This is a genomic window from Bradyrhizobium sp. Ec3.3 (genome assembly GCF_000472925.1).
Lineage (GTDB): Bacteria > Pseudomonadota > Alphaproteobacteria > Rhizobiales > Xanthobacteraceae > Bradyrhizobium.
Genome location: NZ_AXAS01000014.1, coordinates 1 through 203024, shown reverse-complemented (window position 1 = coordinate 203024; position 203024 = coordinate 1). Strand labels below are relative to the sequence as shown.

Annotated in this window: 208 protein-coding genes, 1 tRNA gene and 2 pseudogenes; 119 read left to right on the top strand and 92 right to left on the bottom strand. The window is 63.2% G+C overall.

The window, feature by feature from the left end:
- The 3 genes from YUU_RS0116765 to YUU_RS0116755 form a co-directional block, all read left to right on the top strand.
- Positions 1-315 (top strand): SIS domain-containing protein (locus YUU_RS0116765; protein ID WP_027523423.1); only part of this gene is annotated, 315 nt, incomplete at its 5' end.
- 100 nt (positions 316-415) lie between these two features.
- Positions 416-1195: a DUF502 domain-containing protein gene (locus YUU_RS0116760; RefSeq protein WP_027523422.1), complete on the top strand. Its 780-nt coding sequence runs from the start codon at positions 416-418 to the stop codon at positions 1193-1195.
- A gap of 113 nt (positions 1196-1308) precedes the next feature.
- Entirely contained in the window at positions 1309-2163 is an 855-nt protein-coding gene (locus YUU_RS0116755; protein WP_027523421.1) for an NAD(P)-dependent oxidoreductase, read from the top strand.
- Between the two features lie 471 nt (positions 2164-2634).
- On the opposite strand, the gene YUU_RS0116750 is transcribed toward YUU_RS0116755, so the two are convergent.
- Both YUU_RS0116750 and recG read right to left on the bottom strand, forming a co-directional pair.
- A complete protein-coding gene (locus YUU_RS0116750) occupies positions 2635-2982 on the bottom strand; it encodes a hypothetical protein (RefSeq protein ID WP_027523420.1) in 348 nt (115 codons plus the stop codon).
- A 288-nt stretch (positions 2983-3270) separates the two neighbouring features.
- Complete coding sequence (gene recG / locus YUU_RS0116740) at positions 3271-5379, bottom strand: ATP-dependent DNA helicase RecG (RefSeq protein WP_027523418.1); 2109 nt, start codon at positions 5377-5379, stop codon at positions 3271-3273.
- Positions 5380-5582: 203 nt separating this feature from the next.
- On the opposite strand from recG, the gene YUU_RS0116735 reads away from it, so the two are divergent.
- Together YUU_RS0116735 and mfd are read left to right on the top strand one after the other, a co-directional pair.
- Positions 5583-5873, top strand: a complete 291-nt coding sequence (locus YUU_RS0116735) for a succinate dehydrogenase assembly factor 2 (RefSeq protein ID WP_027523417.1) — start codon at positions 5583-5585, stop codon at positions 5871-5873.
- Positions 5870-9388: a transcription-repair coupling factor gene (mfd, locus tag YUU_RS0116730; protein WP_027523416.1), complete on the top strand. Its 3519-nt coding sequence runs from the start codon at positions 5870-5872 to the stop codon at positions 9386-9388. Before YUU_RS0116735 ends, mfd begins: the two co-directional genes overlap by 4 nt.
- Positions 9389-9543: 155 nt before the next feature.
- Here mfd and YUU_RS0116725 read toward each other — a convergent pair whose 3' ends face one another.
- The 3 genes from YUU_RS0116725 to YUU_RS0116715 form a co-directional block, all read right to left on the bottom strand.
- The gene (locus YUU_RS0116725) at positions 9544-10767 is read right to left on the bottom strand and encodes a hypothetical protein (protein ID WP_027523415.1); all 1224 of its coding nucleotides are present in this window, start codon (positions 10765-10767) and stop codon (positions 9544-9546) included.
- An 85-nt stretch (positions 10768-10852) separates the two neighbouring features.
- Positions 10853-12355: a class I adenylate-forming enzyme family protein gene (locus YUU_RS0116720; protein ID WP_027523414.1), complete on the bottom strand. Its 1503-nt coding sequence runs from the start codon at positions 12353-12355 to the stop codon at positions 10853-10855.
- A gap of 16 nt (positions 12356-12371) precedes the next feature.
- Positions 12372-14207: an extracellular solute-binding protein gene (locus tag YUU_RS0116715; RefSeq protein ID WP_035662575.1), complete on the bottom strand. Its 1836-nt coding sequence runs from the start codon at positions 14205-14207 to the stop codon at positions 12372-12374.
- Positions 14208-14472: 265 nt separating this feature from the next.
- On the opposite strand from YUU_RS0116715, the gene YUU_RS0116710 reads away from it, so the two are divergent.
- Entirely contained in the window at positions 14473-15291 is an 819-nt protein-coding gene (locus YUU_RS0116710) for an invasion associated locus B family protein (protein WP_027523412.1), read from the top strand.
- Positions 15292-15371: 80 nt separating this feature from the next.
- Here the strand turns inward: YUU_RS0116710 and hspQ are convergent, their stop codons facing one another.
- Complete coding sequence (gene hspQ / locus YUU_RS0116705; RefSeq protein WP_027523411.1) at positions 15372-15704, bottom strand: heat shock protein HspQ; 333 nt, start codon at positions 15702-15704, stop codon at positions 15372-15374.
- 106 nt (positions 15705-15810) lie between these two features.
- On the opposite strand from hspQ, the gene YUU_RS0116700 reads away from it, so the two are divergent.
- Complete coding sequence (locus YUU_RS0116700; protein WP_027523410.1) at positions 15811-16764, top strand: AEC family transporter; 954 nt, start codon at positions 15811-15813, stop codon at positions 16762-16764.
- Positions 16765-16813: 49 nt separating this feature from the next.
- On the opposite strand, the gene YUU_RS0116695 is transcribed toward YUU_RS0116700, so the two are convergent.
- Positions 16814-17998 (bottom strand): UbiH/UbiF family hydroxylase, encoded by a 1185-nt coding sequence (locus YUU_RS0116695; RefSeq protein WP_027523409.1) that lies wholly within the window; start codon positions 17996-17998, stop codon positions 16814-16816.
- 132 nt (positions 17999-18130) lie between these two features.
- Between YUU_RS0116695 and pcsA the strand changes: the two genes are divergently transcribed.
- The 3 genes from pcsA to YUU_RS0116680 all read left to right on the top strand — a co-directional run bounded on the left by pcsA (position 18131) and on the right by YUU_RS0116680 (position 20642).
- A complete protein-coding gene (gene pcsA, locus YUU_RS0116690) occupies positions 18131-18856 on the top strand; it encodes a phosphatidylcholine synthase (RefSeq protein WP_027523408.1) in 726 nt (241 codons plus the stop codon).
- Positions 18853-19578, top strand: coding sequence for a TerC family protein (locus YUU_RS0116685; protein ID WP_027523407.1), 726 nt, complete (start codon positions 18853-18855; stop codon positions 19576-19578). The genes pcsA and YUU_RS0116685 overlap by 4 nt, the downstream gene beginning before the upstream one ends.
- 89 nt (positions 19579-19667) lie before the next feature.
- Positions 19668-20642 (top strand): quinone oxidoreductase, encoded by a 975-nt coding sequence (locus YUU_RS0116680; protein ID WP_027523406.1) that lies wholly within the window; start codon positions 19668-19670, stop codon positions 20640-20642.
- Positions 20643-20702: 60 nt separating this feature from the next.
- Here the strand turns inward: YUU_RS0116680 and YUU_RS0116675 are convergent, their stop codons facing one another.
- Positions 20703-21899: an acetylornithine transaminase gene (locus YUU_RS0116675; RefSeq protein ID WP_027523405.1), complete on the bottom strand. Its 1197-nt coding sequence runs from the start codon at positions 21897-21899 to the stop codon at positions 20703-20705.
- Between the two features lie 383 nt (positions 21900-22282).
- Positions 22283-23344 carry a lipopolysaccharide assembly protein LapB gene (locus tag YUU_RS0116665; RefSeq protein ID WP_051389768.1) on the bottom strand — a complete coding sequence of 354 codons (1062 nt, stop codon included), beginning with the start codon at positions 23342-23344 and terminating at the stop codon, positions 22283-22285.
- Positions 23345-23470: 126 nt separating this feature from the next.
- Here YUU_RS0116665 and YUU_RS0116660 point away from each other — a divergent pair, with 126 nt between their 5' ends.
- Both YUU_RS0116660 and YUU_RS0116655 read left to right on the top strand, forming a co-directional pair.
- Entirely contained in the window at positions 23471-24421 is a 951-nt protein-coding gene (locus YUU_RS0116660; protein ID WP_027523402.1) for a hypothetical protein, read from the top strand.
- Positions 24422-24505: 84 nt separating this feature from the next.
- A complete protein-coding gene (locus YUU_RS0116655; protein ID WP_027523401.1) occupies positions 24506-25768 on the top strand; it encodes a methyl-accepting chemotaxis protein in 1263 nt (420 codons plus the stop codon).
- 21 nt (positions 25769-25789) lie between these two features.
- Here the strand turns inward: YUU_RS0116655 and rimO are convergent, their stop codons facing one another.
- On the bottom strand, positions 25790-27115 hold the full coding sequence (gene rimO, locus YUU_RS0116650) for a 30S ribosomal protein S12 methylthiotransferase RimO (protein WP_027523400.1): 1326 nt from the start codon (positions 27113-27115) through the stop codon (positions 25790-25792).
- A 112-nt stretch (positions 27116-27227) separates the two neighbouring features.
- On the opposite strand from rimO, the gene YUU_RS0116645 reads away from it, so the two are divergent.
- The 6 genes from YUU_RS0116645 to YUU_RS58700 all read left to right on the top strand — a co-directional run bounded on the left by YUU_RS0116645 (position 27228) and on the right by YUU_RS58700 (position 33931).
- Positions 27228-27818 (top strand): ANTAR domain-containing response regulator, encoded by a 591-nt coding sequence (locus YUU_RS0116645; RefSeq protein ID WP_027523399.1) that lies wholly within the window; start codon positions 27228-27230, stop codon positions 27816-27818.
- Positions 27815-28984, top strand: a complete 1170-nt coding sequence (locus YUU_RS0116640; RefSeq protein ID WP_027523398.1) for a CmpA/NrtA family ABC transporter substrate-binding protein — start codon at positions 27815-27817, stop codon at positions 28982-28984. Before YUU_RS0116645 ends, YUU_RS0116640 begins: the two co-directional genes overlap by 4 nt.
- Positions 28985-29331: 347 nt before the next feature.
- A complete protein-coding gene (locus tag YUU_RS51030) occupies positions 29332-30162 on the top strand; it encodes a formate/nitrite transporter family protein (protein ID WP_035662567.1) in 831 nt (276 codons plus the stop codon).
- A 13-nt stretch (positions 30163-30175) separates the two neighbouring features.
- Positions 30176-31978 carry a NirA family protein gene (locus tag YUU_RS0116630; RefSeq protein ID WP_027523397.1) on the top strand — a complete coding sequence of 601 codons (1803 nt, stop codon included), beginning with the start codon at positions 30176-30178 and terminating at the stop codon, positions 31976-31978.
- Positions 31975-33591 carry a sulfite reductase subunit alpha gene (locus tag YUU_RS0116625; RefSeq protein ID WP_027523396.1) on the top strand — a complete coding sequence of 539 codons (1617 nt, stop codon included), beginning with the start codon at positions 31975-31977 and terminating at the stop codon, positions 33589-33591. The genes YUU_RS0116630 and YUU_RS0116625 overlap by 4 nt, the downstream gene beginning before the upstream one ends.
- A 187-nt stretch (positions 33592-33778) precedes the next feature.
- Entirely contained in the window at positions 33779-33931 is a 153-nt protein-coding gene (locus YUU_RS58700; protein WP_167561251.1) for a hypothetical protein, read from the top strand.
- A gap of 104 nt (positions 33932-34035) precedes the next feature.
- Here YUU_RS58700 and YUU_RS0116615 read toward each other — a convergent pair whose 3' ends face one another.
- From YUU_RS0116615 to pxpB, 3 genes are all read right to left on the bottom strand, one after another.
- The gene (locus tag YUU_RS0116615) at positions 34036-34806 is read right to left on the bottom strand and encodes a LamB/YcsF family protein (RefSeq protein WP_027523395.1); all 771 of its coding nucleotides are present in this window, start codon (positions 34804-34806) and stop codon (positions 34036-34038) included.
- A 153-nt stretch (positions 34807-34959) separates the two neighbouring features.
- The gene (locus tag YUU_RS0116610; protein ID WP_027523394.1) at positions 34960-35997 is read right to left on the bottom strand and encodes a biotin-dependent carboxyltransferase family protein; all 1038 of its coding nucleotides are present in this window, start codon (positions 35995-35997) and stop codon (positions 34960-34962) included.
- Complete coding sequence (gene pxpB, locus YUU_RS0116605; RefSeq protein ID WP_035662518.1) at positions 35994-36737, bottom strand: 5-oxoprolinase subunit PxpB; 744 nt, start codon at positions 36735-36737, stop codon at positions 35994-35996. Before pxpB ends, YUU_RS0116610 begins: the two co-directional genes overlap by 4 nt.
- A gap of 235 nt (positions 36738-36972) precedes the next feature.
- Between pxpB and YUU_RS0116595 the strand changes: the two genes are divergently transcribed.
- On the top strand, positions 36973-37671 hold the full coding sequence (locus tag YUU_RS0116595) for a ribonuclease activity regulator RraA (protein ID WP_027523392.1): 699 nt from the start codon (positions 36973-36975) through the stop codon (positions 37669-37671).
- Between the two features lie 23 nt (positions 37672-37694).
- Positions 37695-38099, top strand: coding sequence for a cupin domain-containing protein (locus tag YUU_RS0116590; RefSeq protein WP_027523391.1), 405 nt, complete (start codon positions 37695-37697; stop codon positions 38097-38099).
- 88 nt (positions 38100-38187) lie between these two features.
- Here YUU_RS0116590 and YUU_RS0116585 read toward each other — a convergent pair whose 3' ends face one another.
- From YUU_RS0116585 to YUU_RS0116570, 4 genes are all read right to left on the bottom strand, one after another.
- The gene (locus YUU_RS0116585) at positions 38188-38373 is read right to left on the bottom strand and encodes a hypothetical protein (RefSeq protein ID WP_027523390.1); all 186 of its coding nucleotides are present in this window, start codon (positions 38371-38373) and stop codon (positions 38188-38190) included.
- Positions 38374-38436: 63 nt separating this feature from the next.
- A complete protein-coding gene (locus YUU_RS60260; RefSeq protein ID WP_198031770.1) occupies positions 38437-38595 on the bottom strand; it encodes a hypothetical protein in 159 nt (52 codons plus the stop codon).
- Between the two features lie 64 nt (positions 38596-38659).
- Positions 38660-39256, bottom strand: a complete 597-nt coding sequence (locus tag YUU_RS0116575) for a hypothetical protein (RefSeq protein WP_027523389.1) — start codon at positions 39254-39256, stop codon at positions 38660-38662.
- 23 nt (positions 39257-39279) lie between these two features.
- Positions 39280-40440, bottom strand: coding sequence for a TAXI family TRAP transporter solute-binding subunit (locus YUU_RS0116570; RefSeq protein ID WP_245288030.1), 1161 nt, complete (start codon positions 40438-40440; stop codon positions 39280-39282).
- Between the two features lie 358 nt (positions 40441-40798).
- On the opposite strand from YUU_RS0116570, the gene YUU_RS0116565 reads away from it, so the two are divergent.
- Entirely contained in the window at positions 40799-41611 is an 813-nt protein-coding gene (locus YUU_RS0116565; protein WP_027523387.1) for a class I SAM-dependent methyltransferase, read from the top strand.
- 11 nt (positions 41612-41622) lie between these two features.
- Here the strand turns inward: YUU_RS0116565 and YUU_RS0116560 are convergent, their stop codons facing one another.
- Both YUU_RS0116560 and YUU_RS0116550 read right to left on the bottom strand, forming a co-directional pair.
- Positions 41623-42510 carry a DUF2147 domain-containing protein gene (locus YUU_RS0116560; protein ID WP_027523386.1) on the bottom strand — a complete coding sequence of 296 codons (888 nt, stop codon included), beginning with the start codon at positions 42508-42510 and terminating at the stop codon, positions 41623-41625.
- Positions 42511-42859: 349 nt separating this feature from the next.
- Positions 42860-43645, bottom strand: coding sequence for a transporter substrate-binding domain-containing protein (locus tag YUU_RS0116550; RefSeq protein ID WP_027523385.1), 786 nt, complete (start codon positions 43643-43645; stop codon positions 42860-42862).
- A 91-nt stretch (positions 43646-43736) separates the two neighbouring features.
- Here YUU_RS0116550 and YUU_RS0116545 point away from each other — a divergent pair, with 91 nt between their 5' ends.
- Positions 43737-44246 (top strand): DUF1993 family protein, encoded by a 510-nt coding sequence (locus tag YUU_RS0116545; protein WP_027523384.1) that lies wholly within the window; start codon positions 43737-43739, stop codon positions 44244-44246.
- A 3-nt stretch (positions 44247-44249) separates the two neighbouring features.
- Here YUU_RS0116545 and YUU_RS0116540 read toward each other — a convergent pair whose 3' ends face one another.
- The 6 genes from YUU_RS0116540 to YUU_RS0116515 form a co-directional block, all read right to left on the bottom strand.
- Complete coding sequence (locus YUU_RS0116540) at positions 44250-44672, bottom strand: hypothetical protein (protein WP_027523383.1); 423 nt, start codon at positions 44670-44672, stop codon at positions 44250-44252.
- A 173-nt stretch (positions 44673-44845) separates the two neighbouring features.
- Positions 44846-45835, bottom strand: coding sequence for a hydroxyacid dehydrogenase (locus YUU_RS0116535; RefSeq protein WP_027523382.1), 990 nt, complete (start codon positions 45833-45835; stop codon positions 44846-44848).
- A 36-nt stretch (positions 45836-45871) separates the two neighbouring features.
- Positions 45872-46972, bottom strand: a complete 1101-nt coding sequence (locus YUU_RS0116530) for an ABC transporter ATP-binding protein (RefSeq protein ID WP_027523381.1) — start codon at positions 46970-46972, stop codon at positions 45872-45874.
- A 20-nt stretch (positions 46973-46992) separates the two neighbouring features.
- Positions 46993-47904 (bottom strand): carbohydrate ABC transporter permease, encoded by a 912-nt coding sequence (locus YUU_RS0116525; protein ID WP_027523380.1) that lies wholly within the window; start codon positions 47902-47904, stop codon positions 46993-46995.
- The gene (locus tag YUU_RS0116520) at positions 47904-48842 is read right to left on the bottom strand and encodes a carbohydrate ABC transporter permease (RefSeq protein ID WP_027523379.1); all 939 of its coding nucleotides are present in this window, start codon (positions 48840-48842) and stop codon (positions 47904-47906) included. The genes YUU_RS0116525 and YUU_RS0116520 overlap by 1 nt, the downstream gene beginning before the upstream one ends.
- 163 nt (positions 48843-49005) lie before the next feature.
- Positions 49006-50346, bottom strand: coding sequence for an ABC transporter substrate-binding protein (locus tag YUU_RS0116515; protein ID WP_027523378.1), 1341 nt, complete (start codon positions 50344-50346; stop codon positions 49006-49008).
- 457 nt (positions 50347-50803) lie between these two features.
- On the opposite strand from YUU_RS0116515, the gene YUU_RS0116510 reads away from it, so the two are divergent.
- The 4 genes from YUU_RS0116510 (at position 50804) to YUU_RS0116495 (ending at position 53452) form a co-directional block, all read left to right on the top strand.
- Entirely contained in the window at positions 50804-51580 is a 777-nt protein-coding gene (locus YUU_RS0116510) for a Spy/CpxP family protein refolding chaperone (RefSeq protein WP_035662515.1), read from the top strand.
- A gap of 101 nt (positions 51581-51681) precedes the next feature.
- A complete protein-coding gene (locus tag YUU_RS0116505) occupies positions 51682-52083 on the top strand; it encodes a response regulator (protein ID WP_027523376.1) in 402 nt (133 codons plus the stop codon).
- Positions 52084-52375: 292 nt separating this feature from the next.
- Complete coding sequence (locus YUU_RS0116500) at positions 52376-52636, top strand: PilZ domain-containing protein (protein ID WP_027523375.1); 261 nt, start codon at positions 52376-52378, stop codon at positions 52634-52636.
- Positions 52637-52720: 84 nt separating this feature from the next.
- A complete protein-coding gene (locus YUU_RS0116495; protein WP_027523374.1) occupies positions 52721-53452 on the top strand; it encodes an adenylate/guanylate cyclase domain-containing protein in 732 nt (243 codons plus the stop codon).
- A gap of 109 nt (positions 53453-53561) precedes the next feature.
- Here YUU_RS0116495 and YUU_RS60255 read toward each other — a convergent pair whose 3' ends face one another.
- Positions 53562-53717 (bottom strand): hypothetical protein, encoded by a 156-nt coding sequence (locus YUU_RS60255; protein ID WP_198031769.1) that lies wholly within the window; start codon positions 53715-53717, stop codon positions 53562-53564.
- 156 nt (positions 53718-53873) lie between these two features.
- Complete coding sequence (locus tag YUU_RS0116485; RefSeq protein ID WP_027523373.1) at positions 53874-54077, bottom strand: hypothetical protein; 204 nt, start codon at positions 54075-54077, stop codon at positions 53874-53876.
- 231 nt (positions 54078-54308) lie between these two features.
- Between YUU_RS0116485 and YUU_RS0116475 the strand changes: the two genes are divergently transcribed.
- The gene (locus YUU_RS0116475; protein ID WP_027523372.1) at positions 54309-54521 is read left to right on the top strand and encodes a hypothetical protein; all 213 of its coding nucleotides are present in this window, start codon (positions 54309-54311) and stop codon (positions 54519-54521) included.
- Positions 54522-54532: 11 nt separating this feature from the next.
- Here the strand turns inward: YUU_RS0116475 and YUU_RS0116470 are convergent, their stop codons facing one another.
- Together YUU_RS0116470 and glk are read right to left on the bottom strand one after the other, a co-directional pair.
- The gene (locus tag YUU_RS0116470) at positions 54533-54772 is read right to left on the bottom strand and encodes a hypothetical protein (protein ID WP_035662512.1); all 240 of its coding nucleotides are present in this window, start codon (positions 54770-54772) and stop codon (positions 54533-54535) included.
- 99 nt (positions 54773-54871) lie between these two features.
- Positions 54872-55849 (bottom strand): glucokinase, encoded by a 978-nt coding sequence (glk, locus tag YUU_RS0116465; protein ID WP_027523370.1) that lies wholly within the window; start codon positions 55847-55849, stop codon positions 54872-54874.
- A 213-nt stretch (positions 55850-56062) separates the two neighbouring features.
- Here glk and pncA point away from each other — a divergent pair, with 213 nt between their 5' ends.
- The 5 genes from pncA to YUU_RS0116440 all read left to right on the top strand — a co-directional run bounded on the left by pncA (position 56063) and on the right by YUU_RS0116440 (position 61292).
- Complete coding sequence (pncA, locus tag YUU_RS0116460; protein WP_035662510.1) at positions 56063-56689, top strand: bifunctional nicotinamidase/pyrazinamidase; 627 nt, start codon at positions 56063-56065, stop codon at positions 56687-56689.
- 2 nt (positions 56690-56691) lie between these two features.
- On the top strand, positions 56692-57816 hold the full coding sequence (locus YUU_RS0116455) for an alpha/beta fold hydrolase (protein WP_027523368.1): 1125 nt from the start codon (positions 56692-56694) through the stop codon (positions 57814-57816).
- Positions 57817-57900: 84 nt separating this feature from the next.
- Positions 57901-58608: a cytochrome c gene (locus tag YUU_RS0116450; protein ID WP_027523367.1), complete on the top strand. Its 708-nt coding sequence runs from the start codon at positions 57901-57903 to the stop codon at positions 58606-58608.
- A 233-nt stretch (positions 58609-58841) separates the two neighbouring features.
- Positions 58842-60875 (top strand): NAD(+) synthase, encoded by a 2034-nt coding sequence (locus YUU_RS0116445; protein ID WP_027523366.1) that lies wholly within the window; start codon positions 58842-58844, stop codon positions 60873-60875.
- 30 nt (positions 60876-60905) lie between these two features.
- Positions 60906-61292, top strand: a complete 387-nt coding sequence (locus YUU_RS0116440; protein ID WP_027523365.1) for a GrlR family regulatory protein — start codon at positions 60906-60908, stop codon at positions 61290-61292.
- A gap of 707 nt (positions 61293-61999) precedes the next feature.
- Here the strand turns inward: YUU_RS0116440 and YUU_RS0116435 are convergent.
- Positions 62000-62383 (bottom strand): universal stress protein, encoded by a 384-nt coding sequence (locus YUU_RS0116435; RefSeq protein ID WP_027523364.1) that lies wholly within the window; start codon positions 62381-62383, stop codon positions 62000-62002.
- A 758-nt stretch (positions 62384-63141) separates the two neighbouring features.
- On the opposite strand from YUU_RS0116435, the gene YUU_RS51025 reads away from it, so the two are divergent.
- Positions 63142-63510: a nuclear transport factor 2 family protein gene (locus YUU_RS51025; RefSeq protein ID WP_051389767.1), complete on the top strand. Its 369-nt coding sequence runs from the start codon at positions 63142-63144 to the stop codon at positions 63508-63510.
- Positions 63511-63672: 162 nt separating this feature from the next.
- Positions 63673-63897 carry a hypothetical protein gene (locus YUU_RS0116425; protein WP_027523363.1) on the top strand — a complete coding sequence of 75 codons (225 nt, stop codon included), beginning with the start codon at positions 63673-63675 and terminating at the stop codon, positions 63895-63897.
- Positions 63898-64077: 180 nt separating this feature from the next.
- Here the strand turns inward: YUU_RS0116425 and YUU_RS56400 are convergent, their stop codons facing one another.
- The gene (locus tag YUU_RS56400) at positions 64078-64365 is read right to left on the bottom strand and encodes a hypothetical protein (RefSeq protein WP_245288029.1); all 288 of its coding nucleotides are present in this window, start codon (positions 64363-64365) and stop codon (positions 64078-64080) included.
- Positions 64366-65176: 811 nt separating this feature from the next.
- Between YUU_RS56400 and YUU_RS0116415 the strand changes: the two genes are divergently transcribed.
- The 8 genes from YUU_RS0116415 (at position 65177) to YUU_RS0116380 (ending at position 74009) form a co-directional block, all read left to right on the top strand.
- Entirely contained in the window at positions 65177-65998 is an 822-nt protein-coding gene (locus tag YUU_RS0116415) for a sugar phosphate isomerase/epimerase (protein WP_027523362.1), read from the top strand.
- A 30-nt stretch (positions 65999-66028) separates the two neighbouring features.
- Positions 66029-67666 carry an ABC transporter substrate-binding protein gene (locus YUU_RS0116410; protein WP_027523361.1) on the top strand — a complete coding sequence of 546 codons (1638 nt, stop codon included), beginning with the start codon at positions 66029-66031 and terminating at the stop codon, positions 67664-67666.
- 3 nt (positions 67667-67669) lie between these two features.
- Positions 67670-68653, top strand: a complete 984-nt coding sequence (locus YUU_RS0116405; protein ID WP_027523360.1) for an ABC transporter ATP-binding protein — start codon at positions 67670-67672, stop codon at positions 68651-68653.
- The gene (locus YUU_RS0116400; protein WP_027523359.1) at positions 68650-69642 is read left to right on the top strand and encodes an ABC transporter ATP-binding protein; all 993 of its coding nucleotides are present in this window, start codon (positions 68650-68652) and stop codon (positions 69640-69642) included. Before YUU_RS0116405 ends, YUU_RS0116400 begins: the two co-directional genes overlap by 4 nt.
- Positions 69642-70571: an ABC transporter permease gene (locus tag YUU_RS0116395; protein ID WP_027523358.1), complete on the top strand. Its 930-nt coding sequence runs from the start codon at positions 69642-69644 to the stop codon at positions 70569-70571. Before YUU_RS0116400 ends, YUU_RS0116395 begins: the two co-directional genes overlap by 1 nt.
- Positions 70568-71428: an ABC transporter permease gene (locus YUU_RS0116390; RefSeq protein WP_027523357.1), complete on the top strand. Its 861-nt coding sequence runs from the start codon at positions 70568-70570 to the stop codon at positions 71426-71428. Before YUU_RS0116395 ends, YUU_RS0116390 begins: the two co-directional genes overlap by 4 nt.
- A 161-nt stretch (positions 71429-71589) precedes the next feature.
- A complete protein-coding gene (gene ilvD / locus YUU_RS0116385) occupies positions 71590-73440 on the top strand; it encodes a dihydroxy-acid dehydratase (protein WP_027523356.1) in 1851 nt (616 codons plus the stop codon).
- 242 nt (positions 73441-73682) lie between these two features.
- The gene (locus YUU_RS0116380; protein WP_035662557.1) at positions 73683-74009 is read left to right on the top strand and encodes a hypothetical protein; all 327 of its coding nucleotides are present in this window, start codon (positions 73683-73685) and stop codon (positions 74007-74009) included.
- A 516-nt stretch (positions 74010-74525) separates the two neighbouring features.
- Here YUU_RS0116380 and YUU_RS0116375 read toward each other — a convergent pair.
- A complete protein-coding gene (locus tag YUU_RS0116375) occupies positions 74526-75842 on the bottom strand; it encodes a site-specific integrase (protein ID WP_027523354.1) in 1317 nt (438 codons plus the stop codon).
- On the bottom strand, positions 75839-76390 hold the full coding sequence (locus YUU_RS0116370; RefSeq protein WP_156944341.1) for a hypothetical protein: 552 nt from the start codon (positions 76388-76390) through the stop codon (positions 75839-75841). The genes YUU_RS0116375 and YUU_RS0116370 overlap by 4 nt, the downstream gene beginning before the upstream one ends.
- 107 nt (positions 76391-76497) lie before the next feature.
- On the opposite strand from YUU_RS0116370, the gene YUU_RS0116365 reads away from it, so the two are divergent.
- Positions 76498-76704, top strand: coding sequence for a helix-turn-helix domain-containing protein (locus YUU_RS0116365; RefSeq protein WP_027523352.1), 207 nt, complete (start codon positions 76498-76500; stop codon positions 76702-76704).
- A gap of 241 nt (positions 76705-76945) precedes the next feature.
- On the opposite strand, the gene YUU_RS0116360 is transcribed toward YUU_RS0116365, so the two are convergent.
- On the bottom strand, positions 76946-77125 hold the full coding sequence (locus tag YUU_RS0116360; protein ID WP_156944340.1) for a hypothetical protein: 180 nt from the start codon (positions 77123-77125) through the stop codon (positions 76946-76948).
- 736 nt (positions 77126-77861) lie between these two features.
- On the opposite strand from YUU_RS0116360, the gene YUU_RS51020 reads away from it, so the two are divergent.
- The 17 genes from YUU_RS51020 to YUU_RS58685 all read left to right on the top strand — a co-directional run bounded on the left by YUU_RS51020 (position 77862) and on the right by YUU_RS58685 (position 92891).
- Complete coding sequence (locus tag YUU_RS51020) at positions 77862-79271, top strand: hypothetical protein (RefSeq protein WP_156944339.1); 1410 nt, start codon at positions 77862-77864, stop codon at positions 79269-79271.
- A 226-nt stretch (positions 79272-79497) separates the two neighbouring features.
- Entirely contained in the window at positions 79498-79794 is a 297-nt protein-coding gene (locus YUU_RS0116345; RefSeq protein WP_027523349.1) for a hypothetical protein, read from the top strand.
- 22 nt (positions 79795-79816) lie between these two features.
- A complete protein-coding gene (locus YUU_RS58695) occupies positions 79817-79993 on the top strand; it encodes a hypothetical protein (RefSeq protein ID WP_156944338.1) in 177 nt (58 codons plus the stop codon).
- 336 nt (positions 79994-80329) lie between these two features.
- Complete coding sequence (locus YUU_RS0116335; RefSeq protein ID WP_027523348.1) at positions 80330-80536, top strand: hypothetical protein; 207 nt, start codon at positions 80330-80332, stop codon at positions 80534-80536.
- Positions 80533-81816 (top strand): S49 family peptidase, encoded by a 1284-nt coding sequence (locus tag YUU_RS51015; protein ID WP_084801457.1) that lies wholly within the window; start codon positions 80533-80535, stop codon positions 81814-81816. The genes YUU_RS0116335 and YUU_RS51015 overlap by 4 nt, the downstream gene beginning before the upstream one ends.
- Positions 81813-82667, top strand: coding sequence for a hypothetical protein (locus tag YUU_RS0116325; RefSeq protein WP_027523347.1), 855 nt, complete (start codon positions 81813-81815; stop codon positions 82665-82667). Before YUU_RS51015 ends, YUU_RS0116325 begins: the two co-directional genes overlap by 4 nt.
- Positions 82668-82764: 97 nt before the next feature.
- Positions 82765-83088 carry a hypothetical protein gene (locus YUU_RS0116320; RefSeq protein ID WP_156944337.1) on the top strand — a complete coding sequence of 108 codons (324 nt, stop codon included), beginning with the start codon at positions 82765-82767 and terminating at the stop codon, positions 83086-83088.
- Between the two features lie 101 nt (positions 83089-83189).
- Complete coding sequence (locus YUU_RS0116315; RefSeq protein WP_027523345.1) at positions 83190-83513, top strand: hypothetical protein; 324 nt, start codon at positions 83190-83192, stop codon at positions 83511-83513.
- A 268-nt stretch (positions 83514-83781) separates the two neighbouring features.
- The gene (locus YUU_RS0116310) at positions 83782-86010 is read left to right on the top strand and encodes a hypothetical protein (protein ID WP_198031768.1); all 2229 of its coding nucleotides are present in this window, start codon (positions 83782-83784) and stop codon (positions 86008-86010) included.
- Positions 86011-86058: 48 nt separating this feature from the next.
- Entirely contained in the window at positions 86059-87135 is a 1077-nt protein-coding gene (locus YUU_RS0116305) for a phage baseplate assembly protein (protein WP_027523343.1), read from the top strand.
- Between the two features lie 53 nt (positions 87136-87188).
- Positions 87189-87839: a phage baseplate assembly protein gene (locus YUU_RS0116300; RefSeq protein WP_198031767.1), complete on the top strand. Its 651-nt coding sequence runs from the start codon at positions 87189-87191 to the stop codon at positions 87837-87839.
- Positions 87839-88135, top strand: a complete 297-nt coding sequence (locus tag YUU_RS58690) for a hypothetical protein (RefSeq protein ID WP_156944335.1) — start codon at positions 87839-87841, stop codon at positions 88133-88135. The genes YUU_RS0116300 and YUU_RS58690 overlap by 1 nt, the downstream gene beginning before the upstream one ends.
- 28 nt (positions 88136-88163) lie before the next feature.
- Positions 88164-89501, top strand: coding sequence for a hypothetical protein (locus YUU_RS0116290; RefSeq protein ID WP_027523340.1), 1338 nt, complete (start codon positions 88164-88166; stop codon positions 89499-89501).
- On the top strand, positions 89437-91290 hold the full coding sequence (locus tag YUU_RS55105) for a pyocin knob domain-containing protein (RefSeq protein WP_156944334.1): 1854 nt from the start codon (positions 89437-89439) through the stop codon (positions 91288-91290). Before YUU_RS0116290 ends, YUU_RS55105 begins: the two co-directional genes overlap by 65 nt.
- Before the next feature lie 46 nt (positions 91291-91336).
- The gene (locus tag YUU_RS0116280; RefSeq protein ID WP_156944333.1) at positions 91337-91873 is read left to right on the top strand and encodes a hypothetical protein; all 537 of its coding nucleotides are present in this window, start codon (positions 91337-91339) and stop codon (positions 91871-91873) included.
- Positions 91874-92218: 345 nt separating this feature from the next.
- Complete coding sequence (locus YUU_RS56395) at positions 92219-92506, top strand: hypothetical protein (RefSeq protein WP_084801456.1); 288 nt, start codon at positions 92219-92221, stop codon at positions 92504-92506.
- On the top strand, positions 92493-92891 hold the full coding sequence (locus tag YUU_RS58685) for a hypothetical protein (protein WP_156944332.1): 399 nt from the start codon (positions 92493-92495) through the stop codon (positions 92889-92891). Before YUU_RS56395 ends, YUU_RS58685 begins: the two co-directional genes overlap by 14 nt.
- 48 nt (positions 92892-92939) lie before the next feature.
- Here YUU_RS58685 and YUU_RS0116265 read toward each other — a convergent pair whose 3' ends face one another.
- A complete protein-coding gene (locus tag YUU_RS0116265; RefSeq protein ID WP_035662505.1) occupies positions 92940-93338 on the bottom strand; it encodes a hypothetical protein in 399 nt (132 codons plus the stop codon).
- An 82-nt stretch (positions 93339-93420) separates the two neighbouring features.
- Between YUU_RS0116265 and YUU_RS0116260 the strand changes: the two genes are divergently transcribed.
- The gene (locus YUU_RS0116260; RefSeq protein ID WP_027523336.1) at positions 93421-93771 is read left to right on the top strand and encodes a hypothetical protein; all 351 of its coding nucleotides are present in this window, start codon (positions 93421-93423) and stop codon (positions 93769-93771) included.
- Between the two features lie 189 nt (positions 93772-93960).
- Here the strand turns inward: YUU_RS0116260 and YUU_RS0116255 are convergent, their stop codons facing one another.
- A complete protein-coding gene (locus YUU_RS0116255) occupies positions 93961-94260 on the bottom strand; it encodes a hypothetical protein (RefSeq protein WP_245288028.1) in 300 nt (99 codons plus the stop codon).
- 261 nt (positions 94261-94521) lie between these two features.
- Here YUU_RS0116255 and YUU_RS0116245 point away from each other — a divergent pair, with 261 nt between their 5' ends.
- The 8 genes from YUU_RS0116245 to YUU_RS0116195 all read left to right on the top strand — a co-directional run bounded on the left by YUU_RS0116245 (position 94522) and on the right by YUU_RS0116195 (position 98916).
- Positions 94522-94968 carry a hypothetical protein gene (locus YUU_RS0116245; protein WP_245288027.1) on the top strand — a complete coding sequence of 149 codons (447 nt, stop codon included), beginning with the start codon at positions 94522-94524 and terminating at the stop codon, positions 94966-94968.
- Between the two features lie 148 nt (positions 94969-95116).
- Positions 95117-95620, top strand: a complete 504-nt coding sequence (locus YUU_RS0116240) for a hypothetical protein (protein WP_027523332.1) — start codon at positions 95117-95119, stop codon at positions 95618-95620.
- 530 nt (positions 95621-96150) lie between these two features.
- Complete coding sequence (locus YUU_RS0116230; protein ID WP_156944331.1) at positions 96151-96636, top strand: hypothetical protein; 486 nt, start codon at positions 96151-96153, stop codon at positions 96634-96636.
- A gap of 32 nt (positions 96637-96668) precedes the next feature.
- The gene (locus YUU_RS0116225) at positions 96669-96989 is read left to right on the top strand and encodes a hypothetical protein (protein WP_027523329.1); all 321 of its coding nucleotides are present in this window, start codon (positions 96669-96671) and stop codon (positions 96987-96989) included.
- Between the two features lie 628 nt (positions 96990-97617).
- On the top strand, positions 97618-97845 hold the full coding sequence (locus YUU_RS0116215; RefSeq protein WP_027523327.1) for a hypothetical protein: 228 nt from the start codon (positions 97618-97620) through the stop codon (positions 97843-97845).
- Positions 97842-97985: a hypothetical protein gene (locus YUU_RS58680; protein ID WP_156944330.1), complete on the top strand. Its 144-nt coding sequence runs from the start codon at positions 97842-97844 to the stop codon at positions 97983-97985. Before YUU_RS0116215 ends, YUU_RS58680 begins: the two co-directional genes overlap by 4 nt.
- Before the next feature lie 236 nt (positions 97986-98221).
- Complete coding sequence (locus tag YUU_RS0116200; RefSeq protein WP_027523326.1) at positions 98222-98602, top strand: hypothetical protein; 381 nt, start codon at positions 98222-98224, stop codon at positions 98600-98602.
- Positions 98603-98826: 224 nt separating this feature from the next.
- Positions 98827-98916 (top strand) — tRNA-Ser (locus YUU_RS0116195).
- Between the two features lie 598 nt (positions 98917-99514).
- Here the strand turns inward: YUU_RS0116195 and YUU_RS0116180 are convergent.
- Together YUU_RS0116180 and YUU_RS58675 are read right to left on the bottom strand one after the other, a co-directional pair.
- The gene (locus tag YUU_RS0116180; RefSeq protein WP_027523325.1) at positions 99515-99742 is read right to left on the bottom strand and encodes a hypothetical protein; all 228 of its coding nucleotides are present in this window, start codon (positions 99740-99742) and stop codon (positions 99515-99517) included.
- Positions 99743-99846: 104 nt separating this feature from the next.
- A complete protein-coding gene (locus tag YUU_RS58675; protein WP_156944329.1) occupies positions 99847-100056 on the bottom strand; it encodes a hypothetical protein in 210 nt (69 codons plus the stop codon).
- A gap of 263 nt (positions 100057-100319) precedes the next feature.
- Here YUU_RS58675 and YUU_RS0116170 point away from each other — a divergent pair, with 263 nt between their 5' ends.
- The gene (locus YUU_RS0116170) at positions 100320-100562 is read left to right on the top strand and encodes a hypothetical protein (protein WP_156944328.1); all 243 of its coding nucleotides are present in this window, start codon (positions 100320-100322) and stop codon (positions 100560-100562) included.
- 221 nt (positions 100563-100783) lie between these two features.
- Here the strand turns inward: YUU_RS0116170 and YUU_RS62695 are convergent, their stop codons facing one another.
- The 5 genes and pseudogenes from YUU_RS62695 to YUU_RS0116135 all read right to left on the bottom strand — a co-directional run bounded on the left by YUU_RS62695 (position 100784) and on the right by YUU_RS0116135 (position 104683).
- Entirely contained in the window at positions 100784-100852 is a 69-nt protein-coding gene (locus YUU_RS62695) for a hypothetical protein (protein ID WP_371260490.1), read from the bottom strand.
- Between the two features lie 361 nt (positions 100853-101213).
- Complete coding sequence (locus YUU_RS61200) at positions 101214-101414, bottom strand: recombinase family protein (protein ID WP_245288026.1); 201 nt, start codon at positions 101412-101414, stop codon at positions 101214-101216.
- Positions 101415-102885: 1471 nt separating this feature from the next.
- Positions 102886-103053, bottom strand: a pseudogene (locus YUU_RS0116150) (DNA ligase); the annotation flags it as partial.
- A 528-nt stretch (positions 103054-103581) separates the two neighbouring features.
- Positions 103582-104064 (bottom strand): hypothetical protein, encoded by a 483-nt coding sequence (locus YUU_RS58670; protein WP_027523320.1) that lies wholly within the window; start codon positions 104062-104064, stop codon positions 103582-103584.
- 301 nt (positions 104065-104365) lie between these two features.
- Complete coding sequence (locus YUU_RS0116135) at positions 104366-104683, bottom strand: hypothetical protein (protein ID WP_027523319.1); 318 nt, start codon at positions 104681-104683, stop codon at positions 104366-104368.
- 612 nt (positions 104684-105295) lie between these two features.
- Here YUU_RS0116135 and YUU_RS56390 point away from each other — a divergent pair.
- Positions 105296-105508, top strand: a complete 213-nt coding sequence (locus tag YUU_RS56390; RefSeq protein ID WP_084801462.1) for a hypothetical protein — start codon at positions 105296-105298, stop codon at positions 105506-105508.
- Between the two features lie 130 nt (positions 105509-105638).
- On the opposite strand, the gene YUU_RS0116130 is transcribed toward YUU_RS56390, so the two are convergent.
- Positions 105639-105878, bottom strand: a complete 240-nt coding sequence (locus tag YUU_RS0116130) for a hypothetical protein (RefSeq protein WP_027523318.1) — start codon at positions 105876-105878, stop codon at positions 105639-105641.
- A gap of 198 nt (positions 105879-106076) precedes the next feature.
- Here YUU_RS0116130 and YUU_RS0116125 point away from each other — a divergent pair, with 198 nt between their 5' ends.
- Positions 106077-107357: a c-type cytochrome gene (locus YUU_RS0116125; RefSeq protein WP_245288025.1), complete on the top strand. Its 1281-nt coding sequence runs from the start codon at positions 106077-106079 to the stop codon at positions 107355-107357.
- Between the two features lie 132 nt (positions 107358-107489).
- Here YUU_RS0116125 and YUU_RS0116120 read toward each other — a convergent pair whose 3' ends face one another.
- Complete coding sequence (locus YUU_RS0116120) at positions 107490-109460, bottom strand: 4Fe-4S binding protein (RefSeq protein ID WP_027523316.1); 1971 nt, start codon at positions 109458-109460, stop codon at positions 107490-107492.
- Between the two features lie 149 nt (positions 109461-109609).
- Here YUU_RS0116120 and YUU_RS0116115 point away from each other — a divergent pair, with 149 nt between their 5' ends.
- The 10 genes from YUU_RS0116115 (at position 109610) to YUU_RS0116070 (ending at position 118824) form a co-directional block, all read left to right on the top strand.
- Positions 109610-110365, top strand: coding sequence for a biotin/lipoate--protein ligase family protein (locus YUU_RS0116115; protein ID WP_245288024.1), 756 nt, complete (start codon positions 109610-109612; stop codon positions 110363-110365).
- A gap of 8 nt (positions 110366-110373) precedes the next feature.
- Positions 110374-110913 carry a DUF6505 family protein gene (locus YUU_RS0116110; protein WP_027523314.1) on the top strand — a complete coding sequence of 180 codons (540 nt, stop codon included), beginning with the start codon at positions 110374-110376 and terminating at the stop codon, positions 110911-110913.
- Complete coding sequence (locus tag YUU_RS0116105) at positions 110910-111917, top strand: DUF6352 family protein (protein ID WP_027523313.1); 1008 nt, start codon at positions 110910-110912, stop codon at positions 111915-111917. The genes YUU_RS0116110 and YUU_RS0116105 overlap by 4 nt, the downstream gene beginning before the upstream one ends.
- Complete coding sequence (locus YUU_RS0116100) at positions 111914-112429, top strand: DUF3305 domain-containing protein (RefSeq protein WP_027523312.1); 516 nt, start codon at positions 111914-111916, stop codon at positions 112427-112429. Before YUU_RS0116105 ends, YUU_RS0116100 begins: the two co-directional genes overlap by 4 nt.
- A gap of 29 nt (positions 112430-112458) precedes the next feature.
- Positions 112459-113085: a DUF3306 domain-containing protein gene (locus YUU_RS0116095; protein ID WP_027523311.1), complete on the top strand. Its 627-nt coding sequence runs from the start codon at positions 112459-112461 to the stop codon at positions 113083-113085.
- Between the two features lie 121 nt (positions 113086-113206).
- The gene (locus tag YUU_RS0116090; protein ID WP_027523310.1) at positions 113207-113986 is read left to right on the top strand and encodes a molecular chaperone TorD family protein; all 780 of its coding nucleotides are present in this window, start codon (positions 113207-113209) and stop codon (positions 113984-113986) included.
- Between the two features lie 29 nt (positions 113987-114015).
- Positions 114016-114234, top strand: coding sequence for a twin-arginine translocation signal domain-containing protein (locus YUU_RS0116085; protein WP_027523309.1), 219 nt, complete (start codon positions 114016-114018; stop codon positions 114232-114234).
- Positions 114235-114236: 2 nt separating this feature from the next.
- Positions 114237-117179 carry a formate dehydrogenase subunit alpha gene (locus YUU_RS0116080; RefSeq protein ID WP_027523308.1) on the top strand — a complete coding sequence of 981 codons (2943 nt, stop codon included), beginning with the start codon at positions 114237-114239 and terminating at the stop codon, positions 117177-117179.
- Between the two features lie 12 nt (positions 117180-117191).
- Entirely contained in the window at positions 117192-117788 is a 597-nt protein-coding gene (gene fdh3B, locus YUU_RS0116075) for a formate dehydrogenase FDH3 subunit beta (protein WP_027523307.1), read from the top strand.
- A gap of 43 nt (positions 117789-117831) precedes the next feature.
- Complete coding sequence (locus tag YUU_RS0116070; RefSeq protein WP_027523306.1) at positions 117832-118824, top strand: formate dehydrogenase subunit gamma; 993 nt, start codon at positions 117832-117834, stop codon at positions 118822-118824.
- A gap of 17 nt (positions 118825-118841) precedes the next feature.
- Here the strand turns inward: YUU_RS0116070 and YUU_RS62350 are convergent, their stop codons facing one another.
- Positions 118842-118964: a hypothetical protein gene (locus tag YUU_RS62350; protein WP_256375277.1), complete on the bottom strand. Its 123-nt coding sequence runs from the start codon at positions 118962-118964 to the stop codon at positions 118842-118844.
- A 543-nt stretch (positions 118965-119507) separates the two neighbouring features.
- Entirely contained in the window at positions 119508-119969 is a 462-nt protein-coding gene (locus tag YUU_RS0116060; RefSeq protein WP_156944325.1) for a hypothetical protein, read from the bottom strand.
- Between the two features lie 94 nt (positions 119970-120063).
- Here YUU_RS0116060 and YUU_RS60840 point away from each other — a divergent pair, with 94 nt between their 5' ends.
- Entirely contained in the window at positions 120064-120447 is a 384-nt protein-coding gene (locus tag YUU_RS60840; RefSeq protein ID WP_156944324.1) for a hypothetical protein, read from the top strand.
- 197 nt (positions 120448-120644) lie between these two features.
- Here YUU_RS60840 and YUU_RS50990 read toward each other — a convergent pair whose 3' ends face one another.
- From YUU_RS50990 to YUU_RS50980, 3 genes are all read right to left on the bottom strand, one after another.
- Complete coding sequence (locus YUU_RS50990; protein WP_051389764.1) at positions 120645-121232, bottom strand: hypothetical protein; 588 nt, start codon at positions 121230-121232, stop codon at positions 120645-120647.
- A 963-nt stretch (positions 121233-122195) separates the two neighbouring features.
- Positions 122196-122678: a hypothetical protein gene (locus tag YUU_RS0116045; RefSeq protein WP_027523304.1), complete on the bottom strand. Its 483-nt coding sequence runs from the start codon at positions 122676-122678 to the stop codon at positions 122196-122198.
- A gap of 407 nt (positions 122679-123085) precedes the next feature.
- Positions 123086-123370 carry a hypothetical protein gene (locus YUU_RS50980; RefSeq protein WP_051389763.1) on the bottom strand — a complete coding sequence of 95 codons (285 nt, stop codon included), beginning with the start codon at positions 123368-123370 and terminating at the stop codon, positions 123086-123088.
- Positions 123371-123791: 421 nt separating this feature from the next.
- Here YUU_RS50980 and YUU_RS0116030 point away from each other — a divergent pair, with 421 nt between their 5' ends.
- Complete coding sequence (locus tag YUU_RS0116030; protein ID WP_027523303.1) at positions 123792-124085, top strand: hypothetical protein; 294 nt, start codon at positions 123792-123794, stop codon at positions 124083-124085.
- 1235 nt (positions 124086-125320) lie between these two features.
- Here the strand turns inward: YUU_RS0116030 and YUU_RS0116015 are convergent.
- The 5 genes from YUU_RS0116015 to YUU_RS0115985 form a co-directional block, all read right to left on the bottom strand.
- The gene (locus tag YUU_RS0116015; protein ID WP_027523300.1) at positions 125321-125512 is read right to left on the bottom strand and encodes a hypothetical protein; all 192 of its coding nucleotides are present in this window, start codon (positions 125510-125512) and stop codon (positions 125321-125323) included.
- A gap of 345 nt (positions 125513-125857) precedes the next feature.
- Positions 125858-126094, bottom strand: coding sequence for a hypothetical protein (locus YUU_RS0116010; RefSeq protein WP_027523299.1), 237 nt, complete (start codon positions 126092-126094; stop codon positions 125858-125860).
- 1009 nt (positions 126095-127103) lie between these two features.
- Positions 127104-127271: a hypothetical protein gene (locus YUU_RS60250; protein ID WP_198031764.1), complete on the bottom strand. Its 168-nt coding sequence runs from the start codon at positions 127269-127271 to the stop codon at positions 127104-127106.
- 334 nt (positions 127272-127605) lie between these two features.
- A complete protein-coding gene (locus tag YUU_RS50975) occupies positions 127606-127884 on the bottom strand; it encodes a DUF3551 domain-containing protein (protein ID WP_035662539.1) in 279 nt (92 codons plus the stop codon).
- Between the two features lie 286 nt (positions 127885-128170).
- Positions 128171-128395, bottom strand: coding sequence for a hypothetical protein (locus YUU_RS0115985; protein ID WP_027523296.1), 225 nt, complete (start codon positions 128393-128395; stop codon positions 128171-128173).
- 235 nt (positions 128396-128630) lie between these two features.
- Between YUU_RS0115985 and YUU_RS0115980 the strand changes: the two genes are divergently transcribed.
- Entirely contained in the window at positions 128631-128948 is a 318-nt protein-coding gene (locus tag YUU_RS0115980) for a DUF1476 domain-containing protein (RefSeq protein WP_027523295.1), read from the top strand.
- 34 nt (positions 128949-128982) lie between these two features.
- On the opposite strand, the gene YUU_RS0115975 is transcribed toward YUU_RS0115980, so the two are convergent.
- Together YUU_RS0115975 and YUU_RS0115970 are read right to left on the bottom strand one after the other, a co-directional pair.
- Positions 128983-129453: a GNAT family N-acetyltransferase gene (locus YUU_RS0115975; RefSeq protein WP_027523294.1), complete on the bottom strand. Its 471-nt coding sequence runs from the start codon at positions 129451-129453 to the stop codon at positions 128983-128985.
- A gap of 16 nt (positions 129454-129469) precedes the next feature.
- Positions 129470-130048 carry a TIGR00645 family protein gene (locus YUU_RS0115970; RefSeq protein WP_027523293.1) on the bottom strand — a complete coding sequence of 193 codons (579 nt, stop codon included), beginning with the start codon at positions 130046-130048 and terminating at the stop codon, positions 129470-129472.
- A 158-nt stretch (positions 130049-130206) separates the two neighbouring features.
- Between YUU_RS0115970 and YUU_RS0115965 the strand changes: the two genes are divergently transcribed.
- Entirely contained in the window at positions 130207-130473 is a 267-nt protein-coding gene (locus YUU_RS0115965) for a hypothetical protein (RefSeq protein ID WP_245288023.1), read from the top strand.
- Positions 130474-130500: 27 nt separating this feature from the next.
- Here the strand turns inward: YUU_RS0115965 and YUU_RS62345 are convergent, their stop codons facing one another.
- On the bottom strand, positions 130501-130632 hold the full coding sequence (locus YUU_RS62345; protein ID WP_256375276.1) for a hypothetical protein: 132 nt from the start codon (positions 130630-130632) through the stop codon (positions 130501-130503).
- An 865-nt stretch (positions 130633-131497) separates the two neighbouring features.
- Here YUU_RS62345 and YUU_RS0115950 point away from each other — a divergent pair.
- On the top strand, positions 131498-132412 hold the full coding sequence (locus tag YUU_RS0115950) for a septal ring lytic transglycosylase RlpA family protein (protein ID WP_035662487.1): 915 nt from the start codon (positions 131498-131500) through the stop codon (positions 132410-132412).
- Here the strand turns inward: YUU_RS0115950 and YUU_RS0115945 are convergent.
- Entirely contained in the window at positions 132406-133362 is a 957-nt protein-coding gene (locus tag YUU_RS0115945; RefSeq protein ID WP_027523290.1) for an alpha/beta fold hydrolase, read from the bottom strand. The two genes, YUU_RS0115950 and YUU_RS0115945, sit on opposite strands and share 7 nt — an antisense overlap.
- A gap of 154 nt (positions 133363-133516) precedes the next feature.
- Here YUU_RS0115945 and YUU_RS0115940 point away from each other — a divergent pair, with 154 nt between their 5' ends.
- Genes YUU_RS0115940 through YUU_RS0115915 form a run of 6 tightly spaced genes read left to right on the top strand, consistent with a single transcriptional unit; the run spans position 133517 to position 140154 of the window.
- The gene (locus YUU_RS0115940; RefSeq protein ID WP_027523289.1) at positions 133517-134776 is read left to right on the top strand and encodes a D-alanyl-D-alanine carboxypeptidase family protein; all 1260 of its coding nucleotides are present in this window, start codon (positions 133517-133519) and stop codon (positions 134774-134776) included.
- Positions 134777-134778: 2 nt separating this feature from the next.
- A complete protein-coding gene (gene tmk / locus YUU_RS0115935) occupies positions 134779-135465 on the top strand; it encodes a dTMP kinase (protein WP_027523288.1) in 687 nt (228 codons plus the stop codon).
- On the top strand, positions 135462-136508 hold the full coding sequence (locus YUU_RS0115930) for a DNA polymerase III subunit delta' (RefSeq protein WP_027523287.1): 1047 nt from the start codon (positions 135462-135464) through the stop codon (positions 136506-136508). Before tmk ends, YUU_RS0115930 begins: the two co-directional genes overlap by 4 nt.
- 40 nt (positions 136509-136548) lie before the next feature.
- The gene (gene metG / locus YUU_RS0115925) at positions 136549-138546 is read left to right on the top strand and encodes a methionine--tRNA ligase (protein ID WP_084801460.1); all 1998 of its coding nucleotides are present in this window, start codon (positions 136549-136551) and stop codon (positions 138544-138546) included.
- A gap of 10 nt (positions 138547-138556) precedes the next feature.
- Complete coding sequence (locus YUU_RS0115920; protein ID WP_027523285.1) at positions 138557-139333, top strand: TatD family hydrolase; 777 nt, start codon at positions 138557-138559, stop codon at positions 139331-139333.
- Between the two features lie 14 nt (positions 139334-139347).
- Complete coding sequence (locus YUU_RS0115915; protein WP_027523284.1) at positions 139348-140154, top strand: MBL fold metallo-hydrolase; 807 nt, start codon at positions 139348-139350, stop codon at positions 140152-140154.
- On the opposite strand, the gene YUU_RS0115910 is transcribed toward YUU_RS0115915, so the two are convergent.
- The 5 genes from YUU_RS0115910 to YUU_RS0115885 form a co-directional block, all read right to left on the bottom strand.
- The gene (locus YUU_RS0115910) at positions 140151-140465 is read right to left on the bottom strand and encodes a hypothetical protein (protein ID WP_156944323.1); all 315 of its coding nucleotides are present in this window, start codon (positions 140463-140465) and stop codon (positions 140151-140153) included. The two genes, YUU_RS0115915 and YUU_RS0115910, sit on opposite strands and share 4 nt — an antisense overlap.
- Positions 140466-140474: 9 nt before the next feature.
- Complete coding sequence (locus YUU_RS50970) at positions 140475-141860, bottom strand: autotransporter outer membrane beta-barrel domain-containing protein (protein ID WP_198031763.1); 1386 nt, start codon at positions 141858-141860, stop codon at positions 140475-140477.
- 224 nt (positions 141861-142084) lie between these two features.
- Complete coding sequence (locus YUU_RS0115895; protein ID WP_027523282.1) at positions 142085-143734, bottom strand: acyl-CoA synthetase; 1650 nt, start codon at positions 143732-143734, stop codon at positions 142085-142087.
- A gap of 20 nt (positions 143735-143754) precedes the next feature.
- Positions 143755-145644 (bottom strand): TRAP transporter large permease subunit, encoded by a 1890-nt coding sequence (locus YUU_RS0115890; protein ID WP_027523281.1) that lies wholly within the window; start codon positions 145642-145644, stop codon positions 143755-143757.
- A 21-nt stretch (positions 145645-145665) separates the two neighbouring features.
- Positions 145666-146685 carry a TRAP transporter substrate-binding protein gene (locus YUU_RS0115885; protein WP_027523280.1) on the bottom strand — a complete coding sequence of 340 codons (1020 nt, stop codon included), beginning with the start codon at positions 146683-146685 and terminating at the stop codon, positions 145666-145668.
- Between the two features lie 463 nt (positions 146686-147148).
- On the opposite strand from YUU_RS0115885, the gene YUU_RS0115880 reads away from it, so the two are divergent.
- Positions 147149-148345, top strand: coding sequence for a Xaa-Pro peptidase family protein (locus YUU_RS0115880; protein WP_027523279.1), 1197 nt, complete (start codon positions 147149-147151; stop codon positions 148343-148345).
- A 20-nt stretch (positions 148346-148365) separates the two neighbouring features.
- Here the strand turns inward: YUU_RS0115880 and YUU_RS0115875 are convergent, their stop codons facing one another.
- Entirely contained in the window at positions 148366-149319 is a 954-nt protein-coding gene (locus tag YUU_RS0115875) for a helix-turn-helix domain-containing protein (RefSeq protein WP_063621723.1), read from the bottom strand.
- 169 nt (positions 149320-149488) lie between these two features.
- Here YUU_RS0115875 and YUU_RS0115870 point away from each other — a divergent pair, with 169 nt between their 5' ends.
- Together YUU_RS0115870 and YUU_RS0115865 are read left to right on the top strand one after the other, a co-directional pair.
- Positions 149489-150739 carry an acyl-CoA dehydrogenase family protein gene (locus YUU_RS0115870; RefSeq protein ID WP_027523277.1) on the top strand — a complete coding sequence of 417 codons (1251 nt, stop codon included), beginning with the start codon at positions 149489-149491 and terminating at the stop codon, positions 150737-150739.
- 138 nt (positions 150740-150877) lie between these two features.
- Positions 150878-152203: a GDSL-type esterase/lipase family protein gene (locus YUU_RS0115865; protein WP_245288022.1), complete on the top strand. Its 1326-nt coding sequence runs from the start codon at positions 150878-150880 to the stop codon at positions 152201-152203.
- 65 nt (positions 152204-152268) lie between these two features.
- On the opposite strand, the gene YUU_RS0115860 is transcribed toward YUU_RS0115865, so the two are convergent.
- The 5 genes from YUU_RS0115860 to YUU_RS0115840 all read right to left on the bottom strand — a co-directional run bounded on the left by YUU_RS0115860 (position 152269) and on the right by YUU_RS0115840 (position 157541).
- On the bottom strand, positions 152269-153081 hold the full coding sequence (locus tag YUU_RS0115860; protein ID WP_035662482.1) for a hypothetical protein: 813 nt from the start codon (positions 153079-153081) through the stop codon (positions 152269-152271).
- Between the two features lie 124 nt (positions 153082-153205).
- Positions 153206-153880, bottom strand: a complete 675-nt coding sequence (locus YUU_RS0115855; RefSeq protein WP_027523274.1) for an HAD family hydrolase — start codon at positions 153878-153880, stop codon at positions 153206-153208.
- Positions 153881-154069: 189 nt separating this feature from the next.
- Positions 154070-154735 (bottom strand): methionine ABC transporter permease, encoded by a 666-nt coding sequence (locus YUU_RS0115850; RefSeq protein ID WP_027523273.1) that lies wholly within the window; start codon positions 154733-154735, stop codon positions 154070-154072.
- On the bottom strand, positions 154725-155846 hold the full coding sequence (locus YUU_RS0115845; protein ID WP_035662480.1) for a methionine ABC transporter ATP-binding protein: 1122 nt from the start codon (positions 155844-155846) through the stop codon (positions 154725-154727). Before YUU_RS0115845 ends, YUU_RS0115850 begins: the two co-directional genes overlap by 11 nt.
- Positions 155847-156065: 219 nt before the next feature.
- Positions 156066-157541: a DASS family sodium-coupled anion symporter gene (locus tag YUU_RS0115840; protein WP_027523271.1), complete on the bottom strand. Its 1476-nt coding sequence runs from the start codon at positions 157539-157541 to the stop codon at positions 156066-156068.
- Between the two features lie 202 nt (positions 157542-157743).
- Between YUU_RS0115840 and nthA the strand changes: the two genes are divergently transcribed.
- From nthA to YUU_RS0115825, 3 genes are read left to right on the top strand one after another with little or no spacing between them, the layout of a single operon-like run.
- Positions 157744-158379: a nitrile hydratase subunit alpha gene (nthA, locus tag YUU_RS0115835; protein ID WP_027523270.1), complete on the top strand. Its 636-nt coding sequence runs from the start codon at positions 157744-157746 to the stop codon at positions 158377-158379.
- A complete protein-coding gene (gene nthB / locus YUU_RS0115830) occupies positions 158379-159038 on the top strand; it encodes a nitrile hydratase subunit beta (RefSeq protein WP_027523269.1) in 660 nt (219 codons plus the stop codon). The genes nthA and nthB overlap by 1 nt, the downstream gene beginning before the upstream one ends.
- On the top strand, positions 159038-159421 hold the full coding sequence (locus tag YUU_RS0115825; RefSeq protein ID WP_035662477.1) for a nitrile hydratase accessory protein: 384 nt from the start codon (positions 159038-159040) through the stop codon (positions 159419-159421). The genes nthB and YUU_RS0115825 overlap by 1 nt, the downstream gene beginning before the upstream one ends.
- Positions 159422-159553: 132 nt before the next feature.
- Here the strand turns inward: YUU_RS0115825 and queC are convergent, their stop codons facing one another.
- The gene (gene queC / locus YUU_RS0115820; RefSeq protein WP_027523267.1) at positions 159554-160267 is read right to left on the bottom strand and encodes a 7-cyano-7-deazaguanine synthase QueC; all 714 of its coding nucleotides are present in this window, start codon (positions 160265-160267) and stop codon (positions 159554-159556) included.
- 125 nt (positions 160268-160392) lie between these two features.
- On the opposite strand from queC, the gene mazG reads away from it, so the two are divergent.
- Positions 160393-161250, top strand: a complete 858-nt coding sequence (gene mazG / locus YUU_RS0115815; RefSeq protein WP_027523266.1) for a nucleoside triphosphate pyrophosphohydrolase — start codon at positions 160393-160395, stop codon at positions 161248-161250.
- 20 nt (positions 161251-161270) lie between these two features.
- Here mazG and hflX read toward each other — a convergent pair whose 3' ends face one another.
- From hflX to dusB, 7 genes are all read right to left on the bottom strand, one after another.
- Positions 161271-162653: a GTPase HflX gene (hflX, locus tag YUU_RS0115810; RefSeq protein WP_027523265.1), complete on the bottom strand. Its 1383-nt coding sequence runs from the start codon at positions 162651-162653 to the stop codon at positions 161271-161273.
- Between the two features lie 11 nt (positions 162654-162664).
- On the bottom strand, positions 162665-162913 hold the full coding sequence (gene hfq / locus YUU_RS0115805) for an RNA chaperone Hfq (protein ID WP_007591126.1): 249 nt from the start codon (positions 162911-162913) through the stop codon (positions 162665-162667).
- Between the two features lie 254 nt (positions 162914-163167).
- Complete coding sequence (locus YUU_RS0115800; protein WP_027523264.1) at positions 163168-164538, bottom strand: sigma-54 dependent transcriptional regulator; 1371 nt, start codon at positions 164536-164538, stop codon at positions 163168-163170.
- A gap of 17 nt (positions 164539-164555) precedes the next feature.
- Entirely contained in the window at positions 164556-166928 is a 2373-nt protein-coding gene (locus tag YUU_RS0115795) for a PAS domain-containing sensor histidine kinase (protein ID WP_027523263.1), read from the bottom strand.
- Between the two features lie 254 nt (positions 166929-167182).
- Positions 167183-168625, bottom strand: coding sequence for a nitrogen regulation protein NR(I) (ntrC, locus tag YUU_RS0115790; protein ID WP_027523262.1), 1443 nt, complete (start codon positions 168623-168625; stop codon positions 167183-167185).
- Positions 168626-168634: 9 nt separating this feature from the next.
- Positions 168635-169810 (bottom strand): nitrogen regulation protein NR(II), encoded by a 1176-nt coding sequence (locus YUU_RS0115785; protein ID WP_027523261.1) that lies wholly within the window; start codon positions 169808-169810, stop codon positions 168635-168637.
- On the bottom strand, positions 169807-170808 hold the full coding sequence (gene dusB / locus YUU_RS0115780; RefSeq protein WP_084801452.1) for a tRNA dihydrouridine synthase DusB: 1002 nt from the start codon (positions 170806-170808) through the stop codon (positions 169807-169809). The genes YUU_RS0115785 and dusB overlap by 4 nt, the downstream gene beginning before the upstream one ends.
- 279 nt (positions 170809-171087) lie before the next feature.
- Here dusB and YUU_RS0115775 point away from each other — a divergent pair, with 279 nt between their 5' ends.
- The 8 genes from YUU_RS0115775 (at position 171088) to YUU_RS0115740 (ending at position 178196) form a co-directional block, all read left to right on the top strand.
- Positions 171088-172269, top strand: coding sequence for a bifunctional 2-C-methyl-D-erythritol 4-phosphate cytidylyltransferase/2-C-methyl-D-erythritol 2,4-cyclodiphosphate synthase (locus YUU_RS0115775; protein ID WP_027523259.1), 1182 nt, complete (start codon positions 171088-171090; stop codon positions 172267-172269).
- 3 nt (positions 172270-172272) lie between these two features.
- A complete protein-coding gene (locus YUU_RS0115770) occupies positions 172273-172875 on the top strand; it encodes a CinA family protein (protein ID WP_027523258.1) in 603 nt (200 codons plus the stop codon).
- A 183-nt stretch (positions 172876-173058) separates the two neighbouring features.
- On the top strand, positions 173059-173760 hold the full coding sequence (locus YUU_RS0115765) for a c-type cytochrome (RefSeq protein ID WP_027523257.1): 702 nt from the start codon (positions 173059-173061) through the stop codon (positions 173758-173760).
- A 10-nt stretch (positions 173761-173770) separates the two neighbouring features.
- The gene (locus YUU_RS0115760) at positions 173771-175024 is read left to right on the top strand and encodes a cytochrome c (protein WP_027523256.1); all 1254 of its coding nucleotides are present in this window, start codon (positions 173771-173773) and stop codon (positions 175022-175024) included.
- A gap of 8 nt (positions 175025-175032) precedes the next feature.
- Positions 175033-175209, top strand: coding sequence for a hypothetical protein (locus YUU_RS60245; protein WP_027523255.1), 177 nt, complete (start codon positions 175033-175035; stop codon positions 175207-175209).
- On the top strand, positions 175206-175772 hold the full coding sequence (locus YUU_RS0115750) for a cytochrome c oxidase subunit II (RefSeq protein WP_027523254.1): 567 nt from the start codon (positions 175206-175208) through the stop codon (positions 175770-175772). The genes YUU_RS60245 and YUU_RS0115750 overlap by 4 nt, the downstream gene beginning before the upstream one ends.
- A complete protein-coding gene (locus tag YUU_RS0115745) occupies positions 175759-177381 on the top strand; it encodes a b(o/a)3-type cytochrome-c oxidase subunit 1 (protein ID WP_027523253.1) in 1623 nt (540 codons plus the stop codon). Before YUU_RS0115750 ends, YUU_RS0115745 begins: the two co-directional genes overlap by 14 nt.
- Positions 177381-178196, top strand: a complete 816-nt coding sequence (locus YUU_RS0115740; RefSeq protein WP_027523252.1) for a cytochrome c — start codon at positions 177381-177383, stop codon at positions 178194-178196. Before YUU_RS0115745 ends, YUU_RS0115740 begins: the two co-directional genes overlap by 1 nt.
- On the opposite strand, the gene YUU_RS0115735 is transcribed toward YUU_RS0115740, so the two are convergent.
- Both YUU_RS0115735 and lipA read right to left on the bottom strand, forming a co-directional pair.
- Positions 178197-178667 carry a type II toxin-antitoxin system RatA family toxin gene (locus YUU_RS0115735; protein ID WP_027523251.1) on the bottom strand — a complete coding sequence of 157 codons (471 nt, stop codon included), beginning with the start codon at positions 178665-178667 and terminating at the stop codon, positions 178197-178199.
- Between the two features lie 6 nt (positions 178668-178673).
- On the bottom strand, positions 178674-179630 hold the full coding sequence (gene lipA, locus YUU_RS0115730) for a lipoyl synthase (protein WP_027523250.1): 957 nt from the start codon (positions 179628-179630) through the stop codon (positions 178674-178676).
- A 129-nt stretch (positions 179631-179759) separates the two neighbouring features.
- Here lipA and YUU_RS0115725 point away from each other — a divergent pair, with 129 nt between their 5' ends.
- A complete protein-coding gene (locus tag YUU_RS0115725; RefSeq protein WP_027523249.1) occupies positions 179760-180362 on the top strand; it encodes a DNA-3-methyladenine glycosylase in 603 nt (200 codons plus the stop codon).
- A gap of 110 nt (positions 180363-180472) precedes the next feature.
- Here the strand turns inward: YUU_RS0115725 and YUU_RS0115720 are convergent, their stop codons facing one another.
- The 5 genes from YUU_RS0115720 to YUU_RS0115700 all read right to left on the bottom strand — a co-directional run bounded on the left by YUU_RS0115720 (position 180473) and on the right by YUU_RS0115700 (position 187249).
- Positions 180473-183346, bottom strand: a complete 2874-nt coding sequence (locus YUU_RS0115720; RefSeq protein ID WP_027523248.1) for a valine--tRNA ligase — start codon at positions 183344-183346, stop codon at positions 180473-180475.
- Positions 183347-183489: 143 nt separating this feature from the next.
- Positions 183490-184248, bottom strand: a complete 759-nt coding sequence (locus YUU_RS0115715) for a PopZ family protein (protein ID WP_027523247.1) — start codon at positions 184246-184248, stop codon at positions 183490-183492.
- 411 nt (positions 184249-184659) lie between these two features.
- Positions 184660-186066, bottom strand: a complete 1407-nt coding sequence (locus tag YUU_RS0115710) for a TolC family outer membrane protein (RefSeq protein WP_027523246.1) — start codon at positions 186064-186066, stop codon at positions 184660-184662.
- Between the two features lie 199 nt (positions 186067-186265).
- Complete coding sequence (locus YUU_RS0115705; RefSeq protein ID WP_027523245.1) at positions 186266-186931, bottom strand: protein-L-isoaspartate O-methyltransferase; 666 nt, start codon at positions 186929-186931, stop codon at positions 186266-186268.
- A 138-nt stretch (positions 186932-187069) separates the two neighbouring features.
- The gene (locus tag YUU_RS0115700) at positions 187070-187249 is read right to left on the bottom strand and encodes a hypothetical protein (RefSeq protein WP_027523244.1); all 180 of its coding nucleotides are present in this window, start codon (positions 187247-187249) and stop codon (positions 187070-187072) included.
- A 364-nt stretch (positions 187250-187613) separates the two neighbouring features.
- Here YUU_RS0115700 and YUU_RS0115695 point away from each other — a divergent pair, with 364 nt between their 5' ends.
- The 6 genes from YUU_RS0115695 (at position 187614) to YUU_RS55100 (ending at position 191147) form a co-directional block, all read left to right on the top strand.
- On the top strand, positions 187614-188966 hold the full coding sequence (locus YUU_RS0115695) for a site-specific integrase (protein WP_027523243.1): 1353 nt from the start codon (positions 187614-187616) through the stop codon (positions 188964-188966).
- Positions 188963-189481: a hypothetical protein gene (locus YUU_RS58650; RefSeq protein WP_156944317.1), complete on the top strand. Its 519-nt coding sequence runs from the start codon at positions 188963-188965 to the stop codon at positions 189479-189481. Before YUU_RS0115695 ends, YUU_RS58650 begins: the two co-directional genes overlap by 4 nt.
- An 86-nt stretch (positions 189482-189567) precedes the next feature.
- A complete protein-coding gene (locus tag YUU_RS0115690) occupies positions 189568-189777 on the top strand; it encodes an AlpA family transcriptional regulator (RefSeq protein WP_027523242.1) in 210 nt (69 codons plus the stop codon).
- A 66-nt stretch (positions 189778-189843) separates the two neighbouring features.
- A complete protein-coding gene (locus YUU_RS0115685; protein WP_027523241.1) occupies positions 189844-190170 on the top strand; it encodes a hypothetical protein in 327 nt (108 codons plus the stop codon).
- Positions 190171-190214: 44 nt separating this feature from the next.
- Entirely contained in the window at positions 190215-190616 is a 402-nt protein-coding gene (locus YUU_RS0115680; protein WP_156944316.1) for a hypothetical protein, read from the top strand.
- 3 nt (positions 190617-190619) lie between these two features.
- A complete protein-coding gene (locus YUU_RS55100; RefSeq protein WP_156944315.1) occupies positions 190620-191147 on the top strand; it encodes a hypothetical protein in 528 nt (175 codons plus the stop codon).
- A gap of 61 nt (positions 191148-191208) precedes the next feature.
- Here YUU_RS55100 and YUU_RS0115670 read toward each other — a convergent pair whose 3' ends face one another.
- Entirely contained in the window at positions 191209-191562 is a 354-nt protein-coding gene (locus YUU_RS0115670; protein ID WP_027523239.1) for a hypothetical protein, read from the bottom strand.
- A 517-nt stretch (positions 191563-192079) separates the two neighbouring features.
- Entirely contained in the window at positions 192080-192310 is a 231-nt protein-coding gene (locus YUU_RS0115665; RefSeq protein ID WP_156944314.1) for a hypothetical protein, read from the bottom strand.
- Between the two features lie 2067 nt (positions 192311-194377).
- On the opposite strand from YUU_RS0115665, the gene YUU_RS50960 reads away from it, so the two are divergent.
- From YUU_RS50960 to YUU_RS0115640, 3 genes are all read left to right on the top strand, one after another.
- Complete coding sequence (locus YUU_RS50960) at positions 194378-195892, top strand: terminase large subunit domain-containing protein (protein ID WP_063621721.1); 1515 nt, start codon at positions 194378-194380, stop codon at positions 195890-195892.
- Positions 195893-195901: 9 nt separating this feature from the next.
- Positions 195902-196636 carry a hypothetical protein gene (locus YUU_RS0115645; RefSeq protein ID WP_027523236.1) on the top strand — a complete coding sequence of 245 codons (735 nt, stop codon included), beginning with the start codon at positions 195902-195904 and terminating at the stop codon, positions 196634-196636.
- Between the two features lie 63 nt (positions 196637-196699).
- Positions 196700-196888 (top strand): hypothetical protein, encoded by a 189-nt coding sequence (locus tag YUU_RS0115640; protein WP_027523235.1) that lies wholly within the window; start codon positions 196700-196702, stop codon positions 196886-196888.
- Positions 196889-197549: 661 nt separating this feature from the next.
- Here the strand turns inward: YUU_RS0115640 and YUU_RS0115630 are convergent.
- The 4 genes from YUU_RS0115630 to YUU_RS50950 form a co-directional block, all read right to left on the bottom strand.
- On the bottom strand, positions 197550-197990 hold the full coding sequence (locus YUU_RS0115630; RefSeq protein ID WP_063621719.1) for a hypothetical protein: 441 nt from the start codon (positions 197988-197990) through the stop codon (positions 197550-197552).
- Positions 197991-199388: 1398 nt separating this feature from the next.
- A complete protein-coding gene (locus tag YUU_RS50955) occupies positions 199389-199754 on the bottom strand; it encodes a hypothetical protein (protein WP_371260489.1) in 366 nt (121 codons plus the stop codon).
- A gap of 1148 nt (positions 199755-200902) precedes the next feature.
- The gene (locus tag YUU_RS0115610) at positions 200903-201253 is read right to left on the bottom strand and encodes a hypothetical protein (protein ID WP_027523232.1); all 351 of its coding nucleotides are present in this window, start codon (positions 201251-201253) and stop codon (positions 200903-200905) included.
- A 673-nt stretch (positions 201254-201926) separates the two neighbouring features.
- Positions 201927-202175, bottom strand: a complete 249-nt coding sequence (locus YUU_RS50950) for a ribbon-helix-helix domain-containing protein (protein ID WP_245288021.1) — start codon at positions 202173-202175, stop codon at positions 201927-201929.
- Between the two features lie 53 nt (positions 202176-202228).
- Here YUU_RS50950 and YUU_RS58645 point away from each other — a divergent pair, with 53 nt between their 5' ends.
- Positions 202229-202609, top strand: coding sequence for a hypothetical protein (locus tag YUU_RS58645; protein WP_156944313.1), 381 nt, complete (start codon positions 202229-202231; stop codon positions 202607-202609).
- A 57-nt stretch (positions 202610-202666) separates the two neighbouring features.
- Here the strand turns inward: YUU_RS58645 and YUU_RS56380 are convergent.
- A pseudogene (locus YUU_RS56380) lies at positions 202667-202801 on the bottom strand (IS5/IS1182 family transposase); the annotation flags it as partial.
- Positions 202802-203024: the final 223 nt, after the last annotated feature.

The following is a 203024-nucleotide window of genomic DNA, read 5'->3' as shown; positions in this document are numbered from 1 at the left end:
CCGATCGCGCTGATCGACGAGACCATGCCGGTCGTGGTGATTGCGCCCTACGATCGCGTGTTCGAGAAGACCGTCTCCAACATGCAGGAAGTCGCCGCCCGCGGCGGCAACATCATCCTGATGACGGATGCCAAGGGCGCTGCGGAGGCGACGGTCGATNCNCTCGTCACNATCGTCATGCCCGACATGGCGGCTGCCTTCACGCCGATGGTCTATGCCGTTCCCGTGCAGCTCTTGGCCTACCACACGGCGGTGGTGATGGGCACCGACGTCGATCAGCCGCGCAACCTCGCGAAATCGGTGACCGTCGAATAGGCAGGGTGAGCGCAGAAGGAGAGCAGGCGCGGTCGCCTTGCACCTTCAAAAATCTGCTAGAAGACCCTAGCTAGAGTGCTGCGACCGACTTGGAACCCGAATGACCGCCCGCGACGACGCGTCCCCGCCTGTGCCTGCCGAAGACCTGCCGCCGGAGCCGCATACCGGCCTGATGGGCCGATTCCGCAACTATTTCCTCACCGGGCTCGTCGTTACGGGACCGATCGCGATCACCCTCTATCTGGTCTGGTGGTTCGTCACCTGGGTCGATGGCGTGGTGCGACCGTTCGTGCCGCTGGCCTATCGGCCGGAAACCTATCTGCCGTACGGCGTTCCCGGCTGGGGACTGATTGTCGCTTTTTTCACGCTGACGCTGGTCGGCTTCCTCGCGGCCAATTTGATCGGCCGGACCCTGGTCGATGTCGGCGAGACTTTCCTCGGCCGCATCCCGGCCGTGCGCGCCATCTACCGCGGCCTGAAACAGGTGTTCGAGACGCTGTTCTCGGGCAAGGGGTCGAGCTTCCGGAAAGTGGGTCTCGTCGAGTTTCCCTCGCCGGGCATGTGGTCGATCGTGCTGATCTCGCAATCGCCGAGCGAGGACATCGCCCGCAGCCTGCCGGGACAGGAGGAGCATGTCTCGGTGTTCCTGCCGTGCTCGCCCAACCCGACCACCGGCTTCTTCTTCTATGTGCCCAAGAGCAAGATCATCGAGGTTGAGCTGAGCGCGGAAGACGCCGCGACGCTGATCATGTCGGCGGGCGTGGTGCAGCCGGGATCGAGCCCCGATCCGAAGAAGGTCGCAGCCCTTGCGGGCGTGGCGAACGCCGCCCGCATTGCCAATGCCGCCGCCGTGCGCCCCGAGCCCGTCAAGGTGGAGTGAGCGTCAGTCATTCCCCCGCGGGATGGCCGGCATTCGCTTTGCGGTTCCCTCACTCTGCTATCATTCGAGGTGACGAAGCGCAGATCGCCTTCGCATTCGAACTGGAGTGAGCCATGTCCCCAACCATCGCGATCCTCGCACCCGGCGCCATGGGCAGCGCGGTTGCCCGCTGCCTGAGCGAGAACGGCGCGCGCGTGCTGACCTCGCTGAAGGGGCGTAGCGAGCAAACCGCAAAGCGCGCCGCGGAGGCGGGCATGATCGCCGCGGAGGATGCCGATATCGCGGGCTGCGACATCATCCTGTCGATCGTGCCGCCGGGCGAGGCCTTGGCGCTCGCCGAGCGGCTGGCCGCAGTGATCGTGAGGCGGGAGAAGAAGCCGCTGGTCGTCGACTGCAACGCCGTCAACGTCGATACCGTGCTGGGAATCGAGGAGATCATCGGCTCGGCGCAGGCACCGTTCGTCGATGCCGGCATCATCGGCTTCCCGCCGCAGCCCGGCAGCAAGGGGCCGGCGTTCTACGTGTCCGGCGAGCACGCAAGGGACCTCGCGGTGTTAAAACAGCTCGGGCTCGACCTGCGGATCGTCGAAGGCCCGGTCGGCGCAGCCTCCGCGCTGAAGATGTCCTATGCTGGCATCGTCAAGGGTCTCGCCGGCATCGGCTCGGCCATGGTGCTCGCGGCCACCAAGGCCGGCGCAGCCGATGCGCTCCGCGACGAGCTCGCGCTCAGCCAGCCCGCGATCTTGGCGCGGCTGTCCACCGCACTGCCGGACATGATCCCGAAGGCTTATCGCTGGGTCGCTGAGATGCGGGAGATCGCTGGGTTCCTCGGGCCGGACCATCCAGCCAGCCAGATCTACGAGGGTTTTGCGCGCTGGTTCGAGCATCTCGCCGAGGATGCCAAGGGCGAGGGGGCAGATGCCGCGCTGCTGAAAGCGTTCGCGGCGAGGACCGTCAAGGCCGTCTAGTGCGAGCCCACTGGTCCGATTGCACCCGGTATGCCGCGCGAGGACTTGCGCTGGCTCATGGACCGGCGTCAGTCAGTCCAACCGCGCCAGTGGGTCGGCTGAATGTCGGCGTGCGCTTTGCCCCGACCGTCAACCCAATTGGACCCATCCTTGTGACAGGGAAAAGGAAGCGCATGGACGATGCCGTCAAAGTCCAGCGCGCAGATTTCGAGATCTCGGTCTGATGGAGCTGTCGAAGTGGGCTGCCATTCGGCGGAGATGAGTTGCATGATCTAACCTCCCGCAGTGATACAGGGATGGCTCCTGCGATGCCCAACGATAGCACAAGCGGTCCATCCTTGAATGTGAACCAGTTCGCAACGAAGCAGCTAAACCGCACCCTTTCATTTGGCGGCGCCCGTTGCGTTGTCCTTGCTTCGCAGCGCCCGCGGTATTGCCAGGCAGACATCAACGACCAGATCAGCCAGTCAATCAAGTCATGGTCCCTGGCATAAAGCACCGGATCGATACATCCGGATAGAAATCGTTGTAGACCGGCCAGACCACGGTGCGACCGATCTTGTTCGGTGCGGTGATGATGGCATCGTTCGGCACATCGACCCAGATCATAACCTTCGAGCCGGCGTTTTCCGGCAGCCGTACGCGGTAGTGGCCGTCCTTTGTTTCCCAGTCAACGTCTTCGACGGCGAGGCCGTCGGCGTACGAACAGCACAGACCCCTTCCGCTCGCCAAACTCTCAAACCACTCATGAAGCGCGGAGTCCTTGTAGCGTCCGTCGAGATCGCGCGCCGACGCCGGCAACATCACCATCGCGATCATCGCGCTGACAGCGCTTCGTGCGAGGCCGCACTCGAATGATCTTCTGCAACGCCGCCCCATGATACCTCCGGGTGAACGATCACCGTCTTGAAGTTTGTCCTTACCGGCCGCCAGTAGTTCACGAATTGAAAGTGAGGCCGAATGTCGCGAAACGCTGCCTGCGCTGAGATTTTCAACTCGCCATGCGCGAGCTTGACCTGCGCGTCTATCAAAGATGCATCTCGCAAAGAGAAGTCGCTTCGGTGATGGATTGCCGCGTCAAGCCTGGCAATGACGGGCCCCGTAGCGTCAGCCCGCACCGATCAGCGGGATCGCTTCGTCGCGCTCGTAGAGATAAAGCAGACAACGCAGCGCTTCACCGCGGTCACCTTGCAGCTTCGGATCGTCCTTCATGATGCGCAGCGCCTCGTCGCGCGCTTGCGTGATGAGCTGGCTGTGGACCTCGGAGCGCGCGATCCGGTAGCCGGGGAGGCCGCTCTGGCGCACACCCAGCACGTCGCCTTCGCCGCGCAGCTTCAAATCCTCCTCGGCGATCCGAAAGCCGTCAGTGGTCTCGCGGATCACCTTGAGCCGCGCTTTCGACATCTCGCCGAGCGGCTCGCTATAGAGCAGGAGGCAGGTGGAGGCTTCCGAGCCGCGTCCGATGCGGCCGCGCAACTGGTGCAGTTGCGCCAGGCCAAAGCGCTCCGCGTTCTCGATCACCATGATGGTGGCGGCCGGCACATCGACGCCGACCTCGACGACCGTGGTGGCGACCAGAAGTCCGATCTCGTGAGCGGCGAACTGCGCCATCACGCGGTCCTTCTCCGTGCCCTTCATCTGGCCGTGAACCAGGCCGACGCGATCGCCAAAACGCTTTTGCAGGCTCTCGAAGCGCTTCGTCGCATTGGTCAGATGCTCGGTGCCCTCGGCCTCGGATTCCTCGACCAGCGGACAGATCCAGTAGACCAGCTTGCCGGATTGCAGCGCGCGGGCGACGCCGTCCATGACCTCGGAAAGCCGGCTCATCGGCACCGCACGGGTGTCGATCGGCTGCCGGCCCGCCGGCTTTTCCCGCAGCTCGCTGACGTCCATGTCGCCGAAATAGGTCAGGACCAACGTGCGAGGGATGGGCGTGGCACTCAGCACCAGGACATCGACCGCTTCGCCTTTCGAGGTCAGTGCCAACCGCTCGCGCACGCCGAAGCGATGCTGCTCGTCGACCACCGCAAGAGCGAGACCCCTGAAGATCACGTCGTCCTGGATCAGCGCGTGGGTTCCGACCAGAAGATCGATCTCGCCATCGGCAAGCCGCGCAAGGATGTCGCGCCGCTCCTTGCCTTTCTCCCGCCCGGTGAGGATCGCAACCCGCAGGCCGGCGCGCTCGGCAAGCGGGGCGATGGTCTTGATGTGCTGGCGCGCCAGAATTTCGGTCGGCGCCATCAGCGCGGCCTGCTTGCCGACTTCCGCGACGGCGGCGGCAGCCAGCAGCGCCACCACTGTCTTGCCGGAGCCGACGTCGCCCTGAAGCAGGCGCAGCATGCGCACGGGCTGCTTCAAATCATCGGCGATCGCGGCCGCCGCGTTGCGCTGCGACGGCGTCAGCGCGTAGGGAAGGGCGTCGATGATGTTGTTGCGCAAATGGCCGTCGCCGGCGTTGCGCACGCCGGCCGGCCTGCGCAGCTGCGCACGGATCAGCGCCAGCGCGAGCTGGCCGGCGAGCAGCTCGTCGAAGGCAAGGCGCGACCAGAACGGCTGGTCCGGCAGCACGTCCGTCAGCTCGACCGGCTGGTGCACACGCGTGAGCGCTTCCGCGATGGGCGGGAAGTGGCAGCGGCGGATGACCTCGGGGCTGATCCATTCCGGCAAGGCCGGCAGCTTTTGCAGCGCCTGCGCGATCGCGCGCCGCAGTGAGCCAAGCGCCAGACCTTCGGTGAGCGGATAAACGGGATCGATGCCGGAGAGCTTTGCGATGGCCTCCTCGTCCAGCACGCGGTCGGGATGCACCATCTGCGGAATGCCGTCGTACATCTGGAGCGTGCCGGAGACGTAGCGCTTCTCGCCGACCGGGAGCAGCTTTTCGACATAGCCGGGCTTGGCTCGAAAGAACGTCAGCACGACGTCACCGGTGTCGTCGCTGGCGTAGACGAGATAGGGCGCGCGCGCATTGCGCGGGGGCGGCGGGCGGTGGCGATCGATCGTCACCTCCAGCGTTACCACGGTGCCGGGAACGGCATCGCGGATCTTCGGCCGCGCCCGGCGGTCGATCACGTTGCTCGGCAGGTGCAGCAGGAGATCGACCAGCCGCGGCGTCTCATCGCGGCTGAGCAGATAGCGCAACAGCTTGTCCTGCTTCGGCCCGACGCCGGGCAGGCTGGTCACGGGAGCAAACAGCGGATTGAGCAGGCTGGGGCGCATGAGGCGAATCTAGGATCGTTCGTGCCCGTCATGCCCGGCTTTATGCCGGGCATCCACGGCTTTTTTCGTCGGCGAGCGCCCGGTCCATGATGGTTTGAAACCGCGCGCCGCGACAAGAAAGGGCTGACATCGGACGCCTCAGTCGCTATATCACCCCCGCCCGGCACGTCCGGGCTTTCGGCGTTGGACTGGATCTTACGAAAATGACGGGAACGACACGATCGAGCGGCGGCCTGGATGACCGGCGCAAGCGGCTTCTGTTCCGCTGCTGGCACCGCGGCACGCGCGAGATGGACCTGATCCTCGGCCGCTTTGCGGACGCCGAGATCGGCAATCTGTCCGAGGGCGAGCTCTCCGAGCTCGAGCGCCTGCTCGAGGTCAACGATCCCGACCTCTATGCCGCCATCACCGGCGACAAGGTGCTGTCCGCCGATGTAGCCGGCTCGTTGTTTGCCCGCATCAAGGCGTTTCCAATCGCGGATGGCAACGCATGAAACAGGCGTTGAAATCGCCAGCCGAGTTGCTGGCGCCCGGCCGCGTGCTGACGCTTGCCAATGTCGCCGAAGGCGCCGAGGGGCTCGTTGTCTCTGATCTTGCCCGCGCGATCGCCGCGCGGCCGAAGAAGCCCGCCGTCAGCCTCACGGTGATCTGCCGCGATGGTCCGCGTATGCAGCAGCTCGAGCGCGCGCTGCAATTCTTCGCGCCGGATCTGCCGGTGCTCCAGTTCCCGGCCTGGGACTGCCAGCCCTATGACCGCGTTTCGCCGCATGGTGGCATCCTGGCCCAGCGTCTGACCACGCTCGCGCGCCTTGCCTCGCTCACCGGCAGCGACAAGCCGCTGATCGTGTTGACCACCGTCAACGCCGTCGTGCAGCGCGTGCCCGCGCGCGACCTGGTCGCGGCCCAGGCGCTCTCGCTCGCGCCCGGAAACGTCGTGCCGATGGACACCATCGTCGCCTGGCTCGAGCACAACGGCTACAACCGCTCTTCGACCGTGCGCGAGCCAGGCGAATATGCCGTGCGCGGCGGCATCCTCGATCTGTTCCCGGCCGGGCTCGACCAGCCCGTCCGCTTCGATTTCTTCGGCGACAGCCTGGAATCGATCCGCACGTTCGACGCGGAGACGCAGCGCACGCTCTTGGACATGCGTTCGCTCGACCTGGTGCCGATCTCGGAATTCCAGCTCGTCACCGAGACCATCCGCCGCTTCCGCATGGGCTATGTCGCCGAGTTCGGCGCCCCGGAGCGGGACGATGCGCTCTATGAGGCCGTCAGCGAGGGCCGTCGCCATCCCGGCATGGAGCATTGGCTGCCGCTGTTCCAGGAGCGGATGGACACGCTGTTCGACTATCTGCAAGGCGCGGCGGTCGCGATCGAGCCGCAAGCCGAGGACGCGATTCGCGAACGCTTCAAGCAGATCCTCGATTACTACGAGGCGCGCCGCGATGCGCTGGAGCATCCAACCGGTGGTGCCGTCTACAAGCCGCTGCCGCCGGATCGGCTGTATCTGACCGAAGAGGAGTGGGCGAAGCGGGAAGGCGCCGTCCCGATGGTGCGGCTGACGCAGTTCGCGGTGCCCTCCGACGGCAGCAGCGTCGTCGATGCCGGCGCGCGCAAGGGCCGCGACTTTGCGCCCGAGCGCAACGATGCCACCGTCAACGTCTTCGAAGCGGTGGTCGCGCATGTGATGGCCTTGCAAGCCCAACGCAAGAAAGTCGTCGTCGCGCTCTGGACCGAAGGCTCGCGCGACCGCATGACCTCGATGCTGCGGGACCACAAGCTGACGCATACGACCAGCGTCAATAGCTGGCGCACCGTTCAGGCGACCCCGCGCAACGAGACTATGCTTGCGGTGTTGGGCCTGGAGAGCGGCTTCGAGACCGACGAGATCGCGCTCATCAGCGAGCAGGACATCCTCGGCGACCGCTTGGTGCGGCCGCGCAAGGCGAGCCGCAAGCTCGACAATTTCATCTCGGAGGTGACGAGCCTTGCGGCCGGCGACATCGTCGTCCATGTCGATCACGGCATCGGCCGCTTCGTCGGCCTGCAGACGCTGGAGGTCGGCGGCGCGCCGCATGACTGTCTCGAGCTGCATTATGCCGCCGAGACAAAGCTGTTCCTGCCGGTCGAGAACATCGAGCTGCTTTCGCGCTACGGCTCCGACCAGACGACGGTCGAGCTCGACCGCCTCGGCGGAAGCGGCTGGCAGACCCGCAAGGCCAAGCTGAAGAACCGCATCCGCGAGATCGCAGGGGAATTGATCAAGATCGCTGCGGAACGCCAGCTCCACGAGGCGCCAAAGCTGCCGGTGCAGCCCGGCCTCTACGACGAATTCTGCGCACGCTTCCCCTATGACGAGACCGAGGACCAGCTCGGGGCCATCGAGTCCACGCTGAAGGATCTCGAAAAAGGTCGTCCGATGGACCGCCTGATCTGCGGCGACGTCGGCTTCGGCAAGACCGAGGTGGCGCTACGCGCCGCCTTTGCCGTCGCGCTCGAAGGCAAGCAGGTTGCCGTGGTGGTGCCGACCACGCTGCTCGCCCGCCAGCACCACAAGACCTTCACCGAACGCTTCCGCGGCTTCCCCGTGGAGGTGTCGCAGGCCTCGCGCCTGATCCCGACCAAGCAGCTCAACCAGGTCAAAAAGGGCATTACCGACGGCTCGGTCGACATCGTGGTCGGCACCCACGCGCTGCTCGGCAAGGCGATCAAGTTCCGCGACCTTGGCCTCCTGATCGTCGACGAGGAGCAGCACTTTGGCGTCAGCCACAAGGAGCGCCTGAAAGCACTCCGCTCCGAGGTGCACGTGCTGACGCTGTCGGCGACGCCGATCCCGCGCACGCTCCAGCTCGCGCTCACCGGCGTGCGCGAGCTCTCGATCATCGCCTCGCCGCCGGTCGACCGCCTCGCGGTCCGCACCTTCGTCGCCCCGCATGATCCCCTGATGATCCGCGAGGCGCTGCTGCGCGAGCGCTATCGCGGCGGTCAGGCGTTTTATGTGGTGCCCCGCATCGACGATCTCGCCGAGGTCAAGGACTTCCTGGACAAGAACGTGCCGGAGATGAAGGTCGCGGTCGCGCACGGGCAGATGCCGCCCGCCGTGATCGAGGACATCATGACGGCGTTCTACGACGGCAGGTTCGACATCCTGCTCTCGACCACGATCGTCGAGTCCGGCCTCGACATTCCCAACGCCAACACGCTGATCGTGCATCGCGCCGACATGTTCGGTCTTGCCCAGCTCTATCAGCTTCGCGGCCGCGTCGGCCGGTCGAAGCTGCGCGCCTATGCGCTGTTCACGCTGCCGGCACAGCAGAAGATCACCGCGCAGGCCGAGCGCCGGCTTACCGTGCTGCAATCGCTGGAGACGCTCGGCGCAGGCTTCCAGCTCGCCTCGCATGATCTCGACATCCGCGGCGCCGGCAATCTGCTCGGCGAGGAGCAGTCGGGCCACATCAAGGAGGTCGGCTTCGAGCTCTATCAATCGATGCTGGAGGAGGCGATCGTCAACCTCAAGGCCGGCGTCTCCGAGCCCGCGGCCGACCGCTGGTCGCCGTCGATCACGATCGGCATGCCCGTGCTCATTCCGGAAGACTACGTCGGCGACCTCTCGGTGCGGCTGTCGCTCTACCGGCGGCTTGCCGATCTCGACACCGAGGAGGAGATCGAGAACTTTGCCGCCGAGATGCGCGACCGTTTTGGCGTGTTGCCCGACGAGGTGCGCTATCTCTTCAAGATCGCGGCGATCAAGGCCTATTGCCGGCGCGCCAATGTCGAGAAGGTCGATGCCGGCCCGAAGGGCGCGGTCATCGTCTTCCGCGACAACTCCTTTGCCTATCCCGACCGCCTGGTGTCGTTCATCCGCAGCCACGGCGAGGCTGCGAAGGTGCGACCCGATATGAAGGTGGTATTCTTCCAGGACTGGGAGACTCCGGAGGAGCGTCTCGTCGGCACCACGGAAATCATGCGTCAGCTCGCGCAGCTCGCCGCGAGCAAGAAGGCGGCGTAGCTGTTGATGTGATGTTGTAGGGTGGGAAAGGCGCGTAGCGCCGTGCCCGCGATCTCACGATGAGTGCGACAGAAGAGGTGGGCACGCTTCCGCCTTCGCTCTTCGAGCTACGGCGGACAAGTCGCTTTGCCCACCCTATGGCATCGAGAGAATGGTTACGACGCCGCGCGGGACGGGTCCGCGCAGAGCCGTGCGAGCAGGGATCTCGCGTTATCCGACGGTGATAGCGAATCCACGCTGACCACGGGCTCGCTGCGCGGCTCGCGCTTGCCGTTGGAGGTATGGCGCATCACGGCGGAGAGGCGGCGGGCGATCATGTGGGCGGTACGGAAATCGGTCTCCGCAAACACCACGATAACAGAGCCATCCTTCTGCGCGACGCCAAAATCCATCTGCCGCATCAACCGGCTCAGGATCCGAGCGGCATCCAACTGCGCGCGTGGATTGCGGGCATCGAAAGCAAAGCGCGCCACCGACAGACCGCCGCCGCGGGCCAGCGTCTGCTCGACCGCTTTGGAGAAATCGCGGGCAAAGGCTTCCGGCGTTAGCAGGCCGCTGCGCGGATCGAGCCAGCCGCCGGCGTCGATCGAGCGCAGCGTACGGCTGAACTGTGCCTCCATCGCGTGCTGACGGATCAGCGGCAATGCGTTGGCTGCGATCTGTGCGGGCTCGCCGGGGATGAGCTCGAGGTTCGGCAGGTCGTAAGTCTGGGTGAGCTGATGCGCAGTGACGATCACGGGCATGTTGCGGAAGCGGGTGTCTTCCGCAAGCACCGTGAGGAAGGCATCCGCGACACGCGCAGTAAAGCCTTCGGCGAGCACGACCCCGTCGATGTCGCGGGTGTTGAGATGCTTTGCTGCGGCTTCGATGCTGAGAGCTCCGATCACGCCCATGCGCTCGCCGAGCGCGACCGACAGCGCCGGATAGGCGGAGCCGCGGCCGATCAGCAGGACGGTGGCATCGCGCGCAGGGTCGGAGTCGGGCAGCGAGACCTTTGCCTCGGGCAGGCGGCGCAACACGGTCGCGTGCAGCGTCCGGACGCGCATCGCGGCGCGCAGCCGCGCAATGAGGCGGTCGGAATTGTTGCCGCGCAGCGTGAACGGCAGTGCGTTATGCGGCAGGGAGGCCTGGGGATCGACGATGATCAGTGGCAGATAGAGCGTCTGGCCCGCGATCGCCTTTGCGACCGTGGCAAGGTGCGGCTCATGTCCGCCGGCAAGCGCCGCGACGACAGCGGCGGGCTGGACCTCTTCGACTGCGCGTGCAGCGCTCGCCCAATCGCTGTCGATGACGGGAAAAAGCCGGGCCTCGTCGAGCGCCGAAATGAAGGCCGGCCGCTGGGCATTGGAGACAAAGACGATCGGGCCCGCCTGGGACATCTCAAGCTCTGATTACGCACGCGAATGCCGCGCAATCTAGTTCGGCCGCCTTAATGCCCGGTCAACGGAAGCGATGAAAGGCGCTTCAACTGGGCCCGGTGCGGTCGCGAAACGCCTCAACCATCAGGGGGTTAAGCCCGAGTTCGCTGAGTGCTTCGCGGGCCCTTGCATTGTCCTGGGCGCGCCCGGCCAGACGGTGCCCGGAGAGCCGGTCGGGCAGTGCCGTGAGCAGGGCGCCCTGGCCGAGCCGGCGTGCCCATTCCTGCAAGTCGTTGGACAGGAACCGGTAGCCGCCGACGGCCATGATACCGGAGGGGGGCGCTGTGATGCAGATCGCGCCGCTCGGACGATCGAGCCGCGCGGCGTAGCCGGTGTCGACATAGTCGCGCGGCGGCTGCGCGATTAGCGTCTCGCCCACCGGTTGCGGCGGGGCATAGGCCGCGATCGGCACCATCGGCCCGCGCAGGCCAAGCGTGCCCTTCGGCGTCAGCAGGATCTCGCCGGCGACCGAGGAGCCGGACTGCTCCCGCGGCGCGCCATGCGGCCCCGGCATCACCGCCACGGGCATGCCGTCCTCGCCGCGCCGGGCCCCGAACAGGCCGGCCTCGCCGAACAAATAGACGTCCGTCAGTGGCGCATGCGGCGCGATCCAGGCATCGCTAGCCGCGACCTGCTCCGGTGCGCGCCACAGGCCGACGACGTTGCGCAAACTCGGCATTCGCGCCGCGAGATCGGCCTCGCCGAGCCGGAAGGCGAGCGGGGCGGGTGCGATCAGCACCTCGCAGCCCTGCTCGTTGACTTGCTGCTCCAGCACCTCGCTGTCGAAGGGATGATGCAACGCCAGCGTTCCGCCCGACAGCAGCCAGATCGCAAGCGAGGAGGCGAGGCCGGCAAACGACATCGGCGTGAACGCCGACATGATGGTCGCGCCCTGCGGAATGTCGGCTTCGAGCGACATCGCGAGCCCGCCCGCGATGATGCTGAAATGCGGTCGCGGCACCGGACGAAAGCCTTCCGCAGTGACGTCGAAGGAGATCATCGCCGCCTTGCGGCCGTCCTGGATGACGCTGCGCGTCGTGCCGGGCGCGCGCGAAAGAACGTCGTCGAGCGAGGCCATGCCTTCGGGCAGGTCGGTGCCGAAACCGCAGACATGACGGATGGAGAAGGCTTCCGCCGCGGCATGCATGGCGAGATCGGCGTAGATGACGCCGTCGACCTTGCTCATGGTGACGATCGCACGCGCCGCGGTGCGGTTCAGCGCCGCGGTCAGCTCCGCGTGCCGCCACAAGAGCGGCAGCACGGCGACGACGAGGCCGGCGCGCTGGGCCGCGAGCACCGTGAGCACGAACTCGACGGTGCTCGGCAGCTGCACGGCGATGACGGAGTTGGCGGGCAGGCCGGACTCGACGAAATGGGCCGACAGCGCCTCGATCGCCCGATCGGCTTCGGCATAGGTCAAGCGCCTGGGCAGATGCCCGGTGATGCGAATCTTGTTGAGGGGATCGAACAGCGCAGGCCCATGCGGCTGACGGGCCAGCGTCCGTTGGAACAGCGTGTCGAGCGTCGGCGATACGGCTGGCTGGTTCACGGCATCACGTCGCTTGCTAGTGGCCTTGTTGCTTGCTCGGGGCGTCCGCCTTCTGCCACCAGGTCTCCGGCAGATAACCGGACAGCGCGGTAGCCGATGGCCGTTCTATCCGATTCCAGCGCGCGATCCATTGCTCCGATACGTTAAACAGGGGGATCGTGTAGAAGCCGGCGATCAGGGCGCGGTCGAGCGCCCGGACGGCGGTGACGAAATCGGCGTGATCACGGGCCTCCAGCAGGGCTGCGATCATCGCGTCGACCGCCGGGTCCTTCGCGCCCATGTAGTTGCGGGTGCCAGGATTGTCGGCGGCGGCGCTGCCCCAGTAGAACGACTGTTCGTTGCCCGGCGAGAGTGACTGGTCCCAGCGGTTCTGGATCATGTCGAACTCGTAGCCGAGCCGGCGCTGGTCGAACTGCACCGGATCGACCGCACGCACGGTTGGCTCGATGCCGGCGCGCTTGAGGTCACGAGCAAAGGCGAGCGCAATGCGCTCCTGGTCGCGCGTCGTCACCAGGATCTCGAAGGTAAAGGGGGCTTTCGTTGCGCGGTTACGCAGCACCGTGCCGTCGAGATCGTAGCCCGCCTCCGACAACAGCTTCAGCGCCGCGCGCAGCGTCGCGCGGTCACGCCCGGAGCCATCGGTCACCGGCAGGCGATAGCTGCCGTCCATGACGTCTGGCCGGATCTGCGCCGCGAATGGTTTCAGAAGTTCCTGTTCGCGCGCGTCGGCGGGGCGGCCATAGGCCGACAGATCCGAGCCCGCGAAGTAGCCGGCCACGCGCGAATAGAGCCCGAAGAAGTAGCTGCGGTTGACCAGCTCGAAGTCGAACAGCAGCGTCAGCGCCTGGCGCACGCGGATATCTGCAAACATCGGGCGGCGGGTGTTGAACACCAGGAATTCCGAGGGCTGCGGCACACCCGGCTTGATGGTGTCGCGGATCACTTCGCCGCTTCTGACGGCGGGAAAGTCGTAAGCGTCGTGCCAGCGCAGCGGTTCGGTCTCGACGCGAAAGTCATAGAGGCCGCGCTTGAAGGCTTCGAACTGGCCATTAGCCTCGCGATAATAATCGAGCCTGATCTCGTCGAAATTGTAGAGGCCGCGATTGACCGGTAGGTCGCGGCCCCAATAATCGGGGTTGCGGGTCAGCGTCACGCTGGTGCCGGGCTTCACGGCCGTGACGCGATAGGGGCCCGAGCCGACTGGACCGGACATCGTCGTCTCCTCGAAGGTCGCAACATCCACGGCGTGCCTGGGCAGGATCGGCATCAGCCCGAGGATCAGCGGCAGTTCCCGGTCATTGGCCCCGGCAAGATCGAAGCGGACGGTGAGGGGATCCAGCGCCTCCGCCTTGGCGACCTTGGCGTAATATTGCCGGTGGTTGGGCCGGCCATGGTCGCGCAGGAGTTGCCAGGAGAACAGCACGTCGTCGGCCGCGACCTGTGTTCCGTCTGAGAACCGCGCGCGCGGATCGAGGTGGAATGTCACATAAGTCCGGTCGTTGTCGGTTTCGACCGTCTTGGCGAGCAAGCCGTACAACGTGAAGGCCTCGTCATTGCCGCGCGCCAGCAGGCTTTCGACGACGTAGCTGCGGACCTGCTGGACCGCGATGCCCCGGACGATGAAAGGATTGAGGCTGTCGAAGGTGCCAAGCGCCGACCAGATCAGCCGGCCGCCCTTGGGCGCATCGGGGTTGGCGTAGGGCATATGCGTGAAATCGGGCGGTAGCGCCGGCTTGCCATGCATGGCAATGGCGTAGCTTTCGGCCGCTTTTGCCGGAACGGACGTCAAGCCCGCAAACGCAAAAGTAAGCGCCACGCAGGCCGCGGCGGCTAAGCGCGCGCTCTCAGACATGAACAACGGCGCGCAGCATGATTCGGGGACCGGTCACGCCCAAACCCTAGCATAGGCCTTCGTCTTAAGCCTCTCTGCCCACTTCAAACATGCTTGTCGGCATTGATCTTTTCGTCCGCCACGTTAAGAAGGCGGGCAATCGCGCAGGAGCGCCGAACTTGTCACGTTTCCGCCTCTATTGATGGGGAGACAGCCGCGCAAGGCGGCTCGGAATCGGTGCTTAGGAGCGGTTCGGGCACTTCCCGTTCAGAAAGGGTTTTCCGCAATGAATTTCCGTATTTTGGCCGCGTCGGTCCGGCCGCGCGGGCGCCTTCTCGCCCTGTTGACGGCCTCGGCACTGGCAGTTCCGTTCGCCGCCCAGGCTCAGACCGCAACGCCTGCTCCGGCGGCGCCGAAGGCTGCTCCGAAAGCAGCGCCGAAGGCAGCTCCCAAGGCGCCTGCGCCCGCCGCACCGGCACCGCAGGCCCAGGGCCAGGCACCCGCCGCCGGCGCTCCGCCGGCCGGCGCGCCGCCTGCCGACCAGCAACAGCAGCAGGTCCAGCTGATCTACGCGCCCTGGACCAAGTTCTGCCTGAAAGGCCAGGACGCCAACGCCAAGCAGGTCTGCTTCACCGGCAAGGACGGCCGCATCGAGTCCGGCCAGCCCGTGATCGCCGCGGTGATCATCGAGCCGGAAGGCGAGCCGAAGAAGATCCTTCGCGTCACGCTGCCGCTCGGCATGCAGCTCGTGCACGGCACCCGCATCATCGTCGACAACAATCCGCCGCTGCAGAGCCCGTACGTGATCTGCTTCGCCAACGGCTGCATGTCTGACTATGAAGCGACGCCCGACCTCATCAGCAACCTGAAGAAGGGCCAGAACCTGGTGGTTCAGGCGATCAACGCCAATGGCGCGCCGCTGACGCTCCCGCTGCCGCTGGCCGGCGAGTTCGCCAAGGCCTATGACGGTCCGCCGACCGATCCGAAGGTGTTCGAAGAGAACCAGAAGAAGCTCCAGGAAGAGCTTCAGAAGAAGGCCGACGAGCAACGCAAGAAGCTCGAGCAGAGCGGTCAGGCGACGCCGGCACCTTCGGCCCAGAAGTAATCAGGCCGACGCAAGAACACGAAAAAGGCGCTCGATCGAGCGCCTTTTTTATTGGCTTGGTTGGCCGAATTCGTAAGGGATCAGTTGAGCGACGGATTGCGCGGGCGATAACCGCCCGACTTGTCCTTCACGAAGATCTCGGCGACCTGCGAATGCCGGATCGGCTCGCCGGAATCGTCGGGCAACAGGTTCTGCTCGGAAACGTAGGCGACGTATTCGGACTCCGCGTTTTCCGCGAGCAGATGGTAGAACGGCTGATCCTTGTGAGGCCGGACCTCCTCGGGGATCGACAGCCACCATTCCTCGGTGTTGTTGAATTCCGGATCGATGTCGAAGATCACGCCCCGGAACGAGAAGATCCGGTGGCGCACGACCTGTCCGATCTGGAATTTGGCGGTCCGGGCTTTAATCATGCTTCGTCGATAGACCAGGATTGTGGCCGATGCTAGTGCCCTTGCCTGGAATTAACCCGCGGAGGGCGGGCGGATAGCCTCGATTACCTTAGAAATCACTTCATAAATGGTCGATATCCTCAATCTGGCTCTACCTTATTTCGGTCTGATCTTCGTCGGTTTCGCCTGTGGCAAGGCCAAGTCCCTGCCGGAATCGGGCCTCGCCTGGATGAACTTCTTCCTGCTCTACGTGTCGTTGCCGGCGCTGCTTTTTGCAATCATGTCGAAGACGCCGTTCTCTGAGCTGAACAACCCGCCGTTTCTGGTTGCGACCACGCTGTCGACGGTTGCAGCGTTCAGCATCGCGCTGGTGGTCGGGAAGGTTCTCGGCCGCTTGTCGCTGCGCGAGGCGACGCTTGCGGGGCTCTCCGGCGGCTACGGCAATATCGGCTATATGGGCCCGGGGCTTGCGCTCGCGGTGCTCGGACCGAAGGCTGCGGCGCCCACCGCGCTCATCTTCTGCTGCGACAGCATCTTCCTGTTCACGATCGTACCGCTCCTGATCGAGCTCTCCGACCGCGATCATCCCTCGATCCTGCACGCCTTCGGCGTCGTGCTGAAGCAGATCCTGCTCAACCCGCTGATCATGTCGGCCTGCTTTGGCGCGGCCGTCGCGGCACTCCATATCGAGCTGCCGGTCGCGCTCGATCGCACCATCACCTTCCTGCAAAATGCCGCCGCGCCGACCGCGCTGTTCGTGCTCGGCGTCACCGTGGCGCTGCGGCCCTTCGATCGCGTGCCCTGGGAGGTGCCGGGTGTGATCGCGGTTAAGCTGCTGATCCATCCTCTCGCATCATTCACGCTGATGCTGGCGTTCGGCCCGTTCGCGCAGCCATGGGCCGCGACTGCGGTGCTGATGGCCTCGCTGCCGCCGGCGCTGAACGTGTTCGTCATCGCGCGCCAGAATGACGCCTGGATCGAGTCCGCCTCGGTTGCGGTGCTGCTCGGGACGTTTGCGTCGGTGGTCACGCTGACCAGCGTGATGTGGTTTATCCAGACCGGACGGCTGGCGTTTCCGTGAACCACGGCTGGTGCCGCCAAACTACCGGCGCCAAATTACCGTCGCCAAGTTACCGTCGCCACGTCGGTGCGAGCCCCTCTCGCATCGCGAGGCGCCGCAACGGGCCGATGGCGCCGAGCAGGTGCATGCCGACAGCGCGGACCGGCTGCAGCGGCAGGAAATCGTTCAGCAGTGAACGGTTCGCCATATCGATCATGAAGGTACGGCTCAAGATGTCCGGACGGCGCGCCCAGTCGTAGCGCTTGAGCACCTCATCCGCACCGGGATCGCGGCCGGCCGCGATCGCCTCTCCAGCGAGCCTGGCGATATCGGCGGCATCCCGCAGGCCCAGATTGAGGCCCTGCGCGCCAATCGGGGGAACCACATGGGCGGCTTCGCCGACGAGGGCGATGCGGTCGCAGGCGAAGGATTTCGGCCGCTCGATCGCCAGCGGAAACAGGTTGCGGCCCGGTTCCACGCGCATCTGGCCAAAGATGAAATGCGATTGCTTCTCGATCGCCGCCGAGAGCTCTTCGTCGCTCAGCGCCCTGAGCCGCTCGGCTTCCGCAGGCGAGGCGACCCAGACGATGCTGCAACGATCACCCGGCAGCGGTACGAACACGCAGGGGCCGTGCGGGGTATGGAACTCGGTCGAGACGCCCCGATGCGGCCGGGAATGGCTGACGTTGAAGGTCAGCGCGGTCTGCCTGAGATCGCGCCGCGTCACGTCGATGCCGGCGGCCTCGCGGCACAGCGAATGCCGGCCGTCGGCGCCGACCACGAGGTGCGCCGTCAGATATTGCCCCGCGGCGGTGTGGATCGCGACATCCTCCGCCTCGGTGAGGACGCTGTCGGCCTCGTCATCGAAGCGAACGAGATTGGCCAGCTCGGTGGCACGCGCCTCCAGCGCCAGCATCAGCGAGCGGTTGTCGATGTTGTAGCCGAACGCGTCGAGCCCGATCTCATGGCAGGAGAACCGCACCTCCGGCGCGCGGATCAGGCGGCCGGTATCGTCGACGAGCCGCATCGCCTCGAGCGGCGCGGCCTTGTCGCTGCAGCGCGACCAGACCCCGAGCCCGTCCAGGAATTCAACGGAGCCGCCGAGCAGCGCCGTGGTGCGGTTGTCGGAATAGGGCGCGCGCCGCGCCACCAGCGCCGTGCGTGCGCCGGTCTCCGCAAGCGCGATGGCCGCGGCGACGCCCGCCGGTCCACCGCCGATCACGGCCACGTCAAAAGGTGCTGCTAGATCTGTCATGACCGGACATTTGACATGCCCGGCGGCAAATTCAAGCCGCTTGTTTCGCGCGAATTTGTCGCGAATTGCGCGGCCGGATGTCGCCGCGGCTTATGTGCAAATCGTTCTCATTCTGATAGCACTGCGCCAGCCATGGACACCCCGCAGGATTCTCTCAACCCCACGCCGGCCGCCCGCGCCGCGGCCTTCTCCGTGCATATCTTCACGGCGTTCGGCGGCGCTGTGGCGCTGCTGGCGATGCTCGAGGCCGTGCGCGAGCATTGGGCGGCGATGTTTCAATGGCTCGGCGTCGCCCTCATCATCGACGCGATCGACGGGCCCATCGCGCGCAGGCTGAACGTCAAGGACGTGCAGCCGAACTGGTCGGGCGACGTGCTCGACCTCGTGGTCGATTTCGTCACCTACGTGTTCGTGCCGGCCTATGCGATTGTGGCGAGCGGCCTGTTGCTGCCGGTCGCGGCGCCGTTGCTCGGCGTCGCCATCATCGTCACCAGCGCGCTGTATTTCGCCGACCTGCGCATGAAGGCCGAGGACAATCACTTCCGCGGCTTTCCGGCACTGTGGAACGCTGCGGCATTCTATCTGTTCCTGCTGCACTGGTCGCCGCTATGGTCGACGCTGCTGGTTGCAGCGCTGGTCGTCCTGACCTTCGTTCCCTTCCACGTGCTGCATCCGGTACGCGTGGTGCGGCTGCGCTGGCTCACCATGTCGCTGATCGTGATCTGGGCCGCGCTCGGTCTCTACGCGCTGGAGATGGATTTCCAGGTCGGTGCCGCCACGAAGGTCGCGCTGTGCGCGATCGCGCTGTGGATTGTCGGCAGCGACGCCGTGATCAGGATGGCAAGATCCTTCGCATGATGCATCTCATCACCAGCCCGGAAGCCTGGGCCGCGCTTCTCACCCTGACTTCGCTCGAGATCGTGCTCGGCATCGACAACGTCATCTTCCTGTCGGTGATCGTCTCGCGCATCCCCGACAAGCAGGCGCACCGCGCCCGCCAGATCGGGCTCGCGCTGGCCCTGGTGTTCCGCATTATTCTGCTCAGCGTCCTGGTCTGGCTGATCGGCCTGACCCAACCGGTGTTCTTGCTCAAGGGGTACGATTTCTCCTGGCGCGACCTCATCCTGATCGGCGGCGGCCTGTTCCTGATCGCGAAAGCGACCCACGAGATCCATGCCGAGGTCGATGCGGATGACGAGGAGGGCGAGGACAATTCCGGCCGCCGCGCCTTCCTCTGGGTGATCGCCCAGATCGCCGTCATCGACATCGTGTTCTCGCTGGATTCCATCATTACTGCGATCGGCATGGCGCAGGACCTGGAGATCATGATCGCCGCCGTCGTGATCGCCTGCCTCGTGATGTACATCTCGTCCGGACCGGTTGCGCGGTTCGTTGCCGAGCATCCCACCACCAAGATGCTGGCGCTGGCATTTTTGGTGCTGATCGGCGTCGCGCTGGTGGCGGACGGATTCAAGTTTCACATTCCGCGCGGCTACATCTACTTCGCCATTGCGTTCTCGGCGGCGGTCGAATTCTTCAACGTGCTGGCCAAGCGCAATCGCAAGAAGGCCAGCAAATAGGCGGGTTTGTCCGGTCCGCTTCTTGCGTCGAGTTGACAACGCAGGCGTGATGGCTTTCGCTTGCACCAACAAGAACGAGGAGGTCGGTGATGACCAAAGCCGTCCGCGTGCACCAGGTCGGGGGTCCCGAAGCCCTGGTCTATGAGAGCGTCGACGTGCCGGCGCCGGGACCGGGCGAGGTGCGTATCCGCCAGCACGCGGTTGGGTTGAACTTCATCGACGTCTATTTCCGCACCGGGCTCTACAAGGCCCCGGGACTTCCCTTCATCGCCGGCAACGAGGCGGCGGGCGAGGTGGTCTCCGTCGGGCCCGGCGTGACGAATTTCCACCCCGGCGACCGCGTCGCCTACTACCACAATCTCGGCGCCTACACCGGCGAGCGCAATATCCCCTGGGAGAAGCTGGTCAAGCTGCCCGACCACATCACCTACGAGCAGGGCGCGGTGCTGATGCTGAAGGGGCTCACCGTCTGGTATCTCCTGCACAAGACCTTCAAGGTCGAGCCGCATCATCGCGTGCTGATCCATGCCGCTGCCGGCGGCATCGGCCTGCTCGCCTGCCAATGGGCGAGGTCGCTCGGGGCGCATGTCATCGGCACCGTCGGCTCGCGTCAGAAGGCGGAGCTTGCCGAGGCCAATGGCTGCGACCACGTCATCCTCTACAACGAGGAGGATTTCGTCGCGCGCGTGAAGCAGATCAGCCGTAACGAGGGCTGCGATGTCGTCTATGACGGCGTCGGCAAGGCGACTTTCCCCGGCTCGCTGTCCTGCCTGAAGCCGCGCGGCATGTTCGTCTCCTTCGGCAATGCCTCAGGCCCCGTGCCGCCGTTTGCGATCGCCGAGCTCAACAATCACGGCTCGCTGTTTGCGACACGGCCCAAGCTCAACGACTATATCGGCAAGCGCTCGGAATTGCTGGAAGGCGCCGACACGCTGTTCGCCGCCGTGATCAGCGGCAAGCTGCACGTGCCGATCAACCACGCCTATGCGCTGAAGGATGCGGCGAAAGCGCATATCGATCTGGAGAGCCGTGCCACCACGGGCGCGTCGATCTTGAAGCCGTAGGGGCGTCGTCATTCCGGGTTCGATGCTTCGCATCGCCCCGGAATGACAAGTTTGTGGCTCTCACGCCACCCTTCGCGCTGCGCCGGCCTTGGTCAAAATCGCATCCAGGCAATCGATCATCTCGGCGATCTCCTCGCGCGTTACGTTGAGCGCCGGCATGAAGCGCAGTGTGTCGACCTGCGGCGCATTGAGGAGGACGCCCTCTTCGAATGCCTGCGCGACGATCGCAGATGCGATCGGCAGTTTCAGGTCGAGCGCCAGGAGCAGGCCGCGGCCGCGCACTTCGCCGAGGCCATGCCGCGCCGAGACCTTCTGCAGCTCGCTCTCGAGCAACAGGCCGGTGTCGGCGACGGCCTTCAAAAATCCCGGTTTGCCGATCTCGTCGAGCACGGCGAGCCCAGCTGCGCACATCACGGGGTTGCCGTTGAACGTGCCACCCTGATCGCCATGCTCGAAGCATGAGGCGTGCTCGGTCGCGAGCAGCGCGGCGAGCGGCACGCCGCCGCCGATGCCCTTGCCGAGCGTCATGATGTCCGGCGCAATCCCGGCATGCTCGTAATGGAAGAGCTTTCCAGTCCGGCCCATGCCGGTCTGGATCTCGTCGAAGATCAGCAACAGGCCATGGGCCTTGGTGAACGCGCGCAGGTCCTGCAGGAACTTGTCGGTCGCCGGCCACACGCCGGCCTCGCCCTGGATCGGCTCGACCATCACGGCCACCGTGTTCGCGGTGATGAGCGCTTCGACGGAGGCGATATCGTTAAGTGTCGCCTTCTTGAAGCCTAAGACTTTCGGCTCGAACAGTGGCTCAAAGGCCTTCTTGCCCGACGCTGACATGGTGGCGAGCGTGCGGCCGTGGAAGCCGCCCGCGAAGGTGATGATCTCGAACGCGCCGCCCTTGTGCACGCTGCCATATTTGCGCGCGAGCTTGATGGCGCCCTCATTGGCCTCCGCGCCGGAATTGGCGAAGAACACCTGGTCGAAGCAACTGTTCTCGACGAGCGCCTGCGCAAGCTTGAGGCTCGGCTCGTTGTAGAAGGCCGGGCTCGGCGTCAGCAGCCGCTTGGCCTGAGCCGCAAGCGCGTGGGCGACCGCCGGCGGCGAATGGCCGAGGCAGTTGACCGCCCATCCCTGCACGAAATCGAGATAGCGCTTGCGGCTGTCGTCCCAGAGGTAGGAGCCCGCGCCGCGGACGAACACGGCCTTCGGCCGCGCGGTGATGTCCATCAGCGCATCATACGGATGGGTAGCGTTGGTCATGTCAGACTCCTCTTGGGCAGGGACAATCTTCGGGAAAAAGACGCGCGAAAAAGCGAAGGCCGCACTTTGCGGGTGCGGCCTTCACGAAAACTCTGCTGATTTCAAATGTTCAGCGGCGTCGTCGGACATGGCGCAACCCATCATCGTCACGGGTGCGACGACGGAAAGCTGCGCGGCGATGGGTCCGAGAAGAGATCATGGGGCGCGGCCATACAGCCGAAGGGCAGGGCTTGTCAAGCCGGTTCGCGAGCAACGACGGCCCAATGCTGCGCCGGCTCTAGCTGAATCGCGGCGACTCCTCCGCGTCGTCATTGCCCCAATCGGCATCGGCGATCGACTTGTCGATCAGCTCGCCGCGCAGGAGCGCGAGTTGCGGTAGCGGACTACTTGATGCCCCAGCGCACGAACTCGTCGGCGACTCCGAACCAGATCGATTTCCCGGAAGCCGCATCGCTGTTGGCGCCGACGACGTCGCCCTTCTTGCGCTTGGCGATGCTGCGTCCGTAGAACGCAATCGCGAGGTTCGGATTGATCTTCAGCGCGGCATCAAAGCCACTGATGGCTGCATCGAGATCGCCGAGCTTCAGGTGGCAGAACGCTCGGTTGTCGAGTGCGAAGGCATCATCCGGGCTCGTCCGCAGCGCCTGGTCGCAATCGGCAAGCGCCGCCTGCAATTGCCCGACGATCGCACGCAGCATGCAGCGCGCTCTGAACCCGTTGGGAACGGTCGGGTCGACGTCGATCGCGCGATCGTAGTCCTCCAGCGCGCGGGCGTAGTCGCGCCGATCGAAATAGACATTGGCGCGACTGAAGTAGGCGTCTCCCGACGCCGGATCGAGCTTGATGGCCTGATTGTAGTCAGCGAACGCGTGGTCATAGTCTCGCTTGGCCATATAGGAGTTGCCGCGAAAGCTGTAGAACGACGCTTCATCGGATTTGAGCCCGATCGCACGATCGTAGTCGGCGAGTGCATGGTCGTGGTCGCCCAGGTCGGCATAGGCAACGCCGCGATAGAACCAGACGGCAAAGTCGTCCGCCTTGAGCTCGCCGGCGCGATTGAGATCGGCAATAGCTCGTTCCGGATCGCCGTTGCGCCGATAGGCGTGGCCGCGGTTGAGGAGGGCCACTTCATCCGATGGGTCGCGCTTGATCACCTCGCTGAAATCCGCGATCGCACGTTCATTGTCGCCCGAAAGGAGATAGGCGGTGGCGCGGCTGAGATAGGCTTTTGACGTGTCCTGCGGGGGTGGATTGGCTTGCAGGACGGCCGTGCAGCCTTCGATGCGCTCGTCGAAGCGGATCATTTCCTTTGTGAAGCACTGTTCGCGCAGCTCGGACGGTGAGGGCGTCTGCGCCTCCGTCGAGGTGGTAGCGGCGAGCGAGGGCACCAGCAGCGCGAGAACGGCCGCAAAAGCCCTGAGATCAGCCCAAAAGTCAGGTTTCATCGATCGCGTCCGCGCCGAACCATTTTCACGCCCGCGTGTTTGTACCAATCAGGCGCCGTTTGGTTCGAACCGGGCCGGCGACCTGCGCGACCAAGTAGACATCTTCATTCCGTCAGGCGCGCCCCCTTGTCCGATCCCTCCTATTGCATCGATGTCGACAGCATCCGCCGGGCCTTTCCACCCGGCACCGAGGTGCCAGCCCTGCTGCTGGATTTTGCAGGCTGGCTCGAGGGGCGCCCGTGGGGCAGCGTCGGCTGCTTCGATCTGCGCGGGCAGTTCGCCGATACCGCTCCGGTCTTCGACAGCAGCCCCTTGCGCGACAAGTTCGCTCTGTTCATGCGGCTACCGGACGGCTCGGCCGTCGGCGCCTGGTATGGCGAGGGCCTGGACAGAGCCGATCCGCCCATCGTCGGACTTGGATCGGAAGGCGAATACGACATTCTCGCGCCGTCGCTGCCACGGCTGATCGCCAAGCTCGCTCGCCAGGAGTTCCAGCGTACCTGGCATGATCTGGCGCCTCACGAAGAGGTGGAATGCGAGACCGTCGAGCTTGCGCAGTGGCTGGCAAGGCGATTTTCCGATGTCGGGCTGACGCCACTGGAAGAGGCGTTATCGGAGCTGCCTGACTTTCGCGGCTTCGTCGACAGATGGAGCAGGGAGCGCGAGACCTATTGGGCGAACCATCCCATGATGGCCGAGCTCGGCTGGCGCCTCGCTGCGCATCTGCCGAAAGGAAAAAATCCCTGGGACAAGACACGGTTCGAAGTCGCGATCGTCGGCGCGCAATATCAGGCGCGCGTCATGCGTGCCGGTCCGCAGTCGTTCAAGGAGGAGAAGGCGATCGAACCGTTGCTGCGTGAGTTGCGCGACGACATGCGCCGCGCGCAGCCGGAGCTCGGGCTTTGGTATTCGATGGATTTTGGCCTCTACGCCGACGGCCGCGTCATGCCGCGCTTCGACTATGACGAGCGCCCGACGATCGACGACGTCCCGGCGGAGCTGTCCGAGGCGAAAGCCGATCTCGCCCGTGCGCCGCGGCCGGAGCGCTGGGTGCCGACCTGGCTTGCTGCCGACTGACCTCGGCCCGAACGGCTCGCGACCATTAAGTCTTTGGTTAATATTCTCTTGCTATTCACTGTCCGCTTCGAATGGGGGGAGCGGATGAGATTCTTCGGGCGGCAGACGAGCCAGGATCGCGACGGCCAGATCTGGCAAGCAGTTTTCGAACGTTCGGTTGATGCGATCATGGTCCTGGCGGGACCCAAGATCATCGCCTGCAACGAGGCCGCGGTCAGATTTGGCGGCTATCGCAGCAAGGCCGATCTGTTGTCCCGGTCGCCGGCCGATATGGCTCCCGAATTCCAGGCGGATGGCCGCCGCTCGTCGGAGTGCGTCAAGGAGACGCTCGCGCGGGCGATGAAGGACGGCCACGCCCGCTTCGAATGGCTCACGCGCCGAGCGGATGGGCAGATGGTTCCGGTGCAGGTCACACTCGTTCCCGCGGAGATCGATGGCCAGCCCGTCGTCATCAGCTATCGGCGTGACTTATCGGAGCTGATTGCAGCGCGGGAAGAGAAGAAGCGCGCCATCGCCAAACTTGCCGGCGAATTCGAGGAAACCATCGGCTCCATTGCCAATGCCGTGTCGTCGGCTGCCAAGGACGTAGAGGTGACTGCGGGCTCGTTGAGCTCGACTGCCGAGAGCGCTGCGCAACGCGTTTCGACCGTCGCGGCCGCATCGGCCGAGGCGTCGACCAATGTTCAGTCGGTGGCCGGTGCGACCGAAGAACTGTCGAGCTCGGTTGCCGAGATCAACCGTCAGGTCACGACCTCGTCGAGCATTGCTGCCGAAGCGGTGGAGGCCTCCGCACGTACCAATGATCTCGTGAAGAGCCTGTCGGAGGCGGCAGCCAAGATCGGGGCGGTCACCGAGATGATCAATGCGATCGCAAGCCAGACCAATCTTCTGGCCTTGAACGCCACGATCGAGGCGGCGCGAGCCGGTGATGCCGGTCGCGGTTTCGCCGTCGTCGCTTCCGAGGTCAAGAGCCTGTCCAGCCAGACTGCCAAAGCCACCGAAGAGATCAGCGCCCATATCAGCGCCATGCAACGTGCAACGGACGATACTGTTGCAGCCATCCAGGGAATTGGCGGGACGATCGGACAGATCAGCGATATCGGCAAATCGATTGCTATCGCCGTCGAGCAGCAGGGTCAGGCAACGCAGGAGATCGCGCGGTCCGTGAGCCGGGCGGCGGCAGGCACCAGCGGGGTCGCCGCAAACATCAATGCCGTCACGCGCACGATCGATGCCACGGGCACTGCTGCCAATGACATGCTCGGCGCTGCCGGTGAATTGTCACGGCATGCAGTTGCGTTGCGCGACAAGGTGGCCGGTTTCCTGAAGGACGTGCGCGCCGCGTAACGCGTCGCGCTCAGGTGAAGATCAGAATCCGGCGACGCTGCCGTGCAGATCGTAGGCACCGGCGCGCTCGATCTTGGCGGTGACGATCTCGCCGACCCGCAACGGGCGGCGGCTCGAGAGATACACCGCGCCGTCGATCTCCGGCGCATCCGACTTGGAGCGGCCCTTGGCAACGGTCAGGCCGACCTCGTCGATAATGACCTGCTGCCGGGTGCCGACCTTGCGCTTGAGCCTGCGCGCGGAGATCTTCTGCTGGCGCGCCATCAACGCGTTGTAGCGCTCCTGCTTCACCTCATCCGGCACGGCGCCGGGCAGAGCGTTGGAGGTGGCGCCCGCGACCGGCTCGTATTTGAAGCAGCCGACGCGATCGATCTCGGCTTCATCAAGCCAGTCGAGCAGATAGGCGAAGTCCGCATCGGTCTCGCCGGGGAAGCCGACGATGAAGGTCGAGCGCAAAGCGAGATCGGGACATTCCTCGCGCCAGCGCTTGATCCGCGCCAGCGTCTTGTCCTGCGCCGCCGGTCGCTTCATCGCTTTGAGGACTTCGGGGCTCGCGTGCTGGAAGGGAATGTCGAGATAGGGCAGCACCTTGCCCTCGGTCATCAGCGCGATGACCTCGTCGACATGCGGGTAGGGGTAGACATATTGCAGCCGGACCCAAGCCCCTAGCTCGCCGAGCTCGCGCGCGAGATCGAGGAATCTGGCGCGGACCTGGCGTTCCTTCCACGGGCTCTCGGCATATTTGACGTCGACGCCATAGGCCGAGGTGTCCTGCGAGATGACGAGCAGCTCCTTGACGCCGGCGCTGACCAGCCGCTCGGCCTCGCGCAGCACATCGTTGGCGGGGCGCGACACCAAATCGCCGCGCAGCTTCGGGATGATGCAGAAGGTGCAGCGGTTGTTGCAGCCCTCGGAGATCTTCAAATAGGCGTAGTGGCGCGGCGTCAGCTTGATGCCCTGCGGCGGCACCAGGTCGAGATGCGGATTGTGCGCCGGCGGCAGCGCCCGGTGTACGGCGTCCAGCACCGACTCGTATTGTTGCGGGCCAGTGATCGAGAGCACGCCGGGATAGGCCTGCTCGATCTGCTCAGGCTCGGCACCCATGCAGCCGGTCACGATCACCTTGCCGTTCTCGGCCATGGCCTCACCGATCGCCGAGAGCGATTCCTGCTTGGCGCTGTCGAGGAAGCCACAGGTGTTAACGATGACGATATCCGCCCCGTCATGCTTGCGGGCAAGCTCGTAGCCCTCGGCGCGCAGCCGCGTGATAATGCGCTCGGAATCCACCAATGCCTTAGGACATCCGAGCGAAACGAAGCTGACCTTGGGCGCAGCCGTCTGATCCATACCTAAATCTGCCTGATTGACCGCTTGCAGCTAGTCCCAATTGCCCACAATTACAACCCTTTGCATGGGGCGCCGGCGTGCTATGGATGCGTCGCCGGGGGTGAGTTGAGCGATGAGCGCCGAACAGTCGCCTAAAATTGTGATTGTCGACGAAAGCCCGATCCGGGCCGCGATCCTCGAGGAGGGGTTGCGGGAGGCGGGCTTCACCCAGGTCGTGCATATCAGCGAAATGCAGAGCCTCCTGGCGCGCATCTATGCCGTCGACCCTGATATCATCCTGATCGATCTGGAAAACCCCAGCCGCGACGTCCTGGAACAGATGTTCCAGGTGAGCCGCGCCGTGCGCCGGCCGATCGCGATGTTCGTCGACCAGAGTGATTCGGCCTCGATCCAGGCCTCCGTGGAGGCGGGGGTATCCGCCTACATCGTCGACGGGCTGAAGAAAGAGCGCATCAAGCCGATCCTCGACCTCTGCGTGTCCCGCTTCAACGCCTTCGCGAAACTCCAGGAGGAGCTGGAGCGCACCAAATCGCAGCTCGAGGACCGCAAGATCATCGAGCGTGCCAAGGGCATCTTGATGCGGGTGAAGGGCCTGACCGAAGACGAGGCCTACGTGCTGATGCGCTCCACCGCGATGCGCGAGAAGAAGAAGATCGGCGAGATTGCCCAGTCGATCATCACCGCGTCGGAGATGCTGAAATGACCGGACCACTCCGCATCGGGTTCATCCCGCTGGTCGATGCCGCCGCGCTGATCGTTGCCGTCGACAAGGGGTTTACCGCGGCCGAAGGGCTCGAGGTCGAGCTGGTACGCGAGGTCTCCTGGTCGAACGTCCGCGACAAGCTCAATATCGGCCTGTTCGATGCTGCGCATCTGCTCGCGCCCGTCGCGATCGCGTCTTCACTCGGGCTCGGCCACGTCAAGGTCCCGATCGCGGCACCATTCAACCTCGGCATCAACGGCAACGCCATCACGGTCTCGCCGCCGCTCCACGCTGCACTGATGGAGGAGATCGATGGCGACCGCTTCGATCCGATGGCGACCGCCAAAGCACTCTCGCGCGTGGTGGCGAAACGGCGCAAGGCGGGAGCTGAACCGCTGACCTTCGGCATGACCTTCCCGTTCTCGACGCACAACTACCAGCTCCGGCTCTGGATGGCGGCGGCCGGCGTCGATCCCGACGAGGACGTGCGCCTCGTGGTGCTGCCGCCACCCTACATGGTCGACAGCCTCGCCAACGGCCATGTTGATGCGTTCTGCGTCGGCGCGCCCTGGAATTCGGTCGCGGTCGATCTCGGCGTCGGCCATATCCTGCATTTCGTCTCCGACATCCTGGTCCGTGCCGCGGAGAAGGTGTTGGCCATGCGCCAGGCCTGGGCGGAGAAGAATCCGGACGTCGTGGCCGCGCTGGTGCGTGCCGCGGAGAAGGCCGCAGCTTTCATCGAGCATCCCGACAACCGCGACGAGACCGCGCGCATCCTGGCGCAGCCGGAGCGGATCGGCGTCGATGCCGAAGTGATTCAGCGCACCCTGGGTGGCCGCCTGAAGATCTCGCCCGACGGCACGCTGCGTGAGAGCGGCCGCTATCTCCTGGTCGGCCGCGAAGGGGCAGGGCGGCCGGAGCCTGTCCAGGCTGCCTGGCTCTATGCGCAAATGGTGCGCTGGGGGCAGACCGCACTCAGCGAGGCGGCGCTGCGGACGGCCATGGGTGTGTTCCGGCCCGACCTCTATGACGCCGCGGTGGGGCAAAGCGGGGGCGGTAAGGACGTTGCCGGCGAGCCGTTTGGCGCCTTCGACGGAGCGGCTTTCGATCCCCAGGATCTGGCCAGTTATCTTGCCTCCTTCGAGGTTGCGCACCGCACCCGTTAGGCGCTGCCTACATAATGGGCAACTCGATTCGAAGACTAAACTTTGGGCCGTTGCTGCCCGATGCGGCATGAATACTGATCCATTTCATGCGTTGCATATAATGCTAAGCCACTGATTTCACACAAATCCTAGAACTATGCTGCGTTGGCACACTCCTTGAATAGGGGAGAGCAAGCCGACCGGCGTGGAAGCTGGCGGCCTCAAGTCCATGATGGATTTCCGCAGCAACGAGGCTGATCGGATCGCCCCGGGTTCCGGCCAGGCCGCGTGTGCCTGAAATCGTGCTCCCAGCGATCAACGTCGTTTCAACCCGTTGTGGCCGCCGCGCGCGGCGCTGGAGCTTCGATATGGATTACGCAAAACCCTCCGACGTTGTGGCCTCGATGGTCGATGCCAGCCTGAAGAAGCTGGCGCTCGGCCCGCGCGACCTCCTGATCCGCGGTGCGATTTCCGGCGCGCTTCTCGGCGCCGCCACCAGCCTCGCGTTCGGCGCCGCCGTCACCACCGGCCAGCCGCTGGTCGGCGCTATCATCTTCCCTGTCGGCTTCGTGATGATCGTGCTGCTCGGGCTCGAACTCGTCACCGGCAGCTTCGCGCTGCTGCCGCTCGCGCCGCTCGAAGGCAAGTCGAGCTGGGGCGCGGTGATCTCCAACTGGTCGTGGGTATTCCTCGGCAATCTCCTCGGCAGCATCCTGTTCGGCGGGCTGCTCGCGATCGCGCTGACCAACATGGGCACGGCCGCGCCGACCGGCGTCGCCGCGCGCATCATTGCGATCGCCGAAGCCAAGACCGTCGCCAACGAAGCGCTCGGCACCGCCGGCATGATCAGCGTCTTCGTCAAGGCGATCCTCTGTAACTGGCTGGTCTGCATGGGCGTCGTGATGGCGATGACCTCGACCTCGACGGTCGGCAAGATCGTCGCCGCGTGGCTGCCGATCACGACCTTCTTCGCGCAGGGCTTTGAGCACGCGGTGGTCAACATGTTCGTCATGCCGACCGGCATGCTGATGGGCGCGAAGGTCAGCGTCTACCAGTGGTGGGTGTGGAATCAGATCCCGGTCACGCTGGGCAACATTCTGGGCGGCTTCCTGTTCACGGGACTGGCGCTCTACGCAACGTACAAGCCCGCGAAGCCGGCAGCCGAAGTGGCGCAGGTCGCGGTTCAGCCAGCAGAGTAGGTCCAGTCACTCCATGAAACTCGACACAGCACCCACGGCCGACTTCTCCGACGAGCAGAAGCGCTATCTCGAAGGCTTCATGTCCGGCCTCCAGGTCGGACGTGTGGGCCGCGCCTTTGTCGCTGGTGGCGCGCCTGCCACCGCGGACGCAGCGCCCTCGGAGCCGACGGGGCCCGATGCCGCCGCCATTAAGGCGCAGGACAAGCTCACTGCGGCAGGCAAGAAGCTCGCCGACCAGGAGAAGTTCAAGCGCGAGCTGCACCCTTTCGACGGCTACGAGCGGCTGAAGGATCAGGCGCGCAACAACGCAAATCCGACGCCGGCGGACAATTTCCGCTGGCGCTATTACGGCATCTTCTGGGTCGCGCCGGCGCAGACATCCTACATGGCGCGGCTGCGCATTCCGAACGGCATCCTGAAGCACTGGCAGATGTCGGGCCTTGCCGATCTGGCTGAAGCTTACGGCGGCGGCTACACCCATGTGACCACGCGCGCCAATTTCCAGATCCGCGAGATCGAGCCGAAGAACGCCGTCGCGCTCATCGAAAGCATCCAAGACATCGGCCTCTGCTCGCGTGGCTCGGGCGCGGACAACATCCGCAACGTCACGGGCACGCCGACCGCCGGCATCGATCCGCAAGAGTTGCTCGACACGCGTCCTTTCGCGCGCGAATGGCACTACCACATCCTCAACGACCGCTCGCTCTACGGCCTGCCGCGCAAATTCAACGTCGCTTTCGACGGCGCGGGGCGCGTCGCGGTGCTGGAGGAGACCAACGACATCGCGTTCTCCGCGGTCGAGGTGAAGGGCGGCTTTGGCGTCGACGCGGGCGTCTGGTTCCGGCTCGGCATCGGTGGCATCACCGGCCACAGGGATTTCGCAAAATATTCTGACATCGTCGTTCGTCCCGAGGACGCCACCGCCGTTGCTGACGCCATCGTGCGCGTCTTCATCGAACATGGCGACCGCACCAACCGCACCAAGGCGCGGCTGAAATACGTGCTCGACAACATGGGGCACGATCAGTTTCTCAAGCTCGTCGAGGAACGGCTGAAGAAGCCCTTCGCGCGCGTGCCGGCTGATGCGATTGCACCGCGTCCAAGCTTCGACCGCATGGCCCATATCGGCGTGCACAAGCAGAAGCAGGCCGGACTCAACTGGGTCGGCGTCGCGCTGCCGGTCGGCAAGCTCACTTGCGAGCAGATGCGCGGTATCGCGAAGATCGCGCAGGATCTCGGTGACGGCGACATCCGCCTGACCGTCTGGCAGAACTTCTTGATCTCGGGCGTGCGCGACGAGAACGTGGCACTGGTGACCGCGGCCGTCGAGAAGCTCGGCCTCGCCACGCAGGTCTCGCAAGTCCGCGCCGGCCTGATCGCCTGCACCGGCAATGCCGGCTGCAAGTTCGCGGCCTCCGACACCAAGCGCCACGCGACCGCGATCGGTGACTGGTGCGATGAGCGTGTGACGCTGGACACGCCGCTCAACATCCACCTGACCGGCTGCCATCACTCCTGCGCGCAACACTACATCTCCGACATCGGCCTGATCGCGGCCAAGGTGCCGGGCGCGACGGAGGAGGACACGGTCGAAGGCTATCACCTCTTCACCGGTGGCGGCTTCGGCCCCGATGCCGATATCGGGCAGGAGGTCTATCACGACGTGAAGGCCGAGGACGCGCCCAGGCTCGTCGAGGGTCTCTTGAAGGCCTATCTTGCCAACCGCGCCTCGCCGGAAGAAACGTTCCTCACCTTCTCACGTCGCCATGACGGCGAAGCCCTGCGCAAACTTGCCGGAGCGGAAGCAACAGCATGACCCAGATGCCTGTCCCACCGAAACTCGAGATCATCCCGCCGAACGCGCCCTTCAGCGAAGGGCAGCGGCTGTGGCTGAATGGATTTCTCGTGGGCATGTTCGGCCTCGACGGCTCGACGCCGCTGTCGCCCGCCGAAAACGGTGCGGTGCTCGCGCCGCAGGGCGATGGCGATGACGGCGAGGCGCCCTGGCACGATCCGGCGATGCCGATCGGCGATCGCATGAAGCTTGCGGAAGGGCGTCCGCTCCGTCGCCGCATGATGGCGGCGATGGCGCAGCAGGACTGTGGCCAGTGCGGCTACAACTGCGCCGACTATTCCGACGCCATCGCCAAGAAAAGCGAAGCTCGCCTCAACCTCTGCGCTCCCGGCGGCAAGGAGACGGCGCGGATGCTGAAGCAGCTCTTCGAGGAGCTCGACAAGGCGCCGGCAGCGAAGCCCGCCGAGGGCGCGGCCGCACCGGCAGCCGCCGCACCGGCCGTATCAGAGGTGAAGGGCGAGCCCGGCCGCGTCCGTGAAAATCCGGCTGAAGCCGTGTTCCTGTCGCGGCGCCTTCTCAACAAGCAGGGCTCCGAGAAAGAGACCTATCACATCGAGTTCGATCTCTCCGAGAGCAAGCTCGACTACGTCGTCGGCGATTCCTTCGGCGTGTTCGCGCGCAACGATCTCGGCCTCGTCGACCAGATCATCGCGCTGCTCGGCGCCTCCCATACCACCCAGGTCAACGGCAAGACGCTGCGCGAGGCGCTGGTCGAGGACGTCTCGCTGTCGCCTGCGCCGGACAAGCTGTTCGAGCTGCTTTCCTTCATCACCGGCGGTGCGCAGCGCGAGAAGGCGCGGGCGCTGGCGCAGGGCGAGGATCCCGATGGCGATGCCGCAACGCTTGACGTCATGGCGGCACTGCAAAAGTTCTCCGGCTGCCGTCCGCATCCCGAAGCCTTCGTCGAGGCGCTCGAGCCCTTGCAGCCGCGGCTCTACTCGATCTCGTCCTCGCACAATGCGACGCCCGGAAAGTTGTCGCTGACGGTTGATTCCGTGCGCTACGTCATCGGCAAGCGCAAGCGCCTCGGCGTCGCCTCGACCTTCCTTGGCGAGCGTATCATCGAGGGCGAGAAGCTGAAGGTCTATGTGCAGAAAGCGCACGGCTTTGCGCTGCCGCAGGATCCGAAGACGCCGATCATCATGGTCGGTCCCGGCACCGGCGTTGCGCCGTTCCGCGCCTTCCTGCTCGACCGCAAGGCGACCGGCGCGCCCGGCAAGAACTGGCTGTTCTTCGGCCATCAGCGCAGCGACTGCGATTTCTTCTACCGCGACGAGCTCAACGCGCTGAAGACCTCGGGCCTGCTGACCCGCCTCTCGCTCGCCTGGTCGCGTGATGGCGAGAAGAAGTTTTACGTGCAGGATCGCATGCGCGAACTCGGCCGCGAGGTGTGGACGTGGCTGGCCGAAGGTGCGCATCTCTACATCTGTGGTGATGCCAAGCGCATGGCCAAGGACGTCGAGCGTGCGCTGGTCGACATCGTTGCGCAATTCGGCGCACGTTCCACGGACGAGGCCGTGAGCTTCGTGGCCGATCTCAAAAAGAAGGGCAGGTTCCAGGCGGACGTGTATTAGCGCACGGGAACCGGTTCCATTGGCTTAAAGGTTGAGCGAATAAGATTCTCGGAACCCGGGGATGAAGAGAATTTCCCTCTGCAATGGCGGTTCTGAAGAGAACCGCCGTCGCTATTTCCGCCACCATCTTGTCCGTCGCCGCAATTGATCCTTCATATCTCCCCAAATGGGGCGTTGGAGATCGACCATGCGCGAACTATCGGCGGAAGCGAGGCTGCACTTCTACGCGCGCTCGCTCTCGCGGCGGACCGGGGCGAGCATGCACCATGTTGCGCTCTACAGTGCGTTTGCGGTCATCGCGGCCATCGTCTTCGGCACGCTGTCGGTGCACCCGTTCTGAGAATTCGTAAGGTGGGTTAGCCGAAGGCGTAACCCACCACTTCTCTCTTCGCGGAAAGCAAAAGAGGTGGGTTACGTTTCGCTAACCCACCCTACAACCATTCCTCACGCGGCGCGCTTGAACGGCGCCACCGCAATCCCCGCATCCTTCAACGCCTGACGCAGATTGCGCGCGATATCCACCGCGCCTTGCGTGTCGCCGTGGATGCACACCGTATCCATCCGCATCTTGATGACCTTGCCGGTGACCGAGACCACGGCGCCGTCCTGCACCATGCGCACGACGCGATCCGCGATCCCTTTGGCATCGTGCAGCACCGCGCCGGGCTTCTTGCGTGAGACCAGATTGCCGTCGTCCTCATAGGCGCGGTCGGCGAACACCTCATGCACCATCGGCAGGTTGGCGTCCTCGCCGGCCTTCACCAGTTTTGAATTGGCGAGCACCACAAAGATCAGCGAGGGGTCGACGGCCTTGATGCCGGCCGCGATCGCTCTTGCGGTCATGTCGTCCTCGCAGGCGACGTTGGAGAGCGCGCCATGCGCCTTCACATGCGTGACCTTGTGGCCGGCCGCGGTCGCGATCGCCTGGAGCGCGCCGATCTGGTAGGCGACGAGGTTTTCGATCTCGGAGGATTTCAGGCCGACGATCGGATGCCGGCCAAAACCGTGCAGGTCGCGATACCCGGGATGCGCGCCGATCGAGACGCCGCGCGCCTTCGCCAATTCAACCGTGCGCCGCATGATGTCGGGGTCGCCGGCATGGAAGCCGCAGGCAACGTTGACCGAGGTCGCAAGCTCGAGCATCGCGGCATCGTTGCCCATCTCCCAGGCGCCAAATCCTTCACCGAGGTCGCAGTTGAGATCGATCGTCGTCATGGTGCTCTCCGCCTCTGGTTCTTCCGACTAGTCCTGATGACCCTCATGGTGAGGAGCGCGGAACGCGCGTCTCGAACAATGAGCCCGATCACGGCCTTCATCCTTCGAGACGCCCGCGTCCCGCGGGCTCCTCAGGATGAGGGGATAGAGTGTCTACGGCTCTGCCGGAGTTTGCCAAGTCGCGGCATCGACGGCGTTCACCGCGTGGCCCGCGACGTTAGCATCATGCAGCGCCTCGATGTTGAGCTCCACGGTGTCGGCCGCGCGCAAGCGGTCGGGCAGGCCGCGCAGGAGCTGCGCGAATTTCCGGGCCTCATCCTGCGCTTCCGCCATGCTGATCGCCGTGAAGCGGAACGCCGTACCGGCCGAGGTCTGGGCGAGGCGGCCGAGATCGGCGGAGATGACGGTTGCGATCTTCGGATAGCCGCCGCTGGTGCCGCGGTCCATCATCAGGACGATCGGCGCGCCATTGCCGGGCACCTGGATGCTGCCGTTGACCGTGCCGTCGGAAACGATGTTGTGGCCGTGGAGATGTTTGATCACGGGGCCTTCGAGGCGATAGCCCATACGGTCCGAGGTGGCCGAGATCTTCCAGTCGCTCGACAGGAACAGCGTCTTGTTGGCGTCATCGAACTCGTCGTCCTGCGGCCCCAGCACGACGCGGATCGGACCGCTCGGCGGCTTCGGCAATTCGATCCTCTGCTCAGGCCCGCCGGTTGCGGCCGCGACGCTGAACTCGTCGCCGGCCTGGAGCGGGCGCGGGTAGGGGCTGCCGAGCCCGGCACGGGCGTTCACCGCAAGGCTGCCGAACACCGGCTCGCCCCGGATAGCCCCTTCGATGGCGAGATAGCTGAACGCACCGCCGCGGGCGAAGCCGAGCGTCAGCGTCTCGCCGTCCCTGAGCGTCACCGAGGTCTCGTTCGCCACCGGCTTGCCGGCGATATCGGCATTGCGCGGCGCGCCCGCGATCGCGACCCGCACCGCGCCGTCGCGCGCGGTGAAGGAGGCGCCGAACGGGCCGATCTCGACAACGGCCGCAAACAGCTCGTTGCCGACGAGGCAGTTGGCGGTTGCCAGCGCCAGCCGGTCCATCGCGCCGCTCGGCGTGAGGCCATAACGCTGCGAGCCCGGCCGTCCGCCGTCCTGGACGGAGCTGGCCGGCCCGATGCTGGCGACAATGAGCCGGCTCATGACTCCGTCAGCTCCGCAATGATCTTGCCCGCTTCGGCGGCGCGGTCCTGTTCCGCAAAGGTTTTGTGGTCGACGGCAAAAAAAGTCACGCGATCACCGGGTTCGGTGAGGAAGGTGGGATTCCGGTGGAGCTGATAGGTCCGCACGGGAGTGCGCCCCAAGAGGTGCCAGCCGCTGGGACCTGCGAGGCACTGCACGCCGGTCTGCACGCCGCCGATCGCGATCGTTCCGGCGGGGGTCAAGAGCCGCGGATTCTGTCGCCGCGACATGTGCAGCGATTTCTCCAGGCCGCTGAGATAGGACCAGCCTGGGGTGAAGCCGATCATGGCGACGCGATAGTCGCCGGCGACATGGCGGGCGACGATGTCGTCGGGCGTGGTGTTCAGCGTCTTGGCGACATCCTCGAGATCGATGCCGTGCTCGCCGCCATAGGCGACGGGAATGCGCCATCGGCGCGCCTTTGCCGTGGGCGGTTGCGGCTGGCTTGCCAGCGCGAGCAGCTTGTCGCCCAGCGCATCGAAGCCGATCCGGCCCGGATCGTAGTGCACCAGCAGCGAGCGATAGGTCGGCACCGCCTCGATGACGCCCTCGATGCCGGATTCGGTGAGCGCCCGATCGAGCGCCAGCACGCGCTGGTTGGCGGCATCGTCGATGGTTCGGCTGAACTCGACCGTGACGGCACTGTCGCCACTGGGCAAAAGGCGGGGCGGGGCAAGAGTCGGAGCAAGGGTCGCGGCCATGAGCTGTCGAAATCGGCCTCTTGGAGGTCGCAGGAGACTCCCTTGGTTCCCGCTCCCCTTTGCTTCGCGTAAATGCGCCTGCAAGTCCAATAAATTAATGCAAGGGTGTCTGATAAAGCCTTGTTATCGCATCGCATAACAGCCCTGCGCTGCTTCGCCTTGGCCCTTGACGGCAGGCCCGCGCCTCGCAAGATGCGCAGCTTCTTTCCCGCCCATCCGGAGCTCGTTGTCGTCCATGTCGCTATCCCCCGAAGCCCGCAAGACCCTCGCCGGCATCACCACCGCCACCATCACCACGGTCCTCCTGAAGAAGGGCCTGCGCAATGTCTGGATGCGCGGCGCGCGTCCGCTGCGCCCGGGATTGCCGCGGCTGGTCGGCCCGGCGTTCACGCTGCGCTTCGTGCCAGCGCGCGAGGATCTGGCGACACCGGAATCCTGGTCTTCGCCGATCTCGACCCGCACCGCGATCGAGGCGATGCCTGAGGGCTGTATCGCAGTGGTCGACGCCATGGGCATCACCGATGCCGGCATTTTCGGCGACATCCTTTGCGCGCGCATGGTCAAGCGCGGCGTCACCGCACTCGTCACCGACGGCGTCGTGCGTGACGTCGAGGGTGTGCTCGGCACCAATCTCCCGGTGTGGTGCGACGGCTATGCCGCGCCGCCGTCGGTCGCTGGCCTGACCTTCGTCGGCTGGGGCGAGCCGGTCGGCTGCGGCGGCGTTGCGGTATTTCCCAACGACATCGTCGTCGCCGACCAGGACGGCTGCGTTCTGATCCCGCAGGCGCTGCTCGAGCACGTGCTCAACGAGGGCGTCGAGCAGGAGCGGATGGAAGCCTGGATCGTCAACGAGGTGAACAACGGCGCCGTGCTTCCGGGTCTCTATCCCATGAACGCCGAGACCAAGGCGCGCTACGCCGCGAGCAAGAAGTAACGAGAAACGAAGCGAGGTACCCCATGGAGATCCACGTCGCAGGCACGCGGCCGACCCGCCGCGCGCCCAAGGAGAACTTCACCGGCACGGTGTTGCAGGACCCCGTCATCATGGCACCCGCGCCGGCGCGGCTGAACTGCTCTCGCGTGTCATTCGAGCCGGGCGCGCGCACCAACTGGCATCACCACCCGCTCGGGCAGACGCTCTACGTCATCTCCGGCGTCGGCCGCGTCCAGGCCAAGGGTGGCCCGATCCGCGAGATCCGTCCGGGCGATACAGTCTGGATTCCGCCGGGGGAATTGCATTGGCACGGTGCGTCGCCCACCAACGGCATGACCCACATCGCCATGCAGGAAGCGCTCGACGGCGTCTACTCGACCTGGATGGAGCCGGTCACGGACGCGGAATATTCGGCGCCGGTCGGCTAGCAACTCGCTCTCATGTCCCGGACAGGACGCATCGCCTCGTGGCGATGCGTCGCGCCCGCGTCGCAGCACTTCAGGCAGCACGACGAATTCACAGGACATCGCGGCCCGCGTCGGTGATCCGGTATTCGACCTCGCCTGAAACCAGTGGCTCGGTCTCAACGAGTCCGAATTCGACAAGTCGGGCGACGATTTCGTGGTCGAACAGCGGCGGGCTTATCCAGGCTTCGGAGGCCAGCCGTCTCAGGAAATCGCGTTCGGTCGCGGTAAGGTCCATCAGAAAAAATCTCGCCACCCGAGATCAAGGCGGCAGGGGTGTCCCGGTTCCGGTGAACGATTTCTAGATGTGCCCGAAAGCGCTCCAGAGCCCGATTGCGATGGGCAAGAGGGCAGCGCACGACCACAGCGCGGGTGCACTGGAGCTTAGGGCGGCAACAAGGATCCAGACGCCGAAGCACACGATGAAACCCGAAATCGCATAGGCGAGCACTTTTTCCATGAGCAAACGTTCCATGAGCAAACGCAAGCTGCTGGGAAGGATATCGCTCTCACGGTGACATGCGTCATTTCGCGACGCGCGCTTCCTCCTTCTTGCTCACGTGCCAGATCACGACGTGGTAGTGCGGCACGCCCACTCCAGGATGACCTGGATTGAAGTAGATGTTGACGTGGTCAACTGCTCCGGCGAAGCCCGGCGCCTCCAACGACTTGTGATCGTCGATATCCTGGATGGGCACCATATACAGGCTCGCCACCAGGCGATCCCTGCGATCAAAGCATAGGAAAGGCCCAAGCGGCAGAGTCTCGGGTTTGACAAAGAGGATGCCCAGGCCGGGAAAGAACTTCGGGAAGTTCACGAGGTCGCTGACGCGCTTGTATCCCTTCTTTTCGGCGATCCTCCGCTGATTTGGCTGTAAGGGAACGACGTAGAGCCTTCTGTGTGTTTCCGGGCGAGTATGTGGTTTGCGGTCTGCGCGAGTTACCTCCTTGGCTTTCCCGGTGTTGGCTTTCCTGGCGTTGTCGGTTGATGGCACCGTGGTTGGAGCGAGCGTCTGAGGGGCCGGCTGCTCGAATGGAAAGAGTTGCGCGGCCGCCCCCTTCACGTCAGCGGTCAACGCAAGCAACGCGACCAAGGTTGCGGTCACCACTGAATTGCGCATCAAGACCTCCCAGTGTGCTTGGGTCATCGGCCCTGCTGGCGTTCTCGCCACCGCATAAAGTCCTGGAATAATTGTTCGCGGTTCGGCGGATTGCTGATCGGCTGTTGCTCGAGGAAACGACCGAACGCCTTGCGAAGCGCGGCTTCTCCGCCGGATTGCTGCTGGAGCCAGCGCTCCGCAGGTTGAAATTGCCTCCAACCAGGAAGCAGCGCGGCTAGGTTCACCTCTCGCCACTTGGGGTGATGACCGTCGCCCAGAAATTCAGGAAATCGCGAGAACAGAGTCTGCACGAACAGTTCCAGGAGCGGAAACCGCTCGCTGCGCGGTGGCCAGTTGTAAGCGAAAAGCGCGCATTTGATCGCGATGGTGTCGACGCTGTCAGGGACGTCGATGATCTCTGGGTAATCTTCGTGGCTGAGCGTCGATGGCAGATAATCATGCTCCAGCATCGCCTTCGAGTAGGGGATGGACAGGAAGTGAAGGCCGTCGCCTTGGGCGTAGCGGGCCAGGAAGCTGACTGGCTTGCCCGACACCAGCAAGGTGGCGGAGATCTGCCCCTTCCGCATTCCCTCCAGTGCTGCGTCCAGAGCAAGGTTAGATTCGCTGACCTTCACCTCCAGATGATTGAGCAACTCGCGGCCAAGGACAGCGCCAGCACTGCCTTCTTCGCCGAGATTGACCCGCTTTCCCACAAGATCCGAAACGCTATTGATCTCGGATCGCGCGAGGAGATGGAACTCTTCGACAAACAACGGGGTGATGTAGACAAGCTTGTTGCCGGTATCTCCGACTGTTCCTGACGCTCGGAGGCGATTGGCCAGCAGGACGGGAGCGATCGCCATGTCGGCACCCGCCAGGCTGAGTATGTCGATGAGGTTGCGACTGCCACCATTTCCCACTATTGGCAGCACCCGCAATGCGACTTCGCCGTGAGGGCCGGTCTCCTGCCCGCTGGCCAGCGTCGTCGCAATGTCCTGAGCTATGGCGAACTCGGTGCTCTGTGCCGCACCGGTTACAAATCCTGTCGTGTGCGGGTCAGATCTTGCAGCTTCCTTCCGAGGTGCACTTTCTTTCCGCGGAGACGTCTTCGCCGCGTCGCTGGGGGAAACGGATGGCCGGGCTTGCGCGAGGGAGGTCTGGACCTGTCCGCCGAGCCAGGCCGCTGCAATGAATGCGGTGAACAAACCGGCCCGCACAGCTCCGCAGACCCTCATTGTTCAAACCTGTTCGCAGCGCCCGCTTTGGCGCGCTCTTGTCCAGCCGGCAAATCTCACTCGGCCCATCCGTCGCACGACAGGCTGGAATGGGGTTTGACTGAGCTTTCCAACGCATCGAACGGAGCGACGTTCCCTGGGATGCCTGCCACCATTGATGAGCCGCGACTCGATTGCCTGCGTGGGCAAGCGTCGCCATGCCTAGTGTCTTTCCGCCGTCCACATGCCCGTGGACATGATGCCGCGCCCGTGCGGCGCAACGTGACAAGGTGCCGCCTTCGTGGCCTGCTGCTTGCGACCCGAAAGGCACGTCGCGGAGGACGAAAGGATGCCTGAATCCGACAAGGTGTTTGCAGGCTCGGTGCCGGAAAATTACGACCGCTATATGGTCCCGCTGATATTCCAGAGCTATGCCGACGACATGGCGCGCCGCGTCGCCGCGCGCGGGCCAATGGCCGTGCTGGAAACGGCGGCGGGAAGCGGAGTGGTCACACGCGCCGTCGCAGCCGTCCTGCCGCGGGATGCGACCTACGTGGTGACCGATCTCAATCAACCGATGCTCGACCATGCAAGGCGTCGGCAGGGCGCCGATGCGCGCGTGAGCTGGCGCCAGGCCGACGCGCAGGTACTCCCATTCCTCGACGGCTCGTTCGACGTCGTATGTTGCCAGTTCGGCGCGATGTTCTTCCCGGATCGCGTCAAGGCCTACCAGGAGGCGCGCCGCGTGCTGAGGCCGCGCGGGGTTTTCATCTTCAATGTCTGGGACAGGATCGAGGACAATATCTTTGCTAAAGATGTCACCGACGCGCTGGCCGAGTTGTTCCCGGACGATCCACCGCGCTTCCTCGCACGCACGCCGCACGGCTATCACGATACCGCCCTGATCCGCCGCGATTTGCAGGATGCAGGATTTTCAGAGGTGGCAGTTCAAACACGGTCCGATGAAAGCCGGGCCATCTCGGCGCAGCATGTCGCGATGAGCTACTGTCAGGGCACGCCGCTCCGCAACGAGATCGAGGCGAGACGCCCCGACGCGCTGGAGGCTGCTACTGCCCACGCGGCAAGGAAAATTGCCGCACGGCATGGCGAGGGCGAGATTTCCGCAAAAATCCAGGCGCATGTGATCGAGGCGAGGCCCTAGACGGGCGTGAACTAGTTCACGCGCGTCCAGGTCTGGCCGCCGCAGAACATGCCGCCGAAGGCGCAGCCCTGCACACGCAGGCGGTCGGTGCCGCGCATGGCGATGGTGGAATCGTAGGTCGAGCCGGTGTTGGGATCGACGATCCGGCCGGTCCATTTCTGGCCCTGGGCCGGCTTCATGTTGATCAGGATCTGCTCGCCGTTCTGGTCCGACTTGGCATCGACCGAGTAGCCGCAGAGATTGTTGCCGCACTGCTCGATACGGACCTTGCCTTCCTTCTCCTCAGTGAGCCAGACGCCGAGCGGCGAATTGAGGTCACGCGTGGGCGCGGGCGCTGCCGCCGGAGCCGCCGCCTGAACGGGAGGCGGAGCGGGCGTCGGCGGCGGGGGCGGAGCTGGGGGTGCAGACGGAGCAACCGCGACGGCGGCTGGTGGAGCCGGCGGCGGTGTCACCGCGGGAGTACCGTCCTGCTGAGCCGGGGCGGGCGGCGGAGCCGGCGGAGGCGCGATGGCGGTTGCGGCCGGCGCGTTGTTGGCGGTCGTGGTCGGCGGCGGTGCGGGCGGGGCAGGTGGCGCCGGTGGCGGCGCGGCTGCGGCGGGCGTCTGCTGGACTGCCGGAGGTGGCGTCACGGGAGCCGGCGCGGGCGCGGGATTGGCTGGCGGCTGCGGATCGACCTTGGCCTGCTGCGGCGGCTGGGTGTCGGTCTTGGTCGCGTTCTTCGTGTCGTTCTTGGCCTTCTTCGACTTGCCCTGGCCGGTGTTGTCGTAGACCCCGGGGATCTGCACCGTGCCGCGGTCAGGGTCGATGCGGATGGTGCGGCCGCCATACTCGAAGGTGTATTGCGCTTGCGCGGCCGTGCTCGCCAAAAGAAATGCGGCCATCGCCAATAGCTTTTTCATTGCAATCTCCCGAGCAGGTGGTCGTCCCCGTATCCACGCCTACGCCCCGGCCCCGTGACGAAACGTGATCCAGATCACTTTCAAGCTATGAGTCGTGCTCCCTTCGATCTTGGTTCAATGCGCGCCAACTCGGTCCAAGGTTTGACCGACGGCAGCCAAAATGCGGACTATTGCGACAGGAGCATGATCCGGACCCGAAGGGCGCGAGCGCAAAGTGCGAAGCGGTATTCCCTCGCGACGAACGCGAAGCGCGTTTGCGAGGAGATCATGCTCAAACAATAATCTAAAGCGCGATGACCGACTCATCCCAATCTCACCGCGCTTTAGGTCCGGGCTTAAGAAGCGCGCGCTAATCGAACCAGGCGCCATAAATTTTCTGGTAGCTGCCGTCCTCCATGGAGACGTGCAGCCACTGGTCGACGAAGGCCTTCAGCGCAACGTCGCGCTGGAGCCAGTAGGCTTTCTCCGAGAAATCGAACGGCTTGTCCGGATGCACCGCGCAGAGCACGCCCTGATGCTGCTTCTGCTGATAGCGCGTCTCGGAGGCGTCGGTCATCATCAGGTCCGCATTGCCCTTGGCGATCTCGTCGAAGATCGCGGTGTTGTCTGGGAAGACGGTGATGTCGGCGTCCTTGATGTGCGCCCGCGCAAAGCGCTCATTGGTGCCGCCGGGATTGACGATGACGCGCGTGCCTTTCTTGTCGATGTCGGCGAGCGTCTGGTACTTGGCGACGTCAGCGCAGCGCGAGATCGGGGTCTTGCCCTCGCGCATGATCGGCGTGGAGAACAGGCCCTTCTTCTGGCGGTCGAGGGTGATTGAGACGCCGCCCATCGCGATGTCGAACTGATCGGTCTCAAAATCCTTCATCAGCTTTGGCCAGGCGGTCTGGACGTACTCGACCTTGACGCCGAGCGCCTTGCCTAGCGCCTCGGCCATATCGACGTCGAAGCCGCTGAATTTCTGCGTTGTCTTGTCGAGAGAGGTGAATGGCCGGTAGTCGCCGGTCATGCCGATGCGCAAGGTGCCGCGCTTGATGATCTCATCGAGGCGGGAAGGGGACGTCGTCTCCTGCGCATGGGCCGCAAAGCTCACCACCACCGCCGCGGCCAGGGCCGCCAGTCGTCGCACGATCATCTCTTTCCCACCCTCGCATCAGCTGTCATGTTGCTCCAGAACCTGCGGATTTAGACCAGATGTCCGCAAACTGCGAGAAGGAAATTTTGAAGTGACGCTTTCCCTCCATGAGGTTTCCGTCGGCATGTTCGTGCCGTTCCTGCGCAACCTGTCCGGGCTGCTCGACAAGGCCGCGTCTTACGCCGAAGTGCGCAAGATCGATCCGGCGATCCTGCTCGGCATGCGGCTCTATCCGAACATGTATGATCTGGCGCAGCAGGTGGGCGAGGCGGTCCGCCATGCCGTGGTCGGATCCGCGCTGCTTGCCGGGCGCGAGCCGATCACGTTTGCCGACGCGAAGCCTGATCTTGCGGAGCTACAGCGGCGCATCGCGGCCGCGGTCGATTTCGTCGAGAGCCTGCCGCGCACCGAGATCGAGGCCGCAGGCGAGAAGGACGTCGCCTTCCACCTGAAAAGCGGCGTCGAGCTGCCCTTCACCGGACGCTCGCTGCTGCTGACCTTCACGGTCCCGCAATTCTTCTTCCACGTCTCGACGGCCTACGACATCCTGCGGCACGCCGGCGTCGATCTCGTGAAGAGGGATTTTCTGGGAAGAAGGTGAGGCTTACACCTCACCTTTCCGTACGATGTCGGAGACCGAGCTGCGGTTGGCGATCTCGTCGCGCAGGACCTCGAAACGGCGATGCGCTTCGCTCTCGCGCTCGTCGACGAACTGCACCGCGGCTTCGCCCGACATCGGTCCGCTGACCACGGGCGTGGAATACTCGCCAATGGTCTCGTGGACGTAGTAGAGACCCTCATCGCCGCGCTGCACGGTCCATTTGAACCGCAGCGCCGCCATCGGCCCGGGGCCGAGCTTGCTGTAGCCGTCGGCGTCGGCCGGGTGCTGCGGCACGAGCGGCTGCTCGTCGACGACCAGATCCTCGTCGACGCTCGCGAACTTCTCAGTCTCGGGCGGGGCCTCGGGGTGTTCGAGAATGCTGGCGATCGTCGCCAGCGCGTGGTCGGTCGGGTCGATGTCTGACAAGGGTCCATCCTCCAAGAGGACGCGCCGGCAATTCTGTCCCACGACCGGTCGCGACCTGTCACCCTAGGTTGCCGTTGATTAAGGCTAGGTTTGGGCCCGATTGTGCCGAAATGGGACACCTGGTTGACCTTGGAGAGGCGGACGAATGTCCGCCTCTCCGAAAACCGCGGTGGTCAGGCGAGAACGTCCTGATTGATCACGTTCTGACGGATCGGATCGCCGTCGAGCACGCTCAAAATGTTGCGCGCGGTCTGCTCGCTCATGCGATCGACCGCCTCGACGGTGACGCCTGCCACATGCGGCGCCATGATCACGTTCGGAAGCTCGAACAGCGAGTGTCCGGCCGGCGGCGGCTCCTGCTCGAACACGTCGAGGCCGGCGCCGGCGAGCCGACCCGAGGTGAGCGCACCATAGAGTGCCTTCTCTTCGACGAGACCGCCGCGCGCGGTGTTGATGAGATAGGCCGTCCGCTTCATCAGGCCGATCCGTGCCGCGTTGAACATGCCGACGGTTTCGGGCGTCTTCGGGCAGTGGATGCTGACGAAGTCGGCGCGGGGCAGCGCCGCGTCGAGATCGGTGACCGGCTCGCAACCGGCAGCCTTGATGTCGGCCGCCGGCTTGTAGGGGTCATAGACCAGGACGTTCATCTCCATAGCGAGGCAGCGCTTGGCGGTGCGGCTGCCGATGCGGCCAAAGCCTACGATCACGACGGTCTTGTCGTAGAGGTCGAAGGGCAGGATGCCGAGCCGGTCGGCCCATTTGTTGTCCCTGACGCAGGCGTGCAGCTCCTGGGCGCGCTTGGCCAGCGTCAGCATCATGAACAGCGCGGCTTCCGCGACCGAGGGCGAGTTGGCGCTGCCTGCGATCATCAGCGGCACCTTGCGGCGGGAGAGGGCAGGCACGTCGACCGAGTCGTAGCCAACGCCAATCCGCGTCACAACCATTATGTCTTTGGATGCCTCGAGTTCGGGCTCGCCGAACCGGGTCGGGCCCAGCGCAACGCCATGGACCGGCGCATGCGCAGTCAGCATCGCCTGGAAGTCCGAAGCCGAAATCAGGTTGGAGAACTCGACGAGTTCAATGTCGTCCCGCTGGTTGAGAAGGGCGCGTGCGCCCCGCGACAAAGTTTGCGTGACAAAAATCTTCTTCTTGTTGGTCGCCATCGTCCCCTGCCTGCTCGAGGTTTTCTTGACCGGCCGTCACAGCACGAGGCCGGTCGCCTCGTTTAGCAGGTGCATGTTGTTGAGGTCCATCGCCAAACGCATGGGTGCCCCGTCCTTGGCGCCGGCATTGGGATTGACGCGGCCGCAGACCGGCGTGCCGTTGAGGTTGAAGTAGACCAGCGTCTCCATGCCCATCGGCTCGGTGACGTCGAGCATGGTGTCGAAGGTCTCGACGCCGGGATCGAGATGCGCATGCGACTCCGCGATGTGCTCGGGCCGGATGCCGAGCTGCAGCTGGTCGTTGCGCGGCAACGCGTTGTAGTGCGCGGCACGCTCCGGCGGCAGCGGAAAGGAAATGCGGTCGGTCAGGCGGATGTTGAGCTTGCCGCCCACATCCTCCAGCCGGCACGGCACGAAGTTCATCGCGGGCGAGCCGATGAAGCCCGCGACGAAGCGCGTCGCCGGCTTGTGGTAGAGTTCGTTCGGCGTGCCGATCTGCTCGATGCGGCCCTTGTTCATGACCACGACGCGGTCGGCCAGCGTCATAGCCTCGACCTGGTCGTGGGTAACGTAGACGGTGGTGGTGCGCACCTTCTGGTGCACCTTCTTGATCTCGATGCGCATCTGCACGCGCAGCTTGGCATCGAGGTTGGAGAGCGGCTCGTCGAACAGGAACACCTTCGGATTGCGGACGATGGCGCGCCCCATCGCAACGCGCTGGCGCTGGCCGCCGGAGAGCTGCTTCGGCTTGCGGTCGATCAGGTCCGTGATGTCCAGGAGGCGGGCGGCCTCCGTCACGCGCGACTTGATCTCGGCCTTCGGGTAGTGCTTCAGGCGCAACCCGAACGACATGTTCTCCGCCACCGTCATGTGCGGATAGAGCGCGTAGTTCTGGAACACCATCGCGATGTCGCGATCCTTCGGCGGCACGTCGTTGACGACGTCGCCGCCGATCATGATGTCGCCGTCGCTGATGTCCTCGAGCCCTGCGATCATGCGCAGTGTGGTCGACTTGCCGCAGCCGGACGGGCCCACCAGCACGATGAACTCGTGGTCGGCGATGTCGAGATCGATGCCGCGCACCGCCTCGACGTCGTCGTAACGCTTGACCACCTTGCGCAAGGAAACATCAGCCATGAATCGTCAACCTCTCGATTTCAACCCTTTGTCGCACCGGCCGTCAGGCCGGCAATGTAGTAGTCCATCAGGAAGGCGTAGATGATCAGCGGCGGCGCAGCGCCGAGCAGCGCGCCGGTCATGATTTGCCCCCAGTTGAAGACATCGCCCTTGATCAGCGTCGTGGTGATGCCGACCGGCAGCACGAGCTGGTCAATGGAGGTCGTGAATACCAGAGGATAGAGGAACTGGGCCCAGGAGACGGTGAAGGCGAAGATCGTCGCGGCGATCAGGCCGGGCAGCGCCACCGGAATGAAGATCCGCGTCAGGGTCTGGAGCCAGGACGCCCCGTCGATGATCGCGGCTTCATCGAGCTCCTTCGGGATCGAAGCGAAATAGCCGATCATGATCCAGGTGCAGAACGGCACCGTCAGCGTCGGATAGACGAACAGCAGCACATACCATCGATTGAGCAACGTGATGCCGGTCAGATCCTGGATCAGCGCGAACATCTTGAACAGCGGAATGAACAGCAGGCTGTCCGGGATCAGGTAGGTCAGGAACACGCCGGTGGCGAGCGTCGGCGAGCCCCAAAACCTCATCCGCGCCAGCGCGAACGCCGCGGGCACGCTGATCAGCATGGTCAGGATCACGACCACCAGTGAGACGATGGATGAATTCCAGAAGAACCGGAGAAACTGGTTCGACGTCAGGAGCTCGAGGTAGTTCGACAGCGTCGGATGAAACACCCACCAGGGATTGGTCGCCGCCGAGATCTCGGCGCTGCTCTTGAGCGAGGTGATCACCATGTAGAGCGGCGGCGTCAGGAAGAAGATCGCAAACAGCGCCAGGAAGAAGTAGGACCAGCGCAGCGCCCAGGCGCGGTCCCGGCTCATGCTACCATACTTGACCTTGCGCCGGGGACCGGCCTTGTCGATCGCGAGCGTGCTCATCAGGATTCGTTCCCGCGTTTAGAGACGTCGCGCAGGATGAAGATGGCCGCGACGGCGAGGATGGGGACCATGAACAGCGAGACGCTGGCGCCGAGCGGGATGTCGCTGCTCTCGATGCCGACGCGGAACGCGTAGGTGGCAAAGATCTGGGTCCGGTCGAGCGGCCCACCCGAGGTCAGGATGCGGACGATGTCGAAATTGGCGAAGGTGACGATCAGCGAGAACAGCGTCGTGATTGCGATGATGTTGCGCATCATCGGCAGCGTCACGTACCAGATCCGCTGCCACCAGTTGGCGCCGTCGATCGCAGCGGCCTCGTAGAGCTGCTCCGGTACCGATTTCAGCGCCGCCAGATACATGATCATGAAGAACGGCGCGCCGTACCACACGTTGACGAGGATGACGGAGAAGCGCGCCCACGCGGCATCGCCGAGCCAGTTAACGGGACCGATGCCGAACAGGGAGAGCGTGTAATTAAACGCGCTGTAGGAGGGATCGAACAGCCACAGCCAGGCGAGCGTGCTCATCGCCGGCGGAATGACCCAGGGCACCAGCAGCATGCCGCGCCATTTGCGCTGGCCCTTGGCCGGTATGTTGTGGACGAAATGCGCGACGATGAAGCCGATCAGCGCCTTGAAGACGACGGCGGTGATCGCGAAGATGCAGGACTGCTTCACCACCATCCAGAAGGTTTCGCGCTTGAACAGGAAGGTGAAGTTGCCGAAGCCGACGAACTTCTGCATCGACTTGTTCAGCGTCGCGAGATGGATCGAGAACAGGGCAGGGTAGAGCACCAGCAGCGCGATCAGGAGGATGAGCGGCAGCGTCAGGAAGAACGCCACGGTCGATTTCCGCCTCAACGCATTGTGCAGGCTCGCCCGCTTGCGTGCACTCGCGCTGCCGGCAACGCGACCGTGCTCAACGATGACATCGGCCATGTCAGTTTCCCTGAGTCAAGCTTCCTTGGGTCAAGCTTCCTTGCAGAATGTCCAACGGTGAAGCCGGCACGCTGGTGTCGGTTTCATCTGATCACGTCCATCGAACGGCGGGTTGCCCTGGCGGCTCGCGCGCGAGGCGCGAACCGCCAGGGCACACCCCGGCTCAACTTCGCATGAAGCCTTCGCACTCGCCCTCGGCCCAGGCGAGCGTGTTTTCCAGCTTCTCCCCTTGGGCAAACCGCAGCCCCATCTTGGTCAGCGTCGCCTGCGCATAAATCTGCTGGGCGATCTTCGGCGGCGCAGGAGAGGCCGCAATCGACAGCGTCTGATGATTGTAGGGATTGGGATAATGATAGAGCGTGCCCTTCGGCGGCCCTTCCTCGGCCCAGGTCTTCAGGGTCGTCATTTTGGCGTAGGCCGGCAGGTCGTAGCCGCCGCTCGCCGCAACGAATTTCTCGATCGATGACGGCTGCGACAGATAGGCGAGGAGGCTCTTGGCCGCTTCCTTGTTCTTGGAGAAGCTCCAGAGGCCCCAGAAATAGGGCAGGAACGGCGCAAAGCGGCCCTTTGGACCGGCGGGGAAGCCATGCGTCCAGCATTGCTCGGCGACTTGCGGCGCGTCGCGCTTGGCAACCGCCCAGGCGCTCGGCGGATTCATGATGAGGGCGCCGCGCCCCGAGATCAGCCACTTGTTGTTCGAGGCGTCGTCCCAGGACGGTGCGTCCGGCGGCAGGAAGGCGATCAGCTTCTTGTAGTATTCGAGCGCCTGGCGGACCTGATCGGTCTTCACCGTGAGGTCGCCCTTGGAGTTGACGAGCTCGGCGCCGAACGACTGGAAGATGGCGCCCGCCGTATCGACGCTGTCGGTGGTCTCGCCAAGACCGATGCCGAACGCGAAGCCCGCCTTCTGGCAGGCTTCCGCCGCCTTGAGGAAGGTGTCCATATTCCAGCTGTCGGCCTTCGGCGGGCTGCCAACCGGATACAGCTCCTGAACGTCGATGCCCGCGTGCTTCTTCATCAGATCGATGCGCGAGCAGGGCCCCTTGATCTGGCTTCCCGGAGTTGCGGGTACCGCGAGCCAGTTGCCGGCGGCCTGGCCGAGATATTTTACGGTGCCGTTGACCTCGCCGTTCTGCTTGATCGCCGCCTCGACGACGTCATTCACCGGTTCCAGCTGCTCGGCATAAGCATGCGGCCACCAGGTGTACATCTGAAGAATGTCGTGACCGGATTTGGCCTGCGCTTCGGCGGCAACGGTCAGCTCGATCTTCTTGTTGTTGCTGGTGATGTAGTCGATCGAGACTTCGACCTTTTCCTTCGCTGCCCACTCATTGACGAGAGCCCTGGAGCTGTCGTTGGCGCCCGGCACCCAATGGTCCCAGAAGCCGATCGAGAGCTTGCCGGCGGCGTAGGCGCCGCGCACATAGGGCGCGGTGATCAGGGCTGCGGAGGACATGGCAGTTGCGGCCACAAACTGTCGCCGCGTGAGCTTCTTGCGTGACATCTCGTTTCCTCGCTTTGGTCTTTTGTTGTTTTGTTGTTTTTTTGTTTTTCTTGCCGTCGCCTCGCGTGGCTAGTCACGCGAGCCGCGGAGAATTGGTAGCGCGATCAGATCAGAATTGATCGCGCCTGTCGAGGAATCCCACGCACGCGTTTCTTGAACTAACGTTGAGTCCAAAGGAGCAGCGGCTCCGCGTTACGCGCGTCTCACGGCGTTGAACCTGGATAGCTCCTTTTGCGACGCACACTGTGGTCGGAATGGGCGAGGATCGTTCGAGCGCAATTACGCCGCAGTTCCGAATAAACCTGAACTAACCAGTTCGCAGGACAGACTTTTCGGATGTGGAGGATCGCTCCTCGATCTGGACCGGCGCGACGTGAAAACGCTAGAGTTCCAGCCGGCAGACTTTTTGCGCGATTCCACCCTCCGAGCAGCCAATCAGATCGACATGGAGACAAGAATGATCAACCCGACGCCGCCTGCGCGGCTTCGCCTGCGACGATGGTTCGCGCTCGGGTCAGTCGTTGCATTGCTGTTGGGCGCCGGTTGCGTCGCCCATGCGCAGGGCCTGGTCAAAGGTGTTCAGGAGGGCGCGGCCGCCGGCAACAAGGCCGCAGGCCCGGTCGGTGGCGTGCTGGGCGGCGCGATTGGCGGCGTGGTCGGTGTCTTCACCGGCGTGCTCGGGGTCGGCAACAACCAAGCGCCGGCTAAGGATGCGAGCAAGGACGCCAAGCAGCAGGGGGCCGACAAGGGCGCCGATGCAAAGGGCACCAAGGACGCCAAGAGCAGCAAGGCCAGCAAGACCGCCAAGGCCAGCAAGGACGCACCAAAGGACGGGACAAAGGACGTCACCGTTCTTACCCAGAACGGCGCGCCGCAACTCACCGGAGAGCAGATCGTCGCCAACAGCGATTCCTATATTGAGCGCATCAAGACCGAGCTGAACCTCACGCCCGACCAGGAGAAGCACTGGTACGGTTTCTCCAGCGCCATGCATTACCTCGGGCATAATGGCGCGGAGCGGCTCAATCTGCGGATTGCCCGCGCCAAGCGCGATCCGCCGGACGACATCATCGAGCAGATGCGTAACGAGGCGCAGTTCCTGATCGACCGCGCTGCCGACCAGCGCAACGTCGCCGATGCCGCCGAGCCGCTGTACTCGAGCCTGGATGACAAGCAGAAGGAAGTCTTCATCCAGGAGATGGTCCGTCTCAGCCACGAGCGCGGCCTGGATTGATCGGCGTTTGAATAGATTTGTGGCGCTCGATTGCCACGAACTCGTGAATCCCCGCAGCGATGCAGTTATGATTAGCTGCAAACGATCGCTGCGGGGTTGATATGACGGGCGCACTCTCCGTTTTCCTGGTCGAAGACGAAGCGTTGATCCGGATGATGATGGCCGACATGGTGGAGGAGCTTGGCCACCGTGTTGTCGCTGAGGCCGACAATGTTCAGGACGCGAGCGCCTTCGCGATGACGGCGCAATACGATCTGGCCATTCTCGACATCAATCTCATGGGGCTTTACGTCGATCCCGTCGCGGACCTGATCGAGCGCCGCGGCAAGCCGTTTGTGTTCGCCACGGGTTACGGACCGGAGTTGCTGCCGTCCCTGCTCCGGCGCAGGCCGATCCTGCGCAAGCCGATTTCGATCGACCAGCTCAAGGCGATGATCGACTCTCTTTTTCCCGGCTCGCCGACCGCCCCGAAAAGCGGATCCGCCTCACGTCCGCTTGGGTGAATAGCCGGGCAACCTTGCCCTGGGGTAGGTGAAAGGCACTGCGCCCGGCTATCCTGCCGCAGCGGCGCGGCCTGCTCAATTCGTCACGGGAACTTGAAGAAAAGCAGACCGATTCACGCCCGACCTGTGGCCGAGGTGCGGCCTTGTCGGGAACCCGCGACGAGGGCGCGTGATTGCCTTCACGCAAGCCGCCAGCCCATCGCACTGCACAATGAAATCACGCAGGCGTAACCCGAGGATCGTGCAATTTGTTTAGGCAATCCGGCTAGGCTTGGATCGAGGCAGACGGCGCATGGACGACAAACGAAAGTATCCGCGTATCGATATCGAAGAGCTGGCCTATGTCTCGGCGGGCGGCTCGGTGATGAGCTGCGTCGTGCGTAACATCTCGCCTGCCGGCGCGGCTATCGACGTCGACAACCCCGCCTTCGTTCCCCAGCGTTTTCGCCTCGTCATCGCCAAGGACTCCTCGGTCCACGATTGCCGGGTGATCTGGATCCAGAAAAACCGGATCGGGCTCGCCTTTGTCGACGGAGGGGGTGAACAACCCTGACGGAGGAGAGAAATTGACGCCCGGCGCATGCAAAGATGCTAGCCTCGGCTGGCGCGGAATGGACGAGACGGACCCGAGTTCGCGATGACACCGGAGCCTACGACGATCTGCCTGGGATGCTGGCAGAACCTGCATATGCCGATTCCGCTGCGCGGGCCGTTATCGGCGCCGTTTCGCCTGTTCGGCATCAGACCGAGCCGGATGAACCCGAACACCTGCACCATCTGCGAGATGGCCTTCTCGCGGGTGATGAAGGCGCGCTCCGTCTCCATCGATGCCACGGTGATGTTTGCAGATTTGCGCGGCTATACGGCGCTGACGCAGACTCTGGAGCCGGCCGCGCTGACCGCGCTGCTCGATGCCTTCTACGATGACTGCGCCGCAGCCATCTGGCACTACGACGGCCTCCTGAACAAGACGATCGGCGATGCCGTGTTCGCGATCTTCAATTTCCCGGTCAAGCAGACGGACCACGCCGTGCAGGCGCTGCTTGCCGCGCGGGAGATCCAGGAGCGGTTCGGCCGCAGGCGCGACGAGCTGGTGCGCTCGATCGGGAGCAGCGGATTGGACGTCGGCATCGGGATCGGCATTGACAGCGGGGAAACCAATTTCGGCGAATTCGGTCGTACCCATCGCGACTTGACTGCGGTCGGAACCGTGGTGAACCGCGCCGCAAGGGCGCAGGCCGCGGCACGCTCGGGTGAGATCCTGGTGACGTCGACAGTGCGGGAGCGTGCCGGCCACCTGGTCGCGGGAGATGGCTCCGAGCACTCACTGAAAGGCTTTCAACAGCCGGTCATGCTGTTCGCAGGCTGACGGCTCGCCTCCGCACAAACAAAAAAATGGCCGCCTCTAGGGGCGGCCATTCCAAAGATGAATTTCGATGAAACTGGTCTAAAGAACGTCTCTAATCAAGCGTCCTCGTTCACATCAAGCCAGCGCTGAGGTCGATGCCGCGTGCCATCAGGCTGAACGAGGCGAGGAGACCGGCGCAGCAGAACAGCAGGATGGTCTTGAAGGAATTGTCGATCGAACGGATTTCGATGCCGGCCGGAGCCGAGGCGAGTGAAAGCATGCTCATGTCATTTCCCCCTGTTTTGACCCTGAATTGCATCAGGCAGGGGAAATCTCTAGCGCACAAAGTTTGATACAGGATTGCCAGGCATCCTTAACCGAATCGCAATCGATGCCCGACTCCGCAGCGGCGGCGGGCCGGCAGGGCTGCTGTCCCCCGGGATCAGTTGCGGCCCGTTCCCAGCACCTTGGCGATGGTCTGGGCCGTCATCGCGGCCCGATCGGAGGCTCGCTGCGCGGCCAGCCGATCCCTGGCCTTTTCCTCGATCAGGAGATCGATGAGCGCCAATCGACTATCTTCGTCCACCGCCTCGGTCAGCAACCGGTGATAGCGATGGTAGTCAAAACCTAGATCCTGCTTACGCATGCCACGCCCCCGTACCGTACACATACGCACCACGGGCGAATTGTTTCTCAAGCGACGGAATGGGGCAAGCGGGACTGTGTTCGGCGACATGAAACGATGCAATCAGCTGTGGATGGCGCCCGCGTGGCTTGCGCGGAATCAACGGCGGATCGCGCATGCGCTGTGAAGGAGGTCACAGAGCTCTCGCCCGCGGGGCCCTATAGCTAAGCGGCAGGGCATTGGAATACGAGAATGCAAGACGAATTCGATCTCATCTCGATCATTGTCGCCGTCTGGGTGGCCGGCTATGTCGCCATCATGCTGGACTACCTCGCCCAGGCCGAGCTTGGCTGGTCGCTCGCGCAGTTGCGCGGATGGGCATGTCTGACGGCCGTTCTGATCGCACTCGTGACGCTGGCAGGCTCGCTCGGCCGCAAGCGCGGCGAGCTTGGCAAGCGCCGCTAGCAGACGACTGACTATTTGCTCGCGTCCGCCGCATCCATGCACTTCAGCACGAAGGCGGCGCGATCGCGCAGCAGGATCTTCGCCTGCTGTGCCTTGAGGCTGCAGGCGCGCTGCCTCAACTGCTCGGTGCGGCGATGCTCCGCTGCGTCGCGGTACTCCGGTGCAACCGCGGCTGGATCGACCAGTTTTTGCGCAAAAACAGGAGGCATCAGAACAAACGAAATCGCAATGATTCGGATCAGGTGATTCACAAAGATCTCCCCCAGCCCTCAAACCCGGTGATCCTAACACGGCCGGGACGGCTAGCTGCGAGGCGTTTCACGCTCGACATCGCAATCGTGGGACGAGGCTCACGCCGTGCTGTGATCGCGAAAAGCCTTCAGACCCGCAAAGCTCGCGTCCGGCTTGACGATGATGCTGGTCGGAATGGGATGCAGGTAATCCCGGAAACGTCCCTTGGCCTCAAAGCGCTCGCGGAAGGTGGATGCGGCCAGGAATTTCGGGAAGCGCGGGACGATGCCGCCGGCGATATAGACGCCGCCGCGGGCACCGAAGGTCACTGCCAGATTGCCGGCGACGGAGCCGAGGATGGCGCAAAACATTTCGAGCACGGTGCGGCTGAGGTCGCAACTGCCGTCGAGGGCGGCCGCGGTGATGGCCGCCGCGTCGCGTTGTGGGGCCTTCGCACCATCGACCTCGGCGACCGCCTCGTAGAGGTTTTGCAGCCCCGCACCGGACAGCGCGCCCAGCTCGATCTCGACATGGCCCATGCGCCGTCGCATCGCGGCGATGACGCGCTCCTCGCGCTCCGTCTCCGCCGGCAGGGTCGCATGACCCGCTTCCGTGATCACGGCCACCCGGGCACCGTGACGCTCGACGAGGCAGGAGACGCCAAAGCCCGTGCCGGGTCCGAGCACCAGCAGCGGCTCGCCAGCCGCGCCACTCTGGGCATCGAGCCGGAAGAGGTCGGCAGGTTGCAAGGCCGGCAGCGCCCAGGCCAGCACCTCGAAATCGTTGAGCACGTGAACAGCATCGAGGCCAAAGCCGGCGCGGAGCTCCTTCCCATCGATGATCCAGGGACTGTTGGTCATGACACAGCGGTTGTTCACGACGGGTCCCGCGACCGCGAGCACGGCGGTGCTCACGTGCGCGCCATTGGCCTGGCGGGCGAGGAAGTCGGCCATGGCGTCGCGAACGGTGGGGAAGTCGGCGACCCGCGCATAGGCGACCGGCCCGATCCGGCCGTCCTCCTCCATCAGCGCGAACCGCGAATTGGTGCCGCCGATGTCGGCGAGCAATGCGCAACCTCTTGTCGTCCGACTGGTCATGTCCTCGTGGCCGCCGCGTCCATCGCCATTGGTGATCGCGGGAACCTTTGTCTCCATTGCTTCGCGGTCAGATTCGCATACCACCGCGGCTTGATGCTGTCGTCAACGTCGATACGGGCGAACCGTTGCGCCGGCGGCAGTCCGCCCGCGGTAGGCGGTTGCGCAGCGGCGCCGGAAGATCGACATTGAGGCCAGACCGGGTGGAGACCAGCGATGAAGATATCCGACCGGGACGTCCTGCTCGTGATCGACGTCCAGAACGACTTTTGTACCGGCGGGGCGCTGGCCGTGCCTGGCGGGGAGAAGGTGGTGCCCGCCATCAATCGCGTCGCCCAAAAATTCGCCAATGTGGTGCTGACACAGGACTGGCACCCCGCCGATCACGTCTCCTTCGCCTCCAATCACCCCAACAAGCGGCCGTTCGAGGCCATTGATCTCGACTACGGTCCGCAGGTGCTGTGGCCGACGCATTGCGTGCAGGGCACCGCCGGCGCCGAATTCCATCGGGATCTCGACGTCCGCCGGCCGAGCCTGGTGGTGCGCAAGGGCTTTCGCCGCGGCATCGATTCCTATTCGGCACTGTTCGAGAACGACCACAGGACTCCGACCGGGCTGCTCGGCTATTTGCGCGAGCGCGAGCTGAAGACGGCGTTCGTCGCGGGCCTGGCGCTGGATTTTTGCGTCCGCTTTTCAGCGGAGGATGCCCGCAAGGCAGGTCTCGAGGTCGCGGTGATCGAGGATGCCTGCCGCGGCATCGATCTCGACGGCTCGGTTGCCGCCACCCATAACAGCTTCAGGGCGCTCGGCATTCCCGTCGTCAGCATCGAGGCGTTCTTCTAAAGATGGCGCAAGGAACGAACAAACCGCCGCCGCCGACAGCATCCGGGCCGGGCCCGGATGATCCGCTGCTGTGGCCGTTTGCAGCGGCCAAGGTCGCCATGGACGCCGCGTTCTGGTGGCTGGAGCGCAGCTCGCCCGAACCGCGCGAGACGGAACTGCCCTGGTCCACGCCCAACAAGGTCGCACTGGAGCTCGCGACCATGCGCCTGCGCGACTGTACGAAGAAGCGCACCGGCCCGCCGGCGCTGGTCTGCGCGCCCTATGCTCTGCACCGTGCGCTGATCGCCGATTTCGCGCCCGGTCACAGCGTCGTGCAGTCTCTGCAAGAGGGCGGGGTCGATCGGGTCTATCTCACGGACTGGCGCTCGGCATCATCAGAGATGCGCTATCTCTCGATCGACAGCTATCTCGGCGACCTCAATGTCGCGATCGATGAGATAGGCGCACCGGTCGACCTCATCGGCCTCTGTCAGGGCGGTTGGCTGTCGCTGCTCTACGCCGCGCGCTTCCCGGACAAGGTGCGCCGCCTGGTGCTGGTCGGCGCCCCCGTTGATCTCGCGATCGAGTCCGCATTGTCCCGGCTCGCGCGCAATGCGCCGGAACTGGTCTACGACCAGCTCGTGGCGCGCGGCGGCGGCAATGTCAGCGGCGAGGAGATGCTGCGCTTCTGGTCGAGGTCACTGAGTGCGGAAGATATCGCGGTGGCGTTGCAGAGGAGTTTGGCCGAGGAGGGCGGGGCTGAGCTCCTGGAGCGCTTCAATCGTTGGAACGAGGAGACCCTCAACCTGCCGGGCAGCTACTACCTCCAGATCGTCAACTGGATCTTCCGCGAGAACCGCATCGCGGCGGGAGGCTTCGTCGCGCTCGGCAGACAAATCGATTTGAAGGATGTGAGAGCGCCCATTTTCCTGCTCGCCGGGCTCGACGACGAGGTCGTGCCGGCGACGCAAGCGCTGGCGACCGCTGATCTCGTGGGGACGCCCCCGGTCTTCATCGCGGCAGCATCGGAGCCGTCGGATCATCTCGGGCTGTTCATGGGAGCGCGGACCCATGTCCATGCCTGGCCGCGCATCTCCGAATGGCTGCGCTCCGATCTCGGCGGCGGTGTTCTGGCGCGCAGGGCCTGATAGGCATCACCTGACGGCGGCGGTCTTGATCCCGGTCAAAGCCGTTGGACTGAGGGGGAGCCTAGAGTGTGACGTGGAGGCTCCATGAGGCTCAGCCCACTTCTGGCCGCTCTGGCGCTGGCGACCGCCGCGCTCTCGCAGGCGCTCGCTCAGGCCGACAACATGCGCGGCGATAAGGCAGCGTCCGAGCTGATGGCCGCCCTTCAGTTCCAGCACATCAAATTGTGGTCCGCCGGCCGCCTCGGCAACTGGCCGCTTGCGACCTATGAGCTCAACCAGATCGAAGCCGGCCTCGGGCGTGTGGCGCAACCGACGGGCCGCGCTGACCAGGCCGTCGCGGCAGTACAGGCCTTGCGGAGTGCCGTTGGTGCCAAGGACGCCGCGGCTTTCACCAAGGCCTACGGCGATCTGACCAATGGCTGCAATGCCTGCCACCGCGCCGAGGGATATGGCTTCATCACCCTTCAGGTGCCGGCGAACTCGCCTTTCACGGATCAGCTCTTTGTCGACCAGCTCGCCGAGGCGCGCTGGCTTGCACGTTCGATTTGCGGCAACTGCCATGTGGTCTCCGACAGGCCGAACGAGCAGCCGGAGTCGCGCATCCCGGCGCCCAGCTTCCCGGACATCGCAAGCCGGCCATCATTCTCCAGCGACGACCTCAGGCAGCTCCTCACCTCCGGTCATCGTTACCTAGGACCGAACCAGTCGATGCCAAACCCGCGGCTTGCCAGCCATCAGGTCGAGGCCCTCGTCGCGTTGTTCGAGACGCTGCGGGCCGAACGCTCCCGGTAGAGCGTGATCCGGAAAAGTGTGAAGCGGTTTTCCGAAAAGATCATCTCATCGCGCTTTAGGCGCATCCACACCATTCCGCAAAAGAACGGCCGCAGCATCCAAAGGGGGCGGCGGCCGGAAGTGGAGTAGGGAGGATGTTTAGCAGAGCCGTTATGCATGATCGCGAATTACGTGCATTGATGCACGTCAATCGGCTAAGAATGGTCGCAACTGAACGGAAGGTCCCGCGCACCATGAGCTTTCACTCGATCTACGCCCACGGATTTGCGCGCGTGGCCGCCTGCGTCACCACCTCGCACGTGGCCGATCCCGCCGCCAATGCGACAGCGATCGTGGCGGCCGCGGGCGCCTGTCACAAGCAGTCGGTGGCGGTCGCCGTGTTCCCTGAACTGTGTTTGTCCGGCTATGCGATCGAAGACCTCGTCATGCAGGACCCGCTGCTCGATGCGGTCGCGCGCGGCCTTGGGGCGATCGTCGAGGCGTCGTCGGCCCTGATGACCGTGCTGATCGTCGGCGCGCCGCTGCGCCACGGCGCGCGCGTTTACAATTGCGCGGTCGTCATCCATCGCGGCAGCATTCTGGGCATCGTTCCCAAGACTTACCTGCCGACCTATCGCGAGTTCTACGAAGGCCGCCACTTTGCCTCCGGCGCCGGGATCGTGGGTGAGGAGATCGCGGTCGGCGGCGTGCGCGCGCCGTTCGGCATCGACCTGCTGTTCGCGGCCGAGGATGTCACGGGCCTGACGATCGGCGTCGAGATCTGCGAGGACATGTGGATCCCGGTGACGCCCGCCTCTGAGCTGGCGCTTGCCGGTGCGAGCGTTCTCATCAACCTCTCCGGCAGCCCCATCACGATCGGCCGGGCACGCTCGCGCGCGCTATTGTGCCAATCGACCTCCGCGCGCTGCCTTGCCGCTTATGTCTATGCCGCCGCGGGCGCGGGCGAGTCGACGACCGATCTGGCCTGGGACGGGCAGACCTCGATCTACGAGAACGGCGTGCTGCTGGCCGAGGGCGAGCGGTTCCGGCAGGGCGGGCAGATCACGACCGCCGACGTCGATCTCGACCTGCTGCGGCAGGAGCGTTCGCTGATGGGAACGTTCGACGACAACCGTCGTCAGCGCGAGGCAAGCTTCCGCAGGATCACCTTTGCCTTGAAGCCGCCGGTTGCCGATATCGGCTTCCTGCGCGAGGTCGAGCGCTTTCCCTTCGTGCCGAGCGACGAGCATCTGCTCGAGCAGGACTGCTACGAGGCCTACAACATCCAGGTCGCCGGCCTCGTGCAGCGGATGCGTGCGACGGGAACAAAACGCGTCGTGATCGGCGTGTCGGGCGGGCTTGATTCCACCCACGCCCTGATCGTCGCGGCCAAGGCGATCGACCTGCTCGGTCTGCCTCGCGAAAACATCCTCGCCTACACCATGCCGGGCTTTGCCACCGGCAGCGAGAGCAAGACCAACGCGCTCGCGCTGATGAAGGCGTTGCAGACGAGTTGGCAGGAGCTCGACATCCGCACCGCGGCGACGCAGATGCTGAAGGACATTGGTCATCCCTTCGGCAAGGGCGAGAAGGTCTACGACATCACCTTCGAGAACGTGCAGGCGGGCTTGCGCACCGACTACCTGTTCCGGCTTGCCAATCATCATGGCGGCATCGTCATAGGCACCGGCGACCTGTCGGAACTCGCGCTCGGCTGGTGCACCTATGGCGTCGGCGACCAGATGGCGCATTACAACGTCAATGCCGGCGTGCCAAAAACGCTGATCCAGCATTTGATCCGCTGGGTGATCGCCTCGAAGCAGTTCAGCGATGATGTCAACCGAATCCTGGGATCGATCCTCGCCGCCGAAATCTCGCCTGAGCTCGTGCCCGTCAAGCCCGGCGAGAAGCCGCAGAGTACGGAAGCCGCGATCGGGCCGTACGAGCTGCAGGACTTCAACCTGTTCTACACGCTACGCTTCGGGTTCCGTCCGTCGAAGATCGCCTTCCTGTCGCTGCATGCGTGGAAGGATGTTGCCGGGGGCGAGTGGCCGCCGGCGTTCCCGAACGACCGGCGCAGGGCCTATGCGCTCGCCGACATCCGCCACTGGCTCGAAGTGTTCCTGCGGCGGTTCTTCGCCTTCAGCCAGTTCAAGCGCTCGGCAATGCCCAACGGTCCGAAGGTCTCGGCCGGCGGCTCGCTGTCGCCACGCGGCGACTGGCGTGCGCCGTCGGACTCCAGTGCGGCGGCGTGGCTCGAGGATCTCGAGCGGAACGTGCCGAAATGATGAAGACGGACGAAATAAGGGGATAGTCTGATGGCGGCCGCGCCTAGGCCGGAAACGGCCGACGATCACAGCGGGGTCGTCAACGGCCTCTATTTCTTCGAGATCGCGATGCGCGATGGCAAGCGCGGCCAGGCCAAGGGCGTCGCCGTGCTCTGCGACGGCCGCATCATGGGCGGCGACAGCTATTTCTACTACACCGGCCACTACACGTTCCGGAACGGCAAGTGGCGCGGCGAGATGACGGTCAATCAGCACACCGAGGTGGTCGGCAAGTCGCTAGCGTTCGCCGGCAGGGAGGTCACCTGCGGTTTCTCCGGCGGCTATTCCGCCGGCTGCGCCGAGATCGAAGGCATGGCGCTGGTCGGCAAGACCAGCGTGACCTTCACGGCGCGGTTGACGCTGAAAGAAGCGATGTAGAGCATCGCGGCGACGTCGTGATTGCTCAATCCCGAACGTCAGGCTCGAATCGTCTGTCGCGAACAAGATCGATCCCTGTGGGCAAACATGGTGCAAGTCTCGCCCAATGGGTAACCGCCGGCTGCCAATCGGTCAGCCGTGGTCGCAAAAAGCCGGACATCACCCGAAAGGCGTCGCCGGTCCAGTATCCGATCGCAACCTCACTTTTGCCTATGAGCTTGAGACTTGGTGGCTGGCCGGCTGCTGACACGATCAACAGCAAGCGCTCCTTCGCTGGTGGGATTTGAAGCGGATAAGCGTTCCATTCGATTGTGTGTAACGTTCGCTGGGTCACGGCCGGATTTGCTCCTAAATCCCATCCTCAGGTAGCCAAAGCAGGGTGCTCTAAAATGATCGAGGTCGCATTTTTCGCGATGCACCAAATTGTCAAACTTTAAGAATCGGGTTCCGCCGTCGTGATATTCTTGCTCCCCAAATCGACTGCCAGGGAGGACCGCAATGCTTGCGGAAAAGTTCTTTCTAGTTCTGGAGACGATTAAAAGTCACGAATCCGATGGAAGCGTGAAGATTGTCAGCTCAACGCCGCAAGTCCCGGCGAAGCTGCCAGCTAAGAAATAAAGCAAGTGGTCGCTTCAGTTGGCGGCGCTCCTGCCTTCAAGAGCTATAGGTGCCGCCTCGTGCAGCTCGAGCCAGCCGCGCTGCAACATTCACTGACAAACCAGCACGGGCGTTTTCGCGTTGGTCAGCACCTTGTTTGTCACACTGCCCATTAGAAGCATGGAAAGTCCGCTGAGCCCATGCGATGACATAACAATGAGATCGCAGCCTTTGTCCTGGGCTGTTGCGATGATGGCTTGATGCGGCTGCCCGTTCTCCACCTGAATTGTCTCGCAGGGAACACCGGCCTCCTTGGCTGCATTTGCCACGTGATCCAACACGCTCGCAAAGTCGCCTGTCACTGCAAAAAGCGGTTCCACAACGTTGATTGCGGATACCCTGGCTCCAACGAACTTCGCCAACGCCAACCCATGCGCCACCCCATGCTCCGCCAGCACCGACCCATCTGTCGGAATGAGAATATGCCGGTACATGCTTCACTCCCGATTGTCTGAACGTATAGCTGCCTTCCGAAGGTAAGTTGGGCCCGCGTTTCGGATATAGTCTTGCGATACATCAATCGGCCCATCTTGCCGCGACCATATGTCGGCGCGTGGCTCACCGCGTCACTTCGAGGCGAGACGCACCGCCTTTTCTATAACTGCAACAACGGATTTTCTCGGAGCAGATATCCTCGAAGGGAGTGGTCGCGCGTACCCCAGTTCTCACGCTCTCCAAAGAACCCGAGAGGGGGTCACAGAAAAAGAACGGCCGCCTGCGTTGCCACAAGCGGCCCAAGTCTAGGGAGGAAACGCCCAAGGAGGGCAGCGATAGCGGGAGCGCTACCGCATACCCTGTAGATAAGACGCTCGCGGTCGCGGCTCAATTGAAACTCGGTAAACGTCGGTCATCTAAACGGGTAACGGACCTATACGAAGGTTTATGCGCTCGCCCTCAAAGCCGATCCTTCTGGGCTCACGTATGCTGAGTCCCAACAGCGGCGCGAGACCGGTCCTCAAAACGGATGAAGCTTGCGCCGAGTTAATCTGCCTTACCAGAAAGATATTTGCAGCGGCGCGCGTTCTGCGGTTGACCGTGGTGTTTCCTTGGAAGCCTAGCCTCCTCGCCGCACGAGGGGTCTTTAGTTGAGGAAACACTCGGCCCGGAGCCCCCCAGTTCCTCCGGGCCGTTTTCCTTATCCAGGTGCGCCTACGTCGCGATCGGGAGCGGCGACAGTTTTGTATGGGACCTCATGTCGATTTCACGGGACGAATTCGATCCTCTTGCCGCCGTCGTGGACTGGCTCGATGCCTGCCGACGGGGAGACATGAACGCTCTGCTCGATCTATATGACGAGCGCGCGGTCATGGAATGCGGGTGCGAGGGGGTGACCTTGACGGGACGAAGTTCGATCGCGGCCTATTGGGCACCGAAGCTCGAAAGCAGGCGCTCCTTTAACCTTGACGATGTGGTCCTGACCGGCCACGGGGTTCAGATCGATTACCAGAGCTATGAAGGTAAGCCGGTCCGCTTTTACTTTCGCTTCGATCGCTCCAACAAGATCATCTACACGAGTTGCGGCCCATTGATCGATCGCGCCGCTAGAATCTCACCCAACTGAAGAAGCTCGACCTTGCCGCTGACGGTCGGCGACAATGGCGTCGCCATTCTTCGTCGCCGCCTTGCTCGAGCACCGCGAGATATTGGCATCGTCGAAACCGAAATCACCTGGCCAGGGTCACGGCCGTTGTCCCCATGCTGCCGGAATGGTAGCAATTCACCCATGGCCGAAGGCGACCCCATCCGCATCATCCCTCACCGTGGCGTAGACGATGACTGCGGAAGTCTTGAGGTATGGTTCGCGGACGGACGGAAATCGGTCAGGTTCTATTGGGACAACCTTGTCTCACGCCGGTTGAGCGGCAACACCCTCACGCGAGAGCAGGCCATCGAGAAAGCCACGGCGCTGGCGAGGGCTGAGATAGACAAGCTGGACAACCCCGATTGAGAGCCCGGCCCAGCCGCACGCGGTATGCAGCGCGCCCCGCTGGTGCGTTCTTCCGGCCGGTCCGCTGCCAGAACCGGGCAAGCCAGCGCGCATTAGCGGCCAAAGGCGGACGCATCAGGCCTACACCACTTATTTCAGCCATTACGGTTCCCGCGAATGGCTCACACCGCATTGGCGGGATCAGGGGGATTTTTGTTTGCGTCGTCTTGGCTGCCGGGTCAGACGCTTGGCGTTTGCCGCCACCCGCTTTCGATATTGACGCACAATCTCATCGCTCGAGGCGCCAGCCATGAAGCTTGCGCCGGCTTTAGCGGCCGCCTGTATTTTTTCACTGACCATGCGCTCGGCTTCACGCTGAGCGCCCTTGCCACCTCGCATCAGCTTCGCCAGACGCAACCCGATCACGCGGTTTGATTCCAGCGCAAGCATCATCCAGTTCCGCATTTTTCTCGATTTCCCCGGCAGCATCCTGACTGACTCCTGAGGAGAAACTCGGCGGCTTTACCGGAGCTTAGTTCCAACCAAGCAGTCGGGCGTAGGTTCCCGCAGCCGGAGGGTGAGCGCAAGGGAAAGTCACTGTTGTTTGGCAGGCTATGCGAGAGAAGCCCCCGCCGATGCGCTCGACGGGGGCTGTGCAGGTGGATGGCGCGAGGCTCTGGCTGGAGGGCTGGAGGTGTCGCATCAAGGACCCGCAGCAACAGACTACGGGATGACAGGGCGGCCAGTATGTTATGTAGGTCACTTAAAAGCTGCGCAGGAATGGCTCGATCACCGCAACAAGCCGCGTTGGGCGAACTGCTTAGTCGATCACGGGCCCTTCGAGCTGGTTTCGAAATTGTTATCTGATGCCGGCGACATTGGACACGGACGACGTTCTACAGGGCGGGTCATCGACGGCGTGGCGCGAATTGCTTCCAGGCTCGATGCGCGCGAAGTGGCGGCTGCACGGGACGAGCTGCCACGAGGTCCGGAGTGCCTAGGAGTCCGGACCTCGTGACTTCATCCCCCGCCCCATGGCGCCCCCGCCCATGTGACGCGGCCAGGAAAGTGTGATGCGCGTTGGCCGTCGGCCGCGCGCCGAGATACGCGAAATTCTCGGACGTTGCTATCCGCGTCACTACGGACGTGAACTGCCGTCTCAGTGCGACGCGAGCGTGTGCTGAGGCCGACGCGATGTCCACATCTCCCTGAACGTCGGGAACCTGCCTTTCACCGGCCTGTCACTGAACTGCGTTAGCGCTGCCCATGTCATCACGCGATGGCCAAGGGAGTTCAAGACATGACCGCTGTGCTGCCTGTGCTGGGCGCTGCTCTGTCCATCAAATCGATCCCCGCGCACCGCGACTGGCTCCTCGAACGCCAGCGTGATCTCGAGATCCAGGATTTTTTCCGAGCGGACCTCCTCGACAGCGACTGGCGCACCACGGCGAGCGAGATCAAGCAGATGCTCGCGGGTCACACCGGCCGGCTCGGCATCCACGGCCCGTTCTGGGGCTTCACGATCGACAGCCACGATCCGATGATCCGCCAGGCCGTCACAAAACGGCTGCTTCAAGGTCTGGACGCGGCCGAGTTCCTCGGTGCGACGCAGATGGTCATCCATTCGCCCTTCACAACCTGGGATCACAACAATCTCGACCTCTACCCCGAGAGCCGCGGCAATCTGGTCGAGCGGGTGCGGTCGACGCTTGCCGAAGTGATCGCGCGGGCCGAGCAAAGCGGCTGCGAGATCGTCATCGAGAACATCGAGGACAAGGATCCCCGCGACCGCGTGCGCCTTGCGAAAGCGCTCGAGAGCCCGAAGGTGCGCGTCTCGCTCGACACCGGCCATGCCAACTACGCCCATATCTCCACCGGCGCGCCGCCGGTCGATTACTACGTCGATGCGGCCGGCGACATGCTGGCGCATGTGCATCTCCAGGACACCGACGGTTTTGCCGACCGCCATTGGGCGCCGGGGGAAGGCAATATCCGCTGGGCCGCTGTGTTCAGTGCGCTGGGGCGCCTCAATTCCAATCCGCGGCTGATCCTCGAACTGCGCAATCACGATCGCGTCCATGCGGGAGCGGCTCATCTCAAGTCGCTCGGTCTCGCTGAATAGCCAACACAAACAAGGGCAGGGGTCATCGTCATGAGCAAGCTCACCCGTCGCACCATCCTGAAGTCCGGCACGGCTGCCGCCGGCACGCTGCTCCTGCCGCGGTTCTCGATCGCGCAAGGCGATAATCGTCCCTCGGTCACGATCGCGGTGCAGAAGGTCACGAACGCGAACGTGCTCGACGTGCTGCGCGAGCAGTCGAATGTCGGCGAACGCGTGTTCTTCTCCTCGATCTGGGAAGGCCTGATCTCCAAGAATTTCCGCGGCAATCTCGAAGCCGTGCCGGGGCTTGCGACCGAGTGGCGGCGCATCGACGACCAGACGGTCGAGGTGAAGCTGCGCCAGGGTGTGAAATTCCACAATGGCGACGAGCTCACGGCCGAAGACGTCGTCTTCACCTTCAGCCGCGAGCGCATGTTCGGCGAGACCGAGGCCAAGAGCCGTTCCACAATCCAGGCGTTCGAAAAGATCCCGACGCCGCGGCCCGGCAAGGAATTGCCGCCGGACGTGCCGGCGGTTGCTCGCCGCATCTGGCCGGACCTCGTGCGCGTCAACGCTGTCGACAAGTACACCGTGCGCTTCTACAACGCGACTCCCGACGTCACCATCGAGGGCCGGCTGTCGCGCTACGGCTCCGACATCATGAATCGCCGCGCCTGGGACGAAGCCGCGAGCTATCTCGACTGGGCACGAAAGCCGGTCACGACGGGCCCCTACAAGGTCGTCGAGCTCAAGCCGGATGTCTCGCTGACGCTGGAGGCGCATGACGAATATTGGGGCGGCCGTCCGCCGCTCAAGCGCATCCGCTTCCTCGAAGTGCCCGAGGTTGCGAGCCGCATCAACGGTCTGCTCTCGGGCGAATACCAATTCGCCTGCGACATCCCGCCGGACCAGATCGCCGGCATCGAGAAGAACACGGCGTTCGAAGTGCAGGGCGGCACCATCCTCAATCACCGCCTGACCGTGTTCGACAAGAACCACTCCCAGCTCGCCAATCCGCTGGTGCGGCGCGCCTTCACCCACGCCATCGATCGCCAGGCGATCGTCGACAGCCTGTGGGCCGGCCGCACCCGCGTGCCGAAGGGCCTTCAGTGGGAGTTCTATGGCGACATGTTCATCGCCGACTGGAGCGTGCCGGCCTACGATCCGAAGCTCGCCCAGGACTTGCTGAAACAGGCCAACTACAAGGGCGATCCCATTCCGTATCGCCTGCTCAACAACTACTACACCAACCAGGTTGCGACCGCGCAGATCCTGGTCGAGATGTGGAAGTCGGTCGGCCTCAACGTTCAGATCGAGACCAAGGAAAACTGGTCGCAGATCATGGAGCGCGCCCCGACCCGCGCGGTGCGCGACTGGTCGAACTCGGCCGCCTTCAACGACCCCGTCTCGTCGCTGGTGGCCCAGCACGGACCGAATGGCCAGCAGCAGCAGATCGGCGAATGGACCAATGCGGAGTTGAACAAGCTCTCGGAGTTCCTGGAGACCTCGACGGATCGCGAGGCGCGCAAGAAGGCATTCCGCCGCATGCTGGAGATCGCCGAGCGCGAGGATCCGGCCTACACGGTCCTGCATCAGAATGCGACCTTCACCGCCAAGCCGAAGTCGATCAAGTGGAAGGCATCGCCCGCCTTCGCGATGGACTTCCGCGCCGGCAATTTCGAGGCGTAAGCCGTGTCGCCGCTGGTCAGCATCGAGGCCTTAAGCGTCGTCTTCAACGGCGTGCCGGTGCTGCACGGCGTCGACCTCTCTGTGCGCAAGGGCGAGGCCGTCGGCCTCGTCGGCGAGTCCGGATCGGGCAAGTCGGTGACCTGGCTGGCCGCGCTCGGCCTGTTGCCGCGTCACGCGAGGGTCTCGGGATCGGTGCGGCTGGATGGGCGTGAGATCCTCGGCGCGCCCGCCGCGACGCTCGATCAGGTGCGAGGCGGGCGCGTCGCCATGATCTTCCAGGATCCGGCGAGTGCGCTCAATCCGGTACTGACCATCCGCAGGCAGCTTTGCGAAGCCCTGGCGCTGCATCGCGATCTCTCGGGCGACGCGCTGAAAGCGGAAGCGCGAAGGCTGCTCGACCTCGTCGGCATTCCCGACGCGGCGCGGCGGCTCTCGGCCTATCCGCACGAATTCTCCGGCGGCCAGGTCCAGCGCATCATGATCGCGATGGCTTTGGCCGGAAACCCCGATCTGCTGATCGCGGACGAGCCGACCACCGCGCTCGATGCGACGATCCAGGCGCAGATCCTGGAGCTATTGTCGTCGGTGCGCCGCGAACTCGGCATGGCGATGGTGCTGATCAGCCACGATCTTGGCGTCGTCGCAGAGAATTGCGACCGTGTCGCGGTGATGTATGCGGGCCGCATCGTCGAGCAGGCGCCCGCGGTGGCGCTGTTCGACGATCCCTGGCACCCCTATGCGCAAGGCCTGATCGGTGCATTGCCGCCGCTGGACGGGCCACGTCGCCGGCTGGCGGCCATTCCGGGGACCGTTCCCGACCCGTCGAAAATGCCGGCGGGCTGCGGGTTTGCGCCGCGCTGTGCCTTGGCAGTCGAGCAGTGCGGCATCAGTGCGCCCAGCCTTGCGCCGCTCGGCGATGCGCGCACTGTCGCCTGCGTCCGCGCCGAAGCCTCGCGCCGAGCGCTGCTCGGGATCGCCGCGGAATGAGCGCGCCGCTCGTCGAGGTCGCTGCGATTTCGCGCACCTATACCATGCGTTCAGGCATGTTCGGTCGGAGCTCGGCGGTACACGCGCTCGACGGCGTATCACTCTCCATCCGCAAGGGCGAGACGCTTGGCCTCGTCGGCGAGTCCGGCTCCGGCAAGTCGACGACGGGCCGCATCGTGCTCGGGCTCGAGCCGCCTGACGCCGGCGAGGTGCGGTTCGGCGGCAAGTCGATGGCTGCGCCGGGGACGCCAGAATGGCGCGTGCAGCGTGCGCGCATGCAGATGATCTTTCAGGATCCACTGGGGGCGCTCGACCGCCGCTTGCCCGTCGCCGACCAGATCCGCGAGCCGCTGGATGTTCATGGTCTCGGCACTGGGGCCGAGCGCGAGGCGCGCGTGCAGGAGCTGCTGAGGTCCGTCGAGCTCAACCCACAGCACGGCCGGCGCTATCCGGGCGCATTGTCGGGTGGGCAGCGCCAGCGCATCGTGCTGGCGCGAGCGCTGGCGACAAAACCTGATTTCCTGGTCTGCGACGAGCCGGTCAGCGCGCTCGATGTTTCGATCCAGGCGCAGGTGGTGAACCTGCTCGCCGATCTCCAGGCCGAGCTTGCGCTGACCATGCTGTTCATCAGCCACGACCTGCGCGTCGTCAGGCAGATCAGCAATGTCGTTGCCGTGATGTATCTCGGCCGCATCGTCGAAACCGGCTGCGCCGACGATCTCTTCGCCCGTCCGGAGCATCCCTATACGCAGGCGCTGGTCTCGGCCTCGCCGGCGCCCGGCCGCCGCAGCGCGGGCCGCATCGTGCTCTCGGGCGATCCGCCGAACCCAGCCGCGCGCCCCTCCGGCTGCGCCTTCCATCCGCGCTGTCCGCGCGCGATTTCGCGTTGCGCGACCGAGCTGCCGGCGCTGTCTTCCATTGCGAGCGACCGGCAGGTCGCCTGCCATCTCGTGAGCGGGTCGCAGGCCCAGAGCCAGGATGCGGCGTGATGGGCCGCTATTTTGCAATCCGGATCGGACGCGCGCTGCTCACGATCATTTTGGTCGTCACCTTCGCCTTTGTGGTCTTGCGCCTCTCCGGCGATCCCTCGTTGATGATCCTGGGGCCCGAAGCGCCGCCGGAGGTCCTTGCTGCCTTCCGCAAGGCCTGGGGCCTCGATGACCCCATCTGGATACAGTACGTCGACTATTTCGGCGCCATCGCCAAGGGCGAGCTCGGCCGCTCGATGCGCGATGGAAGGCCCGCGATCCAGCTCGTGCTGGAGCGGATCCCTGCAACTCTCGCGCTGACGCTGCCGGCCTTCGCCTTCAAGGTGGCGCTCGGTATTCCCGCCGGCATCTACGCAGCGCTCAATCGCGGCTCGGCGATCGACCGCGCAGTGATGATCACGGCGGTTGCGGGCTTCACGGTGCCGAGCTTCGTGCTGGCGCTGCTGCTCGTGCTCGTTTTCGCCGTGCAGCTCGGGTGGCTGCCTTCGGGCGGGCAGGACAGCTGGCGCCACGCGATCCTGCCGATCGCAACCCTCGGCCTTGGCGGCGCGGCCGTATTGGCGCGCTTTACCCGCAGCGCGATGCTGGAGGTGCTGGGCCAGCCCTATATCCGCACCGCCTCCGCCAAGGGCGTGCCTTGGCGCAAGGTCGTGACCGCGCATGCGTTGCCGAATGCGGCGATCCCGACCGTGACCATTCTGGGCTTCATGGTGGGAACGCTGATCGCCGGCGCGGTCGTGGTCGAGAGCGTGTTTGCCTGGCCGGGAGTAGGGCGGCTGCTCGTTGTTGCGGTTGCCAACCGCGACCTCTCCGTCGTGCAATGCATCCTGCTGCTCGTCGCGATGACGATGGTCACGTCGAACCTGATCGTCGATTTCCTCTACGGCTTCCTCGATCCGCGCTTGCGCGCGAAGGGAGCCCATGCATGACCGATGCGACGCTCAAGGACACCGCCATCCGCCGTCGCATCAGCCTGCCGGCCATTCCGGTCTCGGTCGCGCTCGCGATCACCTGGATCGTCGTGGTGCTGCTGATCGCAGCCTTCGCCGAGAAGATCGCGCCTTACGGCTTCACCCAGCTCGACCTGCGCAACCGCCTGTCGGCACCCGGCAATGTCGCGCACTGGCTCGGCACCGACGAGCTCGGGCGCGACGTGCTCTCGCGTCTGCTCGTATCGATCCGCATCTCGCTGTTGATTGCGTTCGGTGCGACCGCGATCTCGGCCGTCGTCGGTACCACGCTCGGCTTCCTCGCAGCGCATTTCCGCGGCGTGGTCGAGCAACTCGTGCTGATGCTGACCGACTTCCAGGCCAGCATGCCCTTCCTGATCATGGCGCTCGCGGTGCTCGCCTTCTTCGGCAATTCGCTGCCGCTGCTGATCGGCTTGATGGGACTGTTCGGCTGGGAGCGCTATGCCCGCATCGCGCGGGGCCTTGCCATCTCGGCCAATGCGCAAGGTTATGCGGCCGCCGTCCGGCAGTTAGGGGCGACGCCGGCGCGGATTTACCTGCGGCACATTCTCCCCAACATCGCCTCGACCCTGATCGTCTCGACGACGCTGGTCTTCCCCGAGGTGATCCTGATGGAATCGGGCCTGTCCTTTCTCGGCCTTGGCGTGCAGCCGCCGATGACCAGCCTCGGCAACATGGTCGGTTATGGGCGGGAGTACCTGACCCGGGCGCCCTGGATCATGCTGGCGCCGGCCACGACCATCGTCGCGACGACGCTGGCGGTCTCAGTGATCGGGGACTGGCTGCGTGACCGGCTCGATCCGACCCTTCAATAGGGGCAAGGCGGGCTACGAGGAGGCCGCGCCTGGGGCAGGGGAGCCCTGTCCGGCCCAAGTTCCCGTTGCGCGAGCCGACCCCGTGCGCTATCCGGCCGGAAAGGCCTGAGGCGGCTTCAAAATTTCCCGCCTGGCCCCACCCAACCAGGACGGAAACCGCCATGCCAGCCTATCGCTCCCGCACCACCACCCACGGCCGCAACATGGCGGGCGCGCGCGGCCTCTGGCGCGCGACGGGCATGAAGGATGCGGATTTCGGCAAGCCGATCATCGCGGTCGTCAACTCCTTCACCCAGTTCGTGCCCGGCCACGTCCACCTGAAGGACCTCGGCCAGCTCGTCGCCCGCGAGATTGAGCAGGCCGGCGGCGTCGCCAAGGAATTCAACACCATCGCGGTCGACGACGGCATCGCCATGGGCCATGACGGCATGCTCTACAGCCTGCCGTCGCGCGAATTGATCGCCGACAGCGTCGAATACATGGCCAACGCCCATTGCGCCGACGGCCTCGTCTGCATCTCCAATTGCGACAAGATCACGCCTGGCATGCTGATGGCGGCGCTGCGGCTCAACATCCCCGCGGTGTTCGTCTCGGGCGGCCCGATGGAGGCCGGCAAGGTCAAGCTGCACGGCAAGACCCATGCGGTCGATCTGATCGATGCGATGGTCGCCGCCGCCGATTCCAAGGTCAGCGATGACGACGTCAAGGTGATCGAGCGCTCGGCGTGTCCGACCTGCGGCTCCTGCTCGGGCATGTTCACGGCAAATTCGATGAACTGCCTCACCGAGGCGCTGGGCCTCGCGCTGCCCGGCAACGGCTCGGTGGTCGCAACCCATGCCGACCGCAAGCGGCTGTTCGTCGAGGCCGGCCACACCATCGTCGATCTCGTGCGCCGCTATTATGAGCAGGACGACGCGAGCGTGCTGCCGCGCAACGTCGCGAATTTCAAGGCGTTCGAGAACGCGATGACGCTGGATATCGCGATGGGCGGCTCGACCAACACCGTGCTGCATCTGCTTGCGGCTGCCCATGAGGGGCAGGTCGAGTTCACCATGCACGACATCGACCGCCTGTCGCGACGCGTGCCCGTGCTCTGCAAGGTCGCTCCTTCCGTCGCCGACGTGCATGTCGAGGACGTCCATCGCGCCGGCGGCATCATGGGCATCCTGGGCGAGCTCGATCGCGCCGGCCTGATCGACACAAAGGTCTCGACCGTGCACGCACCGACCATGGCCGACGCCTTGGAGCGCTGGGACGTCAAGCGCTCGAAGAGCGAGGCGGTGCGCACCTTCTATCGCGCCTCGCCCGGCGGCATCCCGACCCAGGTCGCCTTCAGCCAGGAGCGCCGCTACGACGAGCTCGATCTCGACCGCGAGAAGGGTGTTGTGCGAAATCTCGAGCACGCCTTCAGCAAGGACGGCGGCCTTGCCGTGCTCTACGGCAACCTCGCGCAGGACGGCTGCATCGTGAAGACCGCGGGCGTCGACGCTTCGATCCTGAAATTCTCTGGCCCCGCACGCGTGTTCGAGAGCCAGGACGCCGCAGTCGAGGGCATTCTGGGCGGCAAGGTCGTTGCCGGCGAAGTCGTGGTCGTGCGCTACGAAGGCCCGCGCGGCGGCCCCGGCATGCAGGAGATGCTCTATCCGACCAGCTATCTGAAGTCGGTCGGCCTCGGCAAAGCCTGCGCGCTCGTCACCGACGGCCGTTTCTCCGGCGGGTCCTCAGGGCTCTCGATCGGGCATCTGTCGCCGGAGGCCGCCGAAGGCGGCAACATCGGGCTCGTGCGCGACGGCGACCGCATCGCGATCGACATTCCCAACCGCAGCATCCAGCTCGACGTCTCCGACGAGGAGCTCGCCAAGCGTCGTGCAGCGGAGGAGGCGCGGGACGATGCGGCCTGGCAGCCGCAGAACCGCAAGCGCAACGTCTCGACCGCGCTGCAAGCGTATGCCGCACTGACCACCAGCGCCGCGCGCGGCGCGGTGCGCGAGGTCAAGCGCCGCTCGAACTGAGCGGCGCTATCGCGCGCTGCGATCCGCGGGTCGGATTGTGATTGGTCAATGAAGCGTTAGCGGCCAGCCAGAATTGGCTGGTCGCGTTAAGGATGCCCCGACGAACTTTCATCAATGCGGATTTCGCGGCGTATACTGCTGCACGCCGATTTATCTATCCAAATCATTTCGCTTGTTGGGGCACTACCACCATGTCTCGTACCATTGCCGTCGTTTTCGCCAGCGCAACCGCCGTCATCGCCATGACGGGCGCAGCGTCCGCCGGCTGCTACAGTTGCTACACCCCGCCGCCGTGCACGACCTGCTACCAGCAGCAATACGTGGCGCCGCAATATCGCGCCGTCGATGAGACCGTGATGATCTCGCCCGGCGCCGTCGTTGCCCATCGCACCCCCGCGCAATACCGCACCGTGATGGTGCCGCAGACCGTGATGGTCGCCCCGCCCGGCGTGCAGTACGAGCGCATCCCGCCGCAATATGCGACGCGCCAGCGCGTCGAGATGGTCTCGCCCGGCTACTCTTATTACGCCCCGGTCGCCTCGCCTTGCGCATCCTGCGGGGGCTACTGAACCAGAATCAGTTGCGGACAAAAAAGCGCGGCGCCCTGGCGCCGCGCTTTCGTTTGAAGCGAACGAGGCCCGGAGTTGGAGACCAGTCCAACCGGGCCTCGTAACCGGCGACGCCCTGGGCGGCGGCGCCGATGTCGGGATTTGAGTGTGTCCGGCCACGTGATGAGGGCCGTTGCAAGCTTCGCAAGCTAAGGCGCCAAGCTGACAGCGACCTTACAGGCGGTTCCGGTGGGCGAGGGCACTTGCCGCCCGGCTTGGGCCAAGTTCGCGTTGCCTTTGCGGAGCGCCTGCGTTAAGCGACTGAAATTCCTGTCAGGGAAGGGTGGCCGAGTGGTTTAAGGCACCGGTCTTGAAATACGCAGTGAGCGGTCTCGTTTGATCTCGTCTAGTTTGATTTTTTAGGCTTTTCAACGATCTACTGGCCTGCTCCTGTGCCGACCAGTTTGTCCAGTTTCGTCTAGATGCGGCTGGTTTGGGTCCAAGTTTGGGTCCAAATGTCTCTTCCGGACGCCACCGCTACTTCCGCAAGAACTCTGAAGCGAACGCTGCAATGGCCGCGGCAACCGACTTGTTGGCCTGCTTCGACCTTTTTCTCTTCGCATAATTCCGGAGCAAAACGGCTGGGTCATCGCCGATCCGTTGGGCTACGGTATGAACCGGAATGCCGGCGTCAAGCAGGGCGGTCGAGTGGATGCCTCGCAGGTCATGAAACCTTATTTTGCCAAAGCTGGGCAGATCGGCCTTGCTAGCCTGCTCCCTGACATGGTCAGCCCGGCGGGCGAATTCCTTTGAGAAGTTGCGCGGATTGCGTGGCTTTGTGAAGTCGAAGTCCTCGCCGGGTTCGGGCACCGCCGGGAACATCAGGGCGACGGCAGGCAGCTTGATCAGCGACAGGTCGACGTCAACGCCGTCGGGGATGCCGGCAACAATCTGCTGATGACGTTCCTTCTCCTTGAGCAACATCGTAACGCTGGCATCGTCGAGCTCGATGGTACGCAGCCCACGCTTGGTCTTTGGCAGTTTGAGCCGGAGCCCGAACTTCTTGGTCTGCTCCCATGCTCGCTCGATCCGCAGCGTCTTTTTCTCGACGTCGAGATCGGTCCAGCGAAGCGCCAGCAACTCATTGCGGCGAGCGCCTGTCGCTGCCGCGAGCACCACGACGGGATATAGGCCGGACGGCTCAAATCCGGCAATCAATCTGGCTAGCTCAGCCTCGTCTAGGCCCTCTCCGATTTCGTCGGTCTCCAGCTCCTCATCCTCGAAGACTTGGCCTTCCGGATTGGGGACGCGCTCCACACGAAGCATGGGGTTGCTGGCGATCGTGCCTTTACGAAATGCTGTCGCCAGACAGGCCCCGAAAACGGTGTGGACGTGGTGCGCAGTCCGTGGCGCGATCTCGCCCTTGCTCTCGATGTCCGCATACAGCTTGTCTATTTCGGGAGCGCGTAGTTTCTGCAGCTGCTGGTCGCCAAGCGCCGGCTTTACGTGCGTTCGCAGCAACTGTCCGTAGCGCTCTAACGTTCGCTGGCTGACTTTCTTGCGTCGCCGTCCGGGCGCGCCGGCATCCAACCATTGTTCCATCCATTCGCCGACGGTCAGCTTACTAGGATCAACATGCTCGCCGGTATCGCCAGCGCGCAGCAGCGCGCGCAATTCCTTTCGCGCGTCGCCCAGCGTGCCGTGAAACGTTTTGGTGAAGCGTTTGCCATTCACGCGGTAGCGAAGGCGATAGATCTCCTCGCCGCGACGATCGATGCTTCCATCTCCGTGCGATCGCTTGGACAGGCGATTGCCCTTGGGACCGGGCGAACGTTCGCGGATTGAACCCTTCATGATGATCCAGCTCCCTCATTGTTGAGCAGGGCGACACGAATTTCCTGCAATGCCTTGTTCGGAAGTTCGGCCACCACAAGAAGTCGATCCCGGCGCCGGTCGCGAATGCCGAACTGACTGAACCCCTGACGACGCTTCGGCCAAGCAAACCCAATGGAAGCCACAGGCTCGGTGCGAGACACGGTGACGTCGGTGAAGATTGAGGGCTTGGCTTCGGGCGCATCGGCGGACAGGATGAAGCTCAGCGCATCCTTAAAGTTTGTTGCGCCTGTCCAGGGACAACGATCCTTCTTGCCGTCGACAAAGGGCGCGAAAGCTAGCTTACGAACGCGATCGTCCGTATCGGACAGGTTGTCCGTCACCATCACCGCAACGGTCAAAAGCGCGACGTTCTCCGGCGTCGCTTCAGCTCCGCTCCCGCGTCCGCGGCCCTTTGGAGCGGGCAGGAGGTTCATCCGGACAAGCGCGCGCTGACGCTCGTACAGAGCTTGTTCTGTTAGCCCAAACAGAGGGGCGATGGTGGGAAGCAAACTGGTCAAACTTGGCATGGCAACCCAAACTAGTCAGGATTTTTGGTGAATGTCCAGAAATAAAACTTGAATTCAAACCAGTCAACTCTATATCTGGTAAATCACCAAATATCGGAGTGGCCAGGATGAAGAAGGCAGCGCAAGACGGGCAGCAAACTGAGAGGCTCGTTTACGATCTCTGGCCGGATGTCGGACAAATGCTTGGCCTGACGAAATACGCTACCTATGAGGCAGCGAAGAAAGGCGAAATCCCCGTCATCAAGATCGGCAAGCTGTTTCGCGTGCCGAAAGCAGCCTTCGACAAAATGATGGAAGAGGCGGGCGCTCGATAGGGCCCCTGCCGAAGCTATCGTCGACGGGTCCTGGCCCGTCGACGCAGGTTGTCCCCGCTCGGATGTACAGCGGTGGCACCGGCGGCACGCCGTTTCCGTCTATCCGGCGTGCCGCCAATTCCCCAGTTGCGTCAGTCAGTCCGAACCGGGCGGCGCCGCCGCCCAAAAAGCGCGGGGCCCGCGCTGCGCGGCAACGCAGGCGAGCCCCATAGATCACCGACGTGAGGGAACGCCGGGCATGTCAACAGGTAGAGAACCAGGTGTCAGTCGGCAAGCCGCGCGTCGCGCGCGCCGAAAGCGATCCCGCGCAGACCGGGAAAGGCGGGATGCGGCGTTTACGCAGAAATCGCGTGGGCGCCCGAAGGGCACTGGACTTGCCTTCTTCGATGATCGTGATCGCTTCGCGATCGCGATCGTTCACTGCGCGCACGTGTTTCGTTGTGTATCGCTGTATCACGCGGCCTATATTGCCGTTGCGCTCACATCAGACGTTCCGCTCGAAACCGCTTCGCTGGACTACGTTCGCGAAGCCCTGGGCCGGCCCGACCTCCATCGTTACATCCAATTTTCCGGCGGCCCGGCGCACGCGACCTTGAAGGGCGCCGCGGACGCATTGGTGGTGAAACTCAAGGCACCACGATCGCGAGACGAAGCCGAATGGATCAAGTGGTCTGCCGGCTACCTTGACAGCTTGGTCGACATGTATCTCTCGCCGCGCCCAGTGTTCGATGCGTCCTGGCACCGCGTGATTTTCGACCTCCTTACCGAGCGGGGTTGGGCGGGAGCTCTTCAAGAGATCGCGCAGAAGCTCTCCTTGGCGGCTCGGTCGAACTTCCCACCCGCAGAGCGATCTCCATCGCGGCGAACGATTGAACTGCTATGGCCGAAGCCGAAATCCTGAGCGCCGGCAATGTCTTGTCCCTCGAATTTCTTAAAGATCGCGACGTATGGCCCGGTCGCGCTACTCCGTTACGATTTCCCGGTGAGAGACAGGGCCGTCCGTGGACCATTGAACGACCGGGAAACACGCGGGGCGCCTCATGACTAATGTTGCGGAGCTGATTTCACCGTCGCAACGACGCGAGCCCCCGATAATTCAGCTGGGCGATATCTCCGATAATGCCACGCGAGGCGAACGCGCGCTGTTGGATGCTGAAGTGGACGTCTACCAGTACGGCGGCAATCTCGTTCGGCCGATCGTGGAGACGGTCGCCGCGGCGAACGGTCATAAGAGCGCTGTTGTCCGGCTTGAGCCGGTTGACGCCGTCTACCTTCGCGACTTGCTGGCGCGATACGCGATCTTCCAGAAGTACCGCTCTCGCGAAAAGGAATGGGCGCGATGCGACCCTCCCATGGATGTTGCGAAGACCATCCTAGCGAGGACGGGAGAGTGGCACTTCCAGACCATTGTCGGCGTGTTGACGACGCCAACAATGCGTCCGGACGGGTCGTTGCTGACCCGACCCGGGTACGATCCGGCGACCCAGTTGCTGCTGCTCGCCCCGCCGAAGATGCCCGCAATTCCAGCGAGCCCTTCGAAGGCCGATGCGCTGCACTCGCTTAGCCTTCTTGAAGACCTTCTTACGGAATTTCCCTTCGCTGACGACGTATCAAAATCCGTAGCCCTGTCGGCGCTGATAACGCCAATCGCGCGCGGCGCGTTTCCGGTCGCGCCGATGCATGTGTTCAGCGCGCCGGCGGCCGGGAGCGGAAAGAGCTACTTGTCGGACGTCGTCGCCTCGGCAGCGATCGGGCAGTTGATGCCAGTGATGGCAGCCGGCCGAAATGACGAAGAGACGGAGAAGCGGCTCGGCGCCGCATTGATGGCTGGACAGCCACTGATTTCGATCGACAACGTCACGAACGGACTTGGCGGCGACGCGCTGTGCATCGCGATAGAACGATCCAGCGTTCGAATGCGCATCTTGGGCCTTTCGGAAAACGCCCGCGTCGAGGCGCGTGGGACGACCTTCTTCGCAAGCGGAAACAACATCACAATTATCGGCGACATGACCCGACGGGTCATTACCGCAGTGCTCGATCCGGAAATCGAGAGGCCGGAACTGCGCGTCTTTAGGAAGGATCCCGTCGCCATGGTCATGAGCGATCGAGGCGCCTATGTCGCTGCCGCCCTGACGATCTGTAGGGCCTACGTGGCCGCAGGCCGGCCGCAGCCGGCCAAGCGCCTCGCCTCGTTTGAAGGGTGGAGCGACGTTGTTCGGTCAGCGCTGATCTGGCTCGGAAAAGCCGATCCCGTCGCCTCTATGGAGAGAGCGCGAGAACTCGACCCGCAGACGGTCGAACTGCGGGCGATGTTGGAAGCTTGGTCCAGCGCTGTGGGCATGGGAGTGGGAAACAGCTGCACCTGTGCGCAAGCGATCGATACGGCGGACGGCGACAATCCGGAATTTTTGGAGGCGCTGGAGACGGCGACCAAACAAAAGCTGACCGCTGGCACCCTCGGTGCTTGGCTCCAGCGCCGGCGGGGCACGGTCGTCGATCGCAAGCGGTTCGCCGTCGAGAGCAACAAGAAGGGCGGGTCCAAGTGGTGGGTCGAGGAAGTTTGACGGGGGGGGTCTGGGGGGTCTGAGGGGGTCTCTTTCAACCCCCCACGCGCGAGATGGCATGCCAAATCAATAAGAGAGGACCCAAACAGACCCCCTCAGACCCCCCAGACCCCCCTCATGGGTGGTGTGTGACGGCGGGCGCAGCAAGCGCCCGCCCCAATGACAAGACCCAATCAGAGGCCCAATGAACCCCCAATGGCTTCGTTGGGGCTGAGCAGGAGAGACCATGGTCGACGGCATTGAATTATTCACTCTGCGTCAACGCCGATCTGCCACTGGTGATACCTACTTCACCGGCAGGCTCGGCAATGCGTTCGTCGTCGTGATCCGCGACGAAGTCGAACGCGACGTTTGGAAAGTCATCGCTGCCGATCCCAACCAGACGAGGGATAACCGTCCATCGCCGGCGCGCGCCATAGCGCCGCCGGCTGACGACGGCGACCGTGACGAAGGTGACGACGACGAAGGCGACGCAGGTGACAACGAGTTCGATGAACTGCCCGCCGATCTGATGAGTTCCTGAAAACGAAGAAAGGAAGCAGCGCATGTCGACGGTCGATCCCACCTGGTACACGGGCGAACACGGCCAACAATTGCAACACGCGGAAGACCATTCACTGCGTCGGCGACCGGGCAAGCTACCGCCCTCAACTCAGGCGGCGATCGATGACATCAATCGCAGATACCCGACCGACCTGAATGACGAGCTCCCCGAGCTATAACCCCGCCAAGCTGATACGCCGCGCGCTGATGCGCGTGCCCGTCGACCGCACTCGGACGTGGGCAAGGGGCAGCCAACGCATGGGCGCGGCCCTCCCGTTGAGGGCGGCCCCTCCAAAAAAACATTTAGGGACCCTTTGGAGGCCGGTGCATGGGGCACGGGTCAGACGCCTGCCGATATCCACCGTAGCCGAAATTTTCAAAATCGCGGTTTCCTTACGGGGGCGACGCGAGATTTGCCCAAACCGCCAGTGCGTTAGCGACCAATTATTAAAAGCTCGCGATTTCCCTTCGTCATCGCTTAGCGTTCGCCGTTGTCACCACGATTGAGCGCACGGATGATCATTCAAAAAACTCTGACCCCAGCCAGGAAGGCGGGAAACCTTGCGAGCGCGGCCGCCGCGCTGCGCGCAGCCGAGCGCGCATACCGCGTCGCTTTGGTCGACGGCGACCTGATCGGAGCGATCCGAGCGAAGGAATTGCTCAACTCAGCCGAGGTCGCGGTCGAAGTTGCCCGTATGGCGATTGAAGGCGTCGACGAATGAGCGTGCTATTTCGTGTCGCTGAGCGCGTCATAAATTGCCCGCTCATGATCCTCCCAGCGAAACTTGAGGTTATCGCGTCCGTTCTGGACGGTCGGATCGGGATTGATGCCGCTTCGCTAGGTCCGGTCGAGATCGGCGCCGTGAAGAAGGCTGGGCCTCAGAGCTCCCAGTTTGTCGGGAGTTACGAACCTGTCGACCCCAAGAACCCATCGGCCGGCCGCAAGCCGTACCGGACGACATCGGACGGCGTCGCGCTGATCCCGGTTCTGGGTAGCCTTGTAAACCGCGGCGCGTGGGTAGGTGCCTATTCCGGCCTTCAGAGCTATGAGGGACTGAAGTTTCAGCTGGCGGCTGCCGCGGCGGACCCTTCGGTGACGTCGATCATCCTCGACATGGACAGCCCGGGCGGCGAAGCGGTCGGTGCCTTTGAAGCCGGTGATGCGGTCCGCGCAGCTGCGCAATCGAAAGAGGTCGTCGCCGTCATCAACGGCATGGCAGCCAGCGCAGCGTATGCGATCGCCGCGCAGGCGTCGCGGATCATCACGACGTCGTCTGGGATTTCCGGCTCTATCGGCGTCGTCATGCTGCACGCCGACTACTCGAAGCGACTGGAGAAAGAAGGCGTGAAGCCGACGCTGATCCATGCCGGCGCGCGCAAGGTTGACGGCAACCCCTACGAACCTTTGACGAAAGAAGTGAAGAGTGAAATTCAAGCCGAAATCGATCGCTTCTATGACCTGTTCGTCGCCAGCGTCGCCAAGGGGCGGCCCGGCATGACCGAAGCCGCAATTCGCGCCACCGAAGCGCGAACCTACATCGGGGCCGATGCCGTCGCGGTCGGTCTTGCCGATGCCGTCGGCAGTTTCGAAAGCGTTCTGGTTGAATTGACGGCGTCGGCGCCAACGCGTCGTTTGCCGCCGCCCGCCGCACAGTTGACGTTCACAGCAGCCGATCTCGCCACCGCGCGCGCGGAAGGGCGCGCGGAAGGTCTCCAACTGGGCGTTACCGATGGTGGCCTTGCAGCTGCTATGGCGCGGATCGACACGGTGACGAGCCTTCCGGAAGCCCAAGGTCGACGACAGTTTGCCTATTACCTCGCCTCGCAGACGGCTCTCCCGATAGAGGTGGTGAGGGGCGCTTTGAAAACCGTACCGACCGAAGCCGATGTTCTCCGTAGCGGTGGCAGATCGCTGGAACTCCGCGCCGGCGGACAGCCGCTTGGTCTTGTTCTCGAAACTGCCGGCCAACGCTCACTCGCCGAAAAGGAACCTGAGCTATGATCTTCACCAAGCCAAAATCTCCCACGCTCGCTTCCCGCATAGCGGCACTCGACGAAGAGATCGCCGCAGGCGCCGCGACGATCGCCAACCTTCAGACCCGGCGCCGTGCTGCCATTCTCGATGGTGACGATGCTGCGAGGACCGTCATCGAAGATGCGATCGCTAGCGCCGAGCGCGAGGCGACACTGCGAACGGAGCGTCGCGACATCCTTGTCTCCGAACACGAAGCGGCTCTTGCCCGCGACGCGCGAGAAGAGTTTGCTCGGCGTCACGCCGTGCAGGGCGAGATCAACGCAAAGGTAGCTGCATCCGGACAGAAGGCGCTTCGGAAGGCGTGGGAGATCACAGCCACGGCGCTTCGCGAGTTTGCGGACGCGCGGGTGGCTACAGATCTGTTGAACAAGGCGGCGCCGGAAGGCTTTTCGCAGCTTGCCTACGCGGACGATCTTGCCCGCGGCGCGTCGGCCCAGGCCTGCGTTGTCCTTTCCGACAAAGAAGTTGAGCAGTGGGCTTTCCTCTCAACTGGCAACCGCGTCGGCGATCAGGATGCCGTCCAAGGCGGAATTTTGCCTGTCGGCCTGCATGCGCAACCGCAGCGGTGCGTAAAACGACGTTTCCGTCATGTCCGATTTCACCCCGCCGAGAATGCCCGACATGCTCTGCCGATCTCGACAGAGCTTCGCTTCCCGCGGTGGGACGCTGCCGGTCCGATTTTCGACGGCGCTCTTGTGGTGCCGGACGCAGTTGCGACTGCGCTGAACACAATCGAAGAAAATCAGAGGAGCAAGACCGCACGCCCCGTCCTGGAGGAATTCATCGCGATCGATGATGCCGCATCGGATGCGGCCTAAGTTGGTCGGACACAACACGATATCGACGCCCCCAGCCCGTTAGCTGTGGCGTCAACACCAATCTTCAATCCTCAACCCTAAACCGGAGACTTCAGAGATGGCTTTGTCAGGCGTTCACATCACTTTTGGATACTCGATTGCCGACGCAGGCGACCGCTCCAGCGGATCTGCACTTCCGTTCAACGCCACTGGGTCCCAGACTATGGCAAGCGCCGGCACGTCCACCGTGACGGCACCGCAAGCCATTCCCGGTCAGCGTCCGGTGTTGTCGATCAGTGCGGCGGCACCAATCTTCTACGCGATCGGGCCGACCCCCGATGCGACGAACGGCCCGCGTCGCTACTTCGATCCTGCAGCACAAGGTAACCGCGAGGACATCTTCGTTAACGCCGGCGACAAGTTCGCTTGGGTTGCGGCCTAGCAGGCCAAGCGGCACGGCGTCGTGCGGGCCGCGGGGTTCAAGGGAAGGACCCGCGGCCCGATCTTCTCAACCCAAACAATCCACGTGAGGACAAACACTCTATGAGCGAAGCCAAAACGATCAACCTGAAGAAGCCGCTTCAGTCGCCGGAAGGCGAAGTCAAGCGTATCGTTCTGCGCGAACCGACGTTCGACGAATACCTGGTTCACGGTGATCCCTACACGATCGCGGCGTCGGCCGGCGGCAGCCCCTTCATGGTTGAGAACGCCGAGGTCATCGCGACCTACATCAAGGTTTGCCTTGTCGAACCAAAGGACCCGGCGATCTTGTCGCAGGGCAAGGCGAAGCTGGGCAAGGAAGTGAAGGAAGCCGTCTTGGCTTTTTTCCGTCCCGACGCCGAAACGGGCGAAGCCTCCGCGACCTAGCGGACGAATTGGTCTTCGGCGGCGTCGGGGGACAAAGCTTCTTCGATATTCAGAGGCTTTCGATTTCCGAACTTCAGTATTGGCACTCGCGCGCGGTCGCGTGGGGGAAGAAGCAGCAACGGAATAACAGGAGGCGCTAATGGCCAAAATAATCGAGGCGACCGCGCGGATAAATGCGGTGGACGCAACCGGCGCCGTATTCGACAAGATCGCCAAAAAGATCGATGCGATCACGAAGTCTGCCAAGACGTCAAAGAACGTCGATGCATTGTCGAAGTCGCTGGAACGCGCCCAGCAGCAGATGGCCGCGATCGACCGCTTCGGTTCTGCGCGCGGCGGCTTCGCTGATGCCCGCGAAAAGTTTCGGGCGACACAGGTGGCGGTCGACAGTGCTGCGCGTGCGATGAAGGCTGGCGTCGGCAACGCCGCCGCCCTGCAACGGGCCTACGACAGCGCGCAGGCAGCGGTCAGCCGCGCGTCGGCCGCCTTCGAACGACAGAAGACCGCAGTGCTTCAAGCGAAGCATGGCCTCGAACAGCTTGGTATTCCGGCGAACCGCGCAGCTGCAACACAGGACAAGCTACGCGCGGCCGTAGACCGAACGAACGCCGCCCTTGAGCGGCAGCCCGGGCTTGCGCGCCGATCGGCCGCAGCCGTCGGCCGCGGGATCGGAAACGTTCTGCCGTTCGCCGGTCCTGCGATCCTTCACGGCACGAAGGAGGCTGTGAAGGCTGGCGCCGAAATCCAGTCGGAAAAGGTCAGGATGCGGGCCGCGGGTATTCCGGAAGCCGACATCAATCGCGTGACGTCGGAAGCGCCGCACCTCACCGCTAAATACACCAACGTGAAGACGTCGGACGCGTTGGAGCGGTTCAAGGAGCTCCGATCGATCGTCCTTCATCCCGATGAAGCGCACGAATTGCTGCCGACGGCCGTCGCGGCGAACAGCGCCTTGAACGCGATGGACAAGAGCGGCGAAGCCGGGCATGGGCTCGGCTTCGCCTTCAAGGGCGCCGAAATCCTTGGTCGCGCGCAGGATCCGGAGAAATTCCGGAACTACATGGACGCCGTGATTAAGGCGCGGCAAGTCATGGGCGACACGGTCACGGCCGAAGGCATCTATGAGAACGCAAAATACATGCGGTCATCGGGCGCGCAACTGTCCGACCGCTACCTGACAACGACGGCGCTGTCGCTGGCGCAGGAAATGGGCGGCTCCAGCGCCGGCGTCGCGACCGATATGTTCGAAAAGACCGTCCAGGGCGGCTTGGCGAACCGCCACGCCGCGGCGAAAGCATTCGTCCGGTATGGCCTCGCGAATGAGGAAGACTTCGAGAAGACCAAGACCGGAGAACTGAAGGGGCTAAAAGCCGGCAAGCATGTGAAGGACTGGAAGAACGCAATGGCGAACCCGGACCAATGGGTCTGGGGACAGCTGGTCCCTGCGCTCGAAAAGGCCGGCATCACCGACCCGGTCGAACAGATTGCCGAAGCTCGAAAGATGTTCCCGGGCACTTCATCCGACCTTGTTGCGAAGCTGATCACGCAAAAGCAGTCGCTCCAAAATCACGCGACACTGTACGGCGGGGCGAAGGGTCTGGACAGCGCAGAGCTGAATAAGAGCGACCCGTTTGTCGCGCTGAACTCGCTGACGACGTCACTGTCGAACCTTGCGGGCGTGCTGACGCAGCCCGCAATGAAGGATATCGCCGGCGTGCTGGACGGCATCGCTTCGGCCTTTGGAAACTGGCAGAACCAACTGTCGGCCTTCAATAAGGAGCACCCGGACGCGGCGAAATGGATCGGCGGCGGCGCGATCGCCGGCGGCTTGGTAGGTGGTGGATATGCCACGATGAGCTTGTTTTCCGGCCTGATGAATGGCTTCGGTCTGGGGACGTCCGCGGTGGCTCTGGACGGGTCCGCCGCGGCGCTTACCGCGGCCGCCGCCGAACTATCGGCCGCCGCCGTCAGTGGCAAAGTAGCGAACGCAGCGTCGCCTGCCGCAAGTGCGGCAGTCGGCGGCTTGTGGGGTGCCGGCGCGGCGGCGCTTCCCTATTTGCCGGCCGTCGGGGTGCTGGCCGCTGGGGCGGGCGCCTACTGGCTGGCCGAAAGCGCCAACGAGGCGCAGGGTATCACGCGGGACAGCACACGCGCGCGAATGCGGCGCCAGCAAGCAAAGTACAATTGGTGGGGCAAGTATATCGGCGACGATCCGTTCTCAGCCCCCGAGCTGTCTCCAACGATGACGTATGGAACGGGCGTCGGTGGCGATAAGATGGTTCAAGCGCAGCTGACCGGATCAGCTGAAGTCCACGGCGAAACGAAGATCGTCGTGGAAGCAAGCTCGACGCTTCTGGACGTCGTTAGGCAGGCTGAGAACGCCGTGAAGCTTGTCGGCACGCTGAACGCAAACGGCCCAGGCTCGCTGGGGCATTCTTCGCCGGACGCAGCCGCCCCGCCGCCGTCGATCGGCCCGCAGATCCCGATTTCTCACTAAGGGCGGCTGTGCCGCGCGAATGGCGAAGCATTATCGAGGAAAAATCCCATGGGAATTGAAGTCGTCACCATCACCGCCGGCGGTATGCAATGGACTGCGTTCAAAGAATTCCACGTCCACGCAGCATTCAATAAAGCGGCGCGAGCATTCTCGATTGAGGTTGCTGCCGAACTTGGCGCGTCGGCGACGAATGCAATCTTCTCTGTCGGAACGGAAGTAACGATTAACGCGAATGGAGATCTTCTTCTGGCCGGCTACGTCGACAGCCGCGAGCCTAGCATCGCGGCTAGGAAGGCCATTATCAGCGTCAGCGGCCGGTCGAAGTCGGCGGACCTGATCGACAGCAGCGGCGAACACGAAACCGGCCAGTTCGAAGACAAAGACCCGCTCGAAATCGCGCAAGCGATTTCGAGCAACTACGCTGCGAAGTGGGAGAGCGACCAACAGCTGGAGAAGATAGAGCAGTACCAGTTGACGCCCGGCGAAACCTGCTTCCGCTGCGTTGAAAAGCTGACCCGTCAGCAAGGGATGACGATCACCGGTACGCCGGAAGGCAACGCCAAGATCACGAAGGCTGGGTCTGAGCGCAACGGCCCGCTGATCGAAGGCGTGAACATTCTGGCAGGCACGGCGCACCACAACGGATCAAACCGGCACTCCAAAATTATCGTCCGCGGTCAGCGACCGTTCGGTCACGGCGACGACAATCTAGAGATCGAAGCCGAAGAACAGGATGATGGCGTTCAGCGCAATCGAACTATCATCATCATTCAGAATGAAGACACGACCAAGGATCGCGCGAAGAAGCGCGCAAAGAACCGGAAGAACCGCACGGCTGGCAACGCCCTGAAGGCGACGATCTCGGTCCAAGGCTTCCACGATGACGGCGGACAACTGTGGGCGCCGGGCAGTCTTGTCTGGACCGAAAGCCCGTTCCTCGACATCGCGCAGGACATGCTGATCGAAAGCGTCGACTACCGCCAGAACGACGGCGGCAGCATCGCAACGCTGAACCTTATCGATCCGCGCGCCTATGACGGACAGGGCGCCGGCGGCGGCAAGGGCAATAAATCCGGCTCTGACTGGGTATTCCCTAGCGAAACCTCCCAACCTACGGACATCTGATGTTTTTCGAACACGATGACGGCATCCGGTCGACGACGCGCCGCGCGCGCGTCGTGAAGGTCGACGACAGCCGCAGCCAGCAACGGATCGACCTGAAAGGCCTGAAGAACGAGAAGCCGAAGAAGATTTGGCGACCGTTGGACTTCGGCTTCACGTCCGTCCCGCCGCAGGATTGCGACGGGTATCTGATCCAGATGGGCAGCAGGTCCGATCGGACGCTGTACCTTGATGGCGGTCATGAGAAGTATCGGCCGAAGAACACGCCGGCCGGCTGCATGGCAATCTTCAATCAATACGGCGACATTGTCCGCGTCTTCAAGGATAACGCCGACGTCGTCCATCAGAAGAAGGTCAATATCCGGATCGGGCATGGCTACAAAGCCGGAGAGAGTGGCGACAGCGGGAACGCTTCGACCGACATTGACGATCAGAGCAGCGAAGACACGAAGACAATTTCGGTCGTCCTTGAAGATGGCGAAGCGATCACTCTGACCTATGAGGGATCGACCGTCACCATCCGAGAAGACGGCCACATCGTCGCGCAGGCGGCGTCTCAGTTTTCAGGCGGCGTAGCCGGCGGCCGCTGGGTCGTCGTTCGCGGAAGCCGTGTCGATCTGGGCGTGACAAGCCCCGACGGCACCGCGACACCGCAGGTCGAAACGACAGCCGGTCCCTCAAACATCGTCTTTGCAGAGATTGCCTGATGGCTTCAGCGAGCGACCTCCTCAACGAAATCGGCCGTATCACAGCGCGGTTGGCTGCGACAGAGGCGATCGTTGTCCAAATCACCGCACCGCTTTTGGAACACGTGCAGCCTGGGCTTGGTCGCGAACTGATCCACGCCATCAGAGCTGGATTGAGCTTGCCGACGCACGATGAATTCCAAAGCCTTGCTGCTGAGGAATATTTGCAACGACTTGCTGACAACATCGAAGCGCGCGTTCGGACCACGCTTGATCGACGAAGACCCAACGGGGATATCCCGCATCAATCACTCTGAAATCGTACATCCATCCACGAGGTAGATAATGGCTCTTGATCTTTTCGGACCCACAGCCAGCGCAGGCGGCGTAACTGTCCGCCCGACTGAAACGCGGTCGTTCACGGCGACGGATACCTTCTTCCGAGACTGTTCGTCCCCCGACCTGGACGACGGGACCGAATTTCAAGCGGCGTGGTTCAATCAGGCGCTTGCGGCCCTGCGTGCCATGGCGCGCGGCAATGGCCAGACGGCAGGTGCCGTTGACGTCGTGACGCAGGACAATGCGGACGACAACATTCTTCTGAAGACCATCCAACACCTGATCCAGCGCGGGCAGCCGCTTTACGGTGAAGACACGTCGTCGACCGTGAACGTCATCACCGCGGCGCTTTCGCCGGCCCCGGCCGAGTACAAAAAGGGCATGACCGTCGCGATAAAGATCGCGAACACGAATTCCGGCGCAACCAAGATCAACCTGAACGGCCTAGGTCTTGTTAACGTCATCAGACCCGACGGATCTACGCCGCTTGACGGCGATCTACCCGCCGGCGCTGTCCCAGCGCTGCGGTATGACGGGGCCGCGTTCCAAATCATCGGCGCCGATGCGCGACCGACACTGAAGCGTAACACAACGATCTATGTCCGGACCGACGGCAACGACGGCAACGACGGAAGCGCGAACGATAGTGCACATGCGCTGGCGACGCCGCAGGCAGCTGTCAATCTCGCATTCAAGTATGGTCCGTCGCCCTTCACGATGACGATCGTCATTGGCGCAGGCACTTTTACCGGCGGCATGATTACGCCGTTTTATCTGGGGCCGAACATCGTCGTGCAGGGCGCGGGCTCCGGTTCGACGATCTTTGACGGTGGCGCAAGCAACTACGCCTGCGCCGTTCAAGGGCCGAACACGATGACCGTTTCCGGCATCAAGTGCCAGAGCTCGTCCGGACCTGCCGGTGCAGCATTGTTCTCTGCGTCATACGGAGCAACGCTCACGACAAACAATACGGCGAGCGGTTCTTGCGGCGGTGCGGTTTTTCAGGCCTCGCGCAGTGGTAACGTTGTGGTCGGCAATCACACTTTCAGCGGCAACTGCTATGCGGCGTTTTGGTCTAATTACGCCGGCATCATGCAGTGGACGCAGGGTGTCACGCTGACGATCAGCGCGCCGATTACGGTTTCGATCGCATTCGCTATGGCGGGCGCCGCCGGGACCATGGGCGTTCCGTCGCCAGCGCCTACATTTTCAGGTGCGGGCAACGTGACCGGCCCAAAATACACTTGCGGCGGCGCTGCCGGCATCGATAGCGGCGGGAATGGCGTCAACTACTTCCCTGGCTCATCTGCCGGGTCCACGAATAATTCTGGCTACTACATCTGAGGGGGATGTCATGTCCGTCAAACACAGCTTTCAATCCGGCCGCGCGGACAACGTCGACGCCGGCGCGATCCAGCCGTCGCAATGGAACGCGGATCACTCCCTGACCGGAATGCTGGCGATCCTCGATCAGCTGGCCCCGTCGCCGAACACCGTCTTTACGCTCGATGGGAGCAATCAGCTATCGCTTCAGGCGACCGCTTCGTTTGCTCCGATCTATTCGCCCGTCTTCACCGGCGTTCCGACGGCACCGACAGCGAGCCAAACGGTCAACTCGACGCAGATCGCGACGACGGAATATGTCCGAACTGCCATCACGACTTTGATCGGCGGCGCCCCTGGCGCGCTCGACACGTTGAACGAGCTCGCGACAGCCATCAATGACGATGCCAGCTATGCTGCGACTGTCACCGCTGCTCTTGGCGTTCGGCTCCGCGTTGACGCTGCGCAGGGGCTTACGTCCGGGCAGAAGGCGCAGGGACTTTCCAATCTCGGCGTCAATCAAATGTCGTCGATCGCTAGCGGTGCCGATTTCAACACCGTTCAGACGACCGGCACATACTATACGGCGGCAAATAACTGCACCAATACGCCGACCGCCGGCCAATATTGGTATCTTGAGGTTTTCCTGAACAATACCAATTTCATCCTTCAGCGCGCGACGCTTTATGATGCCGCAGGCGCTCTAACGTATCAGCGCACCATGGTCAGCGGTTCTTGGGGCGCTTGGCATCAGGTCATTGAACTTGACGCCTCTGGCAAATTGCCCGCCGTCGACGGATCGCAACTGACGAATATCGTTTTCGCCGGCGCGGTTCAGTACGATCAGGCGCAGACGCTTACCGCGGATCAGAAGGCAGCGGCGCAAGCGAACCTTGGCGGCTTCCCCTTCAATGGGCAGATCGTCGAAAGCCACGCCGCCGGCGCGGTGACATTCGCAGTCAAGACGCCGTCCGGTGCTGATCCTAGTGCGGCAACGCCGGTTGTGTTCCGCTTCCCGACCGGCGGCGGCGCTTACACATTCGTTTCGGTCACAGCGGCGCTGTCGATCACCATTCCGTCAGGCGCAACTCTTGGGCAGACGAACGGTCAGGCGTTTCGGCTTTGGGTCGGGGCGTTCAACGACGCCGGCACGGTGCGGCTTGCGGTGCGCACCAATTCGACGGGCAAACTCGGCTATACACGACCGCCGGAAACGAGGCCGCAATCAAGCACGTTGACGCCGGCGAACGCTGCGAACGTGTTCTACTCCACCGGCGCTGCCGTCACCTCGAAATACTGGTCATGGATCGCGCACGCGACATATGAAAGCGGTCTCGCGACGGTGGGAACGTGGGCGGTGTCGCCAGATTATGTCGCGCTAGTCGATGCCTCGTCGCCTCGGCCGGGTGATGTGGTGCAAGAGGTGACCGCACTCGGGCCTGCCGGAACGGTGACGGTTTCTGATACCGCTGGCCCGTATGACGTGATTTCCCAAGCGATCACGCCATCGTCGGCGGCGAACAATATGGACATCGAGAGTGACGGATTTATCTATATCCGCACCGCCGCCGCCAGCGGGAATGGCAATCTCTTGATCGCGAACGGGTCAACCGCCATCTCGCCGTCGTATAGTCAGTTCTATCAGAATGCCTCAACGGATGCGCTTATCACGGTGCGGCCGCACGCGGTCGATCGGCCGAACACGATCGCGGCGGTGACGTACAAGCTGCGCGCGCTGAACATCGCAACTGGCACCGGGCAAATCCAATATTCCGGCTGGAGTTTCCGGATACGTGAAATCTACACCTGATCGAAGGCGCAAAGGCCGCCCTACGGGGCGGCCATTGACGCGAACCGTGACCAACACGGGAATTGTCCCGGCGAACTCTGCGCGAAACGGGAAAGTACCCGCGTTGCTTTCTAAAAAAATTTCAGTAAACCTAAAGCAGATCGCCCGGCAGTTCGCGCTGCCGGGCGATCCTAACCTGAAACACCATGGGATAAACATGCTGTCACAAGCTAACTCAACGAATAGCACTCTTCGCCAATCGACGCACCAGTTACGAAAGCCGACCCCGATCGAGGCGCTTTGGCGACTGTATCAAGCAGCGTCGATCGAAAAGCGTCGCATCTATGCGCTTTATGACGAAGCGGAAGCGGCCGGCGATAGCGACAAAATTGATCAGGCGCATGCAGCATGCGACGCCGCATTCGAGGCGCTGGAAAATATCGCCGACAAAATCATGCGATTGCGGCCGAAGGTCCCCGCAATCGACCTACCGATTAAGGCCCAGGTTCTTGTCGGGCGCGATCACGGTAACGGCTATTGGGCCCCGGACGTCCAGCGTTTCTGCCGGGACGTTATGACCGCGACCGGGATATCCGGAACTTAGGCCCGTGAACAAAGCCGACCGCACCGAACGGCTCCGGGCGCTCAGTCAACTGGCGCTTGGGATCATCCGTCGGTGCGGCCAGCATTGTTGTGTCAATCGCACCGACGGCCGCTGGCGGATATCCGAAGTCCGTTACAATGGGTTCAAGCTGGCGCGCTCGCGATTGATCGATGACGAATACCGGACGTCCAAATTGGACGTCCGGTATCTCGGAAAGATCGTCCTTCACGTTGAATGGACGACTGACGCGGTCGCACGGACGTCTTACCGACCGGGGTCATGGGAGGCCTTGCTTCTCCGATACGATCGCACGCCAGCTTTGGCCGGGCGCGTCGAAGCTCGGACATGAAGACCGATCTTCCATATTGGCCGGCGGCGCTGCGTCTGGATCAGGCGGCCGCCTATTGCGGTCTTAGCGTGCCGACGTTTTCGGCCGTCTGCCCGGTGAAGCCGATCGAGTTCACCCAATCCAGCCGCGGGCGTCGTTGGTTGCGCGCGCGCCTGGACGCATGGCTTGCATCGCTGGATAAGAATGATCCCGAAACCGGCAGCGTACGGCGCCGAATTGGGGACATGATCGGAAAGTCGCCAGAACCTATCCTCAGAAGGCGTCGTCGCGGTGAACGAACCTGAACCTGATAGCGATCCGCGCGACGAAGCGGCAGCTGGGCAAGCGAAGCCGCGGCGGCCGCGGCGCGAAGCGCGCCGACCAATAGTCACACTTGAGCAACTGCCGTTGTTCGCCGACGAACGATCCCTGAGCGAAGCCGTCCTAGGGCATGGAAAGTACACTCATTGGCGCGCTGTCGTCCCTCTGCTCGAAGGCCGCGGCTTCCCGAAAATCGACGGCTTGATGGGCGGCCGATATACGCGCGCTGTGCGCGCGTTTTTTGATCGCGAATACCGTATCCACGGCGACGAACAGGTTTCCAAGCCGCATTCGCCGGCGAAGTTGGGGGCAGCTCATCAGCCCGCAAACTTGGGGGCAACGTGGAAGAAACGCGAGCGCAAGCCGTAGTGATCTGGCGACCTTCCTGAATGTGCTCCAGACCCACTCAGCAGCCCGTCACTGTGCCGCGTCCAAGTCCAAGAGGTTTTCGCAGAGGGGTTCGCCAGTTTCGAGCGCAGCGTTCAGGATCATTTCGGCGATGCGGCCGGCGTCCAGCGAATGCCTGCCTGCGAGGCGCGAGAGAAGGTCGGCGCTGCGGACGTGAACGCCGACGCGATAGATGATCCGGGCTTCCGGACTTTCCTGCCGCGGACGGCCGCCCTGTCCTGACAGGACGATGTTGAAGCGCTTGCACAGTTCGAAGATGCGCGGCGCTTGATTGCCGGCCAGTCCGATGTCCAGCGCGATTTCGCGCGCAGTCATCTTCCTGTCTTCGGCAAGATGCCTGACCCATGCGATCCGGCCTTCGTTCCACTCGATCCGTCGGCCGACATTACCGAAGTCAGGCTTCAACATTTGCGCCCCTCTTTTGCAGGGCCGCTCCGCCGGCCGCTGTTTCATGGTTTTAAGGAACGAATGTAGCGCCGAATAGACCGCGATGCGCCTGATCTGTTCCGAAGCGACGGGGCTCGCCTTCCGCAATTCGGCGAATTCTCGATTGAAGTCGCGCATTTGGCCGGCCGCCTGGCATGTCGGCCAAGGCCTGGTCGACGATCGCGAGCGCGGCGCGCTGGACGGCGCGGGCGAAGGGGGCAGTCCGAATGCCGGCTTCAGCCGCGGCCGCATGGACGGCCGCGAGCGCGGCGGGGCGGCCATGTTTGGGGCGATCCGGCCGGCGGCGAGCTCGGCGACCCCGGGCCTGATATCGGGCGACGGCTCGCGAGGAAACATCACCGTCCGATTGCATGGCAAGGGCAGTCGATCCAAGCGGCCTATTACCGCTGGATGAACGCGCGAGGGATCAAGCTGGATCCGGGGAAGGTCGATCGGCGGCATCGGCGAGGGGGTGTCGAGGTATAGCTCGACACCGAGAGGGACAAAGGGGACAGGCTGATTTGTCGTATCGCGCGGCGGTCGAACAGGCTGACGAGGCACGCCCCCCCCGGAGGCAACGGCGAGCCCTCGCGGCCGTCGGCGTTCATCCGCCGTGCTGTTGGTCCTCTGCCGAATGCCAGTCCGCGCCGTGGCGGCGGATCATCTCGCGATGAGACCGCTTGATGAACACGCGCTCGACGCAAAAGCCGGCGGTGATTGAAGCGGCCAGCGCGAGCCCGGCGGCGACGTAGCTATTCATGAAATCCCAAAGAATGCTGCAGCCGGCGACTACGAGAAAGGTGAGTACCATGACCGCACTGCGGACTGTTTTAACCATAATTTTCCTCCAGGCCCGAAATGGCGAGGAACCTCTTATCATTGCAACCATGACGATCAGCAGCATTGATGGTCATCTTTCCGCCGCCTTTCTGCGACGCGGCCCCCGCGGCCTGTCGACATGCCACGCGTCCCGCCATCTCCACGCCCGCCGCGTCGCTGTTGCTGCTGACCGCATCGTGGAGGATCGGAAGATGCTCTGCGCTCCATTGCGGAAATGGCCCCTTAGGGCCGCAGCCGACTTGTCCCGTCAGCAGGATTTCCAACACACGCCTGCTGGAGCTGTAGACACACGATGGCGGCTGAGGCCGCAACAGGAGAGGTCATCATGTCGAGCAAAAAATCCATGCTTCCACCGCGTACAGATCGGTCTGAGTGGCTGTCCCGCCGAGCGGCACTCGCAAGCCTCGCGATCCTTCCTGCGGCGCTCCCCGGCGCCGCGGCAGCGGAACCGGACCCGATCTTTGCCGTCATCCAACGCCACCGCGATCTGTCGGATCATTATAGCGCGGCCACGGCGATTTCTGCGAAACTGCCGGACGGCCCTGAATTTGAGGCTGCCGACAAAGTAAGCGGCGAAAGAGGTGATGCTCTCTCGAAGCATACCGACGTGCTGATCCGTTCAGAGCCGACGACAATGGCGGGCATCGCCGCCTTGACCCGTTACGCGGCCAGCTTGGCCAACTGGCAAGTGCCCTCGGATGAGGACTGGCCTCAGGTCTTACTCGGCACGTTGGCGAACGCCTTCGACAGCATCCTTCAGACGGAGGGCTGACGTCTTGCCGGATGTTTGCCGCCGCGCTGCCCGCGCGCGGCGGAGGCAGCCAGCGCATCATCACCATCTGACGCTCGCGCCAGTATTGCCGATCACGGTGAAGCAGGTGACGTTTTCTGCTACAACGCTGTGAGCAGGAGGGCGATTGATGGCACTAACGACCGATGACATGCGGTTTGCGCTTAACGACGCGAGAGAGCGCCACAAGGCGACCGTCGATCTCATCACTGGAATGGATCGTCAAGCTCTCAGCTTTCTACAGCTGTACGTCACGCTCGCTGGCGCCGCGCTTTCAGGCGCCGGCGTGATCCTTCTGAGCACAGCAGCAGCTTATCCTCGCGCTCTCGGGGCGGGTCTCCTCGCGTTTGCCGCTCCGCTCGTGATCGGTGCGATCGTCTGCATCATCACTATCTGGCCGGCGAACATCAGCCCGCCGGGTCGTGATCCAGATTTTTGGCAATGGGCAGACCGTGAGGACGTCACAGCCGAGATGGCTTATCGCGCTTATCTCGCAAATCTTGCCGTGAAGGTGAAGCAGAACGAACTACTCAACATCCGCGTCTCAAATTGGATGCTGGCGGCCAAAATTGCCGGCATCGCCGCCCCCGTATTAGGGTTTTTCGTGGCAGCGATCGCTTCCCAACCGATTTAGTTTCAACGCGTGCGAGGGATCGGTGTTTCGCTCTTTCGGCGGTCCGTGTCCTCAGGCGGAGGGGGCGGCGGGGGTGGTGGACGCTTATCGTCTTCGTTCGATATCGAACCATTCATCGGACAAATCTCCATTGGTCAGACAGTGGGGATTTCAGGCGCGCGTTCTGACCGCGAATCAGGACGCGCGCCACTTCGATCATTATAGCCTGTTAGCCTCGATCCAGGGTTCGTCGATCGATCAAACGCGCCCGAGATCGGCCGTCCGAAGGTCTCGCGTAGCTGCCGTGCCGAACGGCGTCGGACTGCGGCAAGAAAGCCCGGCGCGCAGAAAATCTGCGCGCCGAGATCGTATCTTGATGCCGAGCTATTTGATCCGCGGGCAAGTTGCGCTTGTTTCGCGCCCTGGATGTGATGGAGTGATCTCTCCCGTACGCGATTGGCGAGCGGAAGAGGCTTTGATTTGAAATTATCGTCAGTTCGTGGGGCTGCTCGGCGTCCTGCACGGCAGCCCCCCAGATATTGAGGAATGCAATGATCCGAAGTACTTTGACCGCCGCGTTGGCGAGCGCGATCATGCTGGGCACGCCAGCCGCAGCACAATCGGCGACTGCTGCGCCGGCGGAAACCAAATCGGCTGATGTCGATTACAAGGTCGTTGATCCCGGCGACCTCTTCATCGGCACGCGAAAATACCTGGACAAGCCGATCCTGCTCCGAAGGATGCACTGCTACTACGCGGACGTGGACGACTACCGTTGCACAGCCGGCGGGCCCGTTTTCCTTGCTGTCTTCGCGGCCACGGTCGAGCCGGCGGCAGCTCGGGAGTGGATAGAAAAAAATTGCGATCAGCTGAAGATCGCGGTGACGTCGGAAAAATGCATCTTCAACACGCAGTTCGTCTACGGCGCCAAGGACGTCGACGACGATGTCGTGTCCGGATTTCAGCAGCGGAAAGTGATCCGGCCGCCGGCCGGCATCACCATGATCCCAAACAAAGCGGTCAAGAGCGAGCGATAGCGCAAGCGGCCGCCTCCTGTTCACGACGGCCGTTGTCGCGGACGACGGTCGCCGGTGGTCGCGCGGTCGAAATCGCGCGGATCGAATTAGACGTCGGCGAAGCTGAAGAAGTGGATGACAGAATGATCGACGGATTTGTCGCCGCCGCACTTGCGCTTGCGCGGGCTGCATTGGAAACCGGCGCAGATGAAGCCGAACTGAAAAAGCTTCAGGTCAGCCTACCGGCAGACGTCTTTGATCGGATCGAGCGCGCGACGAAGGACGATCCGAGCTTCATCAAGCCGGCGCGATCGACACAGCTTCGCGAAACGTTACTGATCGCCGGGATCAAGTTCGTCAGAACGCCGATCTAGGCGATCCATGCGGCGGCAACCCTCAAGACCCAGCTGAGCGATCGGTTTCGATTTGGCGACGGATAAATTCGGCGGCGCCCTTGATCGCAGAATGAACATCAAGCGCCCGATCCCCATCCAGCGTGACGCCGCCGATCGGATCGCCGAGGCGGGACAGGCCATATGCGCCCGATACCCCTCTCAGATGGGAAGGCTGTTCGCTTGTGTCATTTCTTCGCCTTCAGACCGATCTCGATTAGGCGGCGGATCGCCTCCGATCGGCCGGGCCTGTCATCCTGAGCAACAGCCCAGGCGTCGATTTTCGCCAAAAACTCATCGGACAGGCGAATAGCGCGGACGGGATCCCTCCCTGTCGATGGGCGACCGCCTTTGGGTTTTGGTAATACCGCTGTTGACTTGGACATGTTTTGGTATTACCACAACTGCAAGCCGAGGGGAAGTTGCACCTTCCGCCCCGGCTCTAACCCCGACCATCCTGGAGATCCCAATGGCCTTGGCTACCCGGCGTGATAACACGCCACGGGCTCGCTCGCCCGAACTTCTGTCCGAGCTTCCCAAGACGTCCGACGCTTCGCCTGCCGGCATATGGCCCAAATCTCAGCTGCTGCGTCACGGTCCGGAGCTGCCAATGGTTGAGCGCGTGCGCCGCTACCAGCACAACATCCGTGCCATTCGCGCGGCCGGTTGTAGGGTGCCCACGCCCCACCTGGTCGACACGCTCGATCCGGACACGATCGAGGCATGGTTTGCCGAAGGCGCCGCGACGAGTGCGAGGTTGCGCCGGCTGATCGCCGCTGTTGCAAAGCTTCCGGACGATACCCTCCTTCCATCGCCATTCGAGGGGAGTGCTCGATGAAGCGCAATCCCACGCCCCAAAACGAGCCGCTGAGCGATGTTGCGACGGCCAGCGTCGAAGTGCCGACCTCCGCGCTCAAGACGCTGGCGCGCCTCCTGGATGAGGCCAGCACTCAGGTTGCGAGAATGTCTCGCGAGTAGCCGGCAGGACTATCCCAGCCATCGCGCTAGGCCACGCCGGCCAACGCCAGCATGATCGACGTGCTCTATAAGGAGCGCACCGCGCTCGCGGCCAAGCCCCGCGAGCTCTCCGCCAAGATCGAGGCGGGGCTGGAGGATTCGATCGCGCCTGAGCGCCCCCCTTAATTTGGGGGGAGATTGAATCTTGGTCCCGCCACAATCTGTGCCTCAGCTCCCAAGAGCGCGAGGGGAACGGAATGCCGATCAAACCAACGCGAGAGAGCATTGAGGCCGAGCTGAACGCAAGCGAGGTTGAGCGCTTCAGCGCTGAGGTGGACGACATTTTGTCCGGCTTTGACGAGCTCGAGGCGACGCTCCAAGCGATGGAAAGAGACCGCGGACTTTCCAGCGACAGGCCAATCCTTGAGCGACTGACCAACCTCGGCATGGATCCCGAGGGTATCGATCGCTTGGGTGAGTTCATCGACGCCCTGATGACGATTGCCGAAGGGAAGGGGGATCAGATCCCAGATCACATCCGGCGGCACCTGGTCGAGGAGGAGGAGGCGGGCCTGTCAGCGATAGACCAGCTCCAGGACGTCCTCGACGCGCGGCGACGCAAAGCCCCGGAGGGGTGACAAAAGTCGCCGCACGCGCAAGTGCGCTGACGCCCCCCTTGTCAGAAGAGCTCGATCGCCATCGAGATCCACATCCAGATCGCGCTATGCCCGCGGCGGTGCCGACCCAGAAAGCAATGTTGCGCCGATGGGGACAATTATTTGGGGTGCTTGGGTCCGGATTGGGTCCAAGTTCGCGTTGCGTTCGGCGCGCACGTGCGCTAAGTGCCTGATCCCGTTGACAGGGAAGGGTGGCCGAGTGGTTTAAGGCACCGGTCTTGAAAACCGGCGTGCCCGCAAGGGTACCGTGGGTTCGAATCCCACCCCTTCCGCCAGCATCATTGAAATCATTAATGAATTTTAGATTGTCATGGTCTACCCATACTCGATCCCATATGCGCCGTCCTACGGTGACGCGATGAGCGATTGGCGGCCCAGCGCTGGCCGGCGCGCGAAGTCGCCATGGAAGTCGGCGACTATCAGAATCTGAAGCTGTTCATGCTGGCCCGAGCCAGGAGGCAGGGCGACGGTGATTGCGGCATCTGCTTCGAGTACGCTGTGCATGAGGCGCTCAACGCCAGAAATCCGCATGTGCTCGAAAGGGTCTCCGACGCGCTAAAGCTGTGCAAGATCTCAGGTGATCCCCGCTCGCTCCTCTTCGGAATTGAGAAATCTGGCCGGCAGCAGCTGATTGATACTGTGCACCAGGAGTTCACCGACGACAGTCGTGTGCTCTCTGGAGTGCAGGACCAGCCACCGAAAATCAAACGACACCTCAGCGAGCTTGCGAGAGCATTCCGGAGGCGATCAACCAGCCTTCCCACCTCGATCAGCGGCTTGTGGAAGGCCGACCTATTCCTGGGCGTCCCCGAGGCAGAGCGATGGGTTGGCACCACTGTGAAGATCAACTCTCGAAGTCAGTGCGCGGTGGCGTCAGCCGCGGATATCGCTCAACACGGCGGAGAGGTTCGCGTTCATCGCCTCGGTCGCCGTGGTCATCATCTTCGTGCAGACGCCGGTCGACATCGAGATGCGCACCGGCTTACTGGATGGGTTGAAGGTGACTAAGACGTTGCCGCCGACGTATTCGACCTCGATCTCGTCGACCCGTAGCGGCGGTTCGTGCTGCAGGTAGTCCCGCAGAGGGGTTATGTTGGTCATTGGCATGCTTTCCCGGTGAACGGCGATCGAGCATTTCTCGGCGTCAGACGGAGGTCAAAAATGCATGCGGAAACATGCACCACTTTCGTGCATTCGATCGCGTGTCAGCCAAGGTCCACATGTCGCCTTCGCCGCAGCGGCTTCGGAACGATGATGGTGGTTTCCCGCGGCGGCGCCAGCTTGCGCTGGTCGCGCGCTGTGGGCGGCCTGCAGAACTCGACGCCGTTGGCGCGACCGTGAACGAGACCGTCGGGCAGCTCCACGAGTCCGCGGTGGCGTGGGCGGCATTTAAATCCGTCGGAGTGTTGGCTCATGGCGCGCCCTCCGGCACCCCCACTGCCGGCGGCGCGAGAGGGACTGGATCAATCCCCGTTAGGCGTGAGCACCCTGGTCGGCCAAGTCGCCCACAGGCGCGTCTTCGAATGATCCGGGATCAGCTTGACGTCCGAGAGCCGCTGTAGGGCGCCACGTGATTTCTCTCACAGATGGAAAAACCAGCCTCCGGTACAAACACGGTGAGGCGCCGGCTTGGTTTGAGCCAGATGTTGTTCACATGCACCCCCCGAGGAGGGAATTCATGAGTGAAATGCGTGAACTGATCGATACCGAACTCGACGCCGTGAGTGGAGGGTGTTGTTGTCACGACGGGCTCGACGGGCTCTTCGGCAAACTCGGCAATATCGTCAATTTCGGCAATATCTTCATACAGGAAAACATTGCCGTGCAGATTGCTGTGGCTGTCGGCGCTAACGCCACCGCCTTCAATCTGCTCGGTGGTCAGCAGAACTCCGGCTTTATCAGCCGGCTAGCCGTAGTTTAGGCAAGTCGTGATCATGCATGATGCAGCCCTAGAACTAATGGAGCGAAGGTGGCCCTGAACCACACTTTCAGTCTCATGACCTTCGCGCTCTTAGCGCTGTGCTTCGTGGCGTTCGTAGCCACCATAAAGCCGCAACCGCTGTACCACTCAGAAACGGCTGTGGGTTCGATTTATGAGCGCGCCTTCAGCGCCGGAAGTTCTTGAATCGATCCGGCGGTCAGTCATGACGCCTCCAGGGCGCGCTGCACGGTGCTGGTGCCGACGCCGATCGTGCGGGCGATCGTGGGAATGCCCTTGCCTTCGCTGAGCAGCCGCCTGATGCGTCTTTCCAGCTCGACCCTTCATCCCCCAGCGCTTCTCATCAGCGCTTCTGTGGCCGTCCTTGCGGCTGTCACGGCCTAGCTTCACGCCGTTTGCCTTGGCGCGTGCGAGGCCGGCGTTGACGCGCTCGACGACATGGCCTTCTCGACTTCGGCAAACACGCCGCACATCTGGAACATCGTGCGCCCCGGGGGCGTCGTGGTGTCGGGCGCCTGCTGGTGCAGGTACAGGTCGCACTTACTTCGCGGCCTGGAGGTCGCCCAGGAAGCCGACCAGATCCTGCAAGCTGCGGCCGAGACGATCAACGCTCCAGGCCGCGATCATGTTGATCTAGCGGGCGGTGACATCCTTCAGCAGCCGATCGAAGCCAGGACGCTTGTTGCGGCCGTTGGAGCCGCTGACGTCGGCGTCCTCGTAGAGGCCGACGATCACCCAGCCCGAGCGCTCAGCGACCGCCTCCAGCTCGCGGCGCTGGTTCTCCGTGGTCTGTCCGTCAGTGCTGACACGCAGATAAATGCCGACATGCTTCATGGCCTGCTCCAACGTGGAGCTTCATTTTGATGCTCGCGAAAAGCCCGTGAATTCAACGGGCGCCGGTCGCGGTTGGCAGGGGGGGTCGGTATGGCCCGCGAAGTGGGGCGACTACGCCGAGCTATCGCCAATGGGGGCCGGCAACGGTCGCGCGGACGAAGAGGGTTGGGACAGCGGGACAGGCGCTGAGGAGGCCACCTGTCCCGCCGCGCTTACCGCGAACAGTAAACTGCTACGGTGCGCTAACTGCCGGATGACAACATATCGGCCTCGCCTCAACTGTGATGCACGGCACTGCGGCAAGTCGAGGCCGGAGCCGACTGTTGGTGATGGGTTTCAGCGCCACGCGCTATGGGTCGAGCCCCTACGCCCAGGACAAGGACAATGACGACGTCGCGGCAACGCTGTCAGCGGTTGATGGGATCGAGGCTGCTGTCGTGGGTAGTCGGTCGGCGCAAGGAATGTAAGCGTCCATTGTGGATTCACCTCACGGGTAAAAGGTCGCCGCGCGTGCTGCGTTTACATCCAACGTTAGCAGCGAGGCTCCCTTCGAGCGGCGTCGGGTTGGATATTCCCGGTGCTCGAAACGTCAAAAAGGGGGCAGTGGCGGGTGAAAGGAGAAACCCGCCACCGCGGGGCCGACCACGTGCCGTTGAAGCACGCCGAGGCGGTCGCGGGTTGTAATCACCGGACGTGCGTGGTGCCGCCGCTCACCACAATCCGCCAGCCGGCCCCGAGCAGAACGGGGACGAACATGCTCGGTCGCCAAGTCATGCCGTTGCGCTGCGCCTCGGCCGCGAGCCGCTTTCGAGCGGAATGTGATCGGCGTCACGGCGCATCAACGCCACATCGTACACTAGATGGCATGTGGTAATCGACGACATCAAGGATCGGAAGGTACGGCGGATGTAACCGACCTGATGGTCTTGAAGGGCCCCGACGTGCAATATCGTCGGGGCCGGTGACTTTTAGGGGTTTGCGTGTTTCGTCAACGCGGGGACCAGCGGCAACGGAAACTGCTGCGGCTTGGTTGATGGAACTGCGACGGCAGAACGGCGAGCTAGCGGCATCTGACTCTGATAAGCAGCCCCAGTGCTGCTCGCGGCGGCGCTGGCCTCGACCTCCTTGACGGTTGGCTTGCGGAGCCTGATTTCAATTCTACGCCATTGCGGCAAGTCCCCAGCCGGACTCAAGACCCTCTACGCAAAACACTGTGGTGAAAAAGACCCGCGTGCAGACAGCCAGACCGCGTGAGACCGAATAGCTCTCGAAATTGCCGAGTGGCCCGGCCTGTCCGCCGGGACTTCGGTCGCAACCTCCGAAGGTCCTCCGGTTGCCAGTTTTCATTTTTTCACCGCGCGGCTGGAATCCATTGTGGAGGGGGTGCATGTTGAATTTGGTCGAGTCGCCAATTGAAAAATCCATGCGCGGGAGAAGTTTTCAAGCGCGGCTTCAACAGTCATGGCAGATGCAGATCGTCACCGCCTTCGGCAAGAATATCGAAGGCGCAGAACTGCGAGCTCATGATCGTGCTTGCGCGAGTGAAGCGCGTTGAAGTCTGACTAGCATCGACGCCGAGCACGACCGCTTCGCCGTCCAGCACGAATTGCTTCTGGCGGAGCTTGCGCGCGGCCTCCACGCACGCGCCATCCTCACAGCACGATCTAGCTCCCAGAAAGGCAACAATGCAGCCTATTTGCTGCGGGTCAGGGGGGCTTAAACCACGCTGACGCGCGGTCGCTGCACTGGAGGCCCGGCTGTTGCGCCAGCGGGGTTGCAACGGGAGGTCGGCCTTGGTGCGTCCCGCCTCCTGTCGTGGCGCCTAGCCTAGAGCAGCTTCTGCGCCTTCTCGATCTCCTTGAGCAGAGCCATGACCGGATATGAACGTCGAGCGCCGCCGCGATCACAGCGGCTGGCCAGGATATCGGTCTCCCCAAACAGCGCGGGTTGGCGCCCTTTGAGAGCGCTAGGCAACGCGCATGTAGGGAACAGTCACTGACTTTCTCGGGAAGACTTCATCAGTCCGCGCGGAGCGTCATTTGGCGTTGTCCTGACCGAGGGAAAAGCCGGGGCCGTCGAGCAAGTCTGGCTCGATGAATTGTACGGCTTTCGCATTTCGGTGAGAGGCGACGACCGCAGGTTAGTGGCGCAGGATTGACGCGGGCCGCTAGTGGGCTCGGCGTCGGGCTCTATCACCGTCCTGCTTCCATTGACCGAGCAGCGCGCATGCCTCACTTCTCTCCGCGTCGCTTGGCTGGCTGTCAGGATGCAAGCATTTCATGAGCTTGCCGTAAGTCGCGAACGTCATGATGCCCTTCCGGCAACTTTCCCCCTCGTACCATTTATTCACTTCCCGTAGCGCGAGCCACAGCTTGCGGTTCCTCTCCTTGAGGCGGGCCACCTCGTCGGGATCAATTGGCGGCGGCGCGGGCTTGGCCGCCATGGCCTTGGTTGCTGCATGCTGTTTGCGCTCATCAGCAAGCGCAATCTTCAATGTCGCGTTCTCTTGCTGAAGGGCGGCAATCTCGATTTCTCTTCGCGCCTCGGCCAATTGTTTGGACTGTTCGGCGACGACGTTGCGCAGTCGTTCGATTTCCTCCTTCCGTTTGGTGCGCCATCGCGCCTGCCGCTCGGTATTGTTGAGACCCATGACGATCTCCCTCATGGTCAACGCCTTTCGCGATAGCGTGGCTGATGTCGGCCACAGTGGCAGCATGCTTGATCAGCTTTGGTGATCTCGCGCACTACATGGCGAAGTTTGCGGTAGTCTCCTGATCGAAGCGGCTGGCGATCGCAAGATGGATGTTCTTGCTGCTACCTTTTGAGGTGGTGTCTCATGAAACTGAGCGACATTTTTTTCGTTGCGGCAATCATCAGCCAGCCCGGCATTTCGGGGGCCGCCGATATATCTATGGGCGGGACGATTATTCCGAGCATCCGGATCAGGGTCGTTATCCTACCTTTGGAGGCGACGACAAGGCTGCCTCCTCTGCGGTACGAAGCGCTTTAACCACCCCCTCAACGCGAGCAAACAATTGATCTCCTTCGTCCCGTCGCTTTAGCTCGCGCTCTACCACCGTTCTAATGAACGTGCTGGTGCGGCTCTTGTCTATGATATCCTCGACAACGCCCTCGCCGTCGCTTTCCCGCATGCTTGTTAACTGTTGGTCAAGCTGATTAAGCGTTAGGCGAATGACATGCAATTGGACGTTTTTTGAAAGCTTGGAGCCATTAGCTCCACTGTGGCGATTGCTGTTGTCCTCGATCATTGTCCCCCCTGCGCTGAGGTGTGCGACAATTCTATGAACCCGGCGAAGTGCTGGCACAGTGGCGGGAATTTGACGTTGCTGAGGCTTATAGGTCAGCGTGTCTTGCATTTGCGGCCAAACTCGACCTAGCTAGTGGTCACGCGTACCCCGCGTTTTTCACGCGGCGGTGCATCGCCCGCCGCCGGAGGAGAAGGAGCACTGTAGCGCTAGCCAAAAACTACGGTCGTAAGGCCGCTGTGCGCACCGTTGCTAGCACCGTAGATTGCGTGCAAAGCTTGCAGAAGAGACGAACGATATCAGCCCGGTTGACAGGACACCCCTTCCGCCAAGTATGTTGTTCACCGCTCCTCCAAACCGAAATAGCAAGATATTGAACTGTCTTCGATTTTCGACAATCCCCCGAGACCCGCGTGACTAGCTACGGTGACGAGCTACAAATCTGCGCGGCTGAGCGTCGGACTACGCCGGCAGGGCAGGGCCAGCGCACCAGATGACCGGAGCTTGGGGCAACAACTCCAGCGGTATCAAGAAGAAGAGAGATGTGAAGGACTTCACACGGCGGCCCCGAGCCTTGCACTAGGCAGGAGTGAGACAGTCTCAACGGAGGTTCACATGAAGCTCCTGATGATCTCAGGCCTGACCGCCCTCGCGCTCGTCTTGGCCGCAACGAGCATTCCGCGAGCACATCCACCATCGGTAACTCACACATCGGTAGCAGAGATGTCCACAGTGCAAGAGATGCAAAAGGTGCCGCAACAAAGCAAACTACCAGTTGAAGATTTCGAAGATCGATCACTGGTGTTTCCAAGGGAATCACAGCGGTAGTGAGAATGCTGCCATCGTCTCGAACCAACTGGGGTTCGAGTAGGCGTCGGGCAGCTCGTATGCCATCGAAAAGCTCAATGAGTGAGGTGGCGGGTCCGCCTGCGAGAGCAGCAATGTCTCAAGCGTTGTCTCATGGACTCATGAAAATCGGGTCGATCCCAACAGGATCCCCGGGCAGTCCCAAGGATTGAAGCACCGCACGGTGGATGTCGATCTCAAGGACAGCCAATAGTAGCACTAGCACGGCGACAATGTAGATGAGCAGTGGCGACGCGGCCTGGTTGGCGGGATCGCGATTTCGGGGCAGCAAAGCGCGAAAGTGCCACAACCGCGAGATGAGTTGCCGATATGCTTTCGGGTGCAGTTGCATGTTCGGCCTCGATCGGTGAGGGGCCTTTGGCAAGCCTGCGATCACGTAGCTCGCCATTCAAGGCGCCGCTTGTCGCACCCTGGAACCGGACAAGAACTCCCTTCGTTGAGCTGGATCAAAAGGGGTGGTTATTTCTCCGGGAGCCAAGCCTGCCGGGTGTTTCGCTGTGATCGTCTCCGACGACCTAGGGATTGGACCTTGCGTCTCGCGACCGTGCTTCTGACAGCATCGCTGCTCCCGGCGCTGCAACCAGCGCAGGCCCAGTTGGCGGGACACGGCGGGCCTGTCCGGGCGATCGCCGTCTCGGCCGATGGCAAGACCGTTTTGTCGGGTAGCTTCGACACTGCAGCGATCCGATGGTCCCTCGCAACCGAGTCCGCCGAGCAGGTCCTTCGTTTCCATTCGGGTGCGGTGAACGCGGTTGCCTTCCTTGGAGAGGGAAGAGTGGCAACGGCTGGTGCGGACGGCCAGATTGCTATTTGGACGCCAGGCCGGCCGCAGCCCGACCGGGTTTTCGAAGGTCATACGGGACCCATTGTCGGGCTCGCCGTTTCGCCCGATGCATCGAAGCTCGCATCAGCCTCGTGGGACCATACCGTGCGGCTTTGGACGCTGTCGGATGGCACGTCGCGCGTGTTGGAGGGGCATTCGCAAAACATCAACGGCGTTACCTTTACGCCAGGCGGACAATCGCTCGTGAGTGTCGGCTACGACCTTACGGCGCGGGTCTGGCATTTGGCGGATGGGACATCCGAGATTGCGACCTTGCCGGCGCCATTGAACGCAGTTGCGATCGCACCGGACGGCGAAATCGTCACGGGCGCAGCAGACGGCAGGCTGCGCATGATGACCTCAGATGGCAAGGAAAGCGGTGACGTTGCTGCTGGCACCACGCCGATCGTGGCCCTGGCGATCTCGCTTGACGGTACCTTGATTGCCGCAGCCCGGATTGGCGGCACCGTGGCGATCGTCGATCGCAAAGCGCGCAGCGTGCTGCGCACGCTCGCCGGGCCCGGCATGCCGGTCTGGTCGGTTGCGTTCCTGCCCGATGGCGCGACGCTTCTGACCGGCGGCGCCGATGGCAGGATCAGGCAATGGAACGCACTGACCGGCGATGCTATCGGCTCCAACCTCTTGGGCACGCCAGCCGACCCGCTCGCCACCTATGCCGGCGATCACGGCGCCGAAATCTTCCGGGCCTGCGTCGCCTGCCACACGCTGTCGGAGACGGAGGTGCAGCGCGCCGGCCCGACGCTTGCCGGACTCTACGGCCGGAAGATCGCCTCGCTGCCGGGCTACCGCTTCTCCGACGCGCTCAAGAGGATGGACATCGTCTGGACGCCAGAGACCGTGTCAAAACTGTTCGAGATCGGGCCGAACGCCTATACGCCCGGCACGAAGATGCCAGAACAGCGCATCAGCTCGGCCGAAGACCGCCGCGCACTCGCGGACTTTCTGGCGCGTGCGACGTCGAAGTAGGGCGCTAATACCCCGGCCATTGCTCCACGGGAATATTCGTTAGCTCCGGGCGCTCCCTCAGCATGCGAGCGACGTCGATGCTTGGATGTTCCTTCAGAGCCGCCACCACACACTGATTCACGAGACATGCGGCTAATCCTTGTTCTCGCGTTGACGCAGGTAATCATCAGTCGTCCGTGGCGGCGCGCGTTCCGGTACGTCCTGGAACGGATCGAACTGCCGTTCACTCATCACGATGACGCGGCAGTCGGCACACATCCGCAAGGCCTCGAGCCTCTTGTCGCCGGCGGGATACATCCAGTGCCGGCCCTCGAGCTTTGCTGCGATCCGCTCGATCGTGCTCTTCACGCCGAACGGGGTGCCGCAGCGAACGCACAGCGCGGGCTCTTCTTCCTTGATCACGACCGCAGACGCGCGCGCCGCGCGGAAATCGATCTGCGGCTTGAGCGTGATGACCTTTTCAGGGCAGGTGCTCTGGCACAGGCCGCATTGCACGCAGGCGTCTTCGACGAACTTGAGCACAGGACGCTCGGGATCGTCGCGAAGCGCGCCGGTCGGGCAGGCCGAAACACAGGACAGGCACAGCGTGCAACCATCCGTATTGACGCTGATCGCGCCAATCGGTGCGCCTTGCGGCAAAGCGATCACATCGATCGGCTTTGGTGCCAGGCGGTGCAATTCGCTGAGGCCAAATCGCAGGAGATCGCGCCGCTTTCCGACAGTCTTGAAGGTTGCGGGCGTCCCGACCGCCGGAAGCATGTCGATCGCGCTCAATTGCGCACCGAGCACGTCAGGATCGTCGGTTTCGATGGTGGCCGCGCGCTGCCCGTCGAATCCGAGCCCGGCCAGAATCGCCTCGGCCATGGCGATCGTCTGCAACAGCCCTGTCACCTCGTGCCGCGGTTTTGCGCGCAGCAGAAAGCGCACGGCAGACGCGCCGTAGGCGAACGCGCCGATGACCGCTTCCAGCCCGACCTGCGTCAGCTCGTTGACGGCGAGGGGAAGCACGTTGGCCGGCAGCCCGTCGCCGTGACGGGCGAGCGCGTCGATCAGCGGCGTGCCGTGTGGGCTGTCATGCAGCAGCAGCACCGGCTGCGCGCCGCCGGCCTCGTGATAGGCGAGCAGCATGGCACGCATGATCTGCAACTGGGTGTCCGCGGGCGGCAGCGCGTAGGACGCAGCTCCCGTCGGACAGGCTGCAGCGCATTGCCCGCAGCCTGCACAGACTTCCGCGTTGACAGCGACATGATCGCCGGCGGGCGTGATCGCGCCGGTCGGGCACAGATCAAGGCAGCGATGGCAACCGATCAGCTTCGAGCGCGAATGCGCGCAAAGGGCAGGCGTGAAGTCGACATATCTGGGTTTGTCAAAACTGCCGATGAGATCGCGCGCAGCAAGTACCGCGCGCAGCACAGCGGCGGGGTCCTTGGGATCAGCGCGCAGGTAGCCGTCGCGCAGATCGTGCGCGGGAAACAGCGGCATCTCGCCGGAGAGGTCGAGCACGAGATTGCAGCGCGAAGTCGCCCCGTTGCGCGCGGCTTCGAACACGAAGCGGTCGCGCGAAGACGGTCGGGGCCGCGCGTAGTCGTCGATCGTGAGCTCGAAGGCGCCAAAATGTCCCCTGGCGTTGCGGATTGTTCCCTTCACGATCGGGAAGTCCGTCGCCGCAGGCGGGGCGATATCTGTTGGCCCCTTGAGCATGACCGTGACATCGAGATGGTCCGCGAGCAGCCGTCCGGCCTCGATTGCGGCCTCGTCGCGTCCGTAGATCAGGATGATGCCGTCGCTCGACAGCGTGACGAGCGGATAGTCCGGTCTCGGAATCGCAGCCGCCGCAAGCAGCGCGGCCATCTTCGCACCCGCGTTCGCACCGTCGCGCGACCAGCCCGCCGTCTCGCGGATGTTGACGAAAGTGATCCCGTCAGGGCGTTCGCCGGCCTCATCGGTGAACTGCGCCGCCTGCTGCGTGCAGGCAACCGTCAGGGAACCCTCGGCCGTTGCGGCGTTGCGGAAATGATCGAGCTCCGTGCCGCAGAGATGACGAAAGCTTCTGATCTCACAGCTGGGGCAGCCACGCCGGATCGCAGCCGTGTCGAGGCGCATCGTGTCTTCGCACGAGCAGATGAGGACGGTCTTCGCTGGCTGCTCCAGGTGAATCCCTCCGTCAGTGCGGCAAGGGAGCGGACTCGCGCCGATCCCTTGCCTCGTATAGATTTCCACTATCGGGAAGAAAAGGAAAGTGGAGGACGGCCTTGCCGTCGACCCCTACCACCCACGTTTCCCTGGCGGAACCGATTCATCTGCCGCCGCCATTCGCCCTCGTCCGGTTGCGCGAGAGCGGAGACGCCTTTGCCCACGCTTGCCGCATTGCACCCAAGAGCGGCGCTGGCACGCTGGTCTATGTCGGACGGTTCGATCTCGCCGAATTCGCCGTGGTGCTCGAGCCAGGCGAACCCTTGAGCACCGCGCGACGCGCCTTCTACGCCGGCATGGTCGCGCTCACGGACGCGCTTCGCGCCTATGCACCGCCGAACAAGACGATTGCGATCGACTGGCCGGACGCGATCCGCATTGACGGCGGCTTGGTCGGTGGTGCGCGGTTGGGATGGCCGTCGTCCGCGCGCGAGGACGAGCCGCCGGCCTGGCTCGTGTTTGGCGCCATGATCCGGACGGTCGCCATGACCGACCCGGGGGTTGGTGTTCGCCCGCTGGCGTCTGCGCTCGACGAGGAGGGGTTTGGCGAGGCGGGCGCCGTGCAGGTGACGGAAAGCTTCGCGCGGCACTTGATGCGGGCGATCGACGGCTGGCAGGTCGATGGCTTTGACAGTGTCGTGCGCGACTACCTCAGCCGAGTGCGCCGCGAGCGGCCTACCGTCCTGCGGACTGATGATCGCGGCGATCTCCTCACACGCCGCATCGGCACTGACACGATTGAACGGAGGGAACTCGTCAGCGCGCTCGCCGCGCCATCCTGGCTCGATCCGAAACTCGGAGGGCCAAGGCCGTGACAAAGGCCGTGAAACTCTTGCGCACCATCGCGCTCGATCCCTCCGACACCTTCGTGTTCGATGTTGCGGCCGAAGCAGGCGAATGGGCCGTCTCCGGCGCCTTCCGCTTCTTCGACCAGGATCCGGCGAAGCTCGCCGGCAAGGCGCGCGCGGCCTTCCGCAGCGGCTTCCTCGGCGTGCAATCCTGGGGATGGTCGACGTTGGTGCAGATCGTCCCGGCGACGCAGGACGATTGCCGGGCGTTGATCGAACTGCTTGCCGGGCAACTCGTCGAACGCTTCGGGGCGCCGGACATTGCAACTGCGAGAGCTGCTGCGGAGGAGGAAGTCGCGTTCGCGCAATCGCTCTGCGCCTATCCGATCAGCTCGCTCATTGCCGTCCACCGCTCGGTGAGCGATGGCGAAGTCCGCGAGGCCTTCCGCAGGCTGCAACTGCGCGAAGGGCAGGGGCATGGCAAGGCATTCTCATTCATGGAGGTGGAGGACGACCTCGAGCCAGGCAGCGATCTTCACCTTGCTGATCTGGGCCAGGAGCCGCGGCACCGATGAAGGATTTCTGGATCGCGTGCGGCCACCATCTGCTCGATCGCGACGCGAGCGGCGGGCTCTGCGTCACGGATGAATTCCTCAAGGCCTATTTCGCCCGTCCCGAGCTGATGCCGCCGGACGATGCATGCCCGGTCGAAAGAAGGCTGCACCGCGAGCTGCTCGCTGGTCCGCGCCAGCCGGTGGGCAATGACGAGATCGCTGCGATCGCCGATCAGGACGCACGCGAAAACTGGCGGTTCGTGCTCGCCTTTCGCGATCTGCTGCTGCGGCATCCGACGCTCGAGGCTGCCTACCTTGCAACCATCCGATCGCGGACGAGCGATCTGCCGCCGCTGTTCGTCAATCAGCTCGTGCACGTGATCCTGCGCAACGCGCTGGACGGCTGCGATGATCCGTTCGTACCGCGTGCCGCCGAACTGTTCTTCCGTCAGCAGCGAGTCCTGCCGCATGAGCAGGCCTTGCTGCTCGGCGACGAAGAGGTGGTCGGTGGGCAGAGTCCGACACCAGTGCTCTCGCTGATGTCGATGCTGGGGGCTGCAACCGACGCCCAGCTTGACGTGCTGAACGAGGAGAATGCCGACGCGTATTGGCAGCGCAGCGACCATTTCGACATGGCATTCGATCTCACCTCGGGTGGCCGCGGCCCGCATGCGCTGGCGCAGGCGATGGCGCGCTGGATTTCCCATCTGCTAGCGGTCGACGTCGCCATCGAGCCGTTGCGCGAGCTGCAGGATGCACAGCTCAGCTGGTATGTCGGGCTCGACACTGACGCCACGGGTCTCGGCGACCGTCTCTGGCATGGCGAGCAGCTCGACGAACCCAGCGCCGGACGCGTGCTCGCACTGTTTCGCCTGACGTTTGCGGACAGCAGCGCGGTCACAGAGGATGTGCAGGGCGAGCCGGTCTATCTCATCCTGGCGATGACGCCGGACCAGAAGCTTCGGATGAAGCCGCAAAATCTGCTCACGGGGCTGCCGATCAGACGCCTGGAGATGGTGACGTGAGCCCCGCTACGCTGCCACTCCTGCGCCTTCCCGTCGGCATTGTGGTGGAACGGCGCAAGGCGGACTCGCCATGGGCCGACTTCGTCTGGCGCTGCGTCGCCGTGCTGTCGGATGCGCCCGAGACGAAGCCCTGGACAATGCTCCGCGAAGAGGACGGCAAAACCCTGTTCTATGCGGGCAGCGCGACGGTCGATCTCTATCCGTCCGAGACTGCGCGCTATCGCGACAATCTCGCCTCGGGCACTCCGAGCATCTGGACAGTGCTGTCGCCCGCGTTAGGCGCCTGGCCCTATTCGGTGGCGGCCGCCACCGCCGATCCTGCGGAGGGCGAGGCGTTCACCGAGGCCGGTGCCAACCTCGTCGAGGCGGTGCCGATGCCGGAGGTGCTGCGCGTGGCGATTGAAAGTTTTGTTGCCGAGCACCACGTCGAACGTGAGTTCTTCAAGCGCAAGCGGCGTCAGGCGGATCCGGAGGCGCTGGCCAGCCGCCGGCATGAAGGCGGCCAGGAATGAGCGAGGCAAGTCGAGTGAGTGAGGACAAGCTGGGTGAGGATAAATTCCTGGCGCGCTGGTCCCGTCGCAAGCAGGAGGCAAAGGCGAACGCCACGCCGCCTGCCGCGGCAATGCACGACGACGTGCATTCTGCACCAAAGCCCGTGGTCAAGGACGACGAGGCGGAAGTCGATCTGTCGAGCCTGCCTTCGATCGACTCGATCACGTCCGCGACAGACATCAAGGCTTTCCTGCGCAAAGGGATTCCGCAGGAGCTGACCCGTGCGGCGCTTCGTCGCGCCTGGAGCGCCGATCCAGCCATTCGCGACTTCGTCGGGCTCGCGGAGAACGCCTGGGACTTCAACGATCCCTCAGCGATGCCGGGTTTTGGCCCGCTGGATTGTTCTGAGGGAGAGCTAGCTGCGCTGGTTGACCGGATCGTCGGAGGCTTTTGCAAGTCGGCCGAGGCTCAGCTTGAGACTTCGGTTGAAGCCACGGATTCTTCGCGAGAATTGCGCCAGGCCGCAACTTCAAGGGTCGAGGTCATCGCCGCGGAATCCGCGACGACTGAAATCGCCTCCGTTCCTGCTGCAACGCAACCGGCGGTGGCTGATAGCACTGAGAGCGAACGCGAGCCCATTCCGCGCCGCACGCATGGCGGCGCGCTGCCGCGCTAGTGGCTCCAACAAAAGAAAATAGCCTCAGGCTATGGAGCCTCCGCGGCATTGGAACTACAATTCGCCCAGCGCTTTGCAACAAAAGCGAAATCAAGCACCTGGGACTTGGATGGAGGTCCACGTGCGTGATGATGGCCTCGATCGCGCCATTGACGCCGCCGGCGGCGTTGCCCAGCTTGCGCGCAAAATCGGCATTAGCCAGCCCTCCGTTTCAAACTGGAACAAGGTGCCCGCACAACGGGTGATGGCTGTCGAAGCTGCAACCGGCGTATCGCGCAACGAATTGCGGCCCGATCTTTACAGCGAGCCGCCTGTGTCCGAAGACCCGATTGATCCCGTCGACGCGGCGCGTGCGCAGGAATATCTGCTGCTGGCTTCGCTTCTATCGGCAGCGCCGTCAAAAAAGCTGCTTGATCAATTGGCGGCATTGACCGGCGACGCTACGCCGCTCGGGCGGGCGCATGCTGCGCTGGCAGAAGCCGCTGTCGGTGCTGTCGCAGCGAAGGTCGAACGCGAATATTTCGACCTGTTCGTCGGTCTCGGCCGCGGCGAACTTTTGCCATATGCCTCCTACTACCTGACCGGCTTTCTCAACGAGCGGCCGCTCTCACGCCTGCGCTCCGATCTCGCAGCGCTCGGGATCGCGCGCGTCGCGGGCAATTCGGAGCCGGAAGACCACGCCTCGATCCTGTGCGAGATCATGGCCGGCTTTGCTTCAAGACGCTTTGCCGCATCGTCCGACGTGCAGCGCGCCTTCTTCGAGAAACACATCGCGCCCTGGATGGAGCGGCTGTTCGCCGACATCGAGAGCGCTGAGAACGCCACCTTCTATCGTGCGGTCGGCGCGCTCGGTCGCGCCTTTATTGAGATCGAGACGGAAGCGTTCACGTTCGCCAACTGACCAGCACGCGCTGGTCCAGGAGAGATGCGATGAGTGGAGACAGGAAAACCACAGCCGGTCGCCGCGACTTCCTGCGCAAGGTCGGCATCGGCACGGTCGGTGCCGGCGCGACGCTCGCGACACCGCTGGTCGGGTCCGCCGAGGCCGACAGTGAGACCAACGATGAGAAGCGCAAGGCGCGCTACAAGGAATCGGATCACGTCAAGGCCTTTTACCGCGTCAATCGTTATCCGGCTAAGGGAGGCTGACCGTGCTGATCAAGCGAACACACCAGCATTCCCAGCGTCACGGCTCCGTCGCGGAGTCCCTTGCAGGTCAGGCCGGCGGTCTCGACCGCCGCAGTTTCCTGCGCAAATCCGGTCTTGCCGGCGGCGCGCTCGCCGCGCTCGGGACCATGCCGGTCGGCAGCGTGCGCAAGGCGGAAGCGGCGATGGCTGGTCCGCTCACAACAGGCGCAACCGTTCGCAAGAGCATCTGCACGCATTGCTCGGTCGGGTGCACGGTCACGGCGGAGGTCTTGAATGGGGTGTGGATCGGCCAGGAGCCGAGCTGGGATTCCCCGATCAATCGCGGCTCGCACTGCGCCAAGGGCGCTTCCGTGCGCGAACTCGTGCATAGCGAGCGGCGGCTACGCTATCCGATGAAGCTGGTCGACGGGCAGTGGACCCGCGTGTCCTGGGATACCGCGATCAACGAGATCGGGGACAAGCTTCAAACTGTACGCGAGAAGTCGGGTCCCGATTCCGTCTATTGGCTTGGCTCGGCCAAGATGACCAACGAGGGCGCCTACCTGTTCCGCAAGTTAGGTGCGTTCTGGGGCACCAACAACACCGATCACCAGGCCCGCATCTGCCATTCAACGACCGTCACCGGCGTCGCCAACACCTGGGGTTACGGCGCGATGACCAACAGCTACAATGATATCCGCAATGCGAAGACACAGGTCATCTTGGGCGGCAATCCGGCCGAGGCGCATCCGGTCTCCTTGCAACATCTTCTCGAAGGCAAGGAGCTGCAAAAGGCCAACTTTGTCGTCATCGACCCGCGCCTGACGCGCACGGCCGCACATGCGACGGAATATGTTCGGATGCGGCCAGGCACTGACATCCCCGTGCTCTACGGCATGATGTGGCATATCCTCCAGAACGGCTGGGAGGAGAAGGAATTCATCCGGCAGCGCGTCTACGGTTTCGACGACCTCAAGAAGGAAGTTGAGAAGTGGCCTCCGGATGAGGTCGAGCGTGTCACCGGTATTCCCGGCGAGCAGCTCAAGCGCGTCGCCAAGATGTTCGCCACCGAGAAGCCGGCGACGCTGATCTGGGCCATGGGCCAGACCCAGAAGACCGTCGGCACCGCGAACGTACGGGCGAGTTGCATCGCGCTCTTGATGACCGGCAATGTCGGCAAGGCCGGCGCCGGCGCCAACATCTTCCGTGGCCATGACAACGTGCAGGGCGCAACCGATGTCGGGCTCGATATCGTCACGCTACCGTTCTACTACGGCCTCGCCGAGGGCGCCTGGAAGCATTGGTCGCGGGTTTGGGAAGTCGACTACGACTTCCTGAAGTCGCGTTTCGACTCCAAACAGATCATGGAAACCCCCGGTATCCCGCTGACCCGCTGGTTCGAGGCGGTAACGCTGCCGAAGGATCAGGTCGCGCAGAAGGACAACGTGAAGGCGGTGTTCGTGCAGGGACACGCCTCCAACAGCATCACGCGTATTCCTGAATCCCTCAATGGCCTGAAGGCGCTCGAGCTGCTCGTCATCGCCGATCCGCATCCGACGACCTGGGCCTCGCTCGCAGTCGAAGCGGGACGCAGGGATGGCATCTACATTCTGCCTGTTGCCACGCAATTCGAGTGCAAGGGGTCGCGCGTCGCCTCCAACCGCTCGCTGCAATGGGGCGAGCAGATCGTGAAGCCGATCTTCGAATCGAAGGATGATCTCGAGGTCATCTACCGGATGGCGAAGAAGCTCGGCTTCGCCGACCAGATGTTCAAGAAAATCAAGGTCGAGAACAATCTTCCTGAAGCAGAGGATGTACTGCGCGAGATGAACCGCGGCAGCTGGTCGACCGGCTATTGCGGGCAATCGCCGGAGCGCCTCAAGGCGCACATGAAGAACCAGGCGAAGTTCGACATGCTGACCATGCGGGCGCCCAAGGACGACCCCGAGGTCGGCGGCGACTATTACGGCCTGCCCTGGCCGTGCTGGGGGTCACCGGAGGTCAAGCATCCCGGTACGCCGCTGCTCTACAATACCAATCTGCACGTGATGGACGGCGGCGGCACGTTCCGGCCGCGTTTCGGCATCGAGCGCGAGGAGAAACTGCCGGACGGCACGACGCGGAAAGTCAGCCTGCTCGCGGACGGCTCGTACTCGCTGGGATCAGGTATCCAGGACGGATATCCGGAATTCACCCTGGCGAGCCTGAAGAAGCTCGGCTGGGACACCGACCTCACCGAAGCGGAAATGGCCGTGATCAACAAGATCAATCCGGCCAATCCGGACACGGTGTCCTGGGCGCTCGATCTGTCGGGCGGCATCCAGCGCGTGGCGCTGGCACATGGCTGTGTTCCCTATGGCAACGGCAAGGCGCGTATGAATGCCTTCGGTCTGCCCGATCCGATTCCTGTTCACCGCGAGCCGATCTACACGCCGCGCGTCGACCTCGTCGCCAAATATCCGACGCTGCCCGACGCCAAGCAGTTCCGCGTGCCCAATATCGGCTTCTCCGTGCAGAAGGCTGCGGTGGAGAAGGGAATCGCAAAACAGTTCCCGCTCATCCTGTCGTCAGGCCGTCTGGTCGAATATGAGGGCGGCGGTGAGGAGACCCGCACCAACCCCTGGCTCGCCGAATTGCAGCAGGACATGTTCATCGAGATCAATCCTGGCGATGCCGCCGATCGCGGCATCAAGGACGGCGGCTGGGTCTGGGTCACAGGCGCCGAGAACAATTCCAGAGCGAGGATGAAAGCGCTCGTCACCGAGCGTGTCGGAAAGGGCGTTGCCTGGATGCCCTTCCACTTCGGTGGCTGGTTTGCGGGCAAGGATCTTCGCGGCAACTACCCGAAGGGCACCGACCCGATCGTGCTCGGCGAAAGCGCCAACACGATTACCACCTACGGATACGACCCCGCGACGGGCATGCAGGAGCCCAAGGTCACACTCTGCCAGATCGCGGCGGCTTAGGGAGCAACGACGATGGCACGTATGAAATTTCTCTGCGACGCCGACCGTTGCATCGAGTGCAACGCCTGCGTGACGGCCTGCAAGAACGAGCACGAGGTGCCGTGGGGCATCAACCGGCGTCGGGTCGTTACCATCGCCGACGGCAAGCCGGGCGAACGGTCGGTCTCGATGGCCTGTATGCACTGCACGGATGCGCCTTGTGCGGCAGTGTGTCCGGTGAACTGTTTCTACACCACCGCCGACGGCGTGGTTCTGCACTCCAAGGATCTCTGCATCGGCTGCGGCTACTGCTTCTACGCCTGTCCGTTTGGCGCGCCGCAATATCCGAAGATCGGCAATTTCGGCTCGCGCGGCAAGATGGACAAATGCACCTATTGCGCCGGCGGCCCCGAGGCTGATGGCAGCAAGGAGGAATACGAGAAATACGGTGCGAACCGTCTCGCCGAAGGCAAGCTGCCGCTGTGCGCCGAGATGTGCTCGACCAAGTCGCTGCTCGCCGGCGACGGCGAGATCATCGCCCAGATCTATAAGGAGCGGGTGCTGAAGCGCGGTTACGGCTCAGGCGCGTGGGGCTGGAAGACTGCCTATCGCGAGACGATCGAGTCCTGATGCAGGCCGCGGGCGACGCGGTACAAATGCCGAGGAGGAGCTCATGTCCTCATTTGCAAGGTTCATTCGTCCAGCCATCGGCGCGTGGGCGTTGCTTCTGTTGATCACGGCAGTTCCGGCGCCGTCGGCGGCGCAGCAGGTCAATCCGACGGCGAGTTCGGTCAACGAACGCCAGTTGCTCCAGGAGATGGACCGGATCCAGGGGCGCGTCAGCATTCCCGACCAGCGCTCCAGCGTGCTGATGCAACCGGCTGGCCGCGAGTGGCGTGAATTCCGCAACGTCGCGCTGCGCTGGATCGGCGGCGTTGCCATCCTCGGCATGTTGGCCGTTCTCGTGATCTACTATTTGACGCGCGGCATGGTTCGCCTCGAAAGCGGACGATCGGGCCGTACCATCGTGCGATTCAACACATTTGAGCGTTTCGTGCACTGGATGACCGCGACCTGCTTCGTCATCCTGGCGATCTCGGGACTGAACATCACGTTCGGGCGGCCGCTGCTGCTTCCGCTGATTGGATTTGACGCTTTCTCGGAATGGTCGCTATGGGCGAAATTTGCTCACAATTATTTGAGCTTCCCCTTCACGATCGGCGTCGTGCTGATCTTTCTGATGTGGATCGGCGGCAATATCCCGAACAAGGTGGATCTGGAGTGGATCAAGCGCGGAGGCGGGCTGTTCGGACACGATCATCCGCCGGCACGTCGCTTCAACGCCGGCCAAAAGGGGATCTACTGGATCGTTGTGATCGGCGGTGGCCTCGTCGCCGTGACCGGGTATCAGCTCATGTTTCCCTTCTACCTGACGGGAATCGAGGGCATGCAGATTGCCCAGATCGTTCACTCCGTCGTGGCCGTGCTGTTTATCGCCGCGATGATCGCTCACATTTACATCGGCACGATCGGGATGGAAGGGGCCTTCGAGGCGATGGGATCGGGCGAGGTGGATATCAATTGGGCGCGCGAGCACCACAGCCTGTGGCTCGAGCAGCAGTCGGCACAGCCGCAAACGCATCGTGCTGCATCCGCAGCCGAATAGGGCTGGCGGCGCATTGCCTACAGACGCACGCCCGTCGTCGCAAAGGCTTCTGCGACGGGTTGCTGTACGCTGTCGAGCACGGCAACTCCAATCGCAGCGATTACGATCGTCGCAACACAGGCAAGGATGAAAGCCCTCATCGCGATCCTCCAACAAGCTGGCTCACCGATCATCATATAGGATGTCCGGTCACGAACAAACGACCGGCCGGGCTCCGGATCGAATCCGAGGTGCCCATTCCATTATGGCAAGGTGGCGCCGAACCAGGCGTCTTGTACGGACAAAACGTCGCTCGCTGTCGGTCCATTTCTTTGGCTTCGATGATTTTATGTCGAAGTGATTGTCGACTGAGCGGGGGTAATCCTGTTTCTCAATTGCGGGCCTGGTGGACTGGCCGTCTAATCGCGAGGCGAGCAAGCTGGCGTGAGCCTCCCTGCTCAAATCCAGCCCTCGGAAGCGGGCCACCCACTTCGGACGCACAGGCGGGTGGCCCGCGGAGGCGGCGGACCGACGTGGTGGTCAGGATGTGCGCTCGCGTCAACAGCGCGATGCGCTCGCCTCCAGCCAGCCCGGATGCAGACGCGGACAATCATTTCGATCCTGCGCATCGCACTGACAACGAAAGAACGACGCAGGCTGGATTTCGCTTGATCGTACTGCGATGCGCCCTGCGCTGGAGCTCGTCAGTCGCAGGGCGGCTGCAGATTGAGCTGCCTCAGAAGAGGGGCCAATCCGTCTGAGCTGCAGTTTTTCACTTCAGTCGCTTGCTTTGGCTTTTCGACCGAAGGTGTCTGTGACCTCTTCGCATCAGCGGCACTGCGTTTTTGGATCGTGTATTTCGAAGCAGTCGGGTCGTGCCAGTGACGGGAAATGAACCTGGGCTGCGTTTGATCCGTCTTGGGCTCGACCGCCGGCGCAGCAACAGCGATCTGGGGTGTCGGTACTGCCGGCTTATCCGCCTCAACGGCGGCCTTGGGCGCGATTGCTTCGGCGCGGATCGGAAGTCGATCGCTTTTGTTGCCGCTGACCGCCGGAAAATCCGACGCCATGCCAACGTCGGTATCGGGTGCTGGCGCGCGGCTGGGGCCGAGCGGGGAAACCACGCCAACCACGCATACTGTGCAAACGGCAATAACCCTGATCATGCCGGTTGGTCCCGAGCGTTGCTCAGATCCAAGCGTCGCGTCGGAATCAGCCCAGAATAAGACGAGGGGCTCCTTGCAATGGAATGGGCCCAGCTTGCCGGCGCCGTCTCAAGCTTGCTGGCGCGGCGCTTCTGAATTCTATCGAGTGTTGCAGCCGAGCAATTTCCAAAATCACATTTTTGCCCCAATATCGACACTAGCCGGTCAGCGTTCGACCAGCGAAGACTGGCTAGGCCCGGCACACGTTTCGGCGGGGGCAGTGTGCTGGGCCGCCGATTTGGGCACATTTTGGCGGGCAAATTCGATGAAATCCATCGGTCGGCTTCGTTGGGCGGTAGATAACGACCGCAAGGACCTCGCGAACTATGAGACAGGCCAACGTTCGCATCGCGAGCGCGATTCCGAACAGGAGTCATTGGCCGAGCGCGTTCTGAAAAATCTCGCGCTGATCCGAGCGCATGAGGCCAAGACGGACTAGAGGCGCTGGCCGCCGGCCCTTGGCTGTCGATGAGGCTTTGGTCCGGTCGCTACCATACGCGCATTGAAACCGCCGCCGGATGGACATTGTCCGTCCTGGGGTTGGCGAGGCACGTCTCTCACCGGGCTGGTCCGCGCGCGACGATATCGATTGCGTGGAAAATCTTCTTTGCTGCTGTTGCGAGGCCTCTTTAGCTCTCACAAGCGTCCTGGCGAAGTGCCTACCGCCATCCTGCGATCTGCCCACCCCTTGATGTCGGCAACCGTCAGCGCCTTGAGGAACGGATTGGCGTTGACCAGCTTGTCGCGTGTGGTCCGACCCGTCGCGTCAGCGGCGGCCATAAGGGAAGCCGCATCGGCATTTTCCGCGGCGGACAATAGCGCTACGGCACCCGCCGGTCCCGCGAAATGAACGAGATAGAGAGAACCGGGTGTGATCGGCAGACCGCGCTTGTTGAGGATCGCGGCATATTCCTCGACCAGTCGCGTGGTGATCTCTCGCGCAAGCTCGGGATCTCGCCGCAGGTCCAGCACGTCCTTGTCGCTGCGCCCCTGGATCAGATCGCGCCGGTGCCTTCGAACTGCTTCGAGCCACGTGTCATCGAGAAACTGGGCAGCACCGGTAGCACTCGACCGCTTGTTCCTGGCATTCGAGTCACCATTGGACTCGGCGACGATAATGCGCTCGACCAATGCCTTTGCGGCCGTCTTGTCGATCAATTTCCGGTTCAAATGCGCGTCGCGGAACAGGATGAAACTTGCGACGAAGGCCAGGCCAATCGCCACGCCAAGTGCAGCTGTGATGGATTCCGCGGACAGCCATCCCCGAGTGGTGACAACGTACCCGCGCTCGTCTGGGCGAGGGGGGCGGATTTCGCCGGGGCGGTGTGTTTGCTCTGCCGCATGCGCGAGGCATCGCGCCTTGCCGTCGGCCGCCTCATTACAGAGGAATCGTGGGGCTAGGTCTGGCATCGCGATGGTAGGTTCAATGCCTGGAGCAGGCTGTCGAAGACACCTGACGGACAGGGTTTGACCTCCGCGACCGGCCTGGCGCGATTGAGTTTCACAGTTGCCTTGGAAATTCGCTGCTCGGGCCGAGCTCTGGGCGGCACAACCGCGGATTTTCTTCCGCGTGCGCTCCGTTGCCTGACGATCTTCGAAGGCTCTTGCGCAACAATTGAGATTTGATCCGGCGGAGGCATCACTTCGCTCGAGGAGATCGGCTGCGGTGGCGCTTCAAGCATGTGCGGGATTACGAGACGGTCCGCCGTCGTCAGCGTATCGGACGAGCCAACGGCCGCCTGAGCGGGTGGTTCGCTCACAGGCTTTGTCGTGCGCGGCGGGGTCTCGAACTCCATCGCCGCGAGGGTACTGAGGCCAACAAGGATGAGAGCCACTCTCATCTGATTTCACGCTGTCCGAGGAGGAAGCCTCGCTCAAAGCCCGCCGGAAATGAGCTCCCGAAAATCGGAGACGATTGCAAAGATCCAATGAGGCGGCTTAGCGGCGGAAACGAACCAGCCGGCGCAGGTAGGGGGAGAAGATCTGAGACAGGGTTAACACGGGGCGGCATGGCAAGCGTATTGCGATCCGCAAGACCAGCGTTGGCAATTGCGTAGGAATGGGCGAGATGGCCATGGAACGGATGTGGCGTTGAGTACAAGGGCCGGCTGGCGTGCGATGTCGCTCAGCCCGGTCACCGGGTGGTCACCGCAGGCGGTGACCGTGCGATCAGAGAAGGTGGCACTGTTATCCCTCGAGATCGACGTATTGCCGAAGCTTGAAGACGATGTCGGGTAGAGCATGTCGCAGGCGTGCGGCGTTCTGGGAAGTGGTCGAGAACGGTGCGAACTTGATCATAGCGTTCCAGGGCCGATATCCGTAGACGGTGATCGAGACCCCGGATTTCGGAAAGCCATCGACTTTGCGAAGCTCCCCAAGGACGAGGTCGGCGATCGCCACGGCCGGCAATCGCGCGCGTTTTTCATCGTGGTTGCCGGCGGACGTGGGAACGATGGGCTTCTTTGGCGGCGCGGACGCGGCCAGAGGCTCTTCTTGGAGCGTTGGCGGCATCTCGGGCGCCGGAGGTGCGGTTGCGGGCACGCTCGTCGGCGCTGACGGGGAGGCCTCAGCGAGCGGATGCGGCTCGGAAGCTGGTTGCTCCGCGCGCTTGCCGCCGAGAATGCCGCTGATCAGCGCCATAAGGCCGGCATCCTTCGAGTCATCACTCATGGCTCTCTCGCAGTTGTGCCCAGCCTAACACCTGCCGGACAGGACGCCACTATGCCTATGGCAATCGCGGTTCCTGTGTTCGCAATCGAACATTCAGACGTGCAAAGGTCCGCTAATCTCCACCTGTGCGAGATACCTGAACTCACGAAGGGGCGTTCGAAGGTGTTGGATAGTCTGGTGATGCGCTGGCGCATGCGCAATTTTTTGTTGGTTTGTCCATCTTGCAAAAATGCCACTCCCACGAACCGCGGACGCTACATGCTCGGCGAGGAGCGATTGACGTGCGATCGCTGCGGAGCGACTGACTCTGTCACTTTCTGGCGTTTCGAAGGAATAGCTCACCGCGCGTGTGCCTCGAGCCACGGCACGGCTAAAGTTCGCGCTCACTAGCCGGACGGCTACGATTCTCACATTGATCCCAAACTGCTGCCGGCCGCCGCGTCAGGGGTGATCGCTGTGCGCGTAACTGAAAACTGAACGACAAGGAAAGTCTGCCCGCAGATCCCGGGCCCGTCGGTAACCTCGACGCGCCAGTTGAGGTCCTGCCAAAATGGTCCCTCCGGTCCTTCGTTGAGAATATTCCTGCACACTTCGATCGCTACCAATTGCGCGGCGGCGACGTCCGGAAGCTCCAGCCCGACGTCATCGAAGACGGAAATGCCACCGTGGGCGTGGAAGAAGAAGCGGGTCATCCGCACGGCTCCCCTCCAAGAGACGGTAGCGAGAGCGCGCGGTCTCAGTCCGCCAACGTCAGCGACTCGATAAATAGACCGGCTGTGGAATCCGGACGGCGGTTCTTTTGAGGGAGATCAATGCTCTTAATGGGTACGGTCCCGCCGCCCACGCTGATCGCGGACATCTGGCCGAGGCTGATCTTCACAGGCCGACCGTCAGCGTGGGTAAAAGGATGACGTCGGACTGGGCGAGGCATGCCGCGATCAAGGCGGCTTCCGAAGTACCTCGCAAATTATCGATTTTTGGGAGGCTCGCAATGGCCGCGGGCTACTGCGGGTCGTGGGGAAAGGCTGGCGGGGAACCGGCTCCGCTGAGGATCGAATTCGACCAAACCGGGTTAACGACGACCGAAGTGAGGGCAGCGGGAGTAGTAATTCTATGCTCGGTTTGGCAATTCTGTTCGCGGCCGTCGGATTGGGTTTTGCCGTAGGCTACGGCACCCGCGAAGTCGTCTCACGCAGACGATATGCCGAATATTTGGCATATGCGCCATATCTCGGGCCTCCGCGGCCAAACGTTTCACATGCCAGGGATGACAGTCGGTTGGGGCAGCAGCCAATCACGTCGCTCAGAAACATCGTCTCCATGTTGGCCGATCGCATCAGCTTCGCACTCGCTTTGGATTTTACCTTGGCGCTGCTGCTGATCCTGTTGTTGCCACGGCCGTTATGACCCTGCGGACGACCGCGGGGAAAACACAAAATTACGGCTGAGCACCAACAATGTTTCGTGGCCAGCCGCCGCCGATCGCACATGATGCGCCGTCGGCGAAGGCCGCGCATGCCTGTCACCCCAGAGGAGACAAGTAGTCCTGGTGGAGGCAAGTTGGTCTTGCCCCGCCATCAAACAGTACGGTGATGCCGGTGGTACGAAGACTGACTTCGACGACCGTGCCGGTCTTGTTAGCCAGATCGGGGCACTGAAGGGCACCGAGCTGGCTTATCTTGACGCGAGTGCCAACCACAAAGGTCGTTTGAGCAACCATGCTATAAATCCGAATTGATAAATATTCATGGTTCGATAACGCGACAAAAATACATCCCGTCCGGGATTCTTGCAACCTGCGGTAAATGCGGACGTGTTCCGATGTAGTCCTCGCAACGGCGGCTGGATGCTGGCATCTCCAACCGGAGGTGCCACGTTACTTCTTTAGGAGTAGTCCCATCGCGCATACCGTGCGGCATTTGCCGTGGCCGGCGATCAGAGCTCGCGCTCCATCGCTGGATTACCCGAGTCGGGAATACGCGGCAATTTCGCATGGTCTTGACCGTGTTCCGGTCACTTGAGTTCCCCTCGGTAAACAGACTGGAGCCGACCGCAGGCCTCACTTTGCCGCCAACGGCTGGGGCCATTCTTTGTTATCGGCACAAGCGGCCTCGGTTCGAAAGCGCTGAGCTAATTCCATGTTGAAATAAGCCCCGGTACGACAACAGATCGGGAACTCAAATGTCTGCCCGGCTGGAAAAGGCGACCGGGGTCCGTCAACGCAAATCAAATCGGGAAAAGTCGGCAAATTTCAAATCGGTTCCTCAGTACAAAATTGGACATAACAAAATACCGCACCGATCTAGGCTCGCTCCGCTTGGCCCACAATACCGTCAAGCAAACTCTGACGGCCCCGGCATTGTAGGTGGTGCCGGGGCCGTTTTTCGGCAGTGTCCTAATTCTGAGGTCGGACGATGAAAAAGGACCGGGTCACATATCGCTGCGAAAACCTGGCAGTCGAGATTGCCAATCATAGGCTGCATATCGGAAAGGTCGTGACCAAGTCGCTCAGGATCCTTGAAGAATCCGCCGGTCAGGACACGTTCCTGGGTCGCCAGAATTACAAGCCTATCCCACTCCCGCACCAGGAAGAGTAGGACCGGATTAGCCGGCGGCTGTCATCAGAAGGCGCAGGGCCGAAATTAGCTCATGATCCATACGGCAGCAGCCCAGAAGATGCGTGCGAGAAAGTAGACCCAAACGCCCGTCGTCGTCAGCAAGGTGGTCAATAGCAAAAATCCGAACACACGATCCTGCGGGTTCTCTTGGGCCTTATCAGCGGATGCGTGCACCGTATTATCGAATGTTGGCAACTGCGCGGTTTCTGGCATCATTCAACGCTCTAACAAACGAGGTTAGCCCCCGATTTGGAAACGGAGCGAAGCTGCGGCGCCAATTGCCGCCTCGTCCTAACTCCATCTGTGCGTTCCAGAAGCAAGGCCGCTGTCACGATCAGCGGCCTTCCCGGGCTTCACAGAAATTATGAAATGAAAAAGCTCAGCCCCCGGATTTCCTAGTTTTCCCTGGAGGCCTGGTTCCGGCGAGCACATAGGTGAATCGAGAGGCTTTAATTCGTTCGTGACGGCGTCAAGAACTCCCGCTCCTGACACCATTTTAGGCCGTACCCGAGGTGGCCTCGATCATCGCGCCTGTCTCGCTTGTCGTAACTCACACCACAATCAAACGACACGGCCTTTCGGCTGCGCTGCCAGGGCCGGCGCGGCGCGCGGCTTGATCGGCGTCAACTCGCCGGAAGCCGAGATGATGGCGGTTTCCTGACGGCGGCACTTCGGACAGACGAACTTCACCTCATGCGGTCGGCTCGACCAGCTTGCGTGCTTGAGACTGGCCGACATCGGCCAGGCCTCGCATTGCGGACACGAGATCAGAAAGCGACCAGGGTCGAGCATACCCATTCCAAAGCTCCAAGAGCCTGCCCGTAAGCTGAAATGTCCAGCATCTGTAAATAGTTCCGGGGGCGGGCAGGGCGGCAACGCAGGCCTGCCACGTTCTTGATGCGCGTCACATCTTGACTGCGCCCGCAGCGAACCGACGACAGCGGATTTGGCCGAAGCGTCGCTGCTCAGCTCCGCTTCTCTTTCGACCTCAGCCTCATCTCGAGTTGCCGGCGAATGGTCTTGGCGAGAGGCCGCAACGCCGCGACGGCGAAGCCGCAGAGAAGCATGAGCCATGTCGCCAGGGCCGCGCACCACAATAGGTCTTCCAGAATCTTGGGCATGACCTGCCCCCAAATGACTGCCTGAAATGAGAACAGTGTCCCTCAACCTTGGAGCGGCCACAAGGCGTCGTAAAAGTAGCAACGGAGCGACGGACGTGCCGGACGCCGAAATCACGATCGCAGTCTGGGAGCCTGAGAATTCCCCGATCAGTGATTGTGAACCGCGGATCGATTTCGAGGATCGATTCTTGGGGCAACCGGTTTAATGCGCATGCGCATCCGGCTGATGAGATGGGCAGGTTCGCTGACCCTTGTTGGTGTACTTGTCTCTGCTTGCGTGAATTCCGACCAAGCGAGGCCGGCGGCCCGATCGGGCGCGTCATCGGGTGCGCCATGGGCCCGCGACCTCAACGAGCCGCCCCCAAATCGAGAGCCCGCCAATGGAGCGGCGGTCGCAGGAATAAAGGCTGATCTGAATGCTGCGCGAGAGAAAGCCTCGCGCTGAGGGGAGCCTTCGGCCAACGCCCCCTTTGCCACAATGCGGCAGAAACTACCCGATCATCCTTTCAAGGGCGACGAGAGCGGTAAAGACGACCACGACGACTCCAACGAAGGTGATGCCGAGGAAGACATTGTGCATGCTGTCGCGTTTCCCTATTCGCTGCCGGCGCCAACAAGCCGCCTGAGCTATTCAAGCGTCTTTCAGCTTCCAACCGCGAGGTGATCCTCGCACTCAGTCTTCAAGGTCAGTGGACTTTGATTTCCTTCAAGGGGAGCCGTAGCTCGGCGGCGCGTTCTTCGCGATCCTTCTTGCGAAATTCGATCTCTCGTCGCTCGAATTCAGTGAGTTCCCTTCGAGCCGCTTCCAAAATGCGATCACGTGGCGCCGTTCCTGGTTGTGTGCGTTGGCTCATCACTTACCCCAGTGTTGTCCCAGCGTTGTGGAAGGGGCAGATCGCCGCAAGATTGCGGATTTATGACGGCAGCGTGAGGAATATCGGCCAGGCGATCCTCACGATCGCGCCAGGAATTGCGCCAGGACAAGCTGGTGACGCGTGCGGCCAGGCCCGATGTTGGTGATTTGCCCGACGTGTCAATCGCGGGCGTCGCTGAGGCAATCCTTGCCGGCGATGCCCCGGCTACTTTGCATGGGGTTGTTTTCGAGACTTTTGTTCGGCCGTGTCCCGTGCCGGCCCGCGGCTGTTTTTCGACGCAGATGATCTGATCGGTGTGCGCCGGGCGGAAGCTTCACTGCCTGCGGTACCCCCGGGGCTGCGGCACGCCCGGCGGCTGTCCGGTCTGCTGCTGCCTGAACCGGGCGCGCGGATTCAGATCGCAATAGGTGTTCCAGCGCCCCGAGGCGGACGCCAGGCACTGCGCCCTCGTTTCATACGAGCAGTCGCCGGACCAGCCGAGCTCCTCGCCAAAGACGCACCAGGGGTAGTCGTAGGAGGCGGGAAGGGCGGAGCCTGCGTGAGCGGCCGTTGCCGCGGCCAGCAGCGCCAAGATGGCTAGCGTCGTGCGCATGATCATATCTCCTGTCGTAGGGCCTTCGGCGGCGGGCAAGACCTCGAATCGTTGCACGCGCCGCTTCAACGCGATCAAGCGTGTTGAGGATTAGGCCGAAAGGCCCGTCGGTCCACCCAGGCGCATTTTTTCTCGCCATTTGTGAACTGCTTCACATCCGCAATGCCGATCGCCTGCTACAGATCCCGCATTGCTTTACCTATCCATTATTTAAAAAACACACCCCCGGCAGTCACATGCCGGGGGTGTTTTTGCATGGGCTGACCTTCAGGCGAGGGGGTTTTGTTCAGTGCCGGCGGAACGAGCGCACGGGACTGAGGGTTTGCTTCAGCGCCGCGATGAAGCCGGCGGTCGGACGTGCCGGCGATTTGGCTTCAATTGCTTCAGCTGCGACGCGGCAATCCGCGGCGACCTTCAACAGGCCGATCCGCGCGAGGTCGAGGGTGGAGAGCTCCGCCTGCTCCAGACACACACGCTCCAAACGGCGGAATTCCCGCAGCTCTCTGTTCATGCGCTGTCTCCCGGTGGTTGGGGACAAGCCAACCGCGATTCTCCTTAATGAGTAGTAAATCAGGCGGGGCTGGCCTCAGGCTGGTCACCGCGCCTGTGCTATAATCCCGCTCATGACCTGATCCCCGACGACCGGCGCCGGTGGTTCCACCGTTCGGCCGGCGAATCGACCAGGGAAATTCGAAGCAGGTGGCAAAGCGAGCACGGTGACGATCGTAACGGGAGGGAGCCTGACCATGACCACGTTCGACAAGCGCGAGCAGGGCTTTGAGGCCAAATTCGTTCACGACGAGGAGCTCATGTTCAGGGCCACGGCCCGATCCAACAAGCTGCTCGGCATGTGGGCAGCCGAGCAGCTCGGGCTGAGCGGCGATGCCGCAACCCGCTACTCGACGGAGCTCGTGACCGCCAATCTCGATAGCAGGACGGTCGATGATGTCCTGGGAAAGGTCTCCGGCGACCTCGCCGGCAAGGGAATCACGCCCGAGCAGGTTGCGCAGAAGCTCCAGGAATTCCTGCACCAGGCCGTGCAGCAGCTGAAGGGCCCCGAATAGGGCGCGTCCCGATCGTGCAGATGTCTTTCGAAGGTCACAGCTCCATGTGGACGATCTCGATCGGCTCGCCGCCGAGTCCGTGGGAGAAGTAGCCCCGCTTGATGCTCCTGAAGCCGTGCTTGCGGTAGAAGCCTTCGGCGTTGATGGTCGCCTCGAGCCTGATCGGCCCCTCGTGGCCGACCTTCGCCTCGGCTATCCCGATCTCCAGCAGTCTCCGCCCAAGTCCCGTGCCCGCCGCTTCGGGCAGGATGAACAAGCGGGTGACTTCGCCTGGCTCCGCATCGACAAAGCCGATCACCTTGCTATCGCGCAGGCCCACGGTCATTCGTCCCCTGGCGATGAGCTCTTCGTAGAACGCCACCGTGCGGTCGCCCATCCAGTTCGTGAGCTGGTCGCGGGAATAGGATTCTCCGGAAAGGCCGCTGATCGACGCCTTGGTGAGATTGAAAACAGTTTCCGCGTCTTCGCGGCGGGCGGCCCTGAATGAGAAATCGGTGTCCGTCACGCGGGTGGATCCGGCGTCATTCGTGGTTGCGCGCGGCCGTGTCGCTCAGGCGATCGACGAAGGCAATCCCGATCGCCGACGCCACGAAGGTGATGTGGATCAGGACCTGCCACATCACGCCCTGCTCGGTAAAGCTGGCGCGGCCGGAGCCGAGATTGCCGGCCTCGATGAAGGTGCGCAGCAGCGCGATCGAGGAGATGCCGATGATGGCCATCGCGAGCTTGATCTTCAGCACGCTCGCATTGACGTGGCCGAGCCATTCCGGCTCGTCCGGATGGCCCTGGAGGTCGAGCCGCGAGACGAAGGTCTCGTAGCCGCCGACGATCACCATCACCAGGAGGTTCGAGATCATGACCACGTCGATCAGCGCCAGCACGCTCATCATGATCTGCTGCTCGGTCAGGTCGAGCGCGTGCCAGGACAGATGCCAGAGCTCCTTGACGAACAGCGCGATGTAGACGCATTGCGCGACGATCAGCCCGAGATAGAGCGGCAGCTGCAGCCAGCGCGAGCCGAAGATGACCATCGGCAGCGCGCGCAGGCGTGGCGAGGCCGGAAGGCGGGGCTGGCTCGTCGTTTCAGGCTCGCTCGACATTTTCAGGCAATTCCCCGCTTCGGTTGCACGGAGGCCAGATGTAGCCCGACATGATGGCCTGCGGAAGACGCGACGTCGGGATCATGCGCCGCCTGCGGCATGATGCTATCCTGACCTCCGGGCGGCGCTGATTTTCAGCTGAGATCATTGGAGACATCGTGCGGACGATTGCGGCTGTTGCAACCATCGTGCTCTGCGGAGCCGTGATCACCGAAGCGGCCGCGCTGCCGCTGACGCCATTTCGCTACGCGGACCAGGCGCAGCGCTATTGTCCGACGGACAAGGTGGTGTGGCTGGATTTCAGGAAGGGGCGCTACTACGCCAAGGGCCAGAAGCTCTACGGGCAGGGGTTCGATGGCAGCTTCGTCTGCCTCAACGAAGCCAAGAGCAGCGGTTATCGCCGCTCGGTGCTGGGCTTGCGCTGAGCGCGCGCAGACCGGGTGGGTCGCTGGCTATTTGCTCTCGCTCGGCAGCTTGACCGGCACGTGCGGGGAACTGCTGACGACACGCGGACTTCCGTCCGGATAAGTGCGGCTCGTCCGGATCAGCGTTTCCAGAACCAGGAAGAATTTCTCGGCAAGCATGTCTCGTCACCCTCGTTGGTGATGGCCTCATCAAAGTTGAGTCGAGGCGCGAGGGACGGAAATTCAATCAACTAAAAGGGAAGCAGACAGTCCGGAAATACTGGACGTGCCGACTGGCAGCGTATTGCGCCGCAACATCGCGGCAGATGATTAAGGGGAAAGGTTGGCGCGCCTCAGGCGAACGCCAGGGCTCAGGCACAGTCAGGCAAACGCCAAGGCCATCAGACTCGAGCAGAGCAGAACCAAGCCGCCTGCCGTCAACGCCAGAAAGCCGTCCGACACCAGATCATGATTGCGCATAGGACACCTGCCGCTCTCTTGCTCGATGCTCGACCGGATTGATTAAAAGTTTCCGAACGCGCTCAAATTGAAAGAGGTGATGCTTCCGCGCGAGGCACTATGCCCTCGTGCGGTATCCTTCGAACGCATGGGCCAGAAAAATCCCCGCGCTTACCAGACCCATCAGTGCTGAAACCGTCTCAATCATCGCAAACTTCCGTTGCGCCCCTCGCACACGCGACAAAACGCGTACCGCCTTGCACAGTCAAAAGGATTCCAGTGTGCGCAGTTGCAATCGGGAAGCAGTGAGGATTTGGCGCAACAGTTTGTCCAGGACTAGGACGGGAATAGGGCGCTTCGCGCGCCGATGCTCCGTAGATCAACGGAGAGAGCGCCAACCTCTGGTTTACCATCTCGGCGCGAGAGTCGCGCGCTCCCCATTTCCGCCGTGATCGCGTTGCGTTATCGTCACCACTTCCGAACCGGTGGTGGGCCGCTTCGGGCAAAGACCGGCAGAAGGCCTCCTTGTGGGCACGCGTCCGGCGAGATGGTATTGGGGCGAATGGGGATCCGACGGTCAGATTCGATGGTGCGGGCCGCGCGTGGTGTTGCGGCTGCCGCGACCTGCCTCGCGCTTGCCAACTGTGCCTCATCGGGCAAATTCGCCAGCCACGTCGATCCGAAATACGGCGTGTCCTCCAGCCCGCGCGTGGTGGCCTGGGGCGATCCCGTGCCCAAGGGCGGCGGCACCTACCGCGTCGGCAAGCCCTATGTGGTGGCCGGCAAGACGTATGTGCCGGAGGAGGACGCCAACTACCGCGCCGAGGGCCTGGCTTCCTGGTACGGCGACGACTTCCACGGCCGCCTGACCGCCAATGGCGAAATCTTCGACATGGGCTCGCTCACCGCGGCGCACCCGACCTTGCCGATGCCGTGCTATGCGCGGGTGACCAACCTTTCCAACGGCAAATCGCTTATCGTCCGGGTCAACGACCGTGGGCCATATCACGGCAACCGCCTCATCGACGTCTCGAACAAGGCGGCTGAACTACTTGAATTCAAAGGCAATGGTGTCGCCAAGGTGCGCGTCGAATATGTCGGCCGGGCGCCCCTTGAGGGGTCCGACGACCGCCAGCTGATGGCCACCTTGCGCACCGGCATTCCGGCGCCGACCCCCTCGATGGTCCGCGTCGCCTCGGCTAGGCCATTCGTTCCGGAGCTGTCGGCTTCCAGCCATGGCGCGATCCGAGGCGAGGTTCCGCTTCCGGAAGGGCGGCCATACAGCCTCGGCAATACTTCGGCCGACGTCGCTTCGATCAACGCGACCTCGGAAATGTCGGCTTCGAGCCGCAATCGCGGCCGGGCGCTCCAGAATGCGCGCGCGGTGTCCTATGACCAGGACGGCCGCGATACGTCGGACACGGCGCCATCGGCCGCCTATGTCTCCGACGACGGCGCGTCAGAGGCGCGCAATATCCTGAGCGGCCGCGGGCTCTACTGAGTCGCACTTTCCTTCAGGAACGTCACCAGGGCCGTATTGACCTCGTCGGGCCGCTCCTGCTGCACCCAGTGGCCGGCGCCCTCGATGATCAGCTTGCGCCTCAGATTAGGCAGCACGCGCTCGAGCTCATTGACGCGCTTGGCGCCGATCAGCCCGGTGATCACCGCATCCTTGGAGCCCGCGATGAACAGCGAAGGCTGATGGATCTGCGCGTCCTGCCAGGGCGCCGTCAGCTCCCAATTGCGATCGATGTTGCGGTACCAGTTGAGGCCGCCGCGGAAGCCGGACTTGCGATAGGTCTCGGTGAAATAGGCGAGGTCTGCCTCGGTCAGCCAGCTCGGCAGCGGCTCCGAGCCGCTCGCGTGGCCGAGAAAGCCCTTGTCGTCTTGAACGAACATTGCCGCCGTCGGATCGGAAAGCCCGCGCCCACCCAGCACGATGCGCATGGTGTGGGCGACATCGCGCTCGAGCTCGGCCTCCGCGACGCCGGGCGTCTGAAAGTACTGCCAGTAGAAATTGGTGATGCCGTTCTCACGCAACAGGTCGAGCGGCTTGCCGCGGCCGCGGAACGGCGGCGGAACGCTCAAGCCCGCCACCGCCGTGAATATGTCCGGCCGGAACAGCGCCGCGTGCCAAGCCACCGGCGCGCCCCAGTCGTGGCCGATGACCATGGCCTTGGTCTCGCCAAGCGCCTGCACCAGGGCAACGACGTCACCGACCGTGTCGAAGATGGAGTAGGCGGTGACATTCGATGGTGCCGTGGTCCGGCCATAGCCCCGCATGTCCGGAGCGACGACGCGAAAGCCGGCCGCCGCCACCGCCGGGATCTGGTGACGCCAGGAGTAGGAGAGTTCCGGCCAACCATGGCAGAGGATCACGAGCGGCCCCTGGCCCTGCTCACGGACGAAAAGATCGATCCCGTTGGCTGAGATCACGCGGGAGGAGGACATCGCTTTTCCGCCTTGTTTCAGAGGTTTGGTCGGAAATCGTGAGGCGCCACGATAGGGACCCCGGCCCACCTGTGCAATCTTCGGGTGATGATCCGGTTCCCCGTGTTGTTTGCGCGGGGGCCAACTGTTAGAACGCCGCTCTCAGGGCTTCGCCATGGCATTTCACTTTCCTCCGACCCGCCCATCCCGGTTCGCCGCCGGGTGGCTCGCGCGCGGGCTCGTTGCCGCCGGCGTGGCGCTGAGCCTCGGCTGGGGCGGCATGCTCTATGCCGCCAATCAGAGCGTGCAGGGCGCCAAGAAGGAAGAAGCCGGCTTTGATGGCGACGCGCCCACCGCGATCCTGATCGAGGCGTCCAGCGGCAGCGTGCTGTTCGAGAAGAATGCCGACGAGCTGCGCGCCCCCTCCAGCATGATGAAGCTGATGACCGCGGAGGTCGTCTTCAATGCAGTGAAGAAGGGCGACATCAAGCTGACCGATGAATACCGGATCAGCGAGAATGCTTGGCGGAAGGGCGGTGCGCCCTCCGGCAGTTCCACCATGTTCGCCGCGATCAACAGCAAGGTATCGGTCGACGATCTCCTGCATGGCGCGATCATCCAGAGCGGTAACGACGCCTGCATCGCGCTCGCCGAAGGCATGGCGGGCAACGAGCGCCTTTTCGCCACCGATTTCATGACCAAGCGCGCCCGCGAGCTCGGCCTGACCAAATCGACCTTCGCCAATTCGAACGGGTTGCCCGACCCCGGCAACAAGATGACGGTGCGCGAGCTCGGCATTCTCGCGCGCCACGTCATCCTGGACTATCCGGAGTTCTACAAGCTGTTCGGCGAGAAGGAGTTCACCTGGAACAAGATCCGCCAGCCCAACCGCAATCCGCTGCTCAACGCCATGGAAGGTGCCGACGGGCTGAAGACCGGCTTCACCAAGGAGGGCGGCTACGGGATGGTCGGCTCGGCCGTGCAGAACGGCACGCGGCTGATCGTCGTCGTCAACGGCCTTGAAGACTCCGAGGATCGCGCCACCGAAGCCAAGAAGATGCTGGAATGGGGTTTTCGCAACTTCGAGACCCGGACGCTGATCGCGGCCGACCAGCCGGTGGGCTATGCAAAGGTGTTCGGCGGCGAGAGCCGCTCGGTGAAACTTGTCGCCAAGGATCCGGTCAAGGTGATGGTGCACAAGAACGGCGGCGACAAGCTGATCGCGCGCATCGTCTACAGCGGTCCGGTGCGCGCGCCGGTCCGGGAGGGGCAGCCGGTCGGCGTGGTGCGGGTCTGGCGCAGCGGCCAAATCGCTGTGGAGACACCGGTCTATGCGGCGGAGGCGATCGGCACCGGCTCAACCATGCGGCGCGCGATCGACGGCGCGAGCGAGCTCGTGATCGGCATGTTCCGCGCGGGCGCCGAGAAGCTCTGACCATGAACGAGATTGCAGTGAAGCCGCCGTCCGGGCGCGGGCGATTCATCACCTTTGAAGGCGGTGAGGGCTCGGGCAAGTCGACCCAGATCAAGCGGCTCGCCGACCGGCTCGACGCCACCAAGCTGAAGACCATCGTCACTCGCGAGCCCGGCGGCTCGCCCGGCGCCGAGATCATGCGCCATCTCGTGCTGTCTGGGATGGGCAAGCTGCTCGGGCCGGATGCCGAGACACTGTTGTTCGCGGCCGCCCGCGACGACCATGTCCGCACGGTAATCGAGCCGGCACTCAACCAGGGCACGTGGGTCCTGTGCGACCGCTTCGCCGACTCGACGCGAGCCTATCAGGGCAGCCTCGGCAGCGTGCCTGAAGGCGTCATCAACGCGATGCAGCGGGTTACGATCGGTGATCTCAAGCCGGACGTTACGATCATCCTCGATCTGCCGGTCGAGATTGGTCTGCAGCGCGCGGCCGCGCGGCGTGGCAGCGGCACACCGGATCGCTTCGAGGGCGAGAGCCTCAAATTCCATCAGGATCTGCGCGAGGCCTATCGCAAGATCGCAGCCGGCGATCCCGGACGCTGCGTGCTGATCGACGCCAGTGGCGATGCGGACACGGTCGCCGCGCGAATCTGGGCGGCGTTGCGCGATCGCGTGTTCAGCGCTCCGACGAAGGCAGCGTCCGCATGAGCCCTCGCCAGACCGAGCGCGAGACCGCGATCCCGCATCCGCGCGAGACCAGCCGCCTGTTCGGCCATCGTGAAGCCGAAGCGGCACTGCTCACCGCCTATCGCAGCGGGCGCATTCCGCATGCCTGGCTGATTGGCGGACCGCAAGGCGTCGGCAAGGCGACGCTGGCGTACCGGATGGCGCGCTTCGTCCTCGCGCATGGCCATCCGCTCGCGCCCGCCGTGCAGCGAGCCGAGGATCTGTCGATCGATCCGAACGATCCCGTGGCGCGTCAGGTCGCCGCCGGCTCGCATGGCGGGCTGTTGACGCTGGAGCGCACGGCGAACGACCGCGGCGTGATGAGGACGGTCATCACGGTCGACGAGACGCGCGAGACGATCGCATTCTTCGGCTCGACGGCGGCTGCCGAAGGCTGGCGCGTCTGCATCGTTGACACCGTCGATGAGCTCAATCCGAACGCGGCGAACGCGCTGTTGAAGATCCTAGAGGAGCCGCCACAGCAATCGCTGTTCCTGCTGGTCAGCCACGCGCCGGCGCGGGTGCTGGCGACGATCCAGTCGCGCTGCCGCAAGCTGCGCCTGCGCTCGCTTGCGACCGACGACGTGATCGGTGCTGCGGCTGTGGCCGCCGAGCTCGACGTGAGCGATCCGGCTCTGCGAGAGGCTGCAGAGGCTTCCGAGGGCAGTGTCGCGCGGGCGCTGACGCTGCTCGGCGGCGATGCGCTGAAGCTTCAGCAGCGTACCGCGGCGCTGCTCGCGCGTCTGCCGCAGGTCGATCCAAAGGAGCTGCACACGCTCGGCGATTCGCTCGGCACCAGCGATCGCGTGGCTCTCGCGGCCTTCATCGACGGCATCGACCGCTGGATCGCCGAGCGGCTGCATGCGGATGAGGCGAGCGCCAACCAGAACCTGCCGCGCCTTGCACGGCTTGCAGAGGTATGGGAAAAGATCGTCCGCGCCGCGCGCGACACCGAAACCTACAATCTGGAGCGCAAGCCGCTGGTTTTTTCGGTGTTCGGCTGGCTCGCGGACGCAACGCGCTAGGCGCTGGTTTCCATTTTTTAGAGCCGCAAAGGAATTCGTGGTGGCAACGCGAGCTAAGAAAACCGTCAAACGCAAGAGCGGCAAGAAGGCTGCGAAAAAGACCGCCAAGAAAACGGCCAAGAAAACGGCCAAGAAATCGACCAAGAAAACAGCCAAGAAGGCCGCGAAGCGGTCGGCCAGGTCGCGTACGCCCAAAGCTGCCAAGAAGACCAGGAAGGTTGCCGCCAAGACTGCGAAGAAGTCCAAATCCAAGGCCAAAGCGCGCGTGACCAAGACGGCGAAGAAGGCCGGCAAGACGAGCGCTAAGAAGCAGGTCGTTGCCAAGAAGGCCGCCGGGAAAGCGGCGAAGGTCGTGAAGCCAACAGTGGTGGCTGCGCCACCCGCGGCGCCGGCCCCCGTCGCGGCTCCTCCCAAGGTTGCGAAGCCGAAAGCGCCGCGCGCGCCTGCTAAGAAAGAAGTCGCTCCGCAGACCGCAGAGCCGGTGGCGGCGCCGTCGCGCGAAAACGCCTTTTACATCACGACCGCGATCGCCTATCCCAACGGCCAGCCCCATATCGGCCACGCCTACGAGGCGATCTCGGCGGACGTGCTCGCGCGCTTTGCGCGACTCGACGGCAAGGACGTGTTCTTCCTGACCGGCACCGACGAGCACGGGCTGAAGATGGTCCAGACCGCGCAGAACGAGGGGCTGACGCCGTCGGCGCTCGCGACCCGCAACGCCAACCGCTTCAGGGAGATGGATGAGCGGCTCGACGTTTCGTTCGATCGCTTCATCCGCACCACCGAAGAGCAGCATCACCGCTCCAGCAAAGAGATCTGGCGGCGGATGGCTGATAACGGCGACATCTATGCCGACACCTATGCCGGCTGGTACTCGGTGCGCGACGAGGCGTATTACGCCGAGGACGAGACGCGCCTGAACGATGACGGTGTGCGGCTTGGTCCGCAGGGCACGCCGGTCGAATGGGTGGAGGAGAAGAGCTATTTCTTCCGGCTGTCTGCCTACCAGGACAAGCTCCTGAAGCTCTATGAGGAGAAGCCCGAGTTCATCGGCCCGGATGCGCGCAAGAACGAGGTGGTGAGCTTCGTCAGAAGCGGCCTGCGCGATCTTTCGATCTCGCGCACCACCTTCGACTGGGGCGTGAAAGTGCCCGGTGACGAAGAGCATGTGATGTATGTCTGGGTCGATGCGCTGACCAATTACATCACCGGCGTCGGATTCCCCGACGAGAGCGACGCCAACTGGGGCCGCTGGCCGGCGGACGTCCACATCATCGGCAAGGACATCATCCGCTTCCACGCGGTCTACTGGCCGGCGTTCCTGATGTCGGCGGGCATTCCCTTGCCGAAGCGGGTCTATGCGCACGGCTTCCTGTTCAACAGGGGCGAGAAGATGTCGAAGTCGGTCGGCAATGTCGTCGATCCCTTCAATCTCGCGGATCAGTATGGCGTCGACCAGATGCGCTATTTCTTCCTGCGCGAGGTGCCATACGGCCAGGACGGCAACTACAACCACGAGGCCATCGTCGCGCGCATCAATGCCGATCTTGCCAACGATCTCGGCAATCTCGCGCAGCGTTCGCTGTCGATGATCGCCAAGCAGCTCGGTGGGGTGCTGCCGGAGCCCGGCGAGTTCAGCGACAACGACAAGGCGATGTTGGCGCAGGCAGATGGCATGATCGCGCTTGCGCGTGAAGCGATGGCGACGCAGCAGATCCATCAATGGCTCAACGCGGTGTGGGCCGTGGTGGCCGAAGCCAACCGCTACTTCGCGGGCGAGGCGCCCTGGGCGCTGGCGAAGACCGATCCGGCGCGGCAGAAAACGGTCCTGTACGTGACCGCCGAAGTCGTGCGCCAGATCGCGATCCTGACCCAGCCCGCGATGCCGACGGCATCAGGCAAGCTGCTCGACAGCCTCGGCATCCCCGAAGGCGAGCGCAACTTTGCGATGCTCGGCGGCGAGAAGCGGATCGCGCCCGGCTCGACGCTGCCCGCGCCGACGCCGGCGTTCCCGCGCTACGTCGAGCCGGCGGCGTAAGGCCCGGACGATGTTGGTCGACAGTCACTGCCATCTGGATTTTCCGGATTTCTCGGACGATCTCGACGGGATCGTGTCGCGTGCCGCGGCCGCAGGCGTTGGCCGTATGGTCACGATCTCGACGCGGGTGCGCAAGCTCGACCAGCTCATCGCCATCGCCGAGCGCTACGACAACGTCTATTGCTCGGTCGGCACCCATCCGCACAATGCGGATGAGGAGGACGGCGTCTCCGCCGACGAGCTGATCGCGCTGACGAAGCATCCCAAGGTGGTTGCGCTTGGGGAAGCCGGGCTCGATTACTTCTACGACAACGGCTCGCCGGAGGCGCAGGCGAGGGGCTTTCGCGCCCATATCGCGGCGGCGCGCGCAACCGGCCTGCCGCTTGTGATCCACACCCGCGAGGCGGACGAGGATTGCGGGCGCATCCTGGAGGAAGAAGTCGCGAAAGGATCATTTGCCGCCGTGCTGCATTGTTACACGGGCGGACGCGAGCTTGCTCTGAAGGCGATTTCGCTTGGTCTCTACATCGGCTTCACAGGCATTCTGACCTTCAAGAAGTCGGAAGCATTGCGCGCGCTCGCGGCCGAGCTTCCGGCGGACCGCATCCTCGTGGAAACGGATTCGCCCTATCTCGCGCCGGGCAAATTCCGCGGCAAGCGCAACGAGCCGGCTTATGTGGTGGAGGTGGCAAAGGTGCTCGCCGAGACGTGCGGCGTATCGCTTGAGGAGATCTCGCGCCAGACCACCGAAAACTTCTTCCGCCTGTTCTCCAGGGTGAAGGCCTGAACCAGGGACGCCGCATGACACTGACGCTGACGATTCTGGGCTGCGGCTCCTCCGCCGGCGTGCCGCGCCCGGCGCTCGGCTGGGGCGCCTGCGATCCCAACAATCCAAAGAACCGCCGCCGCCGCTGTTCGCTGCTGGTCGAGCAGGCCGGCGAGCACGGCACCACGCGGATCGTGATCGACACCTCGCCCGACCTGCGCGAGCAGCTGATCGACGCCAATGTCGACCACATCGACGCCGTGTTCCTGACCCACGAGCATGCCGATCAGACCCACGGCATGGACGATCTGCGCTCGGTCGTGCTGCACATGCGCAAGCGCATTCCGACCTATTTCAACCAGTCGACCGCCAAAGACATCATGGCGCGGTTCTCCTATTGCTTCATCTCGCCGGAGGGCAGCGACTATCCGCCGATCCTGACGCGGCATTCCATCGAGGCGGGCGAGACCCAGACCATCCTGGGGAAGGGCGGCGCGGTGAAGATGACGGCCTTCCTGGTGCAACACGGCCAGATCCCCGCGCTCGGCTATCGCATTGGCGATGCCGCCTACACGCCCGACCTCAACGACATTCCGCGCGAGAGCTGGGGCGCGCTGGAAAATCTCGATCTCTGGATCGTCGATGGCCTGCGCTACACCGGCCACGTCAGCCATTTCAGCATCAATGACGCGCTGTCCTGGATCGAGCGCTTCAAGCCGAAGCGCGCTGTCATCACCAACATGACTGCTGACGTCGATTACGAGGTGGTGAGGCAGTCGCTGCCGGCGGGCGTGGTGCCGGCTTATGACGGCATGCGGCTGGAGATCGTGCCGTCGCCTTAGAGTTCGAAATGAGAATCGAGCAGGCCGCTCCAATCGTTCCTGCTCCGACCGTCCATGCTCACCAGTTTCCCTGTCCGGTCAAAATGAACGTACATTGTCCATGAAAACACGATTCCAAAGTGGTCGACCTCGCGTTGCGAGGTGAACATGGTCTCATCGTAATGCTGTAGATCGGGCACTCTCGACTTCACCACGTCCAGAGGGTCGCCCTTCCTCAGCAACTGCCATTCTCCTGGCATTGGTGGCTTGGCCATAAGAACGATACTAGTGGAAAGAAGTATAACGATTGCAAGGACAGCGATTTTCTTCACGGTGTCGTCCTACCAGGCGTAGCGCATGACGGCCTTGCCGGTATAGGACCGCACCTGGCTCGCGAATTCGCCGTCGAAGCTTGCGGCTGCGGCCCAGCCGTTCAGCCATTTCAATTCAATCGCCCCGCCCGCGAGCGCTGAGTTCGGAGCCAGCGCCGCGCCGCTGGCGACGTAACCGAGGCCGGGCAGCGCCTGGAAAGCCGGTGCAACCGTGCTTGCGGCGCTGAAATCATGCGCCCAGGCGAGGTGCGTCCGCAAATTCAGCGCACCGCCCTGAAGCGCGAAGGACGCGTTGGTGCGCAAGCCCAGTTCGCTGCGGCTGTCGGTGACACGATCGCTGCCGAAGGCCGCCGCAAACGCGTTCGTAGCAAAGGCCGGTTGGGATGCGTTTGCCGGCAGGCTGAAGGCCATGACCTGTCCGGCGGCGTAAGCGGTCACGCCGAGCCAGGGAATCGCGAAGCGATAGCCGCTCTCGATGCGGCCGGAATAAGCATTGGCGTTGAAGGCCGCGTTGAGCTGGTCGACGCCGGGATGATCGCTGGTGATGGCTTGCCAGCCATAGGCAACCGCCGTGGCGACATAGGCCTGCCCGACCGTATGCCTGACGAAGGTTCCGGCCTGAAACAGATCGGAGCGACCACTGCCGGCGCTGCCGGCGAAATTGGTGCCGCCGCCGGCCATGGCAAAGCCAAACCGCGTTTGCGGCGACAGCGAGTAATCGGCCCCGACCACGGTTGCAAAAATCCGGCTCGATGAGCTCGGGCCCGGCGCGGCGCTGCTGCCTGCCACTTGCGAGCCGCCGATTCCCGAAGCCCAGACGTTCCAATGCGGCGCGTACGAGGAGCCGGTGAGGGGCATCTTGCCGTAGAGGGCCTCATAGACCTCGCGCCCGACACCACCGCGCGTTCGATCTGACGGGATCGCGGCGTAGGCCGCCAGCGCTTCGTCAGCGAGCGCCGGCGAGGCTTCCGCGCCGCGACCGTCGATAGCGGGATCGAGCAGCGTCTGCGTGAACTGCGTCATCGCGAGGAAAGTCGCTTGCGCGGTCTCGGCCTGGGACAGCGCCAATGGGCCCGGTGGCGATGCCGGACCGATGCCGGCACTCATACCCGAAGGTGGCGACATGGCTGCAGCAGCGACGCTCGGCTGACTGGTTGGATTGCTGCCCACGGGAGGTGAGGTCATGCCGCCGGTGACCGCGCCGCTGTTGGGCGTGGCCGGAGAGGCGATGGCAGCGCTGCCGGCATTGGGCGTTGCCGGCGATGCGGGACCTGCGGGCATCTGAGTTGTTTGCGGGGACGATGCAGGAGCGGCAGCCTGCTCCGTCGCAGGCGCGCTAACAGGCGCCTCCGGCAGGCCTTGCGCGTGCGCGATGTCCGGAAGCAATCCGATCATCAATAGCAGCGCCCGACGCAAAGATGCGTCTGTGCGCAAGACAAATCGCATGAAGCGCCCCACCGGGCCGGTCGCCCGCCGCGTCTATCGCGCAGCGCCTCGTTCGGGAATCAGCGAATCCGACCTTGTGAAACCGTAGGCAGGCCGGGATTTTTTTCAAATCTTTTCCGGCCGTTTCCGGACTTTCACGGGAACCCGAGCCCCGATCGCACGCAACAGGCGAATCAGGCTGATATCGCCTTCGCCGAGTCCACCTGGTTGCGCAGCAGGAATTTCTGGATCTTGCCCGTGGACGTCTTCGGGATCGGCCCGAACACCACGGCCTTCGGGGTCTTGAAGCCCGACATATGCGAGCGGCAGAACGCGATGATGTCGGCTTCGCTGGCGCTCGCGCCGTCCTTCAGCTCGACGAAGGCGCAGGGCACCTCGCCCCATTTCGCGTCGGGTTTTGCCACCACGGCTGCGAACAGCACGGCCGGGTGCTTGTAAAGGATGTCCTCGACCTCGAGGGAGGAGATGTTCTCGCCGCCGGAGATGATGATGTCCTTGGAGCGGTCCTTGATGATGACGTAGCCGTGCTCGTCGAGCACACCGAGATCGCCGGTGTGAAACCAGCCGCCTTCGAAGGCCTCTTTGGTGGCATTCTCGTTCTTCAGATAGCCCTTCATCACGATGTTGCCGCGGAACATGACCTCGCCGATGGTCTCGCCGTCGCGCGGCACCTCCTGCATGGTCTGCGGATTGATGACGGTGACGCCTTCCTCCAGCGGGTAGGGCACGCCCTGCCGGCGCTTCATACGCGCGCGCTCAGGCGCGGACAGTTCATCCCAGCCCGGCTGCTCAGCGCAGACGGAGGCGGGGCCATAGACCTCGGTGAGCCCGTAGACGTGGGTGAGCCTGATGCCGATGCTCTCGGCGCCTTCGAGCACGGCGACGGGCGGCGCCGCGCCCGCAATCAGGCCAACGATGCGCCGCGCGGCATTTCCCTTGGGCGCATCGGGCGCGTTGATCAGCGTGTTGTAGACGATCGGCGCGCCGCACATGTGCGTGACGCCGTGCGTCTTGATCAGCTCGAAGATCTTGGTCGGCTCGACCTTGCGCAGGCAGACGTTGATGCCGGCCGATGCGGCAATGGTCCAGGGGAAGCACCAGCCGTTGCAATGGAACATCGGCAGCGTCCAGAGATAGACCGGATGCTGGCCGAGATTGCCGGCGAGGATGTTGCTGACGGCGTTGAGATACGCGCCGCGATGATGGGTGACGACGCCCTTGGGATTGCCCGTGGTGCCCGAGGTGTAGCTCAGCGCGATCGCGTCCCATTCGTCCTGCGGCGGGATCGCGTTGAAGCCGGGGGCGCCCTGCGCGACCGCTGCTTCATACTCGATCTCGCCGATACGCTGTCCGCCCTTGAATGAAGTGTCGTCGACGTCGATCACAAACGGCTTTGGACCCTTCATCTGCGCCAGCGCATCGGTGATGACACCGGCAAACTCGGGATCGACCAGGATGATCTTGGCCCCGCCGTGATCAAGCTGGAACGCGATCGAGGGCGCGTCGAGGCGGATGTTCAAAGCATTGAGCACCGCGCCGGTCATCGGGACCGCGAAATGCACCTCGTTCATCGCAGGTACGTTCGGCAGCATGGCTGCCACGGTGTCGCTGACGCCGATGCCCTTGCCTGCCAGGTACGATGCAAAGCGCCGGCACCGCTCATAGGTCTCGGCCCAGGTGAAGCTGCGGCTTTCATAGACGGTGCTGACATGGTCGGGATAGACGGCGGCGCTGCGCGCGAGGAAGCTCAACGGGCTCAATGGCACGTAGTTGGCGGGCGTCTTGTCCAGGCCGATATTGTAGTGGTTCTGCCTCTTATTCATCGGCACACTCCCTCAACTCTTCAAAGGAATCCGATCGAAATCCACGGGAAGATCGCAACGATAATCAATCCCACCAGCAACGCCAGCAGGTAGCCCCAGATTGGCCTGATGCCTTCGGCGGGGTCAACGCGTCCAATCGCGCAGGCGGCATAATAGCCGACGCCGAAGGGCGGGGCGAACAGTCCGATGCCCATGGCGAGGATGATGACCATGGCATAGTGCACCTCATGCACACCGACGGCGCGCGCGATCGGAAACAGAAGCGGCCCGAACAGCACGATGGCCGGAATGCCCTCCAGCACGCTGCCGAGGATGGTGAAGGCCAGGATCGAAACCGCGATGAAGGAAGCCGAGCCGCCGGGCAGCCCGGTCATGGCTGATGCGAGCGAGCGCGAGAAGCCGGATTGCGTCAGGCCCCACGCCATGCCGGTGGCGGTGCCGATGATCAGCAGGATCGCCCCGGACAGCGCCGCAGTCTCGACCAGCATCGGAAACAGCCGCCGCCAGTCGAAGCGGCGGTAGATCAAAAGGCCGACCAGGACGCCGTAAACGATGCCGATCGTGGAGACCTCGGTGGCGGTCGCAATGCCTTCGACCACCGCGTAGCGGATCACGAAGGGCAGGGCCAGCGCGGGCAGGGCAATGACGAAGGTCTTGCCGATCTCGCCAGCCGTGGCGCGGCGGACATGGCCCATGTCCTCGTGGCGGTAGCGCCACCAGACCAGCATGCAGAGCGTCAGCGCCAGCACCACGCCGGGCAGCAGGCCGCCGGTGAACAGGGCCGCGATCGAGACGCCCGTGACCGAGCCAATGGTAATGAGCACGAGGCTCGGCGGAATGGTTTCGGTCTGCGCGCCGGTGGCCGCGAGGAGGGCGACGAGATCGCCGGGCCTGGCGCCGCGCTGCTTCATCTCGGGGAACAGGACCGGCGCGACCGCGGCCATGTCGGCTGCCTTGGCGCCGGAGATGCCGGAGACCAGATACATGGCGCCGACCAGCACGTAATGCAGCCCACCGCGGACATGGCCGAGCAGGCTCGCCAGGAAGGCCACCATGGCCCGGGCCATGCCGGTCATTTCGATCAACAACCCAAGGAACACGAACAGCGGCACCGAGAGCAGGATCAGATGGCTCATGCCCTCGTCCATCCGCCCGACCAGCACCATCACGGGCGTGCGCGTGGTCAACGCGAGATAGCCAAAGATCGCAAGGCCAAAGCCGAACGCAATGGGAACGCCAGCAAAGACGCAGAAGCCGGCGACGCCGACGAAGAAGATCACCAGGTTGAGATTGCCGAGCGGCCGCAAATACGGCTCGGCGAGCCAGAACGAACCGACGACGACGGCAACGGTCAGCGCGGCCGTCAGCACGGTCCGATAGTCGGCGGCGCGCAGCAGGCGCAGCACTGCGAACGCCGCCATCAGGCAGATGCCGACCGGCAGCGCCGCGGCGCGCCACATGTTCGAGATCTGCAGCGCCGGCGTGGTGATGAAGCTTTCCTCATAGGCGTAATCGTAGGACGGCCAGACGATCATCACGAGGAACGCCAGCGCGGCGCAGACCGCTACGAGATCGAGATAGGCCCGCATCGCCGGGCGCGCGCTCGCGACGATCGCCGTCATGCGCATGTGCTCGGAGCGGCGGAACGCCACCGCGGCGCCCAGCATCGCCAGCCACAGGAACAGGATGGAGGCGAGCTCGTCCGACCAGATCAGCGGCCGGTGAAATCCGTAACGCGCGACGACGCCGGCGAACAGGATGACGATCTCGGCGACGACCAGGATCGCCGCCGGGATCTCGACGATGAAGCCGAGCAGGCGCTCCAGCGAGGCCAGAAACGAAGGTCGGCGAGGGGACTGCACGGTCACCTCGCCCACCACCTCGGTCACCTGAACCTCGATATGAGCCATGACGGCCTTGATCTTGATGCGTTACGACAGCTTGCCGACGGCCTTTTCCAGGAGGTCCCAGGCCTGATCGCCGTACTTGCCCTTCCATTCGGCATAGAAGCCGGCGCTGCGCAGCTTGTCGCGGAACGGCGCGGTTGCCGGCTGGTTGAAGGTCAGGCCCTTGCCGGCCAGCTCCTGCTGAAGGTTGGCATTGAGCTTGGCGGTGTCGGCGCGTTCCTTGATGGCGGCGGCATTGATGTTCTTGGCAACGATGTCGCGCACGTCATGAGGGAGCTTTTCCCAGGCGCGGCGGTTCGCCAGGAACCAGAAGCCGTCCCACATGTGGTTGGTCAGCGAGCAGTACTTCTGCACCTCGTAGAGTTTTGCGGTCGAGATGATCGCCAGCGGGTTCTCCTGGCCCTCGACGACCTTGGTCTGGAGCGCCGAATAGACCTCGCTGAAATTGATCGAGGCGGGCGCCGCGTCGAACGCCTTGAACATCGAGGTCCAGAGCGGCGAAACGGGCACGCGGATCTTGAAACCCTTCAGATCGTCGGGGCCGTTGATCGGCCTGGTCGAGGACGTGGTCTGCCGGAAGCCGTTATCCCAGATCTTGTCCATGACCTCGAGGCCGGCCTTCTTGATCTCGCCGCGGACATGGGCACCGAGATCGCCGTCCATGGCCTTCCAGACCGTGTCGTAGTCCGGAAACGCGAAGCCGATGCCGTTGATCGAGGCCGCTGGCACCAGCGTCGCAAGGATCAGGCCGGACAGCGTGAAGAACTCGACGCCACCAGAGCGGATCTGGCTCAGCATGTCGGTGTCGGAGCCGAGCTGGTTGTTCGGGAAGATCTGGAGGTCGAACTTGCCGCCGGTCTCGCTCTTGATCGCCGCAGCCATCTCCTTGGCTCGGATGTTCAGCGGATGGGTGTCCGGCAGGTTATTGGCGTATTTGTACGAAAACTCGGCCGTCTGGGCGCGCGCCACATGGGGTGCGCCGATACCGCTAACAACGGCGGTCGCGGCGGAGGCCTTGAGAAGCGTGCGTCGGGAAAAGCTCATCGGGGGTTTGCTCCCAAAAGGTTTGTTGTTGTTCTGAGATGCAAACCTATACGGACGGAAGGCCATGAGGTCATCTGCGATCTCGCGAGGTGTCGCTTATTGCAGCGGAGCCGGGCCGCGGCAATATCGGCTTTCGGAGGTGCGGGCTCACCACAAAACCTGGCAAAACAACCCCATGCAAAGTAGCGCCCGTTAGCGGCCACCAGGCTCAACGGCTGTGACGATTTGGGAGCTCAACCGAATGCGTGCTGTCAGGAATTCCGTGTAAATATCTGATCTAATTCGATATAAAAATATTCCATAATATACCTTATGCGAATTACGGATATGGGCTTGCAGATCAGGCCGGATATTTCCGCAGCTACCCAGAACCCCGCTCCCGGCTCACAATTAACTCTCCAAGCGAAGCCCAAGGCCAATCTCTTCACAGGCGGCAAAGACCGCTGTTCCTGGGAGTCTCATCATGCCGAAGCATGCCGCGCGCGGGCCTGAGTCTCGGGCCATTCCATTCGATGCCGCCAAGCTCGACCGTCTCATGGAGGCCGCCGGCCTCGATGTGCTGATCGCGACCTCCAAGCACAATGTGCAGTACCTCTTGGGCGCCGAGCGCGCGATCTTCTTCGACTACATGGATGCGCTGGGCGTCAGCCGGTACCTGCCGGTCCTGGCCTATCCCAAAGGCGAGCCCGGGAAGGCCATCTATGTCGGGCACCGCCTGGAGACCCATCAGCGCGCGGTGGCGGCACCATGGGTGCCGCAGGTCAAGACCGAGTCCAACGGCTCGGTCGATGCCGTCACGCGCGCCGTCGACGCCTTGAAGGACGCTGGCGTGCCGATGAAGCGGGTTGGGGTCGAGATGGCGTTTCTGCCGATGGACGCCGGGCATGCGCTGGCCGACACCCTAGCCGATGGCGAGCTCTGGGACGCGCTCCTGCTGCTGGAGCGCCTGCGTGCAGTCAAGTCGGACACCGAGCTTGCCAAGCTCAAGACCGCCTCAGAGCTCGTGATCGCGTCCATGCTGGAGGTGATTTCGAAGCATGGCCCGGGTACGACCAAGCAGCAGCTGTCCGACGCCTTGCGCATCGCGGAGGCCCAGCGCGGGCTGACCTTCGAATATTGCCTGCTTGCCTGCGGCAACGGCCACAACCGGGCGCCGTCGCCGCAGCGCTGGGAGCAAGGCGATGTGCTCTCGCTCGACTCCGGCGGCAATTATCACGGCTATATCGGCGACCTCGCCCGCATGGCCGTGCTGGGCGAGCCGGATGGTGAATTGAAGGACCTGCTGGCCGAGATCGAGGCCGTCCAGCGCGCCGCCTTTGCCGCCGTGCGGCCGGGCGCGCTTGGCGGTGCGATCTATGCTGCGGCCGAGCAAGAGCTCGCGAAAATCAGCCAGCGCGACTGCACCGATTTCCTGGCCCATGGCATGGGCCTCGTCAGCCACGAGGCCCCTCGCCTGACCGCCGAGGGTCCGGTTCCCTACGATGATCCCGACGCACGGCTGCCGCTGGAGTCAGGCATGGTGGTGTCGATCGAGACCACCATGAAGCATCCCAAGCGCGGCTTCATCAAGCTCGAGGACACCGTCGTGGTGACGCCGACGGGCTACGAGATCTTTGGCGAAGCCGGCCGCGGTTGGAATCTCGGCGGTAGCGCGCTTTAGCGGCGTGGCTCCGATATCTGTCAGGTCCGCCGCCGATGCCGATAATCCCGTGGGGACAGTCCAAAGCGCTGGCGAAAATTGCGATTGAAATTCGAGAGGTCGCCAAAGCCCCAGCGGAAGGCGATGTCGGAGACCCGCATATCCATTGGTCCCTCAAGTTCGGCCGCGCAGCGGAGCAGCCTGTGCTCCAGCACGGTTTGCGCGAACGAGTGCTCCCACTCCTCGAACACCTTGTGCAGATAGCGGGTGGAAATCCGGAAATGCGTCGCGACGGAGGCGGCAGAGAGCGAGGGATCGGCGAGGTTGGCGTCGATGAACTTCAGGATGGCGGCGTGAAGCCCGCGGTGCAGGGACTGGCGCTGACCCATTCGCGCCTCCTCCGTCCCGCCGACTGAAAGCGCCACCAGTTTCACCAGATCGAGGGCAAGGGACTCCGCTGCGTCCGCAGGCAGATCACTGACGCGGCCGGCGAGCGATTTGAGAAAGCTTATCGTGATCTCGCCCAGAGCGCCGGTGTTCGAGACGCAGATTCCCGTCGACCGGTCGGGCGCCTGCAGCAATGGTCGCAGCATGTGCCGCGGGATGCGAAACGAAAATACGTCCCAATCGTCCATGAAATCGAGAAAATACGGCCGCGTCGAATCGACAATGGCGAACTGGTTCGGTCCAACGATGGTCTCTCTGCCTTCCGTCTCGTAGCGACAGCGCCCCGCCAGTTGAAGGTTCACGAAATACACCTCCCGGGGCGACTTTCTGATCTCCGCATCCCCGCGGATGACGTGGTGAGCCTTTGACTGGACGGTCGTCACGTTGATGGTCGAAAGCGGCTGAGCCGTTACGCGGCTGGGAAACCGCCGCAGGTCTCGTCGCTCGGCAAGCTCGGGCCTGAGCGTCACGAAGGCCTCGCACAGCACTTCGCGCCAATAGGCAAACTGTTCGCGGTCGGGCAGCTCTTCGGTGTTCCAAATTTGCATCAGACCCACCTCTCCGCCTGGCATGGCGGCTTTGGCTTGTGTCCATCAAGCAAGATCGAGGCCATCGCCGTTCGCTCACGGCCAAGTTTTCATTCTCTCATTGCCAAGAAGCGATGCTGCGCCACGGCCGAAACTGGCAGCCAGTTCACACGCGAACCGGAGCTGCCAAATGACTGTAACCTTCAAGCTGAGCACCGATCAACTCGCGATCAGGTCGGGTGCGCGGGCTTTCGCGGAATCCGTGCTGACGGCGGTCAAGCCGGAAATCGACGAGTACGCCAAGCCGGACGAGCGCTTCTACGCGACGCGTCCTTTCTACGCGAAAATGGTCGATGCTGGTTTCGTCAAGGCGCTTATTCCAGCAGAGTATGGCGGCGCAGCAATGTCGACGCTCAACTTCGCTCTCGGTGCCGAAGAGCTTGCGCGCGTCGATATCAACGTCCCATCGGCCGTGCTGGCGACGGGGCTGGGATTGCAGCCGGTCCTGCGGTTCGGAACCGAGCTGCAAAAGTCGGAATTCCTCAAGCCGTTCATCGAAGACGGCATGAGACTCGCTGCGCTGGCATTCACGGAGGTCACGGGAGGCGCCAATTTCGACACGCCCGATCCAAGGTTCGGGGTCCGCACCTTCGCCATTCGCGAGGGCGATGACTGGGTCATCAATGGCGAGAAGCACTACACGACCAACGGCACCGGGTGGGACGGCAAAGGCGCCCACCTCTACTCCGTCGTCTGCCGCACCGATCCTGGCAAGGGACCAGCCGAGTCGCTGGCGGTCATCATGGTCCCCGGCGACACGCCCGGGATCAAGGTGACCGGGATATTGGATACTCTGGGCCATCGCGCCACGATTTCACCCCGCATGCGCTTCGAGAATGTTCGCGTCCCCGCGCGCAACATCATCGGGTCCCCCGGCCAGGGCGGGAAGATCATCGGCACCGCCTTCGCATGGACGGCTGCGCTGATCGGGGCCGCGACGGTCGGCGTCATGCGCGCTGCGTTTGATTGCGCGCTGAATTTCGCGCGCACGGACAGGCGATCTGGACCGGTTCCTGTGATCGAGCACCAGAACGTCGGGTACATGCTGGCCGACATCAAGATGCGCATCGAGGCAGCCCGTTACCTGAGCTGGAAAGCCTGCGAGCAATTCGATCTGTCCGGAGGAAGCGATCACGAGCTTCCCCACATGGCCAAGGTGTATTGCTCAGAGCTCGCCGTGCAGGTCGTCTACGATGCCATGAGGCTGGTCGGCGTCGACAGCTACACGGATATGCATCCGCTCGCGAGCCTGATGCAGGATGCCCTCTGCTTCCCGCTCTACGACGGCGGAAACATGGGCGTGCGGCGGCGCCAGTTGCACGAGTTGATCAGGAGCCCGTCCTACGATCCCTTGGCGGCCGCCGAGGGGATTCACGACTAGCGGGCCCATGTCCCCGCTGAAGATCTTTCAGCCGCAGATCTCCGCGGGCCATGAGGCGTGAGCGCAGCGCATCTTGCCTGGCGGCAACCTTGGGAGCAGACTGCCTGCAACCAAAAATGGCACCGGGAGGAGACGCTGATGCAAGGTTTTGTGCGCGCCGTGGCGGCCATTGTTGCCCTGCTCGTGTTGTCGGTGCCGGCGCGTGCGGACCGCTGGATCGCGAGTTGGACCGGCTCGGCCCAAGGGCCCTATCCGGCAGGAAATGCGACGGCGCAGCCCGAGCTCCGATTTGCCTTCCCCTCTCCGGAGCTGGGCGCTCGGGATCAGAGCTTTCGCCTCGTCGTTCGGCCTGATGTGTGGGGAGGCCAAACCCGCATTCGGCTATCGAACGTGTTTGGAACCCGGCCGGTGACGTTCGACAACGTATTCGTCGGCTTGCAACACAGCGGCGCCGCGATTGTCGAGGGCACCAATGTCGCGGCTCAGTTCGGTGGCAAGTCCAGCATCACGATCCCTGCGGGCGAAAGCGTCGTCTCCGATCCCGTCACGCTGGGGTTTGTCGGCCCCTCCACCGCGGCGCTGCTCAGGGGCCGGAAGCTTGCCGTCAGCTTCCACGTGACCGGAGAGAGCGGTCCGATGACGTGGCACGCGAAGGCGCTGACCACATCCTATCTGACCGCGCCCGGCGATGGTTCCAGGAGCAGCGAGATCGCCGAGACCGGCTTCCCGTTCTCGACCACCTCTTGGTACTTCCTGGATGAGGTCGACATGAGCGTCGCCGATCGCACCCAACTAATCGTCGCCTTCGGCGATTCGATCACGGACGGTACCGGGACCACGATCAACGGCGATGACCGCTGGCCGGATGTCCTGTCGCGCCGGTTGCATGCACGCTTCGGTGACGACTACGTCATCGTCAATCAGGGCATCGGCGGCAACCAGGTCGCAGGCCCGTCGGATTATTCCCCGGACAAGCCGTTTGCGGGTGGCCCCTCGGCGATCTCGCGGCTCGACCGTGACGTCATCAGCCTGCCGGGCGTCGCCGCGGTGATCTGGATGGAAGGCATCAACGACTTCGGGGCCGCCGACGCGGCCGTCGAAACGGTGGAGAACGGCTATTCCAACGGCGTCGCGCGGCTGCGCGAGCGCATCCCCGGCGTGACGATCGTTGCCGCGACCCTGACATCGGCGCTGCACAGCATCATCGCGACGCATGGCCGCGTTGAGGTCGACGCCAAGCGCAAGGCACTCAACGGGTTCCTGCGCACGAGCAAGATTTTCGATGGCGTCGTCGATTTCGACGCGGCGACGTTCGATGCCGCGACCGGCGAGATCAAGGCGGCGATGCAGCCTAATTCATCGATGGGCGGACCGGGCGACAAGCTCCACCCCAACCGCGCAGGATATGCCGCGATGGGCAATGCGATCGAACTGGAGATGATCACACCGCGCAAAGACAAATAGAGCTGCCATCGGTCATACTTTCAGGAGCGTGGCCTTGGCTTTTTTCGGCGAGACGCGCACCAAGACTAGCGCAGCGGCAATAGCTCGATCTGGCTCTGCGCCTTCTTGACGGCGCTGGCGAACCAGCTCTGGTTCGGCGCCGCTTTGGCAAAGCATGCCGTGAACGCGGCCATCGCCTGATCCTCACGGGTCATATCGCCCCGCGGGTCCTTCTTGTTGATGGGCTTTGCCATCATCTGTTTCCAGACCTGCTCGCAGGCCGGGATCTCGGCTGTCTTCACGGCGTCGCGGACGGCGACGAAATAGACATTCTCGCCCTGGATCACGACCACGTCGATTTCGCTCGGCGGCCCCTTGATGTCGCCGTTGCCACGCAAGCCCAGCACGGCGACCGCGACGCTCGCCGCTGCAGGCCTGGCGATCGGCAGCTCCGCATATTTGGCGAAGGCGGCGTCCTGGATCGCAGAGTAATAGAAGCGGTCTGACTTGAACGCGGCGCCCATCTCCTGCGGCATGCCGTCCTCGCGGTGCTCGCCGAGCCAGTGCTTGAGCAGAGCCATGGTCGTCACCACGGCCTCCGTCTTGTCGGCTTTGGAGTAGAAGGCGAGTCCGTCAAGATGGCCAAAGCCCGAGTCGCCCTTAAAGAGGGTGTCGACATTGGACTGTGGGACAGCAGGAAGTCCTTTGATCACGACCGGCCCGATCCGGCCGCGCAACACCCCCGCGAGCTCCTTGAGCGCCGCCTCGTGCTGCTTGGAGGTCTCGTCGTTCTCCGGCGCTTTGGAGAATTTTTCGATGTAGCGATCGCGCAAGTCGAGGTAGTGCTGCTCGAGGTAACGTTGCTCGGAACCGGCAGCATTTGCGCTCGTGACGCACATGAGCAAGCAGAGCAGGCTACCACTTCATAACGATCCCGCCGGGTGAGGAGCTGTCTTCAGTCTTTGTGCCGGAGTTCCGCGGGAAGGTTCATTCCAAGGCGGGCGCCCTCGCCTTGGGCCGGCGCTAGCGCCGGCCGCCGACCTCATCGATCCGGCGCAGCATGTCGGCGGGATCTTCATAGACGCGGAAGGCGCCGGATTGGCGCAGCTCGTCCGGCCCGTAGCCGCCGCTCAAGAGGCCCACGCCAAGCGCGCGGCAACGGACGGCGGCCATCATGTCCCAGACGCTGTCGCCGACCACGACCGCCGTCTCGATCGGCGCGTTCAGCCGCGCGGCTGCCGCGAGAAACAAATCGGGATCGGGCTTTGCATATTTGACCTGGTCGCGCGTCACCACGTGCGTGCGTTGCGGATCGACGCCGAGCGAGGCGAGGTTCACTGCCGCGGTCTCCATCCGGCCGCTGGTGGCGATCGCCCACGGGATCTTCGCTTCCGATAGCCATTGCAGCAATTCACGCGCGCCCGGCAGCGGGCGGATCTGGCCCGCCTGTTGCTGGTAGGATGCCGCATGCGCGCGACGCAGCCGGTCGATGCGCTGCTCGCTGATCTCCACCCCGATCTCGCGCAGGAGCTGGTTGGTGAAGAGACCACCGCTCATGCCGATCTTGCGATGGATGCGCCAGACCGAGAGCTCGATGCCCTCTGCATCGAGCGCGTGCTCCCAGGCGAGAACGTGTTGATAGACGCTGTCGACCAGCGTGCCGTCGAGGTCAAACAGGAAGACCGGTTCGATGCGCATGCAAGCTCTCCATCTGATCGTAGCGGCGGAGCGCCCTCGCCTCCGCCGCGACATGGAAGCATACGATCAAGACGATAGCTTGTTCCTTTAGAGCGCGATGGGATTGAACCATCATCGCGCTCTTAGGCTATTGTTTGAGCATGACCTTTTCGGAAAACGCTTCACACTTTTCCGGATCATGCTCAGGCGTCAGCGATGGCGCAGTCGGCGATTGACCCGGCGGGCCAGATAGTCGCCGGCGGATTGGACCGCCTGCACCAGCGCGATCAGCACGACCACGACGGCGAGCATCATCTCCGGCATGAAGCGCTGGTAGCCGTAGCGGATGCCGAGATCGCCAAGCCCGCCTCCGCCGACCGCACCGACCATCGCGGAGTAGCCGAGCAGGCTGACGATTGCGAGCGTGAGCGCGAGGACGAGGCCGGGCAGCGCCTCGGGGATCAGCACCTTGAACACGATCTGCAGCGGCGATGCTCCGAACGAGGACGCCGTCTCGATCAGCCCGGCATCGACCTCGCGGATCGCGGCTTCGACGAGCCGCGCGATGAACGGCGTCGACGCAATCGTCAGCGGCACGATCGCCGCCGTCGATCCGATCGACGTGCCCGCGACGAGGCGCGTGAACGGGATGATTGCGACCACTAGAATGATGAACGGTGTCGAGCGCGTCGCGTTCACGACCATGCCGAGCACGGCATTGACCGCGGGCGCGGCGAACAGCTCGCCCTTGCGGCTGGTCGCCAGGAATACACCGATCGGCAGGCCGAAGACGGTGCCGAGCAGCGCGGCGATCGAGACCATGAACAGGCTCTCGCCTGTGGCCTGGACGATGAGATTGATCATTTCAGGCGACATGGCCGAGACGCTCCGAAGCGAATTGGTGTTGCGCGAGCCAGGCCAGCACCTGCTGTGCCGCCCCCTCCCCGGCGGGAATCCCGATCGTCAACGAGCCGACATGCTGGCCGCCGATCTCGTCGATGCGCGCGGCAAGCAGCGCCACGTCGATGCCGACCTCGCGCGCGAGCCGCGCCACGAGCGTGTTGCCCGCACCCGTGCCGCGCACCTGGACGCGGATCACGGCCTGCCCGCCCGCAACCGGTGCGCTCGTAAGGCGCGAGGCCAGCGACACCGGCAGGCTATCGCCGACAACCTCGGCGATGAAGGATTGCGTGATGGGATGCTGCGGATTGGTGAAGATGTCTGCGACGTGGCCGCGCTCGACGACGTGGCCGGCATCGATCACGACCACCTCCTTCGCGAGCTGCCGCACCACGGACATCTCATGCGTGATCAGCACGATCGTCACGCCAAGCTCGCGATTGATGTTCGCGAGCAAATCGAGGATTGCGCGCGTGGTCTGCGGATCGAGTGCCGAGGTCGCCTCGTCTGACAGCAGCACGTTGGGGCGCGTCGCCAGCGCCCGTGCGATGCCGACGCGCTGCTTCTGGCCGCCGGAGAGTTCCGAGGGATAACGGTCGGCCTTGTCAGCGATGCCGACGAGCGCGAGCAGCTCGGCGACACGCGCGCTGATCTCGGTCTTCGGCCAGCCGGCGATTTCCAGCGGCAGCGCGATGTTGTCGGCGGCGGTGCGCGAGGACAGCAGGTTGAAGTGCTGGAAGATCATTCCGATCGAGCGCTGCGCGAGCCGCAGGTTCCGGCCGGCGAGCGCGGAGATGTCGCGACCGTCGACCACGACGCGGCCGGTGGTCGGTTTCTCCAGCCCGTTGATCAGGCGCACCAGGCTCGACTTGCCCGCGCCGGAGCGGCCGATCACGCCGGTGATCGATCCGCGCGCAATCGCAAAGTCGATGTCTTGCAACGCACGAACGCCGGGCTTGTGGCGATAGGCCGGATAGACCTTGGAGATGCCTTCAAACCGGACCATGGCGTCGGGCGCATCGCCGGGCGAAATTGCTGCGTGTGCCCCGATCGGTTCCCCGACCGCGAGCGCTTGGTGTGCATTCATTCGAAAAACTCTCATTCGCAAGGCATCGCCGGCTCGAGCGGCCAAGCGAGGTGGCAGCGCTGGGAAGCGTCAGGCGAGCGGGATTGCCGGACTGCGCGCTGCATTGCAGCACGCACAATCGCCCGATCCGGCCTGTGTTGCAATCGCAGATATCCGGGCCGTACTAGGCAAAGCTTTCCAGAATTCTCTCCGCCGGAGAAAATTCGTTCGCGCCCCGTCCTAGCCTCCGCGGATCTGCAACCACGGCAGCACGATCACGAGCAATCCGGCAAAATAGATCAGCCCGAAAATCAGGCCAAAGCCCCAGAACTGGCCCTTGCCGATATAGCCGCTGCCGAAATACATCGGCGCCGGCCCCGTGGCGTAAGGCGAGATCACGCCCATCAGGCCCAGCGAATACATGCAGAGCATCGCAAGCGTCGTGACCGGAAGGCCCGCGATGCCCGAGCCGACCGCGAGCACCACCGGCAGCACGGCCGCCGCGTGCGAGGTGATGCTCGAGAAGAAATAGTGGATCCAGAAGAACAGCGCGACCAGCATGATCATCGCCGTCGACGGCGACAGCCCGGCGAGCGGTTTGGCGTATTCGTTCGCAAACCATTTGATGAAGCCGATCTCGTTCAGGCCGGAGGCCAGCGTCAGCAGCGAGGTGAAATAGAAGAACACCTCCCAGGCGCTTTTCTCGCTGACGATGTCGTTGAACTCGACGACGCCGGTGATCAGCATCAGTGAAATCACGATGAACACGACCGTGGTGGCGTTGATGAAGTTCGAGCCGAGGATCGGCAGGCTGATGTCGGGGGTCGAGCCCGTGATCCACAGGAACATCGCGAGCACGATCAGGGCCAGCATGATCCATTCGGGGCGCGACATCGGCCCCATCGTTGCGAGCTCGCGGCTCGCCCATTCGGAGATCTCGGGGCTGCGCTTCACCTCGGGACGGCAGATGGCATAGCCCAGAAGCGGAACCAGCAGCATCAGGAGGATGCCGAGCGGCGCAAAGCCGATGAACCACTGCGCCCAGCTTATGTCGATGCCCGCGGTCTTCTTGGCGATGGCGAGCGCCGCCGCATTGGGCGCGAGCGCTGTGAAGAACAGCGAGCTCGTGACGGCGGTCGCGGCGAACGCGGTCCACATCACATAGGTGCCGATCTTGCCCGCGGTCGGGCCGGGCTCGGAGCCGTAGATGCGCGGGATGTTGCTGATGATGGGATAGACGATGCCGCCGCTGCGCGCCGTGTTCGAGGGCGTTGCCGGCGCAAGCAGGAAATCCGACATCGCGACCGCATAGCCGAGGCCGAGCGTGTTGCGCCCGAGGCTGTGCACCAGAACGAGCGCGATGCGCCGGCCGAGCTGGCTCTTGCGATAGCCGATCGAGAACACGAACGCGCCGACGATCAGCCACACCGTGCTCTCGGCAAAGCCCGCCAGCATCCAGCGCAGCGATTTGGTTGGATCGGGGTCGATATAGCCGCTGATACCGGCGACCGTCAGCCCGATCAGGCCGACCGCGCCGACCGGCATCGATTCAAGAATGAGACCGGTGATAACCGCCGCAAACACCGCAAAATAGTGCCACTGATTGGCGTTGAGACCCGCAGGCACCGGCCACAGATAGATTGCAAGCCACACCACGAGCGGGGCGAACAGCTTCCAGCGAAATCCCTTCGCCTCGGGCGCCTTTGCGTCAACCATCACGGGCTCTCCCCCTCAATTCCTGTGGCGTTATCCCGGCTCGTTGACCGAGGTTCAGCGCCTCGAGGGGCCGTATACGGATAGTCTAAGACGCGATCAACGGCCGCGCGAGGCCAACCCACCGGCGAGGTCACAAACACGTGGCGTCATGCGGTTTGCCAGGGCCTCGACAGGCGCGGACCGAAGCGCCTATCTTGCCCGAATGAGCAGCGATCATGACCACCACCATCATCACGATCACGACCATTCGGAACTCTCCGAGACCGAGCTGCGCGTGCGCGCGCTCGAGAGCATCCTGACGGAGAAGGGCTACGTCGATCCGGCCGCGCTGGATGTCCTGATCGAGACCTATGAAACCAAGGTGGGCCCACGCAACGGCGCGCGCGTGGTCGCGCGGGCCTGGACCGACCCGGACTATCGCGAACGACTGTTGAAGGATGGCACAAGCGCGGTCGCCGAGCTCGACTATGTCGGACGCCAGGGCGAGCATCTTGTCGTGGTCGAGAATACGCCGGACCTGCACAACATGGTGGTGTGCACGCTGTGCTCCTGCTACCCGTGGCCGGTGCTGGGCTTGCCGCCGGTCTGGTACAAGTCGGCCCCCTATCGCTCGAAGGCGGTGAAGGATCCGCGCGGCGTCTTGAAGGATTTTGGCTTCGAGCTGCCGCCGGGCACGAAAATCCGCGTCTGGGATTCAACCGCCGAGATCCGTTACCTCGTGCTGCCGATGCGGCCCGCGGGCACCGAGGGCTGGAGCGAGGAGCGCCTTGCCGATCTCGTCACCCGCGACAGCATGATCGGGACTGGCCTGCCAAAGCGGCCGCACGAGGTAGCGTGATGGACGGTGCGCATGACATGGGCGGCGTGCCTTGGTCAGGGCCCGTCAGACCCGAGCCGAATGAGCCGGTGTTTCACGCCGAATGGGAGCGGCGCGCGTTTGCGCTGACGCTCGCAATGGCGACGGTGGGCAGGTGGAACATCGACATGTCGCGCTTTGCCCGCGAGAACCGCCCGCCGGAGGATTATCTCAGCAAGAGCTATTACGAGATATGGCTCGCTGGAATCGAGCGGTTGATGGGAGAACGCGGGCTCGTTGCGGCCGACGAGATCGCGGCCGGCAGGGTGCTGCATCCCGTAAAGAACGTCGACAAGATCCTGAAGCGCGACGACGTCGCGGCCGTTCTCCGTCGCGGCGGCCCGACCGAGCGCGAGACCACACGCCCTGCCCTGTTTGCCGCCGGCGATCGCGTACGCGCCAAGAATATCCACCCGGCAACACATACCCGGTTGCCGCAATATGTGCGCGGCCATGTCGGCCACATCGAGCGGGTTCTCGGCTGCCACGTGTTCCCTGACAGCAACTCGCGCGGCGCTGGCGAAGATCCGCAATGGCTTTACACGGTGACGTTCGCAGGCGCTGATCTGTGGCCCGACGTGCCGGATCCGGCATTGACCGTCTCGGTCGATGCCTGGGAGCCCTATCTGGAGCGCGCGTGATGGCGACGCGTTCGCAGGCCGCGCGGGAAGCCATCCGCGCGGTGCCCGGCATTCCCCGCGATGACGACGGCCCTGTCTTCCGCGCGCCCTGGGAAGCCCATGCCTTCGCGATGGCGCTGACACTCTACGAACGCGGCCTGTTCAGCTGGAACGAATGGGCAGCCGCGCTCGCCGAGGAAATCAGCCGCGCGCAAGGAGCGGGCGATCCCGACACCGGCGAGACCTACTATCTGCACTGGCTCGCCACGCTGGAAAGGCTCGTCGCCATCAAGGGGGTCACCTCCACGGAAACCCTGCACCGCTACCGCGACGCCTGGGATCACGCTGCCGATCGCACTCCGCACGGCCAGCCGATCGTGTTACAGGCGGAGGATTTTGGCTAATCGCCCCAACCCACACTGTCATTCCCCGCGTAAGCGGGGAATCCAGTACGCCGCGGCTTCTCCGTATCCCGCAACCGCCTCTGGAATACTGGATCATCCGCTTTCGCGGATGATGATACCGAGTATGTAGCGCTACCGTCGCGCCACGTACTCCGCCCACCCCTTCGCTCGCAGGCTGCACGCGGGACACTCGCCGCAGCCATAACCCCAGTCATGCTGCGCGCCGCGCTCGCCGAGATAGCAGGTGTGGGACTGCGCGCGGATGAGATCGACGAGAGGGTCGCCGCCGAGCTCATGCGCGAGCTGCCAGGTCGCGGCCTTGTCGATCCACATCAGTGGCGTATGCAGCTCGAACTTGCGCGCCATGCCGAGCGAGAGCGCGCTCTGCATCGCACGGATGGTGTCGTCGCGGCAGTCGGGATAACCGGAGTAATCCGTCTCGCACATACCGCCGACGATATGCGTGATGCCGCGCCGGTAGGCGAGCGCGGCGGCAAAGGTCAGAAACACCAAATTGCGGCCGGGCACGAAGGTGTTGGGCAGGCCGTCGGCGCCCATCGCGATTTCGACGTCACGGGTCAGCGCCGTCTCGGACACCGCTGCCAGCGTCGGAATCGAGAGCGTATGGCTCTCCCCCAACTTGGCCGCCCAATCTGGGCGTAAGCGCTTCAGGCCGCCGACAAGGTGCTCGCGGCAGACAAGCTCGATGGCATGGCGCTGGCCGTATTCGAAGCCGAGCGTCTCCACGCGCGCAAAGCGGTTCAGCGCCCAGGCGAGGCAGGTTGTGGAATCCTGGCCGCCGGAAAACAGCACCAGGGCGGTTTCGGATGAAAATTGTTCGCTCATGGGCGCGATTTAGCACCGCGTGCCTGCGCCGCCAATCGGTGGAAATCGGCTCATTTCACGGCGTTGTGCTGGGAACGCCGGGCCGCTTGCGGCATAAAGCTGACATTGAGGAGAATTGGCCCGCAATGACCCCTTCCCGCGACATTTCACGCCTGATCGAGATCATGGCGACGCTGCGTACGCCGGTCACCGGCTGTCCCTGGGACCTCGAGCAGAATTTTGCGACGATTGCGCCCTATACGATCGAGGAGGCCTATGAGGTCGCCGACGCGATCGCGCGCGGCGATTTCGACGACCTCCGCGAGGAGCTCGGCGATCTCTTGCTTCAGGTCGTCTATCACGCGCGCATGGCGGAGGAAGAGAACGCGTTTGCGTTCGGCGACGTGGTCGAGGCGATCACGAAGAAGATGATCCGCCGCCACCCGCACGTCTTTGCCGACAAGGACGGCAACATCCAGCCCGCCGGCGTCAAGAGCGCGTGGGAGCGCATCAAGGCCGAGGAAAAAGCCGAGCGCGCTGCGCGGCGGCCGCCGGAGGAGACGTTGCACAAATCGCTGCTGGCAAGCGTCAAGGCTGGCCTGCCTGCGCTGACGCGCGCAATGGCGTTGCAGCGCAAGGCCTCTACCGTCGGCTTCGACTGGAACGATCCGCGCGCGGTGCTGAAGAAGATCCGCGAGGAAGCCGACGAGATCGAAGCCGCGCTCGACCGCAATGACAGCCAGGAGCTGGCCGAGGAAACCGGCGACCTCCTGTTCGCGCTCGTCAACCTCGCCCGCCATGTCGACGCCGATCCGGAGACCGCGCTGCGCGCGACCAATGCGAAGTTCGAGCGCCGTTTTTCTTACATCGAGCGCGCGCTGGAGACGCAGGGCCGCACACTTGAGCAGGCCTCGCTGGAGGAGATGGACGCGCTGTGGAACGCGGCAAAGGCGGAGGAGAAGAAGTTGCCGGCGGCGGAGAGAAGCCAACGAGCGGGCCGCTAACTCGCCCCTGCCGTTTGGCGTTACGCGGCGTGATGCGGCACGGCGTCGAAGCGGTTTACCACGATATCCCGCTTGGTTTCGTCCACCCGCACGGTCATGTCGAAGCGGCCCTCGTGCAGCTCTTTCGCCAGCACTTCGGAATTGCGATGCAGCCAGGAGATGCCGGCGCCGTCGGCGGCATCGATGGAGAGATCGAGCGTGGTGCGTTTTGCCGCCAGCCGCTCCTCGATCGCGGTGAGGAGCGCATCGATCCCCTCGCCTGACACGGCCGAGACAAGCATCGCGGGATGATCCGATGGCCTGCGCGCAGCGATGTTCACGAGCTCGTCGCGCTGCTCGGAATCGAACCGGTCGACCTTGTTCCAGACCTCGATGATGCGGCCGGAGTCGTCAGGGTTGATGCCGAGCTGGCGCAGCACGGCGTCGACGTCGCTCTGCTGCGCCTCGGCGTCCTCATGCGAGATGTCGCGAACATGCAGGATGACGTCGGCCTCCAACACCTCTTCCAGCGTGGCGCGGAACGCCGCGACGAGCTGGGTTGGCAGATTGGAGATGAAGCCGACGGTGTCCGACAGCATCGCCTTGCCACCATGCGGCAGATTGAGGGCGCGCAAGGTCGGATCGAGCGTCGCAAAAAGCATATCTGCGGCCTGAACGTCGGCGCGGGTCAGGCGGTTGAACAGCGTCGACTTGCCGGCATTGGTGTAGCCGACCAGCGCGACGACGCGGTACGGCACGCGCTGGCGGCCGGCGCGGTGCAAGCGCCGCGTCGCCTGCACCTTCTTCAATTCGTTCTCGAGCCGCGAGATGCGCTCGGAGATCAGGCGGCGGTCGGCCTCGATCTGCGTCTCGCCGGGACCACCCATGAAGCCGAAGCCGCCGCGCTGGCGCTCGAGATGGGTCCAGGAGCGCACCAGGCGCGAGCGCTGATAGTTGAGATGCGCGAGCTCGACCTGGAGCGAACCTTCCTTGGTCTTGGCGCGACGGCCGAAGATCTCCAGGATCAGGCCGGTGCGGTCGAGCACCTTGGCGTTCCAGGCCTTCTCGAGATTGCGCTGCTGGATCGGCGAGAGCGCACAGTCCATCACCACGAGGTCGACCTCGAGGCTCTTGATCAGCCCGGTAATCTCCTCGACCTTCCCTTTGCCCAGATAGGTCGCGGGGCGGATCTGGCTGATCGGCGCGACCAGCGCGTCGGCGATCACGAGGTCGATGGCGCGGGCAAGCCCTGCGGCCTCTTCGAGCCGCGCCTCGGCATCGCGCAGGACATGGCTCTCCGATTGCGCGTCGGCTCCGCCGGCGCGCGCCCGCATATAGGGGCCGATGACGATCACCCGCCCTGTCTGCCCAGCCTCTGCCGACCGCGGACGGTCAGCCCCCCCGTCAAAATTCCGGGGTTCCAATCAGATCACTCTCAAGCCGGCTGATCCTCGCCGCCTTCGAACAGCTGGATCGGAGCGCCGGGCATGATGGTCGAGATCGCATGCTTGTAAACGAGCTGCGAGTGACCGTCGCGCCGGAGCAGCAGACAGAAATTGTCGAACCAGGTCACAATTCCCTGCAGCTTTACTCCGTTGACCAGAAAGATCGTTAGTGGCGTTTTGGTTTTGCGAACGTGATTAAGGAAGGTGTCTTGTAGGTTTTGTGCGCGGTCTGCCGCCATTGTTGTTATCTCGCTTTGAGTTTCTTGTTGTTTGGATAGTCCGACCGGTTGCGGCCTTCTTCTGTGATGTGGGCCACTCCCGGTTGCCTTCCCTCATGAGATCCCCCTCGGAGGGTCGGCGGAACGATTAGAAGACAGGTACGCTTATTAGGCAAGCCGCTTCACGCGGCAGTCCGTATCCAAATCCTCCGAAAAACTACGGAAATCGATGATTTTCCTCTCATATTGTGAACGGGTATCCGATCGGACGCGGCTCAACCGACGCCGAGTGCCTTCAACTTCCGGTGTAGTGCCGATCGCTCCATGCCGACGAATTCGGCAGTGCGCGAAATATTGCCGGAAAAGCGGCTGATCTGGGCGATCAGATAGTCGCGTTCGAACACCTCCCGCGCCTCGCGCAGCGGCAGGCCCATGATGTGCTCGCCATTGTTGCTGGTCGGCATTGCCGGGACCATCGAACCGACGTCCTGCGGCAGCATGTCGGCGGTGATGATCACCTCCGGCCCGCCGGCGGCGAGAATCATGACTCTCTCAACGTTGTTGCGCAGTTGACGGACGTTGCCGGGCCAGACGTGGGACTGGAGCACCGCCATTGCGTCCTGGCCGATCTGGCGCTTGGGCAGCCCCGTGGCCGCCGAGATCTGGTCCATGAAATAGTCGATCAGCTCCGGAATGTCCTCGCGCCGCTCGGAGAGTGCGGGCACGCGGATCGGGACCACCGAGAGGCGGTGATAAAGATCCTCGCGGAAAGTGCCGGCTGCAATCTCCTCCTCGAGGTTGCGGGCGGTCGAGGAGATGATGCGGACGTCGACCTGCACCTTGCCGGTGCCGCCGACGCGCTGGAACGACTGCTCGACCAGCACACGCAAAATCTTGTTCTGGGTCTCGCGCGGCATGTCGGCGATCTCGTCGATGAATAGCGTGCCGCCATGAGCTTCTTCGAGCGCGCCCGGCTTGCGCGGCTGCTCGCCATTGGACTGCTCGACGCCGAACAGCTCGTGCTCCATCCGCTCCGGCGTGATCGCCGCGGCATTGATCACGACGAAAGGCCCGTCGGCGCGACCCGAGGCCGCATGCAGCGTCCTCGCGGTCAATTCCTTGCCAGCTCCCGCGGGGCCGACGATCAGGATGCGGCTGTTGGCCTTGGCCGCGCGCTCGATCGTCTGGCGGAGCTGGTTCATGCTGGGCGAGCGGCCGACGAGTTGGCTCGCAGTCGGAGCGAGCTGCTTGAGCTCCCTCACCTCGCGCTTCAGGCGCGAGTTCTCCAGCGCGCGCGTCGCCACCAGGATCAGGCGATCGGCCTTGAACGGCTTCTCGATGAAGTCGTAAGCGCCGCGCTTGATCGCGGCGACCGCGGTCTCGATGTTGCCGTGGCCGGAAATCATGACGACCGGAAGCTCGACATTGTCCTTCTTGACCTGCTCGAGCAGTTGCAAGCCGTCGAGCTTGGAGCCTTGCAGCCAGATGTCGAGGAACACCAGATGCGGCCTGCGATTGGCGATCTCCGCGAGTGCAGAGTCGCTGTCACGCGCGGTCCTGGTGACGAACCCCTCGTCTTCCAAAATGCCCGCGACGAGATCACGAATATCGGCCTCATCATCGACAATCAGAATTTCATTTGCCATGAGTCGCGCCCGCTCTGTCAGTTGCCCGTTGAGGCTTTGATTCTTGTTGCATCATTAGTCGTTTCTGCCGGCTCTTTGGTTTCGGCGGCCGTCGCCTTTGTGTCCGGTTCTTTGGGTGTTTCCCGGGCTTTTTGAGCCGCGTCCTTCACCTCGATGGTGTTGGCATGGCCCGAGACCGCAAAACGCATCCGCATCCAGGCACCGCGCTGGCCTTCCCGGAAGTCGGAGGCATCCTTCAATTCGATGCGCCCGCCATGGTCCTCCAGGACGCGGCCGACTATCGCAAGCCCGAGGCCGGTGCCCTTGGCCCGAGTTGTCACATACGGCTCAAGGAGCCGCGAGCGCGCGACCTTGGGCAGGCCGATACCGTTGTCGACGACGTCGATCAGCACGTCCTGGGCCTCGCGCGAGACCACGACATCGATGCGGCCCTTTCCACCATCCTTGCCAAGCTCTTCCGGCGGCACCTGCTCGATCGCTTCCGTCGCGTTCTTGACGATGTTGGTGACGGCCTGGGAAATCAGCCGGCGGTCGAATTGCGCGCGCAGCGGGTCGTCCTTGAAAGTGGTCTCGATGTCGAGCTCGGGATGAGCGACCTTCATCAAAAACACCGCCTGCCGCACGGTATCGACGACATCCTCGCCTTCCATCACGGGTTTTGGCATGCGCGCAAAGCGCGAGAACTCGTCGACCATGCGTCTGATGTCGTCGACCTGGCGCACGATGGTATCGGTGCACTGGTCGAAGATCGACTTGTCCTTCTCCTCGGTGATGGTCTTGCCGAATTTGCGGCGGATGCGCTCGGCAGAGAGCTGGATCGGCGTCAGCGGGTTCTTGATCTCGTGGGCGATGCGGCGCGCCACGTCGCCCCAGGCCGAAGTGCGCTGCGCCGAGACGAGCTCGGTGATGTCGTCGAGCGTGATGATGTAGCTGTCGCGCGGCTGGCTGGTCTTTTCCGCGCTGACGCGAACCGACAGGTTGCGCTCCTGTCCGTCGCGCAGGATGGTGATCTGGCCCTGTACCAGCCGCTGGGTACCTTCCCGCGCGGTCTTCATCATGTCGTCGAGCTCGGGCAGCACTTCCGACAAGGGATGGCCGAGCGTCTCGGATTCGGCGTGGCCGATCAGCTTCTCCGCCGAGCGGTTGAGGATGCCGACGCTGCCGGAGGCATCGACGCCGATGATACCGGCGGAGGCCGAGGACAGCACGGCCTCGATGAAGCGGCGGCGGCTGTCGATCAGGTCGCTGGCGCTGACCAGCTCGTCGCGCTGGCTGCGCAGCTCCTGGGTCATTTTGTTGAAGGTCTCGCCGAGCTGGGCGAGATCGCCTTCGGATTTGTGGACGGGGACCTGGATATTGAGATTGCCGGTCGAGACTTCGCTCGCAGCGCCCATCAGCTGGCGGATCGGCGCCACCAGCCCGTTGGCGAAGTTGAGACCGATCAGCACGGAGGCCATCAGGATGGTCAGCGCGATCACCGCGAACATCAATGCGAATGCCACCTGGATGCCGAGCCTGCGCGTTTCGAGCTGCGCATATTCGGCTGCGCTGGTCTGCGTCTGCTTGAGCTGGGCAACGACGGCTGGATCAAGCAGACGCGCCACGTACAGGAACATGTCGTCGTAGGCCCGCAGACGGACCACGGATGCGACGTAGTTTTCGGGGAACACCGAGATTTGCGGCTCGGTTTCATTGACGTTCTTGAGGATGCCCGGCGGCGGCGGTTCGTAGTTGAGGCGAATACCAGTATCAGCGCTTGCGACGATTTTGCCGTCCTTGTCCATCAGCACCGCAACCGGCAGATTGCGCGCCGCGGCACCGGCGGTCATGAGCTTCATGAAAGTCATGCGATCCTGGTCATACAGCGGTCGCGCATGGGCGAGATCATTGGCCATCGCTAGCGTGTCGCCATTGATGAGCTGCGCATGTTCCTGCATGTAGGCGCCGGCAATCGTCAGCGAGTTCTGGATCACCTGCTTGGTGGAACCCGAGAACAGCCGGTCGAGGCCGCGTTCGATGGTGACGTTGGCAACGATCGACACCAGAACGGCGGGCAATACCGCGATCACCGAGAACAGGCCGACGATCTGCACATGCAGCCGCGCCGCCGCCCGGCCCCGCCGCCTCGCCTGCACCATCTGCCAGACTTCCCGGACGATGATGCCGACCAGCAGCAGAATCGTGCCAGCGTTGATCATCAGGAAGGAGCGAACCACCTCGGGCGTCGGCTCGATGCTGGTCAGCCCGGTCAGGACGACGAATGTCAGGAAGGCCGACAGCAGCGCCAGACCGACCGCAAACGGCGCCAGCCAGCGCCGCAATAGGCCGCGCTTGGGCTCGTCAGGTGGAGGCGTATCAAAGGACGCGGCCGAGGTATCTGGGCTGGTCATTCCGGCAATGGTGATGCTGAAAACGGGATCCGCGGATCACGGATACTGATGCATTCATATCACATTGTTGCCGAATTGCGACAATTCCACGGCGTGTCTACCGTGGCTGACCGACGCATCCACAGGGGGCCGCCTGGGCAGCCATTCCGGAGCGATGCGAAGCAGCGAACCCCAATGCGCAATTGCGCATTGGGGAATCTCGAGATTCCGGGCTCGGTCCTGTCGGACCGCCCCGGAATGACCGTGGATGAGGACTAGCCTCCGCTCCGATAGACCTGGATGTCGAGATCCCGGATCTTCTTGCGCAGCGTGTTGCGATTCAGACCGAGCAGGTCCGCGGCCCGAATCTGGTTGCCGCGGGTGGCGGCAAGGGCTGCGGTGAGCAGCGGGATCTCGATCTCCTTGAGAATGCGGTGATAGAGGCCGGGTGGCGGCATGCCGTTGGGAAAACCCTGGAAGTGCGTGGACAGATACGCCTCCACGGCACCGCCGAGGTTGTCGACGCCCTGCTGGACGGCGGCACCCGGGCTGACTGAGGGCGGCGCGAGCTCGCCATCGATGACGGAGGCCGTGATGACGTCCTGCGGATAGAGTGCGGCGAGGCGCCGCGCGAGGTTTTCGAGCTCGCGCACGTTGCCGGGCCAACGGTGCTGCTTCATCCGCTCCAGTGCCAGCGCATCTAACTTCTTCGGCGGCAGGCCGTCCTTTTCGGCGAGTGCAAAGAAGTGACGCACGAGATCCGGCAGGTCCTCGATGCGCTCGCGCAGCGGCGGCAGACGCAGCGGCACGACGTTGAGGCGGAAGAACAGGTCCTCGCGGAACAGTCCCTGCTGGATCAGGACGCGCAGGTCCTTGTTGGAGGCCGCGACGATGCGCACGTCGGTCTTGATCGGGGTGCGGCCGCCGACGGTGGTGTATTCGCCCTGCTGGAGCACGCGCAACAGGCGCGTCTGTGCTTCCATCGGCATGTCGCCGATCTCGTCCAGGAACAGCGTGCCGCCCTCGGCCTGCTCGAAGCGACCGGAGGCACGGGTGTTGGCGCCGGTGAACGCGCCGCGCTCATGTCCGAACAGCTCGGATTCAATGAGGTCGCGCGGGATCGCCGCCATGTTGACGGCGACGAACGGACCGTTGCGGCGCTTGCCGTAGTCGTGCAGCGCGCGCGCCACCAGCTCCTTGCCGGTGCCGGACTCGCCCGTGATCATCACGGTGAGGTCGGTCTGCATGAGACGCGCGAGCACGCGGTAGATTTCCTGCATTGCCGGCGAGCGGCCGACCAGCGGGATCGCTTCCATCTCCGCATCTTCGTCCGGGCTCGATGTCCGCTCCTTCGGCTCGGCCAGCGCCCGGCCGACGATCGCGATCAGCTCCTTCAGGTCGAAGGGTTTCGGCAGATATTCGTAAGCCCCGCGCTCGGAGGCCCGGATCGCCGTCATGAACGTGTTCTGCGCGCTCATCACGATGACCGGCAGGTTCGGCCGCATCTTCTTGATGCGCGGCAACAGGTCGAAGGCGTTTTCATCCGGCATCACCACGTCGGTGATGACGAGATCGCCCTCGCCCTGGCTGACCCAGCGCCACAGCGTGGCGGCGTTGCCGGTCAGCCTGACTTCGTACCCTGCCCGGGACAGAGCCTGGTTAAGAACCGTGCGGATGGCGGTATCGTCATCAGCAACGAGAATGCTACCTGCGGGCATATTCAATCCTCATTTTGCCCCCTGTGACGCAGGCGACGGCTTCCCGGCAGAGTCGGCGCGACTGCTTTGATCGGCGTGTTTGATGGAGGTCGAGTACATCGGCATCAGCACGCGGAAGGTGGTCTTGCGCGGCTGAGACTCGCATTCGATGATGCCACCGTGATCTCCGACGATTTTTGCGACCAGCGCCAAGCCGAGACCGCTGCCGGTCTGCTTGGTGGTCACGAAGGGATCGAACAGGTTGGGCAGAAGATCTTCGGGCACGCCCGGTCCGTTGTCCTTGACGCAGAATTCGAGCGGCAGGGATACCCGGGATTTTTGACCGGGCACTGACAGGCGCACGCCGGGGCGGAAGGCGGTGGTGAGCTGGATCTCGGCGTCGGGCACGTCGATCAGGGCCTCCGCGGCGTTCTTCACCAGATTGAGGAACACCTGGATGAGCTGGTCCTGGTTCGCGAGCACCGGCGGCAGCGAGGGATCGTAGTCCTCGATGAAGCGGATGTTGCGGGCAAAGCCGGATTGCGCGAGGCGCTTCACGTGGTCGAGCACGGAATGGATGTTGACCGGACCGCGCACGACGGGCCGTTCGTCGCCGAACACTTCCATGCGGTCGACCAGCGTGACGATGCGGTCGGCCTCGTCGCAGATCAGCCGCGTCAGCATGCGGTCTTCCGAGGAGGCCTGCTGCTCGAGGAGCTGGGCGGCACCGCGGATGCCGGAGAGTGGGTTCTTGATCTCATGCGCGAGCATCGCGGCGAGCGCGATCACCGAGCGTGCGGCGCTGCGATGAGTGAGCTGGCGGTCCATCTTGTCGGCGATGGTGCGCTCCTGGAGCATCACCACGATGTAGCCGGGCCGCTCGGTGAGCGGGGCGACATGCAGATCGACCTGGCGGTCGCCGCCCATCCGCGGCGTGCCCAGATCGACCTTGTATTCGTTGATCGGTGAGTTCGACGAGCGCACCTGGTCGATCAATGCGAGGAGCGGGCTGCCGAACGGTACCAGCTCCTTGAGCGACTGGCGCTTCAGGAACTGAGTCGAAATCTCGAAGAACGCTTCCGTCGCGATATTGGCGTCGATGATCTTGCCGTCCGGCCCGATCAGCAGCACTGGATTGGGCAGTGCGTCGAGGATTGCATCGCCGTTTGACGGCATTGGCCGACGATGTTCAGCGGCTGAGCTCATGCAGCAGCGCTCCATGCGAAGTCGTCGAAGGCATCTTGCAGCGAGAGATGAACGGCCCGCGGATCCTCGGATGTGAGGATGTTCTGGCGCCACGCCTTCAGCTTCTCGGCCGGCGCGCGGCTGAGATGCGCGGCGACGTCGAGCGCCCAGCCGAGATGCTTGCGCGCATGCCTGAGGCCGATGCGCAAGCCATAGAGATCGCAGACGCCCTCATAGAGCGTGCGGGCATAATGGAGTTGCTCGGTCAGCGAGGGCGCGGCCTCCTCCGCCCCGCCCTGGAGGCGCCGGCCGATCTGGCCGGGCAGCCAGGGCTGGCCTTGCGCGCCGCGGCCGATCATGACGGCGTCGGCGCCGGAAGCCCCCAGCGCAGCCACGGCCTTTTCGAATGAGGTGACGTCGCCGTTGACCACCAGTGGAACGGAAATCGCCGCGCGGACATCGCGCACGGCATCCCAATCGGCCTCGCCCTTGTAGAACTGGCAGCGGGTGCGGCCGTGCACGGTGATCAGCCTGACGCCGGCGGCCTCCGCCCGCCGCGCCAGTTCCGGCGCATTGCGGGTGCGGTCGTCCCAGCCGAGGCGCATCTTCAGCGTGACCGGAACCTTCACAGCCGCGATCGTCGCCTCGATCAGGCGCAAGGCATGGTCGAGGTCGCGCATCAGCGCTGAGCCGGACTGTCCGCCGGTGACGTGGCGGGCCGGACAGCCCATGTTGATGTCGATGATGTCGGCGCCTTCCGCTTCCGCGATCCGGGCGCCCTCCGCCATCCAGTGGGCTTCGCAGCCGGCAAGCTGCACCACATGCGGGCCGAGGCCAGTCGCCTCGCAACGCAACCGGGACATTCTGTGGCCATTGGCGAGCTCGTCGCTGGCGGTCATTTCGGACACAACGAGACCTGCCCCAAGCTCCGCAGCCAGACGCCGGAAGGGGGAATCGGTCACCCCCGACATGGGCGCCAGGAAGACCGGATTGGCGACATCAATATCGCCTATTTTCAACGGCTTAGCGCCTAATCCTACCGGGCCGGTCACGGACGTCTCGTCTCAAAGGCGGCGCCTCATCGCGCCTGCCATGACCTATCTTGCGCACAATTCTTGTGCAGTCAAGCGTCATGCCTACAGTTTAGACAGTTCTTGCAATCTTTCAAGTGCAGTGCAGCAAAAAGCTGTTGCTGACAATCCGGCAATCACCGGTGTTCTTCCGCGGTGACCGTGCTAGAGGCATGCCAAAATCAGCCCTCTTCCCGATCATCACTACCAATTGAGTATTTAAGCGCTATGGCGAAATCAGAGCGGACCGCAGTTGTTCTCGTGGCGGCCGGGCGCGGGCTTCGCGCAGGTGCTGGCGGACCGAAGCAATACCGCGCGATCGGCGGCGTGCCGGTGATCTTTCGCGCCATGGAGTCCTTTAGCAATCACCCCGACGTCGCGCTGGTGCAGCCGGTCTTGAACCCAGATGACAGCGCCATGTTCACGGCTGCGGTCCAAGGCCTGCGCCACGAGCCCCCGACCAGCGGTGGCGCGACGCGCCAGGCCTCCGTGCTCGCCGGCCTTGAGGCGCTCGCCCCGCACAAGCCGGATCTCGTCCTGATCCACGATGCAGCGCGCCCCTTCGTCTCGCAGGCCCTGATCTCCCGCGCGATCGAAGCCGCCAGCCGCCACAGTGCCGCGATCCCCGCGATCGCTGTCAACGACACCGTCAAGCTGGTCGGCGCGGCCGGGCAGATCGAGGCAACGCCGGACCGCGCGCGCTTGCGGATCGCGCAGACGCCGCAATCCTTTCGTTTCGATGTCATCCTCGACGCGCATCGTCGCGCGGCGAAGGACGGACGCACTGATTTCACAGATGACGCGGCGATCGCCGAATGGGCGGGATTGACGGTCGCAACCTTTGAAGGCGATGTTGCAAACATGAAGCTCACTACCCCCGAAGACTTCGTCCGCGAGGAAGCGCGCCTCGCCAGCCAGCTCGGCGACATCAGGACCGGGACCGGCTACGACGTGCATGCCTTCGGTGAAGGCGACCACGTCATGATCTGCGGCGTCCGCGTGCCGCACAGCAAGGGCTTCCTGGCCCACTCCGACGGCGATGTCGGCCTGCATGCGCTGGTCGATGCCATCCTCGGCGCGCTCGCCGACGGCGACATCGGTTCGCACTTCCCGCCGAGCGATCCCAAGTGGAAGGGCGCCTCCTCCGACCAGTTCCTGAAATACGCCATCGAGCGCGTTACGCAGCGCGGGGGCCGCGTCGCCAATCTCGAGGTGACGCTGATCTGCGAGCGGCCGAAGATCGGTCCCTTGCGCGACACCATGCGCGCGCGGATCGCAGAAATCTCCGGCGTCGACATCTCGCGCGTCGCGGTGAAGGCCACGACCAGCGAGCGGCTCGGTTTCACCGGCCGCGAGGAAGGCATCGCGGCGACCGCGAGCGCCACCATCCGCCTTCCCTGGAGCGTCTAGGCCATGGGCGGCAGCGACGCACGCGCCCTCTCCCGCTCGCTGCTCGATCTGTGCCGGATGCGCAAGCTGACGATCGCGACCGCCGAGTCCTGCACCGGCGGCCTCGTCGCCGGCGCGCTGACGGACATTCCAGGCTCCTCCGACGTCATCGACCGCGGCTTCGTCACCTATTCCAATGACGCCAAGCGCGCGATGCTCGGCGTCGAGGCGAGCACGCTGTTGAATTTCGGCGCCGTCAGCAAGGAGACCGCGACCGCGATGGCGGTCGGTGCGCTGGAGCGCGCGGGCGTCGATCTTGCGGTCGCCATCACCGGCATCGCCGGCCCGGGCGGCGCGACGCCTGGCAAGCCGGTCGGGCTCGTCCACTTCGCCGCCGCCGCGCGCGATGGCCGCATCGTCCATCGCGAGCACCGATTTGGCGCGATCGGCCGCACCGCCGTACGGCTACGCTCGGTCGTCGAGGCTCTGCGCATGCTGATGGACCTCGCCCGCGGCCCGCAAGCCGCCGCAAAGCCGCGCCGCGAAGCCGCCAGCCGCCTGCGTCCGCGGGTGGCGCGCTCGCCGCGCCGTGGCGCGGTCAAGCGGCGCAGGCCGCCACGGGGTTGATGGCGATCTTCCGATCAAGTCTCGATCGACTTTTGTCAAAAGCGCTCGCGCCTCGTACGCTAGACGCGCGCCGCAACATCGCTGTCACGGTCCAGCTTGCGCCTGCCCACATAACCGCAATAATGGCGCTCTAAAGTTGCGCGTCGGGAATCAACCCGACGCCACATTCGGGAGGGCGGCAACGTGTTCTCTCGCTGCGCGGTCTCAATCGTCCTGTACTTGGCCGCTTGCGATTTTGCGACCGCTCAAGCGGCTAATCAGCCGCCCGACACGATGGCGGCGCGCGTCGAGGCCTGTACGCCCTGCCACGGTAACAAGGGCGAAGGCACCAGCGACGTCTATTTCCCGCGCCTTGCGGGCAAGCCGGCCGGCTATCTCTACAACCAGCTTCTTGCGTTCAAGAGTGGCCGGCGGAAGTACCCGCCGATGAACTATCTGCTGGAATTCCTCACCGATCCCTACCTCCAGCAGATGGCGGACTACTTCGCCGATCAGCATCCAGCGCTGCCGCCCGTCGCAGCCACCGATGCCAGCCAGGAGGTTCTCCAGCGCGGTCAGTCACTGGTGACGCGCGGCGATCCCCAGCGCCAGATACCGGCGTGCGGCAGCTGCCATGGCCCAGCCTTGACCGGCATGGAGCCGGGAATTCCGGGCCTGCTCGGGTTGCGTCCGAACTACATCAGCGCTCAACTCGGAGCATGGCGGTATGGCACCCGCACTGCGAAGGCGCCAGACTGCATGCAGCAGGTGGCCGCCCGCCTCACAGAGGAGGACGTCACGGCCGTCGCGGCATGGCTGGCGAACCACCCGGCGCCAGTGAATGCCGCTCCGGCGCCGAAGGGCACCTACGTGCTGCCCTTCGCCTGCGGTAGCGAACCGGATTGAGGAGACGAGGATGCCATCGCGTTCACGAATCCTGGCCGCTCTGCTGTTGTCGGTCTTCGTCGGATCTGCCCAGGCGCAGCAGAAGGCCAGCCCGCCCAGCGACAACATCGTGGCACGCGGCGAGTATCTGGCGCGCGCCGGCGACTGCATCGCCTGCCACACGGCACCCGAGGGCCGCACTTTCGCCGGCGGGCGCGCCATGCCGACGCCTTTCGGCACGTTGTACTCGTCGAACATCACGCCGGATCGGGAGACCGGTATCGGCAAATGGACCGCGGAGGACTTTTACAAAGCAATGCACACCGGCCGCTTTCCGGATGGCGGGTTGATGTATCCGGCGATGCCGTTCGCCTCGTACACAAAAGTCACGCGGGCCGATAGCGAGGCGATCTTCGCGTATTTGAAGTCGATCCCGCCCGTGAACCAGAGGAACCGGGAACACGACCTTCGCTTCCCCTATTCCAATCGCCAGCTCATTCTCGGCTGGCGCACGCTGTTCTTCAACGAGGGCGAATTCAAGCCCGATCCGACCAAGTCCGCCGAGTGGAATCGCGGTGCCTATCTGGTCGAGGGTCTCGGCCATTGCGGCATGTGCCATTCGCCGATCAACGCGCTCGGCGGCACCTCGCAGTCGGACGCCTTCAAGGGCGGGCTGATTCCGATGCAGAACTGGTACGCGCCCTCGCTCACGTCCAACCGCGAGGCCGGGCTCGGCGACTGGAGCATCAAGGACATCACCGACCTGCTCCAGACCGGCGTCTCGGCCCGCGGCGTGGTCTATGGTCCCATGGCCGAGGTCGTGCACAACAGCCTGCAATATCTCAGCGACGAGGACACCAGGGCGATGGCGGTCTACCTGAAGGGCATCTCGGAGCCCTCACCTCCGCCGCCGGCGAGCTCGGCGCTGCCGACGACCGAAAGCAGCTTGCTCATCAGCCTCGGCAAGACCGTCTATGACAAGAACTGTGCGAGCTGTCACGGCGCGCAGGGCGAAGGCAAGCCGCCACACTGGCCGCCGCTCGCCAACAATCAGTCGATCGAAATGCAATCGGCAGTCAATCCGATCCGCATGGTGCTCAACGGCGGCTATCCGCCCGGCACTGAGGGCAATCCAATGCCCTATGGCATGCCGCCCTTTGCCGGCTTGCTCTCGGACAACGAGATCGCCGCCGTCGTCTCTTATATCCGCACGGCCTGGGGCAATCGCGGCACGCCGGTGTCGGCGCGCGAGGCCAACGAGCTGCGCTCCGCTCCCCTCAATTGAGACGCGCCATGATCAACTCTGATCCACCGACCAGCTCTGCCGCCGCCGACCAGGCTGTCGACGAGGTCGTCGCGCGAGGGCCGTCCGGCGCAATCGCGCTCGCCGGCATTGCAACCGCCTGCGTGGTCATGATGTGGTTCGCTTTCTATCTCTTCGTCTTCCTGCCGCGCGGGGCGCTGCAATGAGCGCACAGGACACGGGACATCAGGGCGCCGAGATTGCGCGGCGCACCGAGCGGCGATGGGCGACCCTCTCTGTCATCATTATCGTCGCGATGGCGGTGATCGCGGCGATTGCCGGCATCCATCGCGCCACCATGCCGCAGGCGCGCGTCGAGACCACTGATCCGTCGCGGCTGCATCTTTCAGGAGAATTCGTCGAAAGCAATCTCGGCAGCGTGCTGGAGTCCAATGGCGCGGTGACGGTGCGCGCGATCGGCCAGCAATATTCCTTCACGCCCGCCTGCCTGCTGGTGCCGGCCGAGACGCCGATCACGTTGCGCGCCACCAGCGCCGACGTGGTCCACGGTATCCTGATCCAGGGTACCAACATCAACACCATGCTGGTGCCGGGCTACGTCTCCGAGCAACTCATGCGCTTTGAGCGGACCGGCGACTATCTGATGCCCTGCCAGGAGTTTTGCAGCTTCGGTCATGAAGGCATGTGGGGCAAGGTCAGGGTGATCGACAAGGCGAAGTTCGCGGAGCTTGCAAAGAGCAGCGGGAGGCTGAGCTGTGTTGGCCAATAGGAAGCTGGTCCTCGCCCATTTCTGGCTGGCTTTCGCCGTGTTCGGCGTGGCGCTCACGCTCGGCGCCTGGCAGATGTTCATCCGCAGCCCGCTCGGGACCTGGCTTTCCAATCCCGAGCTCTACTACCGCTCGCTGACTGCGCACGGCACAGTCATGGGCTACGTCTTCCCGACCCTGGTCGCGATGGGATTTGGCTATGCGATCAGCGAGTCCGCGCTGGAGCAGCGCCTGGTCGGCGTACGCTGGGCCTGGGCCGGATTCTGGCTGATCGTCGGCGGCAGCATCATGGCGATGATCCCGGTCGCGCTCGGCCGCGCCTCCGTGCTCTACACCTTCTATCCGCCGCTGATCGGCAGCCCCTTCTACTACGTCGGCGTCGTGCTGGTCGTCGTCGGGTCCTGGATCTGGGTCGCGCTGATGTCGATCAATCTGCGTGTCTGGAAAGGGGCCAATCCCGGCAAGCCGGTGCCGCTGGCGATGTTCGCCAATGTCGCGGGCTCCTATCTCTGGGCCTGGACCGCGGTTGGCGCCGCGCTCGAGCTATTGCTCCAGATCATCCCCGTCGCGGTCGGCCTGAAGGCCACGATCGACGCCGGTCTTGCCCGCGTGTTCTTCTCCTGGACGCTGCACGCCATCGTCTATTTCTGGCTGGTGCCGACCTACATCGCCTATTACGCCATCGTGCCCCGCGCGATCGGCGGCCGCGTCTACTCCGACACCATGGCGCGGATCGCCTTCATTCTGTTCCTGGTGGTGGCAATGCCGATCGGCATGCACCATACATTCGGCGATCCGCAGGTCGGCGCCGGCTTCAAGTTCGTCCATTCCGCGTTCACCGCGCTGGTCGCGCTGCCGACGCTTCTGACCGTCTTCACGATCTGCGCCTCCGTCGAGATTGCAGCGCGCCTGCGCGGTGGTCACGGCCTGTTCGGCTGGATGCGGGCGCTGCCGTGGGACAATCCGATGATGCTGGCGCTCGCCTTCTCCTTCGTGATGCTCGGTTTCGGCGGCGCCGGTGGCCTGATCAACATGAGCTATCAGCTCGACAGCTCGATCCACAACACGCAATGGATCACCGGCCACTTCCACCTGATCTTCGGCGGCGCCATCGTGATCATGTATTTCGCGATCGCCTATGATTTGTGGCCGCATCTCACGGGCCGTGAGTTCGTCGATCTCCGCCTCATCCGTACCCAGCTCTGGCTGTGGTTCATCGGCATGATCATCACCACCTTCCCGTGGCACTGGGTCGGCATCCTGGGCATGCCGCGCCGCATGGCCTATTTCGATTTCGCCGATCCCGCGATCGCGCCCCAGGCGCTCTCGGTTACGTTCTCTGCCATCGGCGGCTTCACCCTGCTGACATCAGGCATTCTCTTCCTGGTCATTCTGGCGCGCGGCATGCGCTCGCCTGCGGTCGAGGCCGGCGCGTATCGCTTCAGCCTCGCGGTGCATCAGCCAGCGACCGTTCCGCTAGCGCTCAACACGCACGCGCTGTGGGTGGCGCTGATGATCGGGCTCACCATCACCAACTATGGCTACCCGATCCTGACGCTGGCACTGACCGAAGGCACGTCGGTGCCGGCCGTGTATGTGGGAGCGCAGTGATGAGTGCGCGCGACCTTTTCACCCTCACCAACCGCCATTTCAAGACGAGCGTCGGTATCACCGCTGCAATCTTCGTTGTAACGGCGATTGTCGGCTTCATCGTGCTGCCGTTCGCGCAGCCCTGGGTTCAGTTCGCCAATGTCTGGGATGCGATCTGCAGCGCAGCCGGCGTGCCGCAACGCTCCGCGGCGGCTGCTGCGCAGGCGCAGGACAAACGCCTGTCGGAGGTCGTGCTGACCTCGCACACGCTGTCACGTCCGAACCAGGAAGCGATCGGACGCGGCGCCACGCTCGCACAGCGCTGCGCGATCTGCCACGGTCCGACCGGCATCAGCCGAGCGGATTCGCCCAATCTTGCCGGCCAATATGCCGCCGTCATCTACAAGGAGCTGCACGACTTCCGTTCCGGCGCGCGCACCAACGCGGTGATGTCGCCGTTTGCGACCGGCCTGACCGATCAGGAAATGGGCGACCTCGCCCTTTACTACGCCTTTCTGCCGCGGCTGCCGGCCTATCATCCGACACCGCAACTGCCGAAGCCCAACATCGTGATCTACGGCGCGCCCATGCGGGGGATCGCACCCTGCGGCTCCTGCCATGGCAGCCTCGACAACAAGGTCGGCAGCCCTTGGCTCGAAGGCCAATCGGAGGCCTATATGAAGGCCCAGCTACGGGCGTTCGCCGGTGGCGATCGGCGCAACGACATCAGCCAGCAGATGCGCAACATCGCGCGCGCGATGACGCCGCAGGAGATCGACGAGGCTGCCGCCTACTACGCGTCGCAACCGCCTGACATCGTCAAGGCGGTAGATTGATCAGGACGACGCGATCTTCCGCCGGCCGTAGATCGCGTCTGCCCGCTTCTCGAACGCGGCGGAGAAGCGTGCAAAGGCGGCGTCGAACATCGAGCCCATCAGCATCGCGAGCATGCGGCTCCTGAACTCGTAGGACAGAAAGAAGCCGACGTCGCAGACCCCCTCGCCCTTCGGCTCGAAGGTCCAGCGGTTTTCGAGCTTGCTGAAGGGCCCCTGCAGGTACTCGACCATGATCTTCAGATTGGCGCGATCAAGCGTCACACGGCTGGTGAAGGATTCCTTGACCAGCTTGAACGACACCGTCATGTCGGCAACCAGCACCTCGGTGCCATCGGGTTTTGCAACCCGCTGGCGCACCTTCAGCGCGCTGCACAGCGGCACGAATTCCGGGTAGCGCTCGACATCGGCGACCAGATCGAACATCTCTGGCGCGCTATGGTTGACGCGGTGCTTGCTCGAAACTCGGTGCATATGACGTCAGCGGGCGTGAGCCGCCCGCGCTGCCTTCAGTCTCGCGAAATCGTCACCTGCGTGATGCGACGAACGGGTCAACGGGCTCGCCGACACCATCAGGAACCCCTTGGTGTAGGCGACCTTTTCATATGAGCCGAACTCATCCGGCGGCACGTAGCGCATCACGGCGTGGTGCTTGCGGGTCGGCTGGAGATACTGGCCGATGGTCAGGAAGTCGACCTCGGCGGAGCGCAGATCGTCCATCACCTGGAGCACCTCGTGGCGCTCCTCGCCCAGGCCGACCATGATGCCGGACTTGGTGAAGATGGTGGGGTCGATCTCCTTCACCCGCTGCAACAGCCGGATCGAATGGAAATAACGCGCGCCGGGCCTCACCGTCAGGTAACGCGACGGCACGGTTTCGAGATTGTGGTTGAAGACGTCGGGCTTGGCCGCTGCCACCACCTCGAGCGCCCCCTCCTTGCGCAGGAAGTCGGGCGTCAGGATCTCGATCGTGGTCGAGGGACAGGCGGCGCGGATCGCGCGGATCGTCTTGGCAAAATGCTCGGCACCGCCATCGGCGAGATCGTCGCGGTCGACCGAGGTGATCACGACATGGGCGAGCCCCAGCTTGGCGGTGGCCTCGGCTACATGCTCCGGCTCGGCGGCGTCGAGCGCGTTGGGCAGGCCCGTCTTGACGTTACAGAAGGCGCACGCGCGGGTGCAGGTGTCGCCCATGATCATGAAGGTGGCGTGCTTCTTGTCCCAGCACTCGCCGATGTTCGGGCAGCCCGCCTCCTCGCACACGGTATGCAGGCCGTTGGCCCGCACGATGTTGCGGGTGTCGGCATAGCCGCGGGTGTTCGGCGCGCGCACGCGGATCCAGTCCGGCTTCGGCGGCGAAGCGGCATCGGGCCGGTTCACTTTCTCCGGGTGACGCGGGCGCGGCGGGTTGGTGATGGTGTCGACAATAACGACCATGGGGTATCCGGTCTGTTCAGGTCCTACCTAGTCGGTATCGCAGGGCATCGCAACCCGCTCGCGCCGCTTCAGGGAACATGGCAGATATGGGCAATATCCTGCTCTGTCGTCTAGCGATTCTCACCTCGAATGGCTCCAAAATCGAAGCCCTCCACACCCACCCTGGGCAAGCCGTTGAAGCGTGGCTTCTTCGCGCGCAGCGTCCACGAGGTCGCGCCCGACCTGATCGGCGCGACGCTGCTGGTGAACGGCGTCGGCGGGATTGTCGTCGAGGTCGAGGCCTATCATCATACCGACCCGGCGGCGCACTCCTACCGCGGGCCGACGCCACGGAACCAGGTGATGTTCGGCCCGCCCGGCTTTGCCTATGTCTACCGTTCCTACGGCATCCATTGGTGCGTGAACTTCGTCTGCGAGGAGGAAGGCTCGGCCAGCGCCGTCCTGATCCGCGCGCTGGAGCCGACGCATGGGATTGCCGCGATGCGCCGCCGGCGCCATCTCGTCGATGTGCATGCATTATGCTCGGGACCGGGCAAGCTGACGGAAGCGCTTGGCATCACGATTGCGCACAACGCCCTGCCCCTCGACCGCCCGCCGATCGCATTGCACGCGCGCACCGGCGACAAGGAGATCGCGATCGGCATCCGGATCGGCCTCACCAAGGCGGTCGAGCTGCCCTGGCGCTACGGCGTCAAGGGCTCGAAGTTTTTGAGCAAGCCGTTTCCGAGGTAGCTGTCATTCCGGGATGGTCCGAAGGACCAGACCTCCGAGCGCAATTGCGCTTCGGGGAATCTCGAGATTCCGGGTTCGATGCTGCGCATCGCCCCGGAATGACCGAAAGATCACGACACCTGCTTCAGCCGCTCCTGCGCCTCGAACAGCTTCGCCTTGCGCGCCAGCGCGGCCTCGCGCTTTTCGCGCTCCTCCTCGACGACCTCTTCGGCCGCATTGGCGACGAATTTCTCGTTCGCCAGCTTGGACTCGGCGCGCTTGATGTCGGCATCGGCCTTGGCGATCTCCTTGTCGAGACGCACGCGCTCGGCGGCGAGATCCACCACCCCCTTCAGCGGCAGCGCTGCGACCTCGCCGCGCACCAGGATCTGCACGGCACCGTCAGGCGCGCGATCGGCGAAGGAGATGTCCGAGAGCCGCGCCATGCGCTTGATGACATCGGTCCAGCGCGGCGCGCGCTCCTTCGTCTCCGCGGAGGCGCCGGCCAGCACCAGCGCCGTCAGCGTCGCCGGCGGGATGTTCATCTCGGCGCGCACCGAACGGATCTGCGTCACCAGGTCGATCACCCAGCCGATCTCGGCTTCCGCCGCAGGATCGGTGAAGTCGGCGTGGTCGAAGATCGGCAGTACCATCGGGGACATGAAAGCCCCGTCATTCGGCATCGATGCCGCGACCATCGCGAGCTCTTCCGCCGTCGGCCCGGCGGACTTCAGCGGCCACGGCGCCAGAGTGAGCAATTCCTCGCGCTTGGCGCTCACTTCCCACAGCTCTTCGGTGATGAAGGGCATGAAGGGGTGCAGCAGCTTCAGAATCTCGTCGCGCGCCCAGGCGACCATCGCGCGGGTCTCGGCCTTCGCCGGACCATCCGGGCCGAGCAACACGGGCTTTGCGAGCTCGACATACCAGTCGCAATAGACGTTCCAGACGAAGCGGTAGATCGCGCCCGCCGCATCGTTGAAGCGATAAGCCTCGATCGCTTCCGTCACCTCGCGCGTGGTGTGCGCGGTCTCGTGCGCGATCCAGCGGCTCAGGGTCTGCGTCGCTTTCGCGGGCTCAAAACCCTCGGGCACCAGGCACTGGTTCATCTCCGCGAAGCGGCAGGCATTCCAGAGTTTGGTCGCGAAATTGCGATAGCCTTCGACGCGGCTGGTCGCGAGCTTGATGTCGCGCCCCTGGGCTGCCATCGCGGCGAGCGTAAAGCGCAGCGCGTCGGCGCCGTACTCGTCGATCAGGTGCAGGGGATCGATGACGTTGCCCTTCGACTTCGACATCTTGGCGCCCTTCTCGTCACGGACGAGGGCGTGGATGTAGACGGTCGAGAACGGCACCTCCTTCATGAAGTGCAGGCCCATCATCATCATCCGGGCGACCCAGAAGAAGATGATGTCGAAGCCGGTGACCAGCACGTCGGTCGGGTAGTAGCGCTTCACTTCCGGCGTATCGTCGGGCCAGCCGAGAGTGGAGAACGGCCACAGCGCGGAGGAGAACCAGGTGTCGAGCACGTCCTCGTCGCGGGTGATGAAGCCCTCGCGCTTGTTGCGGTCGAGCGCCATCTCGCGCCCCTGCTCCGGCGTGATGACCTCCTGCTCGGCGTAGTAGCCGAGCGCGTGGCTGACTGCCTCCTCCTCGGTCTCGGCGACGAACACCTTGCCGTCCGGCCCGTACCAGGCCGGAATCTGATGGCCCCACCAGAGCTGACGCGAGATACACCAGGGTTGGATGTTCTCCATCCACTCGTAATAGGTCTTCTCCCAGTTCTTCGGCACGAAGGTCGTCTCGCCGTTCCGCACCGCCGCGATGGCGGGCTTTGCGAGCGTCTTGGCGTCGACGTACCACTGGTCGGTGAGGAAGGGCTCGATCACGACGCCGGAGCGGTCGCCATGCGGCACCATGTGGGTGTGCGGCTCGATGCGCTCGATGAAACCGAACGCCTCCAGCCGCTCGACGATGCGCTTGCGCGCGGCGAAGCGCTCGACATTGTGGAATTCCGCGGCGAATTGCGAGGCGCCCTCCGGCAGGTCGCGCAGGTAATCCTCGTTGTCGACGAGATCGAGGCAGCCCTCCTTGTCGAGCACGCTGATCTGGCGCAGGGCATGGCGTTTGCCGACCTCGAAATCGTTGAAGTCGTGCGCCGGCGTCACCTTCACCGCACCCGAGCCCTTCTCGGGGTCGGAGTAATCGTCGGCGACGATTTTGACCTTGCGGCCGACGAGCGGCAGGATGACGTGCTTGCCGACGAGCTTCTGATAGCGCTCGTCCTCGGGATGCACGGCAACGCCGGTATCGCCGAGCATGGTCTCCGGGCGCGTGGTGGCGACGACGATGAAACTCGCGGGATCGTCGGGGCTGAAGCTCTTGCCCTCGACCGGATAGCGCAGATACCAGAGGCTGCCCTTGACCTCGACCTGCTGCACCTCGAGATCGGAGATCGCGGTGAGCAGCTTCGGGTCCCAGTTGACCAGCCGCTTGTCCTTGTAGATCAGGCCATCGCGGTGGAGCTCGACGAACACCTTGATGACGGCCTTCGACAGGCCCTCGTCCATGGTGAAGCGCTCACGCGACCAGTCGCAGGAGGCGCCGAGCCGCTTGAGCTGGTTGATGATGGTGTCGCCGCTCTCGGCCTTCCACTCCCAGACCCGCTCCAGGAATTTCTCGCGGCCCATCTCGCGGCGGCCGGGCTGCTGACGCTCCATCAGCTGCCGCTCGACCACCATCTGGGTCGCGATACCGGCATGGTCGGTACCAGGCTGCCACAGCACGTCGCGGCCGCGCATGCGCTCGAAGCGGCACAGCACGTCCTGAAGCGTGTTGTTGAGCGCGTGGCCCATGTGCAACGAGCCCGTCACGTTCGGCGGCGGGATCACGATGGTGAAGGGGGTGGCGTCGCGCCGGTCGGGACGGCCTGCCTTGAAGGCAAGGCTGTCCTCCCAGACGACGGACATGCGGGCTTCGATATCGGCGGGCTGGTAGTTTTTCTCGATCATGGGGCTGCTAAAAAGCCGTGCGCGGCGGCCAAGTCAACGGAAAGTGTCAACGGAAAGCCCGGCGGCGAAACGGCTTTCCGGCCCGGTCGCCAGGCCCAATGGGTCATAAAAGCAGGGCTTTATCGGGACCACGCGGCCCGGCCTTACCGGCCGCCGCGCGAGACCCGCTCGATTTCCGCCTTCACGATGCGTTCAACGAGGCCCGGCAGGTTGTCGTCGAGCCAGGATTTCAGCATCGGCCGCAGCATCTCCTTGACCAGGTCCTCCAGCGTGCGCGCATTCGAGCTCAGGACGGTATGGGCCAGGGAATTGAAGGCGGATTCGACGGCGGAGACCGTGGTCTGCGCCAGGAATGGCTGCTGCGGCGGCAGCGGCGGCGCGTCGAAATTCACCGGTTGGTAGGACGGTGGCGGAGGAGCCGGCCGGAACGGCGTCGCCGCGGCTTCGGCGAATTCGACATCGTCGCCCGGCTCAACCTTGCGAAAGCTCGGTGGTGGAGGCGCTGGCGTCTCCACCGCCATCTCGTCGGTCAGCTCGAGCACGTCGGGCTCGGGCTCGGGTTCCGGCGCCCGCATCTCGGGCGCGGGGGTCGCCTCGTCCAGCCCCGCCAGCAGTGCGTCGATATCGTCCTGGTTGTTGCTTGCGGCCGGCGCCAGAGCCGCAGGCTTTGCAGCCGGTGGTGGCGCAGCCGGTTTTTCGGCGGCAGGCTTGGCCGGCGCGATCTTGGACGGCGGAATGTCATTCATCGCGGCCGGCTTGGGCGCCGGCGCGGCAGCGGGCTTGGCAGGTTCGGCGGCCTTCTCGGCCAGCGGAGGCTTGGCCTCATCGTCGGCAATGATGCGCCGGATCGAGGCCAGAATCTCCTCCATCGAGGGTTCTTGCACCTTTGCAGGCTGCGTCATCTCCGACTCCACATCATCAACGCCCTCGCATGCGTTGTTTTACACCAAGCACGACAGGATTGGCCGGTTCCGAACGGGTGGCTCAGCATTTTCGCCACGACCGCCTGACTTGTCCCCAGATCACGGCGATTGCGACTCATTGCGCGGCGGTGCGCCCCCTGCCCACGGCACCGAAGCCTTACGCAAACAACATGAGGTGCGGCGCGAATCGCGCCAGCATCTCAGTGAAAGGCTATGTCAGGGCGTTTGATGATTGCAAGCAAACCGCAAGTCGGCATCGCCATGATGCGACGCCGACCTAAAGCGCGACGAGATTCGAAGAATCGTCATCGCGCTTTAGGTTGTTGTCTGAGCATGATCTTTCGGAAAACCGCTTCACACTTTTCCGGATCATGCTTCTGGTCGCGGAGATCAGCGTCCGTCGGGCGTGCGCACGCCGGCCCAGCTATCGCGCACCTGGTGGTAGTGCACGCTGGGATCGTAGACGTTGGTCTTCAGGCCGAGCACCTGCGGAGACAGGCGGCCGACCGAGCTGAGAACGCGATAGGAATTCACGACGCGGTCGTGCTGCGCTTGCACAAGGTTGATGCGGGCGTTGACCAGCGCCTGCTGCGCGTTGAGGACGTCGAGCGTGGTGCGCTGGCCGGCCTTTGCCTCCTCGCGCACGCCGTTCAGTGCGATCTCGGACGCCGTCACCTGGGCCTGCGTCGATTGCACCTGCGCCTTGGACGCGTCGAGCTGGCCCCAGGCAGATACGGTGTCGGACCGAGCCTGGTCGCGCGTTTGGTCGAGCGCGAGCCGCTGCTGCGCCAGCGACTCCTTGGACTGCCGGATCAGCGAATATTCGCCGCCGCCCTGATACAGTGGCATCGAGGCCTGTGCGATGGCGGCAGCGCTGAACGTGCTTGGAGTGATCAGAGTTTGCTCATAGGCTTGATTGACCGTGGCCTGGAACGTGAGCGTCGGCAGCAACGCGCCTTCGTTCACCTTCAGGTTCATGAAGGCGACATCGATCCCGAACATCGCCGCCGTTACGGTCGGGTTTTGGATGAGCGTTAGCTCGACCGCCTTTGGCAGCGACTGCGGCAGCAGGCGATCCACCGGCGAGCCGGGCGCGAGATTGACGGGCTCGATGCCGATGATGCGACGATAGTTCGCACGCGTCGCCGTCAGCGTTGCTTCGGACTGCTGCTCGAGGGTTCGCCCCGCAGCCAGTTGTGCTTCGGACTGGGCCACGTCGGTGCGGGTGACTTCGCCGACGTTGAAGCGGTCTCGCGTCTGCTTCAACGTCTGCTCGAGCACGCGGACGTTGCTCTTGTTGACCTCGACCGTCGCCGAATCGCGCAGATAGTCCATGTAGGCCTGCGCCGCCGAGAACAGCACCTGCTGCTCGAGATTGCGCAATCCCTCGCGAGCGCCGGAAACCTGATTCTCCGCGGCCCGGGTCCGGTTACCGGTCTGGTTGCCGTTGAACAGCGTCTGGGACACGGTGAGACCGGCTGCACGCGGTGCATTATTGCCACTGTTGACCGTGTGTATCACGAGGCCACCGGTACTGGCTGCCGTCGAGTCGCTGTGCAGAACTTGAGCGCCGACGCTCGCGTTCAGCGAGACTTTGGGGCGATATCCGGACAATGCCTGCGGCACGTTTTCGTCCGTCGAACGGACGAATGCGCGCTGCGCGTTGAGCTGCGGATTATCCTGATAGGCGCGCACCAGCGCGCCTTCGATCGTCTCCGCCAAGGCCGACGAATGCCCCGCGAGCGCCATCAGGAGGACCGAAGCCGCAGCTCCGGTGAAGAGCTTCACCCCATGCATCCCAGAAGTTCCGTTTCATTCTTATCGCCGGCTCGTGCCCGCGAGCCGGGTGACAGAGAGTCGTTGCCCCCGGCGCACCATAGGACGTGGTCAAGCCGGACGGAACTACCCGGCGGTTGTTCGCAGCGGAAAGTCTTCACGTGCAGCATCCCTGCCACACTTCTGATTCAGAACGGTATTTTTAACGAGTTCCACCCCGTCAGAAGACGAAGGCGGGCGCCCGCACCAGGCCGGGAAGAACCGGGGCTGCTGCGTCGAACAGCGCGCGGTGGCCGAATTCGCCATGGGCGCGGGTCACGATCATGGCCCGCGGGGGCGTCGTCTCGGCCGACACGCCGACCAGCCGCCCGCCTTCCTTGAGCTGCTCGAAGAGCACGTGGGGTGTCACTTCGGTCGCCCCGTTCAGGATGATCACATCGTAGGGGGCAGCCGCCGGGTCCCCATCCGCGCTGGGCGCGGCTGCGCACGTCACATTCGCAAATCCGAGGGCAGCCAGATTGCTATTCGCTTTTGCGGCAAGCGCCGAATCGCTTTCCGTAGCCGTGACTTGCGCAGCGAGCCTGGCGGCAAGTGCCGCGACGTAACCGCTGGCGCAGCCGACCACCAGGACACGATCAGCCTCGCCGATCTCGGCCGCCTGCAGCAGCTTGGCGGTGAGCGCCGGCTTGATCAGGTACCGCTTGGCCGATCCGGCCTCGGCGACGTCGAGATCGAGGTCGAGGTAGGCCAGCGCCTGCCGGCTTGCGGGTACGAAAGCCTCGCGCGGAATCGTGAACATGGCATCGAGGATGCGGCGATCGGTGACGTCACTGGTGCGCACCTGGCCATCGACCATCTTTTGGCGCGCGGTCGCAAAACCGGACATTGGGGAACCCTGGAATGCGGACGGCGCCGCGGAAAAACGTGGCGGCATCTTTGGAACATGCCCCGCCAAAACGCAACACGGCGATTGCCACAAGGCGCAAGCCTCGGGCTGATCAAATTGGGCTTGGGGTCTTGCGCCCTATTCGATCGCGACAGCGAGCCGGCCAATGAAGGCCGCGACTTCATCCAGCCGGGCCGAATCGCGCGTCTCGACCGCGCGCGCGAGCAGCGCGAGGCATTCGTCGTCGCTGAGATCGGGGATGTCGGTGGGCAGAATCGAGGGGGACAAGTGGGAATGGTCGACCTGAACGTTCGGCATCGGAATCAGCTCCGCGTAAGCCCAGCGTCAGGGAACCTCGATTTGAATTGAGTCGAATTGGCGTCGTAGCGATGTAGGCGCGGCAGACGACGTGCACGTCCGCGTGAACAGCCTCGCGCTCCGGCACATCAGTGCGCGGCAAGATATTGAAGTTGATGAGAAATTTGGCTCCCCGGGCTGGATTCGAACCAGCGACCATCCGATTAACAGATGGTCACGACCTCGTTTCACAGCATTTCAAGTCGTTTGTTCGCTTTGCCTAACGCACTGATTCGGTTACGATTCACTCACTCATTGCGTCGTGTTGCTTTGCATCGGGCCACTTAGCTTTGCGCGTTTAAGTGGCCCCCAAGTGGCCCCAACCATGCCAAAGACAGATCATCGCAAGAATCTCACCCCCACTCTAATTACAGGTCTTAAGCAGGCCCCTGAAGGCGAGCGCTATCAGGTCATGGATGCGCAAGTTCCTGGCTTTGGTGTGAGGGTCACCAGCGAAGGCACCAAGACATTTATCCTCCGAACCCGGTTCCCTGGCGGAGGAAGTGCAAGTCGTCGGGAGATCGGCAAGTGCGCCGACATGTCACTTACTGACGCAAGAGAGAAGGCGCGTCGCTGGCGCGAGCTGGTTGCCAAGGGGGTCGATCCGGCCGACCAAGAGCGCAGGGAGCGCGAAGCCGAGATCCTGAAGCGCAAGACGACCTTCACCGCCGTCGCTGAGGACTTCATCCGCGACAAGTTATCGACCGAGCGAAAGGGAGCTGAAGCGGAGCGCGACATCCGACGCGACCTGCTCCCTGCATGGAAGGACTACGCAATCACCGAGATAAGCGACCTGCAGATTTCTGCGCTCATCAAGAGCAAGGGGCGCAAGAGGAAGGTTGCACGGAGCAAGGGCTCGGGCGGCAAGGTCGGTGCGCGCAACCTGCTGGCGCTGATTAAACGGCTATTCCGCTGGGTCGTGGCACAGCCCGAATACGGCCTGAAGGTTTCGCCGTGCGCTAACCTCACAGCTACGAGCATTTTAGGCGACATGCCGCGATCCAGTGCAAGGACGCTGACAGACGATGAGCTATTCGCACTGTGGCGGGCCGCGAGTCGGATGCCCTACCCGGCCGGCGCCGTCTATCGGTTACTCTGCCTGACCGCGCTTCGGCTCAACGAAGTGGCCGACGCTTCGTCGGATGAAATCAACAGTCGCGAACGCATTTGGGTTATCCCCGCCGCCCGCATGAAAGGAAAGGATGGCGGCAAGAAGCAGGCACGGCCCCATGCCGTTCCCCTTACCAGAGACATCTTGGCAATCATCGATGATTTGCCGAAGTTCAAGGGTGGCAAATATCTTTTCTCGACGACGGCAGGGGAGACTTCAGTTTGGATGGGCACGAAGTACAAGCAGCGCCTAGATGCGCGGATGCTTCGAACACTTAGAGCGCTAGCGAAGATCCGAGGCGATGATCATAAGCAAGTCGCGCTTCTGCCGTTCGTCAACCACGACATCCGCCGCACTGTGCGGAGCGGCCTGTCCCGGCTCAAGGTCACAGAGGAAGCACGAGAGGCTGTGCTTGCCCACGTTCGGCCCGGCATCAAGGGCGTCTATGATTTGCACGATTACCTGGATGAAAAACGCGAGGCGCTAGAGCTGTGGGCGGCGCGGCTGCGAGATATAACGCAACCACCGCCCCAAAATGTTATCGCAATAAGCGCGAGCGTCCGATGAAAAAGGATCATCCGGTGCTCCCCGCTTTATTTGCGACAAAGCTCACGCCGGCCGACCGCGCAATAGCAGCTCACATGAGCTCGAAACATCATCGGAGCCTGATCATTTTTCTCAGGTCCGACAAGGAAATCACGCCGACTTTCCGTTGGTATCTCGCGGATGTGTTGGAAGGATTGGCATATCCAAAGCGAGGTCGTCCAAGAGACAGCGTCCGCAAGAACAGTACCGAATTAAAGTACGAGCGGTTGGCGAAAAAAGAGGACGACGTCGCAGCGATATTCGCCAACGAAATCGTGCACCGATGGCGCAAGATGGGCTGCAAGAATGCCTGCCCAAATGGAAAGCCAATCAATCAATCGGCCTGCAGTGAGGCAATAAAAGTTCTCAGGGCACATGAGCCGGGAAGATACAGAAGGACGGAAGTCCCCGCGGTGCAGCTGCGTATGCGTCCACTTGCCGGTTGCGATTTCCGTCGTCTTTGGGATCACCGCACCAGACTTAGGGGTGCAAAATAAATCGGCTCTTTTTTAATACCTGCCGATGCCCAAACATCCATGGTTATTTCCTCGCATTGCTAAATCACTCAATGCGAGGACACAGAATGACCAGGCGTCTTATCCCCTACTCCGCTCTCGCCGATAAGTGCATCAACTACAGCAAGCCTCACCTTTGGCGGCTTGAAAAAGCCGGCAAGTTTCCGAAGCGCGTTCCTACCGGCCCAGGTCGGTACGGTTACGTCGAAGCTGAAATCGATGCGTACATCGCGCAGAAGATCGCTGAACGCGACGCTTCGCAGCTGACCGCAGCCTGAAAGCAGAAAAGCCCCAAGCGCTGGCACGCCGGGGCTCTCCAAATCATCGATCAATCAGGAACACAAATGCACTACAATTCTGCACGGCCGCGCGCAAGCGGCAAATATCCTTCCAATCCCGGGACCAAGGACGGATCTCCGCAGACGGCCTACGAGGCGGCTAAGCTCGTCGTCGATATCGCCAAGACCAATCGCGACAAAGTTTTGCAAGCGCTGCGTGGTGAAATCTTCGGGCTCAGCGCCGAAGGCATCGCGGGCAAATTAGGCCTTAGCCGCTACGTTGTTCGTCCCCGGCTCAGCGAGTTGGTCGCGACTGGCGATGTAATCGAGACGCCCTTCCGCGAGAAAAACGGCGAAGGCCGTACCGTCGTCATTTGGAGGGCCGCCCGATGAAGCATGTGAGACGCCCGGAACTCGAGCTCGATCCGATCAAGGAGGTGTCGGCGGAGCCGACCCCAACCGAACGCCGCAACATGCTCATCGCGGCCGCCGAAGACTTCAATAGGCTCCATCCGCCCGGCCCTTCCGAACCCCAGACCGCGGAGGAACAGGTCGATGAGGCGATCGCAGCCGGCATAGTCAGTCTGGCCCCTCAGCGGGCACACAGCTCAGCGTCTCCGGAGGAGGAGTCGGATGATTTCGATTGGGATAATCCCGACGAGGAAAGCATTGTTCTGCGAGACCAGCGCGCGACCGCGGCGTATCGCAACAAGGGCGGTGAATTGATCATCCGTCAACGCGCCGGCTGGAACGATGAGCACGACGCTTTCATCTTTGTTTCGCCAGAGAACGAGATTGCGTTCCTGGAGAACCTTGCGAAACGGCACCGAGAAAGCTAGCGCTTGGGCAAGCGGCGAAACAACCAGATAGACGGGCAGTTCTCTGCCCGTACTATCGAGATGCTGGAAAGCCCGGCTTGGCGAGCGCTCAGCTTGTCGGCACATCGCGTGTTCGATCGCATCGCTATCGAGCTGGCGCATCACGGCGGCAACGACAACGGTAGGCTGCCGGTCACCTATGACCAGTTCGTGGAATACGGCATCGATCGCCAAGCGATTGCGCCGGCAATCCGCGAATTGGAGGCCTTGGGCTTTGTGGAGGTCACACAGCGCGGCAAGCCCAGCGCCGGTGGCTTCCGCTGGCCGAACTATTTCCGGCTCACCTGCATCAACTGCAAGAGCACTCCCAAGCCGTCGCACGAATGGAGGACTGTCAAGACCACAGAGGAAGCCCATCAACTCGCGCGGATGGCCAGACTGGCCAAGACCAAAAACAAATCCCCAGGGTGGAAATCCCACACTGTGACAGTGGGGGAAACCCACACTGTGGCCGACAATTCCCAGGGTGGAAATCCCACACTACTGTCCTAGGGTGGAAAACCCACACTACCTCTATATCTCGGGGGAAGTACCAGACGGGACGACCTCTGTATCAACCGACCTTATGAGCACTGGAGCCGCTCCCCGGCCGCGAAGCTTCGTCGTCAGGTGCGTCGAAGGCGACCTCAGCATGGTGGGCCTGCGCACTTTCAGGCAAAGAGGTTCGGATCGAACGGTCCCCGCGCGCCTTCAGAGCAATTCCGGCAAATACCCACGCGACGATCCAGCAAATGGACCACAGCAGAAAGCCGAAATCCTTTCCGGCCATTAAGCCAGCTAAAAGGGAAAACGCGTACGAGAGAAATGGCCATTTGCGGGGCCCTCCAGCCGAGAGCACTGCTCCAATCGAGACCAAAAACGGGGCGAAAGAGACGGCTATGACCCCGATCAGTTCGGGCGTGTCCATGCTGTGAGTACTCCCTGATAGGAGTTTTTCACAGCGTATTATTGAGCCCGACGTGAGCGAAAGTTGGATCGCTAGTTAACCCTGATAGTCGCAATGTGAACTAACATTGATCTGTTAGGGCGCAAGCGATAGCTCTGAGGAGCGGAAGCAATACACATCGATCCCGATACCTGGCTCCGCGCCGTATGCGACGACCCGCTCACCACTCAGTCAGCGGGCAAAATTGCGTGCGAGTTGGTGAGAGGTTTCAAAAACACAAGCAGCGGCAGTTACCAGGTCTCGCTCGAGAGGCTTGCCGACTTGAGTGGGGTCCACAATCTGCAGACCCTTCGTCGCTCCATCGATCGCCTAAGGTCCCGGGGGTGGCTTATCGTCGAGCGGGACGTGCACCCGTCCCGGGGAATGACCTATTGGCCAAACATACCGGCTCGAGGCTGAAATACGCAGAACGATATCCACGGGGGGAATAAATGAGCAAGTACATGCGCGGATGGCAAATCCCGAGTTTCCAGCCTGGCTAGCCTATTTGAATTTGGCCGTAAACGGTGGCTCCTGGCTCGCCCTGTCCTTCCGGGACGGGTCGGTGCAGCACATAAAGCACGATCATTTCCGCATATGCCGTGCCCCTGTGCACCTCTATCCGATCACCCGGCGCGGGTAGTTGTAAGAAGCTCAGCGTACCCAAAGATTTGGTGTCGCCCTCATCACGGATTTCTTCCAACTTGGCCATAATCGGCATCTTCAACACCTCCAAATCCAATATCGAAATTACTCAAACACTGAACTCTGTCACCGGCGGTCCATCCATATTTCGATGGGATGATCACCTACTCGGTTCCGGTAGATCCTTTTGATCTCGTCCGCACTCTCAGCGTCCGCGATATGGCGGCCCCGTGCGCCCCATCCGAGGGAATAAACAACGAAGCGCATAACGCTTAAGACGCGAGAGGGGGCAAAGCTCCAAGTTTCAGGAGCGGAAAGCGTCGATCGCGTGGGCGATCAGGATCGCCGCGCCCACTGCAAGGATAAAGACGGAAATCCAAAAAATGATCGCGTCCATGCTGGAAGTGAATGCGCACACCCGTACACAGTCAAAACTAACCAGCCGGAAAAATTGATTTCCGTCTTCGGATGGTGATTCGCGGCAACTGATGCGCCCGCGCCGGTCCTATCGGCCAAATGCCAGCAGAAGGAGACCACCGACGACGCACCCCGCGAGAGTCAACAAATACAGGCTCACGGCTTTGCATCCACCCAGAACGCTAATAGGAACAATAAACGTTTATCCGCAATTCGCCAAATTTTCCCAAAGGCCTCTTTTTAGTTGCAAGTGCAACGGATTAGACCGGGCGGCTAAGTGCTACTTGCGCGATCTGTCGGGAGCGTCACAAACCTGTGGCATGCCCATTGCATAGTAAAAATGAACTGGGATTTCAGTGCCTAGTTAGAAAATACCGCGCTGCCGGGATCTGTATTTCCAGCCCGACAGCGCCTTTTTCAGCAATCGAATTTTTCGGAGCACCCATGCCATCGAACACGATTGAATTGATTGTTTCCGCTTATGTACGTTTGAAGAACCGCCGAGCATTGGAGGACATGCGTGAACTTCGGCGCCAGTTGCTCGGAGGTCTACAAGCCGCGCCCGGCATCAATCCGCGTGCGGCTCTGAAGCACGTTGAGGAGGACCTGCGAGTAATAGAGCAAGGGCTAGAGCAGCTCCGACTGCCACGCGAGCGCAAATCCGAAAGGTCGCGCGGGCGGGTTTAGGAATACGTCAAGTGGAACATACCCGAACACACATCCTCCTGTGGGGGTAGCAAGCGTTCCAAACGGCGAACATCCACGGATCGGGAGCGGAACACTGTAGCCGCGGTTCATCTGCAAAGCTTACGGCAGGCGTGGCGCGATTCTGAGGGGCGGCAGTGAGCCGATCATGATGAGCGGCTCTAAGCGATCCGCGGTCGCACCGGCGTCCTGGTAGAACGCTAGGAACGTTCACCGCGCCTGCGCTTGGTGCGGATGAAGGATCCGTCACCCGGAATGCGCAGAGCGCTGCGTCAAGCTCAGATCTACGGCTAAGTCAAAGAGCGATCTTCCATTTCCGATAAGAAGCTCGCGCGTTCGGCGGAGCGTAGGTGGACGGCTCCGGCTCGCCTCCAGCCAGCCTCGCAGCTGGAGCCGTTCTCTTACACTTCCGCAATTCATTCATAGCGGCCCCCCATTTTTCTGAGGGCATCGAGCACGTTGATTCGTACCTCCTGATTTGCCAAGTGCGCAAACATCCGCTTCTTAGTCGGTTGTTCTTTGAATCGATTAGATAGCCAATGCAATGAGTTGATCTCGCTGATTTGACGCTTGAATCATTAAGGGCCACTACTGGGCCACATGGCCTGGTTTTCAGCGAGTGAACCCTGATGTCGGCAACTACTTCGGCAGTAACGACCGCGAAGCAAACGCATCGATCGCGCGTGACCAATGGTACCGCGTTGTTAGCTGGAGTTGATGGTCGGAGCGTGTGGGCGCGTCGGCTCCGCGACTTGATCGACCTACATGTGTCTGACCTGGGCGGCAGCGCTGCTGTGAGCGCCGCTGAGCGCTCCATCGTTCGCCGGGCTGCCACACTGACCGTTGAGTTGGAACGGCTGGAGACCACGTTTGCGCTCGCTGGCGCGGCATCTGCGCAAGACTTGGATTTGTACCAACGGACCGCCGGCAATCTCCGGCGACTGCTGGAGTCCATCGGCCTTCAACGGCGCGCCAAGGACATCACCCCCGACCTTCGCGACTACGTGGCGGCCCGTGCTGGGGAGCCTGCATGAACATCTTGCAGGCGTGCGCCGACAAGAAGCTCTTCGCGCCCTGGTTCAAGAGCCAAGCCGACTGGGCTGCCTGGATGGCATTCCTGGCCGCGCTCTTCGCGTTGCCGATGTCGGCAGAGATGTTGCTGACCTACCAGCGATGCACGGGTAGGACGGTGCCGCCAACATCCCCTGCCCTCGAGGCCTGGCTGATCTGTGGTCGTCGCGCTGGCAAATCGTTCGTTCTCGCTCTTACCGCCGTCTTCCTGGCCTGCTTTGGCGACTACCGAATGCATCTTGCTCCCGGTGAGCGCGGCACCGTGCTTGTGATCGCCACGGACCGGCGGCAAGCAAGGGGCATCGTCCGCTATGCGCGTGGATTGCTCAAGGGCATTCCGATGCTGGCTCAGATGGTCGGGCGCGAGACGACTGAAAGCTTCGATCTCGACAACGGTGTCACCATTGAGGTTGCGACTGCAAGCTTCAAGTCGGTACGCGGCTATACGATCGTTGCGGCTCTCTGCGATGAGATCGCGTTCTGGCCCAGCGATGATGCTGCCGAACCCGATTACGCGATCCTGGACGCTTTGCGCCCCGGCATGGCGACCATTCCTGGCGCCAAGTTGCTGTGTGCTTCGTCACCCTATGCCAGACGCGGCGCGCTGCATGACGCATTCAAGCGCTATTTCGGAAAGGACGACAGCGGCGTGTTGGTGTGGAAGGCTGACACCCGCACCATGAACCCGACCGTTCCGCAGTCGGTCATCGATCAGGCCTTCGAGCGCGATCCGGCCAGTGCATCTGCCGAATACGGCGCCGAGTTTCGCACCGACATTGCAAGCATTGTCACGCCCGAGGTTGTGGCCGCTTGCGTGAGCACGGGTGTTTATGAGCGACCGCCAATCAAGGGGGCGACTTACTACGCCTTCGCGGACCCCAGCGGCGGCAGTTCTGACTCGATGACCCTGGCGATTAGCCACGTCGAGACCAAGGGCGGCAAACCGATCGGGGTTCTCGATGCGGTTAGAGAGATCCACCCGCCATTTTCGCCTGAGACCGCCGTTAAAGAGTTTGCCGGGCTTTTGCGCATCTACGGCATCCGACGCGTCAATGGCGACCGCTACGGCGCGGAATGGGTTGCCGAGGCCTTCCGAAAGGCTGGGCTCGAATATCGGTCATCTGAACTCTCCAAGAGCGAAATCTATGTCGACTTTCTTCCCCGGTTGAATAGCCGCGAGGTCGATCTCCTCGACAATAAGCGCCTGATCGCGCAGCTCGTCAGTCTCGAACGACGGACGGCGCGAGGCGGCAGAGATTCAATTGATCATGCGCCCGGCTCGCATGACGACCTTGTCAATGCCGCTGCTGGCGCCCTGGTCTTCGCCACATCGCGCAGAGGGCAGACGCCGCAAGCCATTTTTGGAGCCTACGGTAGTGATGGCATCCGCGTTTCCAGCCATTCCCCGAAGCGCACTTTTGACGGCGCAATCACCGAAGGCCCTCTGGCCGGCGGTTACGCGACAACTCGATAGGAGAAAGCAATGTCATTGAAACTCGCAGATCCCAAAGAATGGCGTGGCCGCTCGCAACTGATCGGAAAAGCCGACAATGGGAACGTCGTTTATGTCGCCGGTCCGAGGGTCGGACGGTGGGCCTGGGATTCTTCCAGAAATAGCCTGCTCGCGACACTCGAGCTGGATGTCTACGGCGGGCCGTTGAAAGCATATGACGCGTTGCGCGAGAAACGCATCGAGTTGCAACAGAGCGGCAAACTAACTGCGGCGGGCGTCGCTGACGAGATGGCTAAGTTCGTCGCGATGGCGAGGCCCACTATCGACCGCGCGAAGGAGAATCTTGCGAAGGTGTCTCAAGAAGTAGCGACTCGGCGAGCTAAGATCCGACCGGTTGCCGCGAGCAATGACGATCCCGTCCACACGATGCAAAAGCTTCAGGCTCTCAACGATCTAAGCCGGATGTCACGTCGCGAGATCATGAACATCCTCGCCGGAGACAACCCGAGCCCAATCCACATCGAAGCCGCTCTTGAAGCCGATCCGCGCGTCGTTCCCAGCGTCGGCCCCGCCCTCCGCAAGCATCTCGAGACGACCGCTGTTCGGGCGAAGTTCGGTCCCGAGATCGAAGAATTGGACGAAATCGATCGCGCGATTGAGACGGCCTCACGAGCCCTCGAGGCAGCAGAGTCCGGAATTGGTCGCGAGATCAAGGGCGAATGCGTCGAGCTGACCCGCGCGGCGCCTTCGCTCGCTGCAGGCTAAATGATTTCACGAGCTTCCCTGAGACCGGATGTACGTCCAGGGTCGAATGAAAGGAAGAGAACCATGTTGAACAAGGAAGATCGCGCGATGGTGCGCGAGGCCGCCAAGGGCCTCAACGGCGCCGCTGCTGCGAATTTCGAGAGCGCTGTGATCGCACGGCTGCAAGAAGCTCTAGACGCTGGCGTCATTGATTGCGTGGCCAAGAACCACATTCGCGCGGCTTGCACGGCCGAGTTGTCGAAGGGCAAGTGAGTGCGCTCGAGCTGATGATGCATCGAATCCTATAGGCCGCGAATCCACAAAGCTGCCGGGCGGATGGCTTGCCGCAGTCCGCTATGCACCGATAGCGACCGAAGTTTGCAGCGCAGCTAAATGACGCGAAGGGCCAATTTCCGACTCAAGCGCTGCAGCAAGGTGACCGGACACTCCTCGACAGCCGCTTTGTGAATCGCGCATGTTCAGTCGACCGCGACCATGACGTCGGAGGCCTTGATCACCAGGGTGATGCAGTCGTTCACCTTGATGCCGAGCTCGTCGACGGCCTCATCGCTCGCCACCAATCGATGTCCGCTTCGGTCCCGATATCGCCAGCATATGAGCAAACGCAGCAAATGACGCGAGGGGCCACAAGCGGCTGTGAGCAGTCGCAGCGAGGCAGTCCTTATTCGATCAACTCGTTGACGAATGCGTTGTCGAGCTTTGGGACGGCCCTGTTCGAATGGCTAGGTTTGAACCGGAAGAGCCGGAAGAGTAAGGCCGAGAGCCATGCGACCCCAAAAGATCACCCGCGGCGAAATGCGCGACATGGGCGTCCTAACATGGCGGTTGCGGCTCGTCGGTCCCGCCGGCCAGTGCAATACGGCGTCAGGTTCGTTGCATCGAAAAGGGCGCGAAGAGAAGGACGGGAACGGGACTACTTCATGTCGATGTGCACCCACCCCCAATTGGCGTACACCTCCACGCCAATTTTCGGACCGCGAAGCACCAGCACGACGCCGTTCTCATTTCGCAATCTCACCCAGCCAGCGCCAGCCCCGAGGGCAGCGCCAACGCCCAATCCAGTGTAGCTCCCCGCGAGATCGCTTGGAGTGCGAAGGTTGAAGGCACGACCTCCAAATTCGCTCGCCGAAACGCCGAGTGTGGTACCAACGGTCGCGCCAGACGCTTCAAAGGGATACTGTTTACCGTGAAATGTCAGAATGCCTCGGCCAGCTCCAGCAGCGGTGATGAGCCCTCCTTTGCCGAAGATTACCCGCAGCGTACCGGTATCTGCTTGCGACGGAGCAGCGGCTGCGCTCCAAAGGACTAGGGTCACTATGGTGCAAAGGATTGAAGTACGAACGTAGGTCGTCATGCGGCATCCGCCCGACGCCAGCGCATTCGAAATCCCATTTCAAGCCTATCAACCTTTACCATCTTTGATTTGGATCCATGCTCCGGCACCTGCGAATTTCGATTGTTGCGTCGCGGCCCTCGACAATTCCGGCTTCTGCAAGGCCTTGGCGGAACGAACGGAGGTGATCTGGGCCCACCCCGGCAGAGCCAAAGACGAGATATCCGATCACCGGCAATCTCGCCTGCTGCGCCCGTGCGCCGACATAGCTTGCCACGGTCGCGCCGCCGAGAAATGTGATGAACTCGCGTCGTCGCATATGCCCCCTCCGAGAGCGGGCCTTGCGCAATCCCGAAACTATAGCAGGTTCGAGCGGCAAATGGCGCGAAACGATGCCGGAAACTGATCAGGCTCCAATTTCCGAGATGGGTCATTCGCGACTGGGGCAAGCCAGCAGCGAGTTCGGTCACGTCCGGTGTGCCGCCGAAAGCGGAAGTAAATTCAGAGCCAGACGGTCATCGGATGACTCTGTATTTCTTGGCGGGTTTGCGTCTCGGATCTGGGCTCGGCAATGGTGACCAGATCCACTGCACTGATCAAAACGGCGGGGCCGCCATCTCTCGACGGTCGGCCCCTAACCGTGCGGGTACGCAGGTCGAGCATCTGACCATCCCGCACGGCTGCAAGAGACGTTCCTGGAATTGCAGTTGCGCGACAACACGAATCCGAAATTTACGTAACCGATGAAGGTTAAGGACGCGCACGGCCGCGTGTCTTTGTAGCCGCGAATACATCGACAAGGTGATGGATCAGATGATGATGGACGGTGCCGCATGAAGCGCCCGGCGCCGATCGCAAAGAAAGCCCAACCGGAACGGTGGCGGCACACGCCATTCGCAGAAAGGTCAGATTCACGATCCGGGCGTGATCCGTTCATCCTTGCTTGTGGATAAACGGTGCATAACCGCAGCACAAGAACATGGCCCGCCGGTTGTTTGCAGTCTGCAAAAAGGCCGCAGCGTCAAATGCCGCTGCGGCCCCGCCGGGTCAAAAAGAATAGGTGAAATATGGTCCAGCCCCGGCACCAATAAAGCTACGCCCCGAGGTCTTAGCGGCGCAAATAGAATCGACCCGCCACTTAACGAACCGGACTAACTGTTGCCTGTGGACAACTGAAATCTCAGGAGCCTTGACCTACAGGTCGGTTGACGCGGCTGGCTGCCGCCGCCAAAGCCCAACTTGACTTAGGTCAACGATCCAGTGCGTCAGGCTGTCGCGCCGACAGAGCGCTAACCCTTCGATTTCTGCGGTACACTTGGCTTACGCTCTGCGGAGCGTGCTTCAAGAGGGATAGAGCGGCTCTCGCGCTTGCCAGCCCCCTGCCGGAGCCGCTTCTCTGGCCAGACCTCGCTTTGTCCTTCAAAGCGATGCGAAGAATTGCCAGATGAGTAGCAGCACTACGATCGCCAGCATGGCGTAGATCGTTCTGCGGCCCATCCGGTTCATTGGATAACCCTGTATTTCCTGGCTGGCTTGCGCCTCGCCTGAACATCTGGATTTGGTCTTTCGCGGGGCACGCATGATGCCGATCCGGGCGAACATCGTCGGTCCGCCTTGCTCTACCACCAGGATCAGCCCCTCCATCGCGGCCTGCCATTCCGGCGCATCGTGCACCTTGGGCGGCAGCGCGGCGATGTACTCGCCGGCTTCGCGCAGCGTGACCAGCTTGCGGCCGCCAATCTCTATCGGATCATCGAAGGGCCGCCCCCAGCCTCGATCGGTCATTCTTTCTGCTTCACAATCCTGGTGCGTCCAAGGGTCACGCTGGAGCCAACTACCGCTTTTTCCCAAGGCGCCCTGCTAGTTTGATCTGGTCGGATGGCGGGCTTACGGACTGTCATTCGATGTTCTGAGCAAATGCCCCTAAGTCCTCGTACCCGCCTCCGGACGCAAAGAACTTCGTGCAGTTCTTCCCAATGACTCGGAGGCGGGTCTCTTTTTCATCCCGATGTCCCGCGGCGTCGTTCTTCAGGAGCCGGACGTAGGTCTCGCTCTGCGGCGATGGCCGCTATCGGCGAATGGCGGAAAAGTCGGTCGGGCAATGGTGGTGACAAGACGCGAGAACGCGATCTGATGCGCGCCACATCGTGAACGCGCCCAGAAGCAATGCGACAACAATGAGCTTAACCAGTGTGTCGTTGCTCAGTTCGCTTCTCCTTCCGATCCTGCAAACGAGAACGGCCCCGGCGCGCGAGGCTGGCGGACACGCGGTGCGCGCCGCCGCGCGCAAAACCACTGTATCGGGGAGAAGCGGCAAAGTGAGATGCTCTCAAGGGGGGAACCCCTGAGGCATTTTGACCTATCTCAATGGCGGGCCTCGTCAGGCTGGTGTCAGCCTGCCGTGCAAGTCCTTCATCGTTGTCGATTCCCCCGAGGGTATCGGCGGCGGCGAGGTCCGGTTTTGGGTTTGCCTCCATTTCCCGGGCCTCGCTTCCTCTCACCCGCGGTATTCCTAATGGCCGAGACGGACGCAGAACGCTTCCGTAAGGAAGCAGAGGAATGCCGCCAACACGCGGAGAAGGCTCTCAGCCCGCTGGACAAAGAAACTTGGCTGCGGTTGGCCGCCGAGTGGCTCAAGCTCTCACAGGATGCCGAGGGCCGTGGAGGTCGATGGTTTCGTACCTGAGATCCCTGGCCCCCACTGAGATGATCGTGCGCTCAGCCAAAGACAACCGCGGAGTGTCTCTACTGATGGAGGCGAACCGCTTTCTCCCTCATCTTTGATGCCGGCCGCCTAGGGTCGGACGTCCTGCGCCCGGATCAAAGGCGCACGGTCTGCGCCTCACCAATGACGACAAGATGAAAGAACTACGAGCAGTTTTGACTATCTCGGCCGACGTTTTTTCAGTGGCCCAGAGCCTCGTCGGTCTTGATCAAAACTCCCTCAGTGGCAGCAGCAGTTGCACGCCGATCGGTCGCCCGGTGAAGCGCTCGATGAACTCACGCACGGGCTCGGTGACCTCGTGCCCCTCAGCGACCCGCTGCTCCAGCTCCTCGGCCACGTCCTCGGAAGCGTCGCGCGACCAACCCTCCCAAGGATTGAAGCACACAACGCGCACGGGGTGGTCGTACTGGCCGCTGATCAGGTCGTTGATCAGCGTCCGGTAGTCCGTCCGGTTCTCATCGGTCTCGCTCCAGGCGGGGCCGCTGCTGAAGTCCTGCAGCACCAAGTACGAGTCCCGGTCGAGCCGATGGGTGGGGATGATCGAAGGAGACTGACGCATACGCAACTCCACTGCCCCCGGGGGTCAAGGTAGGGCATCGCGGCGCGGAACGCGAATCAGTTCGGCTTGGTGAACTCGGCCTCGGTGGGCATGCAGCGGGCCCCGTGGATGCGCCTTCGTGCCGTTCCGTTGCTTACCAGCCTAGACGGGAAATATCGCACAGGCGCGGCTACGGGGGGTGGCGGGGGTTACACTGAGGGTCGCGGCTTGACGCTTGCTTTTTGCAATATCCGCAAGGTCCGGACGGATGAGAAAATCACCTTCGGGATCTGAGGTAGCCATTGTGAATGACTTCTCCTCCAAGAGACAACGATGCAAAAAGGTGCCCGTTCGATGTTGTCCTCTTCGAAGAGCTCGCCGCGCCTGAGAATGATGGGAAACTCGTGCTCCTCGTCAGGACGCAAGATCGCGACGAATGAATCGCCAATAGCCGCCATTGCGATCGACCGCACCGAGTCGTCCCGCGAGACGCCAACGCCCGAAGGGAAGCATCTAATTCGACGGATGGTAATGTCCGAACTGTAAACGTTCTTACAGTGGAGATCGCGGCCGCCGTGCTCTGATGGGCTGATCCAGACAAGCGGTCGTCCAGAGAGAAGTCGATCCCAGACTGTGACCACAAACGATATGAGCCCACTAATTGAGCCAAGCTGTATAAGCCACTGAGGGAGCATTATTTTTTTACTTTTAGCCCGAGCTCAACGAGCCGGCGGATCGCTTCGGAGCGTGAAGTTTCGTGCTCATCGGCCCACTTCTCGATCGCGGCGATCATCTCGGGTTCGAAGCGGGCCGGAATAGTCTCGCCGAACCTGACGCCGGCGGGTCGGCCACGAGATTTTTTGTGTACAGTTTTTGTTTGCTTGCCCATGAATATTGGTGTACAGAAAAAGCGAGCCGATGGCAAGGCTGCAACCTTCGCCACCGGCTCCAACCTCAACCACCTGGAGTCAAATCAAATGGCCAAGGCTAAGAAGCGTGTTAGCACGCAACGGAAAACTGCGCCCAAAATTCGCGGAAGCAAGCCCAACAGATCCAGGGCTGCCAACGCCGGCTGAGCGGGCGGCCATTACGTTCCCCGCCGTCAAGGTGTCTATTCCTGGTGAAGATTGGCATCGAAAGCACTTGCCGTGGATCCGCCTCGCATTATTGATGATCGGCGACGATGATGTTGGCATGACCGAAAGATTTCGCGACATGCTGGGATGGGATGAACCGACCATAGCGGATACGCTGGAAGGCATTGGCTCGACCAAGAATCACCTTGAGGGCTTGGTGGAGGCGCTCAACGCATGCATGACAAGGTCGTTCATCGTGCTCGAGCGGCTTGGCTACGATCCCGAGGCATCGGCCGCCTGACCACGCCACCCACCCAGAGCCCGTCGGTTCGCTGGCGGGCCTAGGTCGTGTGGACACTTATCGCAGCCAAAGCACGGTGGCTGCGATGGTGACGATGGCAAGGTAGTTTTGGGCAGTCTTTTCGAAGCGGGTTGCGACACGGCGGAACTGCTTGAGCTTGCTGAAGCAGCATTCGATATGCCATTGACAATACCGCTAATAATTTGACGGAATTCGACGAATCACCGAGAGTTGGATTCCAAGCGCTGAGCGCCTTGGCGCGTTGGCTTGGAAGCCGCGATGAGCGAATCTCCGCCTCCGCCTGTTTGGCAGACGCTGCCGCAGGAGCGGCAGCGGGGCGTCGTCGTGACGCTGGGACAGATGGCTCTGCGACAGGTTCGACAGATGTCTCTTGCCGAGGAGACATTCGATGATC

Bases quoted from the DNA above. Each gene is read 5' to 3' on its own strand.
- YUU_RS0116760 (WP_027523422.1), top strand. From the start codon at position 416: ATGACCGCCCGCGACGACGCGTCCCCGCCTGTGCCTGCCGAAGACCTG.
- YUU_RS0116755 (WP_027523421.1), top strand. From the start codon at position 1,309: ATGTCCCCAACCATCGCGATCCTCGCACCCGGCGCCATGGGCAGCGCG.
- YUU_RS0116750 (WP_027523420.1), bottom strand. From the start codon at position 2,982: ATGATCGCGATGGTGATGTTGCCGGCGTCGGCGCGCGATCTCGACGGA.
- recG (WP_027523418.1), bottom strand. From the start codon at position 5,379: ATGCGCCCCAGCCTGCTCAATCCGCTGTTTGCTCCCGTGACCAGCCTG.
- YUU_RS0116735 (WP_027523417.1), top strand. From the start codon at position 5,583: ATGACGGGAACGACACGATCGAGCGGCGGCCTGGATGACCGGCGCAAG.
- mfd (WP_027523416.1), top strand. From the start codon at position 5,870: ATGAAACAGGCGTTGAAATCGCCAGCCGAGTTGCTGGCGCCCGGCCGC.
- YUU_RS0116725 (WP_027523415.1), bottom strand. From the start codon at position 10,767: ATGTCCCAGGCGGGCCCGATCGTCTTTGTCTCCAATGCCCAGCGGCCG.
- YUU_RS0116715 (WP_035662575.1), bottom strand. From the start codon at position 14,207: ATGTCTGAGAGCGCGCGCTTAGCCGCCGCGGCCTGCGTGGCGCTTACT.
- YUU_RS0116710 (WP_027523412.1), top strand. From the start codon at position 14,473: ATGAATTTCCGTATTTTGGCCGCGTCGGTCCGGCCGCGCGGGCGCCTT.
- hspQ (WP_027523411.1), bottom strand. From the start codon at position 15,704: ATGATTAAAGCCCGGACCGCCAAATTCCAGATCGGACAGGTCGTGCGC.
- YUU_RS0116700 (WP_027523410.1), top strand. From the start codon at position 15,811: ATGGTCGATATCCTCAATCTGGCTCTACCTTATTTCGGTCTGATCTTC.
- YUU_RS0116695 (WP_027523409.1), bottom strand. From the start codon at position 17,998: ATGACAGATCTAGCAGCACCTTTTGACGTGGCCGTGATCGGCGGTGGA.
- pcsA (WP_027523408.1), top strand. From the start codon at position 18,131: ATGGACACCCCGCAGGATTCTCTCAACCCCACGCCGGCCGCCCGCGCC.
- YUU_RS0116685 (WP_027523407.1), top strand. From the start codon at position 18,853: ATGATGCATCTCATCACCAGCCCGGAAGCCTGGGCCGCGCTTCTCACC.
- YUU_RS0116680 (WP_027523406.1), top strand. From the start codon at position 19,668: ATGACCAAAGCCGTCCGCGTGCACCAGGTCGGGGGTCCCGAAGCCCTG.
- YUU_RS0116675 (WP_027523405.1), bottom strand. From the start codon at position 21,899: ATGACCAACGCTACCCATCCGTATGATGCGCTGATGGACATCACCGCG.
- YUU_RS0116665 (WP_051389768.1), bottom strand. From the start codon at position 23,344: ATGAAACCTGACTTTTGGGCTGATCTCAGGGCTTTTGCGGCCGTTCTC.
- YUU_RS0116655 (WP_027523401.1), top strand. From the start codon at position 24,506: ATGAGATTCTTCGGGCGGCAGACGAGCCAGGATCGCGACGGCCAGATC.
- rimO (WP_027523400.1), bottom strand. From the start codon at position 27,115: ATGGATCAGACGGCTGCGCCCAAGGTCAGCTTCGTTTCGCTCGGATGT.
- YUU_RS0116645 (WP_027523399.1), top strand. From the start codon at position 27,228: ATGAGCGCCGAACAGTCGCCTAAAATTGTGATTGTCGACGAAAGCCCG.
- YUU_RS0116640 (WP_027523398.1), top strand. From the start codon at position 27,815: ATGACCGGACCACTCCGCATCGGGTTCATCCCGCTGGTCGATGCCGCC.
- YUU_RS51030 (WP_035662567.1), top strand. From the start codon at position 29,332: ATGGATTACGCAAAACCCTCCGACGTTGTGGCCTCGATGGTCGATGCC.
- YUU_RS0116630 (WP_027523397.1), top strand. From the start codon at position 30,176: ATGAAACTCGACACAGCACCCACGGCCGACTTCTCCGACGAGCAGAAG.
- YUU_RS0116625 (WP_027523396.1), top strand. From the start codon at position 31,975: ATGACCCAGATGCCTGTCCCACCGAAACTCGAGATCATCCCGCCGAAC.
- YUU_RS58700 (WP_167561251.1), top strand. From the start codon at position 33,779: ATGCGCGAACTATCGGCGGAAGCGAGGCTGCACTTCTACGCGCGCTCG.
- YUU_RS0116615 (WP_027523395.1), bottom strand. From the start codon at position 34,806: ATGACGACGATCGATCTCAACTGCGACCTCGGTGAAGGATTTGGCGCC.
- YUU_RS0116610 (WP_027523394.1), bottom strand. From the start codon at position 35,997: ATGAGCCGGCTCATTGTCGCCAGCATCGGGCCGGCCAGCTCCGTCCAG.
- pxpB (WP_035662518.1), bottom strand. From the start codon at position 36,737: ATGGCCGCGACCCTTGCTCCGACTCTTGCCCCGCCCCGCCTTTTGCCC.
- YUU_RS0116595 (WP_027523392.1), top strand. From the start codon at position 36,973: ATGTCGCTATCCCCCGAAGCCCGCAAGACCCTCGCCGGCATCACCACC.
- YUU_RS0116590 (WP_027523391.1), top strand. From the start codon at position 37,695: ATGGAGATCCACGTCGCAGGCACGCGGCCGACCCGCCGCGCGCCCAAG.
- YUU_RS0116585 (WP_027523390.1), bottom strand. From the start codon at position 38,373: ATGGACCTTACCGCGACCGAACGCGATTTCCTGAGACGGCTGGCCTCC.
- YUU_RS60260 (WP_198031770.1), bottom strand. From the start codon at position 38,595: ATGGAAAAAGTGCTCGCCTATGCGATTTCGGGTTTCATCGTGTGCTTC.
- YUU_RS0116575 (WP_027523389.1), bottom strand. From the start codon at position 39,256: ATGCGCAATTCAGTGGTGACCGCAACCTTGGTCGCGTTGCTTGCGTTG.
- YUU_RS0116565 (WP_027523387.1), top strand. From the start codon at position 40,799: ATGCCTGAATCCGACAAGGTGTTTGCAGGCTCGGTGCCGGAAAATTAC.
- YUU_RS0116560 (WP_027523386.1), bottom strand. From the start codon at position 42,510: ATGAAAAAGCTATTGGCGATGGCCGCATTTCTTTTGGCGAGCACGGCC.
- YUU_RS0116550 (WP_027523385.1), bottom strand. From the start codon at position 43,645: ATGATCGTGCGACGACTGGCGGCCCTGGCCGCGGCGGTGGTGGTGAGC.
- YUU_RS0116535 (WP_027523382.1), bottom strand. From the start codon at position 45,835: ATGGCGACCAACAAGAAGAAGATTTTTGTCACGCAAACTTTGTCGCGG.
- YUU_RS0116530 (WP_027523381.1), bottom strand. From the start codon at position 46,972: ATGGCTGATGTTTCCTTGCGCAAGGTGGTCAAGCGTTACGACGACGTC.
- YUU_RS0116525 (WP_027523380.1), bottom strand. From the start codon at position 47,904: ATGAGCACGCTCGCGATCGACAAGGCCGGTCCCCGGCGCAAGGTCAAG.
- YUU_RS0116520 (WP_027523379.1), bottom strand. From the start codon at position 48,842: ATGGCCGATGTCATCGTTGAGCACGGTCGCGTTGCCGGCAGCGCGAGT.
- YUU_RS0116515 (WP_027523378.1), bottom strand. From the start codon at position 50,346: ATGTCACGCAAGAAGCTCACGCGGCGACAGTTTGTGGCCGCAACTGCC.
- YUU_RS0116510 (WP_035662515.1), top strand. From the start codon at position 50,804: ATGATCAACCCGACGCCGCCTGCGCGGCTTCGCCTGCGACGATGGTTC.
- YUU_RS0116505 (WP_027523376.1), top strand. From the start codon at position 51,682: ATGACGGGCGCACTCTCCGTTTTCCTGGTCGAAGACGAAGCGTTGATC.
- YUU_RS0116500 (WP_027523375.1), top strand. From the start codon at position 52,376: ATGGACGACAAACGAAAGTATCCGCGTATCGATATCGAAGAGCTGGCC.
- YUU_RS0116495 (WP_027523374.1), top strand. From the start codon at position 52,721: ATGACACCGGAGCCTACGACGATCTGCCTGGGATGCTGGCAGAACCTG.
- YUU_RS60255 (WP_198031769.1), bottom strand. From the start codon at position 53,717: ATGAGCATGCTTTCACTCGCCTCGGCTCCGGCCGGCATCGAAATCCGT.
- YUU_RS0116485 (WP_027523373.1), bottom strand. From the start codon at position 54,077: ATGCGTAAGCAGGATCTAGGTTTTGACTACCATCGCTATCACCGGTTG.
- YUU_RS0116475 (WP_027523372.1), top strand. From the start codon at position 54,309: ATGCAAGACGAATTCGATCTCATCTCGATCATTGTCGCCGTCTGGGTG.
- glk (WP_027523370.1), bottom strand. From the start codon at position 55,849: ATGACCAGTCGGACGACAAGAGGTTGCGCATTGCTCGCCGACATCGGC.
- pncA (WP_035662510.1), top strand. From the start codon at position 56,063: ATGAAGATATCCGACCGGGACGTCCTGCTCGTGATCGACGTCCAGAAC.
- YUU_RS0116455 (WP_027523368.1), top strand. From the start codon at position 56,692: ATGGCGCAAGGAACGAACAAACCGCCGCCGCCGACAGCATCCGGGCCG.
- YUU_RS0116450 (WP_027523367.1), top strand. From the start codon at position 57,901: ATGAGGCTCAGCCCACTTCTGGCCGCTCTGGCGCTGGCGACCGCCGCG.
- YUU_RS0116445 (WP_027523366.1), top strand. From the start codon at position 58,842: ATGAGCTTTCACTCGATCTACGCCCACGGATTTGCGCGCGTGGCCGCC.
- YUU_RS0116440 (WP_027523365.1), top strand. From the start codon at position 60,906: ATGGCGGCCGCGCCTAGGCCGGAAACGGCCGACGATCACAGCGGGGTC.
- YUU_RS0116435 (WP_027523364.1), bottom strand. From the start codon at position 62,383: ATGTACCGGCATATTCTCATTCCGACAGATGGGTCGGTGCTGGCGGAG.
- YUU_RS51025 (WP_051389767.1), top strand. From the start codon at position 63,142: ATGTCGATTTCACGGGACGAATTCGATCCTCTTGCCGCCGTCGTGGAC.
- YUU_RS0116425 (WP_027523363.1), top strand. From the start codon at position 63,673: ATGGCCGAAGGCGACCCCATCCGCATCATCCCTCACCGTGGCGTAGAC.
- YUU_RS56400 (WP_245288029.1), bottom strand. From the start codon at position 64,365: ATGCTGCCGGGGAAATCGAGAAAAATGCGGAACTGGATGATGCTTGCG.
- YUU_RS0116415 (WP_027523362.1), top strand. From the start codon at position 65,177: ATGACCGCTGTGCTGCCTGTGCTGGGCGCTGCTCTGTCCATCAAATCG.
- YUU_RS0116410 (WP_027523361.1), top strand. From the start codon at position 66,029: ATGAGCAAGCTCACCCGTCGCACCATCCTGAAGTCCGGCACGGCTGCC.
- YUU_RS0116400 (WP_027523359.1), top strand. From the start codon at position 68,650: ATGAGCGCGCCGCTCGTCGAGGTCGCTGCGATTTCGCGCACCTATACC.
- YUU_RS0116395 (WP_027523358.1), top strand. From the start codon at position 69,642: ATGGGCCGCTATTTTGCAATCCGGATCGGACGCGCGCTGCTCACGATC.
- YUU_RS0116390 (WP_027523357.1), top strand. From the start codon at position 70,568: ATGACCGATGCGACGCTCAAGGACACCGCCATCCGCCGTCGCATCAGC.
- ilvD (WP_027523356.1), top strand. From the start codon at position 71,590: ATGCCAGCCTATCGCTCCCGCACCACCACCCACGGCCGCAACATGGCG.
- YUU_RS0116380 (WP_035662557.1), top strand. From the start codon at position 73,683: ATGACGGGCGCAGCGTCCGCCGGCTGCTACAGTTGCTACACCCCGCCG.
- YUU_RS0116375 (WP_027523354.1), bottom strand. From the start codon at position 75,842: ATGAAGGGTTCAATCCGCGAACGTTCGCCCGGTCCCAAGGGCAATCGC.
- YUU_RS0116370 (WP_156944341.1), bottom strand. From the start codon at position 76,390: ATGCCAAGTTTGACCAGTTTGCTTCCCACCATCGCCCCTCTGTTTGGG.
- YUU_RS0116365 (WP_027523352.1), top strand. From the start codon at position 76,498: ATGAAGAAGGCAGCGCAAGACGGGCAGCAAACTGAGAGGCTCGTTTAC.
- YUU_RS0116345 (WP_027523349.1), top strand. From the start codon at position 79,498: ATGGTCGACGGCATTGAATTATTCACTCTGCGTCAACGCCGATCTGCC.
- YUU_RS58695 (WP_156944338.1), top strand. From the start codon at position 79,817: ATGTCGACGGTCGATCCCACCTGGTACACGGGCGAACACGGCCAACAA.
- YUU_RS0116335 (WP_027523348.1), top strand. From the start codon at position 80,330: ATGATCATTCAAAAAACTCTGACCCCAGCCAGGAAGGCGGGAAACCTT.
- YUU_RS51015 (WP_084801457.1), top strand. From the start codon at position 80,533: ATGAGCGTGCTATTTCGTGTCGCTGAGCGCGTCATAAATTGCCCGCTC.
- YUU_RS0116325 (WP_027523347.1), top strand. From the start codon at position 81,813: ATGATCTTCACCAAGCCAAAATCTCCCACGCTCGCTTCCCGCATAGCG.
- YUU_RS0116320 (WP_156944337.1), top strand. From the start codon at position 82,765: ATGGCTTTGTCAGGCGTTCACATCACTTTTGGATACTCGATTGCCGAC.
- YUU_RS0116315 (WP_027523345.1), top strand. From the start codon at position 83,190: ATGAGCGAAGCCAAAACGATCAACCTGAAGAAGCCGCTTCAGTCGCCG.
- YUU_RS0116305 (WP_027523343.1), top strand. From the start codon at position 86,059: ATGGGAATTGAAGTCGTCACCATCACCGCCGGCGGTATGCAATGGACT.
- YUU_RS58690 (WP_156944335.1), top strand. From the start codon at position 87,839: ATGGCTTCAGCGAGCGACCTCCTCAACGAAATCGGCCGTATCACAGCG.
- YUU_RS0116290 (WP_027523340.1), top strand. From the start codon at position 88,164: ATGGCTCTTGATCTTTTCGGACCCACAGCCAGCGCAGGCGGCGTAACT.
- YUU_RS55105 (WP_156944334.1), top strand. From the start codon at position 89,437: ATGGCGTCAACTACTTCCCTGGCTCATCTGCCGGGTCCACGAATAATT.
- YUU_RS56395 (WP_084801456.1), top strand. From the start codon at position 92,219: ATGAAGACCGATCTTCCATATTGGCCGGCGGCGCTGCGTCTGGATCAG.
- YUU_RS0116265 (WP_035662505.1), bottom strand. From the start codon at position 93,338: ATGTTGAAGCCTGACTTCGGTAATGTCGGCCGACGGATCGAGTGGAAC.
- YUU_RS0116260 (WP_027523336.1), top strand. From the start codon at position 93,421: ATGCGCCTGATCTGTTCCGAAGCGACGGGGCTCGCCTTCCGCAATTCG.
- YUU_RS0116255 (WP_245288028.1), bottom strand. From the start codon at position 94,260: ATGCTGCTGATCGTCATGGTTGCAATGATAAGAGGTTCCTCGCCATTT.
- YUU_RS0116245 (WP_245288027.1), top strand. From the start codon at position 94,522: ATGTCGAGCAAAAAATCCATGCTTCCACCGCGTACAGATCGGTCTGAG.
- YUU_RS0116240 (WP_027523332.1), top strand. From the start codon at position 95,117: ATGGCACTAACGACCGATGACATGCGGTTTGCGCTTAACGACGCGAGA.
- YUU_RS0116230 (WP_156944331.1), top strand. From the start codon at position 96,151: ATGATCCGAAGTACTTTGACCGCCGCGTTGGCGAGCGCGATCATGCTG.
- YUU_RS0116215 (WP_027523327.1), top strand. From the start codon at position 97,618: ATGGTTGAGCGCGTGCGCCGCTACCAGCACAACATCCGTGCCATTCGC.
- YUU_RS58680 (WP_156944330.1), top strand. From the start codon at position 97,842: ATGAAGCGCAATCCCACGCCCCAAAACGAGCCGCTGAGCGATGTTGCG.
- YUU_RS0116200 (WP_027523326.1), top strand. From the start codon at position 98,222: ATGCCGATCAAACCAACGCGAGAGAGCATTGAGGCCGAGCTGAACGCA.
- YUU_RS0116180 (WP_027523325.1), bottom strand. From the start codon at position 99,742: ATGACCAACATAACCCCTCTGCGGGACTACCTGCAGCACGAACCGCCG.
- YUU_RS58675 (WP_156944329.1), bottom strand. From the start codon at position 100,056: ATGAGCCAACACTCCGACGGATTTAAATGCCGCCCACGCCACCGCGGA.
- YUU_RS0116170 (WP_156944328.1), top strand. From the start codon at position 100,320: ATGAGTGAAATGCGTGAACTGATCGATACCGAACTCGACGCCGTGAGT.
- YUU_RS61200 (WP_245288026.1), bottom strand. From the start codon at position 101,414: ATGAAGCATGTCGGCATTTATCTGCGTGTCAGCACTGACGGACAGACC.
- YUU_RS58670 (WP_027523320.1), bottom strand. From the start codon at position 104,064: ATGGGTCTCAACAATACCGAGCGGCAGGCGCGATGGCGCACCAAACGG.
- YUU_RS0116135 (WP_027523319.1), bottom strand. From the start codon at position 104,683: ATGATCGAGGACAACAGCAATCGCCACAGTGGAGCTAATGGCTCCAAG.
- YUU_RS56390 (WP_084801462.1), top strand. From the start codon at position 105,296: ATGAAGCTCCTGATGATCTCAGGCCTGACCGCCCTCGCGCTCGTCTTG.
- YUU_RS0116130 (WP_027523318.1), bottom strand. From the start codon at position 105,878: ATGCAACTGCACCCGAAAGCATATCGGCAACTCATCTCGCGGTTGTGG.
- YUU_RS0116120 (WP_027523316.1), bottom strand. From the start codon at position 109,460: ATGCGCCTCGACACGGCTGCGATCCGGCGTGGCTGCCCCAGCTGTGAG.
- YUU_RS0116105 (WP_027523313.1), top strand. From the start codon at position 110,910: ATGAAGGATTTCTGGATCGCGTGCGGCCACCATCTGCTCGATCGCGAC.
- YUU_RS0116085 (WP_027523309.1), top strand. From the start codon at position 114,016: ATGAGTGGAGACAGGAAAACCACAGCCGGTCGCCGCGACTTCCTGCGC.
- fdh3B (WP_027523307.1), top strand. From the start codon at position 117,192: ATGGCACGTATGAAATTTCTCTGCGACGCCGACCGTTGCATCGAGTGC.
- YUU_RS0116070 (WP_027523306.1), top strand. From the start codon at position 117,832: ATGTCCTCATTTGCAAGGTTCATTCGTCCAGCCATCGGCGCGTGGGCG.
- YUU_RS62350 (WP_256375277.1), bottom strand. From the start codon at position 118,964: ATGAGGGCTTTCATCCTTGCCTGTGTTGCGACGATCGTAATCGCTGCG.
- YUU_RS0116060 (WP_156944325.1), bottom strand. From the start codon at position 119,969: ATGATCAGGGTTATTGCCGTTTGCACAGTATGCGTGGTTGGCGTGGTT.
- YUU_RS0116045 (WP_027523304.1), bottom strand. From the start codon at position 122,678: ATGAGTGATGACTCGAAGGATGCCGGCCTTATGGCGCTGATCAGCGGC.
- YUU_RS50980 (WP_051389763.1), bottom strand. From the start codon at position 123,370: ATGACCCGCTTCTTCTTCCACGCCCACGGTGGCATTTCCGTCTTCGAT.
- YUU_RS0116030 (WP_027523303.1), top strand. From the start codon at position 123,792: ATGCTCGGTTTGGCAATTCTGTTCGCGGCCGTCGGATTGGGTTTTGCC.
- YUU_RS0116015 (WP_027523300.1), bottom strand. From the start codon at position 125,512: ATGATGCCAGAAACCGCGCAGTTGCCAACATTCGATAATACGGTGCAC.
- YUU_RS0116010 (WP_027523299.1), bottom strand. From the start codon at position 126,094: ATGGGTATGCTCGACCCTGGTCGCTTTCTGATCTCGTGTCCGCAATGC.
- YUU_RS60250 (WP_198031764.1), bottom strand. From the start codon at position 127,271: ATGAGCCAACGCACACAACCAGGAACGGCGCCACGTGATCGCATTTTG.
- YUU_RS50975 (WP_035662539.1), bottom strand. From the start codon at position 127,884: ATGCGCACGACGCTAGCCATCTTGGCGCTGCTGGCCGCGGCAACGGCC.
- YUU_RS0115985 (WP_027523296.1), bottom strand. From the start codon at position 128,395: ATGAACAGAGAGCTGCGGGAATTCCGCCGTTTGGAGCGTGTGTGTCTG.
- YUU_RS0115980 (WP_027523295.1), top strand. From the start codon at position 128,631: ATGACCACGTTCGACAAGCGCGAGCAGGGCTTTGAGGCCAAATTCGTT.
- YUU_RS0115970 (WP_027523293.1), bottom strand. From the start codon at position 130,048: ATGTCGAGCGAGCCTGAAACGACGAGCCAGCCCCGCCTTCCGGCCTCG.
- YUU_RS62345 (WP_256375276.1), bottom strand. From the start codon at position 130,632: ATGCTTGCCGAGAAATTCTTCCTGGTTCTGGAAACGCTGATCCGGACG.
- YUU_RS0115950 (WP_035662487.1), top strand. From the start codon at position 131,498: ATGGTGCGGGCCGCGCGTGGTGTTGCGGCTGCCGCGACCTGCCTCGCG.
- YUU_RS0115945 (WP_027523290.1), bottom strand. From the start codon at position 133,362: ATGTCCTCCTCCCGCGTGATCTCAGCCAACGGGATCGATCTTTTCGTC.
- YUU_RS0115940 (WP_027523289.1), top strand. From the start codon at position 133,517: ATGGCATTTCACTTTCCTCCGACCCGCCCATCCCGGTTCGCCGCCGGG.
- tmk (WP_027523288.1), top strand. From the start codon at position 134,779: ATGAACGAGATTGCAGTGAAGCCGCCGTCCGGGCGCGGGCGATTCATC.
- YUU_RS0115930 (WP_027523287.1), top strand. From the start codon at position 135,462: ATGAGCCCTCGCCAGACCGAGCGCGAGACCGCGATCCCGCATCCGCGC.
- YUU_RS0115920 (WP_027523285.1), top strand. From the start codon at position 138,557: ATGTTGGTCGACAGTCACTGCCATCTGGATTTTCCGGATTTCTCGGAC.
- YUU_RS0115915 (WP_027523284.1), top strand. From the start codon at position 139,348: ATGACACTGACGCTGACGATTCTGGGCTGCGGCTCCTCCGCCGGCGTG.
- YUU_RS50970 (WP_198031763.1), bottom strand. From the start codon at position 141,860: ATGATCGGATTGCTTCCGGACATCGCGCACGCGCAAGGCCTGCCGGAG.
- YUU_RS0115895 (WP_027523282.1), bottom strand. From the start codon at position 143,734: ATGAATAAGAGGCAGAACCACTACAATATCGGCCTGGACAAGACGCCC.
- YUU_RS0115890 (WP_027523281.1), bottom strand. From the start codon at position 145,644: ATGGCTCATATCGAGGTTCAGGTGACCGAGGTGGTGGGCGAGGTGACC.
- YUU_RS0115885 (WP_027523280.1), bottom strand. From the start codon at position 146,685: ATGAGCTTTTCCCGACGCACGCTTCTCAAGGCCTCCGCCGCGACCGCC.
- YUU_RS0115880 (WP_027523279.1), top strand. From the start codon at position 147,149: ATGCCGAAGCATGCCGCGCGCGGGCCTGAGTCTCGGGCCATTCCATTC.
- YUU_RS0115875 (WP_063621723.1), bottom strand. From the start codon at position 149,319: ATGCAAATTTGGAACACCGAAGAGCTGCCCGACCGCGAACAGTTTGCC.
- YUU_RS0115870 (WP_027523277.1), top strand. From the start codon at position 149,489: ATGACTGTAACCTTCAAGCTGAGCACCGATCAACTCGCGATCAGGTCG.
- YUU_RS0115865 (WP_245288022.1), top strand. From the start codon at position 150,878: ATGCAAGGTTTTGTGCGCGCCGTGGCGGCCATTGTTGCCCTGCTCGTG.
- YUU_RS0115860 (WP_035662482.1), bottom strand. From the start codon at position 153,081: ATGTGCGTCACGAGCGCAAATGCTGCCGGTTCCGAGCAACGTTACCTC.
- YUU_RS0115855 (WP_027523274.1), bottom strand. From the start codon at position 153,880: ATGCGCATCGAACCGGTCTTCCTGTTTGACCTCGACGGCACGCTGGTC.
- YUU_RS0115850 (WP_027523273.1), bottom strand. From the start codon at position 154,735: ATGTCGCCTGAAATGATCAATCTCATCGTCCAGGCCACAGGCGAGAGC.
- YUU_RS0115845 (WP_035662480.1), bottom strand. From the start codon at position 155,846: ATGAATGCACACCAAGCGCTCGCGGTCGGGGAACCGATCGGGGCACAC.
- YUU_RS0115840 (WP_027523271.1), bottom strand. From the start codon at position 157,541: ATGGTTGACGCAAAGGCGCCCGAGGCGAAGGGATTTCGCTGGAAGCTG.
- nthA (WP_027523270.1), top strand. From the start codon at position 157,744: ATGAGCAGCGATCATGACCACCACCATCATCACGATCACGACCATTCG.
- nthB (WP_027523269.1), top strand. From the start codon at position 158,379: ATGGACGGTGCGCATGACATGGGCGGCGTGCCTTGGTCAGGGCCCGTC.
- YUU_RS0115825 (WP_035662477.1), top strand. From the start codon at position 159,038: ATGGCGACGCGTTCGCAGGCCGCGCGGGAAGCCATCCGCGCGGTGCCC.
- queC (WP_027523267.1), bottom strand. From the start codon at position 160,267: ATGAGCGAACAATTTTCATCCGAAACCGCCCTGGTGCTGTTTTCCGGC.
- mazG (WP_027523266.1), top strand. From the start codon at position 160,393: ATGACCCCTTCCCGCGACATTTCACGCCTGATCGAGATCATGGCGACG.
- hfq (WP_007591126.1), bottom strand. From the start codon at position 162,913: ATGGCGGCAGACCGCGCACAAAACCTACAAGACACCTTCCTTAATCAC.
- YUU_RS0115800 (WP_027523264.1), bottom strand. From the start codon at position 164,538: ATGGCAAATGAAATTCTGATTGTCGATGATGAGGCCGATATTCGTGAT.
- YUU_RS0115795 (WP_027523263.1), bottom strand. From the start codon at position 166,928: ATGACCAGCCCAGATACCTCGGCCGCGTCCTTTGATACGCCTCCACCT.
- ntrC (WP_027523262.1), bottom strand. From the start codon at position 168,625: ATGCCCGCAGGTAGCATTCTCGTTGCTGATGACGATACCGCCATCCGC.
- YUU_RS0115785 (WP_027523261.1), bottom strand. From the start codon at position 169,810: ATGAGCTCAGCCGCTGAACATCGTCGGCCAATGCCGTCAAACGGCGAT.
- YUU_RS0115775 (WP_027523259.1), top strand. From the start codon at position 171,088: ATGGCGAAATCAGAGCGGACCGCAGTTGTTCTCGTGGCGGCCGGGCGC.
- YUU_RS0115770 (WP_027523258.1), top strand. From the start codon at position 172,273: ATGGGCGGCAGCGACGCACGCGCCCTCTCCCGCTCGCTGCTCGATCTG.
- YUU_RS0115760 (WP_027523256.1), top strand. From the start codon at position 173,771: ATGCCATCGCGTTCACGAATCCTGGCCGCTCTGCTGTTGTCGGTCTTC.
- YUU_RS60245 (WP_027523255.1), top strand. From the start codon at position 175,033: ATGATCAACTCTGATCCACCGACCAGCTCTGCCGCCGCCGACCAGGCT.
- YUU_RS0115750 (WP_027523254.1), top strand. From the start codon at position 175,206: ATGAGCGCACAGGACACGGGACATCAGGGCGCCGAGATTGCGCGGCGC.
- YUU_RS0115740 (WP_027523252.1), top strand. From the start codon at position 177,381: ATGAGTGCGCGCGACCTTTTCACCCTCACCAACCGCCATTTCAAGACG.
- YUU_RS0115735 (WP_027523251.1), bottom strand. From the start codon at position 178,667: ATGCACCGAGTTTCGAGCAAGCACCGCGTCAACCATAGCGCGCCAGAG.
- lipA (WP_027523250.1), bottom strand. From the start codon at position 179,630: ATGGTCGTTATTGTCGACACCATCACCAACCCGCCGCGCCCGCGTCAC.
- YUU_RS0115725 (WP_027523249.1), top strand. From the start codon at position 179,760: ATGGCTCCAAAATCGAAGCCCTCCACACCCACCCTGGGCAAGCCGTTG.
- YUU_RS0115720 (WP_027523248.1), bottom strand. From the start codon at position 183,346: ATGATCGAGAAAAACTACCAGCCCGCCGATATCGAAGCCCGCATGTCC.
- YUU_RS0115715 (WP_027523247.1), bottom strand. From the start codon at position 184,248: ATGACGCAGCCTGCAAAGGTGCAAGAACCCTCGATGGAGGAGATTCTG.
- YUU_RS0115710 (WP_027523246.1), bottom strand. From the start codon at position 186,066: ATGCATGGGGTGAAGCTCTTCACCGGAGCTGCGGCTTCGGTCCTCCTG.
- YUU_RS0115705 (WP_027523245.1), bottom strand. From the start codon at position 186,931: ATGTCCGGTTTTGCGACCGCGCGCCAAAAGATGGTCGATGGCCAGGTG.
- YUU_RS0115700 (WP_027523244.1), bottom strand. From the start codon at position 187,249: ATGCCGAACGTTCAGGTCGACCATTCCCACTTGTCCCCCTCGATTCTG.
- YUU_RS0115695 (WP_027523243.1), top strand. From the start codon at position 187,614: ATGCCAAAGACAGATCATCGCAAGAATCTCACCCCCACTCTAATTACA.
- YUU_RS58650 (WP_156944317.1), top strand. From the start codon at position 188,963: ATGAAAAAGGATCATCCGGTGCTCCCCGCTTTATTTGCGACAAAGCTC.
- YUU_RS0115690 (WP_027523242.1), top strand. From the start codon at position 189,568: ATGACCAGGCGTCTTATCCCCTACTCCGCTCTCGCCGATAAGTGCATC.
- YUU_RS0115685 (WP_027523241.1), top strand. From the start codon at position 189,844: ATGCACTACAATTCTGCACGGCCGCGCGCAAGCGGCAAATATCCTTCC.
- YUU_RS0115670 (WP_027523239.1), bottom strand. From the start codon at position 191,562: ATGGACACGCCCGAACTGATCGGGGTCATAGCCGTCTCTTTCGCCCCG.
- YUU_RS50960 (WP_063621721.1), top strand. From the start codon at position 194,378: ATGAACATCTTGCAGGCGTGCGCCGACAAGAAGCTCTTCGCGCCCTGG.
- YUU_RS0115645 (WP_027523236.1), top strand. From the start codon at position 195,902: ATGTCATTGAAACTCGCAGATCCCAAAGAATGGCGTGGCCGCTCGCAA.
- YUU_RS0115640 (WP_027523235.1), top strand. From the start codon at position 196,700: ATGTTGAACAAGGAAGATCGCGCGATGGTGCGCGAGGCCGCCAAGGGC.
- YUU_RS0115630 (WP_063621719.1), bottom strand. From the start codon at position 197,990: ATGACGACCTACGTTCGTACTTCAATCCTTTGCACCATAGTGACCCTA.
- YUU_RS50955 (WP_371260489.1), bottom strand. From the start codon at position 199,754: ATGACCGATCGAGGCTGGGGGCGGCCCTTCGATGATCCGATAGAGATT.
- YUU_RS0115610 (WP_027523232.1), bottom strand. From the start codon at position 201,253: ATGCGTCAGTCTCCTTCGATCATCCCCACCCATCGGCTCGACCGGGAC.